The organism is Streptomyces sp. NPDC005931 (assembly GCF_042871235.1).
GTDB lineage: Bacteria > Actinomycetota > Actinomycetes > Streptomycetales > Streptomycetaceae > Streptomyces.
The window spans coordinates 334899-563208 of the sequence record NZ_JBIAIG010000004.1; the positions used below are offsets into that span (position 1 = coordinate 334899).

Genomic DNA, 228310 nt, shown 5'->3' on the forward strand with positions numbered 1-228310 from the left:
CCCCATGGACGTACTCATCCACCTCTTCGTCGGCCTGCACATCATCGGCATCGCTTCCCTCCTCGGCGGGTTCCTCACCCAGATGAAGGGCATGGGCGAGGGCACGGCCCGCTTCAGCCCGGCGATGCTGCACGGCGCCCTGACGATGCTGATCACCGGCGTGGCCCTGGTCGGTCTCAACCAGGCCCAGGACTACACCGTGGACAACATAAAGATCGGCGTGAAGCTGGCCCTCCTGATCGTGATCCTCGGCCTGGTCTACGTGAAGCGGGACGAGGAGAGGGTGGACAAGGGTCTGTTCGGCCTGGTCGGCCTGCTGACCACGGCGAACGTCTTCATCGCCGTTCTCTGGACCTGACCCGGGACCCGCACGCGCCGGGCGCGCCCCCGGGTCGCCGTCCGGGCGCGGGCGTCCGCCCCGACGGTGATCGTCGGGGCGGTCACCGCAGCGGCCCCCAGGGGGCGGGTCAGGCCGGGCGGACGACGCTGTGGATGGACGACTCGCCGTCGTAGTAGATCGACTCCTCGCGGACGTAGGTGCCCGGCTTCGGGGCGTGGATCATCATGCCGTTGCCGATGTAGATGCCCACGTGGGTGACGTCGTCGTAGAAGAAGACCAGGTCACCGGGGAGCGCCTGGGACAGGGGGACGGTCGTTCCGGCGTTCACCTGGTCGTAGGTGGTCCGGGGGATCGTCACCCCGGCGGCCTTCCAGGCGGCCTGGGTCAGCCCCGAGCAGTCGTAGGACCCCGGGCCGGTGGCGCCCCAGACGTACGGCTTGCCGATCTGCGCGCGGGCGAAGGCCAGGGCCTTCTCCGCCTTGGTGGCGTACGAGGAGTCCGTCGAGGGTGCCGTCGGAGTCGTCGTCGAGTCCGATCCGGTCGACGTGCCGGACGCCTCCGACGTCCCGGTCTCCTGTTGCGCGGCCTCCTGCTGGGCCGCCTCCCGGGCCGCCTCCTCCCGGGCCTGCTGCTCCTCCGCCTGCTGACGGGCGAGCTCGGCGGCCTTGCGGGCGGCCTCCTCCTGCTTCTCCTTCTCGATCGCCGCGAGGCGTGCCTTCTCCTCGGCGGTCAGCTGCGACATCAGCTCGCGCGCGGCGGAGAGCTTCTTCTGGACGGTGGCCTTGGCCGTCCTCAGGTCGTCCTGCGACTCGGTGAGCGTCTGGAGGCTCTCGGTGGCCTCCCGGCGCTTCTCCATCGTCTTGGACTGCTGGGTGACGTAGTCGTCGACCGCTTCCTTCTGCCGGCCGGTCAGCCGGTCCATCAGCTGGTTGCGGTCGAAGTACTCCTGGGGCGAGTCCGCGAGGAGGAAGGTCGCGGTCTCGGGAACCGCCGTGCCGGTCCGGTACTGGGCCGCGGCGAAGGAACCCAGCTCCTCGCGCGCCTCGTTGAGCTTCTGGGTGCGCTGGGCCACGTCGTCGAGGAGGACGTCGACGCGCTTGCGCTGCTTGGTCGTCTTCTCCTTGGCCGCGTTGTACTTCTCGGTCGCCGACTCCGCCTGGCGGTACAGGTCGTCGACCTTCTTCTCGACTTCCTCCAGGCTCGGCTTCCCGTCGTCGGCGGGAGCGGCGTTGGCCGTCTGGGACAGCAGGGCCACGGAGGTCAGGGCGGCCGTGGCGAGGGCCGGGGTCCGTATGCCTGCCACGCGCGTGCCGGGGGTGCGCGACTTGCGGTGCGACGCCAAGGGAGGCGACTCCTTCCACGTTCCGCCTACCGGGTTAGCTGTCGGGTTCGGGCGGGTGCTTCGGAAGGTGTTGCCCTACGGCCGCTCCGGCGACGGAGTGGGCCGATTCACCCCAAGGTCTCGGTTGGGTCCCCGGCTCCGGCTGCCATGGCGGCAGGCAGGACTCGGCGGAGGCCGCGCGGCCCGGCGGGGTTCGCCGGTGGGGGTCGTACGGCCCGCCCGCACCGTAGCCAACTCCTGTGGCCCCTGTGAAGGTTGATGGGTGATATGCCCGATACATTTTCGTGACCTGCCCCGGGGGGTCACCCACGGTGACAAGGTCGTGCTGGAGGGTGCGGGGACCGGCTCCCGGGACGGGGCGGGACCGGAGGCCGCCGGAGGACGCCGGAGGACGCCGGAGGCCGGGGATGTCCCCGAGGTGGCGGCGGGCTGTCGGTGGGGCGCCCTAGACTCGGAGAGCGATGAGCAGCCTCTTTGACGACAGCTTCCTGGCGGACCTCCAGGCCCAGCGGGGCCCCGTGGACGAACCTCCGCCGCCGCCCGAGGACGATCACGTACCGGAGCCGATCCCGGACGATCTGTTCGGCGGGAAGTTCGACGTGCCGCCGGACCGGGACACCCACTACCGCGACGGAGCCCCGCGCCCCGTGGTGGATCCCGCCGCGCTCCTCCAGGGGCTGAACGACAACCAGCGCGCCGCCGTCGTGCACTCCGGCTCCCCCCTGCTCATCGTGGCCGGCGCCGGCTCCGGCAAGACCCGGGTGCTGACCCACCGCATCGCGTATCTCCTCGCCGAGCGGGGCGTGCACCCGGGGCAGATCCTCGCGATCACCTTCACCAACAAGGCCGCGGGCGAGATGAAGGAGCGCGTCGAGCAGCTCGTCGGGCCGCGCGCGAACGCGATGTGGGTCATGACGTTCCACAGCGCCTGCGTGCGCATCCTGCGCCGGGAGAGCAAGAAGCTCGGCTTCACGTCGTCGTTCTCGATCTACGACGCGGCCGACTCCAAGCGCCTGATGGCCCTGGTCTGCCGCGACCTGGACCTCGACCCCAAGCGCTTCCCGCCCAAGTCCTTCAGCGCCAAGATCAGCAACCTCAAGAACGAGCTGATCGACGAGGAGGACTTCGCCGCCCAGGCCACCGACGGCTTCGAGAAGACCCTCGCCCAGGCCTACGCGCTCTACCAGTCGCGGCTGCGCGAGGCCAACGCGCTGGACTTCGACGACCTGATCATGACGACGGTCAACCTGCTGCGCGCCTTCCCGGACGTCGCCGAGCACTACCGCCGCCGTTTCCGGCACGTCATGGTCGACGAGTACCAGGACACCAACCACGCCCAGTACGCCCTGGTCCGCGAGCTGGTCGGCACCGGCGCCCACGACGAGGACGTCCCGCCGTCCCCGGACGACCTCGCCCCGGCCGAGCTGTGCGTCGTCGGTGACGCCGACCAGTCCATCTACGCCTTCCGCGGCGCGACGATCCGCAACATCCTCCAGTTCGAGGAGGACTACCCGGACGCCACCACGATCCTGCTGGAGCAGAACTACCGCTCCACCCAGACGATCCTCAGCGCCGCCAACGCGGTCATCGAGCGCAACGAGTCCCGCCGTCCCAAGAACCTGTGGACCAACGCGGGCGCGGGCGCGACGATCACCGGCTACGTCGCCGACACCGAGCACGACGAGGCCCAGTTCGTCGCCGACGAGATAGACCGCCTCACCGACACCGGCGAGGCCAGGGCGGGCGACGTCGCCGTCTTCTACCGCACCAACGCCCAGTCCCGCGTCTTCGAAGAGGTCTTCATCCGCGTCGGCCTGCCCTACAAGGTCGTCGGCGGCGTCCGCTTCTACGAGCGAAAGGAGGTCCGGGACGTCCTGGCCTACCTGCGGGTGCTCGCCAACCCCGAGGACTCGGTGCCGCTGCGCCGCATCCTCAACGTGCCCAAGCGCGGCATCGGTGACCGCGCGGAGGCCATGATCGACGCCCTCGCCCAGCGCGAGAGGATCAGCTTCCCGCAGGCGCTCAAGCGCGTCGACGAGGCGTACGGCATGGCCGCACGCTCCACGAACGCCGTGAAGCGGTTCAACACGCTGATGGAGGACCTCCGTACCATCGTCGAGTCCGGTGCCGGTCCGGCGACGGTCCTGGAGGCGGTCCTCGAACGCACCGGCTACCTCGCCGAATTGCAGGCCTCCACCGACCCGCAGGACGAGACCCGGATCGAGAACCTTCAGGAACTCGCCGCCGTCGCCCTGGAGTTCGAGCAGGAGCGCGGCGAGGGAGAGGCGGGGACGCTGGCCGACTTCCTCGAGCAGGTCGCCCTCGTCGCCGACTCCGACCAGATCCCCGACGAGGACGAGGACGGCTCCGGCGTCATCACCCTGATGACCCTGCACACCGCCAAGGGCCTGGAGTTCCCGGTCGTGTTCCTGACCGGCATGGAGGACGGCGTCTTCCCGCACATGCGTGCCCTCGGGCAGACCAAGGAGCTGGAGGAGGAACGGCGCCTGGCCTACGTCGGCATCACGCGCGCCCGGGAGCGGCTCTACCTCACCCGGTCGACGATGCGCAGCGCATGGGGCCAGCCGTCGTACAACCCGCCCTCGCGCTTCCTGGAGGAGATCCCGGCCACGCACGTGGAGTGGAAGCGGACCGGCGCGAGCACGCCCATGGCCTCCGGGCCGGCGTCGGGCGTGGCCGCCTCGCTGTCGTCGTCCCGTTCGCGCTCGTCGGCATCGGGCGCGTCCGGGTTCGCCACCCGCCGCACGGCCGAGAAGCCGGTGGTGTCCCTGGCGGTCGGGGACCGCGTCACGCACGACCAGTTCGGGCTCGGCACCGTGGTCGCGGTGAAGGGGACGGGCGCGAACGCCGAGGCGACGATCGACTTCGGCGACACCAAGCCGAAGCGGCTGCTGCTGCGGTACGCGCCGGTGGAGAAGCTGTAGGCCCCGTGGCGGCACGGTAGTGGCGGTACGGAGAGGGGCCCTTGCCGTTCGACGGGCGGGGCCCCGGCTGCCGCGCTGAGGCCGGTGACGGGGTACTAGGCCGGGTCCAGGCCGTGGCTGCGCAGCCACGCGAGCGGGTCGATCGCCGAGCCGCCCCCGGGTCGCACCTCGAAGTGCAGGTGCGGGCCGGTCGAGTTGCCGGAATTGCCGGAGTACGCGATCCGGTCGCCGGCCTTCACGGTCGCCCCGGTGGGGACCTGGTAGGTGGAGAGGTGGCAGTACCACGTCTCCGTGCCGTCCTTCGCGGTCACGATCATCATGTTGCCGTACGCGCTGTTGTACTGCGTGCGGACCGTGCCGTCGGTCGCGGCCAGCACCGGGGTGCCGTAGGACACGGGGAAGTCGATTCCGCTGTGTACCGACATCCAGTTGATGCCGGACTGGCCGTAGTAGGCGCTGAGCCCGTGCTGGGCCACCGGGAGCGCGAACTTGGGGCGCAGCCGCTCCTTGCGTGCCGCCTCCTCGGCGGCCCGCTTGCGCTCGGCCTCCTGCTGCGCCTTGAGGTCGATGCGCTCCTGGGTGCGGCTGGCCCGGTCGGCGAAGTCGTCGGCACCGGCGGAGAGGCTCTGCAGCTGGGTGTCCAGCTTGTTGTTGGCGGTGGCCGGTTTCACCGGCTGGGCGTCCGCCGCGGTGGTGGCCGTGTCCTTGGTGCCGCCGTCGGTCAGACCGCCGACGGAGGCCGCGGCGATCCCGGCCACGCCCATGACGCACGCCGACGGCACGGCGACCGTCAGCAGGGCGGAGCGCCTGGGGGGCGTGCGGCGGCGGGAGCGGGAGCCGCTGCGGGAGGCTGCCCGGGAGGACGGGGCCGGGACGGCCTCCTCCTGGTCGTCGAGCAGCGGGGACAGCGCGGGCAGCTCACCGGTGTCGCCCGGTTCGCCGGGGGCCGGTGCCTCGTCCGTGGCGCGGTCGTGGGTGTCCTCGGGGACAGCATCGAAGGGCTGGGACGGGTGCCGGTCCCCCGGCTGCTCGAAGCCGGCGGCTCCGTGCTGGTCGAAGCCCGCGGCCTGCGGTTCGTAGGCGTCGGGCGCCGGGGTGGCGGAGGCGCCGTCGGAGTTCCACTGCGTGGCGTCGTAGACACCGCTGTCGAAGGTCTGCGTGCCCCAGTCCCACTGCTGCGTCCGGTCGCCGGGGTTCTGGGACTGGTCGGGCTGGAGCCAGGCGCCGGCGTCCCACTGGCCGCTGGTGTCGGGCGCCCCGCCCTGCGCCGGGATCAGCGGCATCTGCTGCCCGGTCGTCCAGCCGGTGGCGTCGTAGGCGCCGGTGTCGTAGGCGGCGTGGGACTCGGCCGAGTAGGCACCGTAGTGGGCGGTTCCCTGGCCGTCCGTCGGCCAGTGGCCGGTGTCGTACGAGCCCGTGTCGTGGCCGTTCGCCGGGAGGTCGCCGAAAAGGGGATCGGTGGAGAAGGATCCCGTGGTGTGCCCGGTACCGAAGCCGGTCGTGGCAAAACCGGTGGCGTCGTAACCGCCGTACGTGGTGAAGTCGCCGTACGGGGCTTCCTGGGTGCCGTACGACGCGTAGTGCGCCGAGGCGGCGTCGGAAGCCGGAGCCGGGGCCATGGTCCCCGACGGGTGACGGTCGTTCACCAACTTCTCTTTCGCCTCGACAACAGGGGCTGCCAGAGCAGTGCGGCGACTGTACCCGGCGGTACACGGGCACGACAATCTTCGGCAGGTTTCGGCCTCGCTGGAAACGGGCATTCGGTCGTGTTTTGGCGGAGTGCGGGCGCGGTCTTGGCTCTTTGTTCGAAGCCTGTTCGAGGTTTAGTGGGTGTCGGGGGCCGGAAGTCGGCTGTGCTGAGCGGTTGTTGTTCCCGTGAGGGTGTCGTGGCGTTCGGGACACAACCGGCATAAGCCCCGGGCGTGTCGCCCCGCGCGGCCCGGCGTTCCCCGCTCGGGCCACTGTCACGGGCTGTGGGGCACCGTCGGAGCGCCGTCGGAGCGGGCCTTGCCTCACGCCCTCGTCGCACCGCCGCGGACGGGCCTCACGCCACGGTCAGACCGCCGGCCCGGCCGGTGGAGGGTTCTCCCGGCCGGGCGGTGTCCAGCGCCTGGCGGATGCCGGTCGCCACGGCGGGGTGCACGGGCAGCGCGAGATGCCCGACGCCGCTCACCCGGACGTTCTGCACCGTCAGGTCGGGGTGCTCGATGCAGGCCGCCTCCAGCGGATCCATGATGTGGTCGAGGTCGCTCCAGAAGGCCACGAAGTGCGTACGGCAGCCGGGCGCGGGCCGGGCGAGCTCCTCGAGCACGGGCGAGCCGGGGCGCATCTGGCGCACGATCGGGTGTGCGTTGGCCAGCGGCGCCACACGCGTGCCGGCATGCGGGGTGCCGAGCGTGACCAGCGTCCGCACCCGGGTGTCACCGCCCAGCCGCTGCACGTAGTACCGCGCGATCAGCCCGCCGAGGCTGTGGCCGACCACGTCGACCTGCCTGCTGCCCGTGCGCTCGCACACCTCTTCTATGTGCCGGCCGAGCAACTCGGCCGCGATACGGATGTCGCAGGTGAGCGGCGAGTAGTTGAGCGACTCGATCCGGGTCCTGCCGTGCTGGGCGAGGCTGCGGCGCAGCAGGACGAAGACGGAGCGGTTGTCTATGAAGCCGTGCAGCAGCACGACCGGCGGCTTGGCCTCCACCGGCAGCTCGGCGGCCCCGTCCGGCGCGGGGAGGACGCCCGGCCGGTCGCGCCGCTCCTGGACGATGCCGGAGGGATAGAGGAGGAGGTGGCCGGCCAGGATCGCGAGCTCGAGGGCGGTGGCCTTCAGCAGTGCCAGGGAGAACCCGGCCAGGCGGTCGGGCAGGAGACTCCGGCACAGCGGGAGGAACGGGAGAGCTGCCCTGGTGACCTTCATGGCCGACCTCCTGTCGGCACGCGGAAGGACAGCCCTGTCCCCCGTGTGCCCTCATGGGGAAGCACGACGCAAGCCTCAGCCGGTGCGCGGGTGCGGAGCGCGGTGTGGGTGGGGTGCTGCGGCGGCCCCGTCGCGGATCCCTGGTGCGCGCCTTCCCCTCGCCGCCCGTGGGCCGTCGCGGATGGCGACGCCCGGACCGCGGCGACCGGGAACGGTGCGCGGTGAACGTGTCCCACTGTGTGATTTCCCCCTCCCTGTGCACCGTGAAACTGCCGGTTGCGCGATGCTGTAGATAACGTTCGTTCACTTCCCCGGTCGGTCCGGGACGGGGTGTCCGTGCCGCGGTGGCCCACCCGGCGCGGTGGGCGACGGAATATGCGGTACACGCGGTGTGTACGACCTGTGCGAAGCGCGTGACGTGTACGGCATGAGTGATGTGTGCGGTACTTGTCGATACGGATGGATGTAGTCGCTTCATGGAGGCAGTGATGGGTGTGGCAGCCGGTCCGATCCGCGTGGTGGTGGCCAAGCCGGGGCTCGACGGCCACGATCGCGGGGCCAAGGTGATCGCGCGGGCGCTGCGCGACGCCGGTATGGAGGTCATCTACACCGGGCTCCACCAGACCCCGGAACAGATCGTGGACACCGCGATCCAGGAGGATGCCGACGCGATCGGGCTGTCCATCCTCTCCGGGGCGCACAACACGCTCTTCGCGGCGGTGATCGAGCTGCTCAGGGAACGCGACGCGGCGGACATCCTCGTCTTCGGCGGCGGGATCATCCCCGAGGCGGACATCGCCCCGCTGAAGGAGAAGGGCGTCGCGGAGATCTTCACCCCGGGCGCGACCACGGCGTCGATCGTGGACTGGGTCCGGGCGAACGTCCGCCAGCCCGCACAGGCGCAGTAACCGGAAACGGCCTCCAGCGGGCGCCCCGGCGCCCAGCAGGGCGGCCGCGGCGGGGGGTGCTCCCGCGGTCGCTGCCGGCCGGGCTCCGGGCCGGGCCGCCGCCCGCCCTTGCCGGACCGTCCGGCCCTGCGCCGCCGGGTGCGCCCGCGGGCCGAGGGCCCGCTGGGGCGTACGGTCGCCCGGCCGGTGGCCGGAGCCCGACCTCGGTGCGGTGCGGGTCGCCGGTGTGGTGCCGGGCCGGGAGACGGTCCCCCGTGCCGGGGGCCGGTCGCGACGTTCCGGCGCGCCGCGGACCCGGCCCGCGCGGGCGGGCGGCATGGGGTGCCGCCGTGGCCGGCGTGTGCCGGGGCCGGCCCGGGCCGCCGGGTCGATGCCGCTCAAAGCCCCGGCGCACTCAGTTCCTCGAGCATCGCCGCCCGCAGGCGCAGCGTCGTGACCAGGCGCTGGAAGGCCTCCGACCAGTAGCTGCCGGCTCCGGGAGACGCGTCCTCCGGCTCGTCCGGTACCGCCAGCAGCGCGTCGAGACGCCCCGCCTCGCCAGGGTCGAGGCAGCGTTCGGCCAGGCCCATGACTCCGCTGAAACTCCATGGATAACTCCCCGCGTCCCGCGCGATGTTGAGCGCGTCGACCACCGCCCTGCCGAGCGGCGCGGCCCACGGCACGGCGCATACCCCGAGCAGCTGAAACGCCTCGGACAGTCCGTGCGTCCGGATGAACCCGGCGACCCACTCGGCGCGTTCGGCGGCGCCCAGCGTGCCGAGCAGCTTGGCCCGCTCCGCCAGGGACACGGCCCCCGGGCCGCCGGCCTCCGGGGCGGAGGGCTCCCCGAGCAGCGCTCTCGACCAGTCGGCGTCCCGCTGCCGCACCGCCGCCCGGCACCACGCCGCGTGCAGCTCGCCCTGCCAGCCGTCCGCCACCGGCATCGCCACGATCTCCTGCGGTGTGCGCCCGCCGAGCCGCCGCGTCCAGGAGCCGAGCGGTGCCGCCTCGACCAACTGACCCAGCCACCAGGAGCGTTCGCCCCGTCCAGTGGGCGCCTTGGCCACCACGCCGTCGCGCTCCATGTCCGCGTCGCATGCGTGGGGCGCCTCCACGGCGATGACCGGTGCGTCGCCCGTGTGGTCCACGGCCACGCAGGCACCGGCCCGGACCGCCATCCGCGCGGCGAGCGCCGAACCGGGCAGCGCCGACAGCAACTCGGCCGCGGTCGCCCGCACGTTGCGGCTGCGGTCGGCCAAGGCCTGTTCCAGGAACGGCTCGTCGTCCGGACCGAGGCCGGTGCGCAGCGAGTCCAGGAACATCAGCCGGTCCTCCGCCCGCTCCGTCCCCCAGGTCGTGGCGAGCAGTTCCCGCGCGGCGGCCGGCTCACGGGAGCGCAGGGCACCGAGCAGGGCGACGCGCTCGGCGAACAGGCCCTCCTCCCAGAGCCACCGGATGTCGTGCGTGTCCTGCGGGCCGGGCAGCGCCGTGCCCCCGCCCGGTGCCGCGCGCAGGGCGAACCGCCAGTCCGGATTCAGCCGGGCCAGCCACAGGGCGCGCGGCCCCGCGAACTCCAGCGCCGCCGGACGGAGGTCCGTGCGTCCCCGCGCGGCGTCCAGGAGCGCAGGGAGGGTCTGAGGGGGCGCCGCGAAGCCACGTGTGTTCGCCGCCGCGAGCCACTGGGGCAGCAGTTCCATCAGGTCCGGGGCCGATCCGCGCCGGCCGCCACCGGCCGCTCCGGGACGGTCGGCGAGCAGCATCGAGAGCCTGCGGGCCGCCGCCGGCGGCAGCGGTGGGCGAGGGTCCTCGGGCGCGGGCCGGGGCCGCTTCGCCGCCGGCGCCGGCCGCAGCCCGGCCCGGCGCCGGACGGTCGCCACCGCCGCCGCGTCGAGCAGCGCCACCGGCGCCTCGGGGCCGGGCACGGAGCCCGCCGGCGTCCGCCGGTCCGTGCCCAGCAGTGCCGTGGTGACAAGGTCCTCCCAGGCGCCGGGAACGTTGGCGTCGGCGGTCCCGGGGTGTGTGAGGGAGGGCGCCGCGGAGGCGGTGGCGGGTGGGTCCGGGGCGGCCGGGGCGGCCGACGCGGTTCGGGCGGCGGCGTCCGCGTCGGTCGTGACTGCTGCGTCCGTCGTGACTGCTGCGTTTGTCGTGCCCGCAGCGTCCGACGCGGGTGCCGTGTTCGACGGGGGCGCGGCGTGCGACAGGGGCGGCGCGTGCGACGCGGCCGCCGTGGCCGCCTCTCCCGAGCGGACCGCAGCAGGGTCCACGACGGCTCGGTCCACAGCGGCAGACGTCCTGCTCATGAGCTTCCTTTCCGTCGGGCGCCCCGGAGCGGTCGAAGCCTCACTCGCGCCGAGTGTCCCGTGATGACCGAAAAATGCATGGGTCGCAGGAGGGCGAAGTGACGCGGGTGCGTCAGCACAGGGGCACCGCCTCACCAGGTCCCTCCGGCCATGCCGCCAAGGGGGTGAACCCCTGATGGCCGCACTCGCCGAAGACGGTGACCGGTCCGCCGCCCGACAGGGCGACGAGACGCCACAGGCCCGGGCGGGACCTCGCCGCGGGTGTCAGCGGCAGCGCGCCGTCCTCCTCGGCGTCCGCGAGCTGCCAGGAGTCGCCGTCAGGTGTCGGTATCACCCGGCCCAGGGTCACCGGCACCGAGTCCAGCCAGGGATCGTCGCGCAGCGCCTCGCCGTAGCGCACGGCCGCCCGGGTCGTGGTCAGGCCCGGTGGCCGCACCGCGGTCGGGACGGGCGCCGCGAACCGCTCGCCCAGGGATGCCCGCACCTGCCCGGCTCCCGGATAGGCGGACAGCTCGGCGTCCAGGGCCAGCCCCACCGGCAGTGCCAGCTCCGGAGCCCGACCGGCGGCTCCGTGGGACAGGAGCAGCGCCGTGCGCCGCGAGTCCGTGCCGTACACCCAGATACGGCGGGTCGTCAGACGGGTGTCCGCCGTGTCGTACTGGGCGAGGACCAGCCAGCGGTCCCGCACCGGCGGGCCGTCCGCCGAGGTGGGCAGGCCGACCCGGGAGCGGACCGTCGCCGCCAGCCCCTCCGGCAGCCTCTCCCGGCGCAGCCAGCCCTGGTCGAGGAGGTGCAGCAGGGCGCACTCCTCGAGCAGCCGCACCGGCCAGCCGGGGCCGGTGCCCGGGATCGCGCCCAGCTCCCGCACCCGGGCGGCCAGCCCCTGCGCCTGGGCGTCCACCATGCGGGCCGCCGTCTCCTCCCACAGGCCGTACCCGGACCGTTCGGCCGCCGCCAGGCCAGCACGCAGCAGATCGGCCAACCGCTGCTCCAGCTCCACCGCGCCCGCGGTGACGCGCGCGGCCCGGCGCTCCGCCCTGCGCCGCGCCGCCTCCGGATCGGCGGAGGCGGCGTCCGAGGGGTGCGCCGTCTGCTTCCGGTCGGCGCGCCGGCGTCTGTCCTCGAGCCACCGCTCGGCCCAGTCCGGCGTCCGCCCCCGCGGCACCGCCCCGTCCTCGCCCGCCCAGAGCAACAGCAGCCCGAGCGCGTGCTTGCACGGGGACTTGCGGCTCGGACACGTGCACCGGTACGCCGGTCCGGCAGGGTCGGCGATGTCCACGACCGTCCGGTACGGACTGCTGCCCCTGCACAGCCCCCACACCGCCCCCTCGCCGGAACTGCCGGCCTCGGACCACGGCCCGGCCGTGCCGAGTTTGCTTCCCGCTGTGCGCGACGCGGTGTCAGGTGCCAGTGCCAGCACCTGGTCCGCGGTCCAGCGCGCCCCCTGCTGAGTCATGTCGTCGACGGTAGGTCCCGCCACTGACAATCCGCCCAGCGAGCGTCTTTTCGCAGGTCAGAACGCATTGTCAGTGGCGTGGTGCACGGTTGGTGGCAGATCCGAACCGGCCGAGCTGGAGGGGGACTCACCCATGCCTGTGTCCGTTGGAACGACGTCCGTCGACACGGGTCCGTCCGCGGTGACGGGAGCCTCCGCGGGGACGGGAGCGCCCGCGTCCGGGGCAGCCGCGGAGGCGCTGCGGCCGCACGCCGAGGACGCCTTCGCCGCCGAACTCGCCGCGCTGGCTGCGCAGGACGACCGGCCGCGCCCGGCCCGCTGGAAGCTGTCGCCGTGGGCCGTGGCGACCTATCTGCTCGGCGGCACGCTGCCGGACGGCACGATGATCACGCCGAAGTACGTGGGTCCGCGCCGCATCGTCGAGGTGGCCGTCACCACGCTCGCCACCGACCGGGCCCTGCTCCTGCTCGGCTTGCCCGGCACGGCCAAGACGTGGGTGTCCGAGCACCTGGCCGCAGCGGTCAGCGGGGACTCGACCCTGCTGGTGCAGGGCACCGCCGGCACTCCTGAGGAGGCCATCCGCTACGGCTGGAACTACGCGCAACTGCTCGCCCACGGCCCCAGCCGGGACGCCCTGGTGCCCAGCCCGGTGATGCGGGCGATGGCGGAGGGCATGACGGCCCGCGTCGAGGAGCTGACCCGCATCCCCGCGGACGTGCAGGACACGCTCATCACGATCCTGTCGGAGAAGACGCTGCCCATACCGGAACTGGGCCAGGAGGTGCAGGCGGTCCGCGGTTTCAACCTGATCGCCACGGCCAACGACCGCGACCGCGGGGTCAACGACCTGTCCAGCGCCCTGCGCCGCCGCTTCAACACCGTGGTGCTGCCGCTGCCGGCGACCCCCGAGGCGGAGGTCGACATCGTCTCGCGGCGCGTGGACCTGATCGGCCGCTCCCTCGACCTGCCGGCGGTGCCCGACGGCATCGACGAGATCCGCCGCGTGGTCACCGTCTTCCGCGAGCTCCGCGAGGGGGTCACCACCGACGGACGCACCAGGCTCAAGTCGCCCAGCGGCACGCTGTCGACGGCCGAGGCGATCTCGGTCGTCACCAACGGCCTCGCCCTGGCCGCGCACTTCGGTGACGGGGTGCTGCGGGCGGGCGACGTGGCCGCTGGCCTCCTCGGCGCGGTCGTCCGCGACCCGGCGGCGGACCGCGTGATCTGGCAGGAGTACCTGGAGACAGTCGTCCGCGAACGGGAAGGCTGGAAGGACTTCTACCGGGCCTGCCGGGAGGTCGGCGCGTGAACGAACGGGGGTGGGCGGCCCGCCGGCGATCGGCGTGGCCGCCCGGTGACGGAGCGAGGGGGACGGCGTGACCGACGCGGACAAGGCCGGGCGGAGCCGCCCGGGCGCCGGGCCGCTGCTGCTCGGGGTGCGGCACCACGGGCCGGGCTCGGCGCGGGCGGTGCGGGCGGCACTGGACGAGGCCCGGCCGGGAGTCGTGCTCATCGAGGGCCCGCCCGAGGCGGACGCCCTGATCCCGCTCGCCGCCGACGAGGGCATGCGGCCACCGGTCGCGCTGCTCGCCCACGCGGTGGACGAACCCGGCCGCTCGGTGTTCTGGCCGCTGGCCGAGTTCTCCCCGGAGTGGGTCGCCATCCGCTGGGCCCTGGAACACGGCGTCCCCGCCCGCTTCATCGATCTGCCGGCCACGCACACCCTGGTGTGGGAGAGGGAACCGGGGGTCGAGGCGGACAGCGGCCGGGCCGAGCCGGGGGCCTCCGGGAAGGGGGAGACCGGCCCGCGGGGGCGCGGTACCGGAGCGGGGGAGGGCTCCGGCACGGCGGCGAGGGGAGGGTCCGGCACCGGTGCGGAGGGCGGCGCCGGTACCGGTGCGGGGGACGGCGCAGCGGCCGGGGCCGGCCCCGGGGCCGCCACGGCCGCGCCCGGCTCGGGCCCCGCCATGGACCCGGCCGGTGCGCCTGCCTCCGGGCCCGAGGCCGGCTCTGGCGTCGATGGACCCGAGGGGATGGTGCCCGGCGTCGACGCGTCGCCGGACGGCGACGCGCATGGTGCCCGTACCGGGTCCGACGGTGCACCCGGCGGAGAGGAGGCCGCCGGGGCCGGGGCGGGGGTGCGGATCGATCCGCTGCGCGTGCTGGCCGGGGCCGCGGGGTACGACGACCCCGAGCGGTGGTGGGAGGACGTCGTCGAGCACCGGGGGGTGGGCGAGGGCGACGCGCTCGCGCCGTTCACCGTGCTCGAGGAGGCCATGACGGCGCTGCGGGACGCCTACGGAGACGGAGGACACGGGCGGGACCTCGTGCGCGAGGCGCACATGCGGCTCCGGATCCGCGCGGCGCAGCGGGAGTTCGAGGGACGGGTGGCCGTGGTGTGCGGGGCGTGGCACGTGCCCGCGTTGCGGCGGAGTCCCACCGTCGCCGCCGACCGGGCGCTGCTGAAGGGCCTGCCGAGGATCAAGGCCGACATGACCTGGGTGCCGTGGACCAACCGCAGGCTGTCCCGGGTGAGCGGATACGGCGCGGGGATCGACTCGCCCGGCTGGTACGGCCATCTGTTCGGCTCGCCGGACCGGCCGGTCGAGCGGTGGATGACCAAGGTGGCGGGACTACTGCGGGCCGAGGACCGCATCGTCTCCTCCGCGCACGTCATCGAGGCCGTGCGGCTCGCGGAGACGCTGGCCGCGATGCGCGGGCGTCCGCTTCCCGGTCTGGGCGAGACGACCGACGCGGTGCGGGCGGTGATGTGCGAGGGCTCCGACGTGCCGTTGGCGCTGGTGCACGACCGGCTGGTCGTCGGTGACGTGCTGGGGGCGGTGCCGGTGACCGCGCCCGCGGTGCCGCTTCAGCGGGACCTGGCGCGCCTCCAGCGCAGTCTGCGGCTCAAGCCGGAGGCCGCGGAGCGCGAACTGGAGCTGGACCTGCGCAAGGAGACCGACGCCGGGCGCGGCAGGCTGCTGCACCGGCTGCGCCTGCTCGGCATCGGATGGGGCGAGCCGGCGGCCTCGCGCGGAAGCACGGGCACGTTCCGGGAGACGTGGCGGCTGCGCTGGGAGCCGGAGCTGTCCGTGCGGGTCGCCGAGGCCGGCGTGTGGGGGACGACCGTGCTCGGCGCCGCGACGGCCAAGGCCGAGGCCGACGCCGTCGGCGCCCAGGGCCTCGCCGAGGTCACCGCGCTCGCGGAGCGCTGTCTGCTGGCCGACCTGCCGGACGCCCTGCCCACGGTGATGCGGGCCCTCGCCGACCGCGCGGCCCTGGACACGGACGTCGGCCACCTCGCCCAGGCCCTGCCTGCCCTGGTCCGTTCCCTGCGGTACGGCGACGTGCGCGGTACCGGCACCGCGGCGCTGGCCGAGGTGGCCGCCGGACTCGCCGAGCGGGTGTTCGTGGGCCTGCCCCCGGCCTGCGCCGCGCTGGACGCGGACGCCGCCGAGGAGATGCGGCGCCACGTGGACGCGGTGCACGGGGCGGTGGGACTGCTCGGCGACGCTCCCGCACCCGGCCACGGGGACCTGCGGGCCCGCTGGCAGTCGGTGCTGCGGACCCTGTCGGCACGGGACACGGTGTCCGGCGTCGTACGGGGGCGTGCCGTGCGGCTGCTGCTGGACGACGGCGAGCTGGCGCAGGACGAGGCGGCACGGCTCATGGGGCTGGTGCTCTCGCCGGGCACACCGCCGGCGGACGCGGCCGCGTGGATCGAGGGATTCGTCGGCGGCGGCTCGGGGGGCGGCATGCTGCTGATCCACGACGAGCGGCTCCGCGCCCTGGTCGACGCGTGGCTGACGGGGGTGCCGGCGGAGGCGTTCACGGACGTGCTGCCGCTGCTGCGGCGGACGTTCTCGGCGTACGAGACCGGGGTGCGGCGCACCCTTGGCGAACTGGTGCGGCGGGGACCGGGGACGCGCGGCGGTGCGGGGGCGGCCGGGAGCGGGGGCACACCCGGTTTCGCGGCCGAGCCGGACACCGGGCGCGCGGACGCCGTGCTGCCGGTCGTGCGGCTGCTGCTGGGACTGGACGAGGACGGCGAGGCAGCGAGCGCCGCGGTGGCGGGGGTGCCGGCATGACGGTGCCCGGTGGAGGGGGACGGATGACGACCGGGGCGACGGACGCGGCGCAGGAGCGGCTGCGGCGCTGGCGGCTGGTGCTCGGCGGAGACGCGGCGGACGGCACCGGCTGCGCCCTGTCCGGACGGGACGCCGCGATGGACGGAGCGCTCACCGCGCTCTACGGCCAGGGGGGCAGGCCGCGGGCGGGACGCGAGCGAGCGGCGGGCCTGGGGGCGTCCGCGCCGTCGGTGGCGCGCTGGCTGGGGGACATCAGGACGTATTTCTCCTCCTCCGTCGTCCAGGTGATGCAGCGTGACGCCATCGACCGGCTCGGGCTCGCCACGCTGCTGCTGGAGCCGGAGATGCTGGAGACGGTAGAGGCCGACGTGCACCTGGTCGGCACGCTGCTGTCGCTCAACAAGGCGATGCCGGAGACGACGAGGGAGACGGCCCGCGCCGTCGTGCGCAAGGTCGTCCAGGACCTGGAGCAACGGCTTGCCACCCGCACCCGGGCCACGCTCACCGGCGCTCTCGACCGCAGTGCGCGCATCGACCGGCCCCGCCACCACGACATCGACTGGAACCGCACGATCGCGGCCAACCTCAAGCACTACCTACCGGAGTACCGCACGGTCGTGCCCGAGAGGCTCGTCGGATACGGCAGGGCGTCCCGGTCGGTGAAGAAGGAGGTCGTGCTCTGCATCGACCAGTCGGGCTCGATGGCGGCATCCGTCGTCTACGCGTCGGTGTTCGGTGCGGTGCTCGCGTCCATGCGGTCGCTCAGCACGCGGCTCGTCGTGTTCGACACGGCGGTCGTCGACCTCACCGACCGGCTCGACGACCCCGTGGACGTGCTCTTCGGCACCCGGCTCGGCGGCGGTACGGACATCAACCGGGCACTGGCGTACTGCCAGTCGCAGATCACCCGGCCCGCGGAGACGGTGGTCGTGCTGATCAGCGACCTGTACGAAGGGGGCATCCGCGACGAGATGCTCAAGCGGGTGGCGGCGATGAAGGCGTCGGGGGTGCAGTTCGTGACACTCCTCGCGCTGTCGGACGAGGGAGCGCCCGCGTACGACCGGGAGCACGCGGCGGCGCTCGCGGCACTGGGGGCACCGGCGTTCGCCTGTACGCCCGACCTGTTCCCGGAGGTGATGGCGGCGGCGATCGAGAAGCGGCCGCTGCCGATACCGGACACGGTGTGAGCGCGACCGGTCGATGAGTCGATGAGTCGATCGGGCGTCGTCCGACGTGTGTCGGCGAAAAGGGGAACAAGGGGACATGACTACCCATCGGTAACCGAGGGGTTGCGCGACCTCCGGACTCGCGTGCGAGTATCGACGCCGCCTGATCCTCGACGCGTCTCGCCCGACCCCGCGACGCGTCCCCGCACGTCCCGCCGTCCGGAGGAAGCACCCGCTCTTGACCTGGTCAGCAGCTGTGTCCAGTGCCGCTCAGCGCGTACCGCGCTCCGCGGCCGGGCGGCGTGCGCTGCAGGTGGCGCTGCTGGTGGGCGCGGTGTTCGTGCTCGGACTGCTGTGCGGGGAGCGGGCCCGGGCGGCGGAGGGCCTGCCGCCGGGTGCGGCGTCGGCGCCCGACGGGCTCCGGTCCGCGCCGGCCGCGGCGGCGGACCCGCTCCGCGCGCCGACGAGCCGGGTGAGCGAGGTGAGCGACGCAAGCGCGGCGATCGGAGTGCGGAGCCCGAGCGGCCCGCACCGCACGAGCACCCCGAGCACCCCGACCTCGAGCACCCCGACCTCGAGCACCCCGACCTCGAGCACCCCGACCTCGAGTACTTCGAGCACCTCGAGCAGCTCAAGCCCCCTCAGCCTCCCGAGCACTCCCGGCAGCGCCGACGAGGATGAGGCGGCGTCCGCTGTGTCGGTGCCCGGCGCTGTGCCGGTGTCCGGCGAGGAGACCGCGTCGCCGGACCGGCCGGTGAGCCCGGTGGCCCCGGCGATCGAGGTGTCCGGGGTGACCGAGGACGTCGCCCGGGCCGTGGGCGAGCGGGTCGTGAGCCCGGTCCACGACCTGGTGGGCGCGGTGGCCGAGGCGCGGCAGGACGTGCCGCCGCTGTCGTCCCTGCCCTGGCCGCCGGACGTGCCGGGGGTCCACCAGCCCGCGCCGCTGCCCGAGCTGCCGCAGCTGCCCGGCGTCCCGTCGCCCACCCTGCCCCCGCCCGCCGGCCCCGAGCCGTGGCCCGGGGCCACGCTCCCGCCGTCGACCGATCTGCCGTCCCCCTCCGACGGTCGCCGGGGCGGGCAGGACGGCGCCGCCGTGCACGGCCCGGCACACGCCATCACGGGGACCCTCGCCCTGGCCGGGGCGCACGACGCCGACGGGCCCCACCCCGCTCCGCAGGATGCCGCGGCGCCCGCCGGACCGGCCCCGGCTCCTCACGTTCCCGGCGGTCCGCACGACGGCTCGGTGGGCAACCGGTCCGCCGCCGACACCGGCGGCTCACGGCACGGTGACGCGCAGGCCGTCACCGCCGATCACCGGGCACCGCTCCGGCTGCTGCCCGGCGCCGTCGTACGCGCCGAGGCGACGCAGGCACGGGACGGATACCGGGACGTTCCCGTCTCCCCCGCCTAGGGCGGACCTCCCCTCGCCGCGGACCCGCGGCCGAGGGCGGAAGAGGTCTGCCCGTCCGGACACCCACCGGGCTCCGGGCGGAAACCGCCGGCCACCGCGGAGGGCACCTCCGCGCAGGGGTCCCCGAGGACCACGGCCCGGCGGCCGGAAATGTCCCCCAGCCTCCGAACTCCCGGCGTCTGCCGGGTGCTCGGGACTCCAGGATCCAAGGATCTGACGTACTCATGAACAAGAACATCCGACGTTCCATCGTCATCGCCGCCGGTGTCACCGGAGCATGGGCGCTCGGCTCCGCCGTCGCCGGCGCGGAAGAGCTGCCCGCGTCCTCCCTCTCGGCGCCCGACGCGACCACCGACGCCGCGGACGGCGTGACCGACGCCGCCGTCACCATCACGGACGGCGTCAGCGGTGCGGACGGCACCCTCGTCGCGGCCGCCGGCACCGTCACCGACACGGGCGCCCACGCGACCGCGCCGGTCGCGGCCCCGACCGGCGCCACGACCGGCACGGCGGCAGACACCGCAACCGACACCGCAACCGGCATCAAGGCCCACGCCACCACCGTCACCGGGGCCGTCACCGCGGCGGGCGCCGGTGTCGACGCGCGCCCCTACGCGTCCGTGGCCGAGTCCGCCCCGCGTGCCGCGCAGCTCAAGGGTGCCGCCGCCTTCCAGGGCGCGAAGGCGGCCCGTGCGGTGCAGGGCGAGGCCCGCTCCCTCGGCGCTCAGGACGTCGTCGACTACCTCTTCGGCCCCCTCGCCGCCTTCGCCCCCGAACTCGAGCGCGAGATCCTCGCCGCCGCGTGGGGCACCGCCGAGGGCGCGCAGGACCGTGCCGCCGGTATCGGCAGCACGGCTCACGACGGGGCCACGCGGGCCACGACCGCCGCCCGCGCCACCGTCTCCCCGGTGCCCGGGCGTCTCGCCACGACGGCCGGAGCCGCCCCGGACACCCTCGCCGGAGCCGCCCACAGCACCCTCCTCCCCGCTACCGCGGAAACCGCTCACGCCGTCCTCCCGCCGCTCGCCGGAGCCGCCGTGGACGGTGCGGCACCGCTCGCCCACGAGGCAGTGGCAGGGACCGTACCGGTCGCCGAGCGGGCCGTGGGCGGAGTCGCTCCGGTCCCCGGTCGCGGCGTCGCCGGCGTCTCGGGCGCGGTGGGGCACGCCGTGGACGGGGCGACCCCGGTCGCCGGCCGTGCCGTCGGCGGGGTGGGGCGGACCGCCGGGCACGCCGTGGAGGCCGCGGGCGCGCTGGCCCACGGGGTCGCCGGGGACGTCGCACCGGTCGCGTACGGCACCGTCCGGGACGTGCCGGGCGTGGCCACGGCTGCCGTGGGAGAGGCGGGTTCCGTCGCCGGGGACACGGTCGGCGAGGTGACGCCGGTGGCCGGTGGTGCCGTCGCCGGGGTGCGGCCGGTCGTGGGCGGGGTCGTCGGGGACGTCCCCGCGTACGCCGCCGGTCTGGCCGGGCAGGCGGCCGGCGACACCACGGGCGCGGTGCTGCCGCCGGTCGTGGGCACCGCCGTGGACGGGGCGCTGCCGGTCGCCGGGCGGGCCGTCGCCGACGCGGGCGGGCTGGCGTACGGCGTCGTGGGGGACGTGCGGCCCTTCGCCGGCGGTGTCGCCGGTGCCGTGCCGCCGCTGGCCCACGGGGTGGCCGGGCAGGCCGTGCCGTTCACGGAGGGCGTCGCGGGCGAGGTGCCGCCCTTCGCGGCCGGGGTGACCGGTGCGGTGCGGCCCGTCGTGGACACCGTCACCGGGACGGTCGGCCCGGTGGCCGGGGGCCTCGGGGGCAGTGCCGCGACGCTGGCCCACGGTGTCGCCGGCGAGGCCGGTCCGTTCGCGGACGGGGTGACCGGCGAGGCCGGCCCGTTCGTCCACGGGGCGGCGGGCGCCGCCGTGCCCTTCGGGCAGGACCTGACCGGCACCGTCCGTACGGGTGCGCAGCCGCTCGCCGATCACGCGGTCGGCGGAGGACGGGGCGTCGCCGCGTCCGTCATGCCCGGCTACCTCCCGGACGCCGGCTTTCCGGATGCCGTGAACGGGAGCCTCGACGGCCCCTACGGCATCTGACCGGTCGGTAACCGAAAGCTCCGCAGCGCGTCGAGCCCCGGACGGCCGAAAGCCGTCGGTCTGTCCGGGAGAGAGCCTGCGGAAGGGGGCGGCCGGTCCCCATTGGGGTGGGGACCGGCCGCCCCCGCACCCTCGGTGAGCTGGGCGTCCGTCGCTCGCCGGGGTGGTACGACAGGCCTCACCGGGTCAACCCCAGCCCGGTGAGGCCCTTCACCCCCGGCACGCCGTGCCAGAGAACGCGACATCGTGTGACAGGTATCACCGCTCACGTGTGACCCGCGATTTAGAGACCCCCGGCAAGCGGCGATAACCTGCGAGACGGACATGCCGCGCGCTCGGACACCGTGTGCGCCTCCCTTGTGACAGACGGCGGACGTCACGTTGCCCTTCGCGGCACGCCCACGCATCCAACGAACCGCGAGATCACTGATAGGGACGGAAGCGCGTGGACCTGTTCGAGTACCAGGCGAGGGACCTCTTCGCCAAGCACGATGTACCGGTGCTGGCCGGTGAAGTCATCGACACGCCTGAGGCGGCCCGCGCAGCCACCGAGCGCCTCGGTGGCAAGTCCGTCGTCAAGGCGCAGGTGAAGGTCGGCGGCCGTGGCAAGGCCGGTGGCGTCAAGCTCGCCGCGACCCCGGACGAGGCCGTCGCCCGCGCGACGGACATCCTCGGCATGGACATCAAGGGCCACACGGTCCACAAGGTGATGATCGCCGAGACGGCCCCGGAGATCCTGGAGGAGTACTACGTCTCCTTCCTCCTCGACCGTGCCAACCGCACCTTCCTCTCCATCGCCTCCGTCGAGGGCGGCATGGAGATCGAGGAGGTGGCGGCCACCCGTCCGGAGGCCGTCGCCAAGATTGCGATCGACGCCATCGACGGTGTGGACGAGGCGAAGGCCCGCGAGATCGTCGAGGCTGCCAAGTTCCCGGCCGAGGTCGCCGACAAGGTCGCGAACGTCCTCATCAGGCTGTGGGACACCTTCATCAAGTCGGACGCCCTCCTCGTCGAGGTCAACCCGCTCGCGAAGGTCGCCTCCGGCGAGGTCATCGCCCTCGACGGCAAGGTGTCGCTGGACGACAACGCCGAGTTCCGCCACCCCGAGTACGAGGAGCTCCACGACAAGGCCGCGGCGAACCCGCTCGAGGCCGCCGCCAAGGAGAAGAACCTCAACTACGTCAAGCTCGACGGTGAGGTCGGCATCATCGGCAACGGCGCGGGTCTCGTCATGAGCACCCTGGACGTCGTCGCGTACGCCGGTGAGGCGCACGGTGGCGTCAAGCCCGCCAACTTCCTGGACATCGGCGGTGGCGCCTCCGCCCAGGTGATGGCGAACGGCCTGGAGATCATCCTCGGCGACCCGGACGTCAAGTCCGTCTTCGTCAACGTCTTCGGCGGCATCACCGCCTGCGACGAGGTCGCCAACGGCATCGTCCAGGCCCTGAAGCTCCTGGAGGACCGCGGCGAGGAGGTCACCAAGCCCCTCGTCGTCCGTCTCGACGGCAACAACGCCGAGCTGGGCCGGAAGATCCTCACCGACGCCAACCACCCGCTGGTGCAGCGCGTCGACACGATGGACGGTGCGGCCGACAAGGCCGCCGAGCTCGCCGCAGCCGCCAAGTAAGCACCGAGGACGAGGACATCCACACACCATGTCTATCTGGCTCAACAAGGACAGCAAGGTCATCGTCCAGGGCATGACCGGCGCCACCGGCATGAAGCACACCAAGCTCATGCTCGGTGACGGCACCAACGTCGTGGGCGGCGTGAACCCGCGCAAGGCGGGTCAGACCGTGGACTTCGACGGCACCGAGGTACCGGTCTTCGGCACCGTCAAGGAGGCCATCGAGAAGACCGGCGCCAACGTCTCCGTCATCTTCGTGCCGGAGAAGTTCACCAAGGACGCCGTCGTCGAGGCCATCGACGCCGAGATCCCGCTGGCCGTCGTGATCACCGAGGGCATCGCCGTGCACGACACGGCCGCCTTCTGGGCGTACGCCGGCAAGAAGGGCAACAAGACCCGCATCATCGGCCCGAACTGCCCCGGCATCATCACCCCGGGCGGCTCGAACGTCGGCATCATCCCGGGCGACATCACCAAGCCGGGCCGCATCGGCCTGGTCTCGAAGTCCGGCACGCTGACGTACCAGATGATGTACGAGCTGCGCGACATCGGCTTCTCGACCTGCGTCGGCATCGGCGGTGACCCGATCATCGGCACCACCCACATCGACGCCCTCGCCGCCTTCCAGAACGACCCCGACACCGACCTGATCGTCATGATCGGTGAGATCGGCGGCGATGCCGAGGAGCGGGCCGCGGCCTTCATCAAGGAGAACGTGACCAAGCCGGTCGTCGGCTACGTCGCGGGCTTCACCGCGCCCGAGGGCAAGACCATGGGCCACGCCGGCGCCATCGTCTCCGGTTCCTCCGGCACCGCCCAGGCCAAGAAGGAGGCCCTCGAGGCCGCCGGCGTCAAGGTCGGCAAGACGCCGACCGAGACGGCGAAGCTGGCGCGCGAGATCCTCGCCGGCTGACCCGCCGGACCGCCCCGGCCGCCCGGTGCGGCCGGCCCGTACGGCACACGGTGGGCCCGTTCCCCGCGAGGGGGACGGGCCCACCGTCGTGTGTGCGCCGCCGGACACCGTCCGGGCGCCGCGGGCGCTCAGCGCGACTCGGGGGCGATTCGTTGCGGGCCGTGCTGGAACTCCTTGCGGAGCTTGGCGCGCAGATCCCGCTCCCGCTCCGAGAGCGGGCCGGGAGCCATCGGCGGGGGCACGCCCTGGACGGTCTCACCGGGGGGCACCGGCGGTTCGTAGCGCGTGGGCGCGGTACGCAGGGTCAGTGCCGTCGTGCCGATCAGGACGGCTGTGAAGGCGATGGCCGCACGGGTCCAGAAACACGCCCGGCGCTCGCTGCCGTCCCGGACGGCGGGCGGTTGTGCGGTGCGCAGGCGCTCGGAGGACGCCAGTTCGGTCAGCCGCTCGTGCAGCTCCCGCGGATCGGCCAGCTGCGGCAGCCGGGCGGCGACGGTCTCCCGCGCCTGAAGCAGCCGTACGGCCGCCGCCGAGGTGGTCGCCTCCGTCTCGGCCGCCGTCTCCGGCAGGCCGAGGCCGACACCGTCGTGGAGCACGAGGGTGCGGCGCCGGTGCGGCGGGAGCCGCAGCAGGACCTCCAGCAGGGTGCGGTCGGACGCGTCGGCGGGCGGGGGCTCGGGGTTCCGGTAGCGGGGGCGGAAGCGGTGCCACGGGGACAGCGCCCACTCGTACGCCGCGGCGCGCACCCAGCCCGCCGGGTCGGGGTCGCGGGCCACCTCGGGCCAGCGTTCCCAGGCGAGCTGGAAGGCCCGCTCGACCGATTCGCGGGCCAGTTCGCGGCGGCCGGTGAGCAGATACGCCTGCCGGGCGAGGGCGGGGGCGCAGAAGGCGTAGAGCGCGTCGAAGGCCTGAGTCGGTGTCAGGGCGCGCTGGTCCTCGTCGTGGAGTGCGGCCGGCTCCGAGGGGGTGGAGGACGCTTGCGGGGAGGGGGCGGACGCCTGCGGGGACGTGGGAGGCGGCGGGGGCTCGGGAGAGGTGGAGGGAGGGGGCGCCTGGGTGGACGCGGCGGGCTCCGGTGCGACCGGTTGGTGACGGCCGTCCCCGGCGAGCCCTTCCGGACGGACCGTCACCGGCTGCCCGGGCTGCCCCTCCTGACGTCCGGCGGCCTCGTCGGTGACGGGCTCGGCGGCCCGCGCCAGCGAGGCGAGCAGTTTCGCGTACGCCTCCCCCTTCCGGCCCTGCGGTGCCGTGCGGCCGGACTCCCACGCCCGCACCGTCTCGTGGCCGACGCCCACCCGTGCGGCGAGCTGAGCGTGCGTCAGCGTGGCTGCCTCACGCAGGCGTCGGCGTTCCTCGGGCGGGGGGAGGGGGGTGGCAGGGCTCCGTCTCACAGGACACCCCTTCGTACAAAAAAGAACATAAACGTATATTGAGCGACACGGCGGATCTTCGCCTGTTGCGCCGGGAAAGCGCGTGTCGTTGGGAGCATGGCGGTCGTGATCCCGACGACCGCTCGCCGCACGACACCCGCCCGGCGGCTCACCCGGATGCCCGACCGTTTCCCCGCACTGGCCGCCGGCCTCCTCGGCGGTGCCCTCGCCGCGGGGCTGGGGCTCGCGGCGTTCACCGTGCTGGTGATGGTGCTGTGGATCGGCTCGCCGTACCCGGACAGCGGGCCCGGCGGCGCGCTGCACGTCGCGGCGGCGCTGTGGCTGCTGGCGCACGGCGTGGAACTCGTCCGCACGGACACCCTCTCCGGGGGGCCTGTGCCCGTGGGGGTCGTGCCGCTGCTGCTGCTCGCGGTGCCGGTGTGGCTGGTGCACCGCGCGGCCCGCGACGCCACGGACGGGACCGCGGGGCACCTGGACGCGTCGGACGGGGCGGACCCGGGACACGGCCCGTCGCTCGCCTCCGGCCGTTCGGTGGGGACGGGCGTGGTCCTCGGCTACCTCACCGTCGGTGTGCCCGCCGCGCTGCACGCCGCCCAGGGTGGGCTGCGGCCGTCGTGGCCGTGGGCGGGGGTGTGCGTGCCGCTGGTCGCCGTGCTGGCGGCCGGAGCAGGGGTGTGGACGGCGTACGGCCGTCCGAACGCGCCACTGGAACGGGCCCTGGGCACCGTCCTGTCGAGGGGGCTGCGCCACCTCCTCCTCGGCCCCGACGGACGTGCGGGCGTTGCGGCACGGGCGGCGGCAGCCGGGGTGACGGTGCTGGTGGCGGGCGGGGCGCTGCTGCTGGCGGTGTCGCTGGGCGTGCACGGCGGACGGACGCGGGACGCCTTCCTGCGGCTGGCGGAGAGCTGGCCGGGGTGGTGTGCGGTGCTGGCGCTGGCGGTGACGCTGCTGCCGAACGCCGCGGTGTGGGCTGCGGCGTACGCCCTCGGGCCGGGTTTCGTCCTCGGCACCGGCAACGTCGTGACCCCGCTCGCCTCGGCCCCGCCCGCGGTGCCACCGGTGTTCCCGCTGCTGGCGGCGGTGCCGGACGCGGGTGGGGGGACGCCGGTGAACTGGACGGCCGGAGTCATCCCGCTGGTGGCCGCGGTGGCGGTGGGCCGGGTCGTGGGAGGCGGCGCGGCGGGGGTCCGGGCCGAGCGGAGCGGCGGGGGGCGGCCCGGCTCCGCCCCCCGCGTGCGCTGGTCCCTGGGCCGCACGACCGGTGCGGCCCTGCTGGCGGCGGCACTGTGCGCGGCCACCGCCGCCCTCTTGGCCGCCCTGGCCGGCGGCCCCCTGGGCACCGCCACCCTCTCCCGTTTCGGCCCGGTGTGGTGGCAGGTGGGGGCCGCGACGCTGCTCTGGACCGGCCCGGTGTCGGCGGCGAGCGCACTGGCAGTACGGGCGTGGCGCGGCAGGCGGCCGAGGGCGGCCGGGGACGGGGACGGCGACCGGGGGGTGTGGTTCGACGGCGGACGAGGTGTCGAACAGGAGGACGCGGGGCCGGAGTCCGGCGGCGGACCGGACGACCGGGGCCGACGGGGGATCGGGAGGCCGCGTTCGGGCTCCCTGGAGGACGGGCTCCCGGCGGCGCGACGGGCCAGGGTGCCGTGGCGCCGCTGGGCCGACCGGTCGCGGCGCGGGGACGAGGGCGACACCGACGCCGGCGCCGTGGCGTGGGCGACCATCGGGGACGGAGCGCAGCAGGCCACGTCACCGCGTCCCCGGGCCGACGCGGACGCGTCCCACCCGCTGCCCCACGAGCTCGACCACCGGCACCCGGCCGACACGGGCACCGGCGCCGCCGCTCTCTACGACTTCCTGCCCGTGGATCCCGCACGGGGATCCACCCCCGCACCCGGGCCCGCCCCCGCACCCGGGCCCGCCCCCGCACCCGGACCCGCCCCCGCACCCGGACCCGCCCCCGCACCCGGACCCGCCCCTGCACCCGGACCCGCCTTCGGACCTGCCACGGCCGCGCAGCCCCGCGCCGACCGCACCGGCGGTCCGGCAGACGGCGAACCCTCACGCCCGGCCGGGACGACGCCTCCGGACCCGGCCGACGATCCGAACGCCCCCTGAGCCGACTCCATCTCCGACCCACGCACCACCCGCGCGGACCACCGGTTGCGAGCATCCCCCGACGGGGTGATTCCGCACAGCCGAGGACCTGGAGCCCGCCCGGCAGCCACGACCCGCGCTTCAGGGCCGAGGGCCCGTTGGTTCCGGGACGTCCGCGGGGTATCGGCGGCTTGCGTCGGCGGACCCCTCAAGGGCCGGGTGCACGGGCGCCGGTCGGTTCTGCTGCGGCGGCTCGCAGTCTGCGGCGTCCGGTACCCGGTGGACTCGCGTGGGCCTGTGCCCACGGGGTCCGCACGCTGCTGGGCCTCGGGCCGTCCGGCGGTGGCTCGCTCCGGACCCCGTCGCGATCCGGACTCCAGGGCCGAGGGCCCGTTGGTTCCGGGACGTCCGCGGGGTATCGGCGGCTTGCGTCGGCGGACCCCTCAAGGGCCGGGTGCACGGGCGCCGGTCGGTTCTGTGGACTCGGATGGCCGGTGCCCCACGGGGCCCGCACGCTGTCCTGCCCCGGGCCTTCCCCGTGGCGGCCCACACTCCGGGGGCGACGGCTCATCGGGCTCGGCTCTCCGGGAGCCCGGCCCCGTCGTGCACACCTCCCCGGTAACTCGGCCGCTCGGCCGCTCGGCCACGGCGCGGGCGCGACCCACCGGTCCAGCCCCGCCGGCCGCCGGGGCCTCCCTCCTGCCGCCGTCGGCTCAGTCCTCCATGCCCAGCAGGCCCCTCAGCTCCTCCGGGAGGAGTTCGCTGCACGACTGCCTCGCCTCCTGGGTGAGGGCGTCGTTCCTGCACGTGTAGTAGTCGCGGTAGACCAGCTGCGCCGTGAAGGACGCAGCGACCAGCGCCAGGGCCAGGGATCCCGTGACCAGGCCGCTCACCGCCGCCGTGGTCTGGGGGCGGCCCTGCGGTCCGGGGGCGGGGGAGTCGGGGTCGGGGCGGCGGGGCTTGGCGCGCAGGGCGCTGATGGCCCAGTACAGGGCCAGCGAGCCCAGCAGCAGGGCCACGTAGGGCCAGCTGAACAGGGCGAAGAAGAAGGCCCACATGCCGGACAGCAGCGCGTAGCGCGCCCGGCGCTGGGCCGGGTCCGTGGGGTCCCAGCGCAGGCCGGACCCCTGGGGGCCGTCGCCCTGGCCCTCCGGCCGGCGCGGACGCTCGCCGAAGCCGCCGGGGGAGCGGCCGGGCTGGCGATCGCTCCAGTTGCGGCCCCAGGGGGAGCGGCCGCCGTTCCCGCGCGAGCCGTCCCCGCCCTCGCCACCGGACGGGTGCCGGGGCTGCCAGGGCCGGTCCGGAGTGCCCTCCGGCGGCGGGGCGAACGGATTGTCCTCGTGAGAGCCCTGGGAACCCTCGGAGCCGCGGCGCCGGCCGTCGCCGCCGCCCTGGCCCTGGGGCGCGTCGGGAGGCGAGGCGGGGCGCTCCCGGAGCAGCACGGCGCCACGCTCCCCTCCCTGCGCCGACTGCTGGGGGAACGTGAGGAGTCGCAGGCTGCGGTCCGGCATCAAGTGAGCGTCTTCCCCTTAATGAAGCACGACGTGGGACGGCGTGATCCGCCCGCCTCGCACGACGTATCGACTACGGCCGAGCCGGTCAGCCGTGGGATGTCCGGCGGCTGTCGGACCCGGGTCCGTCATCCCGTGAACGCTCGGTGCGCAGGTGACGTTCCCGAGCACGCCCCGGGCGCGCCCGGGCCGGCTCTTCCCAGACGCTACCTTCCGGCCATGCCCCCGTCCCGTGGGGGCCGCCCGGTGTGCCGGTATCGTTGCTGACGGTCGGCCGCTTCGTAGGCTTCCCCGTATCCGGGAGTGCGAAGCATTCGTGTGAATGTACAAAGCGCTGTGCCCGCCGACCGTACAGACGCTCCCCGAGAAAGGGCCCCACCGTGGCCGCCAAGCCCGTGGCCGAGCGCGCCAGGCGTCTCGTCGTGCTGGTCTCCGGATCCGGCACCAATCTCCAGGCCCTGCTCGACGAGATCGCCGCCGTCGGAGCCGAGGCGTACGGGGCCGAGGTCGTGGCCGTAGGCGCCGACCGCGAGGGCATCGAGGGGCTGGCCCGCGCCGAGCGCGCCGGGCTGCCGACCTTCGTGTGCAGGGTGAAGGACTACGCGACCCGTGAGGCGTGGGACGCGGCGCTGGCCGAGGCCGTCGCCGCTCACGAGCCGGACCTCGTGGTGTCGGCCGGGTTCATGAAGATCGTGGGCAAGGAGTTCCTGGCCCGCTTCGGCGGGCGGTTCGTCAACACCCACCCCGCCCTGCTGCCCAGTTTCCCGGGAGCCCACGGCGTGCGGGACGCGCTCGCGTACGGCGCCAAGGTCACCGGCTGCACCGTCCACTTCGTCGACGACGGCGTCGACACCGGCCCGATCATCGCGCAGGGCGTGGTGGAGGTCCGGGACGAGGACGACGAGAGCGCGCTGCACGAGCGCATCAAGGAAGTCGAGCGAAGGCTGCTCGTCGAGGTCGTGGGGCGGCTCGCCCGCAACGGCTATCGCATTGAGGGACGAAAGGTAGTTATCCAGTGACCGCCGAGAGCAACAAGCGGGCCATTCGACGGGCGCTCGTCAGCGTCTACGACAAGACCGGCCTCGAAGACCTCGCGCGCGGCCTGCACGAGGCCGGCGTGGAGCTCGTCTCCACCGGTTCCACGGCCGCGAGGATCGCCGGCGCCGGCGTCCCCGTGACCAAGGTCGAGGAGCTCACCGGCTTCCCCGAGTGCCTGGACGGCCGGGTCAAGACGCTGCACCCGAAGGTCCACGCGGGCATCCTCGCCGACCTGCGGCTGGAGGACCACCAGCGGCAGCTGGCCGAGCTGGGCGTCGAGCCGTTCGACCTCGTCGTGGTCAACCTCTACCCGTTCCGCGAGACCGTCGCCTCCGGTGCGACGCCCGACGAGTGCGTGGAGCAGATCGACATCGGCGGCCCGTCCATGGTGCGCGCCGCCGCCAAGAACCACCCCTCGGTCGCCGTCGTGACCAGCCCCGCGCGCTACGCGGACGTCCTCGCCGCGGTGCAGGACGGCGGATTCGACCTCGGCACGCGCAAGCGCCTGGCCGCCGAGGCGTTCCAGCACACGGCCGCCTACGACGTGGCCGTGGCCTCCTGGTTCGCCTCCGACTACGCGCCCGTCGACGACTCGCGGTTCCCCGACTTCCTCGGCGCCACGTGGGAGCGCAAGAGCACCCTGCGCTACGGGGAGAACCCGCACCAGCCCGCCGCGCTCTACGTCTCCGGCACGGGGGGCCTCGCCGAGGCGGAGCAGCTGCACGGCAAGGAGATGTCGTACAACAACTACACGGACACCGACGCGGCCCTCCGCGCGGCGTACGACCACTCCGAGCCGGCCGTCGCGATCATCAAGCACGCCAACCCCTGCGGCATCGCGGTCGGGGCCGACGTCGCCGAGGCGCACCGCAAGGCGCACGCCTGCGACCCGCTGTCCGCGTTCGGCGGGGTGATCGCCGTGAACCGCCCGGTCAGCAAGGAGATGGCCGAGCAGGTCGCGGAAATCTTCACCGAGGTCGTCGTGGCCCCCGGCTACGAGGAGGGCGCGCTGGAGGTGCTCACCAAGAAGAAGAACATCCGCGTGCTGCGCTGCCCCGACCGCCCGTCCGCCCCGGTCGAGGTCAAGCCCATCGACGGGGGCGTCCTGCTCCAGGTCACCGACCGGCTCCAGGCCGAGGGCGACGACCCGGCGCACTGGACCCTGGCCACCGGTGAGGCGCTCGACGCGGAGGAGCTCCAGCAGCTCGCCTTCGCCTGGCGGGCCTGCCGCGCGGTGAAGTCCAACGCCATCCTGCTCGCCAAGGACGGCGCCTCGGTCGGTGTCGGCATGGGCCAGGTCAACCGCGTCGACTCGGCGAAGCTGGCCGTCGAGCGGGCCGGTGCCGAGCGCGCGGCCGGGTCCTACGCCGCCTCCGACGCCTTCTTCCCCTTCCCCGACGGCCTGGAGATCCTCACGGGCGCCGGTGTGAAGGCCGTGGTGCAGCCCGGCGGCTCGGTCCGCGACGAACTGGTCGTCGAGGCCGCGAAGAAGGCCGGCGTCACCATGTACTTCACCGGGACCCGGCACTTCTTCCACTGACGGTGACGGCCCGCGCGGGCCGTCACCGCCCCGGAGGACGGATCGGCCGCCCCACCCCGAGCGGCCGGTCCGCAGGGAGGACCGGGGCTCCCACGACGGGCCGGCGGCGGCCTCCCCGCTGCCGCGCCGAGCGCGTCACCGGTGCCGTATCGGGCCGGGCCGCGGGGGACGGCGAGGCGTCCTCCCGGCCGGGGCGGGTAACTACCCCGGGCGGCGGTCGCCACCGCGGCGCACGACCACCGCGTGCCCGCCCCCCCCGCTCACTCCCTGGCCGTGGGTGCGTACTCCTTCAGGTAGTGGGCGACGCGGGCGGCGTAGTCGCGGTACTTCGGGGGGACGCCGCCCGCGTCGTTGACCTTCCCGTACGACGTGCGGTAGGCGGCGGCCAGCAGCACCCGGCGGTCCCCCGGGAGACCGGGGTGCAGACGGGGCGCGATCCAGCACAGGTAGCGGCCCATCGCAGGGATGGACTCGGCGGGCGGGAACGGCGGTTCCGGGACGGTCTCCCCCGGGGTGCCGTCCTCGTTCATCCACCAGCGCAGCACCTTCGGGGTCCAGCGGGCGATGCCGTACTCGTCCATCTCCGGGTCGGCGAGGTCCGGGTCGAAGTCGCTCTCGACCTTCAGCATGGCGGCGATCAGCACCGGTGTGACGCCCTCACGTCCGCAGTCGTGCGCCGTCTCGACGATCAGCAGCCGGTACGCGGGCGGAACACCCCGGTCGGTGCGCAGCTCGTCCGCGCCGTAGGGGGCCGCGCCGGTGTTCGCGGAACCGCGGGTGCCGTCGGGGCCGCCGCCGGGCGGGTTCGTGGCCCAGACCCCGATGCCGTACCCGAGGCCCGCCATGGCGGCCGTGGCGACGGCAGCCAGGGCGACGGTGACGCGCCGCGAGCGGCGGCGCGCGGGCAGCAGCCGGGGCAGCCGGAGCGGGTGCCCCGTACCGGCCGCCGCCCGCACCCGGCGCAGCAACGCCTCACCACCGATCCGGTCCTCGTGGGTGCGGGCCAGACAGGCGCGCACGATCTCCCGCCAGCCGTCCGGCAGTTCCGGGGACAGCCGCAGTTCGGCGGTGCCGCGGGCGTAGGCGGCGGCCGCGTCGCGGCGGACCGCCGGGGTGGCGCCGGGCAGCGGGAAGGAACCGGTGAGGACCAGGTGGGCGAGGACACCGAAGGCCCATACGTCGGCGGACGGGCGGATACGCCGGCCCCGTTCGCCGATCCGGGACCACAGCAGCTCGGGCGGGGTGTAGTCGGGGGTGGAGAAGGCGGGCGTGTAGGCGTGGGTGCCTTCGAGCTCGGCGGCCATGTTGAAGTCGGCGAGGCGGACCGAACCGTCCGCCATCAGCAGCACATTGGCCGGTTTCAGGTCCCCGTGCACCCAGCCCGCCCGGTGCAGCTGGGCCAGCCCCTCGCAGACCTGCGCGAGCAGTGCCGGGCCGGCGCCGGGCCGGGGGGAGGCGGTGAGCAGGGCGGACAGGGAGCCCGACGCCTTCTCCAGGACGAGCACGGTGGCGCCGTCCAGCTCCGGGTGGCCCGGGTCGTCGACGGTCAGCGTCTGGTACATGCGGATCAACCGGGGCCTGCGCAGCCGCCGCAGCAACTCGACCTCGCGCTCGACCAGTTCCCGCAGGTGCGACAGCTGGCGGGGCGTTCCGGTGCCGGTGGGCAGGAACTTCAGGGCGGCCACCGCGGGGAGTTCCGCCGCGCCGTCCCGGGTGCGCCGGGCGGCGTACACGCTTCCGAAGGCGCCCGTGGCGATCGCCTCCCGCACCTCCCACACGCCGACCCGGTACCCCTTGGGCACCGGCACGGCGTAGGGCTCGGTCACCGGGGCGCCCCACGGGGCGGCCGGCGTGCGCGGTGCCGGCCGGTGGCGGGTCCGGTCGTGATGCGGGTGCAGTGCTCCGCGTGCCCCGCGTTCTCCGTGGTCTGCGGAGCTGCGACGGCGATGCTGTTCAAGGTGCGTCTCCCCGTGCCTGACGGCTACTCCGTCAGACTAGGGCGACGCACCAGGGCCGTGTCTCCCTCGTACGGGTGAGACACGGCCCCCTGGAAGCGAATGGCGGGAACTGCTCAGTGTCCCGCGTCGCGTTCAGTAGCGCGGTCGCTTGAACCAGTCCGCGCTGGCCCGCTTCGCGGCGAAGACGATCAGCATGATCGCGACCGCGAGGATGACCAGGCCGAGACCGTAGGCCGCGATCGTGAAGATGCCGGTGACGATCGCGAACGAGCCGTACACGATGGAGCACACGCGCACGCCGTTGCCGCCCTTGGCGTACTGGAGCAGCAGCACCAGACCGAGCACGGCGAACACCGCGGCCAGGCCCAGGAAGAAGACGACGACGCCCTTGCCCAGGTCGGCGAACGCCTCGGCCTCGGAGTCGCCGGAGATGCCGGCCTCGGCCATCGTCTCGTCCCACTTGGACAAGGCGTAGCCGTACATCCCCGCGACGATGAGGTGACCCAGGACGATCACGCCGAGCATGATCTGCGCGGCACGCGTGATGCCGGGCATCTGCGTGGGGACGTAACCGCCGCCGTACGGCTGGGAGACGGGCGGGGCCGCCGGGTATCCGTAGCCCTGCGGTACGCCCGGCTGCTGGGGGTAGCCGTAGCCGGGGGCGGGGGGCTGCTGCTGGGGCGGCTGCCCGTAGGGGTTGTTCGGGTCGCCGAAACTCATGGCGGTACTTCCTCCGTTGTCGCTCTGGTGCGGGGACGGCGCGAAGCATGGCGCGGAGGAAGTTCTACAAGTGCGGTCCGTCCCCCCGGTTCTGCCTGCGGCACTGTGCCACTCATCGTTCTCGACCGGTCTCTTCGTTGTCCAGCCGCGGACCCCATGTGTTGTGCAAGTGCAACATCGTCGATCTTGTCAACGGCAGGCGGAGCATGATCGGATGCCGGGTTGCCCCCGCTGCGGGCCCGCCCGGTATGCGGGCGGATTGGAACCGCGGCCCGGTCATCTAGGAGGATGGGGCCATGACCGCCCAGATTCTCGATGGCAAGGCCACCGCAGCCGCGATCAAGTCCGACCTGACCGCCCGCGTGGCGGCGCTGAAGGAGAGGGGCGTCACGCCCGGCCTCGGCACGATCCTCGTCGGGGACGACCCCGGCAGCCAGAAGTACGTCGCCGGCAAGCACCGCGACTGCGCCCAGGTGGGCATCGCCTCGATCCAGCGGGAACTGCCCGCCACGGCCACCCAGGAGGAGATCGAGGCGGTGGTCCGGGAGTTGAACGAGGACCCCGCCTGCACCGGCTACATCGTGCAGCTGCCCCTGCCCAAGGGCATCGACGAGAACCGCATCCTCGAGCTGATGGACCCGGACAAGGACGCCGACGGCCTGCACCCGATGAACCTCGGCCGTCTCGTGCTGAACGAGCCGGCCCCGCTGCCCTGCACCCCGAACGGCGTCCTCACCCTGCTGCGCCGCTACGGCGTGGAGATCAAGGGCGCGGAGGTCGTGGTCGTCGGCCGCGGTGTGACCATCGGCCGCCCGATGCCGCTGCTGCTGACCCGCCGCAGCGAGAACGCCACCGTCACCCAGTGCCACACCGGCACCCGTGACCTCTCCGCCCATCTCAAGCGCGCCGACATCATCATCGCGGCGGCCGGCTCGGCGCACCTGATCCGCGCCGAGGATGTCAAGCCGGGCGCGGCCGTCCTCGACGTCGGCGTCTCCCGCAGCGCCGAGGGCAGGATCGTCGGCGACGTCCACCCGGACGTGGCCGAGGTGGCCGGCTGGATCTCCCCGAACCCGGGCGGTGTCGGACCGATGACCCGGGCGCAGCTGCTGGTCAACGTGGTCGAGGCGGCGGAGCGCAGTGTCGGCTGACGGCAACGCCCGGGACGCCGGGGAGCGGGCCGAGGAGATCACGGTCCGCGACCCCGTCAGCGCGCCCGACGCCGAGGGCAGACCGCGGCGCACCACGCGCCGGTTCCCGCTGTTCACCAGGGACACCGCCCGCCCCGAGGGCGGCGGCCGGGCGGCGCCCCGGGACGCCCCCGCGCCCGCCCGGCAGTGGCCGATCCTCGCCGTGCTGTGCACGGTCGGGTGCGGACTGCTGCTGACGGCGCTGGACGTGTTCCGGGTCGGGACGCTGCTGATCGGCGCGGCGCTGCTGGTCGGCGCGGCGCTGCGCTGGCTGGTGCCCGACGTGGGCATGCTCGCGGTGCGCTCCCGTTTCACGGACATCGTGACCTACGGGGTGCTGGGCACGGTGATCGTGCTGCTGGCGTTGATGATGCAGCCGAAGCCGCTGCTGGAGATCCCGTTCCTGAAGGACACGCTGCACTTCACGGTGAGCGGCTAGCCGCACCGGCCCGACGCGTACAGCGGCCCGTCCTCACCCCCGTGGAAGGACGGGCCGCCGCCGTGGAACAACCCTCCTGCACGGTGAACTCGCTGTTCAACGGCTGTCGGACCGCTGTGGCACGGAAGTGACCGTTCCGCTACGTGCTCCGGAAGCCCGGGCCACGGTCGGGGGATCCCCGCGCCGTGGGGTGAGCGGGACGCTCGGAATCCACGTATGTGTACGTGTGACGACCGGCCGCCGACGCATGGGCAGCGTATTGACGTGTTCGCGAAGGTGCCCGACGGGGCGGGGTGGCGGGGTCGGCGCGAACATGCCGGACCAATCGGGACGTTCCGTGCGCGTGTACCGGGTTCCGTTCGGTCGGGCGTGCTGCCGGTGGGACACTGGACCGCGAGCGAGCAGGCGTGCGACGGTGCATGCCCGCAGCCCTGACACTCCCGCGCGCCCCCACCCCGGGAACTGAGAGCCCGACTCGCGGCATCCCTGTGGGTAGCCGGATTCGGGACTCGACAAAGGGCACCATGCGCGAGGGAAATACCAGCACGAACCGGGGGGAAGAGGGGGGAAGCAATGCCTCGTTGGAAGGCCTTGCCGGATGAACTCGATCCGCAGATCAGAGAATTCACGAGCCAGCTCAGGCGGGTGGTGGACCGCAGCGGCCTGAGCGTCGCGTCGGTCTCCGACCGCACGGGCTACAGCAAGACGTCCTGGGAGCGGTACCTGAACGGCCGACTGCTCGCGCCCAAGGGCGCGATCGTGGCCCTGGCCGAGGTCACGGGGACGAATCCGGTCCATCTGACGACGATGTGGGAGCTCGCCGAACGCGCCTGGAGCCGCTCGGAGATGCGGCACGACATGACGATGGAGGCGATCCGGATCTCGCAGGCGCGTGCCGCGCTGAGCGAGCTCGCCGGACCGTCCGGAAGCGGCCGGAACCGCAAGGGCGGCGCCGCCACCAGGCCGGGCGTCGCCGGTCCGGCCGGTGTCGCGCCGACCGTACCGCCGCAGCCCACCGCCGGGGACGCCCGGGACGGCTCCGCACGCGAGGACGGCGGTCGGGGCGGCTCGTCCGGCACGAACTCCTGGGGAGTCTCCGACGGGTACGCCGCGTCCGCGCAGCCCGGCCGCCGGGGGCCCGGTGGGGCCGCGGGGGCGGCCGCACGGCGGCCCGAAGCGTCCGGGGCGCAGGGCGCGCCGTCCCGTGGGGCGGCGGGGCACGGCCGCTCGGACGGCCCGGGTGGACCCGGCCGTTCCGGCGGCGGGAAGCGGCGGGCGACGACGTTCCTCGCCGCGGCCGTGGGTGTGCTGGTGGTGGCCGCCGGCGCGTTCTACCTCATGGGGGGCGGCGACGACGCCCCGAAGGACGACGCGGTGAAGACCCCGTCGCCCACCGCCACCACCAACGCCAACCTCCCGGCCGGCGTGAAGTGCAGCGGCGACACCTGCACCGGCAAGGACGCGGAGAGCATGGGGTGCAGCGGTGACCTCGTCACCACGGCCAAGACCGCGACCGTCGGCGCCACCACGGTCGAGGTCCGCTACAGCGAGCTCTGCCGTGCGGCGTGGGGCCGCATCACCCAGGCGACGCAGGGCGACGCGGTCGAGATCACCTCGGGCGGGGCGAAGCAGAGCGACACCATCACCGACACGGGGGACACGGTCACGTACACCCCGATGGTCGCGGTGAAGGACGAGGCCCAGGCCAATGCCTGTGCGGTCCTCGCCTCCGGCGAGAAGGGCTGCACGGAGTGACCTGACGGCCGGCCGAGCCGGGCGGGGACACGGAGTCCTGCCCGGCGCACGGCGCCGAGGGGCGCCCCCGGACCGAGTCGTGGGGGTTTGGTGACGAGCGGCATGGGCGGGGAAAAGCCGGGCACGCGACAAGTACCCCCACGGGAGTCCGGCACGGTCGGTTCCCCCCGGCGGCCGCCCGCGTCCCCCCTCTCCCGGACGGGCGGCCGCCTCTTGTGTGCCGGCCGGTCACTCTGTGGGGCGGGCCACAGGGAGCCCGTCCGCCCACGGTCGCGGATGCGCGATAGCCTGACCGCTGGATCTCTCTTGACGCCAAGAGATCGATCATTCGTACCAGTGATCGATCATCGGCGGCGGGGATCCCGCACCCCGGGGCAGGGACGCCCCAACCGCCAGCTGTCATACGGAGAACGCCATGACCCGCACTCCCGTGAACGTCACCGTCACCGGCGCGGCCGGCCAGATCGGTTACGCCCTGCTCTTCCGCATCGCCTCCGGCCAGCTGCTCGGCGCGGACGTGCCGGTCAAGCTGCGCCTGCTGGAGATCACCCCCGCGCTGAAGGCGGCCGAGGGCACGGCCATGGAGCTGGACGACTGTGCGTTCCCGCTGCTCCAGGGCATCGACATCACCGACGACCCGAACGTCGCCTTCGACGGCGCCAACGTCGCCCTCCTCGTCGGCGCTCGCCCCCGTACCAAGGGCATGGAGCGCGGTGACCTCCTCGAGGCCAACGGCGGCATCTTCAAGCCCCAGGGCCAGGCGATCAACGCCCACGCCGCGGACGACATCCGCGTGCTGGTCGTCGGCAACCCGGCCAACACCAACGCGCTCATCGCCCAGGCCGCCGCACCGGACGTACCGGCCGAGCGGTTCACCGCCATGACCCGCCTGGACCACAACCGCGCGCTGACCCAGCTCGCGAAGAAGACCGGCGTCCCGGTCTCCGAGATCAAGAAGCTCACGATCTGGGGCAACCACTCCGCCACGCAGTACCCGGACGTCTTCCACGCCACCGTCGCCGGCAAGAACGCCGCCGAGGTCGTCAACGACGAGAAGTGGCTCGCCGAGGACTTCATCCCGACCGTCGCCAAGCGCGGCGCCGCGATCATCGAGGCCCGGGGCGCCTCCTCGGCCGCCTCCGCCGCCAACGCCGCGATCGACCACATCTACTCCTGGGTCAACGGCACCCCGGAGGGCGACTGGGTCTCCATGGGCATCCCGTCCGACGGCTCCTACGGCGTCCCGGAGGGCCTGATCTCCTCCTTCCCGGTGACCGTGAAGGACGGCAAGTACGAGATCGTCCAGGGCCTGGAGATCAACGAGTTCTCCCGCGCCCGCATCGACGCCTCCGTCAAGGAGCTCGAGGAGGAGCGCGAGGCGGTCCGCGGCCTCGGCCTCATCTGATCCCACCCGCTCTCGAGCCCCTCACGGGCTCCGGACCCCGCACCGGCCACCGCCCGGTGCGGGGCTTTTTCGTCTGCCGGCTCCGCCGCTTCCCGGACCGGTGGCCGGTGCTGAACGTGCCCGGAGTGGGCCCCGGGGCCCCATGCCCGCGCCGTCGCCCGCACCTCGGCGAGCACCGCGTGCGTGTCCCGCCGTGCGCTCCGAGGCCCGCCCGGGCATCCCCCGAGACCTCCTCGGGCGCACCACCTCCGCAACTCGTCCGACCGGTCTGTGTCCTCCTCGTTCCGGCCGGGCGCGCACTCCCGAGGGAGCCGGTCGGGCGGGGTGCTTCGGGGGAAAATGTCCGCATGTCCCGTGACGCGGCGCACTTTCGGTCCCGGATTCCGCATGCAAACGACTGCGAGGGGCAGGAGCACCCGGTCCCGTGGGCGGCGGTTGTGCGACCCACGGGTGGTGAACAGGAACGGAAGGCATGCAACCGATCATGGCGGACCACACGGACCTCAGGGCACGCGAGACCATCCACGCGGGAGGCGAGTGGCGAGCGGCCGTCTCCGGCGCCACGCGCGAGATCCTCGACCCCGCGGACGCCCTGCCGTTCGCCGTGGTCGCGGAGGGCGACGAGAAGGACACCGACCTCGCGGTGGCCGCCGCCCGGCGCGCCTTCGACGAGGGCCCGTGGCCGCGCACACCCGTCGCCGAGCGGGCCGCGCTGCTGCGCCGCGTCGCCGGACTCCTCGCGCGGGACCGGGAGGAGCTCGGCCTGTTGGAGAGCCGGGACGCGGGCAAGACCCTCGAGGAGGGCCGGATCGACATCGACTGTGTCGCCGACGCCTTCCGGTACTTCGCCGACCTCGTCGCCGGCGAGGCCCCGGGGCGGGTGGTCGACGCCGGGTCGCCCGACGTGCACAGCGTGGTCGTACACGAGCCGGTCGGCGTCTGCGCCCTCATCACACCCTGGAACTACCCTCTGCTCCAGGCCAGTTGGAAGATCGCCCCGGCCCTCGCCGCGGGCAACACCTTCGTGGTGAAGCCGAGTGAGATCACCCCCCTGACCACCGTGGCGCTCATCGAGCTGCTGGTCGAGGCGGGGCTCCCGGCGGGAGTCGCCAACCTCGTCACCGGGCCCGGCCACACCGTCGGCGCCCGGCTCGCCGAGCACCCGGACGTCGACCTGGTCTCCTTCACCGGCGGACTGGTCAGCGGCGTCAAGGTGGCCCGGGCCGCCGCGCCCACCGTCAAGAAGGTCGCCCTCGAACTCGGCGGCAAGAACCCCAACGTGGTCTTCGCCGACGCCTGCGCCACCGAGGAGGGCTTCGACACCGCCGTCGACCAGGCCCTGAACGCGGCCTTCATCCACAGCGGCCAGGTCTGCTCGGCGGGCTCGCGGCTCATCGTCGAGGAGCCGGTCCGCGAGCGCTTCGTCGCCGAACTGGCCCGCCGCGCCCGGAGGATCAGGCTCGGCCGTGGCACCGTGGACGGCGTCGAGTGCGGACCCCTGGTCTCCGCACAGCAGCGCGCCAAGGTCGAGGCGTACGTCGAGTCCGCGCTGTCCGAGGGCGCGGTGCTGCGCTCCGGCGGCAGGCGGCCCGAGCCGTCCGACGAGCGTCCCGAGGGCGGCTACTTCTACGAGCCGACCGTGCTCGACCACTGCCACCGCGAGATGCGCGTCGTGCGCGAGGAGGTCTTCGGCCCGGTCCTCACCGTCGAGACCTTCCGCACCGAGGAGGAGGCCGTCGCACTGGCCAACGACACCGAGTACGGGCTGGCCGGCGCCGTCTGGACCGCCGACGCGGGCCGTGCCAGGCGCGTGGCCGGCCGGCTGCGCCACGGCACCGTGTGGATCAACGACTTCCACCCCTACCTCCCGCAGGCGGAGTGGGGCGGCTTCGGCAGGAGCGGAGTGGGCCGCGAACTCGGCCCGGCCGGTCTGGCCGAGTACCGCGAGACCAAGCACGTGTACCAGAACCTCGCCCCGAAGCCGGTGCGCTGGTTCGCGGGCTGAGCCGCCACCACGGGCAGCAGGCCGGACGTCACTCCACCCCTCCCACGGCGGTCCCGTACGGGCCGATCCGACGCCCGCGCCCCGCTCCGTCCCGATCCGACGCCCTCGCGCCGTGCCGTCCCGGTCCACCGCCCGCGCGCCGTGCCGCCCCGAGGCATCGTCCGCCGGCCGTGCCGTCCTGAACCGCGACCCGTCCACCTGTCCGAATCACCGGAGGAGTACCACCCCCATGCCCGACCACACCCATGAATTCGACTACGTCGTCGTAGGCGGTGGAACGGCCGGTTCCGTCATCGCCTCCCGGCTGACGGAGAACCCGGACGTCACCGTCGCCGTCATCGAGGGCGGCCCCAGCGACGTGGGCCGCGACGACGTGCTGACCCTGCGCCGCTGGATGGGCCTGCTCGGCGGCGAACTGGACTACGACTACCCCACCACCGAACAGCAGCGCGGCAACTCCCACATCCGCCACAGCCGTGCCCGCGTCCTCGGCGGCTGCTCCTCGCACAACACCCTCATCGCGTTCAAGCCGCTGCCGTCCGACTGGGACGAGTGGGAGGCGGCCGGCGCCCAGGGCTGGGGCGCGGTGCAGATGGAGGCGTACTACGCCCGCCTGCTGAACAACATCGTCCCGGTCGACGAGAAGGACCGGAACGCCATCGCCCGCGACTTCGTCGACGCCGCCCGGGCCGCGCTCGGCGTGCCGCGCGTCGAGGGCTTCAACGAGAAGCCGTTCACCGAGGGCGTGGGCTTCTTCGACCTCGCCTACCACCCCGAGGACAACAAGCGTTCGTCGGCGTCGGTGGCCTACCTGCACCCGGTGATGGACGAGCGTCCCAACCTGACGCTCCTGCTGGAGACCTGGGCGTACCGGCTGGAGCTGAACGGCACCCGCGCCGAGGGCGTCCACGTCCGCACCAAGGACGGACGGGAACTGCTCGTCCGCGCCCGTGGCGAGGTGCTGCTGTGCGCCGGTGCCGTCGACTCGCCCCGCCTGCTGCTGCACTCCGGCATCGGCCCCCGCGAGGACCTCGAGGCGCTCGGCATACCCGTGGTGCACGACCTGCCCGGCGTCGGCGAGAACCTGCTCGACCACCCCGAGTCGGTGATCGTCTGGGAGACCCACGGACCCATCCCGGAGAACTCCGCGATGGACTCCGACGCCGGCCTGTTCGTGCGCCGCGACCCCGAACACGCGGGCCCCGACCTGATGTTCCACTTCTACCAGATCCCGTTCACGGACAATCCGGAGCGACTGGGCTACGAGCGGCCGGAGTTCGGCGTCTCGATGACCCCGAACATCCCCAAGCCCAGGAGCCGCGGCCGCCTCTACCTCACCAGCGCCGACCCGGACGTCAAACCCGCCCTGGACTTCCGCTACTTCACCGACGAGGACGACTACGACGGCCGTACCCTCGTCGACGGCATCAGGATCGCCCGGGAGATCGCGAGGACCGAGCCGCTGGCCGGCTGGCTCAAGCGCGAGGTGGCCCCCGGCCCCGGCATCACCGGCGACGAGGAACTCGGCGAGTACGCCCGTAAGGTCGCTCACACGGTCTACCATCCGGCCGGTACGTGCAGGATGGGTGCCGAGAACGATGAAATGGCCGTCGTCGACCCCGAGTTGCGGATCCGTGGCCTGCAGGGCATCAGGATCGCCGACGCGTCCGTCTTCCCCACCATGACCGCCGTCAACCCGATGATCGGGGTGCTGATGGTCGGTGAGCGGGCCGTCGACCTGATCGGAGGGGGTGCGCGATGACCACCACCACCGCCGACGGCGCTCCCACCACCCCCGTGTTCTCCGTCAAGGGCCTGTGGAAGGTCTTCGGCCCGAAGGCCGGCCGCGTCCCCGGCGACCCCGAACTCGCCGCCCTCGACCCGGCCGAGCTGCGCTCCCGCACCGGCTGCACGGCCGCCGTCCGGGACGTCGGCTTCGACGTCCGCAAGGGCGAGGTCTTCGTCGTCATGGGCCTGTCCGGCTCCGGCAAGTCCACCCTGGTGCGCTGTCTGACGCGGCTGATCGAGCCCACCGCGGGCGCCATCGCCATCGACGGCGAGGACGTCCGCGCGATGGACCGGGCCCGCTTGCGCGCACTGCGCCGGCACCGCGCCGCCATGGTGTTCCAGCACTTCGGCCTGCTGCCGCACCGCACCGTCCTCGACAACGTCGCCTACGGCCTGGAGATCCAGGGCATGGGCAGGGCCGAGCGCCGGGAGAGGGCCGCGGAGGTCGTCGCCAAGGTCGGCCTCGAGGGCATGGAACAGCGCAGGCCCGCCCAGCTGTCCGGCGGTCAGCGCCAGCGCGTCGGACTGGCCCGCGCGCTCGCCGTCGACCCGGAGGTCCTGCTGTTCGACGAGCCGTTCAGCGCGCTCGATCCGCTGATCCGGCGCGACATGCAGGAGGAGGTGGTCCGGCTGCACCGCGAGGAGGGGCGCACGATGGTCTTCATCACCCACGACCTGAGCGAGGCCCTGAAGCTCGGCGACCGGATCGCCCTGATGCGCGACGGGCGCGTGGTCCAGCTCGGCACGCCCGAGGAGATCGTGGGCTCGCCCGCCGACGACTACGTCCGCGCCTTCGTCCGGGACGTCCCGCGCGAGCAGGTCATGACCGTCCGCACCGCCATGCGTCCCGCCGCCTCGGCCGAGGAGGCCGGCCGCGGGCCGGCCGTGCGACCCGACGCGACGGTCTCGGAGGCCATCGAGGCGGTCGCCCGCGCGGGCGGCCCGGCCCGGGTCCTGGACGAGGGCCGCTGTGTGGGCGTCGTCGACTCCGAGGCACTGCTGTCGGTCGTGGCCGGCACGCGGAAGCCCGATCCCGACGCAGCGCTCGACGCAGCACCCGCCGCCGCGCCCGACGCCGCGCCGGACGAGACGCCCGTCGGGCGGCCGGAGCCCGCCGGGACGCTCATCGGACAGCAGCGGTCCGCCGGAACGCCCGTCGCGGCGGAGCCTCCCTCAGGAGAGACGGAGCCTCCCTCCGGAACGGAGCAACCCAAGGAGGCGGTCTGATGGCGACGATCACCACGACCGCCCCCCGCACCGCCCTGCCCGGCCTCCTCAGGCACCGCGCCGTGCGCAAACTCCTGCTGCTCGCCGTGGCCGCCGCGATCCTGGTGCCGTTCGCCGCCGCACGCTGGGCGAGCGGCAGCTGGCCCGAGGCGCTGACCGTCGACGTCTCCGGGCCGCTGGCGAGAACCAGCGACTGGATCATCGACCACCGGGACTCCCACCCCCTGTTCCTGTACTTCTTCGGCCACGTCAGCAACGTCGTCGTGATCGCCGTACGCGCCGTCTACCTCGCCCTCCTCGCCGTCGGCTGGGCCGGGGTGACCGCCGTCGCCGCGCTGGTCTCCTGGCGCGTCGCGGGACCGCGGCTCGCGCTGGGCACGGCCGTCGCGTTCCTCACCTGCGGGCTGCTCGGCATGTGGGTGCCGACCATGCAGACGCTCGCCCTGATGGTGGTCGCGGTCGCCGCGTCCGCCGTCGTCGGCGTGCTGCTCGGGCTCGCGGCGGGACTCTCCGACCGGATGGACCGCGCCCTGCGCCCGGTGCTGGACACCATGCAGGTGCTGCCCGCGTTCGCCTACCTCCTGCCGGTCGTCCTGGTCTTCGGCATCGGCGTGCCCGCGGCCGTCCTGGCCACCGTCGTCTACGCCGCCCCGCCCATGGCCCGGCTGACCTCGCTCGGTCTGCGCGGCGCGGACAAGGAGGTGCTGGAGGCGGTCGAGTCGCTCGGCGCCACCGCCCGCCAGCGGCTGCTGACCGCCCGCCTCCCGCTGGCGCGCAAGGAACTCCTCCTCGGCCTCAACCAGACGATCATGATGGCGCTGTCCATGGCGGTCATCGCCTCCGTGATCGGCGCCGGCGGTCTCGGTGACCGCGTCTACCAGGCACTGGCCTCGGTGGACGTGGGCGCCGCGCTCGCCGCCGGCATCCCGATCGTGCTGCTCGCCGTCGTCCTCGACCGGGTGACCGGCGCGGCGGGCGAACGCCTCGGCGAGACGCCCGCGCGCAACAGCCGCGTCCTGTGGCTGGGCGCCCTGGCCGCCGCCGCGGCCGTCGCGGTCGCCGGACGCCTCGTGGGCCGCCCGGAGTGGCCCGACGCCTGGGCCGTGGGCATCGCCGAGCCGGTCAACCGGGCCGTCGACTGGATCACCGCCCACCTGTACTCGGGCGTCCCGGTCGTCGGCGGTACCGCCGACTGGGCGGGACGGTTCACCACCTGGGTGCTCGACCCGCTCCGGGACGGGCTCCAGTGGCTGCCCTGGTGGTCGGTGCTGCTGATCGTCGCCGCGCTGGCCTGGCTGATCGGCACCTGGCGCACCGCGCTGACCGCCGTCCTCGCCATGGCCGCGATCGGTGTGCTCGGCGTGTGGAAGCCGTCCCTGGACACGCTGTCACAGGTCCTCGCGGCCGTCGCCGTCACCCTCCTCGTCGGCTTCGCGACCGGCATCGCCGCCGCCCGCAGCGACCGCTTCGAACGCCTGCTGCGGCCCGTCCTGGACGTGTTCCAGACGATGCCGCAGTTCGTGTACCTGATCCCGGTCGTCGCCCTGTTCGGTGTCGGCCGCGCCCCGGCCGTCGCCGCCGCGATCGTCTACGCGCTGCCGGCCGTCGTCCGCATCACCACCCAGGGCCTGCGCCAGGTCGACCCGGCCGCACTGGAGTCCGCCCGTTCGCTCGGCGCCACCGGCGTCCAGCAACTGCGCCAGGTCCAGCTCCCGCTGGCCCGCCGGGCGCTGCTCCTGGCCGTCAACCAGGGCGTGGTGCTGGTCCTCGCCGTCGTCATCATCGGCGGCCTGGTCGGCGGTGGCGCGCTCGGCTACGACGTCGTCTTCGGGCTCGCCCAGGGCGACCTGGCGACCGGTCTGGTGGCCGGTGCCGCGATCGTCTGTCTGGGCCTGATGCTCGACCGGGTGACCCAGCCCACCGAACGCCGCGCGACCAAGGGAGCGTGACATGCGACTTCGTACGACCGCCGTGGCGGGCTCCCTGGTGCTGCTCACCGGGTGCGGCGCCGCCGACATGACCCAGCAGGCATCGCCCTTCGCGAACGCCCGGGGGGCGAAGACCGTCACCCTGTCCGTCCAGTCCTGGGTGGGCGCGCAGGCCAACGTGGCCGTCGCCCGGCACCTGCTGGAGCGCGAGCTGGGCTACCGCGTCGACACCGTGCAGGTGGACGAGGTGCCCGCCTGGGACGCGCTCAGCCAGGGCCGCGTCGACGCCCTCCTGGAGGACTGGGGTCACCCCGAGCAGGAACAGCGGTACGTCAAGGACAAGAAGACCGTCGTGAACGGCGGCGACCTCGGCGTCACCGGCCACATCGGCTGGTACGTCCCCACGTACTTCGCCGAGCGGCACCCCGACGTCACCGACTGGAAGAACCTCGACAAGTACGCCGAGCGGTTCCGCACGCCGGAGAGCGGCGGCAAGGGCCAGCTGATGGACGGCTCGCCGTCCTACATCACCAACGACAAGGCGCTGGTGAAGAACCTGAAGCTGGACTACCAGGTGGTGTTCGCCGGCTCCGAGGCCGCTCAGATCACCCAGATCGAGCAGTTCGCCAAGGAGAAGAAGCCCTTCCTCACCTACTGGTACGAACCCCAGTGGCTGTTCGAGAAGGTCCCGATGACCGAGGTGAAGCTGCCGCCCTACGAGGAGGGCTGCGACGCCGACCCGGAGAAGGTCGCCTGCGCCTACCCCCACACACCGCTGCAGAAATACCTCAATGCGGACTTCGCCAGGAAGGGCGGCGCGGCGGCGGACTTCCTCGAGAGGTTCGAGTGGACCGGGAAGGACCAGAACGAGGTCTCCCTGATGATCGCCGAACAGAAGCTCTCACCGGAGGAGGCGGCGAAGAAGTGGGTGGACAGCCACGAGTCCACATGGCGGAAGTGGCTGCCCTGACCCTCGTCCTCACGCGCGGAGCCCGGCCGCGATCTCGCCCAGCGCCCGCGCGGCACGCCGCAGCAGGCCCGGTCCGAACGTGATCCGGGTGGCCCCTCGCTCGCCCAGCTCGGCGGGCGAGGGGCCCTCGTCACGGTCCAGCGGCGCGTACATGTTCAGCGGCCCCTCGATCCCGGACCGCAGCAGCGGCAGTACGGAGATCGGCGCGCCGATCGGATACACGCAGTCGGCGCCCGCCGCCACGTACAACGCGGCCCGCTCGACGGTCCGTCCGGGATCGGTCGCGCCGTGCAGGTAGGTGTCGATGCGGGCGTTGACGAAGAGCCGGTCGGCCGCGGCGGAGCGGATCTCGGCCAGCCGGTCGGCGTGCCGCCGCGGGTCCACCAGGACCCCGTCCACGGAGTCCTCGATGTTGCACCCCACGGCGCCCGCCTCCAGCAGCCGTTCGACCAGCTCCTTCGGCGCCAGCCCGTACCCGCCCTCGACGTCCGCCGACACCGGCACCCGCACGGCCCGGGTGATCCGCGCGACCGCGGCGAACATCTCCTCGGCCGGGGTGTGGCCGTCCTCGTGGCCGAGGGACGCAGCGATCCCGGCGCTGGGTGTCGCGAGCGCCGGGAACCCGGCCTCCTCGAACACCCGGGCGCTCACCGCGTCCCACGGCCCGGGCAGGAGCAGCGGGTCACCCGGCGCGCGGTGCCGGTGCAGTGCGCGGAAGAGATCCGCCTTGTCCATGGCCCGGTTCACCGCCCTGTGCCGTTCGGAGGAATGAGCCGGCCGACCGCCACGGAGGGGGCCCCGGCGCCGGGCGGTGCCGTACGTCCCGTCACCGGTGCTGTCCCGGCCGGTAGTGGCCGGGGGTGAGGCGGCAGGTCACGCCGAACCGGTTCCACGCGTTGATCACGGTGATCGCCGCGATCAACTGGGCCAGCTCCGCCTCCTCGAAGTGCTTCGCGGCCCTCTCGTACACCTCGTCGGCGACGAACCCGTCCGTCAGGACCGTCACGGCCTCCGTCAGCTCCAGTGCCGCGAGCTCCTTCTCGGTGTAGAAGTGCCGCGACTCCTCCCAGGCGGAGAGCTGGACGATCCGCTCGACGCTCTCGCCCGCGGCGAGCGCGTCCTTGGTGTGCATGTCGATGCAGAAGGCGCAGCGGTTGATCTGCGAGGCCCGGATCTTCACCAGCTCGCACAGCACCGGGTCCAGTCCCCGCCGGGCCGCCGCGTCGAGCCGGACCATCGCCTTGTAGACGTCCGGGGCGAGCGCGGCCCAGTCCAGGCGCCGGGTGGGCTCGGCGGCGTACCCCACGGCCGGCTCCGTCTTCGTCACGTCGTGTGTCGTCGTCATGCCTCGACCCTAGGAGCGAGGCAGCCCGGGAGTATGGTCCATTTCCATGGCGAAACCATGGGCCACTTTCGGCGTCGACCTCCACCTCGCCCCGACCGGTCCCGGCCTGCGCCGCGGCCTGACCGACGCCCTGCGCGAAGCCGTCCGCACCGGCCGGCTCGCCCCCGGCACCCTGCTTCCGTCCTCCCGCGCCCTCGCCGCCGACCTGGGCATCGCCCGCAACACCGTCGCCGACGCCTACGCCGACCTGGTCGCCGAGGGCTGGCTCACCGCACGGCAGGGCTCCGGCACCCGGGTCGCCGACCACGCGGTGCCCCGGCCGCCCGCCCGTGCGGCAGGCCCGCACCGCAGCCCGGGCCGGCTGCCCCACGACCTGATCCCCGGCACGCCCGACCTCGCCTCCTTCCCGCGCGCCGCATGGCTCAAGGCCACCCGCCGCGCCCTCAACAGCGCCCCCAACGAGGCCCTCGGCTACGGCGACCCGCGCGGCCGCCCCGAGCTGCGCACGGCACTGGCCGCCTACCTCGCGAGGGTCCGCGGCGTCCGGACCGACCCGGAACGCGTCGTCGTCTGCTCCGGATTCGCCGACGGCCTGCGCCTGCTCGCCGAGGTGCTGCACTCCCGCGGCGCCCGCACCCTGGCCGTGGAGCCCTACGGCCTGGACGTCCACCGGGACATCGTCGAACGTGCCGGTCTGCGCACCGCGCCCCTCCCGTACGACGACCTCGGCACCTCCCCACCGGGCGCCGGTCCCGCGTCACCGGGCGGCACCACCCGTGACGCGGACGACGCGCACGCCGTGCTCCTGAATCCTGCGCACCAGTTCCCGCTGGGCGGCGTCCTGCGGCCCGAGCGCCGGGCCGCCGTGGTCGACTGGGCCCGCCGCACCGGCGGACTGATCCTCGAGGACGACTACGACGGCGAGTTCCGCTACGACCGCCAGCCCGTCGGCGCGCTCCAGGACCTCGACCCCGACTACGTGGTCTACCTGGGCACCGCCAGCAAGTCCCTCGCCCCGGGGCTGCGCCTCGGCTGGATGGTGCTGCCCCCCTCGCTGCTCACCGATGTCGTGGACCAGGGCGGCGGCCGGTCCGTCGGCGTCCTGGAGCAGCTCACCCTCGCCGAGTTCCTTACTTCCGGCGCCTACGACCGTCACGTCCGGGCCGCCCGCCTGCGCTACCGGCGGCGCCGCGACGCCCTGGTCGAGGCCCTCGCGAGCCGGGCACCCGACGTCCGGGTCACCGGCATCGCGGCGGGACTGCACGCCGTCCTCCGACTCCCTCCCGGAACCGAGGAGTCGGTGGTCCGCGCGGCCGCCTGGCAGGGCCTCGCCCTGCACGGCCTGTCCCGCTTCCGCCACCCTCGCGCCGAGGTCCCGCCCCTGGACGCGCTGGTCGTCGGCTACGCGACCCCACCGGACCACGCCTGGACGGGCGCCCTGGAAGCCCTGTGCCGGGCGCTGCCCTGACGGCCGTCCCCGTCCCCGCCGGGCCACGCCAAGGGTGCACATCGGCCCAAGGGGCGCGAAAGGACACCCGAGCCGGGGCCGTGGGCGGGGGGCCGCCGCACATCGTCGCCCGCCGGTGCCTAGGCTGTCGGCCGCGAGCCCGCAGTCGGACGTCCGGCGGCAGGCGAGGACGGCACCACAAGGGGGAGCGACGAACATGGCGGAGACACGACGGCGACTGCGGTCCAGCACGGTGGTGCTCGGCAGCATGGGCGTCCTCGCGGCGGCCCTGACCTCCTGCGGCTCCGACCCGGACCGCCGCTGCGTGGACCGGGACAGCTACGACTACATCAACGGCTACAAGATCGTCGCCGACAGGAACTGCACGTCCTCCGGCACCTCCTCCGGGTCCTCCGGCAAGGGCCGCAAGACCGGCGCCACGAAGCGCGTCGCCGCCGACTGGTACTACGACGCCGACGTCAGCGGCGGCTACGCCGAGGACGGCACCTTCAGCCGCAGCGAGGCCGTCGACCGGGGCGGCTTCGGCTGCTCGGGCTCCGGCAGCGGCGGCGGCTGAGCGCCCCACCGACCGGAGGACCCACCCGTGGAACGCCGCACCACCGAGCCCCGCCCCGGCTGGCAGCAGACCGTCGAGGAACAGGGGCTCATCTACCCCCTCACCCGCTACCCCGACGGCTCCCTGCGCCCCTACTGGGACGAGAGCGCCTACTACGTCTTCACCCTCGAGGAGGTCGAGGCGCTGGAGGAGGTCGTCGAGGAATTGCACCGCATGTGCCTCGCCGCCGCCGAGCACATCGTCACCGCCGACCGCTTCGCCGACCTCGGCATCACCGACCCGCGCATCGCCCGCGCCGTCGCCGAGTCCTGGCAGCGGCGCGCCGAACTCCCCTCCGTCTACGGCCGCTTCGACCTGCGCTACGACGGCACCGGCCCCGCGAAACTCCTCGAGTACAACGCCGACACCCCCACCTCCCTCGTCGAGGCCGCTTCGCCCCAGTGGTTCTGGATGGAGGAGCGCTTCCCCGGCGCCGACCAGTGGAACTCCCTCCACGAACGCCTCGTCGACGCCTGGAAGAGGCAGTCCGCCCTCCTCCCGCCGGGCAGCCCCCTGTACTTCGCCCACTCCTCGGCCGACGAACTCGGCGAGGACCTCATGACCGTCGCCTACCTCAAGGAGACCGCCGAACAGGCGGGCCTGGAGACCGACTGGATCTCCATGGAGGAGATCGGCTGGGACCGCCTCTCCGGCCGCTTCGTCGACAACCGACTCCGCTTCATCCGCAGCATCTTCAAGCTCTACCCCTGGGAGTGGCTGACCACCGACCGCTTCGCCGGACACGTCCTCGACACCCTCGACAACGGCGGCGGCACCGGCAGCACCCTGTGGATCGAGCCGGCCTGGAAGATGCTGCTCAGCAACAAGGCGCTGCTGGCGATCCTCTGGGAACTGCACCCCGGTCACGCCCACCTCCTTCCCGCCTACCTCGACGGCCCGCGGGAACTGGCGGACACCACCGGCTACGTCGCCAAGCCGCTGCTGGGCCGCGAGGGCGCCGGCGTGACCGTCCACGAGCCCGGCTCCGCCCCCGTGCTCCGTGACGAACCCTGCTGCTACCAGCAACTCGCCCCGCTCCCCGACTTCGACGGCAACCGCGTCGTCCTCGGCACCTGGGTGGTGGAGAACGAGTCGGCGGGCCTCGGCATCCGCGAGTCCTCGGGGCTGGTGACGGACGAGTACGCCCGCTTCCTGCCTCATGTGATCCTCCAGTAGTGCCGCGACCGGAAAGGTTCACCGGCTCGCGATGCCCGGCACGGCACCCTGCGCGTTGTCGCATCACCCGAGTCCATCCGGTACGCCGGCGGTGCTCCGCCTCGCGACGCACCGCACCGGACGCCGCGAGCCTTCCGGCAGACCTTCCCGGCCACGGCACCACCGCCCCCCGGGCGCTCCCGCATGGTGGACGCCGGACCCCGGCACCGCGTGCCGCCCGGTACGCTGACCCCGGGCCGTGACTGGCGCGCTGGGATGGGACCGACCATCGGGAAGCGGCCCCCGGACGCGCACACCGTCCGGAAGAGTGCCGTGCGCCTGGGCCGTACCGTGAACGCTGAACGCAACGTCCGGAGGTCCCCATGTCAGCCGAGCCCCTCTCCACCGCATCCACCGCCTTCCGTTCCGCCCTCGACGTCATCCGCGCCGTCGAGCCGCGCGTGGCCGACGCCATCGGCCAGGAGGTCGCCGACCAGCGCGAGATGCTGAAACTGATCGCCTCCGAGAACTACGCCTCCCCGGCCACCCTCCTGGCGATGGGCAACTGGTTCAGCGACAAGTACGCCGAGGGCACCGTCGGCCGCCGCTTCTACGCCGGCTGCCGCAACGTCGACACGGTGGAATCCCTGGCCGCCGAGCACGCCCGCGAGCTGTTCGGCGCCCGCCACGCCTACGTGCAGCCGCACTCCGGCATCGACGCCAACCTCGTCGCCTTCTGGGCGGTCCTCGCCGACCGCGTCGAGGCGCCCTTCCTCCAGAAGGCCGGCGTCCGCCAGATCAACGACCTCTCCGACGCCGACTGGGCCGAGCTGCGGCAGGCCTTCGGCAACCAGCGCATGCTCGGCATGTCCCTGGACGCCGGCGGCCACCTCACGCACGGCTTCCGCCCGAACATCTCCGGCAAGATGTTCGACCAGCGCTCCTACGGCACCGACCCGACCACGGGCCTGATCGACTACGAGGCCCTGCGCGCCCAGGCCCGTGAGTTCAAGCCGCTGATCATCGTGGCCGGCTACTCCGCCTACCCCCGTCTGGTGAACTTCCGGATCATGCGGGAGATCGCCGACGAGGTGGGCGCCACGCTCATGGTCGACATGGCCCACTTCGCCGGTCTGGTCGCCGGCAAGGTGCTCACCGGTGACTTCGACCCGGTGCCGCACGCCCAGATCGTCACCACCACCACCCACAAGTCGCTGCGCGGCCCGCGTGGCGGCATGGTGCTGTGCGACGACTCCCTCAAGGACCAGGTCGACCGCGGCTGCCCGATGGTGCTCGGCGGCCCGCTCCCGCACGTCATGGCCGCCAAGGCCGTCGCCCTCGCCGAGGCCCGGCAGCCCGCCTTCCAGGACTACGCCCAGCGCGTCGTGGCCAACTCCCGCGCCCTCGCCGAGGGGCTGATGAAGCGCGGCGCCACCCTGGTCACCGGCGGCACCGACAACCACCTGAACCTGATCGACGTGGCCACCTCCTACGGCCTCACCGGCCGCCAGGCGGAATCCGCGCTGCTCGAGTCGGGCATCGTCACCAACCGCAACGCCATCCCGGCCGACCCCAACGGTGCCTGGTACACCTCCGGCATCCGCGTCGGCACCCCCGCCCTGACCACGCGCGGCCTGGGCCTCGCCGAGATGGACGAGGTGGCCGGCCTCATCGACCGCGTCCTGACCACCACCGAGCCGGGCACCACCAGCAAGGGCGCGCCGTCCAAGGCACAGCACGTCCTCGACCCGAAGATCGCCGACGAGATCTCCCGCCGGGCGACCGACCTCGTCGCCGGCTTCCCGCTCTACCCCGAGGTCGACCTCGGCTGACCCCTGCTGACGCCTCGTCATCGGCGGCGGCCCGGGCACCCGCCCGGGCCGCCGGCCCGCCCTCACACGTCCAGCACCTCCTGCCGGGGCCCGGGCTCCTTCTCCCGGCGTGTCAGCGGCAGCCGCATGACGTGCGGACGCAGGACCAGGGCCAGTGCGGCTCCGGCGGCCCCTCCCGGTATCGCCCACCACCAGTCCGTGCCGTCGTGCACCGCCGCGGCCGTCGTCTTCTGCCGCGCCCCGGAGGGCGGGGTGCCGACGGCGGTGGAACCGGTCTCCCCCGCCCCCCAGGGCGCCGGGTAGAGCCCGGAGGACGATTCCGCGCTCGATCCCTCATCGGACGCCCCGCCCAGTACGCCCAGCTCCTTCAGCAGGGCCCGCAGCTCGGACGGGTGCTCGGCGCGGTGCCAGTGGCCGTTCGCCGGCTCCTCCAGGTCCGCCGCCGTGTGTATCCACACGGTGTTCCCCCGGTCCGCCGGGTACACCCGGTCCACCCGCCAGGGCGCCACGTCGTGCAGCATCCACGTCACGGTGATCCACCGCGCCGAGGCCGGTTCGGCCTCCGGGGGCTTGCGCCGGGTACCTGCGCCGGGGCGGCCGAGCAGCCGCTCCAGTGCGCCGTACTCCTCGTCACCCGAGGACAGTGACGCCGTCGCCATGCTCTCCGGATTGGCCAGCAGCACGCTCGTCGGCCCGCCGGCGGAGGCGGACGAAGCTCCGCACAGCGTCAGGGCGAGCGCCGCCGCCCACACCCCCAGACTCGCCGTGACGTACCGGACCCTGCCCGTCCATCCGTACATCCGGACCCCCACTCGGCCGCTCGATCCCCGTGCGGCCCGCCCGCGAGCCGCCTGTCACTTCTGGTACACCGCCCGACCCGCCGAAGTTCCACGAAGAGCGGCACGTCCTTCGAAGCCGCCTCACGCCCGCCCGGCTCCTCACCACGCCGAGCCCCCCGGTTCCGCGCCCGGCCCACCGCCCGGTTCCGTGCCCGCCCCGACGCCCGGCCCGGTGCGGGTCCCCTCGCGCACCTCCCCCAGCGACTCCGCGATCCGCACTGCCCGCGCCTTGGACGCCGCTCCCTCCAGCCGCAGCGTCACGCCGCCCGCGCCCCCGCCGCCGGGGCCGTGGGTCCACAGCAGCGTCGGCCCCGCAGTGCGCTCCTCGCGCGTGAAGCGGCGGCCCTCCCCGTCCACCAGCCAGAAGCTCAGCAGATGCGGCCGGGCGAACCACAGCGCCGGCTCCGCGGACCCGCCGCCGGAGCCGTCCCCGCCCAGCGCCAGCCAGTCCGGCTGCTCCCGCACCGCCTTGGCGAACGTGACGTCCAAGCGCGCCGAGAACTCGTCGAGCCGGATCGTGCGCCCCCGCTCGCGCCAGCACAGGGTCACCAGGAACCGCCCCTCCGGCAGCCCGCTCACCGCCACCGCGTCCGGCGTGCCGAGCGCGTCCGGCACCAGGGGCGTGAAACCGGCCCGCCGCTCCGCCTCGGCGAGGGACACCGAGCGCCCGCAGCCGGGCACCTCCGCACCCGGCGAGGGAACCGCCGAGGGGTCGTGCCGCACCTCGACCCCACCGAAGCCGAACCAGTCGGACACCGCCGCCCGCACCGGCGGTGTCAGGGCGAGCACCGTCAGCAGTCCGCACAGCGCCGCGACCAGCGACCGCCACCGCGCCCGCACCCAGCGCCGCACCGCCGGCGTCACCGCCCGCAGCCGACCCCGGACGCTCCCGGCGTCCCTCTGCTCGGCCACCGGAACCGCCACGTGCTCGGCCAGTATCTGCGCCAGCACGCGCTCGGCCATCGACTCGGCCCCGGCCGCCGCGTCCGGCCCGTCCAGTGACCGCCCCAGTGCCAGCAGCTCCTCGCGCAGCCGGGCGGCCTCCGCACGCCGACGCCCGGGACCGTCGCCGGTGCGCCCGCCGTCGTACGACCCGCTCACGCCCGGTCACCCCCCTCGCGCGGCCGGAAGTCCGGCAGCAGGCGCTCCAACCTGCGCAGGGCGCGGTTCAGCCGCGACTTGACCGTGCCCCGGGGCCAGCCGAGGGCCTGGGCGGTCTCCGGTTCGTCCATCTCCAGCAGATAGCGGTGGACGACGACCAGGCGGTGCTCCTCGCTCAGCTTCTCCAGGGCGGCGAGCAGCGCCGCGCGGCGCTCCGTGTCCAGCGTGGCCACCGCCGGGTCCGCCGATTCCGGTATCACCGGCTCCGCCTCCACGAACGCCGCCTCGCGGCCCGCGAGCGTGTGCCGGCGTGCCGCCGCGCGCACCGTGTTCCTCGCCTCGTTGGCCACGATCGACAGCAGCCAGGGCCGGAACGCCGTGCCGTCCCGGAACCGGCCCAGCGCGCAGTACGCCTTGACGAACGCCTGCTGCACCACGTCCTCCGCGTCCGCACCCGCCCCCAGTGCCGAAGCCGCCCTGAGCGCGATGCCCGTGTGGGCCCGCACCAACTCCGCGTACGCCTCCGGATGTCCGGCGCGTACGCGTGCGATCACCGCGGCCTCATCGACGATGCGGCCCCCCTCCCGCGTCCTCACACTCTTGTTACACCGCCGGGCACGGATCGGTTCCCACCTGTTTCGGACCCGTCCGGGACCGCCCCCGCAGACCTGAGAGAATGGGGACCATGGCCTCTGATCGCCCGCCCGTCGCCCACCACCACCCTCAGGGGAATGGCTTCGCCATGCACAGTCGTCCGCGCGTGCTCTCCGGGATCCAGCCCACCGCGGGCTCGTTCCACCTCGGCAACTACCTCGGCGCCGTCCGTCAGTGGGTGGCCCTCCAGGAGACCCACGACGCGTTCTACATGGTCGTCGACCTGCACGCGATCACGATTCCGCAGGACCCGAAGGAGCTGCGCGCCAACACCCGTCTGGCCGCCGCACAGCTGCTGGCCGCCGGGCTGGACCCGGACCGCTGCACGCTCTTCGTCCAGAGCCACGTCCCCGAGCACGCCCAGCTGGCCTGGGTCATGAACTGCCTGACGGGCTTCGGCGAGGCGTCCCGCATGACGCAGTTCAAGGACAAGTCCGCCAAGCAGGGCGCCGACCGCGCCAGCGTCGGCCTGTTCACGTACCCGATCCTCCAGGTGGCGGACATCCTGCTGTACCAGGCCCAGGAGGTGCCGGTCGGCGAGGACCAGCGCCAGCACATCGAGCTCACCCGTGACCTCGCCGAGCGCTTCAACGGCCGCTTCGGCCCGACCTTCACCGTCCCCAAGCCGTACATCCTCAAGGAGACGGCGAAGATCTACGACCTCCAGGACCCGACGATCAAGATGAGCAAGTCGGCGTCCACGCCGAAGGGCCTCATCAACCTCCTGGACGAGCCGAGGACGACGGCCAAGAAGGTCAAGAGCGCGGTCACCGACACCGACACGGTGATCCGCTACGACCTCGCGGAGAAGCCCGGTGTGAGCAACCTCCTGACGATCTACTCGACCCTCACCGGGGCGGGTATCACCGAACTGGAGGAGAAGTACGCCGGCAAGGGCTACGGTGCGCTCAAGACGGACCTCGCCGAGGTCATGGTCGAGTTCGTGACCCCGTTCAAGGAGCGCACCCAGCAGTACCTGGACGACCCCGAGACGCTCGACTCGATCCTGGCCAAGGGCGCGGAGAAGGCGCGTGCCGTCGCCGCGGAGACCCTCTCCCAGGCGTACGACAAGGTGGGCTTCCTGCCCGCCAAGCACTGAACCGGCCCACGGCGCCGGTCCGTACCACCGCACAGCGCTGCACATCACTCCGGTTGCGCCTGCCCGCGACCGGGCCGTGGTCGTACAGTCGATAACCGGGTGACCGTTCCAGCGGTCGCCCGGTGCTCACCGAGCCACACCACCACAACGACAGGAGACGACGTGGGGACCGTAACGATCGGTGTGTCGATCGCGGTCCCGGAGCCTCACGGCAGCCGGCTTCAGCAGCTGCGCGCGGGCTTCGGCGACGCCGCGGCTCACGGCATCCCCACGCACGTCACCCTGCTGCCGCCGACGGAGGTCGACTCCGCCGCCCTGCCCGCCGTCGAGGCCCACCTCAGCGAGGTCGCCGCGGCGGGCCGGCCGTTCCCCATGCGGCTGTCGGGCACCGGCACCTTCCGCCCGCTGTCACCGGTCGTGTACGTCCGGGTCGTCGAGGGCGCCGAGGCATGCACCTGGCTCCAGAAGCAGGTTCGGGACGCCTCCGGGCCGGTCGCCCGCGAACTCCAGTTCCCGTACCACCCGCACGTCACGGTGGCCCACGGCATCGAGGAGGCGGCGATGGACCGCGCCTTCGCGGAGCTCGCCGACTACGAGGCCCACTGGCCCTGCCAGGGCTTCGCCCTCTACGAGCAGGGTGCCGACGGCGTGTGGCGCAAGCTGCGGGACTTCACCTTCGGCACTCCGGTCGTGCCGCCGCAGGGCGGACACGTGGACCGGGGATCCGTCTCCGCGCACTGAGCCGCGCCCCCGACGCCCCCGCCCTTCAGACCGGCAGCCGCCGGAACACCCCGCGGGGCAGGTGCCGCAGGGCCGACATCACCACGCGCAGCGCGCCCGGCACCCACACCGTCTCCGAGCGGCGGCGCAGCCCCAGCTCGACCGCCGTGGCGACCTCCTCCGCAGTGGTCGCCAGCGGGGCCTCGGGCAGACCGGCGGTCATGCGCGTACGGACGAAGCCGGGGCGTACGACCATGACGTGCACCCCCGTGCCGTAGAGCGCGTCGCCCAGGCCCTGGGCGAAGGCGTCCAGGCCCGCCTTGCTGGAGCCGTAGATGAAGTTCGCGCGGCGGGCCCGCTCGCCCGCGACGGAGGACAGCACCACCAGGGAGCCGTGGCCCTGCGCCTGGAGCGCGACGGCGCACACCAGACCGGCCGACACCGCGCCCGTGTAGTTGGTCTGCGCGACCCGCACCGCGGCCTGCGGGTCCTGCTCGTCCCGGGCCTGGTCGCCCAGGGTGCCGAAGGCGAGCAGGACCATGTCGACGTCGCCCTCGGCGAAGACCTTGCCGAGCACCTCCTCGTGGGACGCGGGGTCGAGCGCGTCGAAGGCGACGGTGCGCACGTCGGCGCCCAGGCCGCGCAGATGCTCCGCTGCCTGCTCCAGCCCCGGGGAGGGGCGGCCCGCGAGCCAGACCATGCGGGTGCGGCGGGCGATCAGCCGCCGGGCGGTGGCCAGCGCAATCTCGGACGTGCCGCCGAGGACGAGCAGGGACTGGGGGAGGCCGAAGGCGTCCTTCACGACAGCTCCTAGGGAGGTGGTCGACGGTCTCACAGGTGGAGCCGGCGGGAGAGGTCCGAGGTGAACACCCCGCGCGGGTCCAGTTCCGCGCGCAGGCGGCGGAAGTCGCCCAGGCGCGGGTACATGGCCGCGAGCAGGTCCGGGCGCAGCCGGGAGTCCTTGGCGAGGTAGACCCGCCCGCCGGCGCCGGCCACCTCCTCGTCGAGCTCGTCCAGGAACGTGCCGAGGCCGGGCAGGGCCGCCGGGATGTCCAGGGCCAGCGTCCAGCCCGGCACCGGGAAGGACAGCCAGCCCGGGTCGGCCTCGCCGAAACGCTTGAGAACGGCCAGGAAGGACGGGCAGCGACGCCCGGAGATCCGCCGCACGATCCGGCGCAGCACCTCCTCCCGGCCGTGCCCGACGACGAACTGGTACTGCACGAAGCCGCCCCGGCCGTAGACGCGGTTCCAGTGCGGCACCCCGTCCAGGGGGTGGAAGAAGGCGGGGATCCGCTGGAGTTGCCCCGTCCGTGCGCGGGGTGCCCTGCGGTACCAGAGCTCGTTGAACAGGCCCACGGTGGTGCGGCTGAGCAGGCCCTCCGGGAGGAAGGCGGGGGCGGCGGGGAGGCGGGAGGTGCGGAAGTCCAGCGGCCGCCGCCGCGCGCGGGTGCCCTCGGGCAGCGCGTCCAGGGGGGCGTGGTCGCCGCGGGTGAGCACCGCGCGGCCGGTCGCGGCGCCGCGCGCCAGCAGGTCGATCCAGGCGACCGAGTAGCGGTAACGGTGGTCGGTGGCGGCCAGGCGGGCCATCAGGTCGTCCAGGTCGCTCGCGCGCTCGGTGTCCACCGACATCAGGGAGGTCTCGACCGGCTGCAGACGGATCGTCGCGGTCAGGATCACCCCCGTGAGGCCCATGCCGCCCGCGGTCGCGTCGAACAGGGGCGTGCCCGGTACGACCGTGCGCACCTGCCCGTCGGCGGTCAGCAGCTCCAGGGACAGCACATGCCGCGAGAAGGAGCCCGAGACGTGGTGGTTCTTTCCGTGGATGTCGGCGCCGATCGCCCCGCCGACGGTCACGTAGCGGGTGCCGGGGGTCACCGGCACGAACCAGCCGAGCGGCAGCAGCACCTCCATCAGCCGGTGCAGCGAGACGCCCGCGTCGCACAGCACGGTGCCGCCGTCGGCGTCGATGGCGTGGACGCGGTCCAGGCCGGTCATGTCGAGCACCGCGCCGCCGGCGTTCTGCGCCGCGTCCCCGTACGCCCGTCCCAGCCCCCGGGGGATGCCACCGCGCGCCCCGCACTCCCGGACGGCCAGGGCGGCCTCCTCGTACGTCCGTGGGCGGATCAGCCGGGCGGCGGTGGGGGCGGTGCGGCCCCATCCCGTGACGGAAACGGTGTCGGCAGGCATGTCGGTGACCGTATCGCCCCTGTGCGAGCGATTGTTCGTGAAACTACGCCACCCTCCCCGAAATGGGTGATTAATGGGATGTCGCTCAATATTGCCGGTGTTCCACGCGTGCGGGCGTGAACAGTGGTCCACATGGACGATCTCCACGACCTCGACGACCCGCACGACCTCCGGAAGCTCGACCACCGGGTGGTTTCGGCGCTGCGGGCGTGCGGTAGCGATCCGCGCGTGGCCGGTGCCGCGCGCGTCCTGTCCTGGGCCGGGGAGCACGGGGCGCTGTGGCTCGCGGCGGGGCTCACCGGGTCCGCCGTGGACCGCGGGCGGCGTGGCGCCTGGCTGCGCGGCACGGCCCTCACCGTGGGCGCGCACCTGGTCAGCATGGGTGTGAAACGGGTCGTACGCCGTCCGCGCCCCACGCATGTCGAGCCCCTGGTCCGCACCGCGGGCCGGCACTCCTTCCCCAGCTCGCACGCCAGTTCCGCGGCGGCGGCGGCCGTGGCCTTCGGGGCACTGGGCGTCCGCGCGGCGGCGCCGCTGGCCGCCGCAATGTGCCTGTCCCGGCTGGTGGCGGGCGTGCACTACCCGTCGGACGTGGCGGCCGGTGCGGCCCTGGGGGCGCTCACGGCGGGGCTCGGTGCCCGGTGGATGAGGGCGGGGGCGGCGACCGGCACCCACCGGGCCGCCGGGGCCCCCGTCCCTCACGGGAGCGAGGCGGTCCCCGGTGCGCAGACGGTCGGCGGCCTCCACCGGGCCGGCCTGGCGCTGCCCGGGCTCCACCGGGCCGGAGAAGCGCTCCACGGCCTCCACCGGGCCGGTGAAGCGCTGCCGGGCCCCCACCGGACCGGCGAGGGGTTCCGCAGCCTCCAGGGGATCCGCGGCCTGCACCGTTCGGAGGGCGGCGCCCGTGGCTGAGACCACCGTTCTGCGGCAGCGCACCCCTCACCGGCCCCCCGCGCCACCCGCCGGCGGCAGCCTCCTGGGCGGCCTGCTCCGGACCGCGCGCCCCCGGCAGTGGGTCAAGAACGTCCTGGTGATCGCCGCCCCGGCCGCCGCGGGCGAACTGTTCGCCTGGTCCGCCGTGACCCGGCTGGCGCTGGTCTTCGTCCTGTTCACCGCCTGCGCCGCCGCGGTCTACCTGGTCAACGACGCCCGTGACGCGAAGGCCGACCGGGCCCACCCCACCAAGTGCCGCCGCCCGGTCGCCGCCGGTCAGGTCCCCGTGCCCGTCGCCTACGCCGCCGGAGCCCTGCTCGGCGTCCTCGCGCCCCTGGCCGCGGTCCGGCTGTGCCCCCCGGCGGTCGCCGCGCTGCTGATCGCCTACCTCGGCATGCAACTGGCGTACTGCGTCAGCCTCAAGCACGTCCTCGTGGTCGACCTGGCCGTGGTCACGACGGGTTTCCTGATGCGGGCGGTGATCGGCGGGCTGGCGCTCGGCATCCCGCTGTCGCGCTGGTTCCTGATCACGACCGGGTTCGGGGCGCTGTTCATGGTGGCCGCCAAGCGGTACTCCGAGGCCGTTCAGATGGCCGGGAAGGCGGGTGCCACGCGCGCGTTGCTCACCGAGTACACCACCGGCTACCTGCGTTTCGTCTGGCAGCTCGCGGCGGGTGTGGCCGTGCTGGGTTACTGCCTGTGGGCCCTGGAGGAGGGCGGGGTGCCGCACACCAGCGTGCTGCCGTGGCGGCAGCTGTCCATGATCGCCTTCGTTCTGGCGGTCCTGCGCTACGCCGTCTTCGCCGACCGGGGAACCGCCGGCGAACCGGAGGACGTGGTCCTGCGCGACCGCCCGCTCGCCCTCATCGGTGTGGTGTGGGCGGCCATGTACGCGCTGGCGGTGGTGGACTGGTGAACCCCCGGCCGCACCGTCCGGCGACCCCCCGGCGGCGCGAGCTGGTGTCCTTCGCCGTCGTCGGCCTGCTCGCCTACGCCGTCGACCTGGCCCTCTTCCTGTGGCTGCGCGGCCCCGTCGGCACCGGTCCGCTCAGTGCCAAGGCGCTCTCCTTCGTGGCGGGCTGCTCGGTCGCCTACGCGGGCCACAGGTTCGCCACGTACCGGCACACGCGCGTGCGGGGTGTGCGGCCCTACGCCGTGTTCCTCGCGGTGAACCTCGGCGGCGCCGCCGTGCAGCTGCTGTGCCTGGCCGTCAGCCACTACGGGCTCGGGCTCACCTCGCGACGCGCGGACATCGTGTCCGGTGCGGTGATCGGCATGGCGCTGGGCACCGCGCTGCGCTTCTGGGGCACCAGGACATTGGTCTTCGGCAACGGGGGCAGAGTCGGTTCATGGACTGGCTGAAGAGGCTTCCGGTCGTCGGGCCGTGGGCGGCGCGGCTGATGCTCACGCACGCGTGGCGCTCGTACGAACGGCTGGACCGCGTGCACTGGACACGGCTGGCCGCCGCGATGACCTTCACCAGCTTCGTCGCGCTGTTCCCACTGCTCACCGTGGGCGCCGCGATCGGCGCCGCCACGCTCGGCACCGAGCAGCAGAACACCCTCCAGGACAAGATCGCCGACCAGGTCCCCGGCATCTCCGAGCAGCTGGACATCGACGGCCTGGTGCAGAACGCCGGGACGGTCGGCCTCATCGCCGGCGCCGTCCTGCTGTTCACCGGCATCAGCTGGGCCGGTTCCACCCGCGAGTGCCTGCGGGCGGTGTGGGAGCTGCCCGACGACGAGGAGAACCCCGTCCTGCGCAAGGGCAAGGACGCGGGCATCCTCGTCGGCCTCGGCGGCGCCGTGCTGGTCACCCTGGCCGCCTCCACCGTCGCCTCCGCGCTGGTCGGCCGGATCAGCGACGCCATCGGGCTGGAGAAGGGCGGCTGGGGCGGGGTGGTACTGCAGATCGTGGCCTTCGCCGTCGCCGTGGGCGCCGACTTCCTGCTCCTGCTCTACGTCCTGACGCTGCTGCCCGGCGTCGAGCCCACCCGGCACCGCCTCATGGTCGCCGCGCTCACCGGAGCCGTCGGCTTCGAGCTGCTGAAGCTGCTGCTCAGCGGCTACATGCAGGGCGTGGCCGGGAAGAGCATGTACGGCGCGTTCGGCGTCCCCGTCGCCCTGCTGCTGTGGATCAACTTCACCACCAAACTGGTCCTGTTCTGCGCCGCCTGGACGGCGACGCGGAGCAAGGAGGCGGAGGTCACGCACGGGGCCGGCGACGCACCAGGTCCGGCAGCGGCCAGCGGCGATTGATCAGGAACGCGGCGCCCGCGAGCAGCACCAGCGCGCCGCCCGTGACGCCCAGGGCGACACCGGCACCGCCGCCGTCCCCCGGCGGGGCGCTCGCCACCGGCTTCGACCCGGCCACCGCCGCCCCGTTCCCGGTGCCGCCCGCCTCACCGGGCGAGGCGGTCGCGCCCGGCTGGGCACCGGCCTGCGAGGCGCTCCTCGGCGGCACCAGCTCACCCACCGGCTCGACCTTGCCCGCCGCCCTGAAGCCCCAGTCGAACAGCCGGGCGGTCTCCTTGTAGACATCGTTGTGCCCGTCCTTCTCCGGGTTCAGGACGGTGACCAGCAGCACCTTGCCGTTCCGCTCGGCGACACCGGTGAAGGTGGCGCCCGCGTTGGTGGTGTTGCCGTTCTTCACGCCCGCGATGCCCTGGTAGACGGGCACGTCGACGTCGCCGGACAGCAGCCGGTTGGTGTTCTGGATCTCGAAGGCCTCGCGGACCTTCTTGCCCTTCTTGTTCTTCTTCGTCTCGCCCGGGAACTTCGCCCGCACGGTCGAGCAGTACTCCCGGAAGTCCTTCTTCTGCATACCGGAACGGGCGATCAGCGTCAGGTCGTAGGCGGAGGACACCTGGCCCTCGGCGTCGTAGCCGTCCGGGCTGACGACGTGCGTGTCGAGGGCCTGGAGCTCCTCGGCGTGCTCGTTCATCTCCTCGACGGTGTTCTCCACGCCGCCGTTCATCGCCGACAGCACCCGCACGGCGTCGTTGCCGGAGCGCAGGAAGACACCGAGCCACAGGTCGTGGACGGTGTACGTCTCGTCCTCCTTTATGCCGACCATGCTGGAGCCGGCCCCGATGCCGGCCAGGTCGGAGGGGACCACCTTGTGCGTGGCCGACCGCGGCCACTTGGGCAGCAGCGTGTCGGCGAACAGCATTTTCAGGGTGCTCGCCGGGGCCAGCCGCCAGTGCGCGTTGTGCGCGGCGAGCACGTCACCGGTCTCGGCGTCGGCGACGATCCACGAGCGGGCGGTCACGCCCTTCGGCAGCACCGGCACGCCGCTCGCGAGGTTGACCTGCGTCCCCGGCTGCCCGAGCCGGGCACCGCCCACGGTCGACATCTTCGCGGGCGGTGCGGCCGGCGGACTGGTCGACGGCTTCGGGGCCGCGGCGGCCACGGGAGCGGCCAGCGCGGTGGACAACAGGACGGCGGAAGCGACCAGCAGGGACCGGCGGGCGGTGTTCTTCGGTGCGGGCACGGTCGGAAACGTACATGCCACACTGCGCGACGTCGCGCCCCGGGCCCGACCCCGGGCAGGAAACCGGCCGACCGGCGGAGATACTGGACGCATGAAGCTCAGCCGCCCCGTCTCCTGGTTCCTGCTCGCCTTCGGGGTGTGGAGCTGGGTCATCTGGATCACTTTCGTCAGGAACCTGGTCAAGGACAGCAGCGGGCTCGCGTTCGACGACGGTGAGCCGACGGCGTACTTCTGGGTCCATCTGGCGCTCGCGGTCCTCTCCTTCGTATGGGGGACGGTCATCGGCGGCATCGGGTTGCGCGGCCTGCGGGCACTGAGCCGGACGTCACCGACGTCCTGACCGAACTGGGGGAAGCGCACACCGTGGTCATCGTCTTCGTACTCGTCGCGCTGCTGGTCGTGGCCGTCCTGGTGACGGGCAACTGGTACGTGTGGCGCCGCTTGTTCCGTGACACCACCGAGGGGCCGGGCGCGGTGCGCCGCGCGGGCGTCGTCCTGATCGCGGGCGGCTGGACGCTCGCGGTGGTCGCCCTCTTCGCCGAGCGGGGCGGCGCGCCGTTCTGGCTCCAGCAGACCCTGGCCTGGCCGGGCTTCCTGTGGCTGGCCCTCTCCCTCTACCTGCTGCTGGCTCTGCTGGTGGGCGAACTCGTCCGCCCGGTGCTGAGCCGGGTCCTGCGGCGGCGGGCGCGGAGCGGGCCGCCGGGGCGCGAGGAGGCCGCGCCGATACCGGCGGGGGCACAGGTCACCGCCGCCACGACCGGGCCGGGCGCGGGAACCCCGCCCACCGGGCCGGACGCGGGGTCCGCCTCCGGGACACCGGTGCCGGACCCGGCCGACGGCCCGGCCGGCACCGCACCCGCCGGCCCCTCCCGTCGCCTCTTCGTCTCCCGCGTGGTCGCCGGGGCCGCCGCCGCGGCGGCCGTGGGCACCGTCGGGTACGGCACGCACGGCGTGCTGAGCGGTCCGAAGGTGAAGCGGGTCACCGTGCCGCTCGCCAAGCTGCCCCGCGCGGCGCACGGTTACCGCATCGCGGTGGTCAGCGACATCCACCTGGGGCCGCTGCTCGGGCGGGGCTTCGCGCAGAAGGTGGTCGACACCATCAACGCGACCCAGCCCGACCTGATCGCGGTCGTCGGCGACCTGGTGGACGGCAGCGTGAAGGACCTGGGCCCGGCGGCGGCGCCCCTGGCACAGCTCACCGCGCGGCACGGCGCGTTCTTCGTCACCGGCAACCACGAGTACTTCTCCGGCGCGGAGCAGTGGGTCGATGAGGTGCGCCGCCTCGGACTGCGCCCCCTGGAGAACGCCCGCACCGAACTGCCCCACTTCGACCTCGCCGGGGTGAACGACCTCGCGGGCGAGGACGAGGGCCGGGGCCCGGACCACGCGCGGGCGCTCGGCGACCGGGACCGCTCCCGCGCGTGCGTGCTGCTCGCCCACCAGCCGGTGCAGATCCACGAGGCCGTCGACCACGGTGTCGACCTCCAGCTCTCCGGCCACACCCACGGCGGTCAGCTCTGGCCCGGCAACCTCGTCGCCTCCCTGGTCAACCCCACGCTCGCCGGCCTGGACCGCTACGGTGACACGCAGTTGTACGTCACCCGCGGCGCCGGTGCCTGGGGCCCGCCGACCCGGGTCGGCGCGCCCTCGGACATCACGGTGATCGAGCTGGCGTCCCGACAGGCCTGAGCCCTCACCCGAACCCGGTCCGCCGGGCCCGACGCCGCCCGCAACGGAGGCCCGTGCCCGCGCGGTGCGTCGCCGCGGGTCCTCGCCCTCCCTGTCGGAAGAGTCCGAACCGCGGGTGTGCCGGGGGGTTAGAGGGTTTTCCCCCTACCTCGCCCATTCCTCTTCTCCCACCCGAAACGCCTGTGATTGGGTGACCCCGCCACCAAGGGGGGTGGCACCGGCATGGGGCCCCGCAGGGGCCGGGGAGGGACAGGACCGATGCGGTCGGTTCGAATGCGCGTCCTTGCGGGAGCGCTTGCACTGGGAGCGGTGGCGGGAGCGGGCTGGCTCCTGCTGCCGTCGGAAGACAAGTCGGGTCACCTCATCAAGGTGGGCACGACGGACGCCGTCACCTCGCTCGACCCGGCCGGGGCCTATGACGCCGGTTCCTGGGCCCTGTTCAGCAACGTCTTCCAGTCGCTGCTGACCATCGAGCCCGGCGGTGCGGAGCCCGTGCCGGACGCGGCCGAGAGCTGCGCCTTCACCGCCGCCGACCTGCGCACCTACCGCTGCGAGCTGCGCGACGGGCTCACCTTCCCGAGTGGGCGCGCGATGACGGCCGAGGACGTGAAGTTCTCCTTCGACCGCGTCAAGAAGATCGACTCCGACGTCGGGCCGTCGACCCTGCTGGACACCCTGGACTCGGTGCGGGCCAGTGGACAGGTCGTCACCTTCAGCCTGTCCTCGCCCGACGCCACGTTCCCGTTCAAGGTGGCCACCGGGGCGGGCTCGATCGTCGACTCCACCAAGTACCCGGACGACGCCCTGCGCACCGGCGACGAGGTCGACGGCACCGGGCCGTACACCCTCGGCTCGTACGTGAAGGGCGAGAAGGCGGTCCTGTCGCCCAACGACCGTTACCAGGGCGCCGCGAAGGACCCGGGCCGGCCCGTCGAGCTGCGGTACTACACCGACCCCGGGGCCCTCGACAACGCCTGGCGGGCCCGCCGGATCGACGTCGCCACCCGCCAGCTGCCGCCCAAGGTCCTCGCCGACCTCAACCCCAGCGACCCCGGCCAGCGCGTGTCGGAGGCGGACAGCTCCGAGACCCGCAACCTGTACTTCAACACCCGCGCCGGCAAGCCGCTGCACGATCCCCGGGTCCGGCGGGCCATGGCCTGGCTGATCGACCGGGAGCGGCTCGCGGCCACCGTCTACGAGGGCACCGTCGACCCGCTGTACTCGCTGATCCCGACGGGCATCACCGGCCACACCACCTCGTTCTTCGACAGCTATCCCAGGAGGGACACCGGCAAGGCGCGCCGACTGCTCACCGAGGCCGGCGCGACCCTGCCGGTGCGGTTCACCTACGGCTACGCCGAGGGCCGCGGTGCCGCCGCCGAGGAGGCCGCGGAGATCAAGCGGCAACTCGAGTCCGGCGGGCTGTTCGAGGTCGACGTCGTCGGCCACGAGTGGACCGAGTTCCAGAAGCGCTGGACGGGCGGCAGGCTCGACGCGTACGCCGTCGGCTGGGTCGCGGACTATCCCGACCCGGACACCTTCGGCGGACCGCTCGTGGGCACGGGCGGCACCATGAACACCGGCTACAGCAGCAAGGCCGTGGACCGGATGATCGCGGCCAGCCAGCGCTTCGCCGACCGCGGCAAGGCGGGCGCCGACTTCAAGGACCTCCAGAGGGCCATCGCCCGCGACGTCCCGGTCATCCCCCTGTGGCAGGCCAAGGAGTACGTGGTCACCAGCGAGGACGTCGGCGGCGGCCAGTACCTGTCGGACGGCACGGGCGTGTTCCGCCTGTGGCGCCTGACCTGGATCTGACCCGCACCGCACGCCCGACCCCGCCGCACGCCCGGCCCCGCCGCGGGTCCCGCCACGCCCGGGGTCCCGCCATGCTCACGGGGTGGGGGAGGGGTGGGGGGCCGCCCGCTCACGCGTCCCGTCGGGGACGTGACCGGCCCCTGGCCGGGCGGCTCCGCGACCGCGGCCGGTGCTCCGGGCGGACCGTCGTCCGGCGGGGGCGGGGCTCCCCGGCACCTCCCCGACGGACGAGGGGACGGACCTGCTCGTCGGCGAAGACTTCGTCCGTCCTGCGCACGGCGCTGGTGCCGGCCGTACTGCACCTGCTGGGCCAGGCCAACCGATGGCTGCCGGCCGCTCTGGAGAAGCGGTTGCCGCACCTGGCGGTCGAGTCGCAGGAGGAGGCCGCCCCCGCCACAGCCCCGGCGGTGCACGCCCCGCGCCGGGACGGCGCGGCCTCCGTCGTCCACGGAGGTGTCCGCACCACCGGCGGCGAGCCGGTGCGGGGCGCCTCCGGCACGCTGCTGACGCCGGGCGCACGTCAGGTGGGCCGGGTGGTCTCGCACGCCGACGGCGCGTACGCCTCCCGGTGCCGGAACCCGGGCACCTGTCTGCTCGCCGTCACGGCGGCCCGGTACGGCTCCCGGGCGGGGCGCGTGGCCGTGACGGACGGGCCGCTGGTGCATGACGTGGAGCCGCCGGGGACGAGGTGGACGGGGTCAGTTGAGCGTCGGAGGGTGCTCGTCGTCGGCGGGCGCCCGCTTCGGGGCGGGGTCGGACTCCCGCGCCGGGCCGGTCTCCGGAGCCGGGCCGGTGCCCGACTCCCTCCGCGCCGGGTCGGGCAGTGCCTTGGTCATGCCCGGCAGGAACTCCGTGAACAGCTCGTGCACGTCGCGCACCAGGGGCCGCAACACCCGGAACCGGGACAGCGCGACGCCCCGCGCGGTGAGCCGGGCACCGCGCTCGGCGAGCCGGTAGCTGCGCTCGCGGCCCTCGGTGCGGTCGAAGATCCAGTACAGGATGAGGCCCATCTGCGACAGCCACATCAACTCGGGCAGCGCTTCCCGCAGCTCCGGCGCCACCTTGGCCTTCGACCCGGCCAGCACCTCCCGGTGGACGCTGATCGCCTCCACGCGCGCGTGCTCCGACTCGGGGGAGAACGGGCTGAGCGGGCTGTCCGGGTCGGCGGCGTTCTTGAAGAACTGCACCGCGAACTCGTGGTACGGCGTGGCGATGTCCAGCCATGCCTTCAGCACGCCCGTCAGCCGCGCCTCCAGGTCGTTCTCCCCCTCCAGGATCCGCCGGACCGCCACCCGGTGCTCGGCCGCGATCCGGTCGTAGAAGCCCTGGATCAGGTGTTCCTTGCCCTCGAAGTAGTAGTACGCGTTGCCGACGGAGACCCCGGCCTCCTTGGCGATGGCCCGCATGGTCGTCTTGTCGTACCCGCGTTCCTGGAACAGCCGCATGGCGGTCTCCAGGATCAGGGCGCGGGTCTGTCCGGACTTGCTGGGTGCGGCGCCGTCGCCGGGGCCGTCGTTCTTCGCGGGCACGGACAGAGAGCCTAACCCCCGGACGAAGGGACCCACGGGGCGGCGCAGCCCCCGGCCGACGGGGCCGTCACGGCCGTCGGTCGGGCTCTCGGCGCCTGCGGGCCGTCATGGCCGTCGGTCGGGCTCTCGGCGCCTGCGGGCCGTCATGGCCGTCGGTCGGGCTCTCGGCGCCTGCGGGCCGTCATGGCCGTCGGCCGAGCTCTCGGCGCCTGCGGGCCGTCATGGCCGTCGGCCGAGCTCTCGGCGTCCGGAGTAGTCGGTCAGGCCGATCACGTTCCCCCAGGGGTCCGCGAACTCCACGGTCCAGCCGGTGGCCACGGGGAACGGCTCCTCGAGGAGCCCGATCCCGGCGCCCCGCAGCGCGTCGGCGGCCACGCGGGCGTCCGGTACCTCCAGCCACACCCGTGCCGACGGCCACGACGGGGGACGGTGCCCGAGGCCGTCCTCCAGGCGGAGCAGGAGCCCGGGCGTCTCGGCGCCGACCTTCAGCAGCGCGATCCCGGCCTCGTCCAGCCGGAAGCCGACCGGGAACCCGGCGCGCTCGTAGAACCCGACGGCCTGGCCGAGGTCCCCGACGGGCAGCAGGACGTGGTCGAACCCGAGCAGTTCGTAGGACTCGTCGTCTGACATACCGTCAGAGTAGGCCGATCATCCGCCGGAACCCGTGATTGGCCGCGTACGCCGCCCGGTCGCCCTCCCGGGCCGTCCGGCGGCGTGGACGGAGGGTGCGGCCCACGCGGAGGGCCCCGTCTCCGGCGGAGACGGGGCCCTGTCGAACCGGTGGTGTCGCTCAGTACCGGCGCGTGATCAGCGCCCGCTTGACCTCGGCGATCGCCTTGGTGACCTCGATGCCGCGCGGGCAGGCGTCCGTGCAGTTGAACGTCGTGCGGCAGCGCCAGACGCCGTCGCGGTCGTTCAGGATCTCCAGGCGCTGCTCGCCGGCCTCGTCACGCGAGTCGAAGATGAACCGGTGCGCGTTGACGATGGCCGCCGGGCCGAAGTACTGCCCGTCGTTCCAGAACACCGGGCAGGAGGTCGTGCACGCCGCGCAGAGGATGCACTTGGTCGTGTCGTCGAAGCGCTCGCGGTCCTCGGCGGACTGCAGGCGCTCGCGCGTCGGCTCGTTGGTGTCCTTCGTGATCAGGAAGGGCATCACGTCCCGGTACGCCTGGAAGAACGGCTCCATGTCCACGACCAGGTCCTTCAGGACCGTCAGGCCCTTGATGGGCTCGACCGTGATCGGCTTCTCCGGGTTGATGTCCTTGATCAGCGTCTTGCAGGCCAGACGGTTCTTGCCGTTGATCCGCATGGCGTCGGACCCGCAGATGCCGTGGGCGCAGGAGCGGCGGAAGGTCAGCGAGCCGTCCAGGTCCCACTTGATCTTGTGGAGACCGTCGAGGACGCGCTCCTTGGGGTCGATCTCCAGCTGGAAGTCTTCCCAGGTCGCCTCGGCCGCGACCTCCGGGTTGAAGCGGCGGATCCGGAAGGTGACGGTGATGTAGGGAGTGTCGGCGAAACCGGGCTCGGGCTTGCCCGCCGCGTCCGCCTTGTCCAGAACAGGGGTACCCATCAGTACTTACGCTCCATCGGCTGGTAGCGGGTCTGGACGACCGGCTTGTAGTCCAGACGGACGGTCTCGGTGCCGTCGGCGCCGACCTCGCGGTACGCCATGGTGTGGCGCATGAAGTTGACGTCGTCGCGGTTCGGGTAGTCCTCGCGGTAGTGACCGCCGCGGGACTCCTTGCGGGCCAGCGCGGACACGGCCATGACCTCGGCGAGGTCCAGCAGGTTGCCCAGCTCGATGGCCTCGAGCAGGTCGGTGTTGAACCGCTTGCCCTTGTCCTGGATGGCGACGTTCTTGTAGCGCTCGCGCAGCTCGGCGATCTTCTCGACCGCCGTCTTGATCGTCTGCTCGGTGCGGAACACCATGACGTTGGCGTCCATGGTCTCCTGGAGCTCCTTGCGGAGCTGGGCCACCCGCTCGTTGCCGGTGGAGGAGCGCAGCCGCTCGATCTGCTCCACGACGAAGGACTCCGGGGCCTCGGGCAGCTCGACGAAGTCGGCCCGCTGCGAGTAGTCCGCCGCCGCGATGCCGGCGCGCTTGCCGAACACGTTGATGTCCAGCAGCGAGTTGGTGCCCAGACGGTTGGCGCCGTGCACGGACACGCACGCGACCTCGCCGGCCGCGTACAGGCCGGGGACGACGGTGGTGTTGTCCGCCAGGACCTCGCCCTGGACGTTGGTGGGGATGCCGCCCATGGCGTAGTGCGCGGTCGGCTGGATCGGGATCGGGTCCGTGTAGGGCTCGATGCCGAGGTAGGTCCGCGCGAACTCCGTGATGTCGGGCAGCTTGGCGTCCAGCTGCTCCGGCGGGAGGTGGGTGAGGTCCAGGAAGACGTGGTCCCCCTCGGGACCGCAGCCGCGGCCCTCGCGGATCTCCGTGTAGATGGAGCGGGAGACGACGTCGCGGGAGGCGAGGTCCTTCATGACCGGCGCGTACTTCTCCATGAAGCGCTCGCCGTCCTTGTTGCGCAGGATGCCGCCCTCGCCGCGGGCGCCCTCGGTGAGCAGGATGCCCATGCGCCAGATGCCGGTCGGGTGGAACTGGAAGAACTCCATGTCCTCCAGCGGCAGCCCGCGCCGGTACACGGCGGCCTGGCCGTCACCGGTCAGGGTGTGCGCGTTGGAGGTCACCTTGAAGAACTTGCCGCAGCCGCCGGAGGCGTAGATCACGGCCTTCGCCTGGAAGACGTGGATCTCACCCGTGGCCAGCTCGTACGCCACCACACCGGCCGACTTCAGGACGCCGTCGACCTCGGTGATCAGCTGGTCCAGGACGTAGAACTCGTTGAAGAACTCCACGCCCTCCTTGACGCAGTTCTGGTACAGCGTCTGGAGGATCATGTGGCCGGTGCGGTCCGCGGCGTAGCAGGACCGGCGGACCGGGGCCTCGCCGTGGTTGCGGGAGTGGCCGCCGAAGCGGCGCTGGTCGATGGTGCCGTTCGGGGTCCGGTTGAACGGCAGGCCCATCTTCTCCAGGTCGAGGACGGAGTCGATGGCCTCCTTCGCCAGGATCTCGGCGGCGTCCTGGTCGACCAGGTAGTCACCGCCCTTGACCGTGTCGAAGGTGTGCCACTCCCAGTTGTCCTCCTCCACGTTGGCCAGCGCGGCGGCCATGCCGCCCTGCGCGGCGCCCGTGTGGGAGCGGGTGGGGTAGAGCTTGGTCAGGACAGCGGTGCGGCTGCGCTTGGTCGCCTCGATGGCGGCACGCATACCGGCGCCACCGGCGCCGACGATGACGGTGTCGTACTTGTGGATCTTCATGATTCTCGCAGCCCCGTGCCTAGCGGATGTTCGGGTCGAAGGTGAAGATCACCAGCGTGCCCAGCAGGATGGTGAACACCGTGGCGGTGTAGAGCAGGCCCTTGAGCCACAGCCGCGTGTTCGGGCGCTCCGCGTAGTCGTTGATGACCGTGCGCAGGCCGTTCGCACCGTGCAGCATCGCCAGCCACAGCATCAGCAGGTCCCAGACCTGCCAGAACGGCGAGGCCCAGCGGCCCGCCACGAAGGCGAAGCCGATCTTGGAGACACCGCCGTCCAGCACGAGCTGGATCAGCAGGTGACCGAGGACGAGGACGACCAGCACGACGCCGGACAGCCGCATGAACAGCCACGCGGCCAGCTCGAAGTTGCCCCGGGTGGTCTTCGGGGTCTTCTTGGTGCGCTTGCGCGGGGGGTCGATGACCGGCGCCGGGTTGTCGACGGAGTAGAGGGAGGCGCCCTCGACGGGGCCGATGCCCGAGGCGGAGGTTTCAGCGGTGGACATGGGCGTCAGCTCCCGAACAGTTCACGAGCGGCGTGGCCGAGCACGGGGTAGGTGGCCCCGATCATCAGCACGGCCCACAGGGCGACGACGGTCCAGAGCATCTGCTTCTGGTAGCGGGCGCCCTTGATCCAGAAATCGACGGCGATGACGCGCAGACCGTTGAGCGCGTGGAAGAGGATGGCGGCGACGAGGCCGTACTCCAGCAGCGCGACGATCGGCGTCTTGTACGTGGCCACGACCTTGTCGTAGGCCTCCGGGGACACGCGCACGAGGGCGGTGTCCAGCACGTGAACGAACAGGAAGAAGAAGATGAGGACGCCGGTGACTCGGTGAGCCACCCAGGACCACATTCCTTCCCGGCCGCGGTACAGCGTTCCAGCCGGCACGGAAGTTTCCTCCGGGAGCGGGGATTGGGGCCGCGCCGGCTTGTCTTGTCGGTCGGGCCCGGCCGGGTACGGTCCACCGGCCCCCAGCATCGTAGCCACGGTTGCCTGTGGCGCTCACAGCGGCCCTCGCGGTGTGATCAAACTGGCACGGCAAACGGGTACGGACGGGCTATTGCGGCCACGAGGGAGCAGATCGCCCTGATGGCCGGAGCGGGCCTCAGTGGCTGGTCGCGCAGTCCCCCGCACCCCTGAGGGCGTGCAGCAGGCGTGCCTTGGCCAGCCTGCGGAGTTCCTCCGCCGCCACCACCCGTTCGTCTTCCGGATCGTTCGCCAAACGTGACCGGATGGCCTCCAGAGTGTGATCCAGGGCTTCGCCCGGAGGCACCCCGTCCAGGCAGATCACGAACACGTGACCGAACTTCGCCTCGTACGCCGCGTGCGCCGCGCTCAGAGCCGTGTGGGCGGCGGAGTACGTGCCCTCGGGGAGCGCGGGGAGACACTCCGCGGCCAGGGCGGCCGTGAGGTCGGCCGGGGAGAGGTCGTAGGCCGCCTCGTCGCAGGCGGCGAGCAGGGAGTCGAGGTCGGGGTAGGGGCGGTGGGCGACGACGCGCAGGGCCCAGCGGAGGCTGTGCAGGCAGGCCAGGAGCATGCGCTCGGCCTCCGCGGCGGGAGCGGAGTTGAGGGGCGCCGACGAGGGCGGGGCGCCGTGCGGGTCGGGGGTGCCGCGCGACTGCGTGGGTATGGCGACACGGCCGGAGAGTTCTGGGAGACGGTGCGCGGGCAGCGTGGGTCCTCGTGGGCGTCGCGTGTGTGTCGGTGGTAGATGCTGTGAGAGTTGTGACCTCACGTTATCGAGTGAGTCGCTGACGTGTCCGATCAATATCCGGAATTCACCCGGACGGGAGAGTTTGGGAACGGCTCGTCGACGCCCCGCCCGCGGAGGGGTCGTACGTTGGGCGGTGTGACGCAGCACAGGCAGCACAGGCAACACGGGCAGCACAGGCGTCGGGCGGCGGTGCGGGGGGTGAGGCAGCGGCGGGTGCTTGTCGCAGCCGTCGCCGCGGGTGCGCTGGTGGCCGGATCCGGGGTGGCGCTCGGGATCTGGGCCGCCTCGGACGGCGGCGGGGACACGCCGGCGGATTCCACGGCGGCCTCCTCCGAGGGCCGCGGCGCCGCCTCCCCGCCCGGCGGGACGTCACCGGAGACGGGCCCCCGTCCGAGTCCCAGCCGCTCCCACCCGCTCTCCACGCCGCCGCGGACCATACCCGCCGTCCGCGACCACACCGCCGAGCGCGGCCCCGGCTGGCGCCCCGCCCGCGGCCACCGGGTGGTCGTCGAGCACGCCACGCTCGCCGACGAGGGACGCCTGATAGCCGGTGAGCTGGGACTGACGTACGCGGGGGAGAAGGACGACACGCGGGCCGGGGACGTGCGCCTGGTGCTGAACCGGGACGCCGGCGCGAACCCGGAGGCCTACACGATGACCGTGCGCGGCGGCCGGGTGACCGTCAGCGGTCGCGGTGAGGCGGGCGTGTTCTACGGCACCCGCACGCTGAAGCAGGCGATACGCGGCGCCGGCGGCGCACCGGAGGGCGTGGTGCGCGACGAGCCCGCCAAGCAGCGGCGCGGCATGATGCTGGACATCGCCCGCAAGCACTACACCGCCGACTGGATCGAGGACCGGATCCGCGAGCTCGGCGACCTGAAGTTCAACGAGCTCGGCCTGCACTTCTCCGACGACCAGGGCTTCCGCATCGAGTCCGACTCGCACCCGGAGGTCGTCTCCGCGCAGCACCTGACCAAGGCCCAGGTGAAGCGGATCGTCGGCCTCGCGGCGAGCCGGCACATCACCGTCGTCCCCGAGATCGACTCGCCCGGGCACCTGGGCGCGGTCATCGCCGCCCATCCGGACCTCCAGTTGCGCAACGCGAGCGGCGGGGCGGTGCGCGGCGCGATCGACATCTCCAAGGACGCGTCCGCCCGCATCGTCGACGACCTGCTGAACGAGTACGCCGGCCTCTTCCCCGGCGGTCAGTGGCACCTCGGCGGCGACGAGTACCAGGCGCTGACCGTGTCCGACCCGGAGGCGTCCTTCCCGGCACTGGCCGCCGCCGCGCGGGCGGAGCACGGCCCCGGCGCCACCGTCGAGGACCTGGCCACGGGCTGGCTCAACGACCGGGCGGCGACCGCCCGCGCCCACGGCCGCGCGCCCCGCGCCTGGAACGACGGCTTCTTCCGGGGGACCTCGGTGGGCGCCGCGAAGGACATCCAGGTGGCCTACTGGACCGGCAAGGAGATCGGCGCCCGCCTGCCGGTGGAGTATCTGCGGGAGGGCCGTAAGGTCGTCAACTACAACGACGAATTCCTCTACTACGTCCTCGGGCAGCCGCTCACCTTCGTCTACCCGACGGGGCAGCGGATCTACGAGCAGTGGACGCCCCGGGTGCTGCGCGGCACCACCGCCGTCCCGGCGCGCTACGACGGGCAGATCCTCGGCGGATCCTTCGCGATCTGGGGCGACCTCCCGCGCTCCCAGACCCAGGAGCAGGTCGCGGCCGGGATCCGGATGCCGCTGCGGGCGACCGTCCAGAAGCTGTGGAACCCGGACGAACCGAAGCTGTCCTGGGCCCGGTTCCGCACCCTCGCGGACCGGCTGGGCTGACGCCGGCCAGGACGGATTGCCGCATCTGCCTGCGAACCCCCGTGCGACTGTGGTGGTGTTCTGGACGCGAGCCGAACCGACACACCGGGGGGAACACCAGCACATGGGCTACTGGGGCTATTTCGTCGTGGGCCGTGGGGAACGTCCGCTCGCCGAGTCGCAGGCGCTGGCCGGCGCCGCCCGGGGGATGCGCCTGCGCACCTCGGCGCCGGACGGATGGCAGGTCTGGGAGTACCCGAGCGGCGAGGGCGACGTCGGGAACATGAACGACCTGGCCCGGGAGACGGGCGCGCCCGCGCTCTTCGGGTACGTGATGGACAGCGACTGCGTGGTGGTGGAGGCGGCGGCGCCCGCGAGCGGGGCGTGGACGACCTGCCTGGCGCGGGCCGCGATGGCCAAGTACATCGGCGCGGACGGTGCCGGTGGGGGCGACGAAGGCGGCGGCGACGGCACGGGCCAGGAGGGGCTCACTCTGGAGGACTACTTCCTGGAGCCCCGGGACGCCGCCGACCGCGCCGTCGAGTGGGCCGCCGAGGCCGGGCACACCGTCACCGTCGACGACCTGGTCGAGGTGCTGGGTGCCGAGCCGGATCCGCTGGCCGAAAACCTCTTCTTCCGGCTGCTGGACCGGCTCGGAGTGGTGCCTCTGTGACACTCACGGCTCGTCGCACGCAGTAAGGGGAAGTGCGGGCTCGGTGAGCGACGAGACCCGGAAGGGGCCTCGTCAGGGGCCTGTGAAGACCCGCTGAGGGAGGCGTGGATGAGCCTGGTGGAACTGATCGCACAGGCCGATGAGCGCGGGCTGGCCGTGAGCGGGTTGGCTTGTTTGGATCGGTGCGTGCCGCTGCTGGGCGGCGACGACGAGGTGCTGCGGCCGCTGTGGGGGAGCCTCGCCGAGGGCGCCGCCGCCGGTGACTGGGCCGAGCGGCTGGAGCAGGTGCGCGGCAAGCTGGACACGGCGGCCGGCGGGGACGAGGCCGTGGCGCTCGCGCTCGGGATGCTCGCCGCCGCCCCCGCGGAGCGGTCCGCCGACGGGCTGCGGGTGTGGGCCGACGCGTGCTCAGTGGCCGCGCTGCGGATCCACCTGCTCCTGGACGGCGCCGCCGAGGACGCGGAAGCGGTCGACGCCCGCCGGGAGGGCCGCACGGAGGGCATGTCGCCGCTGGTCGCCGCGGAACTGCGCCGTCAGGCCACGGTCCTGGAGGTCCTGGCGGGTCACGGTCCGGCCGGACTGCGCCGGGCGCTGGAGGTGTCCACGGAGGGCCGGCGCGTCCTGCGTGCCGCGCTGTCCCGCCGCACCCGCAGGGACGGCTGAGGGGGCGGCGGGCGCGGCCGGGCAGTGGCCCAGGGGCTTGGGTTGGCGGTCCGGCTCAGTGCAGGAGCCACTTCACGACCGCGTCGCCCTCGTGGGCCGTGTGCCCGTAGAACGCGGTCAGGTCGCGGTGGGCCGCCGCGAAGGCGCCGCGTGCCTCAGGTTCCGCCTCGGGGCCGCCGTAGCGCGGGACCAGCCGGTCGCGGGCGCGCCGCCACAGCGCGTCGAAGTCGGCGGACGACAGGAACGCGGCGACCCGGGAGACCTGGGCCGCGGTCAGCAGCAGGAACGGCGGCCGGTCGGCCCCCGGCGGGGAGACGGGACGGCCGCCGAGGACCACGTGGCCCGGCGGCCCGTCGTGCGCGGGGCGCCCGGGGGTGCCCGCGTAGAGCAGTTCCTGGTCGAGGTAGCCCTTGTCGAGGACTTCCTCCCGGTGCCGCCCGATCCGCTCGCGCACGGCATGCCAGTCGTCCTCGAACAACCTGAGGAGCCAGACGGGGCTGTTGCGCAGGGCCGGGGGCGGCACGGCGCGGAGATGCAAGTACACGCTCATCGTCAACAGGAGCGCGGCGGATCTTGGAAGCGTCACCCACGTGTCAACACCCCTGCCGGAAGGGTCCTGTGACGGTGCGGGGGCGGTGCGGGGGCGGTTCCGCGCCGGTTGCTGGAGGCCGCGCGAGCCGGGTGACGAATCGGTTCCGTCGAACGCTCTTGTGCATGTGACGACTGTGACGACACACCAGGAGATCAGGCCCTCGGCGGCGACGAAGCCGGTCAGGTGGGCCGCGGACGTGGTGTCGACCATGCGGGAAGGGGCCCGGCTGCGCCTCGACTACTCGGCCCGCAGCCTGTGGAGCGTCGACCGGATGATCGAGGACATACGCCGCGAGTCGGCCCCGTACGCCGCCGTGGAGACGGTGCTGCGGGGATTCGGCGCCTACGCCGGTGAGGTCATCGTCCGTCAGACCGGCGGCGAGTGGTGGTCCTCGGGCGGCGACCACTGGGTCCGCACGCCCGACGGTCACCTGTGGGAGCCGCTGGAGGAGGCCCGCCGCTGCTACACCGGCAACGGCTCGCTGCGGCTGCTGTGCCGGGACGCGACGGGCGGGTACCGGCAGACGTAGCCGGCGCACCGGCGCGGCCGGCGCCCGCACGTCCCGGGGGCACGCGAAACGGCCGGGGTCCCGTGCAGTGGTCGGGACCCCGGCCGTCGCCCGTGGCCGGCGCGTCGTTACGGCGTCAGCGTCTGGCCCAGCCGGCCGTCCGTCGGCGTGCCCAGCGTGCCCTTGCTGTAGATGCGGGAGTCGCCGTAGCCGAGGCCGGTGCTGTTGCTCGGCAGGTACTGGGCGATGCCGTCCGTGCCGTCCTCACCTTCCGCGCCGAACGTCAGGTCCGCGCGGCCGTAGCCCGACAGGTCCGTGAGGGTCACGGCGGAACCGAAGCGGTCGCCGGACTCCGTGGCCCCCGGCAGGGTGGAGGTGTCCTGGGAGACGGCGACCGAGCCCGAGCCGCTCAGCCCGGAGGCGGTGCCCCGGAAGAGGATCGCGTTGCCCGCGTCGGAGCGGTTGACGGAGTCGCGGCTCAGGTCCTCGCCGGGCGCGCCGGCCAGGACGTCCGCGTAGCCGTCGGCGTCGAAGTCGCCGATCGACACCGAGGTGCCGAGGGCGTCGCCGGACTCGTTGCTGCCGGGGACCGAGGTCGAGTTCTGGTGGAGCGTCACCATGCCGGTGGTGGTGAAGCCGGTCGAGGTGCCGGGCACCACGGTGATCTGCCCGGCCGTCGTGCCGCCGGACTCCGAGGCGACCGGCTGGCCGATGACGATGTCGTCGTAGCCGTTGCCGTTGACGTCGCCCGCGGCGATGGAACGGCCGCCCTTGACGGAGATGACGCCCACCTTGGCCAGACCGGTGGCGGAGCCGGCGAACCGCAGCACGCGGCCGACGCCGCCGGTGTCGCGGTAGTTGAGCGCGACGTCCGCGTAGCCGTCCCGGTTGAAGTCGCCGGTCGCGGCGTCCAGGTAGGAGACCGCGCCGGTGGAGCCGGTGAGCGTGCCGTACTTGGTGGCGCCGCCGGTCGTGCGGGCGTTCCAGTTGCCGCCCCGGCCGGTGCCGGCCGCGAAGACGTCCGCCCTGCCGTCGCCGTTGAAGTCGCCGACGGCGACCGTGCTGCCGAGCTTCGCGCCGGTCTGCGTCACGCCCGAGGTGGTGTACGAGAAGCCGGTGTTCAGGGCCGGGCCGTACATCACCGTGACCGCGCCGCGGTCGGCGTGGCCGCTGGTGTCGTCCTCGCCGGGGACGCCGATCGCGAGGTCGGCGAAGCCGTCGCCGTTGACGTCGCCCCAGGCGGTCGAGGTGCCGAAGGCGTCGCCGGACTCCGAGGACCCGGGGACGCCGGTGCTGTTCTGGGTGAGGGAGACCGTGGCCGAGGTGACCGGGCCGTCGATGCCGCCCGGGACCACCTTCACCGCGTTGGCCTTGGGCACACCGGCCACCAGGTCGCTCACACCGTCCCGGTTGTGGTCCGAGGTGGGCAGGGCGTGCGAGATGCCCGGCGTCCTGGCCAGCGCGGCGATCAGGGACAGCTTCGGGTAGAGGTTCCGGCCGGGGCAGGCCGTGTAGTTGGTGTCCCGGTGACCGAAGACGCGCGGCACGGTGATCGAGTCACCCTTGTCGATCTTGTTGCCGCTGACGCCGGCGTCCACCCCGGAGGTCAGCGTGACCCGGCCGGTCGGGTCGATGCCGTACATCCCGAACTTCCAGGCGACGACCCGCGCGATGGCGTCGAGCGCGGCGCGGCTGGGCCGGGCGCTCTCGTAGTTGCCGATGTAGGAGATGCCCAGCGTGTCGGTGTTGAAGCCGACGTTGTGCGCGCCCACGACCGGGAGATCCATGCCGCCGCTGCGGCCCTCGAAGATCTGGCCGCACTTGTCGACGACGAAGTTGTAGCCGAGGTCGTAGTAGCCGCGCTCGAAGTGCGCCTGCTGGAGGGACCGCATCCGGGCGCGGGACTCGGCGCAGGACAGGGTGTTGTCGCCGTCCACGCCGGTGTGGTGGATGACGGCGGCCTTGATCTCGGTGCCGTAGCTCGGAGTGCCGTCGTAGTCCGTGGACGCGCCCCACTCGGCCTGCGTGATGACCGGCGGCTTCACGACCGTGGAGGGACGGGGCTCGGGGACGGTGGGAGTGGGGGAGGGGGAGGACGGCGCCGAGGTCTCCGTCTCCGTCGGGGTCCCGGTGGGCGACGTCGTGTCGGCCGGCGTGGAGGGCGTCGTCTCGGCCGGGGTGGACGGAGCCGTCTCGACCGGGGCGGGCGGGGTGGTCTCGGCGGGGGCGGACGGTGCGGCCGTCGTCGGGTCCGTGGTCGCCGTCGTCGGCTCCGCGGTCTCCGCGGCGAACGCGGCCGGCTCCATGCCGTCCACCGACGGGGCGCCCTTCGGGTCCGTGCCCGGGTCGAGCAGCTTGACGTCCATGCCGGACGGCTGGCCGGCCGCCTGGGTGCCGTCGGCCGTCACCACGCGCACCTCGACGCCGTCGGAGGCGCCCGTCCACACCGAGGCGGTGCCGCCGCGGGTCGCCGCCCGCTCGCCCTCCGCGCCCTCGGCCTGGTTCGGCTCGGCCTCCAGCTCCTGCCAGCCCGACCACTTACCGGTCTCCAGGTCCCGGGTGCGCACCTCGGGCGTGCCCTTGACGGCGGCGTCGGGGTTGTCCCAGGTGACGACGACCGCGCTGAAGCGGTCGGTCTCCTGCCGGTCGAGTCCGCGGCGGCCCGCGCCGCGGTTCTCCAGCTTCAGCGTCTGCACGCTCGGCTTGCGGACCTTGGCCTTGGCGCCGGACGGCGCGGAGGACTGGCCCGCCACCGCGTACGTCACGACGCCCGCGCCGCTCAGGACGACGGCGCCGACGGTCAGCCACGCCCGGCGCTTGAGACTGAGCGGTTTGTACGCATGGGTCCTGCGAGGACTCAACTACCCCACCCCTAGAAAAGGAACACGAAAGCATCACCTGTCACACAGGTGGCACTTACTCAGCGCTCAGCCATGGCCAAATGTCACTCGTCGGCCGCCGGACCGGCATGACTCCCGCAACTGCCGTTCCTGGCCTCTCCGAGCCCGAAAGGGTCTACCGCGCCCGTGAGTTGGCGGTGTGTGAGGCGACACGCACGTGCCGCGTGACGTTCCGGGCGGAGCGACCGCTTGGTATGTCGGGGGCCGGTCTCGGCCTCCCCACAGACCGAGCGAAGGGTGGGAACCCATGGGGAAGCCGGACGAGCGCGAGCCGTGCGCCCGCGAGATGCGTGCGCACGCGGCGGCCTTCGTCGCCCGCGTCACCGCCCGCCACCGGCTGCCCCTGGACTACTCCGTGGCAAGCCTCCGCGTCGTCGACCGTCTGATCGACGGGCTGCGCAAGGGCGGCGCGGCCCCGGAACACGCCGACGACACCCTGCTGGCGCTCGGCGCCTACGTCGGCGAGGTGCTGGTCCGCCGCGCGGGCGCGGTCTGGGTGGACCTCGACGCGGACCAGCGGGCCTGCTTCGGCCGCCCGGTGGGCGTCCGCATGCCCGACGGCCGGATCTGGAACCCCCTCGGCAAGGTGCGCAACCGCTTCCACGACGGCGGCCCGGAAGAGTCCCTCCAGCGCTTCTACCTGACCCTGCACGGCCGCGTCCGCAAGGCCGTCGCGTGAGCGGGGCCCGGCGCGGCCCGCGCGTCACGGCGACCGCCCTCGTCCTCGGCGCCTGCATGGCGCTCTCCGGCTGCTCCCAGGACCGGGACGGCCGGTCCCCCCGGCCGCCGGCCGCCCCGTCGTCCACCGCCGGTACCCCGCGGGCCGTGCCCGCGCCGCCCGCCACGGCCGAGGAGTTCCTGGCCCGCGCGAGGAAGGCGATGAACGGCGAGAAGGGCTGGACCTTCGCCGTACGCGGCCGCGAGGGGCTGGTCCTGCAGGGCCGGGAGAACGCCGCGACCTACACCGCCACCGTGCGCCGCACCACCGGCGAGCGTTGGGCCCTGCACTCCACCGGCACCACCACCAGCAGCAAGGGCGTGGCCGAGGCCGAGGAGATCTACGTCGTCGACGGAACCGTGCACGTGCGCCGCGGCGGACCCGGCGCCGCCTGGACCCGGGGACCGCTCACCGACCCCGAGCAGGCGGACCGGGTCGAGGACCCGGTCGCGGCGCTCGACGCCTTCGAGGAGTACGGCCCGGGCGACGTCACCCCGGCCCGGGTGGACGGCCGGGTAGAGCTGCGGGTCCGTACCGGCCCCGGGGCGCTGTCCGCCGCACGCGGGCGGGGCGTCGTGGAGAAGGCGGTGCGCGAGCTGCGGCCCACCCTGAGGCAGCTGCGCGCGGCGGGCGTCGCGGCCCCCGAGAGCGCCATCACCGTGGAGTACGCCGACGAGACGCTCGTCCTCGACCCCGCGACCCACCGGATCACCTCGCACACCTTCCGCTGCGCCTTCCGCATCCCCCACGGCGAGCGGACCATCCGCTACGAGCAGCAGGTCACGGAGCGGACCGAGGGGACGTACGGCGCAGACGTCACGCTGCCGTCGCAGGCGCGGTGACGGCCGGACCGCTCCACGCGCTGTGACACTTCCGGCCGGCCAGGCGCTGATGATCGTGAGGGCGTGGCATCTCGTGCGCCCCCTGGTGCGGGCTCGCTCGGCTGTGACGGCTGCCGCGGAGGTGGTGGTCGTGCGCCGGTGACGCCGGCCACGACCCCCGGCCGCTCCGGACGGGCCGTCGCGGCCCGCCGCGCAGCCCGCCACGCAATCCGTACGGACGAGGATGCTTCTTGGGCCAGCGAGGGGAACCCCGCCGCGTGCAGCCGCACGACGGCGAGTTGGGCGCGGCCGTCGAGCGGGCCCAGGCAGGGGACGAGGCCGCGTTTGCGGTGGCGTACCGGCTGGTGCAGCCCGGCCTGCTCGGCTATGTGCGCGGGCTGGTGGGCGATGACGCCGAGGACGTGACGTCGGACGCCTGGCTGGAGATCGCCCGCGATCTGGGACGGTTCAAGGGGGACGGAGCCGGGTTCCGGGGCTGGACGGCGACCATCGCCCGGCACCGTGCGCTGGACCACCTGCGCCGCCAGCGGGTACGGCCCCGGTCGTCGGCGCTGGAGCAGGACGTCCTGGAGCTGCCCGCGCCGCAGAACACGCACGAGCAGGCCATGGAGGCCCTGTCCACGGAGCGCGCCCTGGAGCTGGTCGGCGGGCTGCCGCGGGACCAGGCCGAGGCGGTGCTGCTGCGCGTGGTCGTCGGTCTCGACGGCCCCGCCGCCGCCCGCGTGCTGGGCAAGCGGCCCGGCGCCGTACGGACGGCGGCGTACCGCGGTCTGAAACGCCTGGCGAGCCAGCTGGGCGTCGACGGTGTGACGGATGAGGCTTCCCGGACGCTGGGGGAGTCGAAATGAACGGCGGGCGGAACGGCGCGCGGAGCATGCCTCGCGGCGTCGCCCGGAGCGAGCCGCCCGGCCCCGGCACCGTGGCCGGGGCGGCCGCGGCCGATGGTCTGAACAGGACGGATGCGCCGAACGTATCCGTCGGTCCGGGCAGCACGGCCGCAGTGGGCCGGGTGCCCGGAGCAACGGGAGCGATCGCAGCGGCCGCAACGGGTGCCGCCGGTGGCCCGCGGGGATCCGGCGGCGGGCCGGGTGGATCGAGTGGATCGAGCAGGGACGGGATCGGACATGGGTGAACGGCAGAGCGACGGCGGGCTGTCCGGCCGTCGGCGTGTGCACCCTGAGGGCGCTCCGTCCGGCAGCCGGGCGGCCGGGCACGACGCCCCCGCCCCCGGCGGCCACCGGTCCGTCGACGCCGCCGACCTCGAGGTGCTGCTCGCCACCGCGCTGATCCGGGACGGTGTGGACGCCGCGGCCGAGCAGCGCGCGGTGGCCGCGTTCCGGGCCGCGCGGGAGGCGGGCGCCTATGCGCGGGCGAGCACCCGGCGCCGGGACGACTGGCGTCCGCGCGGGCGGCGGCTCGGGCGGTACTCGGTGAAGGCCGTGGTCTCCGTGCTGCTCGGCGGTCTCACCCTGAGCGGGGTCGCGGTCGCCGCGATCGGCGCGGCCGGCTCGTCCACCGACACCCCCGGGGACGACGGCAGGAGTACGCACGCCTCCTCCGGCGCGTCCGCCGGCACCTCCCCGGGCACCCCCGGCGCGGGCTCCGGCAGCGGGTCGGAGCGGTCGGCTGCCGCCCGGGACGCCGAGGCGCTGTGCCGCGCGTACGAGCTGGTCGAGGGGCGCGGCAGGGCGCTGGACGCGACCGTGTGGAAGCGGCTGGTCTCGGTCGCCGGCGGCGAGAAGAAGGTCGACGCGTACTGCGCCGAACAGCTGGCCGGGGCACGGCCCGGCGCGAGCGGGACGCCGGACGAGAACGCGAGTGGCGCCACCGGCCGGGCCGGCAACGAGGGCTCCGCCGGCGCGGGCAACACGGGCAACACGGGCGGCGACGCCTCCGGAAACGCCGGCGGCGACACCGCGGCGACGGCGGGCACCTCCGGGACGGACGGCACGGCGGGCAGCGGTGCGGACGGCGCCGGAAGCGGTGCGGGGGAGACCAGCGGCGGGGGCGAGGGCCCGGACGGCGGCGCCGTCGGCGGGACCGCGGGCACGCAGGGCAAGCCGGCCGGGCCGGGGGGCACCAACCCGTAGGGCAGCACCTGTGAGCAGGGAAGAAACGGTCATCCGCGCCTTCGGGCGCCTTCGCGCGTTCACCGCCGAGGCAACGGCCGGGGCCGCCACCCCCCACAGGAGAGGCCCCGGCCGTCGCGCGGCACGGGCCGCGCGGCGGCCCGTACCTTCTACAGCGCCATGGGTGCGTTTTCTGTCACACCTCACTGTGTCACGGGTCAGTTGCATCTTCGGCGGACATGGACGGCGAGTGGTTTCAGGCCGTAACGTGCCTTTCGCGCCGGGCTGCGGAGGGCGGCAGACGACCACACCGACCACCCGCGGCCTCGAGATTCGCACACCATGAACCGAGGAACCACAACGGCGAGAAACCCGGTCCGCGCGAGCGGCACCGGACGAGGCGCAGAAGGGCGCACGCGGTGCTGGGGGACGACGCGGAGCTGACCGCCGCGGTGCGCGCGGCACAGGACGGGGACGAGACCGCGTTCCGGACTGTGTACCGCTCGGTGCACCCGCGGCTGCTGGGGTACGTACGGACACTGGTCGGCGACCCCGACTCCGAGGACGTGACGTCCGAGGCGTGGCTGCAGATAGCCCGTGACATGGAGCGGTTCAGCGGCGACGCGGACCGGTTCCGGGGCTGGGCCGCCAGGATCGCCCGCAACCGCGCCCTCGACCACATACGCATGCGCGGGCGCCGTCCCGCGATCGGCGGCGACGAGACCGAGCTGACCGGTCGTGCAGCCGACTCCGACACCGCCGGCGAGGCCATCGAGTCACTGGCCACCGACGGCACCTTCTCCCTCATCGCCCGGCTGCCGCAGGACCAGGCCGAGGCGGTCGTGCTGCGCGTGGTCGTGGGCCTCGACGCCAAGACCGCCGCGGAGACGCTGGGCAAGCGGCCGGGCGCCGTACGGACCGCCGCGCATCGGGGCCTGAAGCGGCTGGCCGAGATGCTCGGCGAGGATCCGGAATCCGCCGGGGTGCTCGACGCACTCCCGCCCCAGAGAGAACCGCGCCGCCGCGCGGTGACGTCCGCGGCAGTGACGCACATGCGAGCGCGGACGCAGAAGGACATGTGATGGCCGACGAGCACGACAGCTGGCTGGACCGCGAAACGGCGGAGCGCTTGCTCAGCGGAGAGCCGCTCGAAGCCGTCGATCCGGCCGCCCGGGAACAGGCCGAACGGCTTGCGAAGGCGCTCGGCGCGCTCACCCCCGAACCCCCCGCGAACGGCGAGGAGATCCCCGGGGAAGCCGCCGCGCTGGCCGCCTTCCGCACGGTGCGCGCGGAGCGTGCGGGCGCGGTCGGTGAGCGTGCGGTCACCGACGGGCATGAGTCCGGCCTCGTCCGGACCGGCGCCCCGCGCGCCTGGGGCCGGGACGTGGTGGGCGGGCCCCGCTGGGCACGGCCCCTGCGTCTGGGTCTGGCCGCCGCGGTGACCGCCGGCATCGTCTCGGGGGCCGCGGTCCTGGCCGGAACCGGAGTGCTGCCGCTGCCGACCGGAGGCTCCGGACCCGAACCGGCCGCCACGGTCTCGGCCACCGCCACGCGCCCGGGCCGGCAGCTGCCGCCGCCGTCGCCGACGCAGGGCACGCGCGGCGGCGAAGCGGAGGGCACCCCGGGCCACCGCTCGGGCGGCGCCGGCACGGACGGGCGGGGCGACGGCGCCGACGGTGCGGAGAAGAAGCCGGGTTCCGACGACGCCGTGCCTTCCGTCCGCGGCGGCGGGAACCGTCTCGCCGCCGCCTGCCGCGACCTGCGCGACGGCAAGACGCTCGGGACCGGCCGCAGGCGCGCCCTGGAGGACGCGGCGGGCGGTTCCACCCATGTCGGTTCCTACTGCAAGGGCGTCCTTACCACGCCCGCCCCCGCTGCCACCCAGGGCAAGGGCACGCCCAAGGCCGACCCCGAGGCCAAGGACGGCACGGGTTCCGGCGGCACGGGCGGTGGAAAGTCCGCGGGCAGGGGCGGCAACGGCGGCAAGGGCGGAGAGGACGGCGGGGGCGGAGAGGCCGGCGCGGGCCGGGGCGAGGGACACGGCGACGCCGGGAAGGGCGCCGGGAAGGGTGCCGGCAAGGGCGGAGGCGGCAAGGGCGGAACCGCGCTCGCCCCCGGAAGCGACACCTCCGCCAAGGTCGCCCACGGCCACGCAGCCACCTCGGCACCCGCCCCCGGCTGACCCGCGATCCGCGCGCCCCACCTCCTCAGCCGAGCGCCCCACCCCTCAACCCGCAGTACGCCGGAGCCGTCAGCCGTCAGCCGTCAGCCGTCAGCCGTCAGCCGTCAGCCGTCGGCCGTCAACTGATGCCGCCGCCCACGCACCACCCCCGGCGCCACACACCACCGGGCCACCCGGCCACACCGGGCACCGGCCCCACTCCGCACTCCTCAGCCCTCCCGGCGCCCCGCGTCCCCGGCCGCCCGCGCCTCACCGGCCCCACGGCGCACGGTGCGTAGGCCCACCCCGCGTGTCCCTCCTCCACAAGCCTGTGACCTGCGGTTTTGCAGGTCGCAAAAAAAATCGACCCGAGGGTGTGACGTTTTCGGTCGCCGGGGCGCAGTAATGAGTGAGCCGACTGGTCATCGGCCCTCGCACAGAGCCGGGGTTCCCCCCGTACCCGCGGCTCGTGCATTGGCGCGGGCGGGACACGTTCCCCCGGTTCCGCCCGCGCCCCAATCCCTCCGCGCGCAACCGCGCTCCCTCACCGCCCGCTCACCAGTGCACGACGACCTTGTCGCCGTCCCGCACCTGCTCGTACAGCGCGGCAATGGCCCTCTCGTCCCGCACGTTCACGCAGCCGTGCGACGTGCCACCGTAGCCCCGCGCGGCGAAGTCGGGGGAGTAGTGCACCGCCTGGCCGCCGCTGAAGAACATGGCGTAGGGCATGGGCGAGTCGTAGAGCGTGGACACGTGGTCGCGGGACTTCCAGTAGACACGGAAGACACCCTCCCGGGTCGGCGTGTACTCCGAGCCGAAGCGGACCGGCAGCGTCGTCACCGTCCGCCCGCCGATCATCCAGCGCAGCGTCCGGCTCGACTTGCTGATGCACAGCACCCGGCCCGACCTGCACCGCGGATCAGGGTCGTCCGCCGGCTGCCCGCCCATCAGGTACAGCTCCCACGTCCCCGGCTCGCGCGTCATGGCCACCAGGCGCCGCCAGGTCGCGGAGTCGGTCCGCCCGGTCGGCGGCAGGCCCCGCCTGCCCTGGAAACCCCGGACCGCCTTCTCCGTCGGCTCGTCGTACAACCCGGTCGGCCCGTGGAACAGCCAGGCCACCTGCCTCAGCCGGGCCTGGAGCTCGCGCACGTCGCGCCCCGAGTCGCCGCGGGACCACAGCACCCGCGCCCGCTCGGCCGCCCCCGGCGTCCCGGCCGGTCTGCCGCCCGGTGTGCCGCCCGGTGTGCCGTCCGGCCCGCCGGGCTGTGCCCCGACGCCACCGCCGGAGGCCCGCGGCGCGGAGGGTGTACCGCTCGGCAGCTCGATGCGCACCGGCGACCGGCCCCCGCCCTCCCCGTCGGCGGGCTGTACCGTGCAGCCGGCGGCCCCCGTGATCACCGCGGTCACCGTGGCCGGCGCCACCAGCGCGGCGACCGCCCGCCCCCTGCTCCTACCCCGCACCGAAGACCCCCGCCCTCTCACCGGTCCCGTCCGGCCGTCGAGGGAGATGTTCCCCCGGGGTGACCGCTCCCGAACCACGGGGCATGGTGGTGAGTGACCGAGGTCCCATCGCGGCTGTGAGGAAGGTCCCAGCGTGCTCCCCTCCACCGGGCGCACGGCCCACCGCTACAGTCCGTCGGAGGGTTGGTCTGTACTGGCGAGTAACTGACGAGTAACGGCGAGCGGGCCGAGCAGCACCGCTCACCGCTCAGCGGGAGGCATCACACCATGGCGCGCGAGTCGGAGTCCGGACTGCCCATCGAACCGGTCTACGGGCCGGAGGCTCTCGAGGGCTGGGACCCGGCGGGGAAGCTGGGCGAGCCGGGGACGTACCCCTTCACCCGGGGCGTGTACCCGACCATGTACACCGGCCGCCCCTGGACCATGCGCCAGTACGCCGGTTTCGGCACGGCGGTGGAGTCCAACGCCCGCTACAAGCAGCTCATCGCCAACGGCACCATGGGCCTGTCGGTCGCCTTCGACCTGCCCACCCAGATGGGCCACGACTCCGACGCCCCGATCGCGCACGGCGAGGTCGGCAAGGTGGGCGTCGCCATCGACTCGATCGACGACATGCGGGTGCTGTTCGGCGGCATCCCGCTGGACAAGGTCTCCACGTCGATGACGATCAACGCGCCCGCCGCCCTGCTGCTGCTCCTGTACCAACTGGTCGCCGAGGAGCAGGGCGTCCCGGCGGACAAGCTGACCGGCACGATCCAGAACGACGTGCTGAAGGAGTACATCGCGCGGGGCACGTACATCTTCCCGCCGAAGCCCTCCCTGCGGCTCATCGCGGACATCTTCAAGTACTGCAGGGCCGAGATCCCGAAGTGGAACACGATCTCGATCTCCGGTTACCACATGGCCGAGGCGGGCGCCTCGCCCGCGCAGGAGATCGCGTTCACCCTGGCCGACGGCATCGAGTACGTCCGCACCGCGGTCGCGGCCGGCATGGACGTCGACGACTTCGCTCCGCGTCTGTCGTTCTTCTTCGTCGCCCGGACGACGATCCTGGAGGAGGTCGCCAAGTTCCGCGCGGCGCGCAGGATCTGGGCGCGGGTGATGAAGGAGGAGTTCGGCGCGAAGAACCCCAAGTCGCTGATGCTCCGCTTCCACACCCAGACCGCGGGCGTGCAGCTGACGGCCCAGCAGCCCGAGGTGAACCTGGTGCGCGTCGCCGTCCAGGGCCTCGCGGCGGTGCTCGGCGGCACCCAGTCGCTGCACACCAACTCCTTCGACGAGGCGATCGCCCTGCCGACCGACAAGTCCGCCCGCCTGGCCCTGCGCACCCAGCAGGTCCTCGCCTACGAGACGGACGTGACGGCGACGGTCGACCCCTTCGCGGGCTCCTACGTCATCGAGAGGATGACCGACGACGTCGAGGCGGCCGCGGTCGAGCTGATGCAGAAGGTCGAGGACCTCGGCGGCGCGGTGTCCGCCATCGAGCGCGGCTTCCAGAAGAGCGAGATCGAGCGCAGCGCCTACCGCATCGCCCAGGAGACCGACTCCGGCGAGCGGGTCGTGGTCGGCGTCAACCGCTTCCAGCTCGACGAGGAGGAGCCGTACGAGCCCCTGCGCGTCGACCCCGCCATCGAGGCCCAGCAGGCCGAGCGCCTCGCCAAGCTCCGCGCGGAGCGCGACCAGCAGGCGGTGGACACCGCCCTGGCCGCCCTGAAGAAGGCCGCGGAGGGCGAGGACAACGTCCTGTACCCGATGCGCGAGGCCCTGCGGGCCCGGGCGACGGTGGGCGAGGTCTGCAACGCCCTGCGCGAGGTCTGGGGCACGTACGTCCCGTCGGACGCCTTCTGAACCGGCCCGTCACCCCGGGAACGGAGTGCCGTGCCCTCGTGCGACACTCCTTCTCGTGTTCGGCGTCATCGACCTCCCCACCTACCTGGCGGGCCTCGTCCTGATCGTCCTGCTGCCCGGTCCCAACTCCCTCTACGTGCTGTCCGTCGCCGCCCGGAGCGGGGTGTGCAGCGGGTACCGGGCCGCGGCCGGGGTCTGGTGCGGCGACACCGTGCTGATGACACTGTCCGCGGCCGGTGTCGCCTCGCTGCTCCAGGCGAACGCCGTGCTCTTCGGGATCGTGAAGTTCGCCGGCGCCGGCTATCTGACCTGGCTGGCCGTCGGGATGCTGCGGGCCGCCCGGGCGATGTGGCGCGACCGGCGGGACAGCGGCGCGGCCGAGGCTCCGCAGGCCGCGGTGTCCACGGAGCGGCCCTACCGCCGCGCCCTGGTCATCAGCCTCTTCAACCCCAAGGCGATCCTGTTCTTCGTCGCCTTCTTCGTGCAGTTCGTCGACCCGGGATACGCCTATCCCGCGCTCTCCTTCGTCGTCCTCGGCACCCTCGCCCAGCTCGCCAGCTTCCTTTACCTCAGCGCGCTCATCTTCGGCGGCACGCGCCTCGCCGACACCTTCCGCCGCCGACGTCGCCTGTCGGCGGGAGCCACCTCGGCGGCGGGCGCGCTGTTCCTGGGATTCGCGGCGAAGCTGTCCGTGGCGAGCGCGTAGACGCCGACGGCCGGCGCCGGCCGGGTCGTGCCGGGTACTCCGCGCGCCGGCCGGGCCGAGGTACAGGTCCCGGGTGTCAGGGCCTCGGCCGGCTGCCCCCGGCCGTCCGGGCGCGGTAGCGGCGCACGGCGCGGGTGACGATCGGCGGCAGCAGGTCCACGGCCAGGCGGCGGGCGCGGGTGCGGGCATCGGTGCGGGCCGGCGTCCGGCCCGGCGTGGCGGACCCGGCCGTCGGCGCACCCGTGCCCCGGTCCGGTCCCGGTGCGGCCCCGTCGGCCGTGCCCGTCGTCGGCGCGTGGTGCCGGGAGCGCGGCAGCGAGGGCGGCTGCATGGTCTTCGTACGGGCGCGGGCCCGGACCAGGCGGTGGCCGGCGGCCTGTTCCACGGTGACCGAGCAGTCGCCGCGGCCGCGCAGCGCGGCGAGCAACTGGTCCTGGACGGGCTCCGGATCGCCCCAGGTGCCGTAGAGCTTCTGCGAGCTCAGGCAGATCGGACGCAGACCGCGGTTCAGCACCGCCTCCCAGGTGGCGGCGGCGACCCCCGGGGTGTGCTCGCTGCGGAAGTCGTCGAGGACGACGATCCCCTCGGGCCCCAGCAGGTCGTGGGCCGCGCCGATGTCGCCGTGGACGTGCTCGTACAGGTGCGAGGCGTCGATGTGGACGAAGCGGCAGGAGCCGGATGCGACCTTCTCGGTGATCACGGAGGTGGGTGCCTGGACGACGACCGGCAGCGTCTCGTGGAAGGACAGGTAGTTCCGCTCGAACGCCTGCCGGGTGAGGGAGGCGTACGACCTCCTGGTCTCCGCCCGGTTGGCGTCGTCCGGCGGCTCCGCCCCGAACAGGTCGCAGACCGTGAGCGTCTCGCCCTCCCGCAGGTGGTGCCCCAGCACGATGGCGCTCTTGCCCATGTAGGCACCCAGTTCCAGCAGGTCGCCGCGGGTGCCGCGGGACTCCTGCCAGTCGAGGAACCAGGTGAACAGCACTTGGTCGAGCGGCCAGAACCAGCCGGGGACGTCGTTCAGCTCGCGAGGGTACTCGTGGATCGTCTGCGCAGTCGCCATGAAGGGAGGATGCCTGCTGGGCGGAGAAAATGCCCCCGGCCCGCCCAAGTTCGTGCACAGAAATATCGCAGGCCCCTCCCGACATCCGGGAAGATCATCATCCGATCGACCGAGGAGCGCCCCACGGAAATGGAGGTCGTCTCGTTGCCTCCCGTTCACCCAATGTCCGTCGCGGGGTTGATGAGCGGCGTCGAAGGTCTTTTACGGTCGCAGGGATTCGCCCCGGAGAGAGCTCAGGTGTACGCGTGACCAACCGCCCCCCGAAACTGTCCGTGATCGTCCCCTGCTACAACATCGAGGCCTACGTCGCGGACACCGTGACCAGCCTCGTCAACAACGACCGGGGCGATTTCGAATTCCTCTTCGTCGAGGACTGCTCCACCAAGGACCGGACCTACGAAGCACTGCTCGAACTGACCGGTCGGCTGGGGAACAGCAAGGTCATCCGGCACGAGCGCAACGGCGGACTGGCCACCGCGCGCAACACCGGGATCGACGCGGCGCAGGGCCGCTACCTCACCTTCCTGGACGGCGACGACTGGCTCGCCCCCGGCTACCTGGCCGACCTGGTGGACGCCATCGAACGCCTCGACGTCGACTTCGTACGGACCGACCACGTCCAGGCCACCGGCGTGGAACGGCTCGTGCAGCGGGCCCCCGAGGGCCGTCGGCACGTCCCGCTCGATCCGCGCAGCTCCATCCTCCCCGTCGACGACACGACCATGGTCGACTACCCGTACGCCTGGGCCGGCATCTATCACCGCCGACTCCTCGACCGGGGGCTGCTGCGCTTCCACGACGGACTGCGCACCGCCGAGGACCGGCCCTGGATCTGGGAGCTGCACCGCCGGGCCGAGTCCTATGCCGTCGCCAGCCTGCGCGGCGTGTTCTACCGGCGGGGTGTGGCAACCTCACTCACCCAGATCGGTGACGTACGGCAACTGGACTTCTTCCGCTCCTTCGACCTCGTCCTCGCCGAACTCGAGGCCGACCCCGAGGCGGACCGGCTGCGCACGAAGGCGCTGCGGAACTACTGCGTCGTCATCGCCCACCAACTGCGCGACCGCCACCGCTTCGAGCGCAGCGTCCACGCCAGGCTGCGGGAGCTGGCCGCCGAGGCGCTGGGCCGGATGAGCGAGCAGGACCTGGCCGACGCCCTCGTCGGCATGGGGGAACAACGCGTCCACACGCTGCGGCGCATACGCGGCGGCATGAAGGGAGTCGCGGTATGAGCGGCACGACCCAGATCTTCTTCTCGGCCACGCAGTACGCCGCCGCCACCGTCACCGCCGCCCTCCGCGCCGGTCTGTTCGGCCCTCGCTCGGCCCACCGCCGCATCCTGGTCGTCAGCAACACCGCCGCCGTGCCCGAGGTGGGCACCCCGCTGGACCGGATGGCCGGCTTCGAGGAGCTGCGCCCCGAGTTCGACGAGGTGCGCTCCTGGAACGCGTTCATCTCCCCGCACCACCCGGCCGGCTGGTCGCCGCGCGCCCAGGACACCGGCCTGTGGGAGAGGGCCGTACGCCTCGCCTGGGACCTCGGCGACGAACCCGTGGAGATCGCCTGCGAGTCCATCCAGGCCAACCCCTCCCGCGCGGTGGCCGACATCTTCGCGGACAGCCCGATCCACGTGTACGCGGACGGCCTGATGAGCTACGGTCCCACCCGCAACCGCATCCCGTACGGCATGAGCAGCCGCATCACCCGCGTGCTCCACCTGGACCTGATCCCCGGCCTGCGCCCGATGCTGCTGTCGGAGTACGGCGTCGAGCCCGAGCCCGTCCCCAATGCGGCCGTCGTCGAGGTCCTTGCCGGGATCGGGAAGGAGGGCGCCCGGATCCTCGACGAACGCCTGCTCGCCGACGTCCGGCCCACGGCCGTGCTGCTCGGCCAGTACCTCTCCGCCCTCGACCTCATCACTCAGGAGGAGGAGGAGCGGCTGCACCTGCGCATGCTGCGCGCCGCCGCCCGGGCCGGTCACGAGAACGTGCTGTTCAAGCCACACCCCAGCGCGCCCGCCGTGTACAACAGGTCGCTGGAGGCCACGGCCGCCGAGCTCGGCGTGCGGCTGACCGTGCTGAGCGAACCGGTCCTCGCCGAGACCCTCTTCGCCCATCTGCGGCCGAGACTGGTCATCGGCTGCTTCTCGACCGCCCTGATGACCGCCGCCGCCTTCTACGGCATCCCCGTGGCCCGGGTCGGCACGGACCTGCTGCTCGAACGCATCACGCCGTACGAGAACAGCAATCGCATCCCGCTCACCGTCATCGACGCGGCACTGCCCGACGCCGAACGGGACCAGGCCGGCAAGCCGCTGGAACTGGCCGGGCTCGCGGACCGGCTGGCTCCGCTGGTGCGCGCGGTGGGCTACTGCATGCAGGCCCGCAAGCACCACGGTCTGCGCGAGGAGGTGGCCACCTGGCTCACCGGCCACCTCGACGAGTACCCCCAGTACTTCAAGAAGCGCCGCCTGACCAGCCTGCGCCTGCCCGGAGGCAGCCCGGTGCGCGCCGAGGCGCTGCGCCGCAACCCGACGGTGCGGCGCGTCGTCCGCCGGATCCGCCAGGCCCAGTCCTGACGCGGCAGCCCCGGGCGCCCCGGCGGACTCAGGCCGGGGCGCCCGGCGCTCAGCCCCTCGGACGCGCCGCCTGCTCGGTCATCAGCCGTTTCAGCCGGGGCCCGAAGGGCTTCTCCACGAACCGGTGCAGCAGCCAGGCCAGCGCCAGCAGACCGGCCACGGACAGGGCGAGCGTCGCGTAGGGCCCCACCCCGAGGCCTCGGTGCAGCACCCGGATGGCGAACCAGCCCAGGTGCTCGTGGACCAGATAGAAGGGGTACGTCAGTGCCCCCGCCACCGTCAGCCAACGCCAGTCGGCCCGGCGGGCCCAGCCCAGCGCCACCGCCGCGACGGCGGCGAAGGCGAGCAGCACGATGCCCTGGACGACATACGGCTCGACGTGGAAGTCGCCCTGCGCGCCCGGGTGCCACAGCGCCATGACCGAGTAGCGCTGCCCCAGCAGGAAGGACATGCCCACGATCCCCCACAGCAGCAGGTCGCCGCCGAACCGGTGGATCAGGTACAGCGCCAGCCCGCCGACGAAGAACGGCGCGTGATCGCGCATCACCACCTCGTCCAGCAGCGGGTTGTCCGCGACCCGGGCGAAGGCACCGGCCAGCGTCCACAGCACGCAGAACACCACCACGCGCCGGTAGGTGACGCCCTTCCAGATCACGAACAGCGCGAAGAGTACGTAGAAGCGCATCTCCACCCACAGCGTCCAGCACACCCCGAGGACCCTCGGCACCCCCATCGGCTGCTGGAGCATCGTCAGATTCATCAGGAACTCGTCGGCCCGGAGCGGCGGGAACACCACGGGCAGGGCCAGCGACGCGGCGCCCACCAGGAACAGGGCCGCCCAGTAGGCCGGGTAGAGGCGCGCGACGCGGGAGCGGAAGAAGTCGCCCAGGGTCCGGCCCCAGCTGCTCATGCAGATGACGAATCCGCTGATGACGAAGAAGAACTGCACGCCCAGACAGCCGTAGACCGCCGCGCGCGACAGCGTCGGGAACATCTGCCCGGGCGACTGCCCCCAGGAGGCGGCGACCTCCCCGTTCTTGCCCGCGAAGTGGTAGAAGCAGACCATCAGCGCGGCCAGCAGCCGCAGCCCGTCGAGGGCGCGCAGGCGGTCCACCGCACGGGGTGCCGGCGGGGTGAGGGGTTTGTCGCGGTGCCGCGCGCGTACGGCGGGCGCCGGGGCGGGGTGGCTGCCCGGTGGGGCCTGGTCTGCCACGGTCATCGGCGGACTTCCTCGGGGTCTCGATGGGGCGTGCGCCCCCGGGATACGGGGCGTGGTCCCGGGGGCACGAACGAAGGGACGGGTGACTAGCGCCGGACCAGGGACCGGGCACGGCGGGCGATCCGCCGTACCGTCGCGTTGCGCGGGACGAAGGCCAGCCGGGCCGGTACCGCGCCCGGCAGGGCCAGCGAGGTCAGGCGGCGGCGGGTGAAGTAGGGCCGGGTGGCCGGTGAAAGACGGGCGGAGAGGTAGCTCTCGGCGTCGCCCCGCAGCCCCGGGTCGACCCTGGGCTGCATCGCGTACCCGACCGCCCTGAGCAGCGCGGCCAGCTCCGCCACCCGCTCCCGCGAGGGCATCGTCCAGTGCTCCACCGCCTCCCGGTCGCCCGCGTCGGGCAGCAGCACGTCCGCGACGACGGCCGGGACCCGGTGACGGTGGTGGTACGGGGTGATCCGTGCCAGCAGCTCCCTCGTGCCGGCCCGCGCCACCGGCACGCCGTACAGCGCGGCGGTCGTGAACAGCGCGGTGGAGGAGCCGCCGACCACCACCGCGGGACGCAGGCGCCGGACCGCCAGCTCCGCCGGCAGCGGGCCCTCCAGGACCGTGAGGCCGGCACCGTGCCGGGCCGCCTCCTCCACCAGGTGCCGAGACCAGCGGGCAGGGGCGGCCGGATGCGGCGCGAAGACCAGCCGACGGTGACCGAGCGCCACCGCGCCCCGCACCAGGGCCAGATGCAGCTCTTCCTCCTCGGCGTCGGTGAGGGCACCGAGCGCCGCGAGGCGCTGCCCCAGGAGCAGCGCCGGATTCTCTGGAGCACCGGTCGGCTCCGCCCCCTCCTCGTCGAGTTCGCCGAGCACCTTCAGCAGCGCCTCGCCCGGCACCACCTCGGGGGCGACATCGAACTCGGTGAGCAGCAGCGGGGTCAGGCCCGGCACGAGATCGAGGTGCAGCAGGCGGTCGATCCGGGTGCCGACCAACGGGTCGAGCTTTTCGGGGCTGGGGCCGTAGGCAACCAGCCCGTCGGCGCAGACGTCGACGGGCGCGCCCGTGAACACCTGGCACAGGGCGAGCGAGGGATGGTCGTGCACGGACTCCACAGCCAGCCGCACCTCGTCGTCGCCGAGCCCCCAGAGCCGCCGCAGGTGTCGCTCCCACATCGGGACGTCGTCGGCGCGCGGACTCCACCCCCGCGGGTGGAGGGGGGAGATGGCCGCGTTCCACGACAGCACGTCGTCGAAGCGCCGCCGGAGCCGCTCGAAACCCGGCACGGCGTCGACGCCCGGCGTGGTCTCGGGATGGGGTGCGTTGTTCGTGAGGAGCAGCAGCCGCCGGTCGGCCGGTTCGAAGAGCCCGGCGTCCAGAGCTGCGGCGAGCGTCGCGGCCCCGAGCGGCGTGGCGGCACAGAAGATCCGGGTGACGCGCGGCATCAGGCGGCCACCGTCCGGGCGTTCACGGGCCTGCGCCGCAGTCTCCGCAGCAGGCCCGCCCGCTGGGCGTCCATGGAGTCCAGCACCTCCGTGAGCACGTCCCGCGGCAGGCGTTTGAGGGCGGCGGCGCTCCGCGAGCGCAGTGCGCGGGCCACGGCTGGTTCGAACCTCCCGGTCGCTCCGAGGTGGTGGGCCATGACCGCGCAGTAGGTGCGCACCGCCTTGGGAAGCAGCGCGTCCGCATCGGGATCGCGCGCCGTCTCCTCGATCACCTGGTCGAAGGCGCGCAGGAAGTCCAGTTGCCGGACATCGCCGATCTGTGTGAGCGAGGAGGCGACCCCCCGCCGGTAGTGGACGCCGAGCAGACCCACCACGGCGAACGACCGCGCCTCGCGGTGCAGCTTCCAGATCCACGGCCGGTCCTCCGCGGTGCGCAGCCCGTCCGTGAAGTGCAACAACCCCCGGTCGACCAGCCGGCGGCGGTAGATGCCGGCCCAGGCGTAGGCGTAGTCCACCGAGGTGGACCGGTCGGCCGGCAGGATCGCCTCCCGCGGGTCGAGCACCACACCGCGCCTGCCGTGCGGGACGCGGTGCACCGAGCGCGCCCTCCCGGTGCACTGCACATGGTCGGTGCGCAGGAAGTCGCAGCCCAGGTCGTCCATGGCGGCCACCAGTTGCTCGTAGTAGCCGGGGGCGAGCCAGTCGTCGCCGTCCAGAAACGTCAGGTACTCCCCGCGTGCACGGTCGATCCCCGTGTTGCGCGCGGTCGCCAGGCCGCCGTTGCGCTCGTGCCCGGCCAGCACCGCGCCGGGCAGCTCGCGTTCCGCGCGCGAGAGGATGTCGGACGTGCCGTCCCGCGAACAGTCGTCGACGAGAATGAATTCGAAATCCTCCCGGGCGTTCGCTCGCAGGCTCTTCAGGGTGTCGGGCGCGTATTGCCGCACGTTGTAGAACGGCACGATGACGGAGAGCTTGACCACGGGCCGGATGTTAGGCGCGGGCCCGAAACCGCACCTTGGCCGCTGCCTGGATACCCGGTGAACTGCTTGTGTCGGTGCCATGAACGTGGGTTTCCCCAGGGCCGATCCGGGCCTGATTCGCCGTTCGGCGGTGTGCTGTTAACCGTTTATTGCATTCCGGTTGGGCGGATCCTCGGAATGCCTTCCTAGCGTCGTCGACGTGCCAGCAAGTGCAATGAAGCCCCTCAGGGTGGCCGTCCTCGCGGATTCCGACACCCGGTGGAAATGGGGCGCGCTCACCGCGACCCGCGTCGCCCCGGTGGGCCCGGAAAGCCAGGGGGACGCGGGGGGAGAGGGCCTGCGCCTCGACGGATACCTCCTGCGCGGCCGGTCCACCCCCACCGCCCGCCAGCTCGGCGAGGTCGGCGTCCGCGCGGACTCGCTCCGCGAGGTGACCGCCGTCGAGTTCCTGCGCGCGATGGGCGAGGAGCCGTACGACGTCCTCGTGCTCTCCCTGGTCGGCGGCGGTGTGCAGGCGATGCTGCACGGGCTCAAGCGGGTCTGGGAGGACCGCCCGCGGCGGCCCGTCGTCGTCACCGGATACGTCGGTGTCGTCTACGAGAAGCTCGCCGACGGCCTGCTGCTGCGCCACGGCGCCGACCTGGTGCTCGCCAACTCCCGTCAGGACGCGGAACGTTTCCGCGCCGTGTACGAAGGGGTCGGCGCCGACGCCTCCTCGGTGACCGAGGTCGCGCTGCCCTTCCTCGGCGGGGCGGCGTACACCGGCGAACACGACCCCTGCACCGTGGTGTTCGCCGCTCAGCCCTCCGTACCGGACGGCCGCGGGGACCGCGCGTACCTGCTGGACCGCCTGGTGCGGCACGCCCGCCTGCACCCCGATCGCGAGGTGCTGCTCAAGCTGCGCTCCAAGCCCGGCGAGCACACCACGCACATCGAGGAGCTGCCCTACCAGAAACTGGCCCAGAGACTGGACCTGCCGCCCAACCTCCACCTGGTCTACGGGCACATGGGCGAGGTCCTGGACCGGACCGACCTGCTGGTCACGGTCAGCTCCACGGCCGCCCTGGAGTCGCTGCACCGCCGCATCCCGACCGCCGTCCTCACCGACCTGGGGGTGCGGGAGGCGCTCGGCAACCACCACTTCGTCGGCTCGGGCTGCCTGGCCTCCTGGGACCAGCTCGACGCCGGGCACCGGCCGGTGCCCGACGAGGAGTGGGTCGCCCGGCAGGGCGTCGCGGCCGGGGGTCCCGCATCCGGGGGAGGTGGCTACGCCGCGGCCTTCGACGCGGCCCGCGAGCGCATCGCCGAGCTGCTCCGCCGCCCCGGCGGACTGCCGCCCCTGGACCCGTACTACACGCCCGTCACCGCGCCCGGCTACCTGCCCGGCATCCTCGCCCGCCACCACCTCGGCCCGGACGGCAGCCCGCTGCCCTGCGCGCCCGCCGCCGACAAGGAGCCCGGACCGGTTCGGCAGCTCGTGCGCCGGGCGGCGCGCGGCGCCTACCGGCACGGAGTGCAGCGGGTGGCCCCGGTGATCCGGCGGATGGGCGAGCTGTGAACACCCCGAAACCCGCTCGAGGAGCTGATCCCATGTCCCACCCGCCCGCGGGCCAGGGCACCCCGGTGCGCCGGGTGCTCGCCGTGATCCCCGCACGCGGCGGCTCCAAGGGAGTGCCCGCCAAGAACCTCGCCCCGGTCGGCGGCACGCCCCTGGTGGCCCGGGCTGTGCGCGAGTGCCGCGCCGCCCGGCACGTCACCGACGTCGTCGTGTCCACCGACGACCAGGCGATCGCGACCGCCGCCCGCGAGGCGGGCGCCGAGGTCGTGCTGCGGCCCGCCGCCATCGCCGGGGACACCGCGACCTCCGAGGCCGCCGTCCTGCACGCCCTGGACTCCCACGAGGCCCTGCACGGCTCCCCGGTGGACGTGGTGCTGCTCGTGCAGTGCACCAGTCCGTTCCTGCTTCGCGAGGACGTCGACGGGGTGGCCCGCGCGGTCCTCGAGGAGGGCGCGGACACCGCGGTCACCGTCGCGCCCTTCCACGGCTTCGTCTGGCGGGACGCCTCCGACGGCGCCACGGATGCGGACGCGGGCCCGTACGGGGGCGGTCAGGGCGTCAACCACGACAAGTCCTTCCGCCCCCGCCGCCAGGACCGCCCCCAGGACTTCCTGGAGACCGGCGCCGCCTACGCGATGGAGGTCCGTGGCTTCCGCGAGCACCGGCACCGCTTCTTCGGCCGGACCGAACTGGTGCGCACCGACCCCGCCCGGGTCCTGGAGATCGACGACCCGCACGACCTCGCCCGGGCCCGCGCGCTGGCGCCGCTCTTCGACGCCGAGCGGCCGGGCGCCCTCCCGACCGCGGAGGACGTCGACGCGGTCGTCCTGGACTTCGACGGCACCCAGACCGACGACCGGGTGCTGATGGACGCCGACGGAAAGGAGTTCGTCTCCGTCCACCGCGGAGACGGCCTCGGCATCGCCGCCCTGCGCAGGAGCGGGCTGGAGATGCTGATCCTCTCCACGGAGCAGAACCCGGTCGTCGCCGCCCGTGCACGGAAGCTGAGGCTCCCCGTGCTGCACGGCATCGACCGCAAGGACCTCGCCCTCAAGCAGTGGTGCGAGGAGCAGGGCATCGCGCCGGAGCGCGTGCTCTACGTCGGCAACGACGTCAACGACCTCCCGTGCTTCGCCCTCGTCGGCTGGCCCGTGGCGGTCGCGAGCGCCCACGACGTCGTACGCGGCGCCGCCCGCGCGGTCACCACCCTCCCCGGTGGTGACGGCGCGATCCGGGAGATCGCCGGCTGGATCCTCGGCCCCTCCCTCGATTCCCTCCCCAGTTAAGGAAACGCACCGTCATGAGCACTGTCACCTCCCGTGTCCGCACCCTCGGCCCCCGCGAGGTCGGCCCCGGCCGCCCCGTCTACGTCACGGGCGAGATCGGCATCAACCACAACGGCGACATCGAGAACGCCTTCAAGCTGATCGACGCCGCCGCGGAGGCCGGCTGCGACGCGGTCAAGTTCCAGAAGCGCACGCCCGAGATCTGCACCCCGCGCGACCAGTGGGACATCGAGCGCGACACCCCCTGGGGCCGGATGACGTACATCGACTACCGCCACCGCGTGGAGTTCGGCGAGGACGAGTACCGCCAGATCGACGCGTACTGCCGCAAGAAGGGCATCGCCTGGTTCGCCTCCCCCTGGGACACCGAGGCCGTCGCCTTCCTGGAGAAGTTCGACGTCCCGGCGCACAAGGTCGCCTCCGCCTCCCTGACGGACGACGAGCTGCTGCGCGCCCTGCGCGCCACCGGCCGCACGGTCATCCTGTCCACCGGCATGTCCACCCCGAAGCAGATCCGCCATGCGGTCGAGGTCCTGGGCAGCGAGAACATCCTGCTCTGCCACGCCACCTCCACCTACCCGGCGAAGGCCGAGGAGCTGAACCTGCGGGTCATCAACACCCTGGAGCGGGAGTACCCGAACGTCCCGATCGGCTACTCCGGCCACGAGACCGGCCTCCAGACCACGCTCGCCGCCGTCGCCCTCGGCGCCGTCTTCGTCGAGCGCCACATCACCCTGGACCGTGCCATGTGGGGCTCCGACCAGGCCGCGTCCGTCGAGCCGCAGGGCCTCCAGCGCCTGGTCCGCGACATCCGCACCATCGAGGCCTCCCTCGGCGACGGCGTGAAGAAGGTCTACGAGTCCGAGCTGGGCCCGATGAAGAAGCTGCGCCGCGTGCCCGGTGTGGTCGCCGAGGCGGAGATCGCGACGGCGGCGGGCGAGCCTTTGACGGTCTGAGCGCACGCCACCCCACCCCCAACGACGACGGGAACGGTCGTACGTCGATGAGCCCCCGCGCCGGGAACGCCGGCCCCCACACTCTCGCCTTCGTCGAGAGCCCGGTACAACTGCTGAACGTGCTGGAGTGGGCGCACGCGCACGCTCCCGGCGCGGGGCTCACCCTCGTGGTGCTGTCCCCGGTCGACCCGATGACCCGCGGCCAGCTGCGCCGCATGTCCGAACTGGCCCGCGAGGAGGGCCACGAGATCCGCTGGGAGGAGGCGCGGGGCGGCCCGTCCGCGCCGCTGCGCACGATCGGCGGCCTGACCGCGACACTGCGCCGTGCGGCCCGGATCGTGCTGGGCGATCCCTTCTCCCGCTACGTCCAGCTGCTGCTGACGATCACCCGCGTCCGCGACCTCGTCGTGGTCGACGACGGCACGGCGACCATGGAGTTCGTCGGCCAGCTGGCCCGCGGCGAACGACTGGTCCGCTGGCACCGCAAGGGAGGCCGCCCCGGCCCCCGGGACCTGCTGCTGGCCCCCGTGTCCGCCGTCGCCCGCCGCCGGCTCACCCCGGACGCAAAGCGCGCGGTGCAGGTCTTCTCCTCCATGCCCATGCAGGACACGCCGCCCGGCGTCACGGTCACCGCCAACGACTTCGCCTGGACCCGGCACCGCTTCGGCCCGCCCCGGATCACCAAGGGCGCCGACATGGTGGGCACGTCGCTGGTGGAGACCGGCGTGGTGGACGCCGACGCCTACCTGGAGGCGGTCCGGGCCCTGGCCGCGGCCCACGGCGCGACCCGCTACTTCGCGCACCGCCGTGAGAGTGCGGAGAAGCTCCACCGCCTCGCGGTCGAGACGGGGCTGGAGATCGTCCGCCCCGAACTCCCCCTGGAACTGGTCGCCCGCCGGGGGCCGATCGGCCGCACGGTCGTCAGCTTCCCCTCCACGGTCGTCCACACCCTGCCGCTCGCGCTGAGCGGCACGGAGGTCCGCGTGACGGTCTGCGACATCGACCCCGCCTGGCTCACCCGGAACGCCTCGCCCCGGGCCCGGGGCTTCCTGTCCGACGTGACGGACACGGCGAGGGACGCCCACCACCTGTCGGCGGTGCCGGCGGTGTGAGGCCGTCGGGCCGTGGACGGCCCGGAACCGGGCCGCGGACGGTCCGGAACCGCCGTCAGTCCGCCACCGGCCTGCGCGCCAGTACGAGCGCACGGGGGCGCTTCTCCTCGTCCGTGGGCTCCCGGAGCGTCCGGGCCGTGACGGCCAGGCCGGCCGCGCACAGGTGGTCCACGACCGTGTCCGGGGTGCGCCAGTGGTAGTCGAGCGAGATCGCGTGGCCGAAGCGCTCGTCGAGGTGCAGGCGGCCCTCCTCCGCGCCCGACTGGAAGGCGAGCAGCACCGGTGCGCCCGGCAGCAGCACGCGGTGGAACTCGGCGAAGAGGGCCGGCAGGCGGTCGTCGGGCACGTGGATGATCGAGTACAGGGCGACGATGCCGCCGAGCGTCGCGTCCGGCAGGTCCAGGGCCGTCATGGTGCCCACGTGGAAGCGCAGGTGCGGATGCGCCTCGCGGGCGAGGGCCACCATGCGCGGCGAGACGTCCACCCCGAAGACCGGCAGCCCGAGCCGGTGCAGGCGCGCGGTCACGTGACCGGGACCGCTGCCGAGGTCCGCCACGGGGGGCGTGGCCGAGGCAGCGGGCGCGCGGGCGGCGGCCAGCTCCGCGAACGCCGCGAGCAGGGCGCGCTCCACCGGCAGGTCGGCCAGGCCGTCCGCGAAGCGCTCCGCGTAGTCGGCGGCGATGGCGTCGTACGCGGCACGGGTGTCGCGGAGGAACTCCGGAGGGTCGGCGGGCATGGGGCCGCACCCTAGCGAGGGTGCCGCCCGCCGGGCGGCGCTTTCGGCCACCCCCGCCTTCCCGCCACCCCGCCACCCCGCCTTCCCGCCACCCCGGAGTGGCCGCAACCCCCGCGCCCCGTGCGGCGTCCGTCACGTGAACCGGGCCGAGTGCCGACGGCCGAGCGTGGTATCCGTGAAGGAGTGGAACGGGTGAAGGAGTGGATGGGTGCCGACGCCGGGCGCATGCTGTGAGAGATGTCACTCATCGGCAGGTCGGAGGGGCCTCACGCCCGAGAAAGAGCGGCGAGTTTACCCGTCCGGACGGACAGCTATGCGTAGGGCAGCCGGGTTTTCTCCCCCCAACGGGCTGATTTTTTCTTGATCGGGGGTCAGCCGACGGCCCCGGCGCCCTACCCTTCAAAGGGTGAAACCACTGATGTCACTGGAGTCCGAGGTCGATCTCCCCGGGGGAGCGGTGCTTCCCGGCGCGCTGCCGGAGTCCCTGCGCGCCGAGCTCATCGCGTTCCGGCGCGATCTGCACATGCACCCGGAGCTCGGCCACCAGGAGTTCCGCACCACCGCCGCGATCAAGGAACGACTCGAGCAGGCCGGTCTCAGGCCGCGTGTCCTCTCCGGCGGCACCGGCCTGATCTGTGACATCGGTGCGGACCGCGAGGCGGGCACGGACTCCGCGATGCTGGCCATGCGCGCCGACATCGACGGCCTGCCGATCCCCGACATGAAGGCCGACTGCCCGTACCGCTCCACCGTGCCCGACCGTGCCCACGCCTGCGGCCACGATGTGCACACCACCGTGGTGCTGGGCGCCGGACTGGTCCTCGCCGAGCTGCAACGCCAGGGCCTGCTGCCCCGCCCCGTGCGGCTGATCTTCCAGCCCGCCGAGGAAGTGCTGCCCGGCGGCGCCGCCGACGCCATCGAGGACGGAGCGCTCGACGGGGTCGGCCGCATCATCGCGGTGCACTGCGACCCCCGGGTCGACGCGGGCCGCATCGGGCTGCGTGAGGGCGCCATCACCTCCGCCTGCGACCGGCTGGAGATCGCCCTCGACGGCCCCGGCGGTCATACCGCCCGCCCGCACCTGACCACCGACCTGGTCACCGCCGCCGCCCGCGTGGTCACCGACGTGCCGGCGCTGGTGGCCCGGCGCTTCGACAGCCGCAGCGGACTCGCCGTGACCTGGGGCCGGGTCGAGTCGGGCCACGCGCCCAACGTCATCCCGCAGCACGCGGAGCTGTCGGGCACTGTGCGGTGCCTGGACCTGCACGCCTGGCGGCAGGCGCCGGACGTCGTCGTCGCGGCCATCGACGAGGTGGCCAACCTGCACCGCGCCAAGTCGGAGATCACCTACGTGCGCGGCGTCCCTCCCGTGGTCAACGAGGTTGGCGTCACCGAGCTGCTGCGCGACGCCATGATCGCCCGGCGCGGGGTCGAGTCCGTGGAGGGCACCGAGCAGAGCCTCGGCGGCGAGGACTTCTCCTGGTACCTCGAGCACGTCCCCGGCGCCATGGCCCGCCTCGGCGTCCGCACCCCGGGCGAGCGCACCGTGCGGGACCTGCACCAGGGGGACTTCGACGTGGACGAGCGCGCCATCACCGTCGGCGTGGAGCTCTTCACCGCGGCGGCCCTCCTCGACGCCCTGCGCTAGACGGGCGTACCCCGCCGGCCGCGCCCACCCCGTACACCCCGGCGTCACAGCCCGGCGTCCTCCGACCCGCCCGCTCCGGTTGCGCTCCGCGCGGCGGAGGGGCAGCGTGGGTCGCGTGCCGCCCAGGCATGCACGCCGATTGCTCCTTTGTGTTCCGTGCGGTGCCCTCGTTCACAAGGGCGTAACCGGCCATCGGCACGAATGGATAACGGCCCCGCGGAACCCCGTTCCCAGGAGTGTCTACGCGCGTTAATGTGCGCCGAACCGAGCACCCGCTGCGGGGCTTTGGAGAATGGGGAACTTCAGATGCGTCGGATATCCAAACTGACCCGCGCCGCGGTGGGGGTCGCGTCGCTCGCACTCGCCGCCACCGCCTGCGGCGGTACCAGCAGTGACAACAACAACGACGGTGGCAGCGGTTCGAAGGAGGACCTCGGCGTCGCCATCGCGTACGACATCGGCGGCAAGGGCGACCAGTCCTTCAACGACGCCGCGTTCGCCGGCCTGACGAAGGCCAAGGACGAGTTCAAGTACAAGACCGCCGACGTCGAGCCCACCGAGGGCGAGACCGACGCGGACAAGGAGCAGCGCCTGGCCTCGCTGGCCCGTCAGGGCTACAACCCGGTCATCGGCGTCGGCTTCGCCTACGGCCCCGCCATGAAGGCCGTGGCCGCCAAGTACCCGAAGACCACCTTCGGCATCGTCGACTCCGTGGTCGAGGGCGGGAACGTCTCCTCCCTGGTCTTCGCCGAGGAGCAGGCCTCGTACCTCGCCGGCGTCGCCGCCGCGAAGGCCACCAAGACCAAGACGGTCGGCTTCGTGGGCGGTGTGGACATCCCGCTGATCCACAAGTTCCAGGCGGGCTTCGAGCAGGGCGTGAAGGACACCGACCCGAAGGTCAAGGTCCTCTCGCAGTACCTGACCCAGACGGCGGAGGAGGGCGGCTTCTCCAGCCCCGACAAGGGCAAGGCCGCCGCCGAGGGCCAGATCGAGAAGAAGGCCGACGTCGTCTACCAGGCGGCCGGTCTGTCCGGTCAGGGCGTGATCGAGGCCGCCGCCAAGGCGAAGGTCTGGGCGATCGGTGTCGACTCCGACCAGTACAAGCAGGAAGCCCTCGCCTCGTACAAGGACTACATCCTCACCTCGGCCCTCAAGGACGTCGGTGGCGCGGTGTACACCCTGGCCAAGTCGGTGGAGGACGGCAAGCCGCTGACCGGCACCCAGGTCTTCGACCTGAAGGTGAACGGCGTCGGCCTGTCCGAGAGCAACCCGAAGATGGGCGAGATCGCCGGTCTGAACGACGCCGTGGCCAAGGCCAAGGAAGGCATCACCAGCGGCTCCATCAAGGTCAAGACCGAGTAGTCGTAAGCCGCACACCGCAACCGATACCGGATCGTTGTCAGCCCGCCGGACGGGCCGACGGCGGGTCCGAAATCGGGTGGAACCGTACGAAGCGGGCGGGCGCCCCGGAGCGCTCGCCCGCTTCGGCGTTCCCGGAGTCGCGCGCACCGCCTCCCGCCCCCTCGGGGCGACCCCGCCTCGGCCAGCGAGATCTCACCGACGGCGACCTCTCGTTCGCTTCCGGCAACCCCCTCGAGCCCTTCGCTGACGGCTTGGGCACGGCCGGATAACAAGCTGGACAGAAGGGGTTTTCAGGTAGGTCTACGCGCGTTAATCTGCGGAAAAGCCAGCGCCGTTGCTGTAACCGTCCCGGCGCTTGTACGACAGGAGCACCACCATGCGCCGGATTTCCCGGATCACGGTCGCAGGCGCGGCGACCGCCTCCCTGGCCCTCGCCCTCGCCGCCTGCGGCGGCACGTCCACCGACTCCAGCTCCTCCTCGGAGTCCAAGGGCGACAAGGGCCTCGCCATCGCGTACGACGTCGGCGGCAAGGGCGACCAGTCCTTCAACGACGCCGCGTTCGCGGGCCTGGAGCGGGCGAAGAAGCAGTACGGCTACGAGACGGCCGACGTGGAGCCGACCGAGGGCGAGACGGACGCCGACAAGGAGCAGCGCCTGGCCTCGCTGGCGAAGCAGGGCTACAACCCGGTCATCGGTGTCGGCTACGCCTACGCCGCGGCCGTCAAGGGCGCCGCGGAGAAGTACCCGGACACCACCTTCGGCATCGTGGACGACTCCACGGTCGAGGCGGACAACGTGGCCGACCTGGTCTTCTCCGAGGAGGAGGCCTCGTACCTGGCCGGCGTCGCCGCCGCCGAGAGCACCAAGACCAACGTGGTCGGTTTCGTGGGCGGTGTGGACATCCCGCTGATCCACAAGTTCCGCGCGGGCTTCGAGCAGGGCGTCAAGGACACGAACCCGAAGGTCAAGGTCATATCGCAGTTCCTGACCCAGACGGCGGAGGAGGGCGGCTTCTCCAGCCCCGACAAGGGCAAGACGGCCGCCGAGGGCCAGATCGAGAAGAAGGCCGACGTCGTCTACGCGGCCGCCGGTCTGTCCGGTCAGGGTGTCATCGAGGCCGCCGCCGCCAACAAGGTGTGGGCCATCGGTGTCGACTCCGACCAGTACAAGCAGGAAGCGCTCGCCAAGTACAAGGACTACATCCTCACCTCGGCGATGAAGGACGTCGCCAAGGCGGTGTACAAGCTGGCGCAGTCGGTCGAGGACCGCAGCCCCCAGACCGGTATCGTCAGGGGCGATCTGAAGACCGGTGAGGTGGGCCTGTCGAACTCCAACCCGAAGTTCGCGGACAACGCCGAGCTCCAGGAAGCCATCGAGACGGCCAAGGAGAAGATCATCAGCGGCGAGATCAAGGTCAAGAGCAGCTGACACAGCAACACCTCGAGCAGCGTGTCAACGCGGGGTCGCGTCCGCTCGACGGGGTACGGGGGGCGGGGCTCCCCGTACCCCGTCGGCCCGGTGCGCCACCCCTTTCGATGCCGTAGGGGCGCTACGCGCGTAGACGACCCCCGTCCCCAGGAGAGTGCGCCATCAACGCGTCCAGCAGCCCTCCGGCCGGAGCGGCGGTCAACACATCGGTGACCGCCGTAGAACTCGCCGGGATCACAAAGCGTTTTCCCGGCGTCGTGGCCAACCACGACATCCACCTCGCCGTGCGCAAGGGCACCGTCCACGCCCTCGTCGGTGAGAACGGCGCCGGCAAGTCGACCCTGATGAAGATCCTCTACGGCATGCAGAAGCCGGACGAGGGCACCATCACGGTCGACGGCGAGCACGTCACCTTCTCGTCACCCGCCGACGCCATCGCCCGCGGCATCGGCATGGTGCACCAGCACTTCATGCTCGCCGACAACCTCACCGTCCTCGAGAACGTCGTGCTCGGCAGCGAGAAGCTGTACGGCATCGGTGCCAAGGCGCGGCGCAAGATCAAGGAGATCTCCGACCGCTACGGCCTCGGCGTCCGCCCCGACGTCCTGGTCGAGGAGCTCGGCGTCGCCGCCCGCCAGCGCGTGGAGATCCTCAAGGTCCTCTACCGCGGCGCCACCACCCTGATCCTCGACGAGCCCACCGCCGTCCTCGTCCCGCAGGAGGTCGAGGCCCTCTTCGACAACCTGCGCGAGCTGAAGGCCGAGGGCCTGTCGGTCATCTTCATCTCCCACAAGCTGGGCGAGGTCCTCTCCGTCGCCGACGACATCACCGTCATCCGCCGGGGCACCACCGTGGGCACCGCGGTCCCCTCCCGGACCACGCCCCGGCAGCTCGCCGAGATGATGGTCGGCAGCGAACTGCCCACCCCGGAGACCGCCGAGTCCACCGTCACCGACCGCCCGGTCATCACCGTCGAGAACCTGAGCCTGGCGGCGCCGGGGGGCAAGGCCCTGCTCGACGACATCAGCTTCACCATCCACGAGGGCGAGGTCCTGGGCATCGCCGGTGTCGAGGGCAACGGCCAGACCGAGCTGGTCGACACGCTCATCGGCCTGAAGCACGCCGACTCCGGGGTGATCCGGCTGGCCGACCGGGAGATCACCTCCTGGCCCACCCGTCGGCGCCGCGAGCACGGCATCGGCTACATCCCCGAGGACCGCCACCGCCACGGCCTGCTCCTGGAGGCCCCCCTCTGGGAGAACCGCATCCTCGGCCACGTCACCGAGAAGCCGAACGCCAAGGGCGTCTGGCTGGACCCCAAGGCCGCCCAGGAGGACACCCGCCGGATCGTCACGGAGTACGACGTCCGGACCCCCGGCATCGACGTCACCGCGGCCTCCCTGTCCGGCGGCAACCAGCAGAAGCTGATCGTCGGCCGCGAGATGAGCTCCGGGCCGCGCTTCCTGATCGCCGCCCACCCCACCCGCGGCGTGGACGTCGGCGCCCAGGCCGCGATCTGGGACCACATCCGCGAGGCCCGCCGCGAGGGCCTGGCCGTGCTGCTGATCTCGGCCGACCTGGACGAGCTGATCGGCCTGTCCGACACGCTCCGGGTGATCTACGACGGCAGGCTGGTCGCGGACGCCGACCCGGCCACCATCACACCGGAGGTGCTCGGCAGCGCCATGACCGGTGCCGCGACCGGCCACCTCGAACAAGAAGAGACCCCCGAGACCTCGGCCGACGCCCCCGAGTCTCCGGAAGACGAGGCCCGCTGATGAAGAAGTTCGACAAGGAGCGCGTGCTCCTCGCGGTGGCCGGGCCGGTCATCGCGCTCGCCGTGGCCTTCGCGCTGAGCGCCGTCGTGCTGCTCGCCTCCGGCAAGAGCCCCGTCGAGCCGTTCGCCCTGATGTTCGAGCAGGCGACGTTCTCCGACATCCAGGTCCTGATCATCAACCAGGCCTCGATGTACTACATCGCCGCCCTGGCGGTGGCCATCGGCTTCCGGATGAACCTGTTCAACATCGGTGTCGACGGCCAGTACCAGCTCGCCGCCATGATGGCCGCCATCGTCGGCGCCCACATGAACCTGCCGGCCGCCCTGCAGATCCCGCTGCTGCTCCTCACCGCCGTCCTCACGGGCGCCTTCTGGTCCGGCGTCGCCGGTGTCCTCAAGGTCACCCGCGGGGTCAGCGAGGTCGTCGCCACGATCATGCTCAACGCGATCGCGACGTCCGTGATCGGCTACCTCTGGCTGCCGACCGTCTTCGGCGTCAAGGTCGGCAACAACAACACCACCGGCGAGATGCACGAGTCCGGCTGGATCCCCGGCATCGACATGGGCGCCGCCGGCGAGATCTACGGCCTGGTCCTCCTCGCCGTCCTGCTCGGCATCGGCTACTGGGTCGTCCTCAACCGCACCCGGTTCGGCTTCGACCTGCGCGCCTCCGGCGCCTCCGAGACCGCCGCCGCGGCCAGCGGCGTCGACCCCAAGCGCATGGTGCTCACCGCCATGCTCATCTCCGGCGCCGTCGCCGGCCTCGCGGGCCTGCCCATCCTGATGGGCGACACCCACACCTACAGCCTGAACTTCCCCACCGGCATCGGCTTCCTCGGCATCGGCATCGCCCTGCTCGGCCGCAACAGCCCGGTCGGCATCGCCTTCGCCGCCCTGCTGTGGGCCTGGCTCGACAAGGCCTCGCCCGAGCTGGACTTCCACGGCTACGACAAGGAGATCGCGGTCATCATGCAGGGCCTGATCGTCCTCTCGGTCGTCGTCTCCTACGAGGCCGTCCGCGAGTGGGGCCTGCGCCGCCAGCAGCGCCGCGTCGGCGCGGAGCTCGCCGCGGGGATCGTCCTCGGCGCCGACAACAACACGAAGGAGGTGGCTGGCCGATGACCGCCTCGACCACGGCGACCGACGTCAACCAGCCCTCGCTGCAGCCCGCGGCGCCGACCGGCCGCCGCCTGTCGCTGCCGGTGCTGCTGCTGGTCATCGCCGGAGCCCTGGCGCTGACCTCGATCGTCCGCATGATCACCGGCGCGGACGGCATCACCAACGTCAGCCAGATGTCCACCGCGCTCCAGCTCGCCGTGCCGATCGGCCTCGCCGGTCTGGGCGGCCTGTGGGCCGAGCGCGCGGGCGTCGTCAACATCGGCCTCGAAGGCATGATGATCCTCGGCACCTGGTTCGGTGCCTGGGCCGGATTCCAGTGGGGCCCGTGGACCGGCGTCCTCGTCGGCGTCCTCGGCGGTGCGATCGGCGGCCTGCTGCACGCCTTCGTCACCGTCACCTTCAACGTCAACCACATCGTCTCCGGTGTGGCCATCAACATCCTCGCCCTCGGTGCCACCCGCTACCTGGCCCCGCTCGCCTTCGTCGGCCACCGGGGCGGTTCCGCCAAGCAGTCCCCGGCGGTGGAGTCCCCCGGCCACTTCACGGTCCCCGGGCTCTCCGACGCGCTGCGCGACCTCAACGCCAAGGGCTGGTTCTTCGTCTCCGACGTCGCCGGCCTGCTGGGCGGCCTGGTCACCAACGTCTCCTGGCTGACCCTGGTCGCCGTCGCCCTGGTCCCCGCCACCTGGTGGATCCTCTGGCGCACCGCCTTCGGCCTGCGGCTGCGCTCCTGCGGCGAGAACCCGGTCGCGGCCGAGTCCCTCGGCGTCAACGTCTACAAGTACAAGTACCTCGCCGTGATCATCTCCGGCGGCCTGGCCGGCCTCGGTGGCGCCTTCCTGTCCATCGTCGCCAACCCCTTCTACCTGGAGGGCCAGGTCAGCGGGCGCGGCTTCATCGGCCTCGCCGCGATGATCTTCGGCAACTGGATGCCGGGCGGCCTCGCGATCGGCGCCGGACTGTTCGGCTACACCGACAGCCTCAACCTGCGCGGCGGCTCCGAGAACGTGCACGCCCTGCTGCTGCTCGGCGCGCTGCTTCTGGTCATCGGCGCGATCTGGCTGGCGGTCCGCAAGAAGTACGTCCACGCGGTCGTCACCCTCGTCGTCGGCGCCCTGGTCTTCGCCTGGTACGCCGGCACCAACGAGGTCCCGAACCAGGTCGTCGCCGCCACGCCGTACGTCATCACCCTCGTCGTCCTCGCCCTGTCCGCGCAGCGGCTGCGGATGCCGAAGGCGGACGGACTGCCGTACCGGAAGGGACAGGGCAAGTGACCCCGTCCGGGGCCGCCGCGTCGGACGTCGACTGGGACGCGCTGCGCGCGTTGGCCCGGGAGGCCATGACCCACGCCTACGCCCCCTACTCAGGGTACGCGGTCGGCGTCGCCGCCCTGGTCGACGACGGACGCACGGTCTCCGGCTGCAACGTGGAGAACGCCAGCTACGGGCTCGGGCTGTGCGCCGAGTGCGGACTGGTGTCGGAGCTCCAGCGCACCGGGGGCGGCCGGCTCACGCACTTCACCTGCGTGGACGGCGAGGGTGCGGTCCTCGTGCCGTGCGGTCGCTGCCGCCAGCTGCTGTACGAGTTCGGCGGCCCCGGACTGCTGCTGGAGACACCGGCGGGAATCCTGCCGCTGTCGGAGATGCTGCCCCAGGCCTTCGGCCCGCAGCACCTCTCCAAGTAACTCCCGTGCGGCCCCTCTGCTTCGCTCAGAGGGGCCGCGCACTTTCTGAACGTTCGGAAGGAAAGCCAGCCATGGCCATGGATGCCATCTCCGTCATCCGCACCAAGCGGGACCGCGGCGAGCTCAGCGACGAGCAGATCGACTGGGTGATCGACGCGTACACCCGCGGCGAGGTCGCCGACGAGCAGATGTCCTCGCTCGCCATGGCGATCCTGCTCAACGGCATGAACCGGCGCGAGATCGCCCGCTGGACGGCCGCCATGATCGCCTCCGGCGAGCGCATGGACTTCTCGTCCCTGTCCCGCCCGACCGCCGACAAGCACTCCACGGGCGGCGTCGGCGACAAGATCACCCTGCCCCTGGCCCCGCTGGTCGCGGCCTGCGGCGCGGCCGTCCCGCAGCTCTCGGGCCGCGGCCTCGGCCACACCGGCGGCACCCTGGACAAGCTGGAGTCGATCCCCGGCTGGCGCGCCCTGCTCTCCAACGAGGAGATGCTGCACGTCCTGGACACCACCGGCGCGGTGATCTGCGCGGCCGGTGACGGCCTGGCCCCCGCCGACAAGAAGCTGTACGCCCTCCGGGACGTCACCGGCACGGTCGAGGCCATCCCCCTGATCGCCTCGTCCATCATGTCCAAGAAGATCGCGGAGGGCACCGGCTCACTGGTCCTGGACGTGAAGGTCGGCACCGGCGCCTTCATGAAGACCCTGGAGGACGCCCGCGAGCTGGCGTCCACGATGGTGGGTCTCGGCACCGACCACGGCGTGAAGACGGTCGCGCTGCTCACCGACATGTCGACGCCGCTGGGCCTCACGGCGGGCAACGCGCTGGAGGTCCGCGAGTCGGTGGAGGTCCTGGCGGGCGGCGGCCCCGCCGACGTCGTGGAACTGACCGTCGCCCTGGCCCGCGAGATGCTCGACGCGGCCGGCGTCAAGGACGCCGACCCGGCGAAGGCCCTGGCCGACGGCTCCGCGATGGACGTCTGGCGCCGCATGATCGCGGCGCAGGGCGGCGACCCGGACGCGCCGCTGCCGGTGGCCCGGGAGCAGCACGTCGTCACGGCCGGCGCCTCCGGCGTCCTCACCCGCCTCGACGCCTACGACATCGGCATCGCCGCCTGGCGCCTCGGTGCGGGCCGCGCCCGCAAGGAGGACCCGGTGCAGGCCGGCGCGGGCGTGGAGATGCACGCCAAGCCCGGCGACACGGTGACCGAGGGCCAGCCCCTCCTCACCCTCCACACGGACACCCCGGAGCGCTTCGAGTACGCCCTCCGGGCTCTCGACGGCTCCTACGACGTCGCGGCCCCCGGCACGGACTTCACCCCGACCCCGGTGGTGCGGGAGCGTATCGCCTGACCTGCGGTTTCCCTTCGCGGGTGAACGGGATCGGTGGACCCCCACCGATCCCGTTCGGCATGCTGGACTCGGTGACGCACCGAGGGGAGACCCGCCATGAGCGCACTCACGGTGAGCCAGGACCCCGAGCAGAGCAGAGCCGAGCAGAGCTGGGACGACCTCGTCCGGTTCTGGGAGGGGATGGAATGGCCCGAGGGCAGCAAGGTGGAGATCATCGAGAAGATCATCACCGTGTCACCTGCTCCGTGATCCCCGATCTTCCGGACCCTGGCGGTGGCTGTGCCCTCGCGTCCGGGCATGTTCATCCCGGACCTGAGCAGCGTGAGGTTCGGGGAGCCGATCGAGCTGCCCGCGCCCTTCGACCTCGTGATCGACACCGCCGAGTTCCCCGAGAACCGACTCAGCCCAGCACCGCCGCGACCACCACCAGCACCGGTACCGACGCCACCGTCGACACCAGGATCGCCTCGCGGGCCAGCGTCTCGCCGACGCGGTACGTGCTCGCGTAGGTGAAGAGGTTCTGGGCGGCGGGGAGGGACGCCGTCACCACCACGTTGAGCAGGGCCGCGCCCCGGAGGCCGAAGACGCCCGCCGCCAGGGCCCAGGCCACCGCCGGCTGGCCCAGCGACTTCAGGGCCACGGCGAGCAGGACCGCCCCGCGCTCGCCGCCGCGCAGGGGCAGGGTGCTGCCGCGCAGCGAGATGCCGAAGGCCAGCAGCACCGCGGGTACCGCCATGTTGCCGATGAGGGTCACCGGATCCAGCACCGGGCCCGGGATGTCGATCCCGGACGCCGACACGGCCACCCCCGCCAGCGACCCCACCGCGATCGGATTGCGCAACGGCGTCAGCAGCCGCCGCCGCAGCGGCCTCTTCTCCCCGGCGGTGGACAGGTCGAGGATCGTCAGCGTGACCGGTGTGACCCCCACGAGCTGGAACAGCAGGACCGGTGCCACCAGCGACGCGTCCCCGAGGACGTACACGGCGATCGGGATGCCGAGATTGCCGGCGTTGACGTAGCCGGCGCACAGCGCGCCGATGGTGGTCCGGCCCACGCCCCAGCGGCGCGCCACACCCACCGCCACGAAGACGCCCGCCACCGCCGCCGTGCTCAGCGCCGTCACCAGGAGCCGGGAGGAGAAGACCACCGACAGGTCGGCCCGGGCCAGCGTCGTGAACAGCAGCGCCGGCGACGCCACATGGAACGCCAGCCTGGTCAGGACCTCGCTGCCCTGCCGGCCGAGATGCCCCCGCCGGCCGATGACATAGCCGACCGCGATGACCACGGCGATCACCGCGAATCCGCTCAGCACCCCCTGCACGGCGGCTCCTCACCGGGGAGCACGGCACCGGACAGCGCGGGCGGCGATGATCTGTGGCACATGCGGCCAACCCTCCGGGCCGCGCCGCACCCGGGTCAATGTGATTCCCGACGTGGTCCCCGACGGCGCGGGCCGCCACCGGGCCCAACCCCTGCCCGCGATGAGTTCCGCGCCCCCGCCCGGTCTACCGGTCGTGGACGCCATGACACCGCCCGTACTCGTGCTGCGCGGACCCGTCACCCGGGACGAGGTGAGCGGGCCGTGCGACGCGCTGCGAGCCCTGCTGGAGAGAAGCGCGGGCCCGGTGGTGGTGTGCGACGCGGGCGGGCTGGGGCCGCCGGGGCTCGCCGCAGTGAACCTCGTCGCGCGGCTCCAGCTCACCGCCCGGCGGGCCGGCGGCCGGATACGGCTGCGCGACCCCGATCCCGGCCTATGCGCCCTGCTCGACCTCGTCGGCCTCCTCGTCGAGGTGGAGGGGCAGCCCGAAGAGCGGGAACCACCGCTTGGTGTCGAGGAAGCAGTGGAACCCGGTGATCCGGCCGCCTGACGTCTCCAGCACCTGGACCGCCCACGGGGTGAACCCGCCGGCCTCCGGGTCCGGCTTGTACTGGGCGAAGCCGGGCAGCCCGTTGACCTGCACGGGCACCAGCCGGGAGCCCGCGCACGGCGCACCGAGCGTGGTCATGAAACCCGTGATGTCCGGGGCGCCGGTCAGCCACAGGTCGAACGGGGGCATCGTCATGACGGCGTCCTCGTGCAGCAGCTCCGTGAGCGCCGACATGTCGTAGCCCTCGAAGGCCGCCACATAGCGCTCCAGGAGCTTCTGCTGCTCCTCGTCCAGCGGATCGGAGACCGACGCGTCGGCGCCCGGCTGCTGCCGTTCGGCGAGCGTCGCCCGGGCTCGCTGCAGGGCGCTGTTGACCGACGCCACCGAGGTGCCCAGCAGCTCGGCGACCTCGCTGGCCCTCCAGGCCAGCACCTCCCGGAGGATGAGCACCGCCCGCTGCTTGGGCGGCAGCTGCTGGAGTGCCGCCATGAACGCGAGCCGCACCGACTCCTTGGCGACCGCCGCCTCCGCCGGGTCGTCGGTCGTGGGCAGCACCCGGGCGTCCGGCATCGGCTCCAGCCAGGTGTTGTCCGGACGCGGCGACAGGGCCGCCTGCGCGAGCGGCGTCGAATCCGTCAGGTCCATCGGCCGGGCCCGCTTGTTCCCTGCCGTCAGCATGTCCAGACAGACGTTGGTCGCGATGCGGTACAGCCACGAGCGCAGGCTGGAGCGGCCCTCGAACTTCTCGAAGCTGCGCCAGGCGCGGATCATCGTGTCCTGCACCGCGTCCTCCGCCTCGAAGGAGGAGCCGAGCATCCGGTAGCAGTAGCCGGTCAGCTCGACGCGGTACCGCTCCAGTGCCGCGTCGACGTCCGTCGTGGTCGCGGTGTCGCCCATCGTCCACCCACCCCTGTGGCCGTTCCTGTGTGCGCTCTTTCGTCCAGCACTTCGGAAGCTACCGCAGCCCACTGACAATGGCCCCCGGAGCGGGAAGACCTGCAGGTCACGGGGCGTACGACCAGCACCGGCGCCCGTGCTTCAGGCCGGGCGGGCGGTCCGTCGCGCCGCCCGCGAGCCCAGCACCGTGATGCCCACGACCCCGCCGACGGCCAGCACACCCACGCCCACCGTTCCGGCCCAGCCTCCGGCGTGGAACGCCATCGCGCCGACCGTGCTGCCCACGCTGGAGCCGACGTAGTACGCCGACTGGTAGAGCGCCGCCGCCTGGGCCCGTCCGTGCGTGGCCGTCCTGCTCACCGCCGAGGACGCCACCGCGTGCCCCGCGAAGAACCCCGCCGTGATCAGCACCAGGCCCGGCAGCACCATGGACAGCGAGTCCGCCAGCGACAGCAGCAGGCCCGCCGTCGTGGTGCCCCCGGCCAGGTACAGCGCGCCCCGGCGGCCGAGGCGGCCGACCAGCCGGCCGGCCGACGACGCGGACACCGTGCCGACCAGGTACACCAGGAAGATCGAACCGACCACACCCTGCGGCAGGCCGAACGGCTCCTCCGTCAGCCGGTAGCCGATCACCGTGTACACGCCGCCGAACACCGTCATGAACAGCGCGCCGATCGCGTACAGCCGACGCAGCAGCGGGTCGGCCAGGTGGGCGCGTACCGTGCCGAGGAGCACCCGGGGCCGCAGCGAGCCCCGCACGAAGTGCCGCGGCGCCGGAAGCAGGAGCCGGAAGGCGACCGCGCAGCCCACGGCGATCACGCCGAGCACCGCCAGCGCGAACCGCCAGCCGAACTCCTGCGCCACCCAGCCGGTGACGACCCGGCCGCTCATCCCGCCCACACTGTTGCCCGCGACGAACAGCCCGATCGCCGTGACCAGCGCCTGGGGCCGCACCTCCTCCGCGAGATACGCCGTCGCCGACGCAGGCACCCCGGCCAGCGCCGCGCCCTGCACCGCCCGCAGGGCCACCAGCGCCGTCAGCGAGGACGCGAACGGCACCACCAGCGCCACGGTCACCGCCACCGCCAGGGACGCCGTCATGACTGTACGGCGGCCGTAGCGTTCGGACAGGGCGCTCATCGGAAGGACGAACAGCGCCAGCCCGCCGGTGGCGGCGGCCACGGTCCAGCTCGCCCCGCCCGCCGTCACGCCCAGGTCCGCGGAGATCAGCGGCAGCAGCGCCTGGGTGGAGTACAGCAGGGCGAAGGTCGCCACCCCAGCGAGGAAGAGGGCGAGGCTCATCCGGCGGTAGCCGGGGCCGCCCGGAGCCGACCGGGAGTCGGCGCCGGAGCCGGTGGAGTCGGTGCTGGGACGGAGGGAGGCGGCGCCCACGACGGTGGACGCCCCGGTACTGGCGGGAGACATGCCTCGAACCTACGGAGGCCCCGGCTGATCCGTCCAATGCATGGATTCGCCATAATCGTTCCCATGGCGCATCAGCAGAGGTCACCGGCGCGGCTGTCACCGTCCGGTGACGCACGAGACACGGCCCGCACGGCGGACGCGGCGGAGATGGCCCTGGTGCTGGCGCCCCGCCTCGCCTACTTCGCGGGTGTCGCCCGCACCGAGCACGTCACCCGTGCCGCCCTGGAGATGCAGGTCCCGCAGTCCACCCTGTCCCGGGCCATGGTCCGCCTCGAACAGGACCTCGGCGTCGACCTGTTCGCCCGTCACGGCCGCACCGTCTCCCTCACCCCGGCCGGCCGCGCCTTCCTCGCCTCCGTCGAACGTGCCCTCGCCGAGATCGAGCGCGCCGCCGAAGAAGTGCGCGCCGACGCCGACCCCGCCACCGGCAAGGTCGCCTTCGGGTTCCTGCACACCATGGGCGCCGAGACCGTGCCCGGCCTGATCCACGCCTTCCGCGCGGACCACCCCCGCATCCGCTTCAGCCTGGTCCAGAACTACGGCGAGGCCATGCTGGAACGCCTCCGCGCGGGCGAACTCGACCTCTGCCTGACCTCCCCGGTCCCGGACGCCCCCGACCTCGTCGCCCGCCGTCTCGACGAACAGAAGCTGCGCCTGGTCGTCCCCGCCGACCACCGCCTCGCCGGCCGCCGCCGCATCCGCCTCGCCGAAGCCGCCGACGAGACGTTCGTGACCCTGGAACCCGGCTACGGCCTGCGCCGCATCACGGACGACCTCTGCAAGGAGGCCGGCTTCAAACCCCGCGTCGCCTTCGAGGGCGAGGAGGCGGAGACCCTGCGCGGCCTGGTGGCCGCCGGCCTGGGTGTCGCCCTCCTGCCGCCACCGGCCGTCCCCCGCCCCGGGGTCGTGGAACTGACGGTCACCTCCCCGAGAGCGGCCCGCGAGATCGGCGTGGCCTGGCCGGCGGGCCGCCCGGACACGCCCCCGGTGGCGGCCTTCAAGAAGTTCCTGCTCTCGAGACGGGGCAACCTGCTGCCCGGCTGAGGGAACACCGCGCCCCGAAGGGAGTCGTGGACCGGGCGGGCGACCGGAACCGCCCCGTCCCTACCGCCGCAGCGACTTCCCGAACCCCACGGCCAACGGCATCCGCAGCCCCAACGGCGGAGGCGCCGCCAGGGCGTCCTGCACCGGACGCGAGAAGGGCCTCCCGAACAGCACCCCCATCACGAAGTCCTCGGCCAGGGCGAGCACTTCGTCTCGGTACTGGTGCAAGCCGTGTCCGTCGGAGTGCACTTCGAACCGGCACACGTCCCGGTTCGCCTTCTTCGCCCGCGCCGCCAGCCGGAACGACAGCTCCGGATCGGTCCGCGCGTCGTTGGTGCCGTGCACGATCAGCACCCGCCGCCCGACGAGCTGCTTCACCGGTTCGGGTGGTGCCGCCACGTCGTCCTCCGGCAGCCAAGGGGCAAGGGCCAGCACCGAGTTGACGGCCTCGTGCCCGGCCGCGCGCAGTGCGGCCCGGCCGCCCATGCCGAAGCCGGCGAGGCAGACGGGGACGTCCCCGTAGCGCCGTACGACCTCGTCGGCGGCCCAGGAGGCGTCACGGGCGAGATGCGCCTCGCTGCCGTTCCAGCCCCGGTAGCGGTAGTGGACGACATGGGTGACGAGACCCGCGTCCCGGCCCGCGCGGGTGAGCCGGCGCCCCAGGGCGCGTACGGAGGCGGTCGCCCACAGGGGGGACGGTCTGCGGCCGGAGACCTCCTCGCCGCCGGGGAGCAGCAGCACCACGCCGCTCACCGCCGTCGGCTCGGGACCGGGCGCCCTCCCCAGCCGGGCCCTGCGAACCGGCGTCGCTTGCTGTGCCATGACAGAACAGTGTCAGAAGCAAGGGTGTACTCCACCCGTCCGTGCGGTCACCGTTACGTATCGACGGATTCGTACACCGGGCGATCTACGCGCGTAGGAGTTAGAGTGCGGAAATGACGAGCCAGATGACCGCGAACACCCCGACAGCGGACCAGATCCGCCGGGCACCCAAGGTTCTGCTGCACGACCACCTCGACGGCGGGCTGCGCCCCGGCACCGTCGTCGACCTGGCCCGTGAGACCGGCTACGCACAGCTCCCCGAGACCGACCCCGGCAAGCTCGGACTCTGGTTCCGGGAGGCCGCCGACTCCGGCTCGCTGGAGCGCTATCTGGAGACCTTCTCGCACACCGTCGGCGTGATGCAGACCCGCGACGCGCTGTTCCGGGTCGCCGCCGAGTGCGCCGTCGACCTCGCCGAGGACGGCGTCGTCTACGCCGAGGTGCGCTACGCCCCCGAGCAGCATCTCCAGGGCGGGCTGAGCCTCGAGGAGGTCGTCGAGGCGGTCAACGAGGGCTTCCGGGAAGGGGAACGGCGCGCGAGGGAGCGGGGCCTGCGCATCCGCGTGGGCGCCCTGCTCACCGCGATGCGGCACGCCGCCCGCGCCCTGGAGATCGCCGAACTCGCCAACCGCTACCGCGACCTGGGTGTCGTCGGCTTCGACATCGCGGGCGCCGAGGCCGGTTACCCGCCCACCCGGCACCTCGACGCCTTCGAGTACCTCAAGCGGGAGAACAACCACTTCACGATCCACGCCGGGGAAGCGTTCGGACTGCCGTCCATCTGGCAGGCGCTCCAGTGGTGCGGAGCCGACCGGCTCGGGCACGGGGTGCGCATCATCGACGACATCCGGGTCCGCGAGGACGGCATGGTCGAGCTCGGGCGGCTCGCCTCCTATGTCCGGGACAAGCGGATCCCGCTGGAGCTGTGCCCCAGTTCCAACCTCCAGACCGGTGCCGCCAGCTCCTACGCCGAGCACCCCATCGGCCTGCTGCGCCGGCTGCACTTCCGGGCCACGGTGAACACCGACAACCGGCTCATGTCGCACACCAGCATGAGCCGGGAATTCGAGCACCTTGTCGACGCGTTCGGTTACACGCTCGACGACATGCAGTGGTTCTCCGTCAATGCGATGAAATCAGCGTTCATTCCTTTCGATGAACGACTGGCCATGATCAATGACGTGATCAAGCCCGGATACGCCGAGCTGAAATCCGAATGGCTGTTCCGTCAGACGGCTTCCACCAGCGGTTCCTCGGTCTCGGACGGCTGATCGGGGAGTTCACGCACACACGGAATGCGGGCGGCGTTCACTATCCGTCCGCATTTCGTTGTTTGCGGCGGGCGGTGTCGCGTGTTTACGGTCGCAGGACCGCTCACATTCCCTCATCCCCTTCAGAGGACGCATTTCATGAAGCAGTCTGCTGCCAAGACCCTCGGTGTCGCCGCCCTCGGTGCCGCCTTCGCCGCCGCCGGTGCGGGGGCCGCCAGCGCGGCTCCGGCGCTGCCGGACACCGCCCCGGCCCTGGACACCGTCAACCACGCCCTCCCCGCGGAGAACCTCCCCGGCGCGGTGCCCAGCACGGACCGCGTGCTGGAGCAGGGGCAGGACGTGGCCGGCGGTCTGACGGACGCTCGGTCGCAGGCCGAGGAGCTGGTTCCGGCGGGCACGACGGCGCCGGTCGCCGGTCTGCTCGGCGGCATGCCGGTCAACGGGCACTCGCTCGCCTGAGCCGGCCGGGCAGATACACGGGACCGATGGGGCGCCCCGAGCCCGGGGGCGCCCCATCGGCGTACCCGGGGAGGCGGGAGCGGTGCCACGCGCGGGGCCCGCGCCCCGGCCTCACCAGGCCGGTCGGCTCTTGTTCTCCGACGGCAGCAGGATCCACAGCGCTATGTAGAGCAGGAACTGCGGGCCGGGGAGCAGGCACGAGACGAGGAAGATCACCCGCATGGTCGTCGCGGAGGTGCCGAAGCGGCGGGCCAGGGCGGCACACACTCCGCCGATCATGCGGTCGTCGGTGGGGCGGGCGAGGCGGGTCATGTCGGCTCCTTCGAGAGCGGAAGCGAGGCCGCCCGTCCGGCTGCCTCATCTGCCCTCCACGTTACGGAGACGAAGGGGGCAAAGCATCACTCCACGGGGCGATCCCGACCCTGGCCATCGTCGGGGTCCGACCCTGAGTCGGCTCCGGGGGCGCGGGCGGGGTCACGGCCCGGCGCGCGGCCCGGCGGCGCAGCCAGGAACGGCCCGCGGGCACCAGGGCGAGGTGCGTGAGGGCCACGCCCGTCGTGTTCAGCAGCAGCGAGTCGATGTCGACGACCTGGCCGGGCACCGCGGTCTGGAGCAGCTCGATGCCCAGGGACAGCAGGGCGGCGGCGGCCGTCGTGCGGATCAGCGAGCCCAGCCGCGAGACGGCCAGCCGGCCACCGGCCATCGGGAGCAGCACGCCCAGCGGCGCGAGCAGGGCCATCGCCTCGGCCATCCGCCGGGCCCCCGCCATCCAGCCCAGCGCGAAGTCGGCGCGGATGCCGTCGAGCGGGCGCAGATTGGCCGGCATCACCCAGGGAACGTCCAGGGGGCGCAGCGTGAACCAGGCGACGAACGCCAGATGCGCGGCCAGGAGGAGACCTCCCGTGACACGGATGCGGAACGCGGCGGTGCCGCCGATGGGGCCTTGACGCTGCACGCCCCCCTAGACGCGGGCCCCGGCACGATCGGTTCCGGGTCGTCACGCGTTGTCCGGGTGAGGGATGCACCACACAACCCCGCACGGGGCGGCCGGCCGACCGCCCCCCCAGCGCGTCTCGCACCCGGCGGGACTCGTCGGGGGAAGCGTGCTCCTATCCCTCGGTCACCTTCCTCGACGGAGGCTCCTTGGTGCCGGGGCGGGCCCGGACCTCGTCCGTGCACTCGTAGCGGCGCGGCTCGTCGTCGGGGCCGCCCAGGACCACCGAGCCGTCGCCCTCGGCCGCGGCCGAGGCGGAGAACGTGCAGACGACCTGAGCGAGGGCGTACGAGGTGAGGCCGCTCGGGGCGGAGCTCAGCCGCAGGGCGTCCTCCGGGTCACCGGGCCGCGGACCCCGCACGGTCAGTCCGCCCCGCACGCTCGTGGTGTAGCCGGCCTGCTTCTCGTCGGCCGACGGGGGCACGGACAACTGGTCCAGCAGCCCCTGCGCCACCAGCAGGCGCCGCCCGGAGTCCGTGGCACCGTCCGGCACCCGCACGGTCCGGTCGACGGCCACCAGGGAGGATCCGCACAGCAGGAACACCTGCACGGGAAGGCCGCGCGCGGACTGCGTCGAGACGTCCGGCTCACCGAGCGTGCAGCGCACCCGTGACGGCGCCGGTCCGAAGTCCGTCGGCACCTCCGTGGCCCGGATCCCGCACCCGGCCAGCAGCACGGCGAGCACGGGCAGCCCGACCAGTCCCACGAGCCGCCGCACACCCGACGACGGCCCGCCCGACGACTGCGCGCCGGTCGGTCGCTCACCCGGGGCCCGGCCCCCGGCGGTCCGTCCCCCTGCGACCCGCGCTCCCTCGGGCCGCCGACCGGCGCTCGCCCGCGACCCGGCCGGCCGCTCGCCGGCGCGGAGCACGCCCACCGGTTCCTCGTCCGTCCGCCGTGCCCGCCGTACGTTCGTCCGCCGCACGTCCGTCCGCCGTACCTTCCGTCGTCCGTTGGTCTCTCGTGCGCCCGTCCGCCGTACGTTCATCAGGCGTCCTCCTCGGCGCCCTCGCCCTTGCGCCGGCCGGCGGTCCGGTCGGTCCGGCCCGCCGTGCGCTCCTCGTCCCCGGCGCCCCGCTCCGTCAGCGCGGACGCGTCACGGGGCAGCCGCAGCGTGAAGACCGCCCCGCCCTCGGGGGAGTTGGCCGCGGTGATCTCCCCGCCGTGGATGTGGGCGTTCTCCAGGGCGATGGACAGGCCCAGGCCGCTGCCCTCGGACCGCGGCCGGGAGGCGCTGGCCTTGTAGAAGCGGTCGAAGACGTGCGGCAGGACGTCCTCGGGGATGCCGGGTCCGTGGTCGCGCACCTCGATGACCACCTCGCCCCCGTCCTCGGCGCCCTCCTCGCGGGTCTCCCGCACCGCCACCCGCACCGGTGAACCCCCGTGCTTGAGCGCGTTGCCGATGAGGTTGGCCAGGATGACGTCCAGCCGCCGTGGGTCGATCCGGGCGTGGATGCCGCGCTCGGCGTCCAGGTCGACCGCGTCCAGCCAGGCCCGCGCGTCGATGCACGCGGTGATCTGGTCGGCGATGTCGACGTCGTCCAGCACCAGGCGCGCGGTGCCCGCGTCAAAACGGGTCACCTCCATCAGGTTCTCCACCAGGTCGTTCAGCCGCCGCGTCTCGCTGACCACCAGCCGGACCGCGGGCTCGATCATCGGGTCTATGCCGCCGCCCTCGAACTCCAGCTCCTCCTCCAGCACCTCGGTCACCGCGGTGATCGCGGTCAGCGGAGTGCGCAGCTCGTGGCTCATGTCGGCGACGAACCGGCGGGACGCCTCGTCGCGCGCGGCCATGTCGGCCACCCGTTTCTCCAGCGCCTCGGCCGCCTTGTTGAACGTCCTCGACAGATCCGCCAGTTCGTCCGTCCCCGACACCCTGAGCCGGGTGTCCAGCTTGCCCTCGCCGAGCCGCCGGGCGGCCACCCCGAGCCGCTGCACCGGCTTCAGCACGGTTGTCGCGGCGGCCTGCGCGAGCAGCGCGGAGCCGATCAGCGCGAGCCCGGTGGCGATCCCCAGCGACCAGGCCAGCGAGTTGAGGTCCTTGGCCTCCGGCTCCAGCGACTTCAGCATGTAGCCGGCCGGGCCGCCACCGATCATCCGGGTGCCCGCCACCAGGTAGGGGGTGTCGTCGTCGACCGTCCGCTGCCAGTAGAGGTGGTACGCGTGCTTGTTGTGCGAGGTGATCTTCTGCCGCTTGTCGACCGCCTCGCGCAGCGATCGGGGAACGTCCTGCAGGGAGAAGCCGTTCAGTCCGCCGGAACTGCCGTAGACCGTGCGGCCCTCGGGGTTCTCGGCGACCAGCAGCACCGTGAAGTGCTGGCCGCTGCCGGCCATCTGGCCGGCGGTGTGCTGGAGTTCGTCCTGCGTGGGGTGCTCGGGCAGCGCGCCCGCGCGGTTCTGCATCTCCTGCTCGAAGTCGCGCAACACCGCGTCCTGGGCGCGCGTGAGCACCGCCTCGCGGTTCAGCCAGTACGCGATCCCGGACGCCGACACCGCGGCGGTGAGCGCGACCAGGCCGAACACCAGGACCAGCCGCAGGCGCAGGCTCGTGAGGCGCAGCCGCGACCAGACTCCCGTGCGTGCCGCGGACCAGCCGCGGGACCCCCCTTGGTGCTCCTGTGTCACTGAGGCGGATCCAGCCGGTAGCCGACACCCCGCACGGTACGGATCAGCGTCGGGGACGACGGCACGTCCTCGACCTTGGCGCGCAGCCGCTGGACGCACGCGTCGACCAGGCGCGAGTCGCCGAGGTAGTCGTGCTCCCACACCAGCCGCAGCAGCTGCTGACGGGACAGTGCCTGCCCCGGCCGGCGGCTCAGTTCCAGCAGCAGCCGCAGCTCGGTCGGGGTGAGCTGGAGGTCCTCGCCGTTCTTGGTCACGGTCATCGCCGAGCGGTCGATGACCAGGCTGCCGAAGGCCGCCGAGTCGCTGGACTCCCGCTCGCCGCGCCGCAGCACCGCGCGGATCCGGGCGTCCAGCACCCGGCCCTGCACGGGCTTGACCACGTAGTCGTCGGCACCGGACTCCAGACCGACGACGACGTCGATGTCGTCGTTGCGCGCGGTCAGCAGGATGATCGGCAACTGGTCCGTGCGCCGGATGCGCCGGCACACCTCGAAGCCGTCGATGCCGGGCAGCATCACGTCCAGCACGATCAGATCCGGCCGCTGCTCGCGCAGCAGCTTCAGACCGTCCTCACCGCTGGCAGCGGTCGCCACCCGGTGTCCCTGGCGCGTGAGTGAGAGCTCCAGGGCCGTCCGGATGGCGTCGTCGTCCTCGATCAGCAACAGGGAAGGCACGCGCTCATTCTGGCCCATGGAGGGCCCCCCGGACGACCCGTGGAGGCAGATGCCCGTTGGGCCCGGATAAGGGCGGCTACGTGCACGGACGCCTGTGAACACTCTGTGCCCACGGTGTGCCGGACCCCTGTGACACGGCTGTGACAGTCGGCGGACACGGCCATGAAGTCGCCGCGGCAAGCTTTTCGGCACAGGCAGGACAGCAAGGAACACACACCGGAAGTCCACGACGGGGGGCGCGAGATGAACACGCTGCACGGCACCAGCACCAGCGCAGTGGTCACGCGTCTGCACGACGTGCACAGGGGCAGCGAGAAGTCCGGCGCTGACGGGGGGCCCTCCCGCGCGAGCGTTTTCGAGCGTGGGGGAGCGCGGGGGTGCGCTCGCAGCACCGGGCGTCAGCACACCGCCTACATGACGGTGGTTGACGCGCCCACGGGGGAAGCGCACGGGGGTACCGCGTACGGGGAGGGCACGGGGGAGCGCCGCTCGGTGTCGGAGGCGGAGTTCACCGCCTACGTCCAGGAGCGCCGCGCCTCCCTGTACGCCACCGCCTACCACCTGACCGGTGACCGCTTCGAGGCCGAGGACCTGCTCCAGAGCGCGCTGTTCTCGACCTACCGGGCATGGGACCGGATCAGCGACAAGGCCGCGGTCGGCGGGTACCTCCGCCGCACCATGACCAACCTGCACATCAGCGCCTGGCGGCGCCGCAAGCTCAACGAGTACCCGACCGAGGAACTGCCGGAGACGGCCGGTGACACGGACGCGATGCGCGGCACCGAGCTGCGCGCGGTCCTGTGGCAGGCGCTGGCCCGGCTGCCCGAGCTCCAGCGCACGATGCTGGTCCTGCGCTACTACGAGGGCCGCACCGACCCGGAGATCGCGGAGATCCTCGACATCAGTGTCGGCACGGTGAAGTCCAGCATCTGGCGGTCGCTCCGCCGGCTGCGCGAGGACGAGGTCCTCAGCTTCGGCCGTGACGAGGAGAACGCCTTCGGCGAACTGGTCGCCTGAGGCCGGGGGGACCCCGGGGGGGACACCCGGGGGGAACGGGGAGTCCCCTGAGGGGGAACGAGGTACGGGGGAACGGGGAACGGGGGACCGCGGCGGCGCTGGGGGGCGTCACCGCAACACGGGGGGGACCACGGGGGAGCACAAAGGAGCGGGACTGGAGGGCCGGGGGGCCCGTCCGGTCCCGCTTTCGTGCGGGTGGGCGGAACCGCTCCGGCGCTACGCGGGCGCGGTGGTCGTGCCCGTCACGGCCCGTCCGCGGACCGCCGCGGTGGCCAGCCGGCCCAGTGCCTCGTCCCGGTCGCAGGCGTAGGCACCCAGCGCCGTCTGGCGGGCGATGATCGACCGCTCCAGCCGCATCAGCCGCCAGCCGCGGCGGAGCAGGAACGGCACCGACTTGCGGCCCTCCTTCAGGTCCCGCACGAACCGGCGCCGGAACGTCTTCACCGGCCCCCGGCTCAGGCACAGCGCGTCGGCCAGCAGACCGAGTTCGCGGCACCGTGTGACGATCTCCGCGGCGAAGATCCCCTCGGCGATGAAGAGCGGGGTGGCGCCGATGTCGACGGTCGCCTCGCCGGTGCGGGCGCTGAGCGCGATGTCGTAGACGGGGACGGGTGTGCGGCCCGTACGGCACAGCCGCTCGATCGCGGCGACCGCGATGTCCGCGTCCCAGGAGCCGGGATGGTCCCAGTCGATGTCGGAACTGCCCGCCACCAGCGGCAGCGTCGGATCGTCGCCCTCCTTGTAGAAGTCGTCGAGGCGCAGCACCGGGAGGCCGGAGCGGGCCGCGAGGAGGGACTTGCCGGAGCCGGAGGGGCCGCAGAGCAGCACGACTCGCGCGGATATGGGCGACTGGGAACTCACGGAACACCAGTCTGAGGCATCGAACGGGTTCCGTACGACCCCGGACGCCGGCTTTGCCGCGCGCGTCACATCTCCGGCACGCCGCGCGTCGACCCGATCACCCACCGTATGCGCTGGGTGGCAGCGGCGGGGACCCGTCACGCCTGACGCGGGCCGCCGACGGCCCGACACGCCCTGGGCCGTCCTCGCGGCCGACGGGAGTGTGCTCGGGGCGGGTGCCACGGCGGCAGCAGCAGCGCGCACCGAGTCGGCCGGCACCACGTCCGGGCGACCGTGCCCGGCATCACGTCCGGGCACGGCGAGGCCGCCCCGCAGAGCCGGTGCGCAGCCGCGTCTCCCGGGGACGCCGAGCGCCGGTGTCGGCGAGGCCGGCCGTCCCCCACGCGGCGGGACGCCGGCCGGCAGGGCCGGTGAAGCCGGCACGATCGGCCGTTGTCCCGGACCCGGTCTCCGCCCGCGGGCCCGGCCCGGCCGCCCGAGCGCCGTCGGTGGGCGGCGCCACGCCGGGCGTCGGTGGGGCGGGGCGGCTGGGAGGCCGAGCACCGGCGCCGCCCGTGCGCTGGACGCCCGGGCGCCGAAACCCTCCCCGGTGCGGGAGGAGCGCGGCGCCCGGAGGTGCGCAGCGGTGGGACGGAGCGGTCAGTACGACGAGCCCGAGGCGCCCAGGGAGCCCGTCGGGTGCCAGACCGTCTTCGTCTCCAGGAAGGCCGTCATCCGGTCCGTGCCCGGAGCCGCCGACCAGTCGTCCACAGGCTGTGGACGCAGGACGCGCTTGAGGTTGTCCGCCGCCGCGATCTCCAGGTCCTTCGCGAGCGCCTCGTCGGCGCCCGCGAGGTCGATCGCGTTGACGTCCTGGTGCGCGGCGAGCGGTGCGGCGATCTCGGCCGTGCGGCCCGAGAGCACGTTGACCACACCGCCGGGCAGGTCGGAGGTGGCCAGCACCTCACCCAGCGACAGCGCCGGGAGCGGGGACCGCTCGCTCGCCACCACGACCGCCGTGTTGCCGGTCGCGATCACCGGGGCGACCACCGAGACCAGGCCCAGGAACGACGAGTCCTGCGGGGCCAGTACGGCCACCACGCCCGTCGGCTCGGGCGAGGAGAGGTTGAAGTACGGTCCCGCGACCGGGTTCCCGCCGCCCACGACCTGCGCGATCTTGTCGGTCCAGCCCGCGTACCAGACCCAGCGGTCGATCGCCGCGTCCACCTGGGCGGCGGCCTGCGGCACCGGCAGGCCCTCCGCGTCGGACACCTCCCGGACGAACTGTTCCCTGCGGCCCTCCAGCATCTCCGCGATGCGGTAGAGGATCTGCCCGCGGTTGTACGCCGTGGCGCCGGCCCACGCCCCGAACGCCTTGCGGGCGGCGACCACCGCGTCACGGGCGTCCTTGCGGGACGACAGCGGAGCGTTGGCGAGCCATGTGCCCTGTGAGTCCGTCACCTCGTACACCCGGCCGCTCTCGGAACGCGGGAACTTCCCGCCGACGTACAGCTTGTAGGTCTTGAAGACGGAGAGACGGGCGGTGCCGTCCGCGGGGCCGGGGCGGCCCGCCGAGCCGGTCCGGCCGGACTCAGCCGCCGGGTCCGGCTCGGCCGTCGGCTCCGGCTTGTTCGCCCTGCCGCTCTTCGCCGCCTTCTCGATCTTGCCGGCCTTCTCGGCCTTCTCGATCTTCTCGGACTTCTCAGACATCGAGGTACGCCTCCAAGCCGTGGCGGCCGCCCTCGCGGCCGAAGCCCGACTCCTTGTAGCCGCCGAAGGGCGAGGTCGGGTCGAACTTGTTGAACGTGTTGGACCAGACGACGCCCGCGCGGAGCTTGTTCGCCACGGCCAGGATCCGGGAGCCCTTCTCCGTCCAGACGCCCGCCGACAGGCCGTACGGCGTGTTGTTGGCCTTGGCCACCGCCTCGTCCGGGGTGCGGAAGGTGAGCACCGACAGCACCGGGCCGAAGATCTCGTCCCGGGCGACGGTGTGCGCCTGGGTGACGCCGGTGAACAGCGTCGGGGCGAACCAGTAACCCGCCTCGGGCAGTTCGCAGGCCGGGGACCAGCGCTCGGCGCCCTCGGCCTCACCCCGCTCGACCAGCGAGGTGATGCGGGTGAGCTGCTCCTCGGAGTTGATCGCGCCGATGTCGGTGTTCTTGTCCAGCGGGTCGCCGAGGCGCAGCGTGGAGAGCCGACGCTTGAGCGCGTCGAGCAGCTCGTCCTCGATCGACTCCTGGACCAGCAACCGGGAGCCCGCGCAGCAGACCTGGCCCTGGTTGAAGAAGATCCCGTTGACGATGCCCTCGACGGCCTGGTCGATCGGGGCGTCGTCGAAGACGATGTTGGCGCCCTTGCCGCCCAGCTCGAGCGTCAGCTTCTTGCGTGTGCCGGCGACGGTCCGCGCGATCTCCTTGCCGACGGCCGTGGACCCCGTGAACGCCACCTTGTCCACGTCCGGGTGGGCGACCAGCGCGGCGCCCGTGTCGCCGTAGCCCGGCAGGATGTTGACCACGCCCCTGGGCAGGCCCGCCTGGCGGCAGATGTCCGCGAAGAAGAGCGCCGAGAGGGGGGTCGTCTCGGCGGGCTTGAGGACCACCGTGTTGCCCGTCGCGAGCGCCGGGGCGATCTTCCACGCCAGCATCAGCAGCGGGAAGTTCCAGGGGATGACCTGGCCGGCGACGCCGAGGGGTCGCGGGCGGGCGCCGAAACCGGCGTGCTCCAGCTTGTCGGCCCAGCCCGCGTAGTAGAAGAAGTGCGCGGCGACCAGGGGCAGGTCGGCGTCGCGCGTCTCCCTGATCGGCTTGCCGTTGTCCAGCGTCTCCAGGACGGCCAGCTCACGGCTGCGCTCCTGGATGATCCGGGCAATGCGGAACAGGTACTTGGCGCGCTCGGAGCCGGGCAGCGCGGACCACCGCTCGAAGGCCTTGCGGGCGGCCGCCACGGCACGGTCGACGTCCGCCTCGCCCGCGCGGGCCACCTCGGCGAGAACCTCCTCGGAGGCGGGGCTGACGGTCTTGAAGACCCTGCCGTCGGCCGCGTCCGTGAACTCGCCGTCGATGAACAGGCCGTACGACGGCGCGATGTCGACGATCGACCGCGACTCGGGAGCGGGTGCGTATTCAAAGGCTGTCATCGTGATCAGTCCACCGTCACGTAATCGGGGCCGGAGTAGCGGCCGGTCGCCAGCTTCTGGCGCTGCATCAGCAGGTCGTTGAGCAGGCTCGACGCGCCGAACCTGAACCAGTGGTTGTCCAGCCAGTCCTCGCCGACGGTCTCGTTGACCAGGACGAGGAACTTGATCGCGTCCTTGGTCGTGCGGATGCCGCCGGCCGGCTTCACGCCGACCTGGACGCCGGTCTGGGCGCGGAAGTCGCGGACCGCCTCCAGCATGAGGAGCGTGTTCGCGGGGGTCGCGTTCACCGCGACCTTTCCGGTCGAGGTCTTGATGAAGTCCGCCCCGGCCAGCATGCCGAGCCAGCTGGCGCGGCGGATGTTGTCGTACGTCGAGAGCTCGCCCGTCTCGAAGATGACCTTCAGGCGGGCGCTCGTCCCGCAGGTCTCCTTCACGGCGGTGATCTCGTCGTACACCTTCATGTAGTTCCCGGCGAGGAACGCGCCGCGGTCGATGACCATGTCGATCTCGTCCGCGCCGGCGGCGACCGCCTCCCGGACGTCCGCCAGCTTGACCGCGAGCGCGGCCCGGCCCGCGGGGAAGGCGGTGGCGACCGAGGCGACCTTGACCGGGGAACCGGCGACGGCCGCCTTTGCGGTGGCCACCATGTCGGGGTAGACGCACACCGCGGCCGTGGCGGGCGTGGTGCGGTCGGTCGGGTCGGGGCGGACCGCCTTCGCGCCGAGCGCCCGGACCTTGCCCGGGGTGTCCGCGCCTTCCAGCGTCGTCAGGTCGACCATCGAGATGGCGAGGTCGATGGCGTACGCCTTCGCGGTGGTCTTGATCGAGCGCGTGCCGAGGGAGGCGGCACGCGCCTCCAGACCGACCGCGTCGACGCCGGGCAGCCCGTGGAGGAAGCGGCGCAGCGTGCTGTCGGACGCGGTGACGTCGCTGAGAGCGTGTGCAGGTGCAGTGGTGGGCATGGTCACAAGCCGAGCATATCTACGCGCGTAGCGGCTGTACAGGGCTCCCGGGTATCTCGTCGGTCCCGGTGGCCTCCACCGGTGGTTGCGGCAGACCCGTCCCTCGCGCGTCCGGTCGGCGGCGACCGGGTACGAGCGGGTGCCCGGGCGTCGTGCAGAATCGGGGGCATGACGTCCCCCGAGCACCAGTCGCCAGGTCTCCCGGAGCCCTCCTCGCAGCACAGGGACCGGATCCACCGGTCCGCCCCGGGCATCGCCGGAGGTGTGCTGCTGCTCGCCGTCGCCGGATGGCTCGGCGTCGACGCGGTGACCGCCGGGGAGGGGCGCGCCCCGTGGCTGGCGCTCGCCGCGCTGCTCCTCGTCGTGCCGCTGGTCGTGGCCTTCACCGTGCGCCCCGCCGTGTTCGTCGACGACGACCGGCTGCGCGTCCGCAATCCCTTCCGGGTGATCGTGCTGCCCTGGGGCCGGATCGCCGACCTGCGGTCCGGTTACTCGAACGAGGTCCTCACCGAGGCCGGTACCAAGTACCAACTGTGGGCCCTGCCCGTGTCACTGCGGGCCCGCAAGCGGGCGGCGCGGCAGGAGATGCGGGCGACGGGCGAACGCGCCCAGGGCGTCGACGTCGGCAGGGCGGGACGGCCGCCGAGTACGGGCGGGGCGTTCCGGCGCGGGGGCGCCTCGGCCTTCTCCGGTGGCGGCGACGGGCCGCTGCGGGCGCCGAACGACCGGGTCATGGACGAACTGCGCGGGCTGCACGAGGCGCGGCGCGGGGTGGAGTCGGCGCAGGGCGAGGTGAGCGTGCGGTGGGCCTACGAGGTGCTGGTCCCGGCGGCGGCGGGGGCCGTGTTGCTGGGGGTCCTGCTGGGGCTGGGGTGAGGGTTCCCCCGGGCTGAGGTTTCCGCCGGGTGCGGATTTCCCTCCGGGGGAGGCACCTTCGGCGGCGTTCGCGGGGGTGCCCGCTCGGGGCACCCCCGGGTGCTCGCGGTCAGATGCCGGCTGCCTCGGAGAGGTCCCGCTTGATCGCCGTCAGCAGCTCCGTCGCCTTCGCGCGGGCCGTGGGCAGGTCCGCCTTCGCCGCCACCGGGACCACGACCTCGAGGTAGCACTTCAGCTTCGGTTCGGTGCCGCTCGGGCGGACGATCACCCGGGCGCCGTCCAGGGTGTAGCGCAGGCCGTCCGTGGGCGGGAGCCGGTCCGTGCCCCGGGTGAGGTCCTCCGCGTTCGTGATCCGCAGGCCGGCCAGTTCGGTCGGGGGGTGCTCGCGCAGGCGGCGCATCGCGGACGCGATGAGGGACAGGTCCCGCACCCGCACCGAGAGCTGGTCGGTGGCGTGCAGGCCGTGCTCCACGGCGAGGTCGTCGAGGAGGTCCAGGAGGGTGCGGCCCTCCTCCTTGAGCTCGGAGGCCAGCTCCGTGAGCAGCAGGGCCGCGGTGATGCCGTCCTTGTCGCGCACGCCGTCGGGGTCCACGCAGTAGCCCAGCGCCTCCTCGTAGCCGTAGCGCAGGCCCTCGACGCGGGCGATCCACTTGAAGCCGGTCAGGGTCTCCTCGTAGGGGAGCCCGGCCCTCTCGGCGATGCGGCCGAGGAGCGAGGACGACACGATCGACTCGGCGAACGTGCCCGTCGCCCCGCGGCGGACCAGGTGGGCGGCGAGCAGGGCGCCGACCTCGTCACCGCGCAGCATGCGCCAGTCGGTGCCGTCCTTGACGGCCGCGGCGCAGCGGTCGGCGTCCGGGTCGTTGGCGATGACCAGGTCCGGGTCGGTCTCGTGGGCCCTGGCGAAGGCGAGGTCCATCGCCCCGGGCTCCTCCGGGTTGGGGAACGCGACGGTCGGGAACTCCGGGTCGGGCTCGGCCTGCTCGGCGACGAGGTCGGGGGCCGGGAAGCCGGCCCGGGCGAAGGCGGCGAGCAGGACGTCCTTGCCGACGCCGTGCATCGCCGTGTAGACCGTGCGGGCGGTGCGGGGGGAGTCCTTGGCCAGGACGGCGTCCGTGCGGGCGAGGTAGGCGTCCAGGACGGCCTCGTCGAGGACCTCCCAGCCCTCGGTGGGGCGGGGGACCGTGGTGAGGGACGGTACGGCGGCGATCTCCGCGGCAATCTCCGCGTCGGCCGGAGGGACGATCTGGGAGCCGTCGCCGAGGTAGACCTTGTAGCCGTTGTCGCGGGGCGGGTTGTGGCTGGCGGTGACCTCCACGCCGGCGACCGCGCCGAGGTGCCTGATGGCGAAGGCGAGGACGGGCGTGGGGAGGGGGCGCGGAAGCACGGCCGCCCTGAGGCCCGCGCCGGTCATCACGGCGGCGGTGTCGCGGGCGAAGTCCTCGGACTTGTGGCGGGCGTCGTAGCCGATGACGACGAGGCCGCCGGCGTGGCCGTTCCTGGTGAGGTACGCGGCGAGGCCGGCGGCGGCGCGGATGACGACGGAGCGGTTCATGCGCAGGGGGCCGGCGCCGAGCTCGCCGCGCAGGCCGGCGGTGCCGAACTGGAGGGTGCCGCTGAAGCGTGCGGCGAGTTCGGCGTGGTCCTCGGCGTCGATGAGGCGGGCGAGTTCGTCACGGGTGTCCGCGTCGGGGTCCTCGGCCAGCCAGGCCCGGGCCCGTGCGATGAGGTCGTCTTGCACGTTCGGTCAGCCTCTCGTTGTGTCTGCGGCGCCTGTGCGGGTCTGTGAGGTGCGTGTCCGTGCCTGCGGCGCCACCGCGGGTTCGGCGGGGCCGGTGCGGCGCCCACCGGGTCGTTCGGGGTCGGGCCGGGGTGTCCGTTCTCGGTCCGGCGCGGAACCCGGCCGGCGCCGAACCGGTCGGCGGGGGAGCGGGTGGCGTGGACGCGCCGGTCGCTGCGGGCGGACACCCCCGTCCCGTCCCCCTCCCGACGTGCGCGGCACCGCCGGTGCCCCCTGCGGAGGGGCGCCGAGCGCCGTGCGGCCGTCCCGTACCTCCTGTGCTTCCGTGCCGGGCGCGGGGACTACAGGCGGCCCAGGACCTGGGCCAGGAGAGCGCCCATGCGGGTGGCCGAGTCGCGGCCGGCCTGCAGGACCTCCTCGTGGTTGAGGGGTTCGCCGGTCATGCCGGCGGCCAGGTTGGTGACCAGAGAGATGCCCAGGATCTCGGCGCCCGCCTCACGCGCGGCGATGGCCTCGAGGACCGTGGACATGCCGACCAGGTCCGCGCCGATGACGCGGGCCATGCGGATCTCGGCCGGGGTCTCGTAGTGCGGGCCGGGGAACTGGGCGTAGACGCCCTCCTCCAGGGAGGGGTCGATCTCCTTGCACAGCGCCCGCAGCCGGGGGGAGTACAGGTCGGTGAGGTCGACGAAGTTGGCGCCGACGATGGGTGAGGTCGCCGTGAGGTTGATGTGGTCGCTGATCAGCACCGGCTGCCCGGGGCGCATGCCCGCGCGCAGACCGCCGCAGCCGTTGGTGAGGACCACGGTCTTGGCGCCGGCCGCCACGGCGGTGCGGACACCGTGGGCCACGGCCGCCACACCACGGCCTTCGTAGTAGTGGGTACGGCCCAGGAACACCAGGGCGCGCTTGGCGCCGATGCGGTACGAGCGGATCTTGCCCCCGTGGCCCTCGACCGCCGGCGGCGGAAAACCGGGCAGCTCGGTGACCTGGAACTCGGCCTCGGGGTCGCCCAGGGCGTCCACGGCCGGTGCCCAGCCGGAGCCCATCACGAGGGCGACGTCGTGGATCTCGGCGCCCGTGAGTTCGCGCAGGCGCGCGGCGGCGGCGTCGGCTGCGGCGTAGGGGTCGCCCTGGATGTCGTCCGGAAGAAGAGAAGCGTTCACGCGAACGAGAGTAGCCGGTCTTCGCCTACGCGCGTAGATGTCAGGGCGCACCGGGTGGCGATCGTTGTCTTGTCGTTTCCGACGAAGAGGACCGGCCGGGCGCCGTCAGCAGGGGCGTTTGCGCAGTTCCATGACGTAGTCGTGGGGTGCGCCGGCGGATTCCGCCGCGTCGGCGATCTCGCCCAGATAGCGGGCGGAGGGCAGGCCGCCTTCGTAGGTGTTCAGGACGTACGCCCAGGCCCGCTCCTCGCCGTCCAGGGTGTGGACGCGCACGCGGGTGCGGCGGTAGATGTCCAGGCCCGTGCCCTCCCAGCGGTCGAGGGAGTCCTCGTCCATGGGGGCGATGTCGTACAGCGCCACGAAGACCTGGGCCAGGGGGTCCTCGACGATCGTGGCCAGGGCGCCCGCCCGCGTGCCGGGCAGGCCCCAGTTCTCGCCGCCGAAGGTCAGTCGCCACCCGTTCAGCCAGCCGGTGGCGCGCAGCGGCGAGTGCGGGGCGCGGCGGGACATCAGCCGCGCGTCGAGGTTGCCGGCGTACGCGGCGTAGAGCGACATGGGGGAGAGGGTACGGCAGCCGCCGCACGGGCCACTCGGGTAACGCCGGGGCCACGGCCGGGGCCCCGGGGCGGGCGCTCGGTGAAGTGTGCGGGACAATGGAGTACGTGACTCGGATCGTGATCATCGGTGGCGGACCCGGCGGATACGAAGCGGCGCTGGTCGCCGCGCAGCTCGGTGCGGAGGTGACCGTCGTCGACTGCGACGGTCTGGGCGGGGCGTCGGTGCTCACCGACTGCGTACCGTCCAAGACATTGATCGCCACGGCCGAGGTGATGACCACCTTCGACTCCTCGTACGAGGAACTGGGGATCATCGTCGCCGACGACACCCCTCCCATGGAGCAGGCGGCCCGGGTGGTCGGGGTGGACCTGGGCAAGGTCAACCGGCGTGTGAAGCGGCTGGCGCTGGCGCAGTCGCACGACATCACCGCGTCCGTGACCCGCGCCGGTGCCCGCGTGCTGCGCGGGCGGGGGCGGCTGGAGGGCATGCAGGCCCTCGACGGCTCGCGCAAGGTCGTGGTGCGGGCCGCCGACGGCAGCGAGGAGACGCTGGTCGCGGACGCGGTCCTCATCGCCACGGGCGGCCACCCGCGCGAGCTGCCCGACGCCCGGCCCGACGGCGAGCGGATCCTGAACTGGACCCAGGTGTACGACCTCGACGAGCTCCCCGAGGAGCTCATCGTGGTCGGATCCGGTGTCACGGGCGCCGAGTTCGCCGGCGCCTACCAGGCCCTGGGCTCCAAGGTCACCCTCGTCTCGTCGCGGGACCGCGTGCTGCCGGGTGAGGACCCGGACGCCGCCGCGGTGCTGGAGGACGTGTTCCGGCGGCGCGGCATGAACGTCATGGCGCGCTCGCGGGCGCAGTCCGCCAAGCGGGTGGGGGACCGCGTCGAGGTCACCCTCGCCGACGGACGGGTCATCACCGGGTCGCACTGCCTGATGGCCGTCGGCGCCATCCCGAACTCCGCCGGCATGGGCCTGGAGGAGGCCGGGGTGCGGCTGCGGGAGTCCGGCCACATCTGGACCGACAAGGTCTCCCGGACGACGGCCCCGGGCGTGTACGCCGCCGGTGACGTCACCGGCGTGTTCGCGCTGGCGTCGGTGGCCGCCATGCAGGGGCGCATCGCCATGTACCACTTCCTGGGCGACGCGGTGGCACCCCTGAACCTGAAGACCGTCTCGTCCAACGTCTTCACCGATCCGGAGATCGCCACCGTCGGGTACACCCAGGCCGACGTCGACGCCGGCAAGATCGACGCGCGGGTCGTGAAGCTGCCGCTGCTGCGCAACCCCCGCGCGAAGATGCAGGGTATCCGCGACGGCTTCGTCAAGATCTTCTGCCGGCCCGGCACCGGGATCGTCGTCGGCGGCGTCGTCGTGGCGCCGCGCGCCTCCGAGCTGATCCATCCGATCTCGATCGCCGTCGACAACAATCTCACGGTCGAGCAGATCGCCAACGCCTTCACCGTCTACCCCTCGCTGTCCGGGTCTATCGCGGAGGTGGCGCGGCAGCTGCACACCCGCAAGACGGGCGCGGAGAGCTGAGCACCGGTCCTCGTGGCCTGCCGGGATTCCGGCAGGCCACGAGGACCTGGCGTCGCGCCGCCCGTGGCGGCCTGGTCGCGGTCTGTGCCCTATACCACTTCCTGTGCCGGGTTGCGAACAACATCTGCTATTCAGCGCAAACTGCTGAAACCAGACGGTCGTCGGCGTTACTGTCAGTTTCGTGTTCGCTGCAGAACGTCGCCAATTGATCCTCGAAATGGTGCGAGCGAACGGGGCCGTGTCGCTCCGTGAGCTCGCCCGCGTCGTCCAGACCTCCGAAGTGACCGTACGGCGGGACGTGCGCGCGCTGGAGGCAGAAGGACTCCTCGACCGCCGGCACGGCGGTGCGGTGCTGCCGGGCGGGTTCACGCGAGAGTCCGGCTTCCCGCAGAAGTCACATCTCGCGACCGCCGAGAAGACCGCCATCGCCGATCTCGCCGCGAACTTCGTGGAGGAGGGCGAGGCCATCGTGGTCGGCGCCGGTACCACCACGCAGGAGCTGGCGCGCCGGCTGGCCCGGGTGCCGGGGCTGACGGTGGTCACCAACTCCCTGCTGGTGGCGCAGGCCCTGGCCCACGCCAACCGGGTGGAGGTCGTGATGACCGGCGGCACGCTCCGCGGTTCGAACTACGCCCTCGTCGGTTCCGGCGCCGAGCAGTCGCTCCAGGGCCTGCGGGTCTCCCGTGCCTTCCTGTCCGGGAGCGGGCTGACAGCCGAGCGGGGGCTGTCCACGTCCAACATGCTGTCGGCGTCCGTGGACCGGGCGCTGGTGCAGGCCGCCGCGGAGGTCGTGGTCCTCGCCGACCACGGCAAGCTCGGCACGGACACCATGTTCCAGACCGTGCCGACGGACCTCATCACCCGGCTGGTGACCGACGAGCCGCCCGCCCACGACGACCGCGCGGCCACCGAGCTCCAGGCGCTCGCCGACCAGGGCGTGCAGATCGCCGTCGCCGGTGCACCGGGAGGGTCCACCGGCTCGGGGGGTGACGAGGGCCCGGCACGGCGGCAACGCCGGGACGTACCCCTCCCCGGCCCCCGCCGCCAGGGCCCCGGCCTCCGCTCGGCCGTCACCCTGAGCACCGATCAGATCCCGGCCGAACAGCGCGCACGGGTCGCGGACCTGCGGAGGCGGTGAAGGGGCGGGGCCTCATCAGGAGGTTTCCGGATCGGGAGGCCGCCGTCCGAGAGGGCGCGGGAGGGCCCCTGAACGGCTGTCGGCCGCACGGGTGATGCGCGGGCGCCGCGGCCGCCGTCCGGGGCGGTGAGCCCGGGTTCCGAGGCCCTACAGGAGTGAGCGGCCGGGCGGCGGGAGCGTCTGCCGAGCGGTGAGCGGCGCCGGTCCGGGCGCGGGGCGGCCGCCGACCGCGGGGCCGTGCGTGGGCCGTCGCCGGGTCGGAGGGGAGCGGCAGGCACCGGCCGGGCGGATTCCTCACCGGGTCGGTCCGGGGGCGAGGCGGCCGGCCGTCGGATCGGCCGATCGTCGCACCGGGGGCGTGGCGGGTGTGATCACCCGCCGCGGTCCCCGGCCGGCATCGCTCGCTTCGAGGTCGGCCGGAGTGCCCGAGGGGGAGTCGCAGAAGACGCGGACGCCCGGGGACCGGTCACCGGTCCCCGGGCGTCCTTCGTGCGTACGGGTCAGTCCTTGATCTCGCAGATCGCCGCGCCCGACGTGAGGGAGGCGCCGACCTCCGCGGTCAGGCCCTTGATGGTGCCGGCCTTGTGCGCGTTGAGGGGCTGCTCCATCTTCATGGCCTCCAGGACGACGACCAGGTCGCCCTCCTTGACCTCTTGGCCCTCCTCGACGGCGATCTTCACGATCGTGCCCTGCATCGGGGAGGCGAGGGTGTCACCGGAAGCGACGGGGCCGGACTTCTTCGCCGCGCGGCGCTTGGGCTTGGCGCCCGCCGCCAGGCCCGTACGGGCCAGGGACATGCCCAGGGACGCCGGGAGGGATACCTCCAGACGCTTGCCGCCGACCTCGACGACGACCGTCTCGCGGCCCGCCTCCTCGTCGGCCTCCGCGTCCGCGGGAGCGGCGAACGGCTTGATCTCGTTGACGAACTCCGTCTCGATCCAGCGGGTGTGGACCGTGAAGGGGTCCTGGGAGCCGGTGAGCTCCGGGGCGAACGCCGGGTCCCTCACCACCGCGCGGTGGAAGGGGATGGCGGTGGCCATGCCCTCGACCTGGAACTCCTCCAGGGCGCGGGCGGCACGCTGGAGGGCCTCCTTGCGGGTGCGGCCGGTGACGATCAGCTTGGCCAGCAGGGAGTCCCACGCCGGGCCGATGACCGAGCCGGACTCCACGCCCGCGTCCAGGCGGACGCCGGGGCCGGACGGCGGGGCGAAGGTGGTGACCGTGCCGGGGGCCGGGAGGAAGTTGCGGCCCGGGTCCTCGCCGTTGATGCGGAACTCGAAGGAGTGGCCGCGCAGCGGCGGATCGTCGTAGCCCAGTTCCTCGCCGTCGGCGATGCGGAACATCTCGCGGACCAGGTCGATGCCGGAGACCTCCTCGGTCACCGGGTGCTCCACCTGGAGGCGCGTGTTCACCTCGAGGAAGGAGATCGTGCCGTCCACACCGACGAGGAACTCCACGGTGCCGGCGCCGACGTAGCCGGCCTCCTTCAGGATCGCCTTCGAGGCGCGGTACAGCTCGGCGACCTGCTCCTCGGAGAGGAACGGCGCGGGGGCCTCCTCGACCAGCTTCTGGTGGCGGCGCTGGAGGGAGCAGTCACGGGTGGAGACCACGACCACGTTGCCGTGCCGGTCGGCCAGGCACTGGGTCTCCACGTGCCGCGGCTTGTCGAGGTAGCGCTCGACGAAGCACTCGCCGCGGCCGAAGGCGGCCACCGCCTCACGGACGGCGGAGTCGTAGAGCTCGGGGACCTCTTCCAGGGTGCGGGCGACCTTCAGGCCGCGTCCGCCGCCGCCGAAGGCGGCCTTGATGGCGATGGGCAGGCCGTGCTGCTCGGCGAAGGCCACCACCTCGTCGGCGCCGGACACCGGGTCCGGCGTGCCCGCCACCAGCGGCGCGCCGGCGCGCTGGGCGATGTGCCGGGCGGCGACCTTGTCGCCGAGGTCGCGGATGGCCTGCGGGGGCGGGCCGATCCAGATCAGGCCCGCGTCCAGGACCGCCTGGGCGAAGTCGGCGTTCTCGGAGAGGAAGCCGTAGCCCGGGTGGATGGCGTCCGCGCCGGACTCGCGGGCGGCGTTCAGGATCTTGTCGATGACCAGGTAGCTGGTGGCCGGAGTGTCACCGCCCAGGGCGAACGCCTCATCCGCTGCGCGGACATGCAGAGCGTCCCGGTCCGGGTCCGCGTAGACGGCCACGCTCGCGATCCCGGCGTCCCGGCAGGCCCGGGCCACGCGGACAGCGATTTCGCCACGGTTGGCGATGAGCACCTTGCGCACGATTGAGGCTCCCTCCTTGAAACAAGCCGAGTTTAGGGACTGCCGACACGGCACTTCGACCCGTCCCCGATGGTGAGCTTGCCCACACGGAGCGTGATTCGAGGCTCGCTCGACCCGCGAAATCCCATGTCGCACCACGGTACGCAAGACTCCTCCGCGAAACCCTAGCCCGCTCGTGTGGTCAAGGTCTCTGTGCGAGCGTGCTGCGGCCCACTCGGTTTCTTTGTGGAGTCCCTACGAATGGCCCAATGATTCTTTGCCCTCCCCCGAACCCTTGTCCCGTGGTTTACCCGTTAGTAGCGTTCGCGCTGTCCGGAAGGTACTCCGGGTAACCACAGTCGTGCTCGAAAGTGGGTGGGGGCCGGTGGCGCGCAGACCGGTGGCGTGGATCGTGGCGGTCGTGCTGTTCGCGGAGGCGCTGGGCGTCGCCGCCGTCAACTGGTTCCTCGGTGTCGTCGTCGACCGCCAGGACATGTCCCTGGCCGGCCTCGACCCGCACGTGATGTCCGTGTCGTCCAAGGCCGGGGGGATCGTCTTCGGCCTCTACTTCGCGCTGTGCGGCCTCGTGGCCCTGCTGGTCGCCCTGCGCGACCGCGCGCCGGCCGGGGCCGGCCGGATGCTGCTGATCAGCGCCGCGGTGGTGCACGGGCTGCTGGGCGCGTTCGCCTGGGGGCTGGTGGGCTGGAGCGCGTTCCTGTTCATGGTGCTGGTGCTCGGGCTGCTGGTCCTGCTCCTGATGACGTACGACCGTCCGGACGAGCCCGCCGACGCCGCTCCCGGCGGCGACGGGGCTCCTGGAAGCGGTGGCGAGGGGGCTCCGGTCAGCTCTCCCGCGGCGCCCACAGCTCCGTGATACCGACGCCCAGCTCGGCCAGCAGGCGGCGCACCAGCGGCAGGCTGATGCCGATCACGTTGCCGTGGTCGCCGTCGATGCCGTCGATGAACGGTGCCGAGCGCCCGTCCAGCGTGAACGCCCCCGCCACGTGGAGCGGCTCACCCGAGGCGACGTAGGCGGCGATCTCCTCGTCGGTGGGGTCGCCGAAACGGACGACGGTGGAGGCGGTGGCGGAGGCGTAGCGGCCGCTGAGGGTGTCGTAGACGCAGTGGCCGGTCTGGAGCGTGCCCGCGCGGCCCCGCATGCTCTTCCAGCGGGCGGTGGCCTCCTCGGCGTCCCCGGGCTTGCCCAGGGCCTGCCCGTCCAGCTCGAGCACCGAGTCGCAGCCGATCACCAGCGCGCCCTTGACCTCGGGCTTCGCGGCGACGACGGACGCCTTGGCCTCGGCGAGGGCGAGCGCCAGTTCGGCGGGGGTGGGTGCGGTGACGGCGTCCTCGTCGACTCCGCTGACGATCACCTCGGGGTCGAGACCTGCCTGGCGGAGCAGTCCGAGCCGGGCGGGTGACTGGGAGGCGAGCACGAGTCGGCGGCGCGGCTGATCTGTCATGCGGTCAGCGTATCGGCGTCGCCCGGACGGCTCACCTCACACCGATCACGAGCATCGCGAGCACCATCGCCAGCGCCATGAGAACCCCCAGCCGCCGCAACATCTCCTGCGTGTCCCGCAGTTCCTTGGGCGGCTCGTTCTCGGGGTCGGACCACAGCATGCCCCCAGCGTGGGGCTCGACCGGCTCGGGGCGCCTGAGTACGGGTACTCAAAAAACGCGCCCCGCGTTCCCCCTAGGGGGCGCGGAAGGCCCGCGCCCCCTAGGGACGGTGCTGCTCAGCCCGGCCAGAACGTACGCGCCCACGCCGTCGGGCCCGGCTGGGGCAGCCGGTGCGCGCCGATGCGGGCCGGGTCGGCCCACGCGTCCGGGAGGTCCGGTGCACCGGAGGGCGCCGCCGCTGCCGCCGCGGCGCGGGCCCGTACCACCGCCAGGGCGGCGGCCAGCTCCTCCGGGGTCGGGTTGCCCCGTACGACCTTGATCGTCATGTCCGCTCCCAAGGGTCGGCGTCCGGGGACTACAGGGGGATGTTGCCGTGCTTCTTGGGCGGCAGGGATTCCCGCTTGGTGCGCAGCTGGCGCAGGCCGCGGACGATGTGGCTGCGGGTGTCCGACGGCATGATCACCGCGTCGACGTAACCGCGTTCGGCCGCGACGTAGGGGTTGAGGAGGGTGTCCTCGTACTCCTGCATCAGCCGGGCGCGGGTGGCCTCCGGGTCGTCCGATTCGGCGATGGTGCGGCGGTGCAGGATGTTGACGGCGCCCTGCGCGCCCATCACCGCGATCTGCGCGGTCGGCCAGGCCAGATTCAGATCGGCGCCCAGGTGCTTGGAGCCCATGACGTCGTAGGCGCCGCCGAACGCCTTGCGGGTGATGACCGTGATCAGGGGGACGGTGGCCTCGGCGTAGGCGTAGATCAGCTTGGCGCCGCGGCGGATGATGCCGTCGTGCTCCTGGTCGACGCCGGGCAGGAAGCCGGGGACGTCGACGAAGGTCAGCACCGGGATGTTGAAGGCGTCGCAGGTGCGCACGAAGCGGGCCGCCTTCTCGCTGGCCTGGATGTCCAGGCAGCCGGCGAACTGCATCGGCTGGTTGGCGACGATGCCGACCGGGCGGCCCTCGACGCGTCCGTAGCCGGTGAGGATGTTCGGCGCGAACAGCGGCTGGGTCTCGAAGAACTCGCCGTCGTCGAGGACGTGCTCGATGACGGTGTGCATGTCGTAGGGCTGGTTCGCCGAGTCCGGGACGATCGTGTCCAGCTCGCGGTCCTCGTCGGTGACCGTGAGGTCGGCCTCCTCGGGGAAGGCCGGGGGCTCCGAGAGGTTGTTCGACGGCAGGTACGACAGGAGCTGCTTGACGTACTCGATGGCGTCCTTTTCGTCGCCGGCCATGTGGTGCGCGACGCCCGAGGCGGAGTTGTGGGTGCGGGCGCCGCCGAGCTCCTCGAAGCCGACGTCCTCGCCGGTGACCGTCTTGATGACGTCCGGTCCGGTGATGAACATGTGCGAGGTCTGGTCGACCATGATCGTGAAGTCGGTGATCGCGGGGGAGTACACCGCGCCGCCCGCGCACGGGCCGACGACCAGGCTGATCTGCGGGATCACGCCGGAGGCGTGGGTGTTGCGGCGGAAGATCTCGCCGTAGGCGCCGAGGGAGGCCACGCCCTCCTGGATCCGGGCACCGCCGGAGTCGTTGATGCCGATGACCGGGCAGCCGGTCTTCAGCGCGAAGTCCATGACCTTGACGATCTTCTGGCCGTAGACCTCACCGAGGGCTCCGCCGAAAACGGTGAAGTCCTGGGAGAAGACGGCCACGGGGCGGCCGTCGACGGTGCCGTATCCGGTCACGACGCCGTCGCCGTACGGGCGGTTCTTCTCCAGGCCGAAGTTGGTCGACCGGTGGCGCGCGAACTCGTCCAGCTCGACGAAGGACCCCTCGTCCAGCAGGAGGTCGATCCGTTCACGGGCCGTCAGCTTGCCCTTGGAATGCTGCTTCTCGACGGCGCGTGCGGAGCCGGCGTGCGTCGCTTCCTCGATACGGCGCTGAAGATCCGCGAGCTTGCCCGCGGTCGTGTGAATGTCAGGCTGCTGCTCTTCCGGCTCGGACATCGGGATGCGGCTCCCTGCCTGCTCAAAAGGGGGGACGGTTACTCATCCGTAGCGTAGTGGGGTGCCCTCCCTTCGGCAGTGCGGTGTTTACCACACCTAGGGTGGCTTGCATGACGCCGCAAGATGCATCAGACGCCAACGGCGGTCGCTGGTCCGACCTCGACCGCCCGCCCCTCAACGCCGCCGCCCTGCGCCGGGGTCTGGTACGCGAGGGAGCACTGTGGTCCCAGGTGGAGGTGGTGCAGCGCACCGGCTCCACGAACTCCGATCTCGTGGCGATGGCCGCGGAGGGGCGGGCGGCCGAGGGGGCGGTGCTGATCGCCGAGGAACAGACCGCCGGCCGCGGCCGTCTCGACCGGAGGTGGACGGCTCCGGCGCGGTCGGGACTGTTTTTCTCCGTCCTGCTGGACCCGGCGGAGGTGCCGGTGCACCACTGGGGGTGGCTGCCGCTGCTCACCGGGGTTGCCGTCGCCACGGGGCTGTCCCGCGCGGCCGGCGTCGACACGGCGCTCAAGTGGCCCAACGACGTGCTGGTCACCGTCGGCGGTGAGGAACGCAAGGCGGGCGGCATCCTCGCGGAGCGGGCCGGTGAGCGCGGTGTCGTCATCGGGGTCGGGATCAATGTCAGCCTGCGGGCCGACGAGCTGCCGGTGCCACAGGCGGGGTCGCTGGCGCTGGCCGGAGCGGTGAGCACGGATCGGGACCCGCTGCTCAGGGGCGTGCTGCGGGCCCTGGAGGAGTGGTACGTCAAGTGGCGGCGCGCGGGGGGTGACGCCGGGCTCTGCGGGCTGCAGGAGGCCTACGCGGCGGGGTGCGCAACGTTGGGCCGCACGGTGCGGGCGGAGCTTCCGGGGGACCGGTCCGTCACCGGTGAGGCGGTGGCCGTGGACGGGGACGGGCGGCTGGTGCTGGCCACGGCGGACGGGGTGCAGGAGCCGGTGGGGGCGGGGGACATCGTGCACCTGCGCAATGGTGGCGGCAGCGGGCGGTGACGACGCGCGCCGGTGGGGCGCGTGGTGCGCGTCCGGTGGGGTGCGCGGCCGGTGACCGCGGCTCCGGCGCGGGTCCGGACGGGTCCGGTGCGGCCCGGGCAGCGTCCACGCACCCCGTCCCGTCCTCCTCCCGCCGCGTGCGGCTTGTGCGCGTCGGGTGCGCGGGTGCGTACACCTGCCGCTCCCCGTCTGCTCCTGGGCGCGGCCGCGTTCGCTTCCCCAGGATGGGTACACGGGGTGCCGGCGCGCGGAGGCGCCGGTCACCTCGCCGGGTGGCTCGGGCGAACGGAGTGAGCTGGCGCACACCTGCCGTAGAGTTGAGGCCGGTCGATACATGGCCGTGGCAGATCGGAAGGGCAGCAACGCGTGACCGTCGACGACTCGGGTTCCGGCACGGACGCGCAGGGCCGGGTGGAGCCTCCCCCACCCTCGGCTTCGCTCGAGCGGGGGGACCCCGATCCCGCCGGCAACGGCGAGGATCCGCTGGCTCTGCGTCTCGAACAGCTCATCCTGGGTGCCGAACGCCGGTACACACCGTTTCAGGCGGCCCGCAGTGCCGGCGTCACCATGGAGCTGGCCACGCGGTTCTGGCGGGCCATGGGCTTCGCCGACGTCGGGCAGGCCAAGGCGCTCACGGAGGCGGACGTACTGGCGCTGCGGCGGCTGGCCGGTCTGGTGGAGGCCGGGCTGCTGAGCGAGGCCATGGCGGTGCAGGTGGCGCGGTCCACCGGGCAGACCACCGCCCGATTGGCCGAATGGCAGATCGATTCCTTCCTCGAGGGGCTGACCGAGCCGCCCGAGCCGGGCATGACCCGCACCGAGGTCACCTATCCGATCGTCGAGCTGCTCCTGCCCGAGCTGGAGGAGTTCCTGGTCTACGTCTGGCGGCGGCAGCTCGCCGCCTCGGCCGGGCGGGTGGTCCAGGGGGCCGACGACGAGGAGATGGTCGACCGGCGGCTCGCCGTGGCCTTCGCCGACCTCGTGGGTTTCACACGGTTGACCCGCCGGATGGAGGAGGAGGAGCTCGGCGAGCTCGTCGAGGCGTTCGAGACCACCGCCGCCGATCTGGTCGCCGCGCGCGGCGGGCGGCTCATCAAGACGCTGGGCGACGAGGTGCTGTACGCCGCCGACGACGCGGGCACCGCCGCCGAGATCGCGATGCGGCTGATCGAGACCATGGCGCACGACGAGACCATGCCGGAGCTGCGGGTGGGCATGGCCTTCGGCACGGTGACCACCCGGATGGGAGACGTCTTCGGGACCACCGTCAACCTGGCCTCCCGGCTGACCTCGATAGCTCCCCGGGACGCCGTGCTGGTGGACGCCGCGTTCGCCGAGGAGCTGATCCGCACGGGGGACGCCCCCGCCTCGGAGGCCGCCGCCGCCGAGGCCGCGGCCCATGCGGAGAAGGAGGGCGAGGAGCCGCCGACGTACCGGTTCGCGCTCCAGCCGATGTGGCAGCGGCCGGTACGTGGTCTGGGCGTGGTCGAGCCCTGGCTGCTCACCCGCAGGGACGGGGCTGCCTGAGTCAGCCCAGGCCCTCTACGCAGACGCCGATGACCGGCACGCACAGGGTGGGGGTGTCCGGTGCGTACGGCTGGGTCGGGGACGGAGGCGGCGGTGACGGGGCGCGGTCCCGGCTCGGGGCCGGGGCCGGGGACGAGGGCGCCACCGGCTCCGGGGCGCTCGTGGCCGGGCGGGGAGCGGGGGTGTTCGGCGCGGGCGGGGGGTCGTTCGGGGCCTGCGGGATCGTGGTCGCGTCCGGTTCGGCCGGGGTGCGGCGCGGGGTGGCCGCCGCGACCGGGGTGACCGGGGCCGTGCTCAGTCCGCCCTGCACGGTGGGGAGGGAACTGCCCGGGGCCGGTGCGGTGGCGGTTCCGGGCGCGGGGGTGGTGCTCGGTGTCGCGGCGGGGTCCGGGACGGGGCGGGGGCCGGCCTCGATGGTGCCGATGCCGCTGCCGCCCGGGTCCGACGCCAGGCGGACGAGGCTCAGAGCCGCGGCGGCCAGGGCCAGGCCGCCGGAGGCCAGCAGGAGTTTGCGCGGGCGGGGCCTGCGGTGACGGCCGCGGTGGCCGAAGAGGACGGTTCCGGCGCGGGTCAGTGCTCTCGGCGGCTCGGTGTCCTCCGGTGCGGTGCGCTGTGGCCTGGTGGGTGTGGCGGCCGTCATCGCGATCCCTCCCCTGCGCACGCGCCCCCGGGGCGCCGTGGCGTTGCGCACGTTATGCCTTCCCCGGGCGGTGCCGGGAGCGAGTCGGCGCGATATCACTCGAACGGGTGGGCGGGGGGTGACGAGGGAACCGGACGTACGCCCTTTTCCCCGGGGGGCCCGGCTGCGATGATCGGGGGCGAACGGAGTTAACCCGCGTTAACCGGAGGGTGTCATGAGTGAGGAACGGTTCGGGGAGTTCGTGCTGGTGCGCCGGCATGACGAGGGGCATGTCGCCGAGCTCGTCCTCGACCGGCCCAAGGCCATGAACGCGGTCTCGACCGAGATGGCCCGCTCCCTCTCGGCGGCCTGCGCGGCACTGGGGGAGGACCGCGGTGTGCGGGTGGTGGTGCTCACCTCGTCGCACGAGCGGGCGTTCTGCGTGGGGGCCGATCTGAAGGAGCGCAATTCCTTCAGCGACGCCGATCTGGTGCGCCAGCGCCCTGTCGCACGCGGGGCGTACACCGGGGTGCTCGAGCTGCCGGTGCCGACGGTCGCGGCGGTCCACGGGTTCGCGCTCGGGGGCGGCTTCGAGCTGGCCCTGTCGTGCGACGTGATCGTGGCCGACCGTACGGCCGTGGTCGGGCTGCCGGAGGTGTCGGTGGGGGTCATCCCCGGCGGCGGCGGTACGCAGTTGCTGCCCCGGCGGGTGGGGGCGGCCAGAGCGGCCGAGCTGATCTTCACGGCCCGCCGGGTGGAGGCCGTCGAGGCGCGTGAGCTGGGGCTCGTCGACCGGTTGGTGGAGGAGGGGCGGGACCGTGAGGAGGCCCTCGCCCTGGCGTCCAGGATCGCCGTGAACTCGCCCGTGGGGCTGCGGGCGGCCAAGCGGGCGCTGCGGCTCGGGCACGGGCTGGACCTGCCCGCCGGTCTGGAGGTCGAGGACGCCGCCTGGCGCTCGGTGGCCTTCTCGGGGGACCGTGCGGAGGGCGTGGCCGCGTTCAACGACAAGCGCAGGCCGAACTGGCCCGGGGAGTAGCGCACCGGCCGCCGGTCCGTCGTCCCGGCCCGGCGGCCGGGGGCGGGGGCGGGCGTCTCGCCCCGTTCGCATCGTTAATGTCCCGATTCGTACCGAACCTCCCTAGCCTGGAGGGATGGGTGAGGACAGCCGGCTGGCGGCGGTGGTGGCGCTGGCGCAGGGCATGGCGGCCGCGCACAGCGCGCGGGAGGCGTGGCGGGCCGCGGCCGGTGGGGCCCGCCACGCGCTGCACGGGAGCTTCGCCGCGCTGTCGGTCTGGGAGCGGGAGCTGGGGCGGCTGCGGGTCCTGGTGAACGTCGGGGAGCTGGCCGAGGGGGAGGAGGAGTTCCCCGACGACGAGTCGTACCCGGTGCACGAGTTCGCCGAGATCACCGAGTTCCTGCACGAGAGGTGGGCCGGTGGCGGCGAGCCCGACGCCTGGGTCGAGACCGCCGAGGGACCCGCGGCGGGGCGCCAGGGGTACTGCCATCGGCGCGTCGCGGCGCTGCGCCGGCGCGGGCGCGGGTGCTGTGTGGTCGCCCCGATCGTGCTGCACGGGCGAGCCTGGGGCGAGCTGTACGTGGCCCGCCCGGTCGGCGCGCCCGTGTTCGCCCGGGCCGACGCCGACTTCGCCACCGTCCTGGCGTCCGTCGTGGCCGCCGGGATCGCACAGGCCGAGCGGCTGGAGGAGGCCCGGCGCCTCGCGTACACGGACCCGCTGACCGGCTTGGCCAACCGCCGTGCCGTGGACGCGCGGCTCGACGAGGCCGTGGAACTGCATCGCAGGGGCGGTACCGTCGTCAGTCTCGTGGTGTGCGACGTCAACGGGCTCAAGCGGGTCAACGACACCCTGGGGCACGCCGTGGGGGACCGGCTGCTGGAGCGGTTCGGGACGGTGCTGTCGCTGTGCGGGGCGAGGCTGCCGGGGGCGCTGGCGGCGCGGCTGGGGGGAGACGAGTTCTGTCTGCTCGTCGTGGGTGCCCCCGCCGACCAGGTGGTGAAGGCGGCGGACGAACTGTGCCTGCGAGCGGCCGAGTTGGGGATCGGGGACGGCGTGGCCTGCGGGATCGCCTCCACGGAGGACCCCATCGGGTCCGTGCGCTCCGCCCGGCGGCTGTTCCGGCTGGCCGATGCGGCGCAGTACCGGGCCAAGGCCCAGCGGGCGGCGCATCCGGTCGTCGCCGGGCGGGAGGGCCCGGACGACCCCGTCGTACGGCTCGCGGACGAGCCGTCGCGGGCGGCGGACGCGGAGCGCCGCCGGTTCCGGGGGCGCCATTCGCCGTGAGGGGCGTGGGGAGCGGCAAAGCGGTAAGGGGCGGGGTGCGCTCCCAGGGGTGACATTGTTGAATTCACTGCGTACGCTCCTGAATATGGATATGCACACTGTGGTGGTGGGGACGTCCGGGGCGACCGCCTCCGACGTTCTCGCCGTGGCGCGCGGCGGTGCCCGCATCGAACTGTCCCCGGAGGCGCTGGCCGCCCTCGCCGCGTCCCGCGAGATCGTGGACGCGCTCGCGGCCAAGCCGGAGCCCGTGTACGGCGTCAGCACCGGCTTCGGCGCCCTGGCGACCCGGCACATCAGCCCGGAACTGCGTGCGCAACTCCAGCGCAACATCGTCCGCTCGCACGCCGCCGGGATGGGGCCGCGGGTGGAGCGTGAGGTCGTCCGCGCCCTGATGTTCCTGCGGCTGAAGACCGTCTGCTCCGGGCACACCGGCGTGCGGCCCGAGGTCGCGCAGACCATGGCCGACGTGCTGAACGCCGGGATCACACCGGTCGTGCACGAGTACGGCTCCCTCGGCTGCTCGGGCGACCTGGCCCCGCTGTCCCACTGCGCCCTCACGCTCATGGGGGAGGGGGAGGCCGAGGGCCCCGACGGGAGCCTGCGGCCCGCCGGTGAGCTGCTCGCCGAGCACGGGATCCGGCCCGTCGAACTGCGGGAGAAGGAGGGGCTGGCCCTCCTCAACGGCACCGACGGCATGCTCGGCATGCTGGTCATGGCCCTCGCCGACCTGGAGACCCTCTACAAGTCCGCCGACGTGACGGCCGCCCTCAGCCTCGAGGCGCTGCTCGGCACCGACAAGGTGCTCGCCCCCGAACTGCACGCCATCCGCCCGCACCCGGGCCAGGCGGCCAGCGCCGCCAACATGCTCGCGGTGCTGAAGGGTTCGGGCCTGACGGGACATCACCAGGACGACGCGCCCCGCGTCCAGGACGCCTACTCGGTGCGCTGCGCCCCGCAGGTCGCGGGCGCCGGACGGGACACCCTGGCCCACGCCAGGCTGGTCGCCGAGCGCGAACTCGCCTCCGCCGTCGACAATCCGGTGGTGCTGCCCGACGGGCGGGTCGAGTCCAACGGGAACTTCCACGGGGCCCCGGTGGCCTACGTCCTGGACTTCCTCGCCGTCGCCGCCGCCGACCTCGGCTCGATCGCCGAGCGCCGCACCGACCGGCTGCTGGACAAGAACCGCAGCCACGGACTCCCGCCGTTCCTCGCGGACGACGCCGGTGTCGACTCCGGGCTGATGATCGCCCAGTACACGCAGGCCGCGCTGGTGAGCGAGATGAAACGGCTCGCCGTGCCGGCGTCGGCCGACTCCATCCCGTCCTCCGCGATGCAGGAGGACCACGTGTCGATGGGCTGGTCGGCGGCGCGCAAGCTGCGCACGGCCGTCGGCAACCTCGCCCGGATCATCGCCGTCGAGCTCTACGCCGCCGCGCGGGCCGTGGAACTGCGTACCGGGCTGGCCCCGGCGCCCGCGACGCGCGCCGTCATCGAGGCCGCGCGGGCGGCGGGCGTGAACGGCCCGGGTCCGGACCGCTATCTGGCGCCCGACCTGGCGGCGGCGGAGGCGTTCGTCCGCGACGGGCGGCTGGTGGCGGCGGCCGAGACGGTCACCGGTCCGCTGCGCTGAACCCGCCCGGGCCCCGCGGCGCGACCCGCGGGGTCCGGGAAGGGCCGCCGCGAGGGTGGGCCGGAAGGCGTTCCGGCTGGGTCAGAAGCCCAGGCGTTCGCGGCGTACCGAGTAGACGACGAACCCGGCGCCGAGGGTGAGGCAGAACGTGCCGCCGACGAGGTACGGGGTGCTGTCGAAGCTGCCGGTGTCGGCGAGCCGGACATCGCCGCCGGTGCCGTCCGCGGAGGTGGACACCACGTCGGCGGTGACCCTCGCCTGCTCGGTGACCTGCACGGACGGCCCGGTCGAGGTGGTGCCTCTCGCCGGGTTATCCGAGGTCGCGTTCGCGGACGGGACGAACCACAGGGCGCACAGCAGCGTGCCCGCGGCGGTGGCGGTCAGCAACGGACGGCGAGCGGATGACACGGAATATCGATCCCCTTGTGGTGCTGGCGAATTGGCCGTGTGGGGCGATGTTAGTGAAAGGCGCGGGTCACAGGAAAGTCACGGGAGCCAGGGGCCGTACGCTCCGGACATGAGCACCCCTGAGACATCGCGATTCGTACGACTTCGCGTGGAGATCGTCCTCGAGGTCGGCGACGAGGAGGCGGTCGCCGAGGCCGCCCTGCGCAGGATCGCGGACGACATTGACATGCCCCCCGCGGAGCGGGTACATGCCGAGAGCGCCGTGAAGGAGGACTCCGCCGAGGCCCTCGCGTATCTCGTCGACCCCGTCACCCTGGTCGGCGACGTGCCCGGGGTGGATCTCGCACAGGCCTCCTGGAGCAGCGAGCGGATCGACTACGACCCCGACGCCCCGGAGTGGGACCTCGAGGAGGACGAGGCCGACGACCTCGACTGAGGCGGCTCGGGAAAACGTGACCCCGGACGGCAACCGCCGTCCGGGGTCACGGCGTCTCAAGCGGCGCACCGGCCGGTTGCCCGCCCACCGGCAACCGTCCGCCCCGGCGGACGTGGTGAGCCCCACACCCGCGGGCCATGGGGAACGGGATCAACCGGTCGTAGCGTTGAAGGTTATTGGCGAGGTCTCCGGCTTCGGCCGGCGGACTCGCGGGGTTTTGGGGAAATCGGCAATGATGGAGAAGCGTGTGATGACGGACAGTAAGCGGCGCAGGGGTCTGGCGGCCGCGTCCGCTCTGCTCGGCGGAGTGCTGGTGCTCTCGGCATGTTCCGGCGGTGACGACAACGCCTCCGCGGGAGACGGCGGGAAGGACTCGCAGGCCCAGGTCGACGAGGCGGCCGCCAAGAAGTCCTCCGAGGCCCAGATCAAGATCACGCCCAAGGACGGCTCCAACAACGCCTCCATCAACAACTCCGCCTCGGTGGCCGTGACCAAGGGCACGCTCACCGAGGTGAAGATGACGACCTCCGACGGCACCGTCGTCTCCGGCCAGATATCGGCCGACAAGAAGAGCTGGAAGCCCAGCGCCCAGCTGGAACGCGCCACCACCTACAAGCTGTCGGCGACCGCCGAGGACTCCCAGGGCCGAGCCGCCCACGAGAACGCCACGTTCACCACCGTCTCCCCGGCCAACAGCTTCATCGGCACCTTCACCCCGGACGACGGAACCACCGTGGGCGTCGGCATGCCGGTGTCGATCACCTTCGACAAGGCGATCACCAAGAAGGCCGAGGTCCAGAAGGGCATCACCGTCTCCACCACCAGCGGGCAGGAGGTGGCCTGCCACTGGTTCAACGCCAACCGCATGGACTGCCGGCCCGAGGAGTACTGGCAGGAGGGCGCCACGGTCACGCTGAAGCTGGCGCTCGACGGCGTCCAGGGCGCCGAGGGCGTCTACGGCGTGCAGCAGAAGACGGTCACCTTCAAGATCGGCCGCAACCAGGTCTCCTACGTCGACGCCAAGACCAAGCAGATGAAGATCACGCAGGACGGCAAGACCGTCCGCACCATCCCGATCTCCGCCGGGTCGCCCGAGAACAAGACGTACGAGGGTCAGATGGTGATCTCCGAGAAGTTCAGGGAGACCCGGATGAACGGCGCGACCGTCGGTTTCACCGACGACGACGGCGAGGGCGAGTACGACATCAAGGACGTGCCGCACGCCATGCGCCTGACCACCTCCGGCACCTTCATCCACGGCAACTACTGGGGCGCGAAGTCCATCTTCGGCAGCGTCAACACCAGCCACGGCTGCGTCGGCCTCCAGGACAAGAAGGGCGCGGACGACCCCGGCACGCCGGGCGCCTGGTTCTACGACAACTCGATGATCGGTGACGTGGTCGTCGTCCAGAACACCGGCGACCGGACCGTCTCGCCGGACAACGGCCTCAACGGCTGGAACATGAGCTGGGACCAGTGGAAGGCGGGCTCGGCCCTCTGACGCCCCCCGCCCCCACACGATGCCGCCCCCCGGGGGCGGCATCCGTCGTTCTTCCGGCGCTCCCGCGTCCTCCCAACCGCGCGATTCCGTAACGGATTTCCCGCGGCGGCGTAACAGTCACCCGTCGACTGTGCCCCCTTGGCCCCGGCTCCTTGAGCCCCTTGATCGCGCCTCGGCATACTGCGTGCTCCGGGGGGTGCGCGCGCGTGCGTACGAGACCACCCCCGGCCGGGTGACGGGTAACTCACCCGGCGACTCCGCTAGGGGGAGACTTGCGCAGACAAGTGAAGAGAGCATGCGCGGCCACGGTCGCCACGGCAGCCGCCGTGGCCCTCGCGGCGGGCATGACCGGGCCGGCGTCGGCGAACGGGGAGCCGATGTCCGCCGCCTCCGCGAACGCGCCCTCCAGTACGTCGTCCAAGGCCGCCGCGTTCAAGGCCAAGCACCGCATCACCCTCATCACCGGTGACCGCGTCGCCGTGGACGCCAAGGGCCGCGTCGTCGGCCTGGAGCGCGCCGAGGGCCGCGAGCACATACCCGTCCGGATCAGCAAGGTCGACGGGCACACCCTCGTGCTGCCCGCGGACGCCGCCCGGCTCGTCGCGAGCGGCAGGCTGGACCGGCGGCTCTTCGACGTCACCGAACTCAACAAGGCCACCACGCGCAGCTCCCAGAAGCGCGGCCTGAAGGTCATCGTCGGCTACAAGGGCAGCGCGGCCGGGACGAAGTCCGACGTCCGCGAGGCGGGCACGCTCCGCCAGACCCTCAAGACCCTGAACGCCGACGCGGTCCAGACCCCGCACGAGGACGCGCCCGAGCTGTGGGACGCGGTCACCAACGGGGACCGCACCGCCTCCGGCATCGCCCACGTCTGGCTGGACGGCGTCCGCCGGGCCGACCTCGACAAGTCCGTCCCGCAGATCGGCGCCCCCAAGGCGTGGTCCGCCGGCTACGACGGCAAGGGCGTCAGGATCGCCGTCCTGGACTCCGGTGTCGACGCGACCCACCCGGACCTGAAGAACCAGGTCGTCGGCGCCAAGAACTTCACCGCCTCGCCCGGCACCGGCGACAAGGTCGGCCACGGCACCCACGTCGCGTCCACCGCGGCCGGTACGGGCGCCAAGTCCGGCGGCAAGTTCAAGGGCGTCGCCCCCGGGGCGAAGATCCTCAACGGCAAGGTCCTCGGCGACGACGGTTACGGCGACGACTCCGGCATCCTCGCGGGCATGGAGTGGGCGGTCGCCCAGGGCGCCGACATCATCAACATGAGCCTGGGCGGCGGGGACACGCCGGAGACCGACCCGCTGGAGGCGGCGGTCGACAAGCTTTCCGCCGACAAGGGCGTGCTGTTCGCCATCGCCGCGGGCAACTCCGGGCCCGAGACGATCGGTTCGCCCGGCAGCGCGGACTCCGCGCTCACCGTCGGCGCCGTCGACGGCAAGGACCGCCTCGCCGAATTCTCCTCCACCGGCCCGCGCCTCGGCGACGGGGCGATCAAGCCCGACGTCACCGCCCCCGGCGTGGACATCACGGCCGCCGCGGCCAAGGGCAGCGACATCGCCGCGGAGGTCGGTGAGAAGCCGGCCGGCTACATGTCCATCTCGGGCACGTCGATGGCGACCCCGCACGTCGCGGGCGCGGCGGCGATCCTCAAGCAGCAGCACCCGGACTGGACGTACGCCGAACTGAAGGGCGCGCTCACCGGATCCACCAAGGGCGGCGCCTACACGCCGTTCGAGCAGGGCTCGGGCCGCGTCCAGGTCGACAAGGCCCTCAAGCAGACCGTGATCGCCGAGCCGGTCTCGGTGAGCTTCGGCGTCCAGCAGTGGCCGCACGCCGACGACAAGCCCGTCGTCAAGAAGCTGACCTACCGCAACCTCGGCACCAAGGACGTCACGCTGAAGCTGACGTCGGCCGCCACCAACCCCAAGGGCAAGGCGGTCCCGGCCGGCTTCTTCAAGCTGGGCGCCACCTCGGTGACCGTCCCGGCGGGCGGCCGGGCCTCCGTCGACTTCACCGCCGACACCCGGCTGGGGGGCACCGTCGACGGCGCGTACACCGCGTACGTCACCGCGACCGGCGGCGGCCAGACCGTCCGCACGGCCGCGGCGGTGCAGCGCGAGGTCGAGTCGTACGACGTGACCGTCAAGCACATCGGCCGCGACGGGCAGCCCACCGGTGACCACTTCACCGACCTGCTCGGCTACTCGGGCCTGGGCAACAACCGGGGCTTCGGCGTTCCGGTGAGCGAGACCGGCACCTCCACCCTGCGCGTGCCCAAGGGCACCTACCTGGTCGACGCGTGGATCGTCAAGGACCCCGAGACGCTCGAGGGCGGCCTGGACTGGCTGGTCCAGCCGAAGCTGAGCGTCACCAGGAACACCACGCTGACGATCGACGCCCGCAGGACCAAGGCGGCAGACATCACCGTGCCGGACGCCAAGGCCAAGCCCGCCACGGCGACGATCACCTACACCTACGACGACGCCGGCATCGCCGTCGGCGCGGGTGCGCGCTCCTTCGCCGACCTGCGGGTCGCCCACCTGGGCCCGGAGGTTCCGGGAGGCCTCCAGCAGACCTGGAACGGCCAGTGGACCAAGGGCGCCACCGCCGAGTACGGCGTGGCCACCACCGCGCGGGTGAAGAAGCTCCAGGGTGACAAGGTCCGCCACTTCAAGCGGGGCGAACTCGCCACCGTGAAGCACCACCTGGGCGCCGCGGCCGCCGGCAAGACCGGTGGCGTCTACGCCGTCGGCGAGTTCCCCGCGGACATCGCGTTCGGTGAGCTGATCGAGCAGAAGCTGCCCAGCTCGCGCACCATGTACCTGTCGACGTCGCAGAAGATCCGGTGGTCCTTCGACTTCGAGCAGCGCGCGGGCCGGACCGCCGAGGGCTTCCCGCTCGTCGACGCCTTCTACACGCAGGGCCGCACGCAGCTCCTCAAGCCAGGCAAGAAGTACACCAACACCTTCAACACGGCGGTCTTCGGCCCGGCGCTGGACTCCGAGTTCGGGCTCTACCGGGACGGCAACGTCATCTACGGCATGCTCCCGCTGTTCGCGGACCGCCACCGCAACCCCGGCTCCTCGCTGTTCACCTCGGTCGCCACCAGCCTGTACCGCAACGGCAAGAAGGTCGGCTCCCACACCGACCCGCTGTTCGGCGACGGCGAGTTCAAGGTGCCGTCGGGTGACGCCGAGTACCGGCTGACCACGTCGGTCAAGCGCAGCGTCAAGGTCGCCGCGGCCTCCACCCGCGTCGACGCCAGCTGGACCTTCCGCTCCAAGAAGACCAGCGACCTCAAGCAGCTGCCCGCGTCGACGGTCCGCTTCAACGCGGTCACCGGTCTGGACAGCAGGGTCGCGGCCGGCAAGAAGGTCACCTTCCCGGTCACCGTGGAGGGCGCGGCGGCGGGCCGCAACCTCAAGTCGCTGTCGGTGTGGGTCTCCTACGACTACGGCAAGACCTGGAAGAAGACGGAGGTCAAGAAGGGCAGCATCACCGTCAAGAACCCGGCGAAGGGGAAGGCCGTCTCCTTCCACGCCAAGATCGCCGACAAGAAGGGCAACAAGTCGACGATCTCGATCTACAACGCGTACTACGGCAAGTAGTCCGTGACGGCGCGGCCCGCCCGGAATCCAATGATTCGGGGCGGGCCGTCGTCGTGCGCCGTCGGCCCCCGTTCAACGGGGCGGGCGCCCGGCGGGCGTCACGCCGGCCGCTGCGACGCGGCGTCCGTCCCCCAGCTCGCCAGCAGCCGCAGCATCTCCGCCGACGGTGAGCCCGGCTCCGCGTGGTACGTGACCAGGGACTGCTCGGCGTCGTCGGCGACCTGGAAGGTCTCGAAGGACAGGGTCAGTTCACCGGCCAGCGGATGCCGGACGCGCTTGACGCCGTGGCTCTTCTCCTTGACGTCGTGCGCGGCCCACAGCCGCCGGAACTCCTCGCTCTTGACGGACAGTTCCCCCACCAGCGCGGACAGCCGGGGGTCGTCCGGGTGGCGGCCGGCGTCCATCCGCAGGTAACTGACGATGTCGGACGCCTTGCGGTCCCACTCCACGAACAGCTCGCGGTAGCCGGGGTCCAGGAACACCAGCCGCGCCCAGTTCCGCTCCTGCGGAGGCAGCTCGCCCCAGTCCCCGAACAGGGCCGCGGCCGTCCTGTTCCAGGCCAGGATGTCCGAACGCCGGCCCACGACGTACGCCGGGACGGTGTCGATGGTGTCCAGCAGCTGCCGCAGCGCGGGACGCGTCTGCTGGATCCGCGCGGCCGGTCGCTTGCGCTGCTGCCGGGGCTTGGCGAGATGCGTGAGGTGGGCCTGCTCGGCATCGGTGAGGCGCAGCGCGCGGGCGATCGCGTCCAGGACCTCCGCCGACACGTTCCGCCCGTTGCCCTGCTCCAGGCGCGTGTAGTACGCCACGGACACCCCGGCGAGCTGGGCCAGCTCCTCCCGGCGCAGTCCCGGCACGCGGCGGTGCCGTCCGAACGACGCCAGCCCCACGTCCTCCGGCTTCAGCCGGGCCCGCCGGGTGCGCAGGAACTCGCTCAGCTCGGCCCTCGGATCCAGTCCGCCGTCCACGCCGGCCACACCGGCGGTCGGGTCGCTCGCGCCGCCCGCGCCGGTGCCGTCGGCGGCAGGGTCGCTCGGGCCGCCCGCGCCGGTGCCGCCCGCGTCGCGTGCCCCGGGACGCGGTGCCGACGTCCGAGCCGGGTCGGTGTGCTCGTCCATGCTCCCCAGTATTCCCGGTCGTACGCACATCAGCCTGACCCCGCCAGTGGTACGCACAGCCAACGTAGGCAGAGCCGTGACCTGGGTAATCGCCGCCGCCTTCGCGAGGCTGGACGCCGTGCCCGGCCCGCAGAAGGCCCGCCGGGCGCACGACCACCCCACCCCTAGGAGACCCCGGCATGACCACTGTCGCCGCTTATGCCGCTCCCGCCGCCAAGGCACCCCTGGAGCGCACCACCATCGAGCGCCGCCCGGTCGGTGAGCACGACGTCCTGATCGACATCCAGTTCGCCGGCATCTGCCACTCCGACATCCACCAGGTCCGCGAGGGCTGGGGCGAGGCCATCTTCCCCATGGTCCCCGGCCACGAGATCGCCGGTGTGGTCGCCGAGACCGGGCCCGGAGTGACCCGCTTCCAGGTCGGTGACCGGGTCGGCGTCGGCTGCATGGTCGACTCCTGCCGCGAGTGCGACAACTGCCGCGCCGGCCTGGAGCAGTACTGCGAGAACGGTGCCGTGATGACCTACAACGGCATCGGCAGGGACGGCGAGCCGACCCACGGCGGCTATGCGCAGAAGATCGTCGTCGACGAGAACTACGTCGTCCGCATCCCCGACGGGCTGTCCCTCGACGTGGCCGCCCCGCTGCTGTGCGCCGGGATCACCACGTACTCCCCGCTGAAGCACTGGAACGCCGGGCCCGGCAAGAAGGTCGCGGTCGTCGGGCTCGGCGGGCTCGGCCACCTGGCCGTGAAGATCGCGCACACCCTCGGAGCCGAGGTGACGGTGCTGTCGCAGTCCCTGCGCAAGAAGGACGACGGTCTGCGGCTGGGCGCCGACCATTACCACGCGACCGCCGACCCGGCCACCTTCGCGGCTCTGCGGGGCACCTTCGACCTGATCGTCTCCACCGTGTCCGCGCCGCTCGACCTCGGCGCGTACCTGTCGCTGCTGCGCACCGACGGAGCCCTGGTGAACGTGGGCGCCCCGGAGGAGCCCGTGTCGCTCAACCTCTTCTCGGTGATCGCCGGCCGCAAGACGCTGGCCGGGTCGAGCATAGGCGGCATCCGGGAGACCCAGGAGATGCTCGACTTCTGCGCCGAGCACGGCATCGGCGCGGAGATCGAGATCATCGGCGCGGCAGAGATCAACGAGGCGTACGAACGGGTCCTGAACAGCGACGTCCGCTACCGCTTCGTCATCGACACCGCGACGATCTGAGACTCCGGGCCCGTCCCGGTCACATTCGCCCGGACCGTTCCGTCATACCGGCGCACGACGCACCCGCGCCGGGCGAGACGAGAACGGGAGAAGCGGCCATGACATCACCGATCCTGGTCACCGGAGGCACCGGCACCCTGGGCGGACACGTCGTCCCCCTGCTGCGCGAGGCGGGCCACGAGGTGCGCGTCCTCACCCGCCATCCCCGGCCGGCGGCGGACGGCGTCGAGTACGTCGCCGGGGACCTGCTGAAGGGCGAGGGCGTGGATGCGGCGGTCGCCGGCGTCGCGACGGTGCTGCACCTGGCGGGCGGGCCCAAGGGCGACGACGAGGCCACCCGCACGCTGGTGGGCGCCGCCTCCCGGGCCGGTGTGCGCCACCTGGTGTACATCTCGGTCGTCGGGGCGGACCGGGTGCCGCTGGCCTGGATGCGCACCAAGCGGGATGCGGAGCGGGCGGTCGCCGGGTCGGGCATCGGGTGGACGACCCTGCGGGCGGCGCAGTTCCACGACCTGGCGCTGGCCCTGGTGGAGAAGACGACCAGGCTCCCCGTGCTCCCGGCGCCGCGCGGGCTGCGCCTTCAGCCGGTCGACTCCGCCGAGGTCGCCGCCCGTCTGACCGAGCTGGCCCTGGGCGCGCCCGCCGGCCCGGTCCCCGACCTGACCGGCCCCCGCGTCTACGACCTCGTCGCCCTGGCCCGCCCCTACCTGGACCTGCGCGGCAGGCGCCGCCCCGTCCTGCCCGTCCCCCTCCCGGGCGCGGCGGGCCGCGCCTACCGCGCGGGCGCGAACCTGACGCTGCAGGGCGCACAGGTCGGGCACCGCACCTGGGAGGAGTTCCTCGAGGAGCGGCTGGGCGCGGCGCGGGCGGCCGCGGCCTGATCCGCGCGACGCCCCACCCGGGGCCGCCCGTCCTCCCCTGCGGCTCGGCGGCGCGGGGGCGTGGCAGGGAGCCGTGGCCGCGGGGAGGGGCGTCGGGCCGGGCGCCGTGAGCCGCGGCTCGGTGGCGGGACGCTCCGAAGGCCGTGGCTCAGTGGGGGAGCGTCGCAGGGCTGCCGCCGTTCGCCTCGTAGCCCGCCACCGCCAGGGCCCGGTAGACCGCGAACTCCGCGGCCGGGTCCGGGGAGAGGGTCCAGGGGAGGGCACCGACGTGCCCGTCGACGTGTATCAGCTGGCTCATGGCCTCGGCCCAGCGCTCGCTGCGGACCAGGAAGAACACCAGCATGTGCCGCACATGGCTCAGCATCGGGTCGTCGGGGCGGGCCGAGTGCACCGCGTGCAGCCCGCCGTGGATCGCCTTGGTGACGACCTCGCTCTGGTAGAAGCCGCGGACCAGGTTCACCTCGGGCAGGTGCTCGAACACCGCGAAGAGCGGCATCGCGGCCAGCAGCGAGCCCCGCGGTGCCCGCGCCGCCGCGGCCTCGGCGAACGCGTACGCCGTCCGGCGGGAGCCGTGCCACTTCTCGCACCAGTAGTGCAGCGCGGCCAGGTGCGCACCCATGTGGGCCGGGGCACGGTCGAGGATCTTCAGCCAGACCTGCTCGAAGTCCTTCTGCTCGTAGGCGAGCCCGCGCGCCACCGACAGCTCGACGATGTACGGGATGGGATCGCCCGGAGCCAGCAGCGCCGCCTCGTCGCACGCCGCCTTCGCCTCCTCCATGATGATCCGGAACTCGTCCGTCCCCGGCGCCGCCGTGCGCCACGCCTGCTGCACCAGGAACTCGGCGTGCACCGCCGCGCCGCCCGCGTCCTTGGGAGCCTCGGTCCGCCACACGCGCAGCCACTGCCCGCCCGGCGCCTCGCTCACCCCGCCGGGGCGCTGCGCCAGCTCCAGCGAGGCGGCACCGGCGAACGCCTGGACCCGCTGCCAGCGCTGCTCGCCCTGCGCCTCCGTGCCGGCCAGCAGCTGCTGCGCCGCGCGGTAGTCCTGCGTGCGCTGCACCAGGTCCAGGACCTCCAGCAGATCCTGGTCCGGGCCGGGCATGCGGACGTCCAGCTCCTCCTCGCGGGCGAAGCCGTAGTTCGCTGGGTCCGCCGCGTCCGGATGGCCCGGCGGGACCTGCTCGATCGTGCCCCGCCCGCGCCTGAGGAACGGCACCAGCACGAAGCCGAGCATGACCAGGGCGAGCAGGACCCACAGAATCTCCATGCGACAAGCGAACCAGACCGCGCCGACAATTGGCCAACCTGGTGCCGGAGCCTGTGGAAAACTCTCCGCGCAGCCGCAGGGACCGGCCCGGCGGGGCCCGTCCGCGGTCCGCCCCCGGTGACTCCGTGTCCCCTCCCCGGTGGGTCCGCGGTCCCGTCCGCGGTCCCTTCGTGGCCCGTTCGCGGCTGGTCGCGGACCCTGCCCGCTCCATGCCCGTCATCATCCCTCCGCGCGCACTACCCTCGGGCCCATGAGCGACAGGCACATCAGTCAGCACTTCGAGACGCTCGCGATCCACGCGGGCAACACCGCCGACCCCTTGACGGGCGCGGTCGTCCCGCCGATCTACCAGGTGTCCACCTACAAGCAGGACGGCGTCGGCGGCCTGCGCGGCGGTTACGAGTACAGCCGCAGCGCCAACCCCACCAGGACCGCGCTGGAGGAGAACCTCGCCGCTCTCGAGGGCGGCCGCCGCGGCCTCGCGTTCGCGTCCGGACTGGCGGCGGAGGACTGCCTGCTGCGTACGCTGCTCAGCCCCGGCGACCACGTGGTGATCCCGAACGACGCGTACGGCGGCACGTTCCGTCTCTTCGCCAAGGTCGTCGCCCGCTGGGGCGTGGAGTGGTCGGTCGCCGACAGCTCCGACCCCGCCGCCGTACGGGCCGCGATCACCCCGAAGACCAAGGTCGTCTGGGTGGAGACCCCCTCCAATCCGCTGCTCGGCATCACCGACGTCGCCGCCGTCGCCCAGGTCGCCCGCGACGCGGGCGCCCGCCTCGTCGTCGACAACACCTTCGCCACGCCGTACCTCCAGCAGCCGCTGGCGCTCGGCGCGGACGTCGTCGTCCACTCCCTGACCAAGTACATGGGCGGCCACTCCGACGTGGTCGGCGGCGCGCTGATCACGAGCGACCCGGAGCTGGGCGAGGAACTGGCCTTCCACCAGAACGCCATGGGCGCGGTCGCCGGGCCGTTCGACTCCTGGCTGGTGCTGCGCGGCACCAAGACGCTCTCGGTGCGCATGGACCGGCACAGCGAGAACGCCACCAGGATCGCCGACATGCTCACCCGGCACCCGCGCGTGACGAGCGTGCTGTACCCGGGGCTGCCCGAGCACCCCGGTCACGAGGTGGCCGCCAAGCAGATGCGGGCCTTCGGCGGCATGGTCTCCTTCCGGGTCGAGGGCGGCGAGGAGGCGGCCGTCGAGGTCTGCAACCGCGCCAAGGTGTTCACGCTCGGCGAGTCGCTGGGTGGCGTCGAGTCGCTGATCGAGCACCCGGGCCGCATGACGCATGCCTCGGCGGCGGGCTCCGCCCTCGAGGTCCCGGCCGATCTGGTGCGCCTGTCCGTGGGCATCGAGAACGTCGACGACCTGCTCGAGGACCTTCAGCAGGCGCTCGACCGGTAGGGACCGCTCACCAGCCCGTCAGCGGTGGAGTCGTCTCCGAGGGCGGCTCCACCCAGGGGCGCGCGGTCAGCGCCCACACGACGAACGCCACCGTGGCCGCGAACGTCAGCAGCCACAGGGCGCGGCGGGCGAGTGTCCTGCGCCGCAGCATGCGGGCACCGCGCCGCACGGCCTCGGCGTGCAGGTCGGGCGGCACCTGCGGCGGCGTCCGCTCCAGCAGCCGCCGCACGGTCCCCTCACGGTCGAGCCGGCCCATCCGCGGTCACCTCCCGCCCGGGTACGCGCGGCGTGCCGTGCGCGGCTCCCGTACGGCACGGCGCGGCCTCATGACGGCACCGCCTCGACGTCCCCCACGGTCCCGGCGGATTGCCCCGGCCCGCGCAGTACGGCGGTCGTCGCGCGGTGGCAGATCGCGCGGACGCGGTCCGTGGACAGGCCGAGCAGGGCCGCGGTCTGTTCCTCGGCGACGCCCTCGTACAGGCGCAGGACCAGGATCAGGCGCTCCTGCGGGCCCAGCCGGGCCAGCGGGCTCCCGGGGTGCGGGCGGGAGCGGACCGGACCGCCGTACCGGTGCCAGGCGCCCCGCGCGAAGCGGATGGCCAGGTCCCGGCGTGTGCGGTCGTAGGGGTCCTCGTCGCGCAGCCGGTCCCAGGACGCGTAGGTATGGGCCAGCGACAGGGTCAGCAGGCGCCTCGCGCGCGGGTTGTCGTCCGGGGCCTCGGCCGTGAGCAGCGTGGCGGCGTGCAGCAGCCGCCCGGCCGCGCCCGCGACGAACGCCTCGAACTCGCGGGCCCGGCGGGCGTCCCGGGACGCGTGCCGCTGTCGCAACCGCACCCTCCGCCCGCGGCGATCGTCGGATCCGAGCCGGTCCCGGCCGCGCACGGGCACCTCGGCGGGCGCGGGTACGACGGGGACCCCGTCTCATGGGAGCCCGCGGCGGCCCAGGGGGTCAAGAGTCGCGCACGTCCGGAAACCGGCGGGCCACCGGCGCACCCGGTGATCGCCGGCCGCGGCGCCCGTCGGTTCACGAGGCCGGCTGTGTCTCCGCCCCGGCGACTCCGTGGGCCGCCATGCGGCTGGACAGCGCGCCGTTGAAGCGGGTGAGGAGCGTGCAGAACGCCTCGCGCTCCTCCGGCGTCCAGTCATGGGTCAGCTCGGCCATCAACTGGCGCCGGGAGGAGCGCACTTCCTCCAGCCGCGACTGCCCGCGCGGGGACAGCTGGAGCACCACGGCCCGCCCGTCCTCGGGGTGCGAGGTGCGCTTGACCAGGCCGGTGTCCACCAGGGGAGCCACCTGCCGGGTGACCGTCGAGGAGTCGATCCCCATGCTCGCGGCGAGCGCCTTGACGCCCATCGGGCCTTCCTTGTCGAGACGGTTGAGCAGCAGGTACGCGGCGCGGTCCATGGAGTTGCGCACCTGGCCGACCCCGCCCAGCCGGGTCTGTTCGGCACGGCGCGCGAACAGGGCGACCTCGTGCTGCAGCGTGTCGAGTAGACCGGTGTCACCGACGGTCGTCATGTCCATCGACATTTCAGGTGTTGTGGGCATGGCCGGGGGCTCACTTCGTGGAGGGCTGCTAATTGGGGGACAGGGTACGCGGCCGGGGGACGGGTCGTACCGGCGCTGCGCAAAGCCGAGTCCGCAGGTTGGTCACAGCGGTCGCCACCGCCCGTGAACTGCGATGCTGGAGTCATGAGCTACGGCACGGCTGACTCCTTGCACACCGTCACCCTCGACGACGTGCGCGGGGCCCAGAAGATGCTCTCGGGTGTCGCCCGGGTGACCGCGATGGAGGGCAGCAGGCACCTGTCGCAGATGGTGGGCGCGCCGGTGCACCTGAAGTGCGAGAACCTGCAGCGGACCGGATCGTTCAAGCTGCGGGGCGCCTACGTGCGCATCGCCGGGCTGCTGCCCGAGGAGCGGGCCGCCGGTGTCGTCGCGGCGAGCGCCGGCAACCACGCGCAGGGTGTCGCCCTCGCGTCCTCGCTGCTCGGGGTCCGCTCGACCGTGTTCATGCCCAAGGGCGCCCCGCTGCCGAAGATCAGCGCCACCCGGGACTACGGCGCCGAGGTGCGCCTGCACGGCCAGGTGGTCGACGAGACGCTGGCCGCCGCGACGCGCTACGCGCACGACACGGGTGCGGTGTTCATCCACCCCTTCGACCACGCCGACATCATCGCGGGTCAGGGCACGGTGGGTCTGGAGATCCTCGAGCAGTGCCCGGAGGTGCGCACGGTCGTCGTGGGCATCGGCGGGGGCGGGCTGGCCGCGGGGATCGCGGTCGCGGTGAAGTCGCTGCGGCCGGACGTACGGATCGTGGGCGTGCAGGCGGAGGGCGCGGCGGCGTATCCGCCCTCGCTGGCGGCCGGGCGCCCCGTGTCGGTGCAGCACCCGGCGACGATGGCCGACGGCATCAAGGTGGGCCGGCCCGGGGACGTGCCGTTCGCGATCGTGGACGAGCTGGTGGACGAGGTCCGCACGGTCAGCGAGGACGAGCTGTCCGCGGCGCTGCTGCTGTGTCTGGAGCGGGCCAAGCTGGTGGTGGAGCCGGCCGGGGCGAGCCCGGTCGCGGCGCTGCTGAGCCGGCCCGGGACCTTCGAGGGCCCGGTCGTGGCGGTGCTGTCCGGCGGCAACGTCGACCCGGTGCTGATGGAGCGCGTGCTGCGGCACGGCATGGCCGCGCAGGGCCGCTACCTGGCCGTCCGGCTCCGGCTGACGGACCGGCCCGGCGCCCTCGCGACGCTGCTCGGGGTGCTGTCGGCAGTGGACGCCAACGTCCTCGACGTGAGCCACGTGCGGACCGATCCGCGGCTCGGGCTCACGGAGGCGGAGGTCGAGCTGCACCTGGAGACCAAGGGTCCCGCGCACTGCGCCGAGGTCGGCGGGGCCCTGCGCGAGGCGGGCTACACGGTCATCGACTGACCTCCTCCCCGCTGCCTTTCGCGCGCCTGTTCGGGTATCGCGTCACTCGTTCGGGTAAGTTCGTTGAGAGACGCGATACATCGCGTTATGGTGTGTGGCGTGCCGCTTCTCCGTCCGCGTGGGCCCATGCCGACGCCGTGGCGGGCACGCGAAAAAAGCACGGCAGGGCGAAGCGTGCATCCCTAGGCTTTCCGAAGAATCCCTGACGACGTGGAGACTCATATGCCAGGCGCCATCTATGCCGAAGGTCTGGTGAAGACCTTCGGTGACGTAAGGGCTCTGGACGGCGTCGACCTCGATGTCCCCGAGGGCACCGTCCTGGGCCTGCTCGGGCCGAACGGCGCGGGCAAGACGACCACCGTCCGCTGTCTGACCACCCTGCTGCGGCCCGACAGCGGCAGAGCGGTGGTCGCCGGCCTCGACGTGCTCGCGCAGCCCGACGCCGTGCGCCGTTCCATCGGGCTGTCCGGCCAGTTCGCGGCGGTCGACGAGTATCTGACCGGGCGCGAGAACCTGGAGATGGTCGGCCGGCTCTACCAGATGCGGGCGAAGGCGGCGAAGGCGCGAGCGGACGAGTTGCTGGAGCAGTTCCATCTCGCCGACGCCGCCGACCGCACCGCCAAGACCTACTCCGGAGGCATGCGCCGCCGGCTCGACCTCGCGGCGGCCCTGGTCGTCTCACCGCCCGTGATGTTCATGGACGAGCCGACGACCGGCCTCGACCCACGCAACCGTCAGCAACTGTGGGACGTGATCAAGCAACTCGTCTCCGGCGGCACGACGCTGCTGCTGACCACGCAGTACTTGGAGGAGGCCGACCACCTGGCGCACGACATCGCGGTGGTGGACCACGGCCGGGTCATCGCCCAGGGCACCTCCGACCAGCTCAAGGCCCGCACCGGCGGTGAGCGCGTGGAGGTCGTGGTGCACGAGCGGGAGCACATACCGGAGGCCTCCGCCCTCCTCGACAGATTCAGCCTGCGCGGTCCCGGGAAGAGCGACACCACGGTCGAGGAGCACATGCGCAAGATCACCACACCGGTGTCCGGCGGAGCGAAACTCCTGGCCGAGATCATCCGCGAACTCGACGGCCGCGGTATCGAGATCGACGACATCGGTCTGCGCCGCCCCACCCTCGACGACGTGTTCCTGTCCCTCACCGGGCACGTCGCGGAGACCGAGGGGGAGGACGACGGCCGGCAGGACGCGAGAGGACACCGAGGGCCCCGAGGGCAGGGGACCCGCCACACGAAGGAGGCCGCGAAGTGAGTGCCGTCACCGACGCCGTGCGGGTCACCGCACCCGGCAACCCCATCGGCCAGTCGATCCGGGACTCCCTGATCGTCGCCAAGCGCAATCTGATCCGCATGGCCCGGATCCCCGAGGTCGTCATCTTCGGGCTCATCCAGCCGATCATGTTCGTGGTGCTGTTCTCCTACGTGTTCGGCGGCTCCATGAACATCGCGGGCTCCACCGACCCGAAGGTCTACCGCGAGTTCCTGATGGCAGGCATCTTCGCCCAGACCGTCACCTTCGCCACCGCCGGCGCGGGCGCGGGCATCGCCGAGGACATGCACAAGGGGCTCATCGACCGCTTCCGTTCCCTGCCCATGGCGCGCGGCGCGGTCCTCACCGGCCGCACCCTCGCCGACCTGGTGCAGACGGCGCTCACGCTGCTGGTGCTGGCCGCGGTCGCCCTGCTGGTCGGCTGGCGCACGCACACCAGCTTCGGGGAGGTGCTCGGCGCGTTCGGGCTGCTGCTCCTGACCGGATACGCCTTCACCTGGATCGGCGCGGTCATCGGGCTGTCGGTGCGCACCCCGGAGGCGGCCACGTCCGGCGGGCTGGTCTGGCTCTTCCCGGTCACGTTCGTCTCGAACGCCTTCGTCGACTCCGAGCAGATGACCCCCTGGCTGCGCCACATCGCCGAGTGGAACCCGTTCAGCGCCACCGTGCAGGCATGCCGTGAGCTCTTCGGCAACCCCGGGGTCTCGACCTCGGACGCCTGGCCGATGCAGCATCCGGTGTGGGCCTCGCTGATCTACTCGGTCCTGATCATCGCCCTCTTCAGGACGCTGGCCGTGCGCAAGTACCGCTCTGCGGCGGCATGACGAGGCCCCCGGCGCCACGGTGGGCGCCGGGGGCCGTCGGGGTCCCGGAGGCGCGGGTCAGCCGTTGTAGGGCTCGGCCTTGAGGATCTTCACCGAGGCCTTCTTGCCGTTCGGCAGCTCGTACTCCGCGTCCTCGCCGACCTTGTGGCCGATCACGCCGGAGCCCAGCGGGGACTGCGGGGAGTACGTCTCGATCTCCGTGCTCGCGTACTCGCGCGACGCGAGGAGGAAGGTCAGCGTGTCGTCCTCGTCGCCGTCGAAGGCGATCGTCACGACCATGCCGGGCGCCACCGCACCGTTGGCCGCCGGCGGCTCGCCGACCTTGGCGTTCTCGAGGAGCTGGGTGAGCTGGCGCACACGGAGCTCCTGCTTGCCCTGCTCCTCCTTGGCCGCGTGGTACCCGCCGTTCTCACGCAGGTCGCCCTCCTCGCGCGCTGCGGCGATCTTGGCGGCGATCTCCGTGCGCGCGGGACCAGTAAGGTATTCAAGCTCGTCCTTGAGCTTGTTGTACGCCTCCTGGGTCAGCCAGGTGACGTTCTCGCTGGTCTGGGTCACAGGTGCTCCTCGTAGGTACTGGGAAGACAAAGCATCGCCCTACCCAGAAGAATGTTCCTCCACGGATGGGCGAAACCACGAGCCTAACAATTCACGGGCGCAAGGGGGAGGACATAAGCCACCAGATTCCTGTCGCCGCAGGTCAGTGGCTATGTAATCCAGACGACATCAGTCGGCGTGGCAGCCGACCAGCTCGGCCGTCGTCCCCGGGGAGGTCGTACGCAGGGTGACGACCTCGTCGATGCGGGTGGCGTCCCCCTCGAAGCGGAAGTCCGCCCGGCCGACCTCGGCGCCGTTCTCGGCCTGGGAGCGCACCGTGCAGTAGCCCGTCACCCCGGCGTCCTTGTGGACCTCCAGGTGCACCTTCACCGCTTCCTTGGAGACGTCGAAGGTGATCACCTCGGCGCTGATGGAGCTCCGGGCGACGTAGTGGTAGCCGAACCAGCCGACGACCGCCAGCAGCACCGCGCCCAGGGCCACGCCGATGATCTTGAGCGTGCGGTCGGCGCGCTGGTCCGAGGTACGGCCGTAACGGCCCTCGGGCGGTCGCGTGCTCGCCGTGCTCATGATCGTCTCCTCGGCAGGGGCGGGACCGGCGGTCCCGTGCGGGGGACCGGAGCGGAACCCGGAATTATTCGCCCCCCGATTCGGTCACTATAGAAGCCTTCGATTGCGCCGACGCACACCGGGCGCCTACCGACTTGAGGATTGAGTCTTGACTGACCAGCTGCGACTGATGGCCGTCCACGCCCACCCCGACGACGAGTCGAGCAAGGGCGCGGCCACCATGGCGAAGTACGTGTCCGAGGGGGTGGACGTGCTGGTGGTGACCTGCACCGGCGGGGAGCGCGGCTCCATCCTCAATCCGAAACTCCAGGGCGACGCCTACATCGAGGAGCACATCCACGAGGTGCGCAAGAAGGAGATGGACGAGGCCCGCGAGATCCTCGGCGTGCAGCAGGAGTGGCTCGGCTTCGTGGACTCCGGCCTGCCCGAGGGTGACCCGCTGCCGCCGCTGCCGGAGGGCTGCTTCGCCCTCGAGGACGTCGACAAGGCGGCCGGCGAGCTGGTGCGCAAGATCCGCTCCTTCCGTCCCCAGGTGATCACCACCTACGACGAGAACGGCGGCTACCCGCACCCCGACCACATCATGACGCACAAGATCTCGATGGTGGCGTTCGAGGGCGCGGCGGACACCGAGAAGTACCCCGAGGACGAGTTCGGCCCGGCGTACCAGCCGCTGAAGCTGTACTACAACCAGGGCTTCAACCGCCCCCGCACCGAGGCGCTGCACCAGGCGATGCTGGACCGCGGGCTGGAGTCGCCCTACGGGGAGTGGCTGAAGCGCTGGAGCGAGTTCGAGCGCAAGGAGCGCACGCTCACCACGCACGTGCCGTGCGCCGACTTCTTCGAGATCCGCGACAAGGCGCTGATCGCGCACGCCACGCAGATCGACCCCGACGGCGGATGGTTCCGGGTGCCGATGGAGATCCAGAAGGAGGTCTGGCCGACGGAGGAGTACGAGCTCGCGAAGTCGCTCGTCGATACCTCCCTCCCCGAGGACGACCTCTTCGCGGGCATCCGGGACAATGACTGACATGAGCGCAAGCGCAAGCCTGGCACTGACGCACCTCGTCCCCCTCGCCAAGGAACTCGACAAGGACAAGGTCACCCCCGGAGTCCTCGGCTTCATCGTCTTCGCGGTGATGGCCCTGGCGGTGTGGGGTCTGATGAAGTCGATGAACCGCCACATGAACAAGGTCGACTTCGACCAGCCCGAGGACCCGCGGACGCGGTCCGGGGAGGACGTGGAGGCGGCGGCCTCCGGCGCGGAGCGGCGCAAGCAGGACTGAGCGGCACTGGCCTCCGGAGGCTCTCGGCGCTCCCCGGCTCCGGACTTCCGGCTCCGGGGCCCCAGGGCTCCCCGGCTTCGGCGCTCCCGGGTTCCTGCTCCGGGGCTCCGGAGGGCAGCGCACCGCTCGGCCATGAGCGGTGCGACGGGTCACGTCGTCGAGCTCGTCGAGCCCGAGGCCACCCCCACCACTTCCGCGCGTGCGGGCTCGGAGGTACGCGGTCGGCCCCTGGGCCGCGTGAGCGCCCGAAACGGCGGGTGGTGCGGTGTGCTGGGCCGGTCCCGGGCGGGTACTGCGGCAGGATGGACACCATGCCGAACCGACTGGCGCACGAGACGTCCCCGTACCTCCTCCAGCACGCCGACAACCCCGTCGGCTGGTGGCCCTGGACTCCCGGGGCCTTCGAGGAGGCACGCAAGCGGAACGTGCCCGTCCTGCTGAGCGTCGGCTACTCCAGCTGCCACTGGTGCCACGTGATGGCCCACGAGTCCTTCGAGGACCGGGACACCGCCGACTACCTGAACGCGCACTTCGTGAGCGTGAAGGTGGACCGCGAGGAGCGCCCCGACGTGGACGCCGTCTACATGGAGGCCGTGCAGGCGGCGACCGGGCAGGGCGGCTGGCCCATGACCGTGTTCCTCACCCCGGACGCCGAGCCGTTCTACTTCGGCACCTACTTCCCGCCCGCCCCCCGCCACGGCATGCCCTCCTTCCGGCAGGTCCTCCAGGGTGTCCACCAGGCGTGGGAGGAGCGGCGGGACGAGGTCGGCGAGGTCGCCGGGAAGATCGTGCGGGAGCTGGCGGCGCGGGAGCTGTCCTTCGGTGACGCCCGGGCGCCGGGCGAGCAGGAGCTCGCGCAGGCGCTGCTGGGGCTGACCCGGGAGTACGACCCGCAGCGCGGCGGATTCGGCGGGGCGCCGAAGTTCCCGCCGTCCATGGTGATCGAGTTCCTGCTCCGGCACCACGCCCGCACCGGCGCCGAGGGCGCCCTCCAGATGGCCCGCGACACGTGCGAGCGCATGGCCCGCGGCGGCCTCTACGACCAGCTCGGCGGCGGCTTCGCGCGCTACTCCGTCGACCGGGACTGGGTCGTGCCGCACTTCGAGAAGATGCTGTACGACAACGCCCTGCTGTGCCGCGTCTACACCCACCTGTGGCGGGCCACGGGCTCTGCGCTCGCGCGCCGGGTCGCTCTGGAGACCGCCGACTTCATGGTCCGCGAACTGCGCACGCCCGAGGGCGGCTTCGCCTCCGCGCTGGACGCCGACAGCGATGACGGAACCGGCCGGCACGTGGAGGGCGCCCACTACGTGTGGACGCCCGCCCAACTGCGCGAGGTGCTGGGCGAGCAGGACGCCGAGCTGGCCGCCCGGTACTTCGGGGTGACGCAGCAGGGCACCTTCGAGGAGGGTGCCTCGGTGCTGCAACTCCCGCAGGAGGAGGGCGTGTTCGACGCGGAGCGGGTCGAGTCCGTCCGGGCGCGGCTGTTCGCCGCGCGGGCCGCGCGGCCCGCACCCGGCCGGGACGACAAGGTGGTCGCCGCCTGGAACGGGCTCGCGATCGCCGCGCTCGCCGAGACCGGGGCCCTGTTCGAGCGGCCCGATCTGGTCGAGGCCGCCGTGGCCGCGGGCGACCTGCTGGTGCGGCTGCACCTCGACGAGCTGGGCCGCATCGCCCGCACCAGCAAGGACGGCCACGTCGGTGCCAACGCCGGGGTGCTCGAGGACTACGCCGACGTCGCCGAGGGCTTCCTCGCGCTGGCCTCGGTGACCGGGGAGGGGGTGTGGCTGGAGTTCGCCGGGCTGCTGCTCGACCACGTCCTCACCCGCTTCGCCGACCCGGAGTCGGGCACCCTGTACGACACCGCGGCCGACGCCGAACGGCTCATCCGGCGCCCGCAGGACCCCACCGACAACGCCACCCCCTCCGGCTGGACGGCCGCCGCGGGCGCCCTGCTGGGCTACGCCGCGCACACCGGCTCCGCACCCCACCGCACCGCCGCGGAAAGGGCGTTGGGCGTGGTGAAGGCGCTCGGACCACGGGTGCCGCGGTTCATCGGCTGGGGTCTCGCCGTGGCGGAGGCCGCGCTGGACGGGCCGCGCGAGGTCGCCGTCGTCGGTCCCGCCCTCGACGACCCGGGCACAAGGGCCCTGCACCGCACGGCACTTCTGGGCACCGCGCCCGGCGCGGTGGTGGCCGTGGGCACTCCGGAGAGTGACGAGTTCCCGCTGCTCGCCGACCGGCCGCTCGTCGGCGGTGAACCGGCCGCGTACGTCTGCCGTAATTTCACCTGTGACGCGCCGACGACCGATCCGGACCGGCTGCGCGTGGCGCTGGGCGGCTGAAACGGCAGCCGTACCAGGCGCTTCGCGCTGCCCGGACGTGGAACGGGAAGCGAAAGAATCCGGTCGGTTCCGGTCGGGTCATGCACCCGTCCGCAACAGGCTTTTTATCGGAACAGTCCCCGTGCTTCACAACTCCCCCTTAATCTCTGCACGGTGACGTGATGTCGGTGACGCAGTCCGGGTGACGCACCGTCACGTCGCGGGGGGTTCCAAAAGATCTGGGGGGATCTGTTTGCTCACGTCCGTGTTCATTGCTGTCGTTTCGCTGGCCCTTTTCTGGATGGCCGCGTTCACCCTGTGGTGGCAGATGCACGCCTGGCGTACGCCGGAGGTGCTGGCCTCCACCCGGTTCAGCAGCCCGGACGGCGGCGAGCACCTGTCGTTCTCGCTGCTGCTGCCGGCCCGGCACGAGCAGGCCGTGCTCGACCACACCATCCAGCGGCTGCTGGAATCCAGCCACACCGACTTCGAGATCATCGTCATCGTCGGCCACGACGACCCGGAGACCACCGCGGTCGCCGAGGCCGCGGCGGGCCGCGACCCACGGGTCCGGGTCGTCGTGGACACGCACGAGAAGAAGAACAAGCCGAAGGCCATGAACACGGCGCTGCCGCACTGCCGCGGCGACGTCGTCGGGGTCTTCGACGCCGAGGACCAGGTCCATCCCGAGCTGCTCGCCCACGTCGACCACGCCTTCCGCACCACGGGCGCCGACGTCGTGCAGGGCGGTGTGCAGCTGATCAACTTCCACTCCAGCTGGTACAGCCTGCGCAACTGCCTGGAGTACTTCTTCTGGTTCCGCTCCCGCCTCCACCTGCATGCGCAGAAAGGGTTCATCCCCCTCGGCGGCAACACCGTCTTCGTCCGCACCGCCGTGCTGCGCGAGGCCGACGGCTGGGACCCGGACTGCCTCGCCGAGGACTGCGACCTGGGCGTCCGGCTCTCCAGCGTCGGCAAGAAGGTCGTCGTCGCCTACGACTCCGACATGGTCACCCGGGAGGAGACGCCCGGCTCGCTGATGTCGCTGCTGAAGCAGCGCACCCGCTGGAACCAGGGCTTCCTCCAGGTCTACCGCAAGAGGGACTGGAAACAACTGCCCACGTTCGGGCAGCGGATGCTGGCCCGCTACACCCTGATGACGCCGTTCCTCCAGGCCTTCACCGGGATCATCATCCCGCTGAACGTGGCCATCGCCCTCTTCCTCGACGTGCCCGTCGGCATCGCCTTCGTCACGTTCCTGCCGGCCGTCACCGCCCTGGTCACCTTCGTCTTCGAGGTCGTCGGGCTGCACGACTTCGGCAAGCAGTACGGGCTGCGCGTCCGCCTCGTCCACTACCTCAAGCTCGTCGTGGGCGGGCCCTTCTACCAGGTGCTCCTCGCCGGCGCCGCGGTCCGCGCCGTCTGGCGCGAGCAGCGCGGCCGCAACGACTGGGAGCTGACCACGCATGTCGGCGCGCACCTGACGACCGCCGACGTGACCCGAGAGGACGTTCCCGCGTGACCTCCACCCTTCCCGCGGTGACCACGCCGAAGGTCCCCGCGCAGCGCCCCTCCGTGCCCCCGACCGGCCCGGCCGGCCGAACGCTCCCGCCGAGCCGGCTGCGCTCCTCCCGCGCCGACCTCCTCCTGTGCGGCGTGCTCCTGGTGGCGATCCTCGTCGTCCAGGGCTGGAACATCGCCGACTACCCCACCCTCAGCGACGACGAGGGCACCTACCTCGCCCAGGCCTGGGCCGTGCAGGAGGGCAGGGGACTGGCCCACTACACCTACTGGTACGACCATCCGCCGCTCGGCTGGATCCAGCTCGCCCTGCTGACCTGGATTCCCGCGATGCTCAGCCCCGAGTCGATGACCGTGGGCACCATGCGCGCCGTGATGCTGGTGGTCAGCGGTGTCAGCGCGGTCCTGGTGTTCGTCCTCGGACGGCGGCTCGCCCTGCCCCGCTGGGCCGCCGGGCTCGGCATGGTGCTCTTCGGGCTCTCCCCGCTGTCGGTGGTGCTCCAGCGGGAGATCTTCCTGGACAACCTCGCGGTGATGTGGACGCTGCTCGCCTTCACTCTCGCCGCCTCCCCGAGCCGCCATCTGTGGCACCATTTCGGTGCGGGGATCGCCGCCGCCACGGCGGTCCTCACCAAGGAGACGATGCTCGTCGTCCTGCCCGCCCTGTTCGTCACCATGTGGCGGCACAGCCACCGCGACACCCGCAAGTTCGCGCTGACCGGCGCCGTCACGGCGTGCGGCCTGATCGGGTTCTCCTACCCGCTGTTCGCCCTGCTGAAGGGCGAGCTGTTCCCCGGCGACGGGCACGTGTCGCTGTGGGACGGCATCACCTACCAGATGACCAGGCCCGGTTCGGGCTTCATCCTGGACGAGGGCTCCGGCTCCTGGGGCGTGCTCCAGTCCTGGCTGTACTACGACCGCATCCTGCCTCTCGGCGGGCTCGCGGGCGCCCTGCTGCTGCTCGCCACCTGGCGCTGGTCGGTCACCGCCCGCGCCCTGGCCGGTCCCGCCCTCACCGTGGCGATCCTGGCCGCCCTCGCGCTGCGCCCGAACGGCTACCTGCCCGCGATGTACGTCATTCAGGCGCTGCCGTTCCTCGCGCTGGTCCTGGCCGGCGGCACCGCGAGCGTCGCGCACGCCGTCCTGCGCCGCGGCCGTTCCGCGACCGAGCGCAGAGCCGTCGGCCGCGCCCGGTACGCGCTCGCCGGCGTGCTCGCCCTCGCCGCCTGCGCCTCCGTCGTGCCCCGCTGGTACGACGGTGCCCGCACCGCCGTCACCACCGACGCCAACGCCCCCTACAAGGCGGCCACGACCTGGCTGGCCACCGAGGTGGACGACCGGGCCGGCATCCGTGTGCTGGTCGACGACGCCATGTGGCTGGACCTGGTGCACGCCGGGTACCGGCCCGGCCTCGGCGTCATCTGGTTCTACAAGGCCGATCTCGACCCCGCGGTGACGAGGACGATGCCGCGCGGCTGGCGGGACATCGACTACGTGGTCGCCTCGCCGACGGTGCGGCGCGACGCGAAGGACCTGCCCACCGTCCGGGCCGCCATCGAGCACTCCGAGCCGGTCGCCGTGTTCGGCACCGGTGCGGACCGTATCGAGATACGTCGGGTCGAGACCGCCGGAGGCACCCGATGAGCCAGGAGTCCATGGTCCCCGGCGAACTGGGCGATCCGGCCCTCGAACCGGTCGAGGTGCCGGAGCCGGGCGCCGTCACCATCGTGGTGCCGACGTTCAACGAGTCGGCGAACGTACGGCAGTTGCTGCACCGCATCACCGAGTCGGTGCCCGCCCGGCTGCCCTGCGAGGTCGTCTTCGTGGACGACTCCACCGACGACACCCCCGAGGTCGTCCGCGAGGCGGCCCAGGACTGCCCCTTCCCGGTGACCGTGCTGCACCGCGAGGAGGCCGTGGGCGGCCTCGGCGGCGCGGTCGTCGAGGGCATCAAGGCCGCGTCCTCGGACTGGATCGTCGTCATGGACGGCGACTGCCAGCACCCACCGTCCCTGGTACCCGAGCTGGTGGCCACCGGAGAGCGGGCGGGTGCCCAACTGGTGGTGGCCTCCCGCTACATCGAGGGCGGCAGCCGGGCCGGGCTGGCCGGCGGCTACCGGGTGGCCGTGTCCCGTGGGGCGACCTGGCTCGCCAAGTCCCTCTTCCCGCGCCGACTGCACGGCATCAGCGACCCGATGAGCGGCTTCTTCGCCATCCGCCGCAGCGCCGTCTCCGCCGATGTCCTCAAGCCCCTCGGCTACAAGATCCTCCTCGAACTCGCCGTCCGCAGCCGCCCGCGCAAGGTCACCGAGGTGCCGTTCGTCTTCCAGGAGAGGTTCGCCGGGGAGTCCAAGTCCACCGCGCGGGAGGGGATGCGCTTCCTGCGGCACCTCGCCGGACTGCGCACCGCGTCGCCGCTGGCCCGCATGGTCGTCTTCGGGCTGATCGGGCTCACCGGATTCGTGCCCAACCTCGCCGCGCTGTGGGCGCTGACCGAGGCCGGGGTGCACTACCTGCCCGCCGAGATCGTCGCCAACCAGTTCGGGGTGGCCTGGAACTTCCTGCTCATCGAGAAGCTGCTGTTCCGCGAACGGCGGCGGCACCGGCACTGGGCCGACCGCACCGTGCGGTTCGCGCTGCTCGCCAATGCCGACCTGGTGCTGCGCCTGCCGCTGATCGCGCTGCTGGTCGGCCGGTTCGGGGTGGCCGCGCTGCCCGCCACCGCGCTGGCGCTCGTCATCACCTTCGTCCTGCGTTTCGTGGGAACCGAGGCGCTGGTGTATCTGCCTCGCAGGAGTCGCACCGCAAGGAGCACCGCATGAGAAAGCCCTCGCCGAGATCCGGACGCAGTACGGCCCTCCTCGCCGTCACCGCCCTCACCACCGGCCTCCTCCTCACCGCCCCGCAGCCCGCCTCCGCCGCCAACCTGATCAAGAACCCCGGCTTCGAGACCGCCGGCACCGGCGACATGCCGTACTGCTGGCAGAAGTCCGGCTGGGGCGACAACGACTTCACCTTCACCACCACCCCCGACGCCCACACCGGCGGCAAGGCCATGCGGGTGGAGCTGACCCGCCGGGTCGACGGCGACCGCAAGGCGCTGATCACCGAGTCCGCAGCATGCGCCCCGGTGGTGACGCCGGGCAAGCAGTACGACCTGGGCCTGTGGTACAAGACCACCACCCCGGACGCGGCCGTCACCCTGTTCCGGCACGACACCACCGCCGGCTGGCAGTACTGGACCGACCTCAAGACGCTGGAGATGCGGGGCGAGTGGACCGAGGCCACGGTCCGCACCCCCGAGGTGCCGGCCGGCACCGACCGCATCTCCTGGGGTGTGTCCGTCTACGGCACCGGCTCGGCCACCACCGACGACTACACGATGGAGCAGGTCGCCGAGCCGGTCCCGGAGCCGGGCTGCACCGGCACCGCGCGGGAGTGCGCCGACGGCAGCTGGGAGGTCCTGCCCGCGCAGAACCCGGTGCGCTCGATGCACTCCGTGGTCCTGCACAACGGCAAGGTGCTGCTGATCGCCGGTTCCGGCAACGACCCGGAGCGGTTCGAGGCGGGCACCTTCACCAGCGCCGTCTACGACCCGGAGAACGGCACCTACAAGGTCGTCCCGACCCCGGACGACATGTTCTGCGCCGGGCACGTCCAGCTCAAGGACGGCCGGGTCCTGGTCATGAGCGGCAACAAGGGCTATCCGTCCGCCGACGGCACGATCGGCTACCAGGGCTACAAGGACTCGTACGTCTTCGACCCGGAGACCGAGTCGTACACGAAGACCAACGACATGAACGACGGCCACTGGTACCCGTCGGCGACCGTCCTCGGCAACGGCGACGTGATCAGCTTCGGCGGTCTGCGCGAGGACTCCACCGGTTCGGTGACCGCCGACTTGTGGTCGGACGCCGAGCAGCGGTGGCTGCCGACCTGGAAGGTCAACCAGACCTGGTCCTACTGGGGCCTGTACCCGTCGATGATCCTCATGCAGGACGGCCGGCTCTTCTACTCCGGCAGTCACGTCTTCGGCAACAACATCCCGGGCACCGGCTCCGCGATCTACGACTACCAGGCCAACACCATCACCCAGGTCCCGGGCCTGCGGAACAAGGACGAGCGGGACCAGTCGGCGAGCGTGCTGCTGCCCCCGGCGCAGGACCAGAAGGTCCTCACCCTCGGCGGCGGCAACATCGACTCCAACCCGGACGCCAACCGGCTCACCGACATCATCGACCTCAAACAGCCGGACCCGTCCTACGTCGCCGGCCCGCCGATCCCGCAGGGCACCGTCGACTACGGCAACGGCCCGGTCCCGCAGACCGGCGGTCAGGGCAAGATGTACGTCTCCGCGGTCCTGCTGCCCGACGGCAAGGTGCTGGAGACCGGCGGCGCGCTGCACAACCGGGCCAACCCGGTCTTCGAGACGTCGGTCTTCGACCCGGCGTCGGAGACCTTCGACCCGGTGGCCGCCGACCCGGAGGCGCGCGGCTACCACTCCTCGGCGTTCCTGCTGCCCGACGGCCGGGTGATGACCACCGGCGACAACCCGGGCAACGGCTCCTGGAACCACAACGTGTCGATCTACAGCCCGCCCTACCTGTTCAAGGGCGAGCGGCCCACGATCACCTCGGTGATCGACACCGAGTGGAACTACGGAGACACCCAGCGGATCACCGTCGACCGGCCGATCGCCAAGGCCGAGCTGATCCGTCCGGCCGCCGTCACCCACTCCTCCGACCCCAACCAGCGGTTCGTGGACCTGCCCCTGTCGGTGGACGGCGGCACCGTGGACCTGAACGTGACGAGCAACCCCAACCTGGCCCCGCCCGGCTGGTACATGCTCTTCGCCGTCGATGCGAACGGGGTGCCGTCGGTGGCCCGTTGGGTGCACCTTCAGGGCCCGGCGGGGCTGACCGGGGCGGACGCCTCCGCCCACGTCCACGACTTCGCCGAGGCACCGCAGGGCGAGGTCACCGGACCCCGCAGGAAGCGCGCCTCCGAGCCGGTCGGCCCGGCGGTCTCCGGCTGCGACCGGCACTACGGCTCGGCCAACGTCTGCGTGCCGACCGTCTTCCCGGCGGAGGTCCGGGCGACCACCGCGGCCCGCTGCACCTGGCTGAAGCAGCACGACTACGGCCCGCTGAAGGTCAACGGCAGGGACGATCCGCTGCGGCTGGACCGCAACCGTGACGGCACCGCCTGCGGCAAGGGCGACGCCCGGCGCCGGTGAGACGACCGGCCGGGGTGCTCAGCCCCCCTGGACACCCCGGCTCAGGGCGCGCTCCACGATCGCCTCCAGCTGGTCGTGGTGCGCGCCCTTCCAGTAGGCACGCCCGCACGCGGAGCACTGGGCGAACACGTCGTAGGTGCGGTGCGTGCCGCCCTTGAGCTGGTCGGCGACCTGGTCCTTGGTGGCCCGGCGCAGCAGCCCGTTGCAGGCCGTGCAGCGGGTCCAGGGCCGCAGCTCGGGCCGGAACCGGTCCAGCACGTAGCGGAGTTGCTCGTCGGGCCGGGTGCTGTAGACGAACGCGCCCGCCCACAGTTCGCGGCGGCGCAGCAGGCCGCGGTCCCGGCTGAGCATGACCCGTTGCTCGGCGGCCGACCGGGCGGCCAGCGCGGGGTCGCCGATGTCCGTCGACTCGTACGCGGTGTCCACGCCCAGCAGGCGCAGCCGGCGGGCCAGCGTGCCCAGGTGCACGTCGAGCAGGAACCGCAGGGGCGCGCCCGGCACCCGCTGGGGGTGTGCGACGGGGCGCACGGTGACCGACTCGCCCGCGGCCGGGACGTGCGAGGCGGGGACCTCGCGGCCGTCCACGAGCAGCGCGCCGACCTCGGTCAGCGGGACGCCGAGCGACTCGATGACGTGACCGAGGCTGGAGACGCCGTCGGTGGCGGCCCTGGTCACGCCCGTGGGCCGGGCCTGCGGGACGAAGAGGAGCAGGTCGGGGGCGAACTCGACGTTGATCTCGGGACCGTTCACCCGGTCAGGATGTCACGGGGCGCTCGGCGTCGCGCGAGGGTTTCGTGCCGGGCAGGCCGTGCTCGAAGACGTCCAGGGCGCGGTCGATCAGGTCGGCGACGTCGTCCTCGTGGCCGTGTTCGGCCCAGTAGTTCGACACCTCCAGCATCCCGCCCATGAGGGACATGGTGCACACCCGCACCTCCAGCCCGTCCGGGTCGAGACCGGTGCGCGCGGCGATCGCCCCGGCGAGCAGGCGGCCGGTGGCGGACAGGCTCTCCAGCATCCGGGAGCGCACCGCGGGCACCTCGAGCATCAGCCGGGCCCGCAACAGCGTGACCTCGGGCTCCTCGGCCATGGCGAGGCCCACGGCGCGGCGCATCACGTACCGGACGGAGTCCAGCCAGGGTTCCTCGGCGGGCCGCGCGGCGAGTTCGGCGAGCAGCGGCTCGTCGTACTCGTCGGTGAGGACGATGTCCTCCTTGGTCGGGAAGTAGCGGAAGACGGTCGACGGCGACACCTCGGCGCGCTCCGCGATCTGCTCGATCGTCGTCGCCTCGTAGCCCTGCTCCCGGACCAGCGCGTAGGTCGCGCCCCGGATCGCCTGCCGGGTCTTGATCTTCTTGCGCTCACGCAGCCCCGGGCGGGGCGGTTCGGCGGGGTTCCCGGTGGGGTTCCCGGCGGGGACCGCGCCGGGTGTTCCCGAGGTGGTGAGGGGGGAGCGTGCGGCCGTCATGCGGGTCATTGTCGACCATCGGCCTCGGCGGCGGCCACGTCCGCGTCCGCGTCGGCCCGGGGCCCGGGGTCGGGCAGGTGGGCCGCGGCGAGCAGGGCGGCTGCGAGGGCCGTGACGCCGCAGGTCACGAGGGCCGTGGCCATGCCGTCGACATAGGCGGCGTCGGCGGAGCGGGCGAGGCCGGGAAGGCCGAGCCGGTCCGCGACGGTGTGGGCCGCGCTGAGGGACTCCCGGGCGGCCTCGGCGGCGGGGGCGGGCAGGAGCGAAGTGTCGAGGCGGGCGGGGTACGTGTCGGCGACCAGGCTGCCGAGCAGGGCGATGCCGAGGGCGCCGCCGCCTTGGCGCAGCGTCATCAGCGGTCCTGAGCCGCTGCCGGCCTCCTCGGGGGGCCGCCGAGCGCCGCGTCCCTCGCGGGCACCGTCGTCAGGCCGGAGCCCAGGCCCGCCAGAGTCAGCCACAGCGCGGTGAAGCCGTAGCCGCTGGCGGTCTCGGTGCGGGAGCCGGGCAGCGCGGCGAAGCACAGCACGGCCAGGCCCGCCGAGACCACCGGCCGCGGTCCCAGCCGGTCCGCCAGGGCGGTGCTCGCCCGTGCCGAGACCAGCAGGCCGCCCGTCGTCGCCGGCAGCCGCAGCCCGGTGCCGAACGCGTCACGGCCGCGCGTCCCCTGCCCGCGCACACGGAAAGGGCCGCGCACCAACGGGACAGGGCCGCGCACACACGCGAAAGGGCCGCGCACACACGCGAAAGGGCCGCGGCGTCCGTGCCGCGGCCCCGGGGTGGGTCGACTGCTCCTAGGCGTGCTGGTACGCCACCAGCGAGATCCCGACGTAGTGGGCGACGAACGCCGCCAGCGTGAAGGAGTGGAAGACCTCGTGGAAGCCGAACCAGCGCGGTGAGGGGTTGGGCCTCTTGATGCCGTAGACCACCCCGCCCGCGCTGTACAGCAGCCCGCCCACGATCACCAGGACCAGGACGGCGATGCCGCCGGTGCGCATGAAGTCGGGCAGGAAGAAGACGGCCGCCCAGCCCATGGCCAGGTAGCACGGGGTGTACAGCCAGCGCGGGGCGCCGACCCAGAAGACCCGGAAGACGATGCCGGCGGCCGCCGCCGCCCAGATGCCCCACAACAGCCACTGGCCCTTGGCGCCGGGCAGGAGCAGCATCGTCAGCGGGGTGTAGGTGCCGGCGATGATCAGGAAGATGTTGGCGTGGTCGAGGCGGCGCAGCACGCCGTCCATGCGGGGGCTCCAGTTGCCCCGGTGGTACAGCGCACTCACGCCGAAGAGCAGGCAGGCCGTGAGGGCGTAGATCCCGCAGGCGATGCGGCCGCGCGGGGAGTCGGCGAGGGCGGTGAGCACCAGTCCGGCGACGAGGGCGGCCGGGAACATGCCGAGGTGGAGCCACCCGCGGAGTTTGGGCTTGACCGGATGCGGCAGGGAGAGCGCCACCGGTCCGCGGCCGTCGGCCGGCGGCTCCGTGGGCGCGTCGGGGGCGAACGCAGTCATGTCCGCATCGTACCTACGGAACCGTAAGTTACGGGTCAGCGGGAAGAATTGGCGGCGCGGAGTGGCCATCGTCTCATGTCCGCCCTCGCGTGGTCACGCAAAGAATGCGTTATGTGAACCCAACGTGCACGTAAATCGCCACGAAAAACCGTGGCCATCATCACGTCGCTCACCTGTGCGCTCCTCTGGACAGATGGGCATGGGCGTCGGATGATCAAATGAGTGCGGTCGGCACCGGATGAGCGCGCAAGATCCAGCATCCGGGTCGCAGCCCCCACGGGGCCTGTCAACACAAAACCCCTCATTTAGGAGCAATCGTGGCGCGCGACATCGCGGCTCCCAACGTCCCCACCACCCATCAGGGACTGATCTCCTGGGTCAACGAGATCGCGGAACTGACCCAGCCGGACCACGTGGTCTGGTGCGACGGCTCCGAGGCCGAGTACGACCGGCTGTGCGAGGAGCTCGTCGCCAAGGGCACCTTCAGGAAACTCGACCCGATCAAGCGCCCCAACTCCTACTACGCCGCCTCCGACCCCACCGACGTCGCCCGGGTCGAGGACCGGACGTTCATCTGCTCCGAGAAGGAGGAGGACGCCGGCCCGACCAACCACTGGAAGGCCCCCGCCGAGATGCGGGAGGTCTTCACCGGTGAGAAGGGCCTGTTCCGCGGCTCCATGCGCGGCCGCACGATGTACGTCGTGCCCTTCTGCATGGGCCCGCTCGGCTCGCCGCTGTCCGCGCTCGGCGTCGAGATCACCGACTCGGCGTACGTCGCCGTGTCCATGCGCACCATGACCCGCATGGGCCGGGCGGTCCTCGACGAGCTCGGCTCCGAGGGCTTCTTCGTCAAGGCCGTGCACTCCCTGGGCGCCCCGCTGGAGCCCGGTCAGGCGGACGTGCCGTGGCCGTGCAACTCCACCAAGTACATCTCGCACTTCCCCGAGGACCGCGAGATCTGGTCCTACGGCTCCGGCTACGGCGGCAACGCCCTGCTCGGCAAGAAGTGCTACGCCCTGCGCATCGCCTCCGTCATGGCCCGCGACGAGGGCTGGCTCGCCGAGCACATGCTCATCCTGAAGCTGACCCCGCCGCAGGGCGAGTCCAAGTACGTCGCCGCCGCCTTCCCGTCCGCCTGCGGCAAGACCAACCTGGCCATGCTGGAGCCCACGATCTCCGGCTGGACGGTCGAGACGATCGGCGACGACATTGCCTGGATGCGCTTCGGCGAGGACGGCCGCCTCTACGCGATCAACCCCGAGGCCGGCTTCTTCGGCGTCGCGCCGGGCACCGGTGAGCACACCAACGCCAACGCCATGAAGACCCTGTGGGGCAACTCGGTCTTCACCAACGTCGCCCTCACCGACGACGGCGACGTGTGGTGGGAGGGCATGACCGAGGAGCCCCCGGCCCACCTGACGGACTGGAAGGGCAACGACTGGACGCCCGAGTCGGGCACCCCGGCCGCGCACCCCAATGCCCGCTTCACCGTCCCGGCCTCGCAGTGCCCGATCATCGCGCCCGAGTGGGAGGACCCCAAGGGCGTGCCGATCTCCGCGATCCTCTTCGGCGGGCGCCGCGCCAGCGCCGTACCGCTGGTGACCGAGTCCTTCGACTGGAACCACGGCGTGTTCCTCGGCGCCAACGTGGCCTCCGAGAAGACCGCCGCCGCCGAGGGCAAGGTCGGCGAGCTGCGCCGCGACCCGTTCGCGATGCTGCCGTTCTGCGGCTACAACATGGGCGACTACATGGCCCACTGGATCGACGTGGCCAAGGACAAGGACCAGTCCAAGCTCCCGAAGATCTACTACGTCAACTGGTTCCGGAAGAACGACGAGGGCCAATTCGTCTGGCCCGGCTTCGGCGAGAACAGCCGTGTGCTCAAGTGGATCGTGGAGCGCCTGGAGGGCAGGGCCGAGGGCGTCGAGACCCCGATCGGCGTCCTGCCGGCCAAGGAGGCGCTCGACACGGAGGGCCTGGACCTGTCCGACTCCGACCTCGACTTCCTGCTCACCGTCGACAAGGACGTGTGGCGCGAGGAGGCCGCACTGGTCCCCGAGCACCTCAACACCTTCGGCGACCACACGCCCAAGGAGCTGTGGGCCCAGTACCGCGCGCTGGTGGAGCGCCTGGGCTGAGGCCCGTACAGACTCCGCGGCCGGTCACGGATGCCCTGACCAGCGATCGTCACGGCCGGCCGCGGAACTCACCGGCGGGACCCCGCACAACGGCGTGCGGGGCGACGGGCCTGTCGCCGTCCCTCCGTCCGCCCCGACGGACCGGACGGCGACAGGCCCCCCGCCTGCTGTTCCGCCCCCGGCCGCTCCCGCCCGTCACACGCCGGTGTAGCGCCCCGGCCGGTGGTTGAAGGCGAGCACGACGTTCAGGACCACGGCGCCCGCGGTGGACAGGAGGACCTCCGCCGGGGACACCACCGCGAGAGACGCGACCACGATGGCGACGTCGAGCACCATCTGCACGTACCCGGCGCGCAGCCCCAGGCGTTCCTGGAGCACCAGGGCGAGGATGTTGAAGCCGCCGAGGCTGGACCGGTGCCGGAAGAGGACCAGCAGTCCGATCCCGGCGAGCAGGTTGCCGGCGAGCGCGGCGTAGACCGGGTCGATGTCGATGCGGGCGATCTCCACCGGGTGGAGCGAGGTCATCAGCGAGAAGAGACCGATCGACAGTCCGGTGCGGATCATGAAGCTCCAGCCCTTCTTCGCGACGGCGAGTGCGAAGAACGGCAGGTTGACCGCGACGAAGACCACGCCGAACGGCACGTCCACCGCGTAGCCGAGCAGGAGCGCGAGGCCGGCCGTGCCGCCGGTGACCGTCCCGCTGGTCTGCACGAGGAAGAGCCCGAGGGACGCGACGAAGGTTCCGGTGAGGATCGCCAGCAGATCCTCGAACCCGCTGTGCTTCTGCGGCTCCACGGCCGGGGTCGTCAGGGTGCCGGTCACTCCACTGGTCATGGTCACGATGGTCGAAGCGCCGCGCACGGAATTTCAAGCTCCGGCCCTTTCGGTGGGACAGATGCACAACGGGGCCCCGAAAGCGCGGCAGAATGACAAGCATGCGCGCGATCGACCCGCTCGACGCCCGGATCCTGCTCGCTCTCGACGACGACCCCGGCGCGACGATCCTCCAGCTGGCGAAGGTCCTCGGCGTGTCCCGCAACACGGTGCACGCCCGACTCCAGCGGATGGACCGGGCCGGTGTGCTGCTCGGCTTCAGCCAGCGCGTGTCCCCGGCGACCCTGGGCTACACCCTCGTGGCGTTCGTGTCCCTCGCCATCGGCCAGCGCGAGGGGGCCGGCGCGCTGCGCCTGCTGGAGGGCATCCCGGAGGTCGTCGAGGTGCACGCGACCACCGGCGAGGCCGACCTGCTCGTCAAGGTCGTGGCCCGGGACACGGCGGACCTGCACCGCATCACCACCGCCATCCTCGACATCGAGGGCGTGGTCCGCACGAGCACCGCCGTCTCGCTCTTCCAGGCGATGCCCAACCGGACCCGCGCCCTGCTCGAGTCGCTGGCCGTCGACGGCACCTGAGCGCGCCGCTGCCCGCGCGGGTCTTCGCCGTGCCGCAGCGCCGCCGCTCGCGCGGGGTCCGCCGTGCCTCAGCGCCGCCGCAGCAGCCGTCGGCGGACGCCGCGTCCCAGGGCGCGGCCGTCCGCGACGACCAGCGTCACGCTCCCGTTCCGCTCCTGCCGCAGCCGCGCCGCCAACGGCCGGGTGCCGTACACGGACAGCCGCCGGGCGCCCGCCCGCTGGGGGAGGGGAGACGGCCTCCCGCCCGCGGCGGGCTCCGGGAACCGCAGGGGGACGTCGTGGCGGAGCCTTCCGTCGGGCGACGTCACCCGCAGCAGCAGCTCCCACCGGCCGGACCGGTGCGCGTACCGGCGGACAGCGCCCAGGTCGAGGACCGTCCGGGCGGTCAACGGGGCATCGGTGGCGCTCGCCGTCCCGGCCGGAACCTGCACCTCGTGACCGTCGGCGTGGCGCAGCACGACGTAGTGCCCGGCCCTGCGGAAGCCGGTGCCGCGGTAGTGCCCACTGCGCACCAGCACGGCCAGCCGCCGCCCGTCGTCGAGCCACTCCAGGGCGCGGGCGCCGGGTTCGAGCTCGGCCCAGGAGAGCTTGTCGTGCCGGGACAGCGAGAGCAGTTCGCCGATCCGTCCCCCCTCGCGCAGCAGCCGCGCGCGGAGCTGGTCGAGCGGCGAGAAGGAGTCCATGACCTCCGGCGGGACGAACTCGCGCAGCACCTCGCCGGCGAGACGGGCGTACGACTCCTGACGTTCGGCGGAATCCCAGCGGTGATAGTTCGGGCCGAACTTCGCCAGCAGCTCCACCCTGACGAAGCGCACGAGCAGTTCGTTGCGCCGCTCACCGGGCTCGGTCAGATCCACGACCGACCGCAGAGCCGCACGCACCGCGGAGTAGAACGACTCGGCCGGCGGCTGTTGCTTGGTCAGATGGGGGTACCCCTCCCGGTTCACCAGGTAGTAGCAGTCGTAGTCGGCCACCACCGAGATCGCCCGTGCCCTGAGGTAGGCGGGCACGATGAACGGCTGCTCCTCGGCCAGCCGCACCCCCTCGGCGAACCGCAGCCCGTGCTCGACCACCAGGGAGCGCCGGAAGAGCTTGTGCGGGGTCAGGCTGAACATCGCCCTCGTCGACCACACGTCCCCCCGCTCGACGGTGGCGGCGAACGGCTCGGTCGGCACGCCCCGGCCGACGCCGCGCATCCGGCCCAGCACCACGTCCGAGCCGTTGCGCTCGGCGGCCTCCACCATGCGCCGCAGGGCGTCCAGGCCGAGGCGGTCGTCCGGGTCGGCGAAGAAGAGGAACTCGCCCCGGGCCAGGTCGATGCCCCGATTGCGGGGCCCGCCGGGCGCCCCGGAATTCTCCTGGTGCACGACTACGAGGTTCGGGTGCCGCCGCGCCCACCGGTCCAGCAGGTCGCCGCTGCCGTCGGTGGACCCGTCGTCCACGGCCACGACCTCGATGTGCTCGAATCCCAGGGTCTGTGCGACGACCGACTCCAGGCACTCGTCCAGGAAACGCTCCGCGTTGTAGACCGGGATGATCACGGTGACCGCCACGTCGCTCATGCCGACCCCTCCCCTTCCGGTGTCATGACACCGGTCAGACCACCGGGGACGCCGTGCCGGTTGTGCCGCTTCCGGAGATGCGCGCCCTGTTGGTGCGATCGCCCTCGCGCCGTCCCGAGGTGTTCACCGAGCCCTTCCCCGAACTCGGGCAAACGGGGCATGCCGGGTGAGCGGCATCGTCCCCCTCGTCATCCGCGTCCCCGGTCCTCCAGATACCGGGTGTGCGACTCCTGCCGCCGCGCCTCCGTTGGCGGTGGGCAGGTCCCGCGGATCCAGGTCCTCCACCACCCGGCGGAGTTCCACGAGCGTGCCCGCGACCCGCGACGGGGCGTCGCCGCCCCGGGCCGGGAGGCTGCTGACCGTCCGCTCCAGCATGCGGTTGGACTGGGCAGCCGCGGTGCGCATCTCGTCGGCGCCCAGGGTGGTGATCTCGGCGACCTTGCCGGAGAACTCGGGGGAGCGGGCGTCCAGGGCGGCGAGTCCCCGGACGTACTCGGCCGCCTTGCGCTCCAGGTCCCCGCGGACGGCGTCGTCGACGGGGACGAGCCCGCCGGCCCTCTCCCGGGGCACGGGGGCCACCGCCTCCGGCGGGGTGGACGTGAAGGCGTCCTGGTCGGTGGTCATGTCCTGTTCCCCCGTCATCCGCGGGCCCTGCGGGCGGGGTTCGCGCAGTACCGCGGAGGTGGGCACGGGCGCCTGCCGGACACCGGTTCAGTCCCTGGTTGAGGTAGGTGTCGCGGTCGGCCGCGGCCGGTGCGAAGCCGGCGGAGCCGCCCCGCGGCTGGCCGGGCCGCCGCACCTCCCGATGACGTCCTCGCACCGCACGGCCCTGCCGCCGCCCCGCCCCGCCCCCGCCGCCCCCTGCCTCACTCGCCTCCTGCCTCACCCGCCCCCTGCCTCACTCGGCCACCGCGGCACCGGTGCGTCGGGCAGCGCGGGCCCCCGGCCCGTCGTCGATGCCGACCGCCGCGTGCGGGGGCCGGCGCGACCGCCCCACCCGGACGTCGTACGTCACGTCCCCGCGCGTCGGCGCCGCGACGGACGGTCGCGTCCTTCATCGTCCTCCGGTTGTGAAGTGCTGGTGAACGAACCGAGGTCGTTCTCCGCTGGGTACAACCCCGGACCGACCACGGCCGTCGTGCAAGCGGCCCCCCACGCCTCACCCGTTCTCCGAACTGGAGCAATCTTGCGCATACGTACCATGGCGGCCGCGACGGCGGTCGTCACGGCAACCGCGGCCCTGTCCCTCGCACTCGCCCCCACAGCGAGCGCGGTCACGCCCGTGGCCGACGACTTCAACGGCGACGGGGTCGCCGACCTCGTCGTGGCCACCCCCAACGCTCCCGTCGACGGCCACATCAGCGCGGGTTCGGTCACGGTCCTCTACGGGTCCGCGGACGGCGTCTCGCCCGCCCGCTCGACCACCCTCACCCAGAGCTCACCGGGCGTCCCCGGGGACGTCCGCTCGCACGACCTGTTCGGTGCCACCCACGCCGCCGGCGACCTGGACGCCGACGGTTACACCGACCTCGTCGTCGGCACGCCGGGCGACTCGGTGCCGTACAGCAGCTCCTACGGCACGGTCACCGTGCTGTGGGGTGGCGCGAACGGCCTGACCGGCGACGGCGTGTCGATCGCCAGCCCGTACGCCACCAGCGAGTGGTCGTCCGAGAAGGACTACGGCAAGAAGGTCGTCGTCGCCGACCTGGACGGCGACGGCGTCCCGCAGATCGCCACGCTCAGCCGCACCAACCTGTGGGTGTACGACGACCTGGTGGGCCCCACGGCACCCACCGATGTGCGGTACTTCCAGAACTACAACGCCTACATACAGCCGCGCACCCTCACCGCCGGCAGCTTCACCGGCGCCGGGCGTGCCCAGCTCGTCGTCACCGGGCCGGAGAACTGCGGCGGGACGACGGGTGGCTGCCAGTACACCGCCGTCTACACCTGGGGCGACAGCGGGCTGCAGGAGACCTCGGTCCAGGACCCCGGTGCCGACGCCACCGGTGCGAACGAGGCGCCCACGGTGGCGGCCGCCGCCGGGGACATCGACCGTGACGGCTACGCCGACCTCGTCACCGGCCACGTCCCGGCGACGGCGACGACCTCGGGCGAGTACTCGGACGCCGCCGGCTTCGTCCACGTCCGCTACGGCAGCGCGCAGGGCCTCGGCGCCCAGCGCACCGTCACGCTCGACCAGGACACGCCCGACGTCCCGGGCACCGACCGGGCCGGCGACAACTTCGGCGCGTCCGTCGCGGTCGGCGACGTCACGGGTGACGGCTACGCGGACGTGGCCGTCGGGGTGCCGGGCAAGACGGTCCGCGGTGCCTCGCAGACCGGCGCGGCGGTGCTGCTCAAGGGCACGGCCACCGGACTGACCGGCAGCGGCGCCCAGGCGTTCGACCAGACGACGGCCGGTGTGCCCGACACCGCGGAGGCGGACGACTGGTTCGGCTCCGCCGTGGCCGTCACCGACCTCGACGGTGACGGCACGGCGGACGTCACGGTCGCGGCGAAGGGCGAGGACGTCGCCGCCGGCTCGTCGCGCGACGGCGGTGACTGGGTGCTGCGCGGCTCGGCGGACGGTCTCACGACGACCGGCGCGACGTGGTTCGACGCGGCGTCCCTCGGCCTCACCTACCCGAACGCCGAGTTCGGCTCGGTCCTGGGCGGCTGATTCCGGGCCGGCCGCTTCGCCGCAGTCCCCGCCGCAGTCGCAGTCCCTGACGCAGTCGTGGTCGCTGTCGTCCGGACGGTGGCGACCGCGACAGCGGCGGGTGAGCGGCACGCGGCACCACCGGAGCTCCGCCGCATTGCGGGCGCGCCGGTATACGCTCACTGCGTTTTGCACGACCCGAACGGCCGTTCCCCGCCTGTCGGTTGGTGGGCAGCGGCCGTTTCGCGCGGGTCGCCGACACAGCCTGTGGGGGGCACAGTTGAATACAGCACGACGATCCAGACGTCTCGCGGCCACGCTGCTCGCCGCCACGCTCACCGGCGGCGGCCTGACGCTCGCCGCCGCACCCGCCGCGCACGCGGCGGCCGCCGACCTCGTCGCCAAGCTGCCGATCTCCTCGTTCTCGGCACTGGCCGTCGACTCGGCGCACCAGCGGGTGTACGTCGCCGACAGCAATCTGGGCAGCTCCTACAACAGCGGACTCGTCGCCGTCTACGACTTCTCCGGCGAGCGCGTCACCACCATCACCACCCAGCGCCACGTCTCCGGCCTCGCGCTGAACGCCGAGGGCACCACCCTCTACGTCGGCGGACGCGAGGGGATCCTCCGCTACGACACGTCCACCCACCAGCCGCAGGGCGGGCTGCTGGTGTCCACGGACACCTGCGGTCGCAGCCTGGCGTACGCGGGCGGCACGGTCTACCACACCGCGCCGTACGCGTACTACACCTCGGAGTGCGACACGACGCTCACGTACCTGGACTCCTACCACTCCGACAACACCTGGCAGCGCACCGGCTGGCAGGACCACGGCCGGCTCCAGCTGGAGGCGGGCCCGGGCGACCGGCTGATGATGGGTCAGCCCCTCAACGCCAAGGCCGCCGACCCGTTCCTCGCGGTGTACGACGCGAGCGGGGCGACCCCGGTGCGCACCGCCGGCCGCCGCTTCGCCGACGCCGACGGCAAGGGCGCGCTGAACCTGAAGGACATGGCGTTCTCCCCGGACGGCACCAAGGTGGCCGTCGCCGACGGCACCGCCGGCACCCGGTTGCTCAACACCACGGACCTGTCCGACGCCGGTACCGGCTACCCGCCGCTGCCGGCCGGCGCCTCCGCCTCCGCGGTCGCCTTCAGCGGGGACGGGAAGTACCTGGCACGCGGCGCCTCCGCCTCCGGTGCGACGCCCGACCTGCTGCTCCCGCCCGCCGACCCGGCGGACGCGACCCCGCCGCTGGAGTTCGCCTTCGAGGGCAGCCTCGACGGCGACCGGGTGGCGCCGCGCGGGCTGGAGTGGTCCGCCGACGGCTCGCGGTTGTTCGCTGTCACCACCAACGCCTCGGGGAACCAGTACTGGCTGCACGTCATCCAGCCCCCGGCCGTCCAGTACGACGCCCGCTTCACCGGCGGGCTGACCCACAGCCCCGCCCAGGCGGTCGCGGGCGAGGCGCTGGCGGTGCGCGGCAGACTGGAGTTCGACGGTCCGGCCCCCACCGAGCCGCTGAAGGTCACGGCGACCCGCACGGACGCGGGCGGCACGCACCAGCTCGGCACCGCGACCGTCCGGGCGGACGGCACGTTCACCGTCCTCGACGAACCGGACCTGGTCGGCGAGGCCACGTACACGGTGTCCTTCCTCGGCGACCTCACGCACCGTCCGGCCACCGACGTCACCCACACCGTGTCCGTCGGCAAGGCGGCCAGCTCCCTCGCGCTCACCGCCCCGGCGGAGGCGTCGATGAGCACCGGTGTGCGCATCGCCGGCACGTTCACCGCGCAGGGGAAGACGCCGGCCGAGCGGCCGACGCTGAAGGTGGAGCGCACCGACCGGCTCGGCACCGGCACGCTGTCGTCGGTGACGGTCGCCGCGGACGGCACCTTCACCATCGACGACCTTCCGCGCACCCGTCGGGAGACGACCTACACCGTGAGCTGGGCCGGCGACGACCTGCACGAGGGGTCCACGGCGTCGGCGACGGTGTACGTGACCCGCTGATCCGCTGCGGAGACCGACCACTACCGCACCCCCGTGCGGGGTGACCGGCGCTTCCTTCCGGCAGACCCGCGCGGCCCCGGGAGAGGGTCGCGCGGGTCGTGCCGGGACGCCGTCCGGGGGCGTCGGGCGAGGTGCAGGGCGAGGAACCGTACGCCGCTGTCGGGTGCGTGGTCCGGGATCCCCGCTGCGTGGTCCGGGATCCCGGTGCGCGCACCGGGGCCCGCGTTCAGGGCCCCGGCCCGACATCCGTCCTCGCATCCCTCGAGCGGGACGGGATCAGTGCTGGTTCACCGGAATGCCAGGACGGTCCGGCTGATCAGGGGCCGTCGTCCGGGGGCGAGGAGCTCACCCGACCCGCCTGTCCCGGCGCGCCGCCGGGGCTCCGCGTCAGGGCACGGCGAGTACGCAGAACTCGTGCCCCTCCGGGTCGGCGAGGCACGTCCACGGGACGTCACCCTGGCCGACGTCGAGGTCGGTGGCGCCGAGCGCCCGCAGCCGGGCCACCTCCACCGCCCTGTCGTCACCGGGGTACGGCAGCAGGTCGAGATGGACGCGGTCCGGCACGGTCCTCCGGCCGGGCGTGCGCAGGAACTCGAGGTACGGCCCGACGCCCCGGGCGGAGCGCAGCACCGCGTGATCGCCCGTGGCCTCGTGCAGGGTCCAGTCCACTGCCGCACCCCAGAACCGGGCCATCGCCCGCGGATCCGCGCAGTCGACCACCACCGCGGCGATCGGCCCGGTGTCCCGGTAGGTCTCCCGGGGCTCCAGCACGCAGAACTCGTTGCCCTCCGGGTCGGCGAGGACCGTCCACGGCACAGTTCCCTGGCCCACGTCGACGGGCTTCGCGCCGAGCGTCTTCAGGCGTGCGACCAACTCCGCCTGGTGGGCCGCGGAGGTGGTGGTGAGGTCGAGGTGCACACGGTTCTTGGCCGTCGTCTTGGACTCCGCGACGGGTACGACGTCGATGCCGAGGGCGACCGGGTCCGGCCAGACGAGGCCGCCGGGCGGTCCGACGTAGGTGGTCACGCCGGGGCTGTAGGCACTCCAGCCGAGCGCCTCCGCCCAGAACCGGCCGACCGCCGGCGGGTCAAGGGCTTTGATGTTCACCTGAACAGGTCGCAGCGCCATGCCGGTGATCCTATGTCCCCGTGCCGCGCGCGGCGGGCGCGGTCGAGCGGGTACAGGTACGGCAGCGGCGGCCGCGGTGCCCGCCTCGACATCTGCGACGATGCGGCGCTCCTCGGGCGACAACCAGCCACATTCACACAGGTGTCCGAGTCGCCCCCGGCCCTGTCGCACCGAGCAAGTCCCTTGCGGCGTCCGGCGGGCAACGGTCAGCGGTCCGACCCCGCACCGTCCCTGGAGGCCACGGTCACGGCCGCTTCGGCCCCGTCGTACGCCTCGTTCATGCTGCACAGCAGGATCGACGAGTCCGGCATCCCGGACGAGGACACACGGCGGCAGAAGATCCTGGCCTGCGGGGCCGGGATCACCGACCCGGGGTGCCGGATCACGGAGAACCCGGACGGCTCGTACACGGTGGAGGCCGTGGGCGTGCCGCCTCCCGATCACCCCTACCGCGTACTGTACGTGCAGTGGGCACCGGACCGTCCCGGCGCCGAGGAGACCTGGGCATCATGGCAACTACCCACTGGTTGGGCGACCCGCCCGCGGACCACGAACCGCTGATCGCCTGGGCGTTGTCCCGGATCGGCGCGACGGTCGCCGAGGACGCGGTGGTCGACGTCGCGTACGCGGCACGGGATGCCGACGCGGATCTCGGTGGGCGGTTCGGTGCCCGGGTGGCCGGGGAACCGCAGTCGCCGCGGCACGGAAGGACGCAGACCTTCCGGCTGGACGGCGTCGCGCCCGCGCGCCTCCGGGAGGAGGATCCCGACGAGCCGTGGGCCGTCCTGTTCGACCCCGCCCGCCTGATCCGCGGGATCGGGACGGTGACCGGGGCCGTGCGCGGTGAGAACTGGGTCGAACTCTCCCTCGCGCCCCACGCGTCGTTCGCCGACCCCGCGGACGCGTGGCTGCCGCCCGGTGCCCGCGGCCTGGTCGTGCGGCTCGATCCGGTCACCGGATTCCTCCGGTCCGCCACGCTCCACGACGATCAGGGACTCCTGGCAACGGCCAGGACCGGCGAGCTGAACGTCCGTGGCGCGCGGTCGTCGGCGGAGGCGGGGCGGGTGGCGGCGCGCATGGCCAGGACCCTGGTGGAGCCCGTCCGGCTGACGGCCGGCGTCGACGTCGAGGCCGACCCGCACGACGACTACTCCTTCACGTCCGTGCCGTCGGCCCGTTCCTGGACGGTCTCGGTCGGCGGGCAGTGCCTGACGCTCACGGGCGACTACGCACCGGACCGGACGAGCCCGGTGGCCGCCCGGCTGGCCGAACTGCTCGCACCGGCCCGCATCGTGTCCCACCTGGCCCATGTCACGGCCGTGTCGGCGACCTCCGTCCGGGCCGGCGTCCGTCCGCTGCGTACCTTCCCGTTCAGCGCCTGGGCTCCGGACGAGGCCCTGACGTGCGGCTTCACCATCGACATGGAGACGGGCGTCCTGGTGCGTGCCGAGGCGGAGGCGGACGACCGCGTGGTCTTCCGGCACGTCGTCACCGCTCTCGGCGCTCCGGCCGGCCCCGTCCTCCCCGCCCGTGCACAGCCGTCCCGGTGACCGCCGGCATCACCGGTGTACGGGACAGCGCCGAGCGGGCATCGCCGAACACCGTTCCCGGTCGGCGTGGCGGCTGCGCCGCTCCGTGCCCGGGAGCACGCTCCAACCGGTGCTCGTCGAGACCCGCCGCACGGCGGGTCGCGACGGTGTACGCGCGCCGACCGGGGGGTGGCTGAGGGCACCCGGTCCGCGCGTCGCTGCGGGTGCGCGCGGACCGGGGCCGTCGAGGGGAGCCCCGCGGGGCTCAGTGGGACGCGAGGGCGCGCGGCTGCTGGGCCGCGGCGTGGGCGTCCATCCGTTCGGCGGCGAGGATCGCCACCGCCGTGTCGGCGCGGGAGGCGGCGACCACCAGGGCGCGGCCCGCGAGGGCGTGCGCCCGCCGGTGCAGGGCCGCCGCGTGCGGCTCGCGGCCCGTCGTGGTCGCCGACGCGCGGGCCGGCGTACGTCCTCCCCGCAGCCTGGCCACCTGCTCGGCGAGCCGTTCGGCCGCGGTGTCCAGATCGGCCGAGGGCGCCACCAGGCGCAGCTCGTCGGTGACGGCGAGCAGCGCCGCGAGGTGGCCGGCGAGCTGGATGTCCAGCTCTTCCTCACGGGAGCGGTGGGGGAAGTCCTGGGGGGTGCCGGCCATCGTGCTGTGGACCGACTTGGTGCGGATCGGTTCGTACATGGACGGCCTCCTGAGTGCTGGCAGGAAGCCATCCTAGCTTAGATTTCGTCTAAAGTTGAGTTGTTCACAAAATCGGATGCACGGATCACAGCGGGTGAGCGCGCGGCCCGGGGCGTCGGCCGGTCAGAGCTGGGTGTAGCCGTCGAGGAACCGTGCGATCCGGCCCATCGCGTCCCGCAGATCGGTGACCGTGGGCAGCGTGACCACGCGGAAGTGGTCCGGTTCCGGCCAGTTGAAGCCGGTGCCCTGCACGACCATGATCTTCTCGCGGCGCAGCAGGTCCAGCACCATCCTCCGGTCGTCCTTGATCTTGAAGACGGCGGGGTCGAGCCGCGGGAAGAGGTACAGCGCCCCCTTCGGCTTCACGCAGCTCACCCCGGGGATCCGGGTCAGCAGCTCGTACGCCGTGTCCCGCTGCTCGCGCAGCCTCCCGCCCGGCAGTACGAGGTCGTTGATCGTCTGGCGCCCGCTGAGTGCCGCGACCACGCCGTGCTGCCCCGGCATGTTCGCGCACAGCCGCATGTTCGCCAGGATCGTCAGGCCCTCGATGTAGGAGTCGGCGTGGGCGCGCGGGCCGGAGATCGACATCCAGCCCACCCGGTAGCCCGCCACCCGGTACGCCTTCGACATGCCGTTGAAGGTGAGCGTGAGCAGATCGGGCGCGACGGAGGCGGTGGGGACGTGCCTGGCGTCGTCGTAGAGGATCTTGTCGTAGATCTCGTCCGAGCAGACCAGCAGGTTGTGGCGGCGGGCGATGTCCGTCAGGCCCTTGAGCACCGCCTCGTCGTAGACCGCGCCGGTCGGGTTGTTCGGGTTGATGATCACGATCGCCTTGGTGCGGTCGGTGACCTTGCGCTCCACGTCGGCGAGGTCCGGCATCCAGTCGGACTGCTCGTCGCAGCGGTAGTGCACCGCCGTGCCGCCGGACAGGGAGACGGCGGCCGTCCACAGCGGGTAGTCCGGGGCCGGGACGAGCACCTCGTCGCCGTCGTCCAGCAGTCCCTGCATCGCCATCACGATCAGCTCGGAGACGCCGTTGCCGATGAAGACGTGCTCGACGTCGGTCTCGATGCCGAGGGTCTGGTTGTGCATCACGACCGCCCGGCGTGCCGCCAGCAGGCCCTTCGCGTCTCCGTAGCCGTGCGCCGACGAGACGTTGCGGAGGATGTCCTCCAGGATCTCGGGCGGGCACTCGAAGCCGAACGCCGCCGGGTTGCCGGTGTTCAGCTTGAGGATCCGGTGACCGGCCGCTTCCAGCCGCATCGCCTCCTCGAGCACCGGGCCCCGGATCTCGTAACAGACGTTGGCGAGCTTGGTCGACTGGATCACCTGCATGCAAGGGAGCTTACGGCCCAGTAATGCCCTTTGGGCCGTGTTTTCCGCCACGTGAGACGCGGCGGTTCGGGTGGGTATGTCCATTCGCTGTCCCCGCAGCCCTCGCGTCTCTACAATGCGTCGCCATGTCCAGGCCATCCCGGTACTCCGACGAGGGGCACGAGGCGCGCGAGCACCAGGGCCCGCCGAATGTGTACCTCCCGCAGACCGCCCCACCTCCGGCGTACGACGAGTACGCGGATCCGGCGGCCGCCCACGGCTGGCAGAACGCGTACGACGAGACGCGGGAGCTGCCGCCGGTCGTGGCCGACGCCGCGCATCCGGTGCAGGGAGCCGCGCTGTCCGCGGCGGAGACGGGCACGGTACCGCCGCCGGGCGGCGGCGTGCCGTACCCGGGCGACGGCGTGCCGTACCCGGGCGACGGCGGCGCGGTGCCCCCGCCGGGCCACCCGCCCGCCGTGGGACACGGTGAGGGCGTGGGGTACGGCGACGGCGAGGGGCCCGAGGGCGCCTGGGCCGACGACGACGCCGGACGTGCCGCCCGCCGACGCGCCCGGCGCCGGCCCAGCCCCTGGCGCTCGCGCCGGGTCGCGGTGGCCGCCGGGGCCCTGGGCGCCGTCTCGGCGGCGGCGCTGATGGCCGGGTTCGCCTTCTCGGGGTCGCCGTCCGACACCGAGGGCAAGGACGAGCGCACCGGAACGACGACCGGGGATTCCGCGAGCCCGGACGATCCGGCCACCGCTCCTTCCACCGCCGACGCCGCCTCCGACCACCCCACGCCGCGCGAGTCGCCCTCCGCCGGCTCCACCGGCACCGCGAGCGCGAGCCCCTCCCCGCCCGGCTCCGGCTCCGGCTCCCGTCCCCCGGCCACGACCACGCCCACCACCACCGCGGCCCCGGAGCCGGTGGACGACCACCCGGGACGCGGGCAGGGAGGCCCGAAGCGGCCCAGGTGACGCCGGGGCCGGGCGTCCCGACCGACGGTGACGACCGACCGGCACGCGGAGCGTGATCGGGGCGGGCACACCGGGTCCGGTTGCCGCGCCCCGGTGACAACCGTGCCCGCACCTGCGTGTGGCCTGCCGCGCCGGGCCAATCGGTGCCGGGAGCGCGAGCCCCTGCGCGTCGACTTGGCTCCGACGGATCGGCTCCGCGCGCGTCGCCACGACCGCGACACCCGACCTGGTGGACGACCTCCGGGATGCGGCGAGGCGGGTCCGAAGTGGTTCGAGTGGCGCTGCTGTGTGGTTTCTTGGTCGGCGAGGTCGATTCGATCGACCGGCACGCGGAGCGTGCTCGGGACCGGCGCGGTCGTTCGGCTTGCGTCCGGTGGCCGCGGTCGTGCCCGTGCCCCGCGGCCGCACGCCCGGGCCGCCCCGGTCGGCCGCGCGCGTGGCGGGTCCCTCCGTGGCGGCTCCGGTCCCGTGCCCACCGCAGCGTGGGGCGGGCGTTCAGCGGGGCGTTCGGCGGACCGCCCGGCCCGGCAGGGCGTCCGTGCGCCGTGCGTCCTCGATCACGAACCGTCCGTCGACCAGCACGTGGGGGATGCCCGTCGGCGGCGTCCGGGGCTCCTCGAAGGTGGCGCCCGCGGCCACCGTCGCCGGGTCGAAGAGGACGAGGTCGGCCTTGTACCCCTCGCGCACCAGTCCCCGGTCCGGCAGCCGCAGCCGCGCCGCCGGACGCCCGGTCAGACGCGCCACGCACTCCTCCAGCGACAGCACCCCCAACTCCCGTACGTACCGGCCCAGGTACCGCGGGAACGTGCCGTGGGCCCGCGGATGCGGCCGGGCGCCCTGGAGGATGCCGTCCGAGCCGCCGGTGTGCACCCGGTGCCGCATGACCGCCCGGACGTTCTCCTCGTGACCGACGTGCTGGAGGATCGTCGGGGCCAGCCGATCCTCGAGCAGCAGCCCCCGCGCGACCGCCCACGGCGTCTCGCCGCGCGCCCGCGCCGACTCCAGCACCGTACGGCCCACGTACTCGGCCAGCGCCGGGTCGCCCGTGCCCGAGACCTCGACGGTCCCCCAGTCCACGGGCACCCCGTGGCAGCCGTCCGAGCCGATGACCTCCAGGTGGTGGCGGATCCGCTCGGCCGTGTCCTCGTCGGCGAGCCGGCGCAGGGTCTCCTCCGGCCCGCCCTCGCCCGCCCAGCTCGGCAGCAGCGCCACGAGGGTCGTGCAGCCCGGCGTGTACGGGTAGGTGTCGAGGCTGATGTCCGCTCCCGCGTCCAGCGCCTCGTCCAGCAGCGCCAGCAGTTCCGGCGCCCGCCCCTTGTTCACCCCGAAGTTCATCGTCGCGTGCGCCAGGTGCAGTGGGCAGCCCGCCTCCCGGGCCAGCGCGATCATCTCCTGGTACGCCTCCAGCGCGCCCGCGCCGTAGGAGCGGTGGTGCGGGCAGTAGTAGCCGCCGTACTCGGCCACCACCCGGCACAGTTCCGTCAGTTCGGCGTCGTCGGCGTACATCCCCGGCGGGTACGTCAGCCCGGACGACATGCCGACCGCGCCCTGCTCCAGGCCGTCGGCGACCAGCCGCCGCATCCGGTCCAGCTCCGCGGGCGTGGCCGCCCGGTCCTCCCAGCCGACCACGAGCGCGCGGACCGTGCCCTGCGGGACGAGATAGGCGGCGTTGACCGCGACGCCCCGGTCCAGGCGGTCCAGGTACTCGCCCACCGACCGCCAGTCGAAGTCGATGTCGTCCCCGGAGCCGTTCCAGCCGGCGATCGCCCGGCGCACCTCCCCGAGCGTGCGGTCGTCGACCGGCGCGTACGACAGCCCGTCCTGGCCCAGCACCTCCAGGGTGACGCCCTGCGCGGCCTTGGCGCTGTGGTCGGGGTCGCGCAGCAGCGCCAGATCGCTGTGGGCGTGCATGTCGATGAACCCGGGGGAGAGGACCAGCCCCTCGGCGTCCAGTTCCCGGCGGGCCTTCGGCCGCTGGCAGCCCGCTGCCGCCGCCTCCTTCACGACGGACACGATCCGGCCGCTGTCGACGACCACGTCCGCCCGGTAGGACGGCTCCCCGGAACCGTCCACGACGTCCGCGTCCCGGATGACGAGCTCTTCCACGCGGGCCTCCTAGAAGAACGTACGGACGTAGTCGACCACCGTGCCGTCCGCCTCCGCCACGGGTATGAGCACCCATTTGTCGAAGGAGGTGCACGGGTGGGACAGCCCGAGGCCCACCCAGTCGCCGACCTCCAGATCGGCCTCCCCGGTGGTGCGCAGCCAGGCGTGCTGGTCGGACAGGGCGGTCACCGAGATGCCGGTGGCCGGCCGCTCGGCACCGTCCCGGCGCACCACCTGGGCGCACGGCAGATCCAGGTCGTAGGCCGCGTCCCGCTTCCCCGCGTTGACGAAGGCCTGCTCGGCGGAGGGCCGGGACACCACCTGCGTCCACAGCCGGAACGCCGGTTCCAGCGCGCCCTCCCGCGGCACCCGGTTGAACGGGGTCAGCCTGCGGTAGTGGCCGTCGTCGTGCGAGACGTACGCCCCCGAGCGCAGCAGCTTCAGCACCGGCGCGGAGAGTTCCGGGATCCCGGCGAAGACGTCGGCCACCGCGTCGAACCAGGCGCTGCCGCCGGCGCTCACCACGATCCCGTCCACCCCCGTGAAGCGCCCCGCCGCGTCGAACTCGACGGCCAGTGCCACCAGCCGCCGCAGCCAGGCCCGCACCCGCTCCGGATCGGCCCGCGGTACCTCGCCCTCGTAACCGGCCACCCCGACCAGTCGCAGCCGTCGCGCGTCGGCCACGGCGTCGGCGACCGCCGCGCACTCCGCCTCGGTGCGCACCCCCGTGCGGGCACCGTCCCCGGCGGCCAGTTCCACCACCACGTCCACCGGGCGGACGGCGTCCGCGAGGGCCGCGTCCATCAGTTCGACGCCGCGCACGGAGTCGACGCAGCAGACGAAGCGGAACTCGCCGTCGGCCTCCAGTTCGTCCGCGATCCAGCGCAGGGCTGCCGGGTCGACCAGCTCGTTTGCCAGGAACACCCGCCGCACCCCGAACGCCCGCGCCACCCGCACCTGGTGCGGCACCGCGAGGGTGATGCCCCAGGCGCCGTGCTCGATCTGCCGCTGGAAGAGCTGCGGGGCCATGGTGGTCTTGCCGTGCGGCGCGAAGGCGAGGCCGTGCCGGTCCGCGTAGGTCTCCATCAGCCGCAGGTTGTGCTCCAGGCGCTCGGCGGAGAGCACGAGCACGGGTGTGGTGAAGCCACCGGTGAAGAGGTTGCGGCGCTGCGCGGCCAGCTCACCGACGGTCAGGCCCTCGGCGTCCGGCGGGAGGCCCTTGAAGCGGTGGTCGACCCGTTCCTCCGCGAGTCGGGCGAGCCGGGCGAGCGCGCCGGAGCCGGGGTCCATGACCATCAGAGCCTCCCTCGACGGAGGTGTTGCATAACGTGCAACACCCGTTGCGTATGTCGCTCAGCGCTGTCTAACATCTCGGCCACGCGGGGGTCAACGCACCTCCGCGTCCCGAGCAGTCCCGAGCAGTCCAGGGCCGCCCACGGGCGGCCGACGAGGAGCCACCCCATCGTGACCGTCACCGGACCCCGCGACGCTCCCGGCGTGGTGGACGTCGTCGCGCTCGGCGAGTCCATGGTGACGTTCCTTCCCACCCGGCCGGGCCGCCTCGCCGACGTGCCCTCGTTCGAGCGGGGGATCGGGGGCGCGGAGTCGAACGTGGCCTGCGTGCTGGCCGCCGCCGGGCACACGACGCGGTGGGTCGGCAGGGTCGGCGCGGACGGCTTCGGCGACCACCTCGTCGAGGCGATCGGCGGATACGGCGTCGACGTGACCCACGTCCGCCGTGACCCCGACCGCCCCACCGGCGTCTACTTCCGCACGGCCGGCGACCGGGGCACCGACGCCCACGAGGTCGCCTACTACCGGGCGGGCTCCGCGGCCTCCGCGATGACCCCGGACACCGTGGACCTCGACGCCGTGCGCGCGGGGCGGGTCCTGCACCTGTCCGGCATCACCGCAGCGCTCTCCTCCGGCTGCCTGGACCTGCTGCGCGAACTGACCGCACCCCGCCCCGGACGCCCCCTGGTCTCCTTCGACGTCAACCACCGGCCCGGCCTGTGGCGCGACGCCACCGGCCCCGGCATCCTGCTGGACCTGGCCCGGGGCGCGGACCTCGTCTTCGTGGGCGAGGACGAGGCCGAGACGGTCTGGGGCATCACCGGCGGCCCGGAGCCGATCCGTGAGGCGCTGCCGGAGCCGGAGCTCCTGGTGGTCAAGCAGGGGGAACGCGGGGCGACAGCCTTCCGTGGGGCCCCGGGCCGTCGTGCCTCCGCCCGCGCCTCGAGCGCCTGGGAGGAGCCCCACGGCCTGCTGCGGGTGGCCCCGTGCGAGCGAGGCGCAGCGAGGGGGAGGGCGGGCGCCGCCGGCGGCCCGTCGGCGCCGGACCCCGCGACCCGTCCCGGGCTTGCCACGGCACCGCCCGTCCATCAACCCGCCCCGCACGTCGACGTCGTGGCACCCGTCGGCGCCGGCGACGCCTTCGCCGCCGGCTTCCTCTCCGCCACCCTGCGCGGCCTCCCGCTGCGCGACCGCCTGCGCCACGGCCACCTCATGGCCGCCGCCGCCCTCACCGCCCCCGGCGATCTCGCCGCACCCCCCGCCCGCCACCTCGCCGACCGGCTGGCCGCCCTGGACGACACCGCGTGGGGGAGACTGCGTCTCGGGCCCGGCTGGACAGCCCTGGACGGCAACCGGGCCGACGAGGAGGCACGCACCCCATGAGCCAGACCGTAGACCGCGCGCTGAGCATCCTGCCGCTGCTCGCCGAGGGCCCCGCCGACCTGGGACAGGTCGCCGACCGCCTCGGCGTGCACAAGTCCACGGCCCTGCGCCTGCTGCGCACCCTGCACGCGCACGGCCTGGTCTACCGCCAGTCCGACCAGCGCTACCGCCTCGGCGCCCGCCTGTTCGCGCTGGCCCAGGAGGCCATGGAGAACCTCGACGTCCGCGAGATCGCCCACCCCCACCTGGTACGCCTCAACGAGCGGTGCGGGCACACCGTGCACCTCGCCGTGTACGAGGAGAACGAGGTCCTCTACATCGACAAGGTGGAGAGCCGCTACCCGGTGCGCATGTACTCGCGGATCGGCAAGCCCGTCGCCATCACCGTCGCCGCCGTGGCCAAGCTGCTCCTGGCCGACCTGCCCGAGCACGAGCGGCGCGCCGTCGCCGAGCAGCTCGACTACCCCATGTACACGCCCCGTTCGACGCCCAACGCCGCCGCGTTCCTGCGCGAACTGGCCACGGTGCGCGAACAGGGCTGGGCCACCGACCTCGGCGGCCACGAGGAGTCCATCAACTGCGTCGCCGCGCCGATCCGCGGCGCCGACGGCCGGGTGGTCGCCGCGATGTCGGTGTCCGCGCCGAACGTCGTCGTCACCGCCGACGAACTCCTCACCCTGCTCCCGCTGGTGCGCCGTACGGCGGACGCGGTCAGCGGCGAGTACTCCGGCAGGACGCCCGTGCACCACTCCGACGAGGACACCGCATGACCGAGAGCACCGAGAAGCGCGGACGGGCCGAGCAGGCCGCCGACCGGACCGAGAAGACGGCGCTCACCCCGCCGACCCACAGCACACCGCCCGCACGGTTCTCCCACGGCGTGCGCAAGGGCAACATCCTCCAGGTCGCCGGTCAGGTCGGCTTCCTGCCCGCCGTCGAGGGGCAGCCCCCGACGCCCGCCGGCCCCACCCTGCGCGAGCAGACCCTCCAGACCCTCGCCAACGTCAACGCGATCCTGGAGGAGGGCGGCGCCACCTGGGACGACGTCATGATGATCCGCGTCTATCTCACCGACGTCGGCCACTTCGCCGAGTTCAACGAGATCTACAACGCCTACTTCGAGGCCCAGGGCCTCACCCAGCCGCCCGCCGCGCGCACGACGGTCTACGTCGGTTTGCCCGCCGGTCTCCTCGTCGAGATCGACGCCCTCGCCGTCCTCGGCTGACGCCGGCGGTGCGTGTGTTGGCGTCTGATAACGAACTCGGGGTCGGCTGTGCCCGGCACAGGTTCGTCGACCATACTGCTCCGCTGTGGAGCAGCGCATAGGTTCGAGCAGCAAGCCCCTGGAGGGCGCCGGATTCGACCCGGCCTTCATCCCCGGACTCACCGCACCCGCTTCCGGCAAGGACGCCACGCCGGACGGGGCCGCGGACGCCGAGGACGCCGCGGCCGACCGGGAGGAGGGTGAGGAACCCGAGGCCACCGCCCCGGAAACGGAGGAGCCGGCCCCCTCGGAGGAGGAGGCCGACCCCGACGGACCCGTCTTCGAGGCGTCCGACTTCCGTGCCCGGATCGTCGCCGACCACAGGGGCGTACGCCTGCGGCTCGACGACCAGGAGTGCGACTTCCGCTGGGACGAGATCGGCGCCGTGGAGACGGAGTCGGCCCGCTTCGGCAAGCGGTTCACCGTCACGGTCCACACCCCCGACCGCCGCTGGTACCCGATCGAGGTCCTCGCCAGGTCCCGTTCCCAGCACAAGGATTGGGACGAGCAGCTGGACAAGGTCCTGGACGCGTACTTCGAGGAGGACCCCGCCGGCGACTGACGGTTCACGGCGCGCCGGAGCGTGGTACCGGCGCGCCGCACCGCGGTACCGGCGCGCCTAACTGCAGTACTGGGCGCCCTTGCCGATCGACCGGTACATGCAGTCCGCGTTCTCCAGCAACTGGAGCACCGCGTCCCGGTTGCGGGACGTCTCCCGCTCGATGACCTCGTCGGGCGGATAGAAGCCGCCGCCCGACGACGACCTCGGGTACATCTCGAAGGTGTACCCGAAGATCTTGTGCGCGCCCCAGAGGTAGTCGTCGATCGACCCGTCCGTGATGTACAGGTCGCTGGACTGCTCGGGGGTGTAGCCGTTGCTCGCGGCCATCTTCTGCCCGACCGCCTTGAAGGCCGCGTTGTCGTCGGCCGTCATCCCGGTGGTGGTGTCGGAGTAGGTGTAACCGAACGGCCAGAGCACCAGCTCGCTGTAGGTGTGGAAGTCGATGCCGGCCTTGATCTGCTGCACCCCGCCCACGACCCGGCTGCGCACGAAGTCGGCGACGACCCTCACCTCGGGTGCGGACTCCGGGGCCGAGCCCCGGTAGGTGTCGGAGCTCGTGGAGCCGGAGGACCCGCCGCAGCAGCCCCAGCGGTAGTTCCAGTTGCGGTTCAGGTCGGTTCCGACGTACGACGAACCCGAGTTGGGCTGACGGTTCTTGCGCCAGGAGCGGTAGGAGCCGGAGGCGATGTCGTACTCGCCGCCGTCCGGGTTGAGGTCGGGGATGATCCAGATCTCGCGGTTGTTCACCATGTTGGTGACGCGGGAGTCGCTGCCGTAGCCCGCGCCGAGTTCGCGCAGCAGGTACAGCGCCATCTCCACGGTCAGGTGCTCACGGGCGTGCTGGTGGTGGGTGAACAGCACCTCCGGTTCGTTCTCGTCGGTGGCCACGTTGTCGCTGATCTTGATGGCCACGATGTCCCGGCCCTGGTAGGACTTGCCGATCACCCGCTTGCTCATGATGTTCGGGTACGCCGACAGCCGCTGGGTGATCTCCGCGTTCATCTCGGCGTAGTTGTGGTAACGGGAGTCGGCCGAGGGGAAGTCGTACAGACGCGTCCCGCCGGACCCGGCGGAGCGGTCGGGCGCCGCGCCCAGCGGCGTGACCTCGTAGCCCTGTCGGCGCAGTGTGCGGATCTGGTCGACGCGGCCGGAGACGACCACGGTCTCCTCGTCGGCCTCGTCCACGGTGACGCCGGAGCGCTGGATCGCCGTACGGGTCACGGGAGTCGTGTGCTGGTGGATCTCGTACTGGCGGACGTCGTCGGCGGCGGGCGCCGCCCGGCCGGCGCTGTCGGCGGTGGCGTCGGTCGCCGTCGAGGAGAGCGGTGCGGCGAGGGCCAGGGCGAGGAGTGCGGCGAGCGCGGCGGACCGTCTGCCGCGGATGCGGAGTCGCATGAAGTCTCCTTGTGGGAGGTGGGGTTGTTCAGTGCGACGTACGGTGCACGACGTGTCGAGCACGACGTGCGTGGTGCGGTGCCGTCATCGTGGACGTCTGGCATGGCCAGGTCAAGCAGGCAGGGCCGGTCGGCCCCTCGACCAGGTGCATCCCGTGCGGATCCCCGCACGCCCCCTTGTCCCACGGGTGCCGTTCCGCTTTCTTGAGCCCATGGCGGACACCACGGGAAAGACCCAGGACACCGGAGCACCACACGAGCCCGGCTCCCAGCCCCGCAGGTCCAGTTGGCGGCACATCGGTCCCGGCATCGTGGTCGCGGCGACCGGTGTGGGCGCCGGTGACCTGGTCGCCACGCTCATCGCGGGCAGCAACTTCGGCTACACGCTGCTGTGGGCGGCCGTCGTCGGCTGCCTGGTGAAGATCTCCCTCGCCGAGGCGGCCGGACGCTGGCATCTGGCCACCGGCCGCACCCTGTTCGACGGCTGGGCGAGCCTCGGCCGCTGGACCACGTACTTCTTCGGCGTCTACGTCGTCGTCTGGGGCTTCGTCTACGGAGCCGCGGCGATGTCGTCCAGCGCGCTGCCGCTCCAGGCGCTGTTCCCGGACGTGATGGACCTGAAGTGGTGGGGCATCGCCTGCGGTCTGGTGGGCCTGGTCTTCGTCTGGTTCAACAAGTACGCGGTCTTCGAGAAGGTCATGACCGTCCTGGTGGGAGTCATGTTCGTGGTGACGGTCTACCTGGCGGTCCGTGTCACCCCGAACCTCGCGGACGCCTTCGCCGGCCTTCTGCCGGTCCTCCCCGACGAGAAGGACTCGGTCCTCAACACCCTCGGCCTGATCGGCGGCGTCGGCGGCACCATCACGCTCGCGGCCTACGGCTACTGGGTCAACGCCAAGGGCTGGACCGACGCCGGCTGGATGAAGGTCATGCGCCTGGACAACCGCGTCGCCTACCTCACCACCGGCGTCTTCGTCGTCGCCATGCTCTTCGTCGGCGCGGAGCTGCTGCACTCCGCCGGGATCGCCCTCGCGAGCGGCGACAAGGGGCTCGTCCAGCTCGGTGACGTCCTGGCGGACGAGTACGGCACGGCCACCGCGAAGTTCTTCCTGATCGGTTTCTTCGCCACCGCCTTCACCTCGCTGATCGGCGTGTGGCACGGAGTGAGCCTGATGTTCGCCGACTTCGTGACCCGGATCCGCGGAAGGGCCGCCGCGTCCAGGGCCGAGGAGATCGCCTCCGGACAGCGGGAGCGGTCCTGGCCGTTCCGCGCCTATCTGCTCTGGCTGACCTTCCCGCCGATGATCCTGCTCTTCGAGGGCCAGCCGTTCCGCCTCGTCATCGTCTACGGCGTCCTGGGCGCCGCGTTCATGCCCTTCCTGGCCCTCACCCTGGTCCGGCTCCTCAACTCCGACCGCACGCCCCGCGAGTGGCGCAACGGTGCGCTCAGCAACGCGATGCTCGCCGTCGCGGGGCTGCTGTTCCTGGTGCTGTGCGTCAAACAGGTGTGGGACCAGCCCTGGTCGGAGTTCTTCTAGGGACCACGGGTCACGGGCCACGGGCCGGCGGCGAGCGGACACGGGACACGCGGCACCGACGGGCAGGCGAGCCCCGCTCACATGACCGTGAGCGGGGCCCTCCTGCCGTGCGTGACGTGCCGAGTCGCGCGCTACGGCAGCGCGTGCACGTGCGGGCCCACCGCGTTGGACCAGGCGTTGCCCGCCGTCGCGTCCCAGTTGGTGGACCAGGTCATCGCGCCCCGCAGGCCCGGGTAGGTCTTCGCCGGCTTGAAGGTGCCGCAGTTGGTGCCCCTCGTCAGGCAGTCCAGCGCGTTGTTGACCACGGAGGGAGCGACATGGCCGCTGCCCGCGCCGCGGGTCGAGGCGGGCAGGCCCAGGCCCACCTGGGACGGGTCGAGGCCGCCCTCGAGCTGGATGCAGGCCAGCGCGGTGAGGAAGTCCACCGAGCCCTGGCTGTAGACCTTACCGTCACAGCCCAGCATCGAACCGCTGTTGTAGTACTGCATGTTGACGACCGTGAGGATGTCCTTCACGTTCAGCGCCGTCCTGAAGTACGCGTTCGACGTGGACTGCATGTCGATCGTCTGCGGCGCCATCGTGAGGACCATCGACGGCCCGGCCTTCGCGGACAGCGCGCGGAGCGCCTGGGTCATGTAGGTCGCGTCGAGGCCGTTCTCCAGGTCGATGTCGACACCGTCGAAGCCGTACTCCCGCATCAGCGCGTACACGGAGTCGGCGAAGCTGGTCGCCGAGGCGGAGTCGTTCACCGTGACGGTGCCCTTCTCGCCGCCGACCGAGATGATGACCTTCTTTCCGGCCGCCTGCTTGGCCCGGACGTCGGCCTTGAACTGGTCGACCGTGTAGCCGTTGAGACCCGCGCTGTCGAGGTGGAAGGTGACCGCGCCGGGCGTGGCGGTGGCGTCCGCGAAGGCGACGGCGATGATGTCGTACTGGGCGGGCACGTCGGAGATCCTCTGGACCGTCGCACCGTTGTTGAAGTTCTGCCAGTAACCCGTCACCGCGTGCTTGGGCAGGTCGCCGCCGCCCCCGCTGCCGCTGTCCTTGGTCCGGGCCGTGACCGCCGTCGACTTCGACGACTCGCCCGCCGCGTTGGTCGCCGCGACCTGGAAGGAGTAGGAGGTGGCGGACGACAGCCCGGTCACCGTGGCCGAGGTGCCCGAGACCGCCGTGACCTTCGTGCCGTCGCGGTAGAGGGTGTAACCGGTCGCGCCCGAGACCGCGTTCCAGGCCAGCGACACCGACGAGGACGTCGTGCCGGAGACGGTCAGGCCGCCCGGCGTGCCCGGGACCGTGGGCTCCGGGTCACCGCCGCCGCCCCCGTCGGGTCCGAACACCGACAGGTCGTCCGCGTAGTAGGCCGCCTGGCCGTACCAGCCGTGGGTGTAGACCGTGACCGAGGTGGTGGAGGAGCCGGTGGTGAAGCGCGTGGACAGCTGCTTCCAGCTGCTGGACTCCGGCGTCCAGGTGGACACGTCCGTCGTCCCGGTGCCGGTCACGCCCAGGTACGCGTAACCGCCCTGCACCCATGTGCTCAACCGGTACGTGGAGCTGGGCTTGACCGCGACTGTCTGCGAGCAGCGGGCGTTGTCCTGCCCGGACGGGGTCGCCTTGAGCGCGGCCGTACCGCCGTGCACCGGGGAGGAGACGGTCGTGCCACTGTTCGCGGAGCAGGTCCAGCCGCTCAGACCCGCTTCGAAACCCGCGTTCCTGGCGTTGTTCACGTCCGCCGCGACCGCCTGCCCCGCTCCGGCGAAGGTGAGGGCGAGGGCGGAGACGAGGACTCCGGCCCAGATGCGTCTGCGTCCGGTCTTGCCTGATGCGCGGTCCACTGGGGCCTCCGGTGGGGGAGAGGGGAGGAGGGAGAACGGTGGCCACCGTCGGACCTACAAGGTGGTCCAGACCAATCGAGTTGTCAATAGGTACAGACCACACGTGGTCCGCTGAACTGCCGGACGGGGAGCGGCGGTTACACCCGCCGCGGCGCCGTCTCCCGCCATCCGTCCGGCAGCACCCCCAGCGCGCACCCCGCCAGCAGGACCCCCGTCGACATCCAGCACGCGAGCGTGGTGAAGCCCGCGCGGTCCCAGGTCAAGCACAGGGTGAGCACCTGGGCCGCCGTCGGCACCGTGCAGCACGCCGCCGCGTGGCGGACCGGCGAGTTCCGCCACGGCTCCGGATGCGCGCGGGACGCCGCCCAGGCCGCCAGGGTCACGCACACCAGATCCGGCAGGTGCACCAGGGCCAGGGCCGCGCCGAAGGACCGCACCCCCTCGGGCCCCACCAGCCGGTCCCGCACCAGGGTCGTCAGCACCAGCTGGGTGACGACCAGGACGACCGCCGCGACCGCCCAGACCCGCACCAGGCACAGCGCGGGCGTGCCGGCCCCGGACGGGGCGCCGTGGTGGTGCGGCATCAGAGGCCTCCCCGGATGCCGGACCACAGCAGTGCCGCGAACCCCAGCGCCGCCAGGCCGCAGCCCGCGGTCAGCGCGAGCGACTGGAGCACCGGGGACCACGTGCCCCGGCCCGCCACCGTCGCCGTGCCCGCCGGGTCCCGCGGATCGTAGGTGACCGTCACCGGTGTGCCCTCCTTCATGGCCCAGCCCGCCAGGTCCTCGAACTCCACCCGCGCGCCCTCGGCCGTATGGAAGGCGAAGAAGTGCCGCCGTGCCTCCGAGCGGTGGTACGGCTCGGAGTCCACCCGCACGCACTCGCCGCCCGCGCGCACCCCGCGCCGCAGCACCCGCGTCACGGTCACCAGCCGTCGGGCGGACGACACCGCCAGCCACCCGAACAGCGCCACGAGCAGCGGGAGTACGACATAACCGGCCCCCGGTACCTCCATGGTCCCCGCACCTCCACGGCTAACGCACCTCCACCGACGCGACGATCCGCTGAAGATCGGCGTCCGAGAGCTTCCCCCGCTGCGCGTCGATACGCACCGCGAAGGTCTGTTCGGAGGAGTCCAGCCCGGTCAGGACGACGCCCTCCACGCGCGCCCCCTCGGGCGGGCCGTCCCCCTCGCCCGTCGCCTCGAACGTGAAGTCCATCCGCCGGGCGTCGTCCGTGCCGGACAGCTCCACCTCCCGCTGTCCCCCCACGTCCGCGCCCACCTGGATGCCCGCCTCCGCCGCGATGGCCGCCTGCTCCGCGGACCGCGCCTCGGTGAAGCCGAGCTGCACCGTGATCAGGGCGACGGTCCTGCCGGCCTCCTCTCCCCGGCCGCCACGGTTTTCGGACGGCGAGCGTAGGTACGGGCCCGGCCGGGAAGCGTGGGCCCGGGGACCCAAACCGGGGCCCAGCGTCAAGCGGTCGCCCCCGGCCCCACCCCCGCGCGGCCACATCCGCCCCGGCAAGTTGCTCAAACCTGCCCCGTTTTGGCGCACCTTGTGCGACGGCAGTTGCTCACCAGCTACAGAAACGCTGTTCTCCGGTCACAGAGCCGTGGATACAGTGCTGAGGAAGTCACGCAGTGAAGTCATCAGGGTGCACGGGAGTAACGCCCGGCGGACCGACGGGCATGGGGAGAACGGGGAGCTGCGCGTGCCAACTGCCATTGCCGTGACCAGCGCCGACATGGCGCTGCCGGCGCAGGACGAACGGACCCTGCCCGCCGTCGTGCTCCGGGACGTCGCCACCCGCCCGCTCGAACAGGTGCTGACCGAACTCCAGACGATCGTCGAACAGCACGGCCACGTCATCGTGGTCTGCTCCCCGGCCGCGCCCACCGCCGTCCAGCGGCGGCTGCACACCCTGCGCTCGCTGCTGGAGAGCGACCGCATCGCGCTCTTCCGGCCCGACCTGCCGCCGCTCGGACTGGCCGTGCTGGTACGCCAGTTACGCCAGCTCGCCTCCTGCGACCTCGGCCCCGGCGTGCTCGCCTCGGCCGGGCGCCTGCTCACCCACTACATCCACGCCGGAGCGCTGCTGGGCTCGGTCGCCCGGCTCGACCGGGTGCCCGTGAACCTGAAGCAGCACGCCAAGTCCTGGATGCCGGGCAGCCAGTTCGCGGTCCTCGCCCACCCGCAGCCCCAGCTGGTCCGCCTCGGGCCCGAGGCGTCCCTGGACGGGCCGGAGTTCGGCACCTGGATGCTGCTCGCCAAGGGCCAGCTCCAGTCTGACTGGGTCAGCGCCACCCTGGCCCCGTCCTGGAAGGTGCAGGGGCTGCGCGAGAGCCCGCTTCCGGCCGCATCACCGGGCTGGTGGGGGACCGGCAGACTCATCGAGTTCTGCAGCTATCTGCCCGACCTGTCGGTGCTGTACCAGCTGGTCACGTCCGTGCGGCGCAGTACCTGCCACTGGTGCGGCATCGACGTCATCGGCGACCGGTGCGTGTTCTGTTCGGCCACACCGCCCGCCCCCGACGGACCGCCCCGGCCCCGGCCCGAGAACAGGGCGGTCGTCGGTTGAGTCCTGAACCACGGGGCACGCCACGGGACCCGCGCCCGGGCCGTCCCGCTCCGACCCGCACGGACCACCGCTCACCGCTACCGATCCCGCTCGTTCCCGCCCGACCGATCGCCCCAATGAGGTTGTACGGTTCATGAACTCCCGTCAGCGCCGCGGCGTGATACTCCTGCTCCTGTCGGTCCTGTGCGCCCTGGGTGCCTTCGCCGGCGTGCTGTCCGTCATCGGCGACGTCAAGTCCAAGGTCGGCCCCGAGGTCACCGCGTACCGGGTGAAGTCCAACGTGGCGCCCTACACCGCGCTCAGCACGGGCCAGTTCGAGAAGACCCGCATGCCCGAGCGGTGGCTGCCGGAGACCGCGGTCACCGATCTCGCCGACATTCAGGGCAAGATCGCCGTCACCACCCTGAAAGAGGGCTCCCTGCTGCAGAGCGACATGATCGTCAATCAGCCCGCCCTGCAGCCGGGGCAGCAGGAGGTCGCCATCATGATCGATGCGGCGACCGGCGTCGCCGGCAAGATCACGCCGGGCTCGACCGTCAACGTCTACGCCACCTTCGAGGGAGAGCGTGAGGGTGACTCCGCTCAGTCCAAGATCATTGTAACGAACGCCAAGGTCCTGGACGTCGGCCGGATCACCGCCCTCGATCCCGACGAGAGCGACCGCACCCGCCGGCCCACCGACGGCGTGCCGATCACCTTCGCACTGTCCACCCTCGACGCCCAGCGCATCACCTACGCCGAGTCGTTCGCCCAGCGGGTACGGCTCGCGCTGGTCGCCCCGGGCAGCGACACCAGCGTCCCCGAACAGCAGCGGACGTACGAACTCGCGAAGGACAAGTGAGAGGCCCGCATGCCCACGAGGATCCTCCCGGCAGTCGGCGACGCGGACGCGGTCCGTTCCCTCACCACACTGCTCAGCCAGCTGCCGGACGCCGAGCCGGTGGCCCCGGTGGTCGACTCCACCCAGCTCGTCGACACCCTCGCGCGCCTGGCCGCCGAGTCGGTCGACGAACTGCCGGAGGTTGTGGTGGTGCACGAGCGGATCGGCCCGGTCCCCGCACTGGAGCTGATCCGTGAGGTCGCCCTGCGCTTCCCGGCCGTCGGCGTCATCCTCGTCACCTCCGACGCGAGCCCCGGCCTCTTCCAGGCCGCCATGGACTACGGCGCCCGCGGCCTGGTCGCCCTGCCGCTCAGCTACGAGGAACTCGCCAGCCGCGTCCAGGCGGTCGCCCAGTGGTCGGTCGGCGTACGCCGCCACCTCGGCTCGGGCGGCGACGTGTTCACCGGCGTCGGCGGCACGGTGGTCACCGTCAGCGGGGCCAAGGGCGGCGTGGGGACCACTCTGACCGCGATCCAGCTCGCCCTCGCCGCCCAGGCGTCCGGCCGGGCCACCGCCCTGGTCGACATGGATCTCCAGGCCGGCGACATCGCCTCCTACCTGGACGTCCAGTTCCGCCGCTCGGTCGTCGACCTCGCCGCGATCAGCGACATCTCCCCGCGGGTCCTGGCCGACGCGGTCTTCCGCCACGACACCGGCGTCTCGCTGCTGCTCGCCCCCGCGGAGGGCGAACGCGGCGAGGACGTCACCGACCGGGCCGCCCGCCAGATCGTCAGCGCCCTGCGCTCGCGCTACGAGATCGTCGTCATCGACTGCGGCGCCCAGCTGAGCGGCGCCGGCGCGGCGGCCGTGGAGATGGCCGACACCGCCCTGCTCGTCACCACCCCGGACGTGATCGCCGTACGGGGCGCCAAGCGGGCCGTGCGCATGTGGGACCGGCTCCAGATCCGCAAGGCCGAGGAGACCACGGTCGTCGTCAACCGCCACACCCGGGCCACGGAGATCCAGCCCCCGCTCATCCGGAAGATCACCGGGACGGCCGTCGCCGGCACCGCGGTCCCCGCCGGCTTCAAGGAACTCCAGTCGGTCGTGGACGCGGGCCGGCTGCACGAACTCGAGAGCAGGAGCGCGGTGAAACAGGCCCTGTGGGCGCTGGCCGGCGAACTCGCCCTGGTCAAGCCCGCCGAGGGCGCCCACAAGGCGAGCCGGCTGCGCGGCGACCGCGGGTCGGCCGGCTTCCGGCGGAGGAAGGACGGAGGGGGATGACCATGCGACCGTTACGGGACCTCCCACGGCGTCGGCGGCCCGTCGCGCCGACACGCACCCGGCAGAGCCGGGACCGCGGCCAGGTCACCATCGAGTTCCTCGGCATGACACCCACGATTCTCGTGACGCTGGTGGTGCTGTGGCAGCTCGTACTGGTGGGATACACGTTCGTTCTCGCGGGGAATGCTGCCGACGAGGCGGTACGGGCGGGCACCGCCACGGCGCCGGGCGGGCGCCAGGGCGCCTGCCAGGAGGCCGGGCTCGACAAGCTGCCCGGCGCGTGGGAGGGGGACGCGGCGGTGGACTGCGGCACGGCGGACGGCCTGGTCACGGCCGATGTGAGACTCGGCGTCCCCGTCCTCTTCCCGGGCACGGCGAACTTCCCCTTCGAGGTGCACGGCCACGCGGGTGCGGTCGAGGAGGAGACGGACTGACATGCCGTACGACATGCCGTACCGGAGGAAGGACCGCGACCGCGGCCAGGCCGCCCTCGAGTACCTCGGCTTCATCCCGGTCCTGATCATCGTCGCCATGGCCGCCGTACAACTCGGCCTCATCGCCTACACCGCCCAGCAGGCCGGCACCGCCGCCCGCGCCGGCGCCCGCAGCGCCTCGCTCGACCAGGGCGCCCAACAGGCCTGCGCCGCGGCGGTCAGCGACTGGCTGGCCGACGCGACCGCCTGCGAGCCGGCGCAGGGCGGCGACGAGGTCACCGTCACCGCCGAGATCGCCATCCCCTCGATCGTGCCGGGCTGGGACTTCGACCCCGCCCGGAAGACCGCCACGATGCCGCTCGACCACTGAACGAGGAACGAGGAGCACCGGACTCATGAGCCTGCGGGCACGCATCAACTCCCCCGAGGAGACGGGAAGCCGGGGCGAGGACGGCCACCTGGTCGCCTCCTACCGCGCCAAACTCCTCGAGGAGATCGACCTCGCGGAGATGAGTTCGCTGGCCGCGGCAGAACGCCGGGCCAGGCTGGAGCGCGTCCTCGGGCACATCATCAGCCGCGAAGGCCCCGTCCTGTCGACGGTGGAGCGGTCCCAGCTGATCCGCCGGGTCGTCGACGAGGCGCTCGGCCTCGGCATCCTGGAACCCCTCCTGGAGGACGCGTCGATCACCGAGATCATGGTGAACGGCCCCGACGCCATCTTCGTGGAGCGCGCCGGCCGGGTCGAGCAACTCCCCCTGCGCTTCGCCTCCAACGACCAGCTGATGCAAACCATCGAGCGCATCGTCTCCACGGTCAACCGCCGCGTGGACGAGTCCAACCCGATGGTCGACGCCCGCCTCCCCTCCGGGGAGCGCGTCAACGTCATCATCCCGCCGCTGTCCCTGACCGGGGCGACCCTGACCATCCGCCGCTTCCCGCGCTCCTTCACCCTCCAGGAGCTGATCGGCCTCGGCTCCCTCGACGAGCAGATGCTGTACCTGCTGGCCGGTCTGGTGCAGGCCAGGTTCAACATCATCGTCTCGGGCGCCACCGGCACCGGGAAGACCACCCTGCTGAACGCCCTGTCGGGCCTCATCCCCGAGGGCGAGCGGATCATCACCATCGAGGACTCCGCCGAACTGCAGCTCCAGCAGCCGCACGTCATCCGCCTGGAGTCCCGCCCGCCGAACGTCGAGGGCAAGGGCCAGGTCACCATCCGCGACCTGGTCCGCAACTCCCTGCGCATGCGCCCCGACCGCATCGTCGTCGGCGAGGTCCGCGGCGGAGAGTCCCTGGACATGCTCCAGGCCATGTCCACCGGCCACGACGGCTCCCTCGCCACCGTCCACGCCAACAGCGCCGAGGACGCGCTGATGCGGCTGCAGACCCTCGCCTCCATGTCCGACGTCGAGATCCCCTTCGTCGCGCTGCACGACCAGATCAACAGCGCCGTCGACGTCATCGTCCAGCTCACCCGCTTCGCCGACGGTGCCCGCCGCATCACCGAGATCGCGATGCTGGAGAGCCACGGCGGCGAACCGTACCGGCTGGCCACGGTCGCCCGCTTCCACGCCCAGCCGATGGCCGCCGACGGCCGCGTCTACGGCGCCTTCGAGTACCACCCCCTCCCGCGCCGCACCGCCGACCGCCTCTACATGGCGAGCCAGCCCATCCCGCAGGCCTTCGGCGTCGCCCACTCCGCCGACCAGCTCGCCACCCGAGAAGCCAGGTAGGACCGTCCCATGGATCTGCATAACCTGATCACGCTGACCACCGGCATCACCCTGCTGACCTGCGTCCTCGCGGTCGTGGGCGTGCACTCCTACGCCATGGGCAAAGCACAGCGCCAGGTACTGGTGGACCGCCTGTCGGCCACCGGCCAGATCCCCGTCGTCGGCCGCCGCCGCCACTTCCACGGCCTGGACCGCCGCCTGCGCGGTACCAAACCCGGCCGGAAGCTGGAACTGCGCCTGGCGGCGACCGGCCTGGACATCACCCCCGGCGAGTTCTTCGTCTACATGCTGGCCACGGTCGCCGGCCTCTGGCTCGTCGGCCAGGCCACCCTGGCCCCCTTCTTCGGGCCGCTGGCCGGCCTCCTCGGCATCTGGGTGGCCCTCCAGTTCCTGAACTGGCAGCGCCAGAAGCGCATCGAGAAGTTCATCAACCAACTCCCTGAACTGGCCCGCATCCTGGCCAACGCCACTCAGGCCGGCCTGGCGCTGCGCACGGCCATCGGCATGGCGGCGGAGGAGCTGGAGGCGCCCGCGGGCGAGGAATTGTCGAAGGTCGCCAACCAGCTGGCGGTCGGCGCGTCGATGGACGACGCCCTGGGCGAACTCGCCGACCGCCTCCCCTCCCGCGAACTGGTCGTCCTCGTCACCACCCTGGTGCTCTCCAACCGGGCGGGCGGCCAGGTGGTGAGCGCGCTGCGCAACCTCACCGAGACGCTGGAGGAACGCAAGGAGACCAGGAGGGAAGTGCGGACCCAGCTCTCCCAGGTGAACATGACGTCGTACGCCGTCCCCGTACTGGGCGTCGGCTCCCTGTTCCTCATGAACGGCGTCAAGGACGGCGCCCTGGAGCGCATGACCGGCTCCCCCGCCGGCCAGGCCGCGGTGATCATCGCGTTCGCGCTCTACGCCGTCGGCTTCGTCCTCATCCGCCGTCTGTCCCGCATCGACGTCTGATCCGGCGAGAAGGGACTGGGAACATCATGGGACTCCTCCTGGCACTGGCCATGGGCCTCGCCGTCTGGGGCATCTTCGCCGGCATCCGCATGTACCGGGCCGAGGCGAAACTCCCCGGCGACCTCGTCCTCGCGCTCGAGGTCGGCTCCACCCGCACCGGCGCGGTCGACTCGCTGGTCGACCGCATGGGCATGCGCTACGCCCCCGCCGTACTGCGCCTCATGGGCCCCAAGCAGGTCGCCAAGTACCGCCGCAAGATCGACCTGGCGGGCAACCCCGGCGGTCTCACCATCGACCGCTACGCCGCGCGCCGCGCGGTCTACGGCGCCCTCGGCGGCGTCGGCTTCCTGGTCTTCCTCATGCGGGGCCAGCTGTTCGTGGCGCTGCTGCTGCTCGCCTTCGGCGCGTTCTGGACGGAGGTCGGCATCTGGTCGGCGATCCGCATCCGCAAGGACGTCATCGAGCGGACCCTGCCGGACTTCCTGGACGTCCTGGCGGTCGTGGTGAGCGCGGGCCTGGGCTTCCGCCAGGCCCTCGACCGGGTCGCCTCCAAGTACGAGGGCCCGTGGGCCGACGAACTGAGCATCACGCTGCGCCAGATGGACCTGGGCATGAGCCGCCGCCAGGCCTTCGCGGAACTGCGCCGGCGCAACGACTCGGAGCAGGTCGCCATGTTCGTCACCGCCCTCCAGCAGGGCGAGGAACTGGGCGCCCCCATCGTCGACACGCTGGTCGCCCTCGCGAAGGACATGCGCCGCACCGACGCGCAGAACGCCCGACGCAAGGCCGCGCGGGCGGTTCCCAAGGCCACGATGATGATCACGACGTTCATGGTCCCGGCGACGATGATCCTGTTGGGCGCGGGCCTGATCCTGGGCTCGGGCACCGACTTCGGCTCGATCACGGGCGAGTAGGACGGAGGTGGGGGGTGCGATGGCGATGACGAGGGAACGCACGGGCGGGGAGCGTACGGGCGGGCGGCGTACGGGCGGGCGGCTTCCGGACGGGCGGCTTCCGGACGGGGAGCGGGCCGGGCTGCTCCGCCGCCGCCCCAGGCCGGCCGAGATCACCACCCCTCCGGCGGGCACGGTCCTGCCGGACCACGTCCGCACGGGCGCCCCGGACATCCCGGTGACGTCGGTGACCCCGGCGCTGCCGCCGGGCTGGGACCCCGCGCCGGCCGGGCACCCGCCCGACCGGGCGGCCACCGACGGTGCTCGGGCCCGCGTCCCGCGGGAGCCGTCGGCCGGTGACGGTGCTGCGGCTCGGGGTCCTCGGGAGCCGTCGGCCGGCGACGGTGCTGCGGCCGGGGTTCCTCGGGAGCCGGTGGCCGGTGACGGTGCTGCGGCCGGGTCCCCGCAGGAGCCGACCGCACCCGGCAACGAGAGCGGCACGGCCGGCGCGGGCGGGTACGCGGCCGAGAACCGGACGCACCCCACCCAAGCCGCACCCGACGTACTGATCCAGATCAACGCCTTACAGGCCCTGTGCCGCCAGGTCTTCGGCTTCCGCCTGGCGATGATCGCCCTCGCCGCCCCCGCCGCCCTCCTCAACGCGGGCCCCGGCTGGGGCACCCGCCTGGTCGGCATCGCGGTGGTGGTCACCTTCATGGCGTCCTACGTCCTCTTCCGGGACTGGGAACGCTTCGGCCCCCTCCTGCTGCGCCACCCCGTCCTCCTGGCGCTGGACACCCTCTTCGGCGCCCTGCTGCTGATCTCGGCGGGCCCGGACACCACCCTCGCCTACGTCAGCGTCTGCACCCCGCTCCTCGCGGGCCTGGTCTACGGCTGGCGCGGCGCCGCGGGGTTTGCCTCCCTCCAGGGCCTGATCCTGCTCCTGGTCTACGCGGCCCTGGAGGGCCCGCGCCCGGACCTGGCGGAGGTGTCGTTGCTCCCCGGCCTCTGCGTGGTCGCGGGCGCGGTCGGCTCCAGCCTCCGCAATCTGATGCTCCGCTTCGGCGAGGCGACCCGGGCCCTGACGACGGTCCAGGCCCGCCTCGCCGTCACGGAGGCGGTCGGCGCGGAACGCACCCGGCTGGCCCGCGAGATGCACGACTCGGTGGCCAAGACGCTGCACGGCGTCGCCCTGGCCGCGGACGGACTGGCCGGTTCGGCGGGCTCGGACCGCATGGATCCGGCACTGGTGAGGCAACAGGCGGAACTGGTCGCCCGCTCGGCCCGCCGCGCCGCGGCGGAGTCCCGTGAACTCCTCGCCGACCTGCGCCGCGAGTCGGACCCGGCCCACGGCACGGACGTCCTGGTGGAACTGGCGGCGCGCACACGGGACTTCAGCACCCGGACCGGTCTGCCGGCGGCCTACCGCCCCACCGGCGACCCCGCGGTGCCGCCCGTGCCCCCCGCCGTGGCCCGCCAGTTGCTCACCATCGCCTCCGAGGCCATGGAGAACGCGCACCGCCACGCGGAGCCGACCCGGGTCGACGTCCGGGCCGGCGTCCACGGCGACCTGCTGCGCATCAGCGTCCACGACGACGGCCGGGGCCTGCCACCCGGCACCAACCTGGAACAGCTGCGCCGGGCCGGCCACTTCGGCCTGGTCGGCATGGTCGAGCGCGCGGCCTCGGTCGGCGCCCGCATCCGCATCGGCCGGGGCACACAGGCACGCGGCACAGAGGTCCGCCTGGAACTCCCGCTGGCGGCCGTGACGACGCAGGCTCCCTTGGAGGCGACCCCATGACGCCGACCTCGTCCCCGTCCCCGTTCCCTTCTCCGTTCCCTTCTCCGTCCCCGTCTCCGTCCCCGTTCCGTCCCTCGCCGAGAGGAGGCCGCCCGATGCCGGACCGGACACATCCCCACCCCGGCCCACCGCAGCCGCCGCCCAACCCCTTCGGGCACGCGTCCCCGCCCACCGCGCTCCGGGTGGTGGTGGCCGACGACAACCCGGTGGTCCGGGCCGGCCTGACCGCCCTGCTCTCCGGCCGCCAGGACATCACGGTGGTGGCGGAGGCGGCGGACGGCAGGGAGGCGTACGAGGCCGCCCACGAACACCGCCCCGACGTGGTCCTCCTGGACGTCCGCATGCCCGGCGTGGACGGCCTCTCGGCATTGCCCTACCTGGTGCAGATCGCCCCCGTCGTGATGCTGACCTACAGCAGGGAGTCGGAGATCGTCCAGGAGGCCCTGCGCAGGGGAGCGGGCGGCTACCTGGTGCACGGCGAGTTCACCGCGGACCAGCTGGTGTCGGCCGTACGCGACATCAAACAGGGACGCCCGCACTTCACGCCGACGGCTGCGGGGGCGCTGCTGGCGCAGTTGCGGCAGGGCGGTGGCGGCGGTGCGGTGCTGCCGGACGGACTGGGGACGGCGGATGCGAGTGCACACGGAGCTGCTGTGCCGACCCAGGCCCACAGGGATGGCCAAGGTTCCCTTGCCCCGGATCCTTTGGGCGCGCCCTCCGTCTCGAATCCACCTACTTCTTCAGAAAACCTTTCGCAACTGCAACCGGGTGTGGCACAGTTTTCGTCTGGGTGGACAAGCGGCCGCCCGGCCGCTCCCGACAGGTCGAGATTCCAACTGAGCACCAGGGAGGCGGAGATCATGGACCTCATCGCGTCCGGCATGAACAACCAGCAGATCGCCGCCACCTGCTTCATCAGCGAGAAGACGGTCAAGAATCACATCAACCGCATCTTCGCCAAGCTCCACAGCACGAGCCGCTCCGAGGCCGCCGCGAAGTGGCTCGGCACGGCACCGGGTTCGGGCCGAGGGGTGGGGTGACCTGCGGTGAGGGCGTGGGACAAGCGCGAGAAGAGGAACTGGGCCTGCCGTTGGGCCCGGGATTGGGCCCACGGGCCCTCCGTCCGGCGGGGGTTACGGCCCTACGTTGCTCATGTCGAAAGCGGCCCCGCGGAGGAGGCCGCAACCGCGTCAGCCGGAGGGGAACACCATGAGCAACTGGATCAACACGACGGTCACGTACCTCCAGTCCCGCGCCGCCCGCAACGACAAGGGCCAGACCGCGGTGGAGTACCTGGGGATCATCGCGGTTGTGGTGGCGATCGTGCTGGCCATCACGGGGACGGACATCGGCACCTCGATCTACGACGCGATCACGGAGCAGATCGCGAACGTCACCGGCGGCTGATGCGGCCCCGTAGGTACGGCGACGCAGGGCAGGCCTTCCCCATCTACATCACGGTGGTGGGGGGCCTGCTCTTCCTCGCGTTCGCGTACTTTGCGGTCGGCCAGGCCGCGGCGAATCGGAACGACGCGCAGACTGCTGCCGACGCCGCTGCTCTGGCAGCTGCCCAGGACCGGCGGGAGCAACTTGCCGGTGCATGGGTTCAGAACGTCTTGGATCCGGCCAAGTGGGAGGCCATCTTCGGCGGCGTAGCGGAGGGGCTCGACGACTCGTGCTGGCGAGCGTACGAGCTTGCAGCGCAGAACGACGCCGAAGTGGTGAACTGCGGCGGAGACGGACCGCTGGACTACACGGTTGAGGTGAAGACAAACGACACGGTGGGCGACTCCATCGTGCCCGGTACGGAAGAGATGAAGTCCAAGGAATTCGCCACAGCCGTGATCGAGCCGCGCTGCACGTTCGACCTTCTGGGTGAGGGTGGGGGAAGGGACACGCTGCCTCTACTCACCTGCAAGGACAGGGAATGGGAGTTGGACCCGAAGGGTCCCGAGGACCTGCTCCCGGAGCCCGAAGACCTGTTTGACGTCCATCTGGCCGACTGACAAGCGAACGACGAGTGACTAAGGAAACAGGGCATGAGCATTCGGTTCACAACGACGGCCCGCAGGGGGATGGTCGCCTTGACCGTTGCGGCCGGACTGGCCCTCGGCGTGGCCGGCTGCGGTGGTGGTGGCGAAGATGATAAAAAGCCGAAGGATTCGGCAGCTGCGTCCAAGGGCGGTGGATCCGGCCCGAGCGCTCAGGAGGGCCAGTCTACTGAGCCATTGGCGGAACTAAGGGGACAAGACGGTCTGCTTCTGCGGCTCACAAGTGCCGAACGTGATGCAGGCGGCTTCCTAACGGTGAATGGCGAGCTCAAGAACGACGGGGCAAAGCGGATCACGGTGCCGGGGGTAGTCAGGGGGAATGAGACAGAGATCATCAAGCACGGTCGGACGCTCGGTGGAGCCACGCTTGTGGACTCGAAAGGAAAGAAGCGGTACTACGTGCTCCGCGACACGGACGGGCGCCCCCTGACTACAACAGATTTGGGCATCATCAAGTCGGGGGAGACCGTCCCGGTCTTCATGCAGTTCCCGGCGCCGCCAACTACTACGACGGAGGTTGCCTTCCAGTTGCCGACCTTCTCGAGTGCGACGATCGAAATCTCCGGGTGAGGCAGAGGATGACCCACACTCGCCTGATTCTCGTGGGGACTGTCGCCGCTGTCGTCTTCACCAGCACTGGAGTGGTTCACGCCGACGATGGCCCCAGTGTCCCCCCCGGCACCGAAGCGACAGTCGCCGCACCCGTAGAGGTGGATGGCAATGATCCCGACCTCAAGCTCCCGGAAGGTGCCACTCTTGCCGCCGCCAAGGTCCTCGACATCAAGACAGTCGTCGAAGACCAAAGCGGTGACGAACGCCGCGAGGACACCAACTCCGACGTCAAGTTCGCCCTCCAGGCCGAGGTGCTGTTCCCCAAGGACAGCGCGAAACTCAGCTCCCAGGCGAGGTCCCGTATCTCCACGATCGCGCAGGAGATCAAGACCCAGAACGCGACGAAGATCCGCGTCTTCGGCTTCACGGACAACCTGGGCTCCTCGGCCCACGGCGACGTGCTCTCCAGGAAGCGCGCCAACGCGGTGCAGAGCATCCTCGACCAAGAGCTGAACGACTCCAACGTCACGTACGAGGTGCGCGGCTACGGCGAGCAGTACCCGATCGCCGACAATTCGACGGAAGCGGGCAGGAAGAAGAACCGCAGGGTCGAGGTCTCCTTCCCGCGCTCCGAAAGCTGAGCGAGCCGACTGCAGCAGATGATCGGCCTTGCCCGCCTTGATCTCAAGGATCAGGGCGCGCAGGGCCTCTCTGCTGTCGGTGAGGGGATGGTCCTCCTGCCCGGCGACGGCGAAGCAGGCGTTGCCGTGAGGAGGCGGCCGCCGAATCCCACCTGACCACGCTGGTCGCGCACTTGCACCACCGCTGGGGCCCGCGGATTCCGCCTTTGGGCTCCGCTTTGGGCCCAGGGGCCCATGTCGCCCCCGAGCCCCCTCCCTAGGCTCGCGACGACGTGCACGAGGTCTCCCGCGCGGGGGAGTTGAGGGGGGAGTGGACATGGCGTCGCTCGGGGGAGCAGGGGCGGCCGGAGGAGCCGGCGGGGGCATACCCGTGGCCGGCCCGGCGTGGCCGTCGGGTCCGGCCGGCCGCCGGGACATGCCGAGGCCGCTCGCGACGGCCTTGGTCCTGGTACACGCCCTGTTCGTGGTCACCGTGGCGGGCGGTCTGGGCCTGCTCCTCACGGCGGGTTCGTACGACGAACTCGACGGCGGCGTGCTCGCCCTGACGGCCTACGCCGCCGCGCCCGGTGTGCTGGGCTGGTGGCTGGCCCGCCGGACCTGGGCGGGCGGGCCCAGGACGTGGGCCGCCCTGACGGCCGTGCAGGCATGGCTGGTCCTCGGCGCGATGTCCAACATCGCCGACGGATCCGCGAGGGGCTACACCCAACTGTTCCTCCCGCTCCTGGTCCTGTACTTCCTCACCCGTCGCGAGAGCCGCGACTGGTACCGCACCCCCGAGTTCGAGCGCGCGGCACGCCGCCCCTTCTCCCTCTCCCGGATGATTCGCCGGCGTCGGGACGAGGGCCAGACGGCGGTTGAATACGCGGGCCTGATAGCCGTGGTGGCCGCACTGGTCGTCGGCCTCACGGTCAGTGGCCTGGGCGCGCAGATCTTCGGCGGCATCCAGTCGGCGGTCTGCGAGATCACGGGCACGGCATGCCCGGCAACGGCACCGGCCACCGCGGACGACCGCCCGGACGCGGTCGCGGAGGACGACACTGCCGCCGACCCGGGCCCCGACAGTGCCCCCGCTCCCGAAGGAGAGCAGCCCCCACGCGGCGACGCGGCCGAGCCCGGAGACGGCGACGCAGCCGGGCCCGGAGACGGCAGCGAGGCCGGGCCCGCGTCCGGAGACGACGAAGGGAATCCGGGCGACCAAGGCTCAGCCCCCGAAGCCGGCACCGAACCCCCCGGTGACGCGGGCAACCAAGAAGACGAGAGCGACCGGAACCAAGCAGACGAGGGCGACGACGGCGACGAGGGCTGTTTCTCCGGCTTCGGTTCCTTCTTCGGCTGCGCCGGAGACCAGCTCAAGCAGGTCGGCGAGGGCCTCTTCGTCGACGGCATCTGGGGCGACCTCACCGACATGTGGGACCTCGTCACCAACCCGCTGGAGTCCCTGGAGGGCATCAAGGACTACGGGGGAGTCATCGCCGACCAGTGGTCCGAGGACGCCAAGGACGCCGGCCGCAAGTGGGAGAACGGTGACTACCTCGACGCCCTCACCGACTGGGGCGGCGCGACGGTGAACTCGGGCGGCAAGATCCTCGACGACATGTTCATCGGGGACGACGTCCGCGACCAGTGGAACCAGGGCAACGAAACCCGCGCCGTCACCACCGTCGTCTGGAACGTCGGCTCCCTCTTCATCCCCGGTTACGGCGAGGCCAAGGTCGCCCAGAAGCTCGGCAAGGTCGGGAAACTCGGAAAGCTGGGCAAGCTCACCGACAAGGCCACCGACGCCGCCGCGGACGCGAGGAAGGCCGCGGAGGCGGGCGACGCGAAGGGCGCCCGGGAGGCGGCGAAGGAGGCCGACGAGGCCGCGGACGAGGCGGAGCAGAAGGCCCGCGAGTCCGGCTGCACGATCGCCGCACCTCTGCGACGGTCCCCGTTCGGCGGACCGGGCACGGGGACCACGGTCCTGGCGGCGGCCCTGGCGGGCCCCTCCGCCGACGCCCCCTACGTCGTCCTCGCCCAGGAGGAGTGCGACGAGGAGGCGAAGCAGCAGGCCCGAGAGGCCCGTGAACAGGCCGACGACGCGGACAAGGCAGCCGACGAGGCCGAACGCAAGGCCCGCCCCGCCAACGAGTGGCAGGCGAGGGACGACATCGCGGGCCCGGCCCGCGGCAAACTCCTGAAGTTCCCGAACAAGCGGCACACCGTCGGCGGCGCGGCGGGCGGCCAGGTCAAGGAGCGCAACACCATCATCCTGCGCGGCAACGAAGACCTGGTCCGGGGCGACATCGAGGCCATCGCGGACGGCCGCGCCACCCTCTCACCCGACGGCAACACCTACGAGATCAACGGCCGCACCTACGAGGTGGAAGGCAACGGCACCGTCTTCCCGAAATCGGGCCCCGGCCTGGCCCAGCTCGACCGGATCGAATACGCAGCTCTGAAGGAGATCGCCCGCAACAAGGGTGACGTCGGCGCATCGAAGCAATTGCAGCGCGATCCCAAATTCGTCAACAATCCGGAGAAGGTCGAGAAGGCCAAGCAGATCTACGACGGGACGTACAAGTGATCGCGAACCTCCTCACCGTCGCGGACCTGCCCGCGGCGACCATCAGAGCCGCGCTGGCCGAGTCGCTGGCGGTCCCGGAGGAGACGATCGACGTGGCGGACACGGAGGCGGAGCAGGACCACCGCGACTGGGAGGCCCCCGTCCTCTGCACGTACACCCGCCTGCCGCCCGGCGACCTGTGCCTCTCCCTGGACATCTGGACCGACGACGACAGGACGCCGCCGCTCACGGAACCGCGCCTGGCCCGGGCCCTGGCCACCACCTGCGCCACCCCCGTCCTCCACCCCTCCGACCTGGACCTCCCCAGCGCGTACTGGCTCGCCGCACCGGACGGCCGCACGATCCGATGCCGCGTGGAGGAGACCGACCTGGACGACGAGGGGACGACGTCGTACAGGGTGGACGCCCTGGAGGCCCCCGTCGCGGACCTGCCGGCGGCCAGGGTCGGTCCCCTCCCGGAAGCCCTGGACCACTACCCCCTGCCCACCCCCGTCACCCAGCGATTCCTGGCCGCCCACCCGAACGCCGATTCCGCGAGCGCCGAAGGCCGCACGCACTACGCCCTGCACGTGTGGGAACGCCTCATCCGCCGCCTGGAGTCGAACGACTGGAGCCCCTCGGGCCGCTACCCGGAGGACCTCTACGCCCGCGACCTGAAGGCCCGGGACGACCTGGCCGGCCTGATGGAAGAACTGGACCCCCCGTCGGCCGCGAACCTCCGCGCGGACCTCATCTCCCTGGACGAATCCTTCAAGGCCCACACCCGCGGCAACGACCCCACGGCCCCGTCCGCCCCCGACGACCACTGGTGGCACCACCGCACCCCGAACCGCCCCCCGTGGTGACCCGGCTCCCGCCTCACCGCTCCCCTTCCCCCGGCGCCCCTTCCCCCTGTCCTCCTCCACCCCACACCACGTCCACCCGCGCCCCCGCGGCCAGTCCCCACCCGGCCATCGCCCCGGCCTCGGCCTCCAGCACATGCCGAGCCCGCCAGCGCGGCAACCCCAGCCGCCCCGGCGGCATGGTCCGCACGGCCACGACCCGCATCCGCCGGTCCACGTAGGCCACGTCGATGGCCATCCGCATCCGGAACGTGTGCACACTGTTGGCGGGCGACAGCAGCAGCGCCCCGTCGAGCGAGGTCCGCCCCAACAACCCCTTGGTCCGCGCCCGGTAGGAAGAAGCGACCTCCAAAGGCACCCGGACCTCGCCGCCTCCTTCCCCCCTCCGCACAACCAACTCCCCACGCCCGTCGGGCCAACGCGCCACAGCAGCCCCCTCCACCCGTCCCCCGCCGGGGGATGTAACCGTTGCGAATCAACTGCCCGAACAGGCACGCCTCTTACCCCTGTCCGCGTCGCAACTTGACTATCGTCACGTTGGTGTTGCCACGCAACGCTGGATAGCTTGTGTTCGCTCAAGAGAAGCCTCGCCCCACCGGGAGCCGACCGTGAACCGCCGCCCGACCCTCCTCGCAGCGCTCGCCCTGACCGCCACCGCGGCCCTGACGCTGTCCGCGTGCGGCAGCAGCGACGACAGCTCCTCCGAGGACAGCGACAAGATCGCGGGAGCCGATACGGGTAACGAGTCCTCGCCTTCACCGAGCGAGTCGGCCCCGGCCACCAAGGGCCGCCCAAAGGTCAAGCTTCCGCCGGATCTCACATTGGTCTTCGAGGACTCCAAGACGGGGGATCCGGTCAAGAACGAGGTCCTGGCCGACAGTGCGGAACGGATGCGTGCTGTCAACGCTGCGATCACCGGTAC

200 protein-coding genes, 3 pseudogenes and 1 riboswitch (1 of these 204 running past the window's edge) are annotated in these 228310 nt (G+C 72.7%); of the genes and pseudogenes, 121 read left to right on the forward strand and 82 right to left on the reverse strand.

Going from position 1 to position 228310, the window contains the following annotated elements; all coding sequences use genetic code 11:
* Nucleotides 1-4: 4 nt before the first annotated feature.
* Nucleotides 5-358: a hypothetical protein gene (locus ACFYOV_RS12645; RefSeq protein ID WP_389086306.1), complete on the forward strand. Its 354-nt coding sequence runs from the start codon at nucleotides 5-7 to the stop codon at nucleotides 356-358.
* A gap of 109 nt (nucleotides 359-467) precedes the next feature.
* Here ACFYOV_RS12645 and ACFYOV_RS12650 read toward each other — a convergent pair whose 3' ends face one another.
* The gene (locus tag ACFYOV_RS12650) at nucleotides 468-1682 is read right to left on the reverse strand and encodes an NlpC/P60 family protein (RefSeq protein WP_389086309.1); all 1215 of its coding nucleotides are present in this window, start codon (nucleotides 1680-1682) and stop codon (nucleotides 468-470) included.
* 7 nt (nucleotides 1683-1689) lie between these two features.
* Nucleotides 1690-1862, reverse strand: a riboswitch (cyclic di-AMP (ydaO/yuaA leader).
* A gap of 281 nt (nucleotides 1863-2143) precedes the next feature.
* Between ACFYOV_RS12650 and pcrA the strand changes: the two genes are divergently transcribed.
* Complete coding sequence (gene pcrA / locus ACFYOV_RS12655) at nucleotides 2144-4627, forward strand: DNA helicase PcrA (RefSeq protein ID WP_389086311.1); 2484 nt, start codon at nucleotides 2144-2146, stop codon at nucleotides 4625-4627.
* Between the two features lie 95 nt (nucleotides 4628-4722).
* Here pcrA and ACFYOV_RS12660 read toward each other — a convergent pair whose 3' ends face one another.
* Both ACFYOV_RS12660 and ACFYOV_RS12665 read right to left on the reverse strand, forming a co-directional pair.
* A complete protein-coding gene (locus tag ACFYOV_RS12660) occupies nucleotides 4723-6273 on the reverse strand; it encodes a M23 family metallopeptidase (RefSeq protein ID WP_389086314.1) in 1551 nt (516 codons plus the stop codon).
* A gap of 398 nt (nucleotides 6274-6671) precedes the next feature.
* Nucleotides 6672-7538, reverse strand: coding sequence for an esterase/lipase family protein (locus ACFYOV_RS12665; RefSeq protein ID WP_389086317.1), 867 nt, complete (start codon nucleotides 7536-7538; stop codon nucleotides 6672-6674).
* A gap of 488 nt (nucleotides 7539-8026) precedes the next feature.
* Between ACFYOV_RS12665 and ACFYOV_RS12670 the strand changes: the two genes are divergently transcribed.
* A complete protein-coding gene (locus tag ACFYOV_RS12670; RefSeq protein ID WP_389086319.1) occupies nucleotides 8027-8446 on the forward strand; it encodes a cobalamin B12-binding domain-containing protein in 420 nt (139 codons plus the stop codon).
* A gap of 377 nt (nucleotides 8447-8823) precedes the next feature.
* On the opposite strand, the gene ACFYOV_RS12675 is transcribed toward ACFYOV_RS12670, so the two are convergent.
* On the reverse strand, nucleotides 8824-10725 hold the full coding sequence (locus ACFYOV_RS12675; RefSeq protein ID WP_389086322.1) for a DUF5691 domain-containing protein: 1902 nt from the start codon (nucleotides 10723-10725) through the stop codon (nucleotides 8824-8826).
* A gap of 112 nt (nucleotides 10726-10837) precedes the next feature.
* Entirely contained in the window at nucleotides 10838-12181 is a 1344-nt protein-coding gene (locus tag ACFYOV_RS12680; protein WP_389086324.1) for an SWIM zinc finger family protein, read from the reverse strand.
* A 133-nt stretch (nucleotides 12182-12314) separates the two neighbouring features.
* On the opposite strand from ACFYOV_RS12680, the gene ACFYOV_RS12685 reads away from it, so the two are divergent.
* The 3 genes from ACFYOV_RS12685 (at nucleotide 12315) to ACFYOV_RS12695 (ending at nucleotide 17456) form a co-directional block, all read left to right on the forward strand.
* A complete protein-coding gene (locus ACFYOV_RS12685; protein WP_389086327.1) occupies nucleotides 12315-13490 on the forward strand; it encodes an AAA family ATPase in 1176 nt (391 codons plus the stop codon).
* Between the two features lie 67 nt (nucleotides 13491-13557).
* Nucleotides 13558-16269, forward strand: coding sequence for a DUF5682 family protein (locus ACFYOV_RS12690; protein WP_389086329.1), 2712 nt, complete (start codon nucleotides 13558-13560; stop codon nucleotides 16267-16269).
* 23 nt (nucleotides 16270-16292) lie between these two features.
* On the forward strand, nucleotides 16293-17456 hold the full coding sequence (locus ACFYOV_RS12695) for a VWA domain-containing protein (protein WP_389086332.1): 1164 nt from the start codon (nucleotides 16293-16295) through the stop codon (nucleotides 17454-17456).
* Nucleotides 17457-17705: 249 nt separating this feature from the next.
* On the opposite strand, the gene ACFYOV_RS12700 is transcribed toward ACFYOV_RS12695, so the two are convergent.
* Nucleotides 17706-18056 carry a hypothetical protein gene (locus ACFYOV_RS12700; RefSeq protein ID WP_389086334.1) on the reverse strand — a complete coding sequence of 117 codons (351 nt, stop codon included), beginning with the start codon at nucleotides 18054-18056 and terminating at the stop codon, nucleotides 17706-17708.
* A 79-nt stretch (nucleotides 18057-18135) separates the two neighbouring features.
* Between ACFYOV_RS12700 and ACFYOV_RS12705 the strand changes: the two genes are divergently transcribed.
* From ACFYOV_RS12705 to sucD, 4 genes are all read left to right on the forward strand, one after another.
* Nucleotides 18136-18846, forward strand: a complete 711-nt coding sequence (locus ACFYOV_RS12705; RefSeq protein WP_389086337.1) for a hypothetical protein — start codon at nucleotides 18136-18138, stop codon at nucleotides 18844-18846.
* Nucleotides 18847-19070: 224 nt separating this feature from the next.
* Nucleotides 19071-20921 carry a hypothetical protein gene (locus ACFYOV_RS12710; RefSeq protein ID WP_389086339.1) on the forward strand — a complete coding sequence of 617 codons (1851 nt, stop codon included), beginning with the start codon at nucleotides 19071-19073 and terminating at the stop codon, nucleotides 20919-20921.
* Nucleotides 20922-21366: 445 nt separating this feature from the next.
* On the forward strand, nucleotides 21367-22548 hold the full coding sequence (gene sucC / locus ACFYOV_RS12715; protein WP_389086341.1) for an ADP-forming succinate--CoA ligase subunit beta: 1182 nt from the start codon (nucleotides 21367-21369) through the stop codon (nucleotides 22546-22548).
* A 28-nt stretch (nucleotides 22549-22576) separates the two neighbouring features.
* Nucleotides 22577-23461, forward strand: a complete 885-nt coding sequence (gene sucD / locus ACFYOV_RS12720; protein ID WP_389086342.1) for a succinate--CoA ligase subunit alpha — start codon at nucleotides 22577-22579, stop codon at nucleotides 23459-23461.
* Between the two features lie 128 nt (nucleotides 23462-23589).
* Here the strand turns inward: sucD and ACFYOV_RS12725 are convergent, their stop codons facing one another.
* The gene (locus ACFYOV_RS12725) at nucleotides 23590-24852 is read right to left on the reverse strand and encodes a helix-turn-helix domain-containing protein (RefSeq protein ID WP_389086345.1); all 1263 of its coding nucleotides are present in this window, start codon (nucleotides 24850-24852) and stop codon (nucleotides 23590-23592) included.
* 96 nt (nucleotides 24853-24948) lie between these two features.
* On the opposite strand from ACFYOV_RS12725, the gene ACFYOV_RS12730 reads away from it, so the two are divergent.
* The gene (locus ACFYOV_RS12730; RefSeq protein ID WP_389086347.1) at nucleotides 24949-26970 is read left to right on the forward strand and encodes a DUF6350 family protein; all 2022 of its coding nucleotides are present in this window, start codon (nucleotides 24949-24951) and stop codon (nucleotides 26968-26970) included.
* 692 nt (nucleotides 26971-27662) lie between these two features.
* On the opposite strand, the gene ACFYOV_RS12735 is transcribed toward ACFYOV_RS12730, so the two are convergent.
* Complete coding sequence (locus ACFYOV_RS12735) at nucleotides 27663-28460, reverse strand: hypothetical protein (protein WP_389086350.1); 798 nt, start codon at nucleotides 28458-28460, stop codon at nucleotides 27663-27665.
* A gap of 380 nt (nucleotides 28461-28840) precedes the next feature.
* Between ACFYOV_RS12735 and purN the strand changes: the two genes are divergently transcribed.
* Together purN and purH are read left to right on the forward strand one after the other, a co-directional pair.
* A complete protein-coding gene (gene purN / locus ACFYOV_RS12740; protein ID WP_389086352.1) occupies nucleotides 28841-29479 on the forward strand; it encodes a phosphoribosylglycinamide formyltransferase in 639 nt (212 codons plus the stop codon).
* Entirely contained in the window at nucleotides 29476-31038 is a 1563-nt protein-coding gene (gene purH, locus ACFYOV_RS12745; RefSeq protein ID WP_389086355.1) for a bifunctional phosphoribosylaminoimidazolecarboxamide formyltransferase/IMP cyclohydrolase, read from the forward strand. The genes purN and purH overlap by 4 nt, the downstream gene beginning before the upstream one ends.
* A 260-nt stretch (nucleotides 31039-31298) precedes the next feature.
* On the opposite strand, the gene ACFYOV_RS12750 is transcribed toward purH, so the two are convergent.
* Together ACFYOV_RS12750 and ACFYOV_RS12755 are read right to left on the reverse strand one after the other, a co-directional pair.
* Entirely contained in the window at nucleotides 31299-32864 is a 1566-nt protein-coding gene (locus ACFYOV_RS12750) for a serine/threonine protein kinase (protein ID WP_389086357.1), read from the reverse strand.
* A gap of 264 nt (nucleotides 32865-33128) precedes the next feature.
* Complete coding sequence (locus ACFYOV_RS12755; RefSeq protein ID WP_389086359.1) at nucleotides 33129-33716, reverse strand: hypothetical protein; 588 nt, start codon at nucleotides 33714-33716, stop codon at nucleotides 33129-33131.
* A gap of 296 nt (nucleotides 33717-34012) precedes the next feature.
* Between ACFYOV_RS12755 and ACFYOV_RS12760 the strand changes: the two genes are divergently transcribed.
* The 9 genes from ACFYOV_RS12760 to ACFYOV_RS12800 all read left to right on the forward strand — a co-directional run bounded on the left by ACFYOV_RS12760 (nucleotide 34013) and on the right by ACFYOV_RS12800 (nucleotide 46423).
* Nucleotides 34013-34867, forward strand: coding sequence for a bifunctional methylenetetrahydrofolate dehydrogenase/methenyltetrahydrofolate cyclohydrolase (locus ACFYOV_RS12760; protein WP_389086362.1), 855 nt, complete (start codon nucleotides 34013-34015; stop codon nucleotides 34865-34867).
* Nucleotides 34857-35345 carry a DUF3017 domain-containing protein gene (locus ACFYOV_RS12765; protein WP_389086364.1) on the forward strand — a complete coding sequence of 163 codons (489 nt, stop codon included), beginning with the start codon at nucleotides 34857-34859 and terminating at the stop codon, nucleotides 35343-35345. The genes ACFYOV_RS12760 and ACFYOV_RS12765 overlap by 11 nt, the downstream gene beginning before the upstream one ends.
* A gap of 573 nt (nucleotides 35346-35918) precedes the next feature.
* Nucleotides 35919-37100 (forward strand): DUF2690 domain-containing protein, encoded by a 1182-nt coding sequence (locus ACFYOV_RS12770; RefSeq protein ID WP_389086367.1) that lies wholly within the window; start codon nucleotides 35919-35921, stop codon nucleotides 37098-37100.
* Nucleotides 37101-37515: 415 nt separating this feature from the next.
* Complete coding sequence (locus ACFYOV_RS12775; protein WP_389086369.1) at nucleotides 37516-38505, forward strand: malate dehydrogenase; 990 nt, start codon at nucleotides 37516-37518, stop codon at nucleotides 38503-38505.
* Nucleotides 38506-38989: 484 nt separating this feature from the next.
* Complete coding sequence (locus tag ACFYOV_RS12780) at nucleotides 38990-40510, forward strand: aldehyde dehydrogenase family protein (protein ID WP_389087078.1); 1521 nt, start codon at nucleotides 38990-38992, stop codon at nucleotides 40508-40510.
* Nucleotides 40511-40739: 229 nt separating this feature from the next.
* Entirely contained in the window at nucleotides 40740-42272 is a 1533-nt protein-coding gene (locus ACFYOV_RS12785; RefSeq protein WP_389086372.1) for a GMC family oxidoreductase, read from the forward strand.
* Nucleotides 42269-43525, forward strand: coding sequence for a glycine betaine/L-proline ABC transporter ATP-binding protein (locus tag ACFYOV_RS12790; RefSeq protein ID WP_389086374.1), 1257 nt, complete (start codon nucleotides 42269-42271; stop codon nucleotides 43523-43525). The genes ACFYOV_RS12785 and ACFYOV_RS12790 overlap by 4 nt, the downstream gene beginning before the upstream one ends.
* On the forward strand, nucleotides 43525-45474 hold the full coding sequence (locus ACFYOV_RS12795; RefSeq protein WP_389086377.1) for an ABC transporter permease: 1950 nt from the start codon (nucleotides 43525-43527) through the stop codon (nucleotides 45472-45474). The genes ACFYOV_RS12790 and ACFYOV_RS12795 overlap by 1 nt, the downstream gene beginning before the upstream one ends.
* Before the next feature lies 1 nt (nucleotide 45475).
* Complete coding sequence (locus ACFYOV_RS12800) at nucleotides 45476-46423, forward strand: ABC transporter substrate-binding protein (RefSeq protein WP_389086379.1); 948 nt, start codon at nucleotides 45476-45478, stop codon at nucleotides 46421-46423.
* Between the two features lie 9 nt (nucleotides 46424-46432).
* Here the strand turns inward: ACFYOV_RS12800 and ACFYOV_RS12805 are convergent, their stop codons facing one another.
* On the reverse strand, nucleotides 46433-47158 hold the full coding sequence (locus ACFYOV_RS12805) for an isocitrate lyase/phosphoenolpyruvate mutase family protein (protein ID WP_389086382.1): 726 nt from the start codon (nucleotides 47156-47158) through the stop codon (nucleotides 46433-46435).
* A gap of 91 nt (nucleotides 47159-47249) precedes the next feature.
* The gene (locus tag ACFYOV_RS12810) at nucleotides 47250-47768 is read right to left on the reverse strand and encodes a carboxymuconolactone decarboxylase family protein (protein ID WP_389086384.1); all 519 of its coding nucleotides are present in this window, start codon (nucleotides 47766-47768) and stop codon (nucleotides 47250-47252) included.
* Nucleotides 47769-47814: 46 nt separating this feature from the next.
* Between ACFYOV_RS12810 and ACFYOV_RS12815 the strand changes: the two genes are divergently transcribed.
* The 4 genes from ACFYOV_RS12815 (at nucleotide 47815) to ACFYOV_RS12830 (ending at nucleotide 52818) form a co-directional block, all read left to right on the forward strand.
* A complete protein-coding gene (locus ACFYOV_RS12815) occupies nucleotides 47815-49236 on the forward strand; it encodes a PLP-dependent aminotransferase family protein (protein WP_389086387.1) in 1422 nt (473 codons plus the stop codon).
* A 196-nt stretch (nucleotides 49237-49432) separates the two neighbouring features.
* Nucleotides 49433-49792, forward strand: a complete 360-nt coding sequence (locus tag ACFYOV_RS12820) for a hypothetical protein (RefSeq protein ID WP_389086389.1) — start codon at nucleotides 49433-49435, stop codon at nucleotides 49790-49792.
* A gap of 27 nt (nucleotides 49793-49819) precedes the next feature.
* The gene (locus ACFYOV_RS12825) at nucleotides 49820-51007 is read left to right on the forward strand and encodes a glutathionylspermidine synthase family protein (RefSeq protein ID WP_389086392.1); all 1188 of its coding nucleotides are present in this window, start codon (nucleotides 49820-49822) and stop codon (nucleotides 51005-51007) included.
* A gap of 362 nt (nucleotides 51008-51369) precedes the next feature.
* Nucleotides 51370-52818 carry a glycine hydroxymethyltransferase gene (locus ACFYOV_RS12830; protein WP_389086394.1) on the forward strand — a complete coding sequence of 483 codons (1449 nt, stop codon included), beginning with the start codon at nucleotides 51370-51372 and terminating at the stop codon, nucleotides 52816-52818.
* A gap of 62 nt (nucleotides 52819-52880) precedes the next feature.
* Here the strand turns inward: ACFYOV_RS12830 and ACFYOV_RS12835 are convergent, their stop codons facing one another.
* From ACFYOV_RS12835 to ACFYOV_RS12845, 3 genes are all read right to left on the reverse strand, one after another.
* Entirely contained in the window at nucleotides 52881-53618 is a 738-nt protein-coding gene (locus ACFYOV_RS12835) for a hypothetical protein (RefSeq protein ID WP_389086396.1), read from the reverse strand.
* Between the two features lie 138 nt (nucleotides 53619-53756).
* Nucleotides 53757-54758 carry a hypothetical protein gene (locus ACFYOV_RS12840; RefSeq protein WP_389086399.1) on the reverse strand — a complete coding sequence of 334 codons (1002 nt, stop codon included), beginning with the start codon at nucleotides 54756-54758 and terminating at the stop codon, nucleotides 53757-53759.
* Nucleotides 54755-55312, reverse strand: a complete 558-nt coding sequence (locus ACFYOV_RS12845) for an RNA polymerase sigma factor (RefSeq protein ID WP_389086401.1) — start codon at nucleotides 55310-55312, stop codon at nucleotides 54755-54757. Before ACFYOV_RS12845 ends, ACFYOV_RS12840 begins: the two co-directional genes overlap by 4 nt.
* Nucleotides 55313-55518: 206 nt before the next feature.
* On the opposite strand from ACFYOV_RS12845, the gene trpS reads away from it, so the two are divergent.
* Together trpS and ACFYOV_RS12855 are read left to right on the forward strand one after the other, a co-directional pair.
* Nucleotides 55519-56511, forward strand: a complete 993-nt coding sequence (trpS, locus tag ACFYOV_RS12850) for a tryptophan--tRNA ligase (RefSeq protein WP_389087080.1) — start codon at nucleotides 55519-55521, stop codon at nucleotides 56509-56511.
* Nucleotides 56512-56673: 162 nt separating this feature from the next.
* The gene (locus ACFYOV_RS12855) at nucleotides 56674-57252 is read left to right on the forward strand and encodes a 2'-5' RNA ligase family protein (protein ID WP_389086404.1); all 579 of its coding nucleotides are present in this window, start codon (nucleotides 56674-56676) and stop codon (nucleotides 57250-57252) included.
* Between the two features lie 25 nt (nucleotides 57253-57277).
* Here the strand turns inward: ACFYOV_RS12855 and ACFYOV_RS12860 are convergent, their stop codons facing one another.
* Together ACFYOV_RS12860 and ACFYOV_RS12865 are read right to left on the reverse strand one after the other, a co-directional pair.
* Nucleotides 57278-58033: a decaprenylphospho-beta-D-erythro-pentofuranosid-2-ulose 2-reductase gene (locus ACFYOV_RS12860; RefSeq protein WP_389086406.1), complete on the reverse strand. Its 756-nt coding sequence runs from the start codon at nucleotides 58031-58033 to the stop codon at nucleotides 57278-57280.
* A 29-nt stretch (nucleotides 58034-58062) separates the two neighbouring features.
* The gene (locus ACFYOV_RS12865; protein ID WP_389086409.1) at nucleotides 58063-59418 is read right to left on the reverse strand and encodes an FAD-binding protein; all 1356 of its coding nucleotides are present in this window, start codon (nucleotides 59416-59418) and stop codon (nucleotides 58063-58065) included.
* Between the two features lie 132 nt (nucleotides 59419-59550).
* On the opposite strand from ACFYOV_RS12865, the pseudogene ACFYOV_RS12870 reads away from it, so the two are divergent.
* From ACFYOV_RS12870 to ACFYOV_RS12885, 4 genes and pseudogenes are all read left to right on the forward strand, one after another.
* A pseudogene (locus ACFYOV_RS12870) lies at nucleotides 59551-60078 on the forward strand (phosphatase PAP2 family protein); the annotation flags it as partial.
* A 244-nt stretch (nucleotides 60079-60322) separates the two neighbouring features.
* A complete protein-coding gene (locus tag ACFYOV_RS12875; RefSeq protein WP_389086411.1) occupies nucleotides 60323-61267 on the forward strand; it encodes a decaprenyl-phosphate phosphoribosyltransferase in 945 nt (314 codons plus the stop codon).
* Nucleotides 61264-61713, forward strand: a complete 450-nt coding sequence (locus tag ACFYOV_RS12880) for a GtrA family protein (protein WP_389086414.1) — start codon at nucleotides 61264-61266, stop codon at nucleotides 61711-61713. The genes ACFYOV_RS12875 and ACFYOV_RS12880 overlap by 4 nt, the downstream gene beginning before the upstream one ends.
* Nucleotides 61701-62609 (forward strand): YihY/virulence factor BrkB family protein, encoded by a 909-nt coding sequence (locus tag ACFYOV_RS12885; protein ID WP_389086416.1) that lies wholly within the window; start codon nucleotides 61701-61703, stop codon nucleotides 62607-62609. The genes ACFYOV_RS12880 and ACFYOV_RS12885 overlap by 13 nt, the downstream gene beginning before the upstream one ends.
* Here ACFYOV_RS12885 and ACFYOV_RS12890 read toward each other — a convergent pair.
* A complete protein-coding gene (locus ACFYOV_RS12890) occupies nucleotides 62557-63843 on the reverse strand; it encodes a D-alanyl-D-alanine carboxypeptidase family protein (RefSeq protein WP_389086419.1) in 1287 nt (428 codons plus the stop codon). The two genes, ACFYOV_RS12885 and ACFYOV_RS12890, sit on opposite strands and share 53 nt — an antisense overlap.
* 91 nt (nucleotides 63844-63934) lie before the next feature.
* Between ACFYOV_RS12890 and ACFYOV_RS12895 the strand changes: the two genes are divergently transcribed.
* From ACFYOV_RS12895 to ACFYOV_RS12905, 3 genes are all read left to right on the forward strand, one after another.
* On the forward strand, nucleotides 63935-64183 hold the full coding sequence (locus ACFYOV_RS12895; RefSeq protein WP_389086421.1) for an SCO4848 family membrane protein: 249 nt from the start codon (nucleotides 63935-63937) through the stop codon (nucleotides 64181-64183).
* Nucleotides 64184-64206: 23 nt separating this feature from the next.
* A complete protein-coding gene (locus ACFYOV_RS12900) occupies nucleotides 64207-65532 on the forward strand; it encodes a metallophosphoesterase (RefSeq protein ID WP_389086424.1) in 1326 nt (441 codons plus the stop codon).
* A gap of 258 nt (nucleotides 65533-65790) precedes the next feature.
* Nucleotides 65791-67347, forward strand: a complete 1557-nt coding sequence (locus tag ACFYOV_RS12905; protein ID WP_389086426.1) for an ABC transporter substrate-binding protein — start codon at nucleotides 65791-65793, stop codon at nucleotides 67345-67347.
* Between the two features lie 698 nt (nucleotides 67348-68045).
* Here ACFYOV_RS12905 and ACFYOV_RS12910 read toward each other — a convergent pair.
* From ACFYOV_RS12910 to ACFYOV_RS12940, 7 genes are all read right to left on the reverse strand, one after another.
* Nucleotides 68046-68876 (reverse strand): TetR/AcrR family transcriptional regulator, encoded by an 831-nt coding sequence (locus tag ACFYOV_RS12910; RefSeq protein WP_389086428.1) that lies wholly within the window; start codon nucleotides 68874-68876, stop codon nucleotides 68046-68048.
* Between the two features lie 219 nt (nucleotides 68877-69095).
* Nucleotides 69096-69506 (reverse strand): VOC family protein, encoded by a 411-nt coding sequence (locus tag ACFYOV_RS12915; RefSeq protein ID WP_389086430.1) that lies wholly within the window; start codon nucleotides 69504-69506, stop codon nucleotides 69096-69098.
* A 160-nt stretch (nucleotides 69507-69666) separates the two neighbouring features.
* Nucleotides 69667-70446, reverse strand: a complete 780-nt coding sequence (locus ACFYOV_RS12920; RefSeq protein WP_389086433.1) for a succinate dehydrogenase iron-sulfur subunit — start codon at nucleotides 70444-70446, stop codon at nucleotides 69667-69669.
* Nucleotides 70446-72200 carry a succinate dehydrogenase flavoprotein subunit gene (gene sdhA, locus ACFYOV_RS12925; RefSeq protein WP_389086435.1) on the reverse strand — a complete coding sequence of 585 codons (1755 nt, stop codon included), beginning with the start codon at nucleotides 72198-72200 and terminating at the stop codon, nucleotides 70446-70448. Before sdhA ends, ACFYOV_RS12920 begins: the two co-directional genes overlap by 1 nt.
* 19 nt (nucleotides 72201-72219) lie before the next feature.
* Nucleotides 72220-72702, reverse strand: coding sequence for a succinate dehydrogenase hydrophobic membrane anchor subunit (locus ACFYOV_RS12930; RefSeq protein ID WP_389086438.1), 483 nt, complete (start codon nucleotides 72700-72702; stop codon nucleotides 72220-72222).
* A gap of 5 nt (nucleotides 72703-72707) precedes the next feature.
* The gene (gene sdhC / locus ACFYOV_RS12935; protein ID WP_389086440.1) at nucleotides 72708-73088 is read right to left on the reverse strand and encodes a succinate dehydrogenase, cytochrome b556 subunit; all 381 of its coding nucleotides are present in this window, start codon (nucleotides 73086-73088) and stop codon (nucleotides 72708-72710) included.
* Nucleotides 73089-73305: 217 nt separating this feature from the next.
* On the reverse strand, nucleotides 73306-73830 hold the full coding sequence (locus tag ACFYOV_RS12940) for a 2-oxo-4-hydroxy-4-carboxy-5-ureidoimidazoline decarboxylase (RefSeq protein WP_389087082.1): 525 nt from the start codon (nucleotides 73828-73830) through the stop codon (nucleotides 73306-73308).
* A 297-nt stretch (nucleotides 73831-74127) separates the two neighbouring features.
* Here ACFYOV_RS12940 and ACFYOV_RS12945 point away from each other — a divergent pair, with 297 nt between their 5' ends.
* The 3 genes from ACFYOV_RS12945 (at nucleotide 74128) to ACFYOV_RS12955 (ending at nucleotide 77065) form a co-directional block, all read left to right on the forward strand.
* Nucleotides 74128-75750, forward strand: a complete 1623-nt coding sequence (locus tag ACFYOV_RS12945; RefSeq protein ID WP_389086442.1) for a glycoside hydrolase family 20 protein — start codon at nucleotides 74128-74130, stop codon at nucleotides 75748-75750.
* A 103-nt stretch (nucleotides 75751-75853) separates the two neighbouring features.
* Nucleotides 75854-76402 carry a hypothetical protein gene (locus tag ACFYOV_RS12950; protein ID WP_389086445.1) on the forward strand — a complete coding sequence of 183 codons (549 nt, stop codon included), beginning with the start codon at nucleotides 75854-75856 and terminating at the stop codon, nucleotides 76400-76402.
* Nucleotides 76403-76510: 108 nt separating this feature from the next.
* The gene (locus ACFYOV_RS12955; protein WP_389086447.1) at nucleotides 76511-77065 is read left to right on the forward strand and encodes a hypothetical protein; all 555 of its coding nucleotides are present in this window, start codon (nucleotides 76511-76513) and stop codon (nucleotides 77063-77065) included.
* A gap of 55 nt (nucleotides 77066-77120) precedes the next feature.
* Here the strand turns inward: ACFYOV_RS12955 and ACFYOV_RS12960 are convergent, their stop codons facing one another.
* Nucleotides 77121-77615 carry a DUF1877 family protein gene (locus ACFYOV_RS12960; RefSeq protein ID WP_389086449.1) on the reverse strand — a complete coding sequence of 165 codons (495 nt, stop codon included), beginning with the start codon at nucleotides 77613-77615 and terminating at the stop codon, nucleotides 77121-77123.
* Nucleotides 77616-77790: 175 nt separating this feature from the next.
* On the opposite strand from ACFYOV_RS12960, the gene ACFYOV_RS12965 reads away from it, so the two are divergent.
* On the forward strand, nucleotides 77791-78186 hold the full coding sequence (locus ACFYOV_RS12965) for a hypothetical protein (RefSeq protein ID WP_389086451.1): 396 nt from the start codon (nucleotides 77791-77793) through the stop codon (nucleotides 78184-78186).
* Nucleotides 78187-78293: 107 nt separating this feature from the next.
* Here ACFYOV_RS12965 and ACFYOV_RS12970 read toward each other — a convergent pair whose 3' ends face one another.
* A complete protein-coding gene (locus ACFYOV_RS12970; protein WP_389086454.1) occupies nucleotides 78294-81026 on the reverse strand; it encodes an FG-GAP-like repeat-containing protein in 2733 nt (910 codons plus the stop codon).
* A gap of 286 nt (nucleotides 81027-81312) precedes the next feature.
* Here ACFYOV_RS12970 and ACFYOV_RS12975 point away from each other — a divergent pair, with 286 nt between their 5' ends.
* The 6 genes from ACFYOV_RS12975 (at nucleotide 81313) to ACFYOV_RS13000 (ending at nucleotide 86876) form a co-directional block, all read left to right on the forward strand.
* Complete coding sequence (locus ACFYOV_RS12975; RefSeq protein WP_389086456.1) at nucleotides 81313-81744, forward strand: hypothetical protein; 432 nt, start codon at nucleotides 81313-81315, stop codon at nucleotides 81742-81744.
* Complete coding sequence (locus ACFYOV_RS12980) at nucleotides 81741-82625, forward strand: hypothetical protein (RefSeq protein WP_389086458.1); 885 nt, start codon at nucleotides 81741-81743, stop codon at nucleotides 82623-82625. Before ACFYOV_RS12975 ends, ACFYOV_RS12980 begins: the two co-directional genes overlap by 4 nt.
* Before the next feature lie 230 nt (nucleotides 82626-82855).
* Entirely contained in the window at nucleotides 82856-83473 is a 618-nt protein-coding gene (locus tag ACFYOV_RS12985) for an RNA polymerase sigma factor (protein WP_389086460.1), read from the forward strand.
* A gap of 276 nt (nucleotides 83474-83749) precedes the next feature.
* Entirely contained in the window at nucleotides 83750-84715 is a 966-nt protein-coding gene (locus ACFYOV_RS12990; protein ID WP_389086463.1) for a hypothetical protein, read from the forward strand.
* Between the two features lie 398 nt (nucleotides 84716-85113).
* On the forward strand, nucleotides 85114-85776 hold the full coding sequence (locus ACFYOV_RS12995; RefSeq protein WP_389086465.1) for an RNA polymerase sigma factor: 663 nt from the start codon (nucleotides 85114-85116) through the stop codon (nucleotides 85774-85776).
* Entirely contained in the window at nucleotides 85776-86876 is a 1101-nt protein-coding gene (locus ACFYOV_RS13000; protein ID WP_389086468.1) for a hypothetical protein, read from the forward strand. Before ACFYOV_RS12995 ends, ACFYOV_RS13000 begins: the two co-directional genes overlap by 1 nt.
* A 534-nt stretch (nucleotides 86877-87410) precedes the next feature.
* Here the strand turns inward: ACFYOV_RS13000 and ACFYOV_RS13005 are convergent.
* Complete coding sequence (locus ACFYOV_RS13005; RefSeq protein ID WP_389087085.1) at nucleotides 87411-88280, reverse strand: L,D-transpeptidase family protein; 870 nt, start codon at nucleotides 88278-88280, stop codon at nucleotides 87411-87413.
* A gap of 303 nt (nucleotides 88281-88583) precedes the next feature.
* Between ACFYOV_RS13005 and ACFYOV_RS13010 the strand changes: the two genes are divergently transcribed.
* Complete coding sequence (locus tag ACFYOV_RS13010; protein ID WP_389086470.1) at nucleotides 88584-90164, forward strand: methylmalonyl-CoA mutase; 1581 nt, start codon at nucleotides 88584-88586, stop codon at nucleotides 90162-90164.
* A gap of 55 nt (nucleotides 90165-90219) precedes the next feature.
* Complete coding sequence (gene leuE, locus ACFYOV_RS13015; protein ID WP_389086473.1) at nucleotides 90220-90870, forward strand: leucine efflux protein LeuE; 651 nt, start codon at nucleotides 90220-90222, stop codon at nucleotides 90868-90870.
* A 76-nt stretch (nucleotides 90871-90946) separates the two neighbouring features.
* Here the strand turns inward: leuE and ACFYOV_RS13020 are convergent, their stop codons facing one another.
* Nucleotides 90947-91930, reverse strand: coding sequence for a class I SAM-dependent methyltransferase (locus ACFYOV_RS13020; protein WP_389086475.1), 984 nt, complete (start codon nucleotides 91928-91930; stop codon nucleotides 90947-90949).
* A 245-nt stretch (nucleotides 91931-92175) separates the two neighbouring features.
* Between ACFYOV_RS13020 and ACFYOV_RS13025 the strand changes: the two genes are divergently transcribed.
* A complete protein-coding gene (locus tag ACFYOV_RS13025; protein ID WP_389086478.1) occupies nucleotides 92176-93162 on the forward strand; it encodes a glycosyltransferase family 2 protein in 987 nt (328 codons plus the stop codon).
* On the forward strand, nucleotides 93159-94508 hold the full coding sequence (locus ACFYOV_RS13030) for a polysialyltransferase family glycosyltransferase (protein WP_389086480.1): 1350 nt from the start codon (nucleotides 93159-93161) through the stop codon (nucleotides 94506-94508). The genes ACFYOV_RS13025 and ACFYOV_RS13030 overlap by 4 nt, the downstream gene beginning before the upstream one ends.
* A gap of 49 nt (nucleotides 94509-94557) precedes the next feature.
* On the opposite strand, the gene ACFYOV_RS13035 is transcribed toward ACFYOV_RS13030, so the two are convergent.
* The 3 genes from ACFYOV_RS13035 to ACFYOV_RS13045 form a co-directional block, all read right to left on the reverse strand.
* Complete coding sequence (locus tag ACFYOV_RS13035; protein WP_389086482.1) at nucleotides 94558-95727, reverse strand: acyltransferase family protein; 1170 nt, start codon at nucleotides 95725-95727, stop codon at nucleotides 94558-94560.
* A gap of 86 nt (nucleotides 95728-95813) precedes the next feature.
* A complete protein-coding gene (locus tag ACFYOV_RS13040; protein WP_389086484.1) occupies nucleotides 95814-97154 on the reverse strand; it encodes a polysialyltransferase family glycosyltransferase in 1341 nt (446 codons plus the stop codon).
* Nucleotides 97154-98134 carry a glycosyltransferase family 2 protein gene (locus tag ACFYOV_RS13045; RefSeq protein WP_389086487.1) on the reverse strand — a complete coding sequence of 327 codons (981 nt, stop codon included), beginning with the start codon at nucleotides 98132-98134 and terminating at the stop codon, nucleotides 97154-97156. Before ACFYOV_RS13045 ends, ACFYOV_RS13040 begins: the two co-directional genes overlap by 1 nt.
* Nucleotides 98135-98333: 199 nt before the next feature.
* Between ACFYOV_RS13045 and ACFYOV_RS13050 the strand changes: the two genes are divergently transcribed.
* Genes ACFYOV_RS13050 through ACFYOV_RS13065 form a run of 4 tightly spaced genes read left to right on the forward strand, consistent with a single transcriptional unit; the run spans nucleotide 98334 to nucleotide 103046 of the window.
* Nucleotides 98334-99692 (forward strand): DUF6716 putative glycosyltransferase, encoded by a 1359-nt coding sequence (locus ACFYOV_RS13050; protein ID WP_389086489.1) that lies wholly within the window; start codon nucleotides 98334-98336, stop codon nucleotides 99690-99692.
* Between the two features lie 32 nt (nucleotides 99693-99724).
* Nucleotides 99725-100978 (forward strand): cytidylyltransferase domain-containing protein, encoded by a 1254-nt coding sequence (locus tag ACFYOV_RS13055; protein WP_389086491.1) that lies wholly within the window; start codon nucleotides 99725-99727, stop codon nucleotides 100976-100978.
* 14 nt (nucleotides 100979-100992) lie between these two features.
* Complete coding sequence (locus ACFYOV_RS13060; protein ID WP_389086494.1) at nucleotides 100993-101934, forward strand: N-acetylneuraminate synthase family protein; 942 nt, start codon at nucleotides 100993-100995, stop codon at nucleotides 101932-101934.
* A 47-nt stretch (nucleotides 101935-101981) separates the two neighbouring features.
* Nucleotides 101982-103046, forward strand: coding sequence for a hypothetical protein (locus tag ACFYOV_RS13065; protein ID WP_389086496.1), 1065 nt, complete (start codon nucleotides 101982-101984; stop codon nucleotides 103044-103046).
* 55 nt (nucleotides 103047-103101) lie between these two features.
* Here the strand turns inward: ACFYOV_RS13065 and ACFYOV_RS13070 are convergent, their stop codons facing one another.
* The gene (locus tag ACFYOV_RS13070; RefSeq protein ID WP_389086499.1) at nucleotides 103102-103782 is read right to left on the reverse strand and encodes a class I SAM-dependent methyltransferase; all 681 of its coding nucleotides are present in this window, start codon (nucleotides 103780-103782) and stop codon (nucleotides 103102-103104) included.
* 418 nt (nucleotides 103783-104200) lie between these two features.
* Between ACFYOV_RS13070 and ACFYOV_RS13075 the strand changes: the two genes are divergently transcribed.
* From ACFYOV_RS13075 to ACFYOV_RS13115, 9 genes are all read left to right on the forward strand, one after another.
* On the forward strand, nucleotides 104201-105430 hold the full coding sequence (locus ACFYOV_RS13075; protein WP_389087088.1) for a M20 family metallopeptidase: 1230 nt from the start codon (nucleotides 104201-104203) through the stop codon (nucleotides 105428-105430).
* Between the two features lie 306 nt (nucleotides 105431-105736).
* Nucleotides 105737-106792 carry a BMP family protein gene (locus tag ACFYOV_RS13080; RefSeq protein ID WP_389086502.1) on the forward strand — a complete coding sequence of 352 codons (1056 nt, stop codon included), beginning with the start codon at nucleotides 105737-105739 and terminating at the stop codon, nucleotides 106790-106792.
* 376 nt (nucleotides 106793-107168) lie between these two features.
* Nucleotides 107169-108221 (forward strand): BMP family protein, encoded by a 1053-nt coding sequence (locus ACFYOV_RS13085; protein WP_389086504.1) that lies wholly within the window; start codon nucleotides 107169-107171, stop codon nucleotides 108219-108221.
* 209 nt (nucleotides 108222-108430) lie between these two features.
* Nucleotides 108431-109999 carry an ABC transporter ATP-binding protein gene (locus ACFYOV_RS13090; RefSeq protein WP_389086506.1) on the forward strand — a complete coding sequence of 523 codons (1569 nt, stop codon included), beginning with the start codon at nucleotides 108431-108433 and terminating at the stop codon, nucleotides 109997-109999.
* Complete coding sequence (locus ACFYOV_RS13095; protein ID WP_389086509.1) at nucleotides 109999-111120, forward strand: ABC transporter permease; 1122 nt, start codon at nucleotides 109999-110001, stop codon at nucleotides 111118-111120. Before ACFYOV_RS13090 ends, ACFYOV_RS13095 begins: the two co-directional genes overlap by 1 nt.
* Nucleotides 111117-112391, forward strand: coding sequence for an ABC transporter permease (locus tag ACFYOV_RS13100; protein ID WP_389086511.1), 1275 nt, complete (start codon nucleotides 111117-111119; stop codon nucleotides 112389-112391). The genes ACFYOV_RS13095 and ACFYOV_RS13100 overlap by 4 nt, the downstream gene beginning before the upstream one ends.
* Nucleotides 112388-112801: a cytidine deaminase gene (locus ACFYOV_RS13105; protein ID WP_389086513.1), complete on the forward strand. Its 414-nt coding sequence runs from the start codon at nucleotides 112388-112390 to the stop codon at nucleotides 112799-112801. The genes ACFYOV_RS13100 and ACFYOV_RS13105 overlap by 4 nt, the downstream gene beginning before the upstream one ends.
* A gap of 77 nt (nucleotides 112802-112878) precedes the next feature.
* Entirely contained in the window at nucleotides 112879-114156 is a 1278-nt protein-coding gene (locus ACFYOV_RS13110; protein WP_389087090.1) for a thymidine phosphorylase, read from the forward strand.
* Between the two features lie 96 nt (nucleotides 114157-114252).
* Nucleotides 114253-114405 (forward strand): hypothetical protein, encoded by a 153-nt coding sequence (locus ACFYOV_RS13115; RefSeq protein WP_389086515.1) that lies wholly within the window; start codon nucleotides 114253-114255, stop codon nucleotides 114403-114405.
* A 151-nt stretch (nucleotides 114406-114556) separates the two neighbouring features.
* On the opposite strand, the gene ACFYOV_RS13120 is transcribed toward ACFYOV_RS13115, so the two are convergent.
* A complete protein-coding gene (locus ACFYOV_RS13120; protein ID WP_389086518.1) occupies nucleotides 114557-115477 on the reverse strand; it encodes an AEC family transporter in 921 nt (306 codons plus the stop codon).
* A gap of 160 nt (nucleotides 115478-115637) precedes the next feature.
* Between ACFYOV_RS13120 and ACFYOV_RS13125 the strand changes: the two genes are divergently transcribed.
* Nucleotides 115638-116024 (forward strand): STAS domain-containing protein, encoded by a 387-nt coding sequence (locus ACFYOV_RS13125; RefSeq protein WP_389086520.1) that lies wholly within the window; start codon nucleotides 115638-115640, stop codon nucleotides 116022-116024.
* On the opposite strand, the gene ACFYOV_RS13130 is transcribed toward ACFYOV_RS13125, so the two are convergent.
* Nucleotides 115908-116921 carry a sigma-70 family RNA polymerase sigma factor gene (locus tag ACFYOV_RS13130; RefSeq protein WP_389086523.1) on the reverse strand — a complete coding sequence of 338 codons (1014 nt, stop codon included), beginning with the start codon at nucleotides 116919-116921 and terminating at the stop codon, nucleotides 115908-115910. The two genes, ACFYOV_RS13125 and ACFYOV_RS13130, sit on opposite strands and share 117 nt — an antisense overlap.
* Nucleotides 116922-117062: 141 nt before the next feature.
* A complete protein-coding gene (locus ACFYOV_RS13135; protein ID WP_389086525.1) occupies nucleotides 117063-118346 on the reverse strand; it encodes an MFS transporter in 1284 nt (427 codons plus the stop codon).
* A 63-nt stretch (nucleotides 118347-118409) separates the two neighbouring features.
* Between ACFYOV_RS13135 and ACFYOV_RS13140 the strand changes: the two genes are divergently transcribed.
* Nucleotides 118410-119390 (forward strand): LysR substrate-binding domain-containing protein, encoded by a 981-nt coding sequence (locus ACFYOV_RS13140; protein WP_389086528.1) that lies wholly within the window; start codon nucleotides 118410-118412, stop codon nucleotides 119388-119390.
* Nucleotides 119391-119450: 60 nt separating this feature from the next.
* Here the strand turns inward: ACFYOV_RS13140 and ACFYOV_RS13145 are convergent, their stop codons facing one another.
* The gene (locus ACFYOV_RS13145) at nucleotides 119451-120212 is read right to left on the reverse strand and encodes an alpha/beta hydrolase (RefSeq protein WP_389086529.1); all 762 of its coding nucleotides are present in this window, start codon (nucleotides 120210-120212) and stop codon (nucleotides 119451-119453) included.
* Nucleotides 120213-120325: 113 nt separating this feature from the next.
* Between ACFYOV_RS13145 and ACFYOV_RS13150 the strand changes: the two genes are divergently transcribed.
* Together ACFYOV_RS13150 and ACFYOV_RS13155 are read left to right on the forward strand one after the other, a co-directional pair.
* Complete coding sequence (locus ACFYOV_RS13150) at nucleotides 120326-121483, forward strand: adenosine deaminase (RefSeq protein ID WP_389086531.1); 1158 nt, start codon at nucleotides 120326-120328, stop codon at nucleotides 121481-121483.
* Between the two features lie 138 nt (nucleotides 121484-121621).
* Nucleotides 121622-121942, forward strand: coding sequence for an ATP-binding protein (locus ACFYOV_RS13155; RefSeq protein ID WP_389086534.1), 321 nt, complete (start codon nucleotides 121622-121624; stop codon nucleotides 121940-121942).
* 111 nt (nucleotides 121943-122053) lie between these two features.
* Here ACFYOV_RS13155 and ACFYOV_RS13160 read toward each other — a convergent pair whose 3' ends face one another.
* From ACFYOV_RS13160 to afsQ1, 5 genes are all read right to left on the reverse strand, one after another.
* Entirely contained in the window at nucleotides 122054-122254 is a 201-nt protein-coding gene (locus tag ACFYOV_RS13160; RefSeq protein ID WP_389086536.1) for a PspC domain-containing protein, read from the reverse strand.
* Between the two features lie 61 nt (nucleotides 122255-122315).
* Nucleotides 122316-122897 (reverse strand): VanZ family protein, encoded by a 582-nt coding sequence (locus ACFYOV_RS13165; RefSeq protein WP_389086538.1) that lies wholly within the window; start codon nucleotides 122895-122897, stop codon nucleotides 122316-122318.
* Nucleotides 122898-123051: 154 nt separating this feature from the next.
* Entirely contained in the window at nucleotides 123052-123642 is a 591-nt protein-coding gene (locus ACFYOV_RS13170) for a hypothetical protein (RefSeq protein ID WP_389086541.1), read from the reverse strand.
* A gap of 281 nt (nucleotides 123643-123923) precedes the next feature.
* A complete protein-coding gene (locus ACFYOV_RS13175) occupies nucleotides 123924-125561 on the reverse strand; it encodes an ATP-binding protein (protein ID WP_389086543.1) in 1638 nt (545 codons plus the stop codon).
* Nucleotides 125558-126235, reverse strand: a complete 678-nt coding sequence (gene afsQ1, locus ACFYOV_RS13180; protein WP_389086546.1) for a two-component system response regulator AfsQ1 — start codon at nucleotides 126233-126235, stop codon at nucleotides 125558-125560. The genes ACFYOV_RS13175 and afsQ1 overlap by 4 nt, the downstream gene beginning before the upstream one ends.
* 243 nt (nucleotides 126236-126478) lie before the next feature.
* On the opposite strand from afsQ1, the gene ACFYOV_RS13185 reads away from it, so the two are divergent.
* Nucleotides 126479-127252: a SigE family RNA polymerase sigma factor gene (locus ACFYOV_RS13185; RefSeq protein ID WP_389086548.1), complete on the forward strand. Its 774-nt coding sequence runs from the start codon at nucleotides 126479-126481 to the stop codon at nucleotides 127250-127252.
* A 216-nt stretch (nucleotides 127253-127468) separates the two neighbouring features.
* Here ACFYOV_RS13185 and ACFYOV_RS13190 read toward each other — a convergent pair whose 3' ends face one another.
* The 4 genes from ACFYOV_RS13190 to deoC form a co-directional block, all read right to left on the reverse strand.
* Nucleotides 127469-128113, reverse strand: a complete 645-nt coding sequence (locus ACFYOV_RS13190; protein WP_389086551.1) for a uridine kinase — start codon at nucleotides 128111-128113, stop codon at nucleotides 127469-127471.
* 639 nt (nucleotides 128114-128752) lie between these two features.
* Nucleotides 128753-129802, reverse strand: a complete 1050-nt coding sequence (locus ACFYOV_RS13195; RefSeq protein ID WP_389086553.1) for an aldehyde dehydrogenase family protein — start codon at nucleotides 129800-129802, stop codon at nucleotides 128753-128755.
* Entirely contained in the window at nucleotides 129795-131228 is a 1434-nt protein-coding gene (locus tag ACFYOV_RS13200; protein WP_389086556.1) for an aldehyde dehydrogenase family protein, read from the reverse strand. Before ACFYOV_RS13200 ends, ACFYOV_RS13195 begins: the two co-directional genes overlap by 8 nt.
* A 5-nt stretch (nucleotides 131229-131233) precedes the next feature.
* Nucleotides 131234-132190, reverse strand: a complete 957-nt coding sequence (gene deoC / locus ACFYOV_RS13205; RefSeq protein ID WP_389086559.1) for a deoxyribose-phosphate aldolase — start codon at nucleotides 132188-132190, stop codon at nucleotides 131234-131236.
* Nucleotides 132191-132358: 168 nt separating this feature from the next.
* On the opposite strand from deoC, the gene ACFYOV_RS13210 reads away from it, so the two are divergent.
* Entirely contained in the window at nucleotides 132359-133066 is a 708-nt protein-coding gene (locus tag ACFYOV_RS13210) for a PH domain-containing protein (protein ID WP_389086561.1), read from the forward strand.
* 109 nt (nucleotides 133067-133175) lie between these two features.
* Here ACFYOV_RS13210 and ACFYOV_RS13215 read toward each other — a convergent pair whose 3' ends face one another.
* The 3 genes from ACFYOV_RS13215 to ACFYOV_RS13225 form a co-directional block, all read right to left on the reverse strand.
* Nucleotides 133176-134807, reverse strand: a complete 1632-nt coding sequence (locus ACFYOV_RS13215; RefSeq protein ID WP_389086563.1) for a phospho-sugar mutase — start codon at nucleotides 134805-134807, stop codon at nucleotides 133176-133178.
* 341 nt (nucleotides 134808-135148) lie between these two features.
* On the reverse strand, nucleotides 135149-135973 hold the full coding sequence (locus ACFYOV_RS13220) for a purine-nucleoside phosphorylase (protein ID WP_389086566.1): 825 nt from the start codon (nucleotides 135971-135973) through the stop codon (nucleotides 135149-135151).
* Between the two features lie 105 nt (nucleotides 135974-136078).
* Nucleotides 136079-136528 (reverse strand): gamma-glutamylcyclotransferase, encoded by a 450-nt coding sequence (locus tag ACFYOV_RS13225; protein WP_389087093.1) that lies wholly within the window; start codon nucleotides 136526-136528, stop codon nucleotides 136079-136081.
* Nucleotides 136529-136608: 80 nt separating this feature from the next.
* Between ACFYOV_RS13225 and ACFYOV_RS13230 the strand changes: the two are divergent.
* Together ACFYOV_RS13230 and ACFYOV_RS13235 are read left to right on the forward strand one after the other, a co-directional pair.
* A pseudogene (locus tag ACFYOV_RS13230) lies at nucleotides 136609-138075 on the forward strand (NAD(P)H-quinone dehydrogenase); the annotation flags it as partial.
* Nucleotides 138076-138256: 181 nt separating this feature from the next.
* On the forward strand, nucleotides 138257-139213 hold the full coding sequence (locus tag ACFYOV_RS13235) for a DeoR/GlpR family DNA-binding transcription regulator (protein WP_389086568.1): 957 nt from the start codon (nucleotides 138257-138259) through the stop codon (nucleotides 139211-139213).
* A gap of 500 nt (nucleotides 139214-139713) precedes the next feature.
* Here ACFYOV_RS13235 and ACFYOV_RS13240 read toward each other — a convergent pair whose 3' ends face one another.
* Nucleotides 139714-141486 (reverse strand): acetyl/propionyl/methylcrotonyl-CoA carboxylase subunit alpha, encoded by a 1773-nt coding sequence (locus ACFYOV_RS13240; RefSeq protein ID WP_389086571.1) that lies wholly within the window; start codon nucleotides 141484-141486, stop codon nucleotides 139714-139716.
* A gap of 364 nt (nucleotides 141487-141850) precedes the next feature.
* Between ACFYOV_RS13240 and ACFYOV_RS13245 the strand changes: the two genes are divergently transcribed.
* On the forward strand, nucleotides 141851-142339 hold the full coding sequence (locus ACFYOV_RS13245) for a hypothetical protein (protein ID WP_389086573.1): 489 nt from the start codon (nucleotides 141851-141853) through the stop codon (nucleotides 142337-142339).
* On the opposite strand, the gene ACFYOV_RS13250 is transcribed toward ACFYOV_RS13245, so the two are convergent.
* The 4 genes from ACFYOV_RS13250 to ACFYOV_RS13265 form a co-directional block, all read right to left on the reverse strand.
* A complete protein-coding gene (locus ACFYOV_RS13250) occupies nucleotides 142308-142928 on the reverse strand; it encodes a Maf family protein (protein WP_389086576.1) in 621 nt (206 codons plus the stop codon). The genes ACFYOV_RS13245 and ACFYOV_RS13250 overlap by 32 nt on opposite strands.
* Nucleotides 142929-142959: 31 nt before the next feature.
* A complete protein-coding gene (mmpB, locus tag ACFYOV_RS13255) occupies nucleotides 142960-143088 on the reverse strand; it encodes a morphogenic membrane protein MmpB (protein WP_365666435.1) in 129 nt (42 codons plus the stop codon).
* 116 nt (nucleotides 143089-143204) lie between these two features.
* A complete protein-coding gene (locus ACFYOV_RS13260; RefSeq protein WP_389086578.1) occupies nucleotides 143205-143414 on the reverse strand; it encodes an acyl-CoA carboxylase epsilon subunit in 210 nt (69 codons plus the stop codon).
* A gap of 29 nt (nucleotides 143415-143443) precedes the next feature.
* Nucleotides 143444-145033 (reverse strand): acyl-CoA carboxylase subunit beta, encoded by a 1590-nt coding sequence (locus ACFYOV_RS13265; RefSeq protein WP_389086581.1) that lies wholly within the window; start codon nucleotides 145031-145033, stop codon nucleotides 143444-143446.
* Between the two features lie 110 nt (nucleotides 145034-145143).
* On the opposite strand from ACFYOV_RS13265, the gene ACFYOV_RS13270 reads away from it, so the two are divergent.
* Nucleotides 145144-146025 carry a biotin--[acetyl-CoA-carboxylase] ligase gene (locus ACFYOV_RS13270; protein WP_389086583.1) on the forward strand — a complete coding sequence of 294 codons (882 nt, stop codon included), beginning with the start codon at nucleotides 145144-145146 and terminating at the stop codon, nucleotides 146023-146025.
* 366 nt (nucleotides 146026-146391) lie between these two features.
* Nucleotides 146392-147552 (forward strand): adenylate/guanylate cyclase domain-containing protein, encoded by a 1161-nt coding sequence (locus ACFYOV_RS13275; RefSeq protein WP_389086586.1) that lies wholly within the window; start codon nucleotides 146392-146394, stop codon nucleotides 147550-147552.
* A 1-nt stretch (nucleotide 147553) separates the two neighbouring features.
* Here ACFYOV_RS13275 and ACFYOV_RS13280 read toward each other — a convergent pair whose 3' ends face one another.
* Complete coding sequence (locus tag ACFYOV_RS13280) at nucleotides 147554-148192, reverse strand: hypothetical protein (RefSeq protein ID WP_389086588.1); 639 nt, start codon at nucleotides 148190-148192, stop codon at nucleotides 147554-147556.
* A 214-nt stretch (nucleotides 148193-148406) separates the two neighbouring features.
* Here ACFYOV_RS13280 and ACFYOV_RS13285 point away from each other — a divergent pair, with 214 nt between their 5' ends.
* The 3 genes from ACFYOV_RS13285 to hutH all read left to right on the forward strand — a co-directional run bounded on the left by ACFYOV_RS13285 (nucleotide 148407) and on the right by hutH (nucleotide 152101).
* A complete protein-coding gene (locus tag ACFYOV_RS13285) occupies nucleotides 148407-149207 on the forward strand; it encodes an enoyl-CoA hydratase/isomerase family protein (protein WP_389086591.1) in 801 nt (266 codons plus the stop codon).
* A gap of 115 nt (nucleotides 149208-149322) precedes the next feature.
* Nucleotides 149323-150471 (forward strand): diguanylate cyclase domain-containing protein, encoded by a 1149-nt coding sequence (locus ACFYOV_RS13290; RefSeq protein ID WP_389086593.1) that lies wholly within the window; start codon nucleotides 149323-149325, stop codon nucleotides 150469-150471.
* Nucleotides 150472-150562: 91 nt separating this feature from the next.
* Nucleotides 150563-152101, forward strand: coding sequence for a histidine ammonia-lyase (gene hutH, locus ACFYOV_RS13295; protein ID WP_389087095.1), 1539 nt, complete (start codon nucleotides 150563-150565; stop codon nucleotides 152099-152101).
* Nucleotides 152102-152182: 81 nt separating this feature from the next.
* On the opposite strand, the gene ACFYOV_RS13300 is transcribed toward hutH, so the two are convergent.
* Nucleotides 152183-152509 (reverse strand): hypothetical protein, encoded by a 327-nt coding sequence (locus tag ACFYOV_RS13300; protein ID WP_389086595.1) that lies wholly within the window; start codon nucleotides 152507-152509, stop codon nucleotides 152183-152185.
* A 109-nt stretch (nucleotides 152510-152618) separates the two neighbouring features.
* Here ACFYOV_RS13300 and ACFYOV_RS13305 point away from each other — a divergent pair, with 109 nt between their 5' ends.
* The 3 genes from ACFYOV_RS13305 to ACFYOV_RS13315 all read left to right on the forward strand — a co-directional run bounded on the left by ACFYOV_RS13305 (nucleotide 152619) and on the right by ACFYOV_RS13315 (nucleotide 158057).
* Entirely contained in the window at nucleotides 152619-152945 is a 327-nt protein-coding gene (locus tag ACFYOV_RS13305; RefSeq protein ID WP_389086597.1) for a hypothetical protein, read from the forward strand.
* A 250-nt stretch (nucleotides 152946-153195) separates the two neighbouring features.
* Nucleotides 153196-154446, forward strand: a complete 1251-nt coding sequence (locus ACFYOV_RS13310; RefSeq protein WP_389086600.1) for an Ig-like domain-containing protein — start codon at nucleotides 153196-153198, stop codon at nucleotides 154444-154446.
* A 344-nt stretch (nucleotides 154447-154790) separates the two neighbouring features.
* Nucleotides 154791-158057: a S8 family serine peptidase gene (locus ACFYOV_RS13315; RefSeq protein WP_389087097.1), complete on the forward strand. Its 3267-nt coding sequence runs from the start codon at nucleotides 154791-154793 to the stop codon at nucleotides 158055-158057.
* A gap of 98 nt (nucleotides 158058-158155) precedes the next feature.
* Here the strand turns inward: ACFYOV_RS13315 and ACFYOV_RS13320 are convergent, their stop codons facing one another.
* The gene (locus tag ACFYOV_RS13320; protein WP_389087099.1) at nucleotides 158156-159025 is read right to left on the reverse strand and encodes a helix-turn-helix domain-containing protein; all 870 of its coding nucleotides are present in this window, start codon (nucleotides 159023-159025) and stop codon (nucleotides 158156-158158) included.
* Nucleotides 159026-159354: 329 nt separating this feature from the next.
* On the opposite strand from ACFYOV_RS13320, the gene ACFYOV_RS13325 reads away from it, so the two are divergent.
* Both ACFYOV_RS13325 and ACFYOV_RS13330 read left to right on the forward strand, forming a co-directional pair.
* Nucleotides 159355-160395 carry an NAD(P)-dependent alcohol dehydrogenase gene (locus ACFYOV_RS13325; RefSeq protein ID WP_389086602.1) on the forward strand — a complete coding sequence of 347 codons (1041 nt, stop codon included), beginning with the start codon at nucleotides 159355-159357 and terminating at the stop codon, nucleotides 160393-160395.
* Between the two features lie 98 nt (nucleotides 160396-160493).
* Complete coding sequence (locus ACFYOV_RS13330; protein ID WP_389086605.1) at nucleotides 160494-161276, forward strand: SDR family oxidoreductase; 783 nt, start codon at nucleotides 160494-160496, stop codon at nucleotides 161274-161276.
* 148 nt (nucleotides 161277-161424) lie between these two features.
* Here the strand turns inward: ACFYOV_RS13330 and ACFYOV_RS13335 are convergent, their stop codons facing one another.
* Nucleotides 161425-162543 carry a hypothetical protein gene (locus ACFYOV_RS13335; protein WP_389086607.1) on the reverse strand — a complete coding sequence of 373 codons (1119 nt, stop codon included), beginning with the start codon at nucleotides 162541-162543 and terminating at the stop codon, nucleotides 161425-161427.
* A gap of 250 nt (nucleotides 162544-162793) precedes the next feature.
* On the opposite strand from ACFYOV_RS13335, the gene ACFYOV_RS13340 reads away from it, so the two are divergent.
* The gene (locus ACFYOV_RS13340; protein WP_389086609.1) at nucleotides 162794-163951 is read left to right on the forward strand and encodes a cystathionine gamma-synthase; all 1158 of its coding nucleotides are present in this window, start codon (nucleotides 162794-162796) and stop codon (nucleotides 163949-163951) included.
* A gap of 7 nt (nucleotides 163952-163958) precedes the next feature.
* Here the strand turns inward: ACFYOV_RS13340 and ACFYOV_RS13345 are convergent, their stop codons facing one another.
* The 3 genes from ACFYOV_RS13345 to ACFYOV_RS13355 all read right to left on the reverse strand — a co-directional run bounded on the left by ACFYOV_RS13345 (nucleotide 163959) and on the right by ACFYOV_RS13355 (nucleotide 165482).
* Complete coding sequence (locus tag ACFYOV_RS13345; protein WP_389086611.1) at nucleotides 163959-164207, reverse strand: hypothetical protein; 249 nt, start codon at nucleotides 164205-164207, stop codon at nucleotides 163959-163961.
* A gap of 68 nt (nucleotides 164208-164275) precedes the next feature.
* Nucleotides 164276-164779 (reverse strand): sigma factor-like helix-turn-helix DNA-binding protein, encoded by a 504-nt coding sequence (locus ACFYOV_RS13350; protein ID WP_389086613.1) that lies wholly within the window; start codon nucleotides 164777-164779, stop codon nucleotides 164276-164278.
* Between the two features lie 196 nt (nucleotides 164780-164975).
* Nucleotides 164976-165482 carry a MarR family winged helix-turn-helix transcriptional regulator gene (locus ACFYOV_RS13355; protein WP_389086616.1) on the reverse strand — a complete coding sequence of 169 codons (507 nt, stop codon included), beginning with the start codon at nucleotides 165480-165482 and terminating at the stop codon, nucleotides 164976-164978.
* A gap of 162 nt (nucleotides 165483-165644) precedes the next feature.
* Here ACFYOV_RS13355 and ilvA point away from each other — a divergent pair, with 162 nt between their 5' ends.
* The 3 genes from ilvA (at nucleotide 165645) to ACFYOV_RS13370 (ending at nucleotide 168985) form a co-directional block, all read left to right on the forward strand.
* A complete protein-coding gene (ilvA, locus tag ACFYOV_RS13360; RefSeq protein WP_389086618.1) occupies nucleotides 165645-166874 on the forward strand; it encodes a threonine ammonia-lyase in 1230 nt (409 codons plus the stop codon).
* Nucleotides 166875-167096: 222 nt separating this feature from the next.
* Nucleotides 167097-168143: an ATP-binding cassette domain-containing protein gene (locus ACFYOV_RS13365; RefSeq protein ID WP_389086620.1), complete on the forward strand. Its 1047-nt coding sequence runs from the start codon at nucleotides 167097-167099 to the stop codon at nucleotides 168141-168143.
* A complete protein-coding gene (locus tag ACFYOV_RS13370; protein WP_389086623.1) occupies nucleotides 168140-168985 on the forward strand; it encodes an ABC transporter permease in 846 nt (281 codons plus the stop codon). Before ACFYOV_RS13365 ends, ACFYOV_RS13370 begins: the two co-directional genes overlap by 4 nt.
* 57 nt (nucleotides 168986-169042) lie before the next feature.
* On the opposite strand, the gene greA is transcribed toward ACFYOV_RS13370, so the two are convergent.
* Entirely contained in the window at nucleotides 169043-169540 is a 498-nt protein-coding gene (gene greA / locus ACFYOV_RS13375; RefSeq protein WP_389086625.1) for a transcription elongation factor GreA, read from the reverse strand.
* 168 nt (nucleotides 169541-169708) lie between these two features.
* The gene (locus ACFYOV_RS13380) at nucleotides 169709-170107 is read right to left on the reverse strand and encodes a DUF4307 domain-containing protein (protein ID WP_389086627.1); all 399 of its coding nucleotides are present in this window, start codon (nucleotides 170105-170107) and stop codon (nucleotides 169709-169711) included.
* Between the two features lie 148 nt (nucleotides 170108-170255).
* Between ACFYOV_RS13380 and mca the strand changes: the two genes are divergently transcribed.
* The 7 genes from mca to ACFYOV_RS13415 all read left to right on the forward strand — a co-directional run bounded on the left by mca (nucleotide 170256) and on the right by ACFYOV_RS13415 (nucleotide 180474).
* Nucleotides 170256-171137, forward strand: coding sequence for a mycothiol conjugate amidase Mca (gene mca / locus ACFYOV_RS13385; RefSeq protein WP_389086629.1), 882 nt, complete (start codon nucleotides 170256-170258; stop codon nucleotides 171135-171137).
* A complete protein-coding gene (locus tag ACFYOV_RS13390) occupies nucleotides 171130-171393 on the forward strand; it encodes a hypothetical protein (RefSeq protein WP_389086631.1) in 264 nt (87 codons plus the stop codon). The genes mca and ACFYOV_RS13390 overlap by 8 nt, the downstream gene beginning before the upstream one ends.
* 311 nt (nucleotides 171394-171704) lie before the next feature.
* Nucleotides 171705-173738, forward strand: a complete 2034-nt coding sequence (locus tag ACFYOV_RS13395) for a thioredoxin domain-containing protein (protein WP_389086633.1) — start codon at nucleotides 171705-171707, stop codon at nucleotides 173736-173738.
* Nucleotides 173739-173970: 232 nt separating this feature from the next.
* The gene (locus tag ACFYOV_RS13400) at nucleotides 173971-175239 is read left to right on the forward strand and encodes a glycosyltransferase (RefSeq protein WP_389086636.1); all 1269 of its coding nucleotides are present in this window, start codon (nucleotides 173971-173973) and stop codon (nucleotides 175237-175239) included.
* On the forward strand, nucleotides 175236-176882 hold the full coding sequence (locus ACFYOV_RS13405) for an ArnT family glycosyltransferase (protein WP_389086638.1): 1647 nt from the start codon (nucleotides 175236-175238) through the stop codon (nucleotides 176880-176882). The genes ACFYOV_RS13400 and ACFYOV_RS13405 overlap by 4 nt, the downstream gene beginning before the upstream one ends.
* The gene (locus tag ACFYOV_RS13410; protein ID WP_389086641.1) at nucleotides 176879-178060 is read left to right on the forward strand and encodes a glycosyltransferase; all 1182 of its coding nucleotides are present in this window, start codon (nucleotides 176879-176881) and stop codon (nucleotides 178058-178060) included. The genes ACFYOV_RS13405 and ACFYOV_RS13410 overlap by 4 nt, the downstream gene beginning before the upstream one ends.
* Nucleotides 178057-180474, forward strand: coding sequence for a galactose oxidase-like domain-containing protein (locus ACFYOV_RS13415; protein ID WP_389086643.1), 2418 nt, complete (start codon nucleotides 178057-178059; stop codon nucleotides 180472-180474). The genes ACFYOV_RS13410 and ACFYOV_RS13415 overlap by 4 nt, the downstream gene beginning before the upstream one ends.
* An 18-nt stretch (nucleotides 180475-180492) precedes the next feature.
* On the opposite strand, the gene ACFYOV_RS13420 is transcribed toward ACFYOV_RS13415, so the two are convergent.
* The 5 genes from ACFYOV_RS13420 to ACFYOV_RS13440 all read right to left on the reverse strand — a co-directional run bounded on the left by ACFYOV_RS13420 (nucleotide 180493) and on the right by ACFYOV_RS13440 (nucleotide 183444).
* On the reverse strand, nucleotides 180493-181224 hold the full coding sequence (locus tag ACFYOV_RS13420; protein ID WP_389086645.1) for a Mut7-C RNAse domain-containing protein: 732 nt from the start codon (nucleotides 181222-181224) through the stop codon (nucleotides 180493-180495).
* 4 nt (nucleotides 181225-181228) lie between these two features.
* Nucleotides 181229-181939 (reverse strand): TetR/AcrR family transcriptional regulator, encoded by a 711-nt coding sequence (locus tag ACFYOV_RS13425; protein WP_389086648.1) that lies wholly within the window; start codon nucleotides 181937-181939, stop codon nucleotides 181229-181231.
* Nucleotides 181940-181944: 5 nt separating this feature from the next.
* A complete protein-coding gene (locus ACFYOV_RS13430) occupies nucleotides 181945-182292 on the reverse strand; it encodes a hypothetical protein (protein ID WP_389086650.1) in 348 nt (115 codons plus the stop codon).
* On the reverse strand, nucleotides 182292-182615 hold the full coding sequence (locus tag ACFYOV_RS13435) for a hypothetical protein (RefSeq protein ID WP_389086653.1): 324 nt from the start codon (nucleotides 182613-182615) through the stop codon (nucleotides 182292-182294). The genes ACFYOV_RS13430 and ACFYOV_RS13435 overlap by 1 nt, the downstream gene beginning before the upstream one ends.
* A gap of 115 nt (nucleotides 182616-182730) precedes the next feature.
* Entirely contained in the window at nucleotides 182731-183444 is a 714-nt protein-coding gene (locus ACFYOV_RS13440) for a hemolysin III family protein (protein ID WP_389086655.1), read from the reverse strand.
* 317 nt (nucleotides 183445-183761) lie between these two features.
* Here ACFYOV_RS13440 and ACFYOV_RS13445 point away from each other — a divergent pair, with 317 nt between their 5' ends.
* Complete coding sequence (locus ACFYOV_RS13445) at nucleotides 183762-185582, forward strand: phosphoenolpyruvate carboxykinase (GTP) (RefSeq protein ID WP_389086657.1); 1821 nt, start codon at nucleotides 183762-183764, stop codon at nucleotides 185580-185582.
* Nucleotides 185583-185777: 195 nt separating this feature from the next.
* Here ACFYOV_RS13445 and ACFYOV_RS13450 read toward each other — a convergent pair whose 3' ends face one another.
* Entirely contained in the window at nucleotides 185778-186416 is a 639-nt protein-coding gene (locus ACFYOV_RS13450) for a YitT family protein (RefSeq protein WP_389086660.1), read from the reverse strand.
* Between the two features lie 101 nt (nucleotides 186417-186517).
* Here ACFYOV_RS13450 and ACFYOV_RS13455 point away from each other — a divergent pair, with 101 nt between their 5' ends.
* Nucleotides 186518-186994: an Lrp/AsnC family transcriptional regulator gene (locus ACFYOV_RS13455; RefSeq protein ID WP_389086662.1), complete on the forward strand. Its 477-nt coding sequence runs from the start codon at nucleotides 186518-186520 to the stop codon at nucleotides 186992-186994.
* A gap of 68 nt (nucleotides 186995-187062) precedes the next feature.
* On the opposite strand, the gene ACFYOV_RS13460 is transcribed toward ACFYOV_RS13455, so the two are convergent.
* Together ACFYOV_RS13460 and ACFYOV_RS13465 are read right to left on the reverse strand one after the other, a co-directional pair.
* Nucleotides 187063-188556, reverse strand: coding sequence for a glycosyltransferase (locus tag ACFYOV_RS13460; RefSeq protein ID WP_389086665.1), 1494 nt, complete (start codon nucleotides 188554-188556; stop codon nucleotides 187063-187065).
* 243 nt (nucleotides 188557-188799) lie between these two features.
* Nucleotides 188800-189180, reverse strand: a pseudogene (locus tag ACFYOV_RS13465) (toxic anion resistance protein); the annotation flags it as partial.
* Nucleotides 189181-189742: 562 nt separating this feature from the next.
* On the opposite strand from ACFYOV_RS13465, the gene ACFYOV_RS13470 reads away from it, so the two are divergent.
* Nucleotides 189743-191239 carry an FG-GAP and VCBS repeat-containing protein gene (locus tag ACFYOV_RS13470; RefSeq protein ID WP_389086667.1) on the forward strand — a complete coding sequence of 499 codons (1497 nt, stop codon included), beginning with the start codon at nucleotides 189743-189745 and terminating at the stop codon, nucleotides 191237-191239.
* A 259-nt stretch (nucleotides 191240-191498) separates the two neighbouring features.
* The gene (locus ACFYOV_RS13475; RefSeq protein WP_389086669.1) at nucleotides 191499-193232 is read left to right on the forward strand and encodes an Ig-like domain repeat protein; all 1734 of its coding nucleotides are present in this window, start codon (nucleotides 191499-191501) and stop codon (nucleotides 193230-193232) included.
* 387 nt (nucleotides 193233-193619) lie between these two features.
* Here ACFYOV_RS13475 and ACFYOV_RS13480 read toward each other — a convergent pair whose 3' ends face one another.
* Nucleotides 193620-194360 (reverse strand): VOC family protein, encoded by a 741-nt coding sequence (locus ACFYOV_RS13480; protein WP_389086672.1) that lies wholly within the window; start codon nucleotides 194358-194360, stop codon nucleotides 193620-193622.
* A 279-nt stretch (nucleotides 194361-194639) separates the two neighbouring features.
* Here ACFYOV_RS13480 and ACFYOV_RS13485 point away from each other — a divergent pair, with 279 nt between their 5' ends.
* Together ACFYOV_RS13485 and ACFYOV_RS13490 are read left to right on the forward strand one after the other, a co-directional pair.
* Nucleotides 194640-194921, forward strand: coding sequence for a hypothetical protein (locus ACFYOV_RS13485; protein WP_389086674.1), 282 nt, complete (start codon nucleotides 194640-194642; stop codon nucleotides 194919-194921).
* The gene (locus tag ACFYOV_RS13490; protein ID WP_389086676.1) at nucleotides 194870-195910 is read left to right on the forward strand and encodes a hypothetical protein; all 1041 of its coding nucleotides are present in this window, start codon (nucleotides 194870-194872) and stop codon (nucleotides 195908-195910) included. Before ACFYOV_RS13485 ends, ACFYOV_RS13490 begins: the two co-directional genes overlap by 52 nt.
* Nucleotides 195911-196154: 244 nt before the next feature.
* Here the strand turns inward: ACFYOV_RS13490 and ACFYOV_RS13495 are convergent, their stop codons facing one another.
* Nucleotides 196155-196577, reverse strand: a complete 423-nt coding sequence (locus ACFYOV_RS13495; protein WP_389086678.1) for a hypothetical protein — start codon at nucleotides 196575-196577, stop codon at nucleotides 196155-196157.
* 123 nt (nucleotides 196578-196700) lie between these two features.
* Nucleotides 196701-197912 carry a pyridoxal phosphate-dependent aminotransferase gene (locus ACFYOV_RS13500; protein ID WP_389086680.1) on the reverse strand — a complete coding sequence of 404 codons (1212 nt, stop codon included), beginning with the start codon at nucleotides 197910-197912 and terminating at the stop codon, nucleotides 196701-196703.
* A 125-nt stretch (nucleotides 197913-198037) separates the two neighbouring features.
* Between ACFYOV_RS13500 and ACFYOV_RS13505 the strand changes: the two genes are divergently transcribed.
* Nucleotides 198038-198868 (forward strand): hypothetical protein, encoded by an 831-nt coding sequence (locus ACFYOV_RS13505; RefSeq protein ID WP_389086682.1) that lies wholly within the window; start codon nucleotides 198038-198040, stop codon nucleotides 198866-198868.
* A gap of 495 nt (nucleotides 198869-199363) precedes the next feature.
* Here ACFYOV_RS13505 and ACFYOV_RS13510 read toward each other — a convergent pair whose 3' ends face one another.
* Both ACFYOV_RS13510 and ACFYOV_RS13515 read right to left on the reverse strand, forming a co-directional pair.
* The gene (locus ACFYOV_RS13510) at nucleotides 199364-200974 is read right to left on the reverse strand and encodes an amidohydrolase family protein (RefSeq protein WP_389086685.1); all 1611 of its coding nucleotides are present in this window, start codon (nucleotides 200972-200974) and stop codon (nucleotides 199364-199366) included.
* A gap of 9 nt (nucleotides 200975-200983) precedes the next feature.
* The gene (locus ACFYOV_RS13515; RefSeq protein ID WP_389086687.1) at nucleotides 200984-202270 is read right to left on the reverse strand and encodes an amino acid deaminase; all 1287 of its coding nucleotides are present in this window, start codon (nucleotides 202268-202270) and stop codon (nucleotides 200984-200986) included.
* A 168-nt stretch (nucleotides 202271-202438) separates the two neighbouring features.
* Between ACFYOV_RS13515 and ACFYOV_RS13520 the strand changes: the two genes are divergently transcribed.
* From ACFYOV_RS13520 to ACFYOV_RS13535, 4 genes are all read left to right on the forward strand, one after another.
* Nucleotides 202439-203650: a sugar kinase gene (locus ACFYOV_RS13520; protein WP_389086690.1), complete on the forward strand. Its 1212-nt coding sequence runs from the start codon at nucleotides 202439-202441 to the stop codon at nucleotides 203648-203650.
* Complete coding sequence (locus ACFYOV_RS13525) at nucleotides 203647-204420, forward strand: IclR family transcriptional regulator (protein ID WP_389086692.1); 774 nt, start codon at nucleotides 203647-203649, stop codon at nucleotides 204418-204420. The genes ACFYOV_RS13520 and ACFYOV_RS13525 overlap by 4 nt, the downstream gene beginning before the upstream one ends.
* Nucleotides 204417-204875, forward strand: coding sequence for a RidA family protein (locus ACFYOV_RS13530; protein WP_389086695.1), 459 nt, complete (start codon nucleotides 204417-204419; stop codon nucleotides 204873-204875). Before ACFYOV_RS13525 ends, ACFYOV_RS13530 begins: the two co-directional genes overlap by 4 nt.
* A gap of 85 nt (nucleotides 204876-204960) precedes the next feature.
* Nucleotides 204961-205476 (forward strand): hypothetical protein, encoded by a 516-nt coding sequence (locus tag ACFYOV_RS13535; protein ID WP_389086697.1) that lies wholly within the window; start codon nucleotides 204961-204963, stop codon nucleotides 205474-205476.
* A gap of 57 nt (nucleotides 205477-205533) precedes the next feature.
* On the opposite strand, the gene ACFYOV_RS13540 is transcribed toward ACFYOV_RS13535, so the two are convergent.
* Nucleotides 205534-206871, reverse strand: a complete 1338-nt coding sequence (locus tag ACFYOV_RS13540) for a M14 family metallopeptidase (RefSeq protein WP_389086700.1) — start codon at nucleotides 206869-206871, stop codon at nucleotides 205534-205536.
* Between the two features lie 211 nt (nucleotides 206872-207082).
* On the opposite strand from ACFYOV_RS13540, the gene ACFYOV_RS13545 reads away from it, so the two are divergent.
* Complete coding sequence (locus ACFYOV_RS13545; protein WP_389086702.1) at nucleotides 207083-208408, forward strand: Nramp family divalent metal transporter; 1326 nt, start codon at nucleotides 207083-207085, stop codon at nucleotides 208406-208408.
* A 131-nt stretch (nucleotides 208409-208539) separates the two neighbouring features.
* On the opposite strand, the gene ACFYOV_RS13550 is transcribed toward ACFYOV_RS13545, so the two are convergent.
* From ACFYOV_RS13550 to ACFYOV_RS13565, 4 genes are all read right to left on the reverse strand, one after another.
* Complete coding sequence (locus ACFYOV_RS13550; RefSeq protein ID WP_389086705.1) at nucleotides 208540-210240, reverse strand: chitinase; 1701 nt, start codon at nucleotides 210238-210240, stop codon at nucleotides 208540-208542.
* Nucleotides 210241-210377: 137 nt separating this feature from the next.
* Nucleotides 210378-210824: a hypothetical protein gene (locus ACFYOV_RS13555; RefSeq protein ID WP_389086707.1), complete on the reverse strand. Its 447-nt coding sequence runs from the start codon at nucleotides 210822-210824 to the stop codon at nucleotides 210378-210380.
* Nucleotides 210824-211255, reverse strand: coding sequence for a DUF3592 domain-containing protein (locus tag ACFYOV_RS13560; RefSeq protein ID WP_389086710.1), 432 nt, complete (start codon nucleotides 211253-211255; stop codon nucleotides 210824-210826). The genes ACFYOV_RS13555 and ACFYOV_RS13560 overlap by 1 nt, the downstream gene beginning before the upstream one ends.
* A gap of 19 nt (nucleotides 211256-211274) precedes the next feature.
* Nucleotides 211275-211592, reverse strand: a complete 318-nt coding sequence (locus ACFYOV_RS13565) for a hypothetical protein (RefSeq protein WP_389086712.1) — start codon at nucleotides 211590-211592, stop codon at nucleotides 211275-211277.
* Nucleotides 211593-211971: 379 nt separating this feature from the next.
* On the opposite strand from ACFYOV_RS13565, the gene ACFYOV_RS13570 reads away from it, so the two are divergent.
* The 16 genes from ACFYOV_RS13570 (at nucleotide 211972) to ACFYOV_RS13645 (ending at nucleotide 227391) form a co-directional block, all read left to right on the forward strand.
* Nucleotides 211972-212820 carry a hypothetical protein gene (locus ACFYOV_RS13570; protein WP_389087102.1) on the forward strand — a complete coding sequence of 283 codons (849 nt, stop codon included), beginning with the start codon at nucleotides 211972-211974 and terminating at the stop codon, nucleotides 212818-212820.
* Nucleotides 212821-212953: 133 nt separating this feature from the next.
* Nucleotides 212954-213661 (forward strand): Flp pilus assembly protein CpaB, encoded by a 708-nt coding sequence (gene cpaB, locus ACFYOV_RS13575; RefSeq protein ID WP_389086715.1) that lies wholly within the window; start codon nucleotides 212954-212956, stop codon nucleotides 213659-213661.
* 9 nt (nucleotides 213662-213670) lie between these two features.
* Complete coding sequence (locus ACFYOV_RS13580; RefSeq protein WP_389086717.1) at nucleotides 213671-214924, forward strand: CpaE family protein; 1254 nt, start codon at nucleotides 213671-213673, stop codon at nucleotides 214922-214924.
* Between the two features lie 2 nt (nucleotides 214925-214926).
* Nucleotides 214927-215358, forward strand: coding sequence for a pilus assembly protein (locus ACFYOV_RS13585; RefSeq protein WP_389087104.1), 432 nt, complete (start codon nucleotides 214927-214929; stop codon nucleotides 215356-215358).
* A 1-nt stretch (nucleotide 215359) separates the two neighbouring features.
* Nucleotides 215360-215728: a TadE/TadG family type IV pilus assembly protein gene (locus tag ACFYOV_RS13590; protein ID WP_389086720.1), complete on the forward strand. Its 369-nt coding sequence runs from the start codon at nucleotides 215360-215362 to the stop codon at nucleotides 215726-215728.
* Between the two features lie 25 nt (nucleotides 215729-215753).
* Entirely contained in the window at nucleotides 215754-217091 is a 1338-nt protein-coding gene (locus ACFYOV_RS13595) for a CpaF family protein (RefSeq protein ID WP_389086722.1), read from the forward strand.
* 9 nt (nucleotides 217092-217100) lie between these two features.
* On the forward strand, nucleotides 217101-218045 hold the full coding sequence (locus tag ACFYOV_RS13600) for a type II secretion system F family protein (protein ID WP_389086723.1): 945 nt from the start codon (nucleotides 217101-217103) through the stop codon (nucleotides 218043-218045).
* Between the two features lie 26 nt (nucleotides 218046-218071).
* Nucleotides 218072-218959, forward strand: a complete 888-nt coding sequence (locus ACFYOV_RS13605; protein WP_389086726.1) for a DUF5936 domain-containing protein — start codon at nucleotides 218072-218074, stop codon at nucleotides 218957-218959.
* A 121-nt stretch (nucleotides 218960-219080) separates the two neighbouring features.
* Nucleotides 219081-220739, forward strand: coding sequence for a histidine kinase (locus ACFYOV_RS13610; protein WP_389087106.1), 1659 nt, complete (start codon nucleotides 219081-219083; stop codon nucleotides 220737-220739).
* Between the two features lie 95 nt (nucleotides 220740-220834).
* Nucleotides 220835-221779: a response regulator gene (locus tag ACFYOV_RS13615; protein ID WP_389086728.1), complete on the forward strand. Its 945-nt coding sequence runs from the start codon at nucleotides 220835-220837 to the stop codon at nucleotides 221777-221779.
* A gap of 169 nt (nucleotides 221780-221948) precedes the next feature.
* The gene (locus tag ACFYOV_RS13620; RefSeq protein WP_389086731.1) at nucleotides 221949-222146 is read left to right on the forward strand and encodes a Flp family type IVb pilin; all 198 of its coding nucleotides are present in this window, start codon (nucleotides 221949-221951) and stop codon (nucleotides 222144-222146) included.
* Nucleotides 222146-222745 carry a pilus assembly protein TadG-related protein gene (locus ACFYOV_RS13625; protein WP_389086733.1) on the forward strand — a complete coding sequence of 200 codons (600 nt, stop codon included), beginning with the start codon at nucleotides 222146-222148 and terminating at the stop codon, nucleotides 222743-222745. The genes ACFYOV_RS13620 and ACFYOV_RS13625 overlap by 1 nt, the downstream gene beginning before the upstream one ends.
* A gap of 33 nt (nucleotides 222746-222778) precedes the next feature.
* Nucleotides 222779-223360 (forward strand): hypothetical protein, encoded by a 582-nt coding sequence (locus tag ACFYOV_RS13630; protein ID WP_389086736.1) that lies wholly within the window; start codon nucleotides 222779-222781, stop codon nucleotides 223358-223360.
* A gap of 8 nt (nucleotides 223361-223368) precedes the next feature.
* Complete coding sequence (locus ACFYOV_RS13635) at nucleotides 223369-223983, forward strand: OmpA family protein (RefSeq protein WP_389086738.1); 615 nt, start codon at nucleotides 223369-223371, stop codon at nucleotides 223981-223983.
* A 415-nt stretch (nucleotides 223984-224398) separates the two neighbouring features.
* On the forward strand, nucleotides 224399-226546 hold the full coding sequence (locus ACFYOV_RS13640; protein ID WP_389086741.1) for a hypothetical protein: 2148 nt from the start codon (nucleotides 224399-224401) through the stop codon (nucleotides 226544-226546).
* Nucleotides 226543-227391, forward strand: coding sequence for a hypothetical protein (locus ACFYOV_RS13645; RefSeq protein ID WP_389086743.1), 849 nt, complete (start codon nucleotides 226543-226545; stop codon nucleotides 227389-227391). The genes ACFYOV_RS13640 and ACFYOV_RS13645 overlap by 4 nt, the downstream gene beginning before the upstream one ends.
* 13 nt (nucleotides 227392-227404) lie before the next feature.
* Here the strand turns inward: ACFYOV_RS13645 and ACFYOV_RS13650 are convergent, their stop codons facing one another.
* Nucleotides 227405-227815 carry a DUF192 domain-containing protein gene (locus ACFYOV_RS13650; protein WP_389086746.1) on the reverse strand — a complete coding sequence of 137 codons (411 nt, stop codon included), beginning with the start codon at nucleotides 227813-227815 and terminating at the stop codon, nucleotides 227405-227407.
* Nucleotides 227816-227996: 181 nt separating this feature from the next.
* On the opposite strand from ACFYOV_RS13650, the gene ACFYOV_RS13655 reads away from it, so the two are divergent.
* A protein-coding gene (locus ACFYOV_RS13655) for a hypothetical protein (protein ID WP_389086748.1) crosses the window boundary here: on the forward strand, nucleotides 227997-228310 show its 5' portion. The gene runs 346 nt beyond the window's last position; only the first 314 of its 660 coding nucleotides appear in the window; the start codon lies at nucleotides 227997-227999; its stop codon lies beyond the right edge, outside the window.

Coding starts and splice junctions, on each gene's coding strand:
- ACFYOV_RS12645 (WP_389086306.1), top strand. CDS start 5: ATGGACGTACTCATCCACCTCTTCGTCGGCCTGCACATCATCGGCATC.
- pcrA (WP_389086311.1), top strand. CDS start 2,144: ATGAGCAGCCTCTTTGACGACAGCTTCCTGGCGGACCTCCAGGCCCAG.
- ACFYOV_RS12665 (WP_389086317.1), bottom strand. CDS start 7,538: ATGAAGGTCACCAGGGCAGCTCTCCCGTTCCTCCCGCTGTGCCGGAGT.
- ACFYOV_RS12670 (WP_389086319.1), top strand. CDS start 8,027: ATGGGTGTGGCAGCCGGTCCGATCCGCGTGGTGGTGGCCAAGCCGGGG.
- ACFYOV_RS12675 (WP_389086322.1), bottom strand. CDS start 10,725: ATGAGCAGGACGTCTGCCGCTGTGGACCGAGCCGTCGTGGACCCTGCT.
- ACFYOV_RS12680 (WP_389086324.1), bottom strand. CDS start 12,181: ATGACTCAGCAGGGGGCGCGCTGGACCGCGGACCAGGTGCTGGCACTG.
- ACFYOV_RS12685 (WP_389086327.1), top strand. CDS start 12,315: ATGCCTGTGTCCGTTGGAACGACGTCCGTCGACACGGGTCCGTCCGCG.
- ACFYOV_RS12695 (WP_389086332.1), top strand. CDS start 16,293: ATGACGACCGGGGCGACGGACGCGGCGCAGGAGCGGCTGCGGCGCTGG.
- ACFYOV_RS12710 (WP_389086339.1), top strand. CDS start 19,071: ATGAACAAGAACATCCGACGTTCCATCGTCATCGCCGCCGGTGTCACC.
- sucD (WP_389086342.1), top strand. CDS start 22,577: ATGTCTATCTGGCTCAACAAGGACAGCAAGGTCATCGTCCAGGGCATG.
- ACFYOV_RS12730 (WP_389086347.1), top strand. CDS start 24,949: ATGGCGGTCGTGATCCCGACGACCGCTCGCCGCACGACACCCGCCCGG.
- ACFYOV_RS12735 (WP_389086350.1), bottom strand. CDS start 28,460: ATGCCGGACCGCAGCCTGCGACTCCTCACGTTCCCCCAGCAGTCGGCG.
- ACFYOV_RS12755 (WP_389086359.1), bottom strand. CDS start 33,716: ATGAGTTTCGGCGACCCGAACAACCCCTACGGGCAGCCGCCCCAGCAG.
- ACFYOV_RS12760 (WP_389086362.1), top strand. CDS start 34,013: ATGACCGCCCAGATTCTCGATGGCAAGGCCACCGCAGCCGCGATCAAG.
- ACFYOV_RS12770 (WP_389086367.1), top strand. CDS start 35,919: ATGCCTCGTTGGAAGGCCTTGCCGGATGAACTCGATCCGCAGATCAGA.
- ACFYOV_RS12775 (WP_389086369.1), top strand. CDS start 37,516: ATGACCCGCACTCCCGTGAACGTCACCGTCACCGGCGCGGCCGGCCAG.
- ACFYOV_RS12780 (WP_389087078.1), top strand. CDS start 38,990: ATGGCGGACCACACGGACCTCAGGGCACGCGAGACCATCCACGCGGGA.
- ACFYOV_RS12785 (WP_389086372.1), top strand. CDS start 40,740: ATGCCCGACCACACCCATGAATTCGACTACGTCGTCGTAGGCGGTGGA.
- ACFYOV_RS12790 (WP_389086374.1), top strand. CDS start 42,269: ATGACCACCACCACCGCCGACGGCGCTCCCACCACCCCCGTGTTCTCC.
- ACFYOV_RS12795 (WP_389086377.1), top strand. CDS start 43,525: ATGGCGACGATCACCACGACCGCCCCCCGCACCGCCCTGCCCGGCCTC.
- ACFYOV_RS12800 (WP_389086379.1), top strand. CDS start 45,476: ATGCGACTTCGTACGACCGCCGTGGCGGGCTCCCTGGTGCTGCTCACC.
- ACFYOV_RS12805 (WP_389086382.1), bottom strand. CDS start 47,158: ATGGACAAGGCGGATCTCTTCCGCGCACTGCACCGGCACCGCGCGCCG.
- ACFYOV_RS12810 (WP_389086384.1), bottom strand. CDS start 47,768: ATGACGACGACACACGACGTGACGAAGACGGAGCCGGCCGTGGGGTAC.
- ACFYOV_RS12815 (WP_389086387.1), top strand. CDS start 47,815: ATGGCGAAACCATGGGCCACTTTCGGCGTCGACCTCCACCTCGCCCCG.
- ACFYOV_RS12820 (WP_389086389.1), top strand. CDS start 49,433: ATGGCGGAGACACGACGGCGACTGCGGTCCAGCACGGTGGTGCTCGGC.
- ACFYOV_RS12830 (WP_389086394.1), top strand. CDS start 51,370: ATGTCAGCCGAGCCCCTCTCCACCGCATCCACCGCCTTCCGTTCCGCC.
- ACFYOV_RS12835 (WP_389086396.1), bottom strand. CDS start 53,618: ATGTACGGATGGACGGGCAGGGTCCGGTACGTCACGGCGAGTCTGGGG.
- ACFYOV_RS12865 (WP_389086409.1), bottom strand. CDS start 59,418: ATGCCTGCCGACACCGTTTCCGTCACGGGATGGGGCCGCACCGCCCCC.
- ACFYOV_RS12885 (WP_389086416.1), top strand. CDS start 61,701: ATGGACTGGCTGAAGAGGCTTCCGGTCGTCGGGCCGTGGGCGGCGCGG.
- ACFYOV_RS12895 (WP_389086421.1), top strand. CDS start 63,935: ATGAAGCTCAGCCGCCCCGTCTCCTGGTTCCTGCTCGCCTTCGGGGTG.
- ACFYOV_RS12905 (WP_389086426.1), top strand. CDS start 65,791: ATGCGGTCGGTTCGAATGCGCGTCCTTGCGGGAGCGCTTGCACTGGGA.
- ACFYOV_RS12915 (WP_389086430.1), bottom strand. CDS start 69,506: ATGTCAGACGACGAGTCCTACGAACTGCTCGGGTTCGACCACGTCCTG.
- ACFYOV_RS12920 (WP_389086433.1), bottom strand. CDS start 70,446: ATGGGTACCCCTGTTCTGGACAAGGCGGACGCGGCGGGCAAGCCCGAG.
- sdhA (WP_389086435.1), bottom strand. CDS start 72,200: ATGAAGATCCACAAGTACGACACCGTCATCGTCGGCGCCGGTGGCGCC.
- ACFYOV_RS12930 (WP_389086438.1), bottom strand. CDS start 72,702: ATGTCCACCGCTGAAACCTCCGCCTCGGGCATCGGCCCCGTCGAGGGC.
- ACFYOV_RS12950 (WP_389086445.1), top strand. CDS start 75,854: ATGGGCTACTGGGGCTATTTCGTCGTGGGCCGTGGGGAACGTCCGCTC.
- ACFYOV_RS12955 (WP_389086447.1), top strand. CDS start 76,511: ATGAGCCTGGTGGAACTGATCGCACAGGCCGATGAGCGCGGGCTGGCC.
- ACFYOV_RS12960 (WP_389086449.1), bottom strand. CDS start 77,615: ATGAGCGTGTACTTGCATCTCCGCGCCGTGCCGCCCCCGGCCCTGCGC.
- ACFYOV_RS12975 (WP_389086456.1), top strand. CDS start 81,313: ATGGGGAAGCCGGACGAGCGCGAGCCGTGCGCCCGCGAGATGCGTGCG.
- ACFYOV_RS12990 (WP_389086463.1), top strand. CDS start 83,750: ATGGGTGAACGGCAGAGCGACGGCGGGCTGTCCGGCCGTCGGCGTGTG.
- ACFYOV_RS13000 (WP_389086468.1), top strand. CDS start 85,776: ATGGCCGACGAGCACGACAGCTGGCTGGACCGCGAAACGGCGGAGCGC.
- ACFYOV_RS13010 (WP_389086470.1), top strand. CDS start 88,584: ATGGCGCGCGAGTCGGAGTCCGGACTGCCCATCGAACCGGTCTACGGG.
- ACFYOV_RS13020 (WP_389086475.1), bottom strand. CDS start 91,930: ATGGCGACTGCGCAGACGATCCACGAGTACCCTCGCGAGCTGAACGAC.
- ACFYOV_RS13030 (WP_389086480.1), top strand. CDS start 93,159: ATGAGCGGCACGACCCAGATCTTCTTCTCGGCCACGCAGTACGCCGCC.
- ACFYOV_RS13035 (WP_389086482.1), bottom strand. CDS start 95,727: ATGACCGTGGCAGACCAGGCCCCACCGGGCAGCCACCCCGCCCCGGCG.
- ACFYOV_RS13040 (WP_389086484.1), bottom strand. CDS start 97,154: ATGCCGCGCGTCACCCGGATCTTCTGTGCCGCCACGCCGCTCGGGGCC.
- ACFYOV_RS13055 (WP_389086491.1), top strand. CDS start 99,725: ATGTCCCACCCGCCCGCGGGCCAGGGCACCCCGGTGCGCCGGGTGCTC.
- ACFYOV_RS13060 (WP_389086494.1), top strand. CDS start 100,993: ATGAGCACTGTCACCTCCCGTGTCCGCACCCTCGGCCCCCGCGAGGTC.
- ACFYOV_RS13065 (WP_389086496.1), top strand. CDS start 101,982: ATGAGCCCCCGCGCCGGGAACGCCGGCCCCCACACTCTCGCCTTCGTC.
- ACFYOV_RS13070 (WP_389086499.1), bottom strand. CDS start 103,782: ATGCCCGCCGACCCTCCGGAGTTCCTCCGCGACACCCGTGCCGCGTAC.
- ACFYOV_RS13075 (WP_389087088.1), top strand. CDS start 104,201: ATGTCACTGGAGTCCGAGGTCGATCTCCCCGGGGGAGCGGTGCTTCCC.
- ACFYOV_RS13080 (WP_389086502.1), top strand. CDS start 105,737: ATGCGTCGGATATCCAAACTGACCCGCGCCGCGGTGGGGGTCGCGTCG.
- ACFYOV_RS13085 (WP_389086504.1), top strand. CDS start 107,169: ATGCGCCGGATTTCCCGGATCACGGTCGCAGGCGCGGCGACCGCCTCC.
- ACFYOV_RS13095 (WP_389086509.1), top strand. CDS start 109,999: ATGAAGAAGTTCGACAAGGAGCGCGTGCTCCTCGCGGTGGCCGGGCCG.
- ACFYOV_RS13100 (WP_389086511.1), top strand. CDS start 111,117: ATGACCGCCTCGACCACGGCGACCGACGTCAACCAGCCCTCGCTGCAG.
- ACFYOV_RS13110 (WP_389087090.1), top strand. CDS start 112,879: ATGGATGCCATCTCCGTCATCCGCACCAAGCGGGACCGCGGCGAGCTC.
- ACFYOV_RS13115 (WP_389086515.1), top strand. CDS start 114,253: ATGAGCGCACTCACGGTGAGCCAGGACCCCGAGCAGAGCAGAGCCGAG.
- ACFYOV_RS13125 (WP_389086520.1), top strand. CDS start 115,638: ATGAGTTCCGCGCCCCCGCCCGGTCTACCGGTCGTGGACGCCATGACA.
- ACFYOV_RS13130 (WP_389086523.1), bottom strand. CDS start 116,921: ATGGGCGACACCGCGACCACGACGGACGTCGACGCGGCACTGGAGCGG.
- ACFYOV_RS13135 (WP_389086525.1), bottom strand. CDS start 118,346: ATGTCTCCCGCCAGTACCGGGGCGTCCACCGTCGTGGGCGCCGCCTCC.
- ACFYOV_RS13140 (WP_389086528.1), top strand. CDS start 118,410: ATGGCGCATCAGCAGAGGTCACCGGCGCGGCTGTCACCGTCCGGTGAC.
- ACFYOV_RS13145 (WP_389086529.1), bottom strand. CDS start 120,212: ATGGCACAGCAAGCGACGCCGGTTCGCAGGGCCCGGCTGGGGAGGGCG.
- ACFYOV_RS13150 (WP_389086531.1), top strand. CDS start 120,326: ATGACGAGCCAGATGACCGCGAACACCCCGACAGCGGACCAGATCCGC.
- ACFYOV_RS13155 (WP_389086534.1), top strand. CDS start 121,622: ATGAAGCAGTCTGCTGCCAAGACCCTCGGTGTCGCCGCCCTCGGTGCC.
- ACFYOV_RS13160 (WP_389086536.1), bottom strand. CDS start 122,254: ATGACCCGCCTCGCCCGCCCCACCGACGACCGCATGATCGGCGGAGTG.
- ACFYOV_RS13185 (WP_389086548.1), top strand. CDS start 126,479: ATGAACACGCTGCACGGCACCAGCACCAGCGCAGTGGTCACGCGTCTG.
- ACFYOV_RS13195 (WP_389086553.1), bottom strand. CDS start 129,802: ATGTCTGAGAAGTCCGAGAAGATCGAGAAGGCCGAGAAGGCCGGCAAG.
- ACFYOV_RS13200 (WP_389086556.1), bottom strand. CDS start 131,228: ATGACAGCCTTTGAATACGCACCCGCTCCCGAGTCGCGGTCGATCGTC.
- deoC (WP_389086559.1), bottom strand. CDS start 132,190: ATGCCCACCACTGCACCTGCACACGCTCTCAGCGACGTCACCGCGTCC.
- ACFYOV_RS13210 (WP_389086561.1), top strand. CDS start 132,359: ATGACGTCCCCCGAGCACCAGTCGCCAGGTCTCCCGGAGCCCTCCTCG.
- ACFYOV_RS13225 (WP_389087093.1), bottom strand. CDS start 136,528: ATGTCGCTCTACGCCGCGTACGCCGGCAACCTCGACGCGCGGCTGATG.
- ACFYOV_RS13250 (WP_389086576.1), bottom strand. CDS start 142,928: ATGACAGATCAGCCGCGCCGCCGACTCGTGCTCGCCTCCCAGTCACCC.
- mmpB (WP_365666435.1), bottom strand. CDS start 143,088: ATGCTGTGGTCCGACCCCGAGAACGAGCCGCCCAAGGAACTGCGGGAC.
- ACFYOV_RS13260 (WP_389086578.1), bottom strand. CDS start 143,414: ATGACGATCAAGGTCGTACGGGGCAACCCGACCCCGGAGGAGCTGGCC.
- ACFYOV_RS13265 (WP_389086581.1), bottom strand. CDS start 145,033: ATGTCCGAGCCGGAAGAGCAGCAGCCTGACATTCACACGACCGCGGGC.
- ACFYOV_RS13270 (WP_389086583.1), top strand. CDS start 145,144: ATGACGCCGCAAGATGCATCAGACGCCAACGGCGGTCGCTGGTCCGAC.
- ACFYOV_RS13280 (WP_389086588.1), bottom strand. CDS start 148,192: ATGACGGCCGCCACACCCACCAGGCCACAGCGCACCGCACCGGAGGAC.
- ACFYOV_RS13285 (WP_389086591.1), top strand. CDS start 148,407: ATGAGTGAGGAACGGTTCGGGGAGTTCGTGCTGGTGCGCCGGCATGAC.
- ACFYOV_RS13290 (WP_389086593.1), top strand. CDS start 149,323: ATGGGTGAGGACAGCCGGCTGGCGGCGGTGGTGGCGCTGGCGCAGGGC.
- hutH (WP_389087095.1), top strand. CDS start 150,563: ATGCACACTGTGGTGGTGGGGACGTCCGGGGCGACCGCCTCCGACGTT.
- ACFYOV_RS13305 (WP_389086597.1), top strand. CDS start 152,619: ATGAGCACCCCTGAGACATCGCGATTCGTACGACTTCGCGTGGAGATC.
- ACFYOV_RS13310 (WP_389086600.1), top strand. CDS start 153,196: ATGACGGACAGTAAGCGGCGCAGGGGTCTGGCGGCCGCGTCCGCTCTG.
- ACFYOV_RS13315 (WP_389087097.1), top strand. CDS start 154,791: ATGACCGGGCCGGCGTCGGCGAACGGGGAGCCGATGTCCGCCGCCTCC.
- ACFYOV_RS13325 (WP_389086602.1), top strand. CDS start 159,355: ATGACCACTGTCGCCGCTTATGCCGCTCCCGCCGCCAAGGCACCCCTG.
- ACFYOV_RS13330 (WP_389086605.1), top strand. CDS start 160,494: ATGACATCACCGATCCTGGTCACCGGAGGCACCGGCACCCTGGGCGGA.
- ACFYOV_RS13335 (WP_389086607.1), bottom strand. CDS start 162,543: ATGGAGATTCTGTGGGTCCTGCTCGCCCTGGTCATGCTCGGCTTCGTG.
- ACFYOV_RS13340 (WP_389086609.1), top strand. CDS start 162,794: ATGAGCGACAGGCACATCAGTCAGCACTTCGAGACGCTCGCGATCCAC.
- ACFYOV_RS13345 (WP_389086611.1), bottom strand. CDS start 164,207: ATGGGCCGGCTCGACCGTGAGGGGACCGTGCGGCGGCTGCTGGAGCGG.
- ACFYOV_RS13355 (WP_389086616.1), bottom strand. CDS start 165,482: ATGTCGATGGACATGACGACCGTCGGTGACACCGGTCTACTCGACACG.
- ilvA (WP_389086618.1), top strand. CDS start 165,645: ATGAGCTACGGCACGGCTGACTCCTTGCACACCGTCACCCTCGACGAC.
- ACFYOV_RS13365 (WP_389086620.1), top strand. CDS start 167,097: ATGCCAGGCGCCATCTATGCCGAAGGTCTGGTGAAGACCTTCGGTGAC.
- ACFYOV_RS13380 (WP_389086627.1), bottom strand. CDS start 170,107: ATGAGCACGGCGAGCACGCGACCGCCCGAGGGCCGTTACGGCCGTACC.
- ACFYOV_RS13390 (WP_389086631.1), top strand. CDS start 171,130: ATGACTGACATGAGCGCAAGCGCAAGCCTGGCACTGACGCACCTCGTC.
- ACFYOV_RS13395 (WP_389086633.1), top strand. CDS start 171,705: ATGCCGAACCGACTGGCGCACGAGACGTCCCCGTACCTCCTCCAGCAC.
- ACFYOV_RS13410 (WP_389086641.1), top strand. CDS start 176,879: ATGAGCCAGGAGTCCATGGTCCCCGGCGAACTGGGCGATCCGGCCCTC.
- ACFYOV_RS13415 (WP_389086643.1), top strand. CDS start 178,057: ATGAGAAAGCCCTCGCCGAGATCCGGACGCAGTACGGCCCTCCTCGCC.
- ACFYOV_RS13425 (WP_389086648.1), bottom strand. CDS start 181,939: ATGACGGCCGCACGCTCCCCCCTCACCACCTCGGGAACACCCGGCGCG.
- ACFYOV_RS13430 (WP_389086650.1), bottom strand. CDS start 182,292: ATGACGCTGCGCCAAGGCGGCGGCGCCCTCGGCATCGCCCTGCTCGGC.
- ACFYOV_RS13440 (WP_389086655.1), bottom strand. CDS start 183,444: ATGACTGCGTTCGCCCCCGACGCGCCCACGGAGCCGCCGGCCGACGGC.
- ACFYOV_RS13450 (WP_389086660.1), bottom strand. CDS start 186,416: ATGACCAGTGGAGTGACCGGCACCCTGACGACCCCGGCCGTGGAGCCG.
- ACFYOV_RS13455 (WP_389086662.1), top strand. CDS start 186,518: ATGCGCGCGATCGACCCGCTCGACGCCCGGATCCTGCTCGCTCTCGAC.
- ACFYOV_RS13460 (WP_389086665.1), bottom strand. CDS start 188,556: ATGAGCGACGTGGCGGTCACCGTGATCATCCCGGTCTACAACGCGGAG.
- ACFYOV_RS13480 (WP_389086672.1), bottom strand. CDS start 194,360: ATGGCGCTGCGACCTGTTCAGGTGAACATCAAAGCCCTTGACCCGCCG.
- ACFYOV_RS13485 (WP_389086674.1), top strand. CDS start 194,640: ATGCTGCACAGCAGGATCGACGAGTCCGGCATCCCGGACGAGGACACA.
- ACFYOV_RS13490 (WP_389086676.1), top strand. CDS start 194,870: ATGGCAACTACCCACTGGTTGGGCGACCCGCCCGCGGACCACGAACCG.
- ACFYOV_RS13495 (WP_389086678.1), bottom strand. CDS start 196,577: ATGTACGAACCGATCCGCACCAAGTCGGTCCACAGCACGATGGCCGGC.
- ACFYOV_RS13500 (WP_389086680.1), bottom strand. CDS start 197,912: ATGCAGGTGATCCAGTCGACCAAGCTCGCCAACGTCTGTTACGAGATC.
- ACFYOV_RS13505 (WP_389086682.1), top strand. CDS start 198,038: ATGTCCAGGCCATCCCGGTACTCCGACGAGGGGCACGAGGCGCGCGAG.
- ACFYOV_RS13515 (WP_389086687.1), bottom strand. CDS start 202,270: ATGGTCATGGACCCCGGCTCCGGCGCGCTCGCCCGGCTCGCCCGACTC.
- ACFYOV_RS13525 (WP_389086692.1), top strand. CDS start 203,647: ATGAGCCAGACCGTAGACCGCGCGCTGAGCATCCTGCCGCTGCTCGCC.
- ACFYOV_RS13530 (WP_389086695.1), top strand. CDS start 204,417: ATGACCGAGAGCACCGAGAAGCGCGGACGGGCCGAGCAGGCCGCCGAC.
- ACFYOV_RS13540 (WP_389086700.1), bottom strand. CDS start 206,871: ATGCGACTCCGCATCCGCGGCAGACGGTCCGCCGCGCTCGCCGCACTC.
- ACFYOV_RS13545 (WP_389086702.1), top strand. CDS start 207,083: ATGGCGGACACCACGGGAAAGACCCAGGACACCGGAGCACCACACGAG.
- ACFYOV_RS13555 (WP_389086707.1), bottom strand. CDS start 210,824: ATGCCGCACCACCACGGCGCCCCGTCCGGGGCCGGCACGCCCGCGCTG.
- ACFYOV_RS13560 (WP_389086710.1), bottom strand. CDS start 211,255: ATGGAGGTACCGGGGGCCGGTTATGTCGTACTCCCGCTGCTCGTGGCG.
- cpaB (WP_389086715.1), top strand. CDS start 212,954: ATGAACTCCCGTCAGCGCCGCGGCGTGATACTCCTGCTCCTGTCGGTC.
- ACFYOV_RS13580 (WP_389086717.1), top strand. CDS start 213,671: ATGCCCACGAGGATCCTCCCGGCAGTCGGCGACGCGGACGCGGTCCGT.
- ACFYOV_RS13585 (WP_389087104.1), top strand. CDS start 214,927: ATGCGACCGTTACGGGACCTCCCACGGCGTCGGCGGCCCGTCGCGCCG.
- ACFYOV_RS13590 (WP_389086720.1), top strand. CDS start 215,360: ATGCCGTACGACATGCCGTACCGGAGGAAGGACCGCGACCGCGGCCAG.
- ACFYOV_RS13595 (WP_389086722.1), top strand. CDS start 215,754: ATGAGCCTGCGGGCACGCATCAACTCCCCCGAGGAGACGGGAAGCCGG.
- ACFYOV_RS13600 (WP_389086723.1), top strand. CDS start 217,101: ATGGATCTGCATAACCTGATCACGCTGACCACCGGCATCACCCTGCTG.
- ACFYOV_RS13605 (WP_389086726.1), top strand. CDS start 218,072: ATGGGACTCCTCCTGGCACTGGCCATGGGCCTCGCCGTCTGGGGCATC.
- ACFYOV_RS13615 (WP_389086728.1), top strand. CDS start 220,835: ATGCCGGACCGGACACATCCCCACCCCGGCCCACCGCAGCCGCCGCCC.
- ACFYOV_RS13620 (WP_389086731.1), top strand. CDS start 221,949: ATGAGCAACTGGATCAACACGACGGTCACGTACCTCCAGTCCCGCGCC.
- ACFYOV_RS13625 (WP_389086733.1), top strand. CDS start 222,146: ATGCGGCCCCGTAGGTACGGCGACGCAGGGCAGGCCTTCCCCATCTAC.
- ACFYOV_RS13630 (WP_389086736.1), top strand. CDS start 222,779: ATGAGCATTCGGTTCACAACGACGGCCCGCAGGGGGATGGTCGCCTTG.
- ACFYOV_RS13635 (WP_389086738.1), top strand. CDS start 223,369: ATGACCCACACTCGCCTGATTCTCGTGGGGACTGTCGCCGCTGTCGTC.
- ACFYOV_RS13640 (WP_389086741.1), top strand. CDS start 224,399: ATGCCGAGGCCGCTCGCGACGGCCTTGGTCCTGGTACACGCCCTGTTC.